This is a genomic window from Pseudomonas sp. D4-21 (assembly GCF_051132125.1).
Lineage (GTDB): Bacteria > Pseudomonadota > Gammaproteobacteria > Pseudomonadales > Pseudomonadaceae > Aquipseudomonas.
The window spans coordinates 2,106,767-2,332,698 of sequence record NZ_CP071664.1; the positions used below are offsets into that span (position 1 = coordinate 2,106,767).

210 protein-coding genes, 2 tRNA genes and 8 pseudogenes (1 of these 220 cut by a window edge) are annotated in these 225,932 nt (G+C 60.2%); 100 read left to right on the forward strand and 120 right to left on the reverse strand.

The genetic code is table 11. The annotated features are described in order from the left end of the window. From thrS to J3Q04_RS09600, 9 genes are all read left to right on the forward strand, one after another. Window positions 1–1,817, forward strand: the 3' portion of a protein-coding gene (gene thrS / locus J3Q04_RS09560) for a threonine--tRNA ligase (protein ID WP_434606619.1). 106 nt of this gene lie to the left of the window's left edge; 1,817 of the gene's 1,923 nt are visible here — the last part of the coding sequence; the start codon falls outside the window, past its left edge; its stop codon occupies window positions 1,815–1,817. Continuing rightward, window positions 1,817–2,368 carry a translation initiation factor IF-3 gene (gene infC / locus J3Q04_RS09565; RefSeq protein WP_169432615.1) on the forward strand — a complete coding sequence of 184 codons (552 nt, stop codon included), beginning with the start codon at window positions 1,817–1,819 and terminating at the stop codon, window positions 2,366–2,368. Before thrS ends, infC begins: the two co-directional genes overlap by 1 nt. Before the next feature lie 60 nt (window positions 2,369–2,428). Then, on the forward strand, window positions 2,429–2,623 hold the full coding sequence (gene rpmI / locus J3Q04_RS09570; protein ID WP_002553160.1) for a 50S ribosomal protein L35: 195 nt from the start codon (window positions 2,429–2,431) through the stop codon (window positions 2,621–2,623). Between the two features lie 30 nt (window positions 2,624–2,653). Next, the gene (gene rplT / locus J3Q04_RS09575; RefSeq protein WP_039592831.1) at window positions 2,654–3,010 is read left to right on the forward strand and encodes a 50S ribosomal protein L20; all 357 of its coding nucleotides are present in this window, start codon (window positions 2,654–2,656) and stop codon (window positions 3,008–3,010) included. Between the two features lie 109 nt (window positions 3,011–3,119). Then, window positions 3,120–4,136 carry a phenylalanine--tRNA ligase subunit alpha gene (gene pheS / locus J3Q04_RS09580; protein WP_207964006.1) on the forward strand — a complete coding sequence of 339 codons (1,017 nt, stop codon included), beginning with the start codon at window positions 3,120–3,122 and terminating at the stop codon, window positions 4,134–4,136. A gap of 26 nt (window positions 4,137–4,162) precedes the next feature. Next, the gene (pheT, locus tag J3Q04_RS09585; protein WP_434606614.1) at window positions 4,163–6,541 is read left to right on the forward strand and encodes a phenylalanine--tRNA ligase subunit beta; all 2,379 of its coding nucleotides are present in this window, start codon (window positions 4,163–4,165) and stop codon (window positions 6,539–6,541) included. 3 nt (window positions 6,542–6,544) lie between these two features. Beyond that, window positions 6,545–6,847 (forward strand): integration host factor subunit alpha, encoded by a 303-nt coding sequence (gene ihfA / locus J3Q04_RS09590; protein ID WP_002553164.1) that lies wholly within the window; start codon window positions 6,545–6,547, stop codon window positions 6,845–6,847. Beyond that, complete coding sequence (locus tag J3Q04_RS09595; RefSeq protein ID WP_003179985.1) at window positions 6,828–7,184, forward strand: MerR family transcriptional regulator; 357 nt, start codon at window positions 6,828–6,830, stop codon at window positions 7,182–7,184. Before ihfA ends, J3Q04_RS09595 begins: the two co-directional genes overlap by 20 nt. Window positions 7,185–7,274: 90 nt before the next feature. Beyond that, window positions 7,275–7,351: transfer RNA gene (locus J3Q04_RS09600), tRNA-Pro, on the forward strand. Window positions 7,352–7,460: 109 nt separating this feature from the next. Here the strand turns inward: J3Q04_RS09600 and J3Q04_RS09605 are convergent. Further along, a complete protein-coding gene (locus tag J3Q04_RS09605) occupies window positions 7,461–8,336 on the reverse strand; it encodes a LysR family transcriptional regulator (protein ID WP_420765839.1) in 876 nt (291 codons plus the stop codon). A gap of 99 nt (window positions 8,337–8,435) precedes the next feature. On the opposite strand from J3Q04_RS09605, the gene J3Q04_RS09610 reads away from it, so the two are divergent. Both J3Q04_RS09610 and dctA read left to right on the forward strand, forming a co-directional pair. Next, entirely contained in the window at window positions 8,436–9,605 is a 1,170-nt protein-coding gene (locus tag J3Q04_RS09610; RefSeq protein WP_434606611.1) for a mandelate racemase/muconate lactonizing enzyme family protein, read from the forward strand. Between the two features lie 100 nt (window positions 9,606–9,705). Continuing rightward, window positions 9,706–11,013 carry a C4-dicarboxylate transporter DctA gene (dctA, locus tag J3Q04_RS09615; RefSeq protein ID WP_434559639.1) on the forward strand — a complete coding sequence of 436 codons (1,308 nt, stop codon included), beginning with the start codon at window positions 9,706–9,708 and terminating at the stop codon, window positions 11,011–11,013. A gap of 81 nt (window positions 11,014–11,094) precedes the next feature. Here the strand turns inward: dctA and J3Q04_RS09620 are convergent, their stop codons facing one another. The 5 genes from J3Q04_RS09620 to J3Q04_RS09640 all read right to left on the reverse strand — a co-directional run bounded on the left by J3Q04_RS09620 (window position 11,095) and on the right by J3Q04_RS09640 (window position 15,353). Then, on the reverse strand, window positions 11,095–11,856 hold the full coding sequence (locus J3Q04_RS09620; RefSeq protein WP_434606608.1) for an SDR family oxidoreductase: 762 nt from the start codon (window positions 11,854–11,856) through the stop codon (window positions 11,095–11,097). A 29-nt stretch (window positions 11,857–11,885) separates the two neighbouring features. Then, entirely contained in the window at window positions 11,886–12,713 is an 828-nt protein-coding gene (locus tag J3Q04_RS09625; RefSeq protein WP_434606606.1) for an EamA family transporter, read from the reverse strand. Window positions 12,714–12,789: 76 nt separating this feature from the next. Then, window positions 12,790–13,695: a transcriptional regulator GcvA gene (gcvA, locus tag J3Q04_RS09630; protein WP_420765844.1), complete on the reverse strand. Its 906-nt coding sequence runs from the start codon at window positions 13,693–13,695 to the stop codon at window positions 12,790–12,792. A 130-nt stretch (window positions 13,696–13,825) separates the two neighbouring features. Further along, window positions 13,826–14,434, reverse strand: coding sequence for a LysE family translocator (locus tag J3Q04_RS09635; protein ID WP_420765845.1), 609 nt, complete (start codon window positions 14,432–14,434; stop codon window positions 13,826–13,828). 136 nt (window positions 14,435–14,570) lie between these two features. Further along, a complete protein-coding gene (locus J3Q04_RS09640; RefSeq protein WP_434606603.1) occupies window positions 14,571–15,353 on the reverse strand; it encodes an SDR family NAD(P)-dependent oxidoreductase in 783 nt (260 codons plus the stop codon). A gap of 201 nt (window positions 15,354–15,554) precedes the next feature. On the opposite strand from J3Q04_RS09640, the gene J3Q04_RS09645 reads away from it, so the two are divergent. Further along, window positions 15,555–16,124 carry a TetR family transcriptional regulator gene (locus J3Q04_RS09645; RefSeq protein WP_434606601.1) on the forward strand — a complete coding sequence of 190 codons (570 nt, stop codon included), beginning with the start codon at window positions 15,555–15,557 and terminating at the stop codon, window positions 16,122–16,124. Window positions 16,125–16,349: 225 nt separating this feature from the next. Here the strand turns inward: J3Q04_RS09645 and J3Q04_RS09650 are convergent, their stop codons facing one another. Continuing rightward, window positions 16,350–16,613: a hypothetical protein gene (locus J3Q04_RS09650; protein WP_420765848.1), complete on the reverse strand. Its 264-nt coding sequence runs from the start codon at window positions 16,611–16,613 to the stop codon at window positions 16,350–16,352. Window positions 16,614–17,071: 458 nt separating this feature from the next. On the opposite strand from J3Q04_RS09650, the gene J3Q04_RS09655 reads away from it, so the two are divergent. Next, a complete protein-coding gene (locus J3Q04_RS09655) occupies window positions 17,072–17,773 on the forward strand; it encodes a TetR/AcrR family transcriptional regulator (protein WP_434606598.1) in 702 nt (233 codons plus the stop codon). After that, window positions 17,770–18,555, forward strand: coding sequence for a pyrroline-5-carboxylate reductase family protein (locus J3Q04_RS09660; RefSeq protein WP_434606595.1), 786 nt, complete (start codon window positions 17,770–17,772; stop codon window positions 18,553–18,555). The genes J3Q04_RS09655 and J3Q04_RS09660 overlap by 4 nt, the downstream gene beginning before the upstream one ends. A gap of 93 nt (window positions 18,556–18,648) precedes the next feature. On the opposite strand, the gene J3Q04_RS09665 is transcribed toward J3Q04_RS09660, so the two are convergent. Then, window positions 18,649–20,685 (reverse strand): FAD-dependent oxidoreductase, encoded by a 2,037-nt coding sequence (locus J3Q04_RS09665; RefSeq protein ID WP_434606592.1) that lies wholly within the window; start codon window positions 20,683–20,685, stop codon window positions 18,649–18,651. A gap of 481 nt (window positions 20,686–21,166) precedes the next feature. Here J3Q04_RS09665 and J3Q04_RS09670 point away from each other — a divergent pair, with 481 nt between their 5' ends. Further along, a complete protein-coding gene (locus J3Q04_RS09670) occupies window positions 21,167–22,066 on the forward strand; it encodes a glycine betaine ABC transporter substrate-binding protein (RefSeq protein WP_434606590.1) in 900 nt (299 codons plus the stop codon). Between the two features lie 239 nt (window positions 22,067–22,305). Then, a complete protein-coding gene (locus J3Q04_RS09675) occupies window positions 22,306–23,112 on the forward strand; it encodes a DMT family transporter (protein ID WP_434606587.1) in 807 nt (268 codons plus the stop codon). A gap of 138 nt (window positions 23,113–23,250) precedes the next feature. On the opposite strand, the gene J3Q04_RS09680 is transcribed toward J3Q04_RS09675, so the two are convergent. Together J3Q04_RS09680 and J3Q04_RS09685 are read right to left on the reverse strand one after the other, a co-directional pair. After that, the gene (locus J3Q04_RS09680; protein WP_420765927.1) at window positions 23,251–24,105 is read right to left on the reverse strand and encodes a methyl-accepting chemotaxis protein; all 855 of its coding nucleotides are present in this window, start codon (window positions 24,103–24,105) and stop codon (window positions 23,251–23,253) included. Window positions 24,106–24,159: 54 nt separating this feature from the next. Next, window positions 24,160–25,194, reverse strand: a pseudogene (locus J3Q04_RS09685) (cache domain-containing protein); the annotation flags it as partial. Between the two features lie 267 nt (window positions 25,195–25,461). On the opposite strand from J3Q04_RS09685, the gene J3Q04_RS09690 reads away from it, so the two are divergent. Further along, window positions 25,462–26,505 (forward strand): GlxA family transcriptional regulator, encoded by a 1,044-nt coding sequence (locus J3Q04_RS09690; RefSeq protein ID WP_434606585.1) that lies wholly within the window; start codon window positions 25,462–25,464, stop codon window positions 26,503–26,505. A 6-nt stretch (window positions 26,506–26,511) separates the two neighbouring features. Here the strand turns inward: J3Q04_RS09690 and J3Q04_RS09695 are convergent, their stop codons facing one another. The 3 genes from J3Q04_RS09695 to J3Q04_RS09705 all read right to left on the reverse strand — a co-directional run bounded on the left by J3Q04_RS09695 (window position 26,512) and on the right by J3Q04_RS09705 (window position 28,641). Beyond that, on the reverse strand, window positions 26,512–26,718 hold the full coding sequence (locus tag J3Q04_RS09695; protein WP_434606582.1) for a hypothetical protein: 207 nt from the start codon (window positions 26,716–26,718) through the stop codon (window positions 26,512–26,514). 177 nt (window positions 26,719–26,895) lie between these two features. Beyond that, window positions 26,896–27,297, reverse strand: coding sequence for a hypothetical protein (locus J3Q04_RS09700; protein WP_434606580.1), 402 nt, complete (start codon window positions 27,295–27,297; stop codon window positions 26,896–26,898). 138 nt (window positions 27,298–27,435) lie between these two features. Then, window positions 27,436–28,641, reverse strand: a complete 1,206-nt coding sequence (locus tag J3Q04_RS09705; protein ID WP_434606577.1) for a YbfB/YjiJ family MFS transporter — start codon at window positions 28,639–28,641, stop codon at window positions 27,436–27,438. Window positions 28,642–28,752: 111 nt separating this feature from the next. Between J3Q04_RS09705 and J3Q04_RS09710 the strand changes: the two genes are divergently transcribed. Beyond that, window positions 28,753–29,628, forward strand: a complete 876-nt coding sequence (locus tag J3Q04_RS09710) for a LysR family transcriptional regulator (RefSeq protein WP_434606575.1) — start codon at window positions 28,753–28,755, stop codon at window positions 29,626–29,628. Window positions 29,629–29,693: 65 nt separating this feature from the next. On the opposite strand, the gene J3Q04_RS09715 is transcribed toward J3Q04_RS09710, so the two are convergent. Then, the gene (locus J3Q04_RS09715; RefSeq protein WP_434559615.1) at window positions 29,694–30,416 is read right to left on the reverse strand and encodes a pirin family protein; all 723 of its coding nucleotides are present in this window, start codon (window positions 30,414–30,416) and stop codon (window positions 29,694–29,696) included. Window positions 30,417–30,651: 235 nt separating this feature from the next. Here J3Q04_RS09715 and J3Q04_RS09720 point away from each other — a divergent pair, with 235 nt between their 5' ends. Continuing rightward, the gene (locus tag J3Q04_RS09720) at window positions 30,652–31,602 is read left to right on the forward strand and encodes a GlxA family transcriptional regulator (RefSeq protein ID WP_434606571.1); all 951 of its coding nucleotides are present in this window, start codon (window positions 30,652–30,654) and stop codon (window positions 31,600–31,602) included. Window positions 31,603–31,785: 183 nt separating this feature from the next. After that, the gene (locus J3Q04_RS09725) at window positions 31,786–33,270 is read left to right on the forward strand and encodes an ATP-binding protein (protein ID WP_434606569.1); all 1,485 of its coding nucleotides are present in this window, start codon (window positions 31,786–31,788) and stop codon (window positions 33,268–33,270) included. Here the strand turns inward: J3Q04_RS09725 and J3Q04_RS09730 are convergent. Next, complete coding sequence (locus tag J3Q04_RS09730) at window positions 33,217–36,027, reverse strand: ATP-binding protein (protein WP_434606567.1); 2,811 nt, start codon at window positions 36,025–36,027, stop codon at window positions 33,217–33,219. The two genes, J3Q04_RS09725 and J3Q04_RS09730, sit on opposite strands and share 54 nt — an antisense overlap. Before the next feature lie 245 nt (window positions 36,028–36,272). On the opposite strand from J3Q04_RS09730, the gene J3Q04_RS09735 reads away from it, so the two are divergent. The 7 genes from J3Q04_RS09735 (at window position 36,273) to J3Q04_RS09765 (ending at window position 43,064) form a co-directional block, all read left to right on the forward strand. Further along, entirely contained in the window at window positions 36,273–37,094 is an 822-nt protein-coding gene (locus tag J3Q04_RS09735; RefSeq protein ID WP_434606565.1) for an alpha/beta fold hydrolase, read from the forward strand. A gap of 129 nt (window positions 37,095–37,223) precedes the next feature. After that, complete coding sequence (locus J3Q04_RS09740) at window positions 37,224–38,171, forward strand: LysR family transcriptional regulator (RefSeq protein WP_434559605.1); 948 nt, start codon at window positions 37,224–37,226, stop codon at window positions 38,169–38,171. Next, window positions 38,168–38,581 carry a DoxX family protein gene (locus J3Q04_RS09745; RefSeq protein WP_434559603.1) on the forward strand — a complete coding sequence of 138 codons (414 nt, stop codon included), beginning with the start codon at window positions 38,168–38,170 and terminating at the stop codon, window positions 38,579–38,581. The genes J3Q04_RS09740 and J3Q04_RS09745 overlap by 4 nt, the downstream gene beginning before the upstream one ends. Then, window positions 38,574–39,212, forward strand: a complete 639-nt coding sequence (locus tag J3Q04_RS09750) for an antibiotic biosynthesis monooxygenase (RefSeq protein WP_434606563.1) — start codon at window positions 38,574–38,576, stop codon at window positions 39,210–39,212. Before J3Q04_RS09745 ends, J3Q04_RS09750 begins: the two co-directional genes overlap by 8 nt. A 118-nt stretch (window positions 39,213–39,330) precedes the next feature. After that, window positions 39,331–41,169, forward strand: a complete 1,839-nt coding sequence (locus tag J3Q04_RS09755) for an amidohydrolase (protein WP_434564125.1) — start codon at window positions 39,331–39,333, stop codon at window positions 41,167–41,169. A 148-nt stretch (window positions 41,170–41,317) separates the two neighbouring features. Next, window positions 41,318–41,947 carry an isochorismate family cysteine hydrolase YcaC gene (gene ycaC, locus J3Q04_RS09760; protein ID WP_014337664.1) on the forward strand — a complete coding sequence of 210 codons (630 nt, stop codon included), beginning with the start codon at window positions 41,318–41,320 and terminating at the stop codon, window positions 41,945–41,947. Between the two features lie 238 nt (window positions 41,948–42,185). Beyond that, on the forward strand, window positions 42,186–43,064 hold the full coding sequence (locus tag J3Q04_RS09765; protein WP_420765858.1) for a LysR family transcriptional regulator: 879 nt from the start codon (window positions 42,186–42,188) through the stop codon (window positions 43,062–43,064). Between the two features lie 51 nt (window positions 43,065–43,115). Here the strand turns inward: J3Q04_RS09765 and J3Q04_RS09770 are convergent, their stop codons facing one another. From J3Q04_RS09770 to J3Q04_RS09885, 24 genes are all read right to left on the reverse strand, one after another. Beyond that, the gene (locus tag J3Q04_RS09770) at window positions 43,116–43,592 is read right to left on the reverse strand and encodes a hemerythrin domain-containing protein (protein WP_420765859.1); all 477 of its coding nucleotides are present in this window, start codon (window positions 43,590–43,592) and stop codon (window positions 43,116–43,118) included. 202 nt (window positions 43,593–43,794) lie between these two features. Next, window positions 43,795–44,904: an NAD(P)/FAD-dependent oxidoreductase gene (locus tag J3Q04_RS09775; protein ID WP_434606560.1), complete on the reverse strand. Its 1,110-nt coding sequence runs from the start codon at window positions 44,902–44,904 to the stop codon at window positions 43,795–43,797. Between the two features lie 253 nt (window positions 44,905–45,157). Then, a complete protein-coding gene (gene nuoN, locus J3Q04_RS09780; RefSeq protein ID WP_434606558.1) occupies window positions 45,158–46,621 on the reverse strand; it encodes an NADH-quinone oxidoreductase subunit NuoN in 1,464 nt (487 codons plus the stop codon). A gap of 7 nt (window positions 46,622–46,628) precedes the next feature. Then, on the reverse strand, window positions 46,629–48,161 hold the full coding sequence (gene nuoM / locus J3Q04_RS09785) for an NADH-quinone oxidoreductase subunit M (protein ID WP_434606556.1): 1,533 nt from the start codon (window positions 48,159–48,161) through the stop codon (window positions 46,629–46,631). Window positions 48,162–48,200: 39 nt separating this feature from the next. Then, the gene (gene nuoL / locus J3Q04_RS09790) at window positions 48,201–50,054 is read right to left on the reverse strand and encodes an NADH-quinone oxidoreductase subunit L (protein ID WP_420765863.1); all 1,854 of its coding nucleotides are present in this window, start codon (window positions 50,052–50,054) and stop codon (window positions 48,201–48,203) included. Next, window positions 50,051–50,359, reverse strand: coding sequence for an NADH-quinone oxidoreductase subunit NuoK (nuoK, locus tag J3Q04_RS09795; RefSeq protein WP_003180046.1), 309 nt, complete (start codon window positions 50,357–50,359; stop codon window positions 50,051–50,053). Before nuoK ends, nuoL begins: the two co-directional genes overlap by 4 nt. 4 nt (window positions 50,360–50,363) lie before the next feature. Then, a complete protein-coding gene (gene nuoJ / locus J3Q04_RS09800; protein WP_186609331.1) occupies window positions 50,364–50,864 on the reverse strand; it encodes an NADH-quinone oxidoreductase subunit J in 501 nt (166 codons plus the stop codon). Window positions 50,865–50,873: 9 nt separating this feature from the next. Next, window positions 50,874–51,422, reverse strand: coding sequence for an NADH-quinone oxidoreductase subunit NuoI (gene nuoI / locus J3Q04_RS09805; RefSeq protein WP_215005602.1), 549 nt, complete (start codon window positions 51,420–51,422; stop codon window positions 50,874–50,876). An 11-nt stretch (window positions 51,423–51,433) separates the two neighbouring features. Beyond that, a complete protein-coding gene (nuoH, locus tag J3Q04_RS09810) occupies window positions 51,434–52,441 on the reverse strand; it encodes an NADH-quinone oxidoreductase subunit NuoH (protein WP_039592869.1) in 1,008 nt (335 codons plus the stop codon). After that, entirely contained in the window at window positions 52,438–55,152 is a 2,715-nt protein-coding gene (nuoG, locus tag J3Q04_RS09815; protein WP_420765865.1) for an NADH-quinone oxidoreductase subunit NuoG, read from the reverse strand. Before nuoG ends, nuoH begins: the two co-directional genes overlap by 4 nt. A 142-nt stretch (window positions 55,153–55,294) precedes the next feature. Then, window positions 55,295–56,653 (reverse strand): NADH-quinone oxidoreductase subunit NuoF, encoded by a 1,359-nt coding sequence (nuoF, locus tag J3Q04_RS09820; protein ID WP_420765866.1) that lies wholly within the window; start codon window positions 56,651–56,653, stop codon window positions 55,295–55,297. Further along, window positions 56,650–57,147, reverse strand: coding sequence for an NADH-quinone oxidoreductase subunit NuoE (gene nuoE / locus J3Q04_RS09825; RefSeq protein WP_092196990.1), 498 nt, complete (start codon window positions 57,145–57,147; stop codon window positions 56,650–56,652). The genes nuoF and nuoE overlap by 4 nt, the downstream gene beginning before the upstream one ends. 2 nt (window positions 57,148–57,149) lie before the next feature. Further along, window positions 57,150–58,931: an NADH-quinone oxidoreductase subunit C/D gene (nuoC, locus tag J3Q04_RS09830; RefSeq protein WP_434559593.1), complete on the reverse strand. Its 1,782-nt coding sequence runs from the start codon at window positions 58,929–58,931 to the stop codon at window positions 57,150–57,152. Between the two features lie 72 nt (window positions 58,932–59,003). Then, complete coding sequence (locus J3Q04_RS09835; protein WP_039592874.1) at window positions 59,004–59,678, reverse strand: NuoB/complex I 20 kDa subunit family protein; 675 nt, start codon at window positions 59,676–59,678, stop codon at window positions 59,004–59,006. Window positions 59,679–59,688: 10 nt separating this feature from the next. Beyond that, window positions 59,689–60,102: an NADH-quinone oxidoreductase subunit A gene (locus J3Q04_RS09840; protein WP_030141323.1), complete on the reverse strand. Its 414-nt coding sequence runs from the start codon at window positions 60,100–60,102 to the stop codon at window positions 59,689–59,691. Window positions 60,103–60,764: 662 nt separating this feature from the next. After that, entirely contained in the window at window positions 60,765–62,090 is a 1,326-nt protein-coding gene (gene aceA, locus J3Q04_RS09845) for an isocitrate lyase (RefSeq protein WP_018925513.1), read from the reverse strand. 456 nt (window positions 62,091–62,546) lie between these two features. Then, complete coding sequence (locus tag J3Q04_RS09850) at window positions 62,547–63,308, reverse strand: secretin N-terminal domain-containing protein (RefSeq protein ID WP_434559591.1); 762 nt, start codon at window positions 63,306–63,308, stop codon at window positions 62,547–62,549. Window positions 63,309–63,601: 293 nt separating this feature from the next. Next, on the reverse strand, window positions 63,602–64,027 hold the full coding sequence (locus J3Q04_RS09855) for a GNAT family N-acetyltransferase (protein WP_420765869.1): 426 nt from the start codon (window positions 64,025–64,027) through the stop codon (window positions 63,602–63,604). Continuing rightward, the gene (locus J3Q04_RS09860) at window positions 64,020–65,186 is read right to left on the reverse strand and encodes a JmjC domain-containing protein (RefSeq protein WP_420765870.1); all 1,167 of its coding nucleotides are present in this window, start codon (window positions 65,184–65,186) and stop codon (window positions 64,020–64,022) included. The genes J3Q04_RS09855 and J3Q04_RS09860 overlap by 8 nt, the downstream gene beginning before the upstream one ends. Before the next feature lie 84 nt (window positions 65,187–65,270). Continuing rightward, window positions 65,271–66,641, reverse strand: a complete 1,371-nt coding sequence (purB, locus tag J3Q04_RS09865; protein WP_434606550.1) for an adenylosuccinate lyase — start codon at window positions 66,639–66,641, stop codon at window positions 65,271–65,273. 124 nt (window positions 66,642–66,765) lie between these two features. After that, window positions 66,766–67,389 (reverse strand): high frequency lysogenization protein HflD, encoded by a 624-nt coding sequence (gene hflD / locus J3Q04_RS09870; RefSeq protein WP_039592880.1) that lies wholly within the window; start codon window positions 67,387–67,389, stop codon window positions 66,766–66,768. Then, on the reverse strand, window positions 67,386–68,510 hold the full coding sequence (gene mnmA / locus J3Q04_RS09875) for a tRNA 2-thiouridine(34) synthase MnmA (RefSeq protein ID WP_434606547.1): 1,125 nt from the start codon (window positions 68,508–68,510) through the stop codon (window positions 67,386–67,388). Before mnmA ends, hflD begins: the two co-directional genes overlap by 4 nt. A 59-nt stretch (window positions 68,511–68,569) precedes the next feature. Beyond that, window positions 68,570–69,016 (reverse strand): NUDIX hydrolase, encoded by a 447-nt coding sequence (locus J3Q04_RS09880; RefSeq protein ID WP_434606544.1) that lies wholly within the window; start codon window positions 69,014–69,016, stop codon window positions 68,570–68,572. A 198-nt stretch (window positions 69,017–69,214) separates the two neighbouring features. Then, window positions 69,215–71,440, reverse strand: a complete 2,226-nt coding sequence (locus J3Q04_RS09885; protein WP_434606542.1) for an NADP-dependent isocitrate dehydrogenase — start codon at window positions 71,438–71,440, stop codon at window positions 69,215–69,217. 480 nt (window positions 71,441–71,920) lie between these two features. On the opposite strand from J3Q04_RS09885, the gene icd reads away from it, so the two are divergent. Further along, window positions 71,921–73,177 carry an NADP-dependent isocitrate dehydrogenase gene (gene icd, locus J3Q04_RS09890; RefSeq protein WP_434606539.1) on the forward strand — a complete coding sequence of 419 codons (1,257 nt, stop codon included), beginning with the start codon at window positions 71,921–71,923 and terminating at the stop codon, window positions 73,175–73,177. 73 nt (window positions 73,178–73,250) lie between these two features. Here icd and cspD read toward each other — a convergent pair whose 3' ends face one another. Next, the gene (gene cspD, locus J3Q04_RS09895; RefSeq protein ID WP_434559587.1) at window positions 73,251–73,565 is read right to left on the reverse strand and encodes a cold shock domain-containing protein CspD; all 315 of its coding nucleotides are present in this window, start codon (window positions 73,563–73,565) and stop codon (window positions 73,251–73,253) included. A 227-nt stretch (window positions 73,566–73,792) separates the two neighbouring features. Here cspD and clpS point away from each other — a divergent pair, with 227 nt between their 5' ends. Continuing rightward, window positions 73,793–74,155: an ATP-dependent Clp protease adapter ClpS gene (clpS, locus tag J3Q04_RS09900; RefSeq protein WP_030141336.1), complete on the forward strand. Its 363-nt coding sequence runs from the start codon at window positions 73,793–73,795 to the stop codon at window positions 74,153–74,155. A gap of 29 nt (window positions 74,156–74,184) precedes the next feature. Continuing rightward, a complete protein-coding gene (gene clpA, locus J3Q04_RS09905; protein ID WP_030141337.1) occupies window positions 74,185–76,455 on the forward strand; it encodes an ATP-dependent Clp protease ATP-binding subunit ClpA in 2,271 nt (756 codons plus the stop codon). 237 nt (window positions 76,456–76,692) lie between these two features. On the opposite strand, the gene infA is transcribed toward clpA, so the two are convergent. The 4 genes from infA to trxB all read right to left on the reverse strand — a co-directional run bounded on the left by infA (window position 76,693) and on the right by trxB (window position 79,542). Beyond that, a complete protein-coding gene (gene infA, locus J3Q04_RS09910; RefSeq protein WP_002553999.1) occupies window positions 76,693–76,911 on the reverse strand; it encodes a translation initiation factor IF-1 in 219 nt (72 codons plus the stop codon). A gap of 157 nt (window positions 76,912–77,068) precedes the next feature. Next, window positions 77,069–77,776, reverse strand: a complete 708-nt coding sequence (locus tag J3Q04_RS09915; protein WP_420765876.1) for an arginyltransferase — start codon at window positions 77,774–77,776, stop codon at window positions 77,069–77,071. Window positions 77,777–77,832: 56 nt separating this feature from the next. Next, on the reverse strand, window positions 77,833–78,513 hold the full coding sequence (aat, locus tag J3Q04_RS09920; RefSeq protein ID WP_420765877.1) for a leucyl/phenylalanyl-tRNA--protein transferase: 681 nt from the start codon (window positions 78,511–78,513) through the stop codon (window positions 77,833–77,835). A gap of 69 nt (window positions 78,514–78,582) precedes the next feature. After that, window positions 78,583–79,542 carry a thioredoxin-disulfide reductase gene (gene trxB / locus J3Q04_RS09925; RefSeq protein ID WP_434559583.1) on the reverse strand — a complete coding sequence of 320 codons (960 nt, stop codon included), beginning with the start codon at window positions 79,540–79,542 and terminating at the stop codon, window positions 78,583–78,585. Between the two features lie 319 nt (window positions 79,543–79,861). Between trxB and J3Q04_RS09930 the strand changes: the two genes are divergently transcribed. From J3Q04_RS09930 to cysG, 6 genes are all read left to right on the forward strand, one after another. Then, entirely contained in the window at window positions 79,862–82,270 is a 2,409-nt protein-coding gene (locus J3Q04_RS09930) for a DNA translocase FtsK (protein ID WP_420765879.1), read from the forward strand. A gap of 58 nt (window positions 82,271–82,328) precedes the next feature. Then, on the forward strand, window positions 82,329–82,952 hold the full coding sequence (gene lolA, locus J3Q04_RS09935) for an outer membrane lipoprotein chaperone LolA (protein ID WP_420765880.1): 624 nt from the start codon (window positions 82,329–82,331) through the stop codon (window positions 82,950–82,952). A 167-nt stretch (window positions 82,953–83,119) separates the two neighbouring features. Further along, a complete protein-coding gene (locus J3Q04_RS09940; RefSeq protein ID WP_434606534.1) occupies window positions 83,120–84,445 on the forward strand; it encodes a replication-associated recombination protein A in 1,326 nt (441 codons plus the stop codon). Further along, the gene (gene crcB, locus J3Q04_RS09945; RefSeq protein WP_207961507.1) at window positions 84,442–84,816 is read left to right on the forward strand and encodes a fluoride efflux transporter CrcB; all 375 of its coding nucleotides are present in this window, start codon (window positions 84,442–84,444) and stop codon (window positions 84,814–84,816) included. Before J3Q04_RS09940 ends, crcB begins: the two co-directional genes overlap by 4 nt. A 15-nt stretch (window positions 84,817–84,831) precedes the next feature. Beyond that, complete coding sequence (gene serS / locus J3Q04_RS09950; protein WP_434606532.1) at window positions 84,832–86,112, forward strand: serine--tRNA ligase; 1,281 nt, start codon at window positions 84,832–84,834, stop codon at window positions 86,110–86,112. Next, on the forward strand, window positions 86,113–87,507 hold the full coding sequence (gene cysG / locus J3Q04_RS09955) for a siroheme synthase CysG (RefSeq protein ID WP_434559577.1): 1,395 nt from the start codon (window positions 86,113–86,115) through the stop codon (window positions 87,505–87,507). 138 nt (window positions 87,508–87,645) lie between these two features. Here the strand turns inward: cysG and J3Q04_RS09960 are convergent, their stop codons facing one another. The 7 genes from J3Q04_RS09960 to J3Q04_RS09990 all read right to left on the reverse strand — a co-directional run bounded on the left by J3Q04_RS09960 (window position 87,646) and on the right by J3Q04_RS09990 (window position 91,526). Further along, on the reverse strand, window positions 87,646–88,632 hold the full coding sequence (locus tag J3Q04_RS09960; protein WP_434606530.1) for a glutathione S-transferase family protein: 987 nt from the start codon (window positions 88,630–88,632) through the stop codon (window positions 87,646–87,648). Window positions 88,633–88,720: 88 nt separating this feature from the next. Further along, window positions 88,721–89,722, reverse strand: coding sequence for a glycosyl transferase family protein (locus J3Q04_RS09965; protein ID WP_434606528.1), 1,002 nt, complete (start codon window positions 89,720–89,722; stop codon window positions 88,721–88,723). After that, the gene (locus tag J3Q04_RS09970) at window positions 89,719–90,054 is read right to left on the reverse strand and encodes a TusE/DsrC/DsvC family sulfur relay protein (RefSeq protein WP_434559571.1); all 336 of its coding nucleotides are present in this window, start codon (window positions 90,052–90,054) and stop codon (window positions 89,719–89,721) included. The genes J3Q04_RS09965 and J3Q04_RS09970 overlap by 4 nt, the downstream gene beginning before the upstream one ends. Beyond that, window positions 90,051–90,344, reverse strand: coding sequence for a sulfurtransferase complex subunit TusB (gene tusB / locus J3Q04_RS09975; protein ID WP_434559569.1), 294 nt, complete (start codon window positions 90,342–90,344; stop codon window positions 90,051–90,053). Before tusB ends, J3Q04_RS09970 begins: the two co-directional genes overlap by 4 nt. Then, a complete protein-coding gene (gene tusC, locus J3Q04_RS09980) occupies window positions 90,344–90,706 on the reverse strand; it encodes a sulfurtransferase complex subunit TusC (RefSeq protein ID WP_434611624.1) in 363 nt (120 codons plus the stop codon). Before tusC ends, tusB begins: the two co-directional genes overlap by 1 nt. After that, window positions 90,706–91,098, reverse strand: a complete 393-nt coding sequence (tusD, locus tag J3Q04_RS09985) for a sulfurtransferase complex subunit TusD (protein WP_420765889.1) — start codon at window positions 91,096–91,098, stop codon at window positions 90,706–90,708. The genes tusC and tusD overlap by 1 nt, the downstream gene beginning before the upstream one ends. A 98-nt stretch (window positions 91,099–91,196) precedes the next feature. Next, window positions 91,197–91,526, reverse strand: coding sequence for a DUF6388 family protein (locus J3Q04_RS09990; RefSeq protein ID WP_434606523.1), 330 nt, complete (start codon window positions 91,524–91,526; stop codon window positions 91,197–91,199). 132 nt (window positions 91,527–91,658) lie between these two features. Between J3Q04_RS09990 and J3Q04_RS09995 the strand changes: the two genes are divergently transcribed. Then, the gene (locus tag J3Q04_RS09995) at window positions 91,659–92,009 is read left to right on the forward strand and encodes a hypothetical protein (protein WP_420765891.1); all 351 of its coding nucleotides are present in this window, start codon (window positions 91,659–91,661) and stop codon (window positions 92,007–92,009) included. A gap of 55 nt (window positions 92,010–92,064) precedes the next feature. On the opposite strand, the gene J3Q04_RS10000 is transcribed toward J3Q04_RS09995, so the two are convergent. Next, window positions 92,065–92,496 (reverse strand): GNAT family N-acetyltransferase, encoded by a 432-nt coding sequence (locus tag J3Q04_RS10000; protein ID WP_434559565.1) that lies wholly within the window; start codon window positions 92,494–92,496, stop codon window positions 92,065–92,067. Window positions 92,497–92,625: 129 nt separating this feature from the next. Here J3Q04_RS10000 and ggt point away from each other — a divergent pair, with 129 nt between their 5' ends. The 3 genes from ggt (at window position 92,626) to J3Q04_RS10015 (ending at window position 96,316) form a co-directional block, all read left to right on the forward strand. Next, entirely contained in the window at window positions 92,626–94,353 is a 1,728-nt protein-coding gene (gene ggt / locus J3Q04_RS10005; RefSeq protein ID WP_434559563.1) for a gamma-glutamyltransferase, read from the forward strand. Window positions 94,354–94,422: 69 nt separating this feature from the next. After that, window positions 94,423–95,643 carry a helix-turn-helix domain-containing protein gene (locus J3Q04_RS10010; protein WP_434606519.1) on the forward strand — a complete coding sequence of 407 codons (1,221 nt, stop codon included), beginning with the start codon at window positions 94,423–94,425 and terminating at the stop codon, window positions 95,641–95,643. A gap of 34 nt (window positions 95,644–95,677) precedes the next feature. Next, complete coding sequence (locus J3Q04_RS10015; RefSeq protein WP_434606517.1) at window positions 95,678–96,316, forward strand: Vgb family protein; 639 nt, start codon at window positions 95,678–95,680, stop codon at window positions 96,314–96,316. A 104-nt stretch (window positions 96,317–96,420) separates the two neighbouring features. Here J3Q04_RS10015 and J3Q04_RS10020 read toward each other — a convergent pair whose 3' ends face one another. Beyond that, the gene (locus J3Q04_RS10020) at window positions 96,421–97,308 is read right to left on the reverse strand and encodes an EamA family transporter (protein ID WP_434564123.1); all 888 of its coding nucleotides are present in this window, start codon (window positions 97,306–97,308) and stop codon (window positions 96,421–96,423) included. Window positions 97,309–97,669: 361 nt separating this feature from the next. Here J3Q04_RS10020 and J3Q04_RS10025 point away from each other — a divergent pair, with 361 nt between their 5' ends. Continuing rightward, window positions 97,670–98,758, forward strand: coding sequence for an SMP-30/gluconolactonase/LRE family protein (locus J3Q04_RS10025; RefSeq protein WP_420765897.1), 1,089 nt, complete (start codon window positions 97,670–97,672; stop codon window positions 98,756–98,758). 134 nt (window positions 98,759–98,892) lie between these two features. Here the strand turns inward: J3Q04_RS10025 and J3Q04_RS10030 are convergent, their stop codons facing one another. Then, window positions 98,893–99,333 (reverse strand): hotdog fold domain-containing protein, encoded by a 441-nt coding sequence (locus tag J3Q04_RS10030; protein ID WP_420765898.1) that lies wholly within the window; start codon window positions 99,331–99,333, stop codon window positions 98,893–98,895. 162 nt (window positions 99,334–99,495) lie between these two features. Here J3Q04_RS10030 and J3Q04_RS10035 point away from each other — a divergent pair, with 162 nt between their 5' ends. After that, entirely contained in the window at window positions 99,496–100,113 is a 618-nt protein-coding gene (locus J3Q04_RS10035) for a TetR/AcrR family transcriptional regulator (protein WP_434606514.1), read from the forward strand. A 4-nt stretch (window positions 100,114–100,117) separates the two neighbouring features. Here the strand turns inward: J3Q04_RS10035 and J3Q04_RS10040 are convergent, their stop codons facing one another. From J3Q04_RS10040 to J3Q04_RS10055, 4 genes are all read right to left on the reverse strand, one after another. Beyond that, window positions 100,118–100,501 carry a DUF1850 domain-containing protein gene (locus J3Q04_RS10040; RefSeq protein ID WP_434606512.1) on the reverse strand — a complete coding sequence of 128 codons (384 nt, stop codon included), beginning with the start codon at window positions 100,499–100,501 and terminating at the stop codon, window positions 100,118–100,120. Continuing rightward, window positions 100,498–102,525, reverse strand: coding sequence for a TRAP transporter permease (locus J3Q04_RS10045; protein ID WP_434606510.1), 2,028 nt, complete (start codon window positions 102,523–102,525; stop codon window positions 100,498–100,500). Before J3Q04_RS10045 ends, J3Q04_RS10040 begins: the two co-directional genes overlap by 4 nt. 78 nt (window positions 102,526–102,603) lie before the next feature. After that, the gene (locus J3Q04_RS10050) at window positions 102,604–103,557 is read right to left on the reverse strand and encodes a TAXI family TRAP transporter solute-binding subunit (protein ID WP_434606508.1); all 954 of its coding nucleotides are present in this window, start codon (window positions 103,555–103,557) and stop codon (window positions 102,604–102,606) included. Between the two features lie 95 nt (window positions 103,558–103,652). Beyond that, on the reverse strand, window positions 103,653–104,663 hold the full coding sequence (locus J3Q04_RS10055) for a LacI family DNA-binding transcriptional regulator (protein ID WP_434606506.1): 1,011 nt from the start codon (window positions 104,661–104,663) through the stop codon (window positions 103,653–103,655). A gap of 174 nt (window positions 104,664–104,837) precedes the next feature. Here J3Q04_RS10055 and J3Q04_RS10060 point away from each other — a divergent pair, with 174 nt between their 5' ends. From J3Q04_RS10060 to J3Q04_RS10070, 3 genes are all read left to right on the forward strand, one after another. Next, window positions 104,838–106,013 carry a Gfo/Idh/MocA family protein gene (locus tag J3Q04_RS10060; RefSeq protein ID WP_434606504.1) on the forward strand — a complete coding sequence of 392 codons (1,176 nt, stop codon included), beginning with the start codon at window positions 104,838–104,840 and terminating at the stop codon, window positions 106,011–106,013. Next, on the forward strand, window positions 106,010–107,089 hold the full coding sequence (locus J3Q04_RS10065) for a sugar phosphate isomerase/epimerase family protein (protein WP_434606501.1): 1,080 nt from the start codon (window positions 106,010–106,012) through the stop codon (window positions 107,087–107,089). The genes J3Q04_RS10060 and J3Q04_RS10065 overlap by 4 nt, the downstream gene beginning before the upstream one ends. A gap of 250 nt (window positions 107,090–107,339) precedes the next feature. After that, the gene (locus J3Q04_RS10070; RefSeq protein ID WP_434606498.1) at window positions 107,340–108,572 is read left to right on the forward strand and encodes a nucleoside permease; all 1,233 of its coding nucleotides are present in this window, start codon (window positions 107,340–107,342) and stop codon (window positions 108,570–108,572) included. 18 nt (window positions 108,573–108,590) lie between these two features. Here the strand turns inward: J3Q04_RS10070 and J3Q04_RS10075 are convergent, their stop codons facing one another. Beyond that, complete coding sequence (locus J3Q04_RS10075; RefSeq protein ID WP_420765906.1) at window positions 108,591–109,247, reverse strand: polysaccharide lyase family 7 protein; 657 nt, start codon at window positions 109,245–109,247, stop codon at window positions 108,591–108,593. Window positions 109,248–109,495: 248 nt separating this feature from the next. Between J3Q04_RS10075 and J3Q04_RS10080 the strand changes: the two genes are divergently transcribed. After that, entirely contained in the window at window positions 109,496–109,831 is a 336-nt protein-coding gene (locus J3Q04_RS10080) for a hypothetical protein (RefSeq protein WP_420765907.1), read from the forward strand. A gap of 85 nt (window positions 109,832–109,916) precedes the next feature. On the opposite strand, the gene J3Q04_RS10085 is transcribed toward J3Q04_RS10080, so the two are convergent. From J3Q04_RS10085 to J3Q04_RS10110, 6 genes are all read right to left on the reverse strand, one after another. Continuing rightward, the gene (locus tag J3Q04_RS10085; RefSeq protein WP_434559547.1) at window positions 109,917–111,680 is read right to left on the reverse strand and encodes an L-lactate permease; all 1,764 of its coding nucleotides are present in this window, start codon (window positions 111,678–111,680) and stop codon (window positions 109,917–109,919) included. Between the two features lie 161 nt (window positions 111,681–111,841). Then, window positions 111,842–112,678, reverse strand: a complete 837-nt coding sequence (locus J3Q04_RS10090) for an IS3 family transposase (protein ID WP_434611567.1) — start codon at window positions 112,676–112,678, stop codon at window positions 111,842–111,844. Further along, window positions 112,675–112,977: a transposase gene (locus tag J3Q04_RS10095; RefSeq protein WP_014717988.1), complete on the reverse strand. Its 303-nt coding sequence runs from the start codon at window positions 112,975–112,977 to the stop codon at window positions 112,675–112,677. Before J3Q04_RS10095 ends, J3Q04_RS10090 begins: the two co-directional genes overlap by 4 nt. Window positions 112,978–113,145: 168 nt before the next feature. Next, a complete protein-coding gene (locus tag J3Q04_RS10100; protein WP_434559545.1) occupies window positions 113,146–113,481 on the reverse strand; it encodes a DUF6124 family protein in 336 nt (111 codons plus the stop codon). 418 nt (window positions 113,482–113,899) lie between these two features. Further along, a complete protein-coding gene (locus J3Q04_RS10105; protein ID WP_420765910.1) occupies window positions 113,900–114,280 on the reverse strand; it encodes a RidA family protein in 381 nt (126 codons plus the stop codon). A gap of 114 nt (window positions 114,281–114,394) precedes the next feature. Then, a complete protein-coding gene (locus J3Q04_RS10110) occupies window positions 114,395–115,078 on the reverse strand; it encodes an SOS response-associated peptidase family protein (RefSeq protein WP_434606493.1) in 684 nt (227 codons plus the stop codon). A 295-nt stretch (window positions 115,079–115,373) separates the two neighbouring features. Here J3Q04_RS10110 and J3Q04_RS10115 point away from each other — a divergent pair, with 295 nt between their 5' ends. The 3 genes from J3Q04_RS10115 to J3Q04_RS10125 all read left to right on the forward strand — a co-directional run bounded on the left by J3Q04_RS10115 (window position 115,374) and on the right by J3Q04_RS10125 (window position 117,613). Continuing rightward, window positions 115,374–116,549, forward strand: a complete 1,176-nt coding sequence (locus J3Q04_RS10115) for a hypothetical protein (RefSeq protein WP_420765912.1) — start codon at window positions 115,374–115,376, stop codon at window positions 116,547–116,549. After that, window positions 116,546–117,271 carry a ferritin-like domain-containing protein gene (locus tag J3Q04_RS10120; protein ID WP_420765913.1) on the forward strand — a complete coding sequence of 242 codons (726 nt, stop codon included), beginning with the start codon at window positions 116,546–116,548 and terminating at the stop codon, window positions 117,269–117,271. Before J3Q04_RS10115 ends, J3Q04_RS10120 begins: the two co-directional genes overlap by 4 nt. A 75-nt stretch (window positions 117,272–117,346) precedes the next feature. Then, window positions 117,347–117,613, forward strand: a complete 267-nt coding sequence (locus J3Q04_RS10125; protein ID WP_420765914.1) for a hypothetical protein — start codon at window positions 117,347–117,349, stop codon at window positions 117,611–117,613. Window positions 117,614–117,817: 204 nt separating this feature from the next. Here the strand turns inward: J3Q04_RS10125 and galE are convergent, their stop codons facing one another. Further along, window positions 117,818–118,864 carry a UDP-glucose 4-epimerase GalE gene (galE, locus tag J3Q04_RS10130; RefSeq protein ID WP_420765915.1) on the reverse strand — a complete coding sequence of 349 codons (1,047 nt, stop codon included), beginning with the start codon at window positions 118,862–118,864 and terminating at the stop codon, window positions 117,818–117,820. Between the two features lie 330 nt (window positions 118,865–119,194). On the opposite strand from galE, the gene J3Q04_RS10135 reads away from it, so the two are divergent. The 4 genes from J3Q04_RS10135 to J3Q04_RS10150 all read left to right on the forward strand — a co-directional run bounded on the left by J3Q04_RS10135 (window position 119,195) and on the right by J3Q04_RS10150 (window position 124,454). Next, entirely contained in the window at window positions 119,195–120,349 is a 1,155-nt protein-coding gene (locus J3Q04_RS10135; RefSeq protein ID WP_434606490.1) for a glycosyltransferase family 1 protein, read from the forward strand. Next, window positions 120,337–121,518, forward strand: a complete 1,182-nt coding sequence (glf, locus tag J3Q04_RS10140; RefSeq protein ID WP_434559535.1) for a UDP-galactopyranose mutase — start codon at window positions 120,337–120,339, stop codon at window positions 121,516–121,518. Before J3Q04_RS10135 ends, glf begins: the two co-directional genes overlap by 13 nt. A gap of 63 nt (window positions 121,519–121,581) precedes the next feature. Next, window positions 121,582–122,691: a beta-glucosidase gene (locus J3Q04_RS10145; RefSeq protein WP_420765929.1), complete on the forward strand. Its 1,110-nt coding sequence runs from the start codon at window positions 121,582–121,584 to the stop codon at window positions 122,689–122,691. After that, window positions 122,688–124,454 (forward strand): ABC transporter ATP-binding protein, encoded by a 1,767-nt coding sequence (locus J3Q04_RS10150; protein ID WP_434606487.1) that lies wholly within the window; start codon window positions 122,688–122,690, stop codon window positions 124,452–124,454. Before J3Q04_RS10145 ends, J3Q04_RS10150 begins: the two co-directional genes overlap by 4 nt. A 589-nt stretch (window positions 124,455–125,043) precedes the next feature. On the opposite strand, the gene J3Q04_RS10155 is transcribed toward J3Q04_RS10150, so the two are convergent. After that, a protein-coding gene (locus J3Q04_RS10155; protein WP_434627779.1) for an IS3 family transposase occupies window positions 125,044–126,179 on the reverse strand; the annotation gives its coding sequence in 2 pieces (ribosomal slippage) (window positions 125,044–125,930 and window positions 125,930–126,179; 1,137 coding nt in all). A gap of 500 nt (window positions 126,180–126,679) precedes the next feature. Then, entirely contained in the window at window positions 126,680–127,582 is a 903-nt protein-coding gene (locus J3Q04_RS10160; protein WP_434606485.1) for a LysR family transcriptional regulator, read from the reverse strand. 100 nt (window positions 127,583–127,682) lie between these two features. Between J3Q04_RS10160 and J3Q04_RS10165 the strand changes: the two genes are divergently transcribed. Together J3Q04_RS10165 and J3Q04_RS10170 are read left to right on the forward strand one after the other, a co-directional pair. Next, window positions 127,683–128,546: an aldo/keto reductase family oxidoreductase gene (locus J3Q04_RS10165; protein ID WP_434606483.1), complete on the forward strand. Its 864-nt coding sequence runs from the start codon at window positions 127,683–127,685 to the stop codon at window positions 128,544–128,546. Between the two features lie 100 nt (window positions 128,547–128,646). Next, window positions 128,647–129,912, forward strand: a complete 1,266-nt coding sequence (locus tag J3Q04_RS10170) for a cytochrome P450 (RefSeq protein WP_434606481.1) — start codon at window positions 128,647–128,649, stop codon at window positions 129,910–129,912. Here J3Q04_RS10170 and J3Q04_RS10175 read toward each other — a convergent pair. After that, on the reverse strand, window positions 129,882–130,667 hold the full coding sequence (locus J3Q04_RS10175) for an MBL fold metallo-hydrolase (protein ID WP_434606480.1): 786 nt from the start codon (window positions 130,665–130,667) through the stop codon (window positions 129,882–129,884). The genes J3Q04_RS10170 and J3Q04_RS10175 overlap by 31 nt on opposite strands. Before the next feature lie 92 nt (window positions 130,668–130,759). Here J3Q04_RS10175 and J3Q04_RS10180 point away from each other — a divergent pair, with 92 nt between their 5' ends. After that, window positions 130,760–131,728, forward strand: a complete 969-nt coding sequence (locus J3Q04_RS10180; RefSeq protein ID WP_434606477.1) for a GlxA family transcriptional regulator — start codon at window positions 130,760–130,762, stop codon at window positions 131,726–131,728. A gap of 12 nt (window positions 131,729–131,740) precedes the next feature. On the opposite strand, the gene kefC is transcribed toward J3Q04_RS10180, so the two are convergent. The 4 genes from kefC to J3Q04_RS10200 form a co-directional block, all read right to left on the reverse strand. Beyond that, window positions 131,741–133,567 (reverse strand): glutathione-regulated potassium-efflux system protein KefC, encoded by a 1,827-nt coding sequence (gene kefC, locus J3Q04_RS10185; RefSeq protein WP_434559519.1) that lies wholly within the window; start codon window positions 133,565–133,567, stop codon window positions 131,741–131,743. Window position 133,568: 1 nt separating this feature from the next. Continuing rightward, window positions 133,569–134,090 carry a glutathione-regulated potassium-efflux system oxidoreductase KefF gene (kefF, locus tag J3Q04_RS10190; RefSeq protein ID WP_434559517.1) on the reverse strand — a complete coding sequence of 174 codons (522 nt, stop codon included), beginning with the start codon at window positions 134,088–134,090 and terminating at the stop codon, window positions 133,569–133,571. A 102-nt stretch (window positions 134,091–134,192) separates the two neighbouring features. Next, window positions 134,193–135,539, reverse strand: coding sequence for a HAMP domain-containing sensor histidine kinase (locus J3Q04_RS10195; protein WP_434606474.1), 1,347 nt, complete (start codon window positions 135,537–135,539; stop codon window positions 134,193–134,195). Beyond that, window positions 135,536–136,246 carry a response regulator gene (locus J3Q04_RS10200; protein ID WP_420763531.1) on the reverse strand — a complete coding sequence of 237 codons (711 nt, stop codon included), beginning with the start codon at window positions 136,244–136,246 and terminating at the stop codon, window positions 135,536–135,538. Before J3Q04_RS10200 ends, J3Q04_RS10195 begins: the two co-directional genes overlap by 4 nt. A 333-nt stretch (window positions 136,247–136,579) precedes the next feature. Here J3Q04_RS10200 and J3Q04_RS10205 point away from each other — a divergent pair, with 333 nt between their 5' ends. The 4 genes from J3Q04_RS10205 to J3Q04_RS10220 all read left to right on the forward strand — a co-directional run bounded on the left by J3Q04_RS10205 (window position 136,580) and on the right by J3Q04_RS10220 (window position 139,592). Then, window positions 136,580–137,365: an MlaA family lipoprotein gene (locus J3Q04_RS10205; RefSeq protein WP_434606471.1), complete on the forward strand. Its 786-nt coding sequence runs from the start codon at window positions 136,580–136,582 to the stop codon at window positions 137,363–137,365. Next, window positions 137,358–137,597, forward strand: a complete 240-nt coding sequence (locus tag J3Q04_RS10210; RefSeq protein ID WP_434606468.1) for a hypothetical protein — start codon at window positions 137,358–137,360, stop codon at window positions 137,595–137,597. The genes J3Q04_RS10205 and J3Q04_RS10210 overlap by 8 nt, the downstream gene beginning before the upstream one ends. A gap of 146 nt (window positions 137,598–137,743) precedes the next feature. Then, a complete protein-coding gene (locus tag J3Q04_RS10215; RefSeq protein WP_420763534.1) occupies window positions 137,744–139,045 on the forward strand; it encodes an Nramp family divalent metal transporter in 1,302 nt (433 codons plus the stop codon). A 67-nt stretch (window positions 139,046–139,112) separates the two neighbouring features. Continuing rightward, window positions 139,113–139,592, forward strand: coding sequence for a VOC family protein (locus tag J3Q04_RS10220; RefSeq protein WP_420763535.1), 480 nt, complete (start codon window positions 139,113–139,115; stop codon window positions 139,590–139,592). Here the strand turns inward: J3Q04_RS10220 and J3Q04_RS10225 are convergent, their stop codons facing one another. Further along, a complete protein-coding gene (locus J3Q04_RS10225) occupies window positions 139,593–139,994 on the reverse strand; it encodes a RidA family protein (RefSeq protein WP_434606465.1) in 402 nt (133 codons plus the stop codon). A 132-nt stretch (window positions 139,995–140,126) separates the two neighbouring features. Here J3Q04_RS10225 and J3Q04_RS10230 point away from each other — a divergent pair, with 132 nt between their 5' ends. Then, on the forward strand, window positions 140,127–141,053 hold the full coding sequence (locus tag J3Q04_RS10230) for a LysR substrate-binding domain-containing protein (protein ID WP_434606463.1): 927 nt from the start codon (window positions 140,127–140,129) through the stop codon (window positions 141,051–141,053). 30 nt (window positions 141,054–141,083) lie between these two features. Beyond that, window positions 141,084–141,476: a GFA family protein gene (locus tag J3Q04_RS10235; protein WP_434606460.1), complete on the forward strand. Its 393-nt coding sequence runs from the start codon at window positions 141,084–141,086 to the stop codon at window positions 141,474–141,476. Between the two features lie 4 nt (window positions 141,477–141,480). Here J3Q04_RS10235 and J3Q04_RS10240 read toward each other — a convergent pair whose 3' ends face one another. Both J3Q04_RS10240 and J3Q04_RS10245 read right to left on the reverse strand, forming a co-directional pair. Further along, the gene (locus J3Q04_RS10240; RefSeq protein WP_434606458.1) at window positions 141,481–142,926 is read right to left on the reverse strand and encodes an aldehyde dehydrogenase family protein; all 1,446 of its coding nucleotides are present in this window, start codon (window positions 142,924–142,926) and stop codon (window positions 141,481–141,483) included. Between the two features lie 180 nt (window positions 142,927–143,106). Then, entirely contained in the window at window positions 143,107–143,553 is a 447-nt protein-coding gene (locus J3Q04_RS10245) for a thioredoxin family protein (protein WP_420763541.1), read from the reverse strand. 349 nt (window positions 143,554–143,902) lie between these two features. Between J3Q04_RS10245 and J3Q04_RS10250 the strand changes: the two genes are divergently transcribed. The 8 genes from J3Q04_RS10250 to J3Q04_RS10285 all read left to right on the forward strand — a co-directional run bounded on the left by J3Q04_RS10250 (window position 143,903) and on the right by J3Q04_RS10285 (window position 150,585). Continuing rightward, window positions 143,903–144,751 (forward strand): transporter substrate-binding domain-containing protein, encoded by an 849-nt coding sequence (locus J3Q04_RS10250; protein ID WP_420763542.1) that lies wholly within the window; start codon window positions 143,903–143,905, stop codon window positions 144,749–144,751. A 54-nt stretch (window positions 144,752–144,805) separates the two neighbouring features. Beyond that, entirely contained in the window at window positions 144,806–145,468 is a 663-nt protein-coding gene (locus J3Q04_RS10255) for an amino acid ABC transporter permease (RefSeq protein WP_030141394.1), read from the forward strand. A 9-nt stretch (window positions 145,469–145,477) separates the two neighbouring features. After that, window positions 145,478–146,140: an amino acid ABC transporter permease gene (locus tag J3Q04_RS10260; protein WP_434559501.1), complete on the forward strand. Its 663-nt coding sequence runs from the start codon at window positions 145,478–145,480 to the stop codon at window positions 146,138–146,140. Next, window positions 146,137–146,925, forward strand: a complete 789-nt coding sequence (locus tag J3Q04_RS10265; protein WP_434559499.1) for an amino acid ABC transporter ATP-binding protein — start codon at window positions 146,137–146,139, stop codon at window positions 146,923–146,925. Before J3Q04_RS10260 ends, J3Q04_RS10265 begins: the two co-directional genes overlap by 4 nt. 26 nt (window positions 146,926–146,951) lie before the next feature. Beyond that, window positions 146,952–147,341, forward strand: coding sequence for a RidA family protein (locus tag J3Q04_RS10270; protein WP_264427496.1), 390 nt, complete (start codon window positions 146,952–146,954; stop codon window positions 147,339–147,341). A gap of 164 nt (window positions 147,342–147,505) precedes the next feature. Continuing rightward, window positions 147,506–148,270 (forward strand): IclR family transcriptional regulator, encoded by a 765-nt coding sequence (locus J3Q04_RS10275; protein ID WP_434606453.1) that lies wholly within the window; start codon window positions 147,506–147,508, stop codon window positions 148,268–148,270. 29 nt (window positions 148,271–148,299) lie between these two features. Continuing rightward, the gene (locus J3Q04_RS10280; RefSeq protein ID WP_434606450.1) at window positions 148,300–149,517 is read left to right on the forward strand and encodes an amino acid deaminase; all 1,218 of its coding nucleotides are present in this window, start codon (window positions 148,300–148,302) and stop codon (window positions 149,515–149,517) included. Between the two features lie 153 nt (window positions 149,518–149,670). Next, window positions 149,671–150,585 (forward strand): sugar kinase, encoded by a 915-nt coding sequence (locus tag J3Q04_RS10285; protein WP_434606447.1) that lies wholly within the window; start codon window positions 149,671–149,673, stop codon window positions 150,583–150,585. A gap of 122 nt (window positions 150,586–150,707) precedes the next feature. On the opposite strand, the gene J3Q04_RS10290 is transcribed toward J3Q04_RS10285, so the two are convergent. Both J3Q04_RS10290 and J3Q04_RS10295 read right to left on the reverse strand, forming a co-directional pair. Further along, on the reverse strand, window positions 150,708–150,983 hold the full coding sequence (locus tag J3Q04_RS10290; RefSeq protein WP_019690952.1) for a peptidylprolyl isomerase: 276 nt from the start codon (window positions 150,981–150,983) through the stop codon (window positions 150,708–150,710). Window positions 150,984–151,031: 48 nt separating this feature from the next. Further along, complete coding sequence (locus J3Q04_RS10295) at window positions 151,032–153,569, reverse strand: PAS domain S-box protein (protein ID WP_434559493.1); 2,538 nt, start codon at window positions 153,567–153,569, stop codon at window positions 151,032–151,034. Between the two features lie 133 nt (window positions 153,570–153,702). On the opposite strand from J3Q04_RS10295, the gene J3Q04_RS10300 reads away from it, so the two are divergent. After that, entirely contained in the window at window positions 153,703–154,821 is a 1,119-nt protein-coding gene (locus J3Q04_RS10300) for a PilT/PilU family type 4a pilus ATPase (RefSeq protein WP_420763549.1), read from the forward strand. Window positions 154,822–154,954: 133 nt separating this feature from the next. Here the strand turns inward: J3Q04_RS10300 and J3Q04_RS10305 are convergent, their stop codons facing one another. From J3Q04_RS10305 to J3Q04_RS10350, 10 genes and pseudogenes are all read right to left on the reverse strand, one after another. Beyond that, on the reverse strand, window positions 154,955–156,910 hold the full coding sequence (locus tag J3Q04_RS10305; protein ID WP_434606444.1) for an acetoacetate--CoA ligase: 1,956 nt from the start codon (window positions 156,908–156,910) through the stop codon (window positions 154,955–154,957). 161 nt (window positions 156,911–157,071) lie between these two features. Continuing rightward, complete coding sequence (gene hbdH / locus J3Q04_RS10310; protein ID WP_420763551.1) at window positions 157,072–157,848, reverse strand: 3-hydroxybutyrate dehydrogenase; 777 nt, start codon at window positions 157,846–157,848, stop codon at window positions 157,072–157,074. Between the two features lie 7 nt (window positions 157,849–157,855). Continuing rightward, window positions 157,856–159,247 carry a GntP family permease gene (locus tag J3Q04_RS10315; protein WP_420763552.1) on the reverse strand — a complete coding sequence of 464 codons (1,392 nt, stop codon included), beginning with the start codon at window positions 159,245–159,247 and terminating at the stop codon, window positions 157,856–157,858. A 300-nt stretch (window positions 159,248–159,547) separates the two neighbouring features. Beyond that, window positions 159,548–160,963, reverse strand: a complete 1,416-nt coding sequence (locus J3Q04_RS10320; RefSeq protein WP_420763553.1) for a sigma-54 interaction domain-containing protein — start codon at window positions 160,961–160,963, stop codon at window positions 159,548–159,550. Between the two features lie 144 nt (window positions 160,964–161,107). Continuing rightward, window positions 161,108–162,688, reverse strand: a complete 1,581-nt coding sequence (locus J3Q04_RS10325) for an ABC transporter ATP-binding protein (RefSeq protein WP_434606439.1) — start codon at window positions 162,686–162,688, stop codon at window positions 161,108–161,110. A gap of 13 nt (window positions 162,689–162,701) precedes the next feature. Next, a complete protein-coding gene (locus J3Q04_RS10330; RefSeq protein WP_434559487.1) occupies window positions 162,702–163,724 on the reverse strand; it encodes an ABC transporter permease in 1,023 nt (340 codons plus the stop codon). Continuing rightward, window positions 163,724–164,782 carry a microcin C ABC transporter permease YejB gene (locus J3Q04_RS10335; protein ID WP_434559485.1) on the reverse strand — a complete coding sequence of 353 codons (1,059 nt, stop codon included), beginning with the start codon at window positions 164,780–164,782 and terminating at the stop codon, window positions 163,724–163,726. The genes J3Q04_RS10330 and J3Q04_RS10335 overlap by 1 nt, the downstream gene beginning before the upstream one ends. Further along, complete coding sequence (locus J3Q04_RS10340; RefSeq protein ID WP_434606435.1) at window positions 164,782–166,650, reverse strand: extracellular solute-binding protein; 1,869 nt, start codon at window positions 166,648–166,650, stop codon at window positions 164,782–164,784. Before J3Q04_RS10340 ends, J3Q04_RS10335 begins: the two co-directional genes overlap by 1 nt. 129 nt (window positions 166,651–166,779) lie before the next feature. Further along, window positions 166,780–167,062 (reverse strand): annotated as a pseudogene (locus tag J3Q04_RS10345) (peptidylprolyl isomerase). A gap of 73 nt (window positions 167,063–167,135) precedes the next feature. Beyond that, window positions 167,136–168,020: an esterase/lipase family protein gene (locus J3Q04_RS10350; protein WP_434606432.1), complete on the reverse strand. Its 885-nt coding sequence runs from the start codon at window positions 168,018–168,020 to the stop codon at window positions 167,136–167,138. 324 nt (window positions 168,021–168,344) lie between these two features. On the opposite strand from J3Q04_RS10350, the gene J3Q04_RS10355 reads away from it, so the two are divergent. Continuing rightward, window positions 168,345–169,397, forward strand: a complete 1,053-nt coding sequence (locus J3Q04_RS10355; protein ID WP_434606429.1) for a hypothetical protein — start codon at window positions 168,345–168,347, stop codon at window positions 169,395–169,397. A 73-nt stretch (window positions 169,398–169,470) separates the two neighbouring features. Here the strand turns inward: J3Q04_RS10355 and J3Q04_RS10360 are convergent, their stop codons facing one another. Beyond that, window positions 169,471–170,541 (reverse strand): 3-deoxy-7-phosphoheptulonate synthase, encoded by a 1,071-nt coding sequence (locus tag J3Q04_RS10360; protein ID WP_434606426.1) that lies wholly within the window; start codon window positions 170,539–170,541, stop codon window positions 169,471–169,473. Window positions 170,542–171,111: 570 nt separating this feature from the next. Between J3Q04_RS10360 and J3Q04_RS10365 the strand changes: the two genes are divergently transcribed. The 7 genes from J3Q04_RS10365 (at window position 171,112) to J3Q04_RS10395 (ending at window position 177,089) form a co-directional block, all read left to right on the forward strand. Beyond that, window positions 171,112–171,264 (forward strand): hypothetical protein, encoded by a 153-nt coding sequence (locus tag J3Q04_RS10365; RefSeq protein WP_434606423.1) that lies wholly within the window; start codon window positions 171,112–171,114, stop codon window positions 171,262–171,264. Window positions 171,265–171,274: 10 nt separating this feature from the next. After that, a complete protein-coding gene (locus tag J3Q04_RS10370) occupies window positions 171,275–171,703 on the forward strand; it encodes a GNAT family N-acetyltransferase (protein WP_434559475.1) in 429 nt (142 codons plus the stop codon). 129 nt (window positions 171,704–171,832) lie between these two features. After that, window positions 171,833–172,474, forward strand: coding sequence for a response regulator transcription factor GacA (gacA, locus tag J3Q04_RS10375; protein WP_003200277.1), 642 nt, complete (start codon window positions 171,833–171,835; stop codon window positions 172,472–172,474). Window positions 172,475–172,476: 2 nt separating this feature from the next. Beyond that, window positions 172,477–174,300 (forward strand): excinuclease ABC subunit UvrC, encoded by a 1,824-nt coding sequence (gene uvrC / locus J3Q04_RS10380; protein WP_420763562.1) that lies wholly within the window; start codon window positions 172,477–172,479, stop codon window positions 174,298–174,300. 32 nt (window positions 174,301–174,332) lie between these two features. After that, window positions 174,333–174,893 (forward strand): CDP-diacylglycerol--glycerol-3-phosphate 3-phosphatidyltransferase, encoded by a 561-nt coding sequence (gene pgsA, locus J3Q04_RS10385; protein ID WP_030141409.1) that lies wholly within the window; start codon window positions 174,333–174,335, stop codon window positions 174,891–174,893. A 62-nt stretch (window positions 174,894–174,955) separates the two neighbouring features. Further along, window positions 174,956–175,031: transfer RNA gene (locus tag J3Q04_RS10390), tRNA-Gly, on the forward strand. Window positions 175,032–175,253: 222 nt separating this feature from the next. Next, entirely contained in the window at window positions 175,254–177,089 is a 1,836-nt protein-coding gene (locus tag J3Q04_RS10395; protein WP_434606420.1) for a tyrosine-type recombinase/integrase, read from the forward strand. Between the two features lie 56 nt (window positions 177,090–177,145). Here the strand turns inward: J3Q04_RS10395 and J3Q04_RS10400 are convergent. From J3Q04_RS10400 to J3Q04_RS10430, 7 genes and pseudogenes are all read right to left on the reverse strand, one after another. Then, window positions 177,146–177,609 (reverse strand): annotated as a pseudogene (locus J3Q04_RS10400) (hypothetical protein). Between the two features lie 257 nt (window positions 177,610–177,866). Then, the gene (locus J3Q04_RS10405; protein WP_434606418.1) at window positions 177,867–179,096 is read right to left on the reverse strand and encodes a three-Cys-motif partner protein TcmP; all 1,230 of its coding nucleotides are present in this window, start codon (window positions 179,094–179,096) and stop codon (window positions 177,867–177,869) included. A 31-nt stretch (window positions 179,097–179,127) separates the two neighbouring features. After that, on the reverse strand, window positions 179,128–179,910 hold the full coding sequence (locus J3Q04_RS10410; protein WP_434606417.1) for a phage Gp37/Gp68 family protein: 783 nt from the start codon (window positions 179,908–179,910) through the stop codon (window positions 179,128–179,130). Window positions 179,911–180,372: 462 nt separating this feature from the next. Further along, window positions 180,373–182,151: a hypothetical protein gene (locus J3Q04_RS10415; RefSeq protein ID WP_434606415.1), complete on the reverse strand. Its 1,779-nt coding sequence runs from the start codon at window positions 182,149–182,151 to the stop codon at window positions 180,373–180,375. 124 nt (window positions 182,152–182,275) lie between these two features. Then, a complete protein-coding gene (locus J3Q04_RS10420) occupies window positions 182,276–182,782 on the reverse strand; it encodes an ABC-three component system middle component 5 (RefSeq protein ID WP_434606413.1) in 507 nt (168 codons plus the stop codon). Then, on the reverse strand, window positions 182,776–183,348 hold the full coding sequence (locus J3Q04_RS10425; protein WP_434606411.1) for an ABC-three component system protein: 573 nt from the start codon (window positions 183,346–183,348) through the stop codon (window positions 182,776–182,778). Before J3Q04_RS10425 ends, J3Q04_RS10420 begins: the two co-directional genes overlap by 7 nt. Continuing rightward, entirely contained in the window at window positions 183,345–183,638 is a 294-nt protein-coding gene (locus tag J3Q04_RS10430) for a hypothetical protein (protein ID WP_434606409.1), read from the reverse strand. The genes J3Q04_RS10425 and J3Q04_RS10430 overlap by 4 nt, the downstream gene beginning before the upstream one ends. Window positions 183,639–184,095: 457 nt before the next feature. Between J3Q04_RS10430 and J3Q04_RS10435 the strand changes: the two genes are divergently transcribed. Both J3Q04_RS10435 and J3Q04_RS10440 read left to right on the forward strand, forming a co-directional pair. Then, on the forward strand, window positions 184,096–185,532 hold the full coding sequence (locus J3Q04_RS10435; RefSeq protein WP_434606407.1) for an AAA family ATPase: 1,437 nt from the start codon (window positions 184,096–184,098) through the stop codon (window positions 185,530–185,532). Next, the gene (locus J3Q04_RS10440; protein WP_434606405.1) at window positions 185,529–186,380 is read left to right on the forward strand and encodes an HNH endonuclease; all 852 of its coding nucleotides are present in this window, start codon (window positions 185,529–185,531) and stop codon (window positions 186,378–186,380) included. Before J3Q04_RS10435 ends, J3Q04_RS10440 begins: the two co-directional genes overlap by 4 nt. 74 nt (window positions 186,381–186,454) lie before the next feature. Here J3Q04_RS10440 and J3Q04_RS10445 read toward each other — a convergent pair whose 3' ends face one another. The 9 genes from J3Q04_RS10445 to J3Q04_RS10485 all read right to left on the reverse strand — a co-directional run bounded on the left by J3Q04_RS10445 (window position 186,455) and on the right by J3Q04_RS10485 (window position 198,279). Further along, a complete protein-coding gene (locus J3Q04_RS10445; protein ID WP_434606403.1) occupies window positions 186,455–187,420 on the reverse strand; it encodes a hypothetical protein in 966 nt (321 codons plus the stop codon). A 205-nt stretch (window positions 187,421–187,625) separates the two neighbouring features. Further along, window positions 187,626–187,853, reverse strand: a complete 228-nt coding sequence (locus tag J3Q04_RS10450; protein ID WP_434606401.1) for a hypothetical protein — start codon at window positions 187,851–187,853, stop codon at window positions 187,626–187,628. Window positions 187,854–188,176: 323 nt separating this feature from the next. Then, a complete protein-coding gene (locus tag J3Q04_RS10455; RefSeq protein WP_434606399.1) occupies window positions 188,177–189,097 on the reverse strand; it encodes a LysR family transcriptional regulator in 921 nt (306 codons plus the stop codon). A 90-nt stretch (window positions 189,098–189,187) separates the two neighbouring features. After that, window positions 189,188–190,378 (reverse strand): MFS transporter, encoded by a 1,191-nt coding sequence (locus J3Q04_RS10460; RefSeq protein WP_434606397.1) that lies wholly within the window; start codon window positions 190,376–190,378, stop codon window positions 189,188–189,190. Beyond that, complete coding sequence (locus J3Q04_RS10465; RefSeq protein ID WP_434606395.1) at window positions 190,375–191,376, reverse strand: zinc-dependent alcohol dehydrogenase family protein; 1,002 nt, start codon at window positions 191,374–191,376, stop codon at window positions 190,375–190,377. Before J3Q04_RS10465 ends, J3Q04_RS10460 begins: the two co-directional genes overlap by 4 nt. 78 nt (window positions 191,377–191,454) lie before the next feature. Next, a complete protein-coding gene (locus tag J3Q04_RS10470; RefSeq protein ID WP_434611620.1) occupies window positions 191,455–194,628 on the reverse strand; it encodes an efflux RND transporter permease subunit in 3,174 nt (1,057 codons plus the stop codon). After that, window positions 194,628–195,794: an efflux RND transporter periplasmic adaptor subunit gene (locus tag J3Q04_RS10475; protein ID WP_434606393.1), complete on the reverse strand. Its 1,167-nt coding sequence runs from the start codon at window positions 195,792–195,794 to the stop codon at window positions 194,628–194,630. Before J3Q04_RS10475 ends, J3Q04_RS10470 begins: the two co-directional genes overlap by 1 nt. A 26-nt stretch (window positions 195,795–195,820) precedes the next feature. Continuing rightward, window positions 195,821–196,969 (reverse strand): acyltransferase family protein, encoded by a 1,149-nt coding sequence (locus J3Q04_RS10480; protein WP_434606391.1) that lies wholly within the window; start codon window positions 196,967–196,969, stop codon window positions 195,821–195,823. A 179-nt stretch (window positions 196,970–197,148) separates the two neighbouring features. After that, window positions 197,149–198,279, reverse strand: a complete 1,131-nt coding sequence (locus J3Q04_RS10485; RefSeq protein WP_434611618.1) for a serine hydrolase domain-containing protein — start codon at window positions 198,277–198,279, stop codon at window positions 197,149–197,151. 184 nt (window positions 198,280–198,463) lie between these two features. Here J3Q04_RS10485 and J3Q04_RS10490 point away from each other — a divergent pair, with 184 nt between their 5' ends. The 5 genes and pseudogenes from J3Q04_RS10490 to J3Q04_RS10510 all read left to right on the forward strand — a co-directional run bounded on the left by J3Q04_RS10490 (window position 198,464) and on the right by J3Q04_RS10510 (window position 202,507). Further along, complete coding sequence (locus J3Q04_RS10490; protein WP_420763604.1) at window positions 198,464–199,342, forward strand: LysR family transcriptional regulator; 879 nt, start codon at window positions 198,464–198,466, stop codon at window positions 199,340–199,342. A 769-nt stretch (window positions 199,343–200,111) separates the two neighbouring features. Further along, window positions 200,112–200,378: pseudogene (locus J3Q04_RS10495) on the forward strand (Arm DNA-binding domain-containing protein); the annotation flags it as partial. A gap of 273 nt (window positions 200,379–200,651) precedes the next feature. Beyond that, entirely contained in the window at window positions 200,652–201,323 is a 672-nt protein-coding gene (locus J3Q04_RS10500; protein ID WP_434606387.1) for a hypothetical protein, read from the forward strand. Further along, window positions 201,316–202,023, forward strand: coding sequence for an RES family NAD+ phosphorylase (locus J3Q04_RS10505; RefSeq protein WP_434606385.1), 708 nt, complete (start codon window positions 201,316–201,318; stop codon window positions 202,021–202,023). Before J3Q04_RS10500 ends, J3Q04_RS10505 begins: the two co-directional genes overlap by 8 nt. Window positions 202,024–202,258: 235 nt before the next feature. Beyond that, window positions 202,259–202,507 carry a hypothetical protein gene (locus J3Q04_RS10510; RefSeq protein ID WP_434606383.1) on the forward strand — a complete coding sequence of 83 codons (249 nt, stop codon included), beginning with the start codon at window positions 202,259–202,261 and terminating at the stop codon, window positions 202,505–202,507. Window positions 202,508–202,635: 128 nt separating this feature from the next. Here J3Q04_RS10510 and J3Q04_RS10515 read toward each other — a convergent pair whose 3' ends face one another. Continuing rightward, a complete protein-coding gene (locus tag J3Q04_RS10515) occupies window positions 202,636–202,848 on the reverse strand; it encodes a hypothetical protein (RefSeq protein WP_434606381.1) in 213 nt (70 codons plus the stop codon). 622 nt (window positions 202,849–203,470) lie between these two features. Here J3Q04_RS10515 and J3Q04_RS10520 point away from each other — a divergent pair. Further along, window positions 203,471–204,037 carry a DUF6630 family protein gene (locus J3Q04_RS10520; RefSeq protein ID WP_434606378.1) on the forward strand — a complete coding sequence of 189 codons (567 nt, stop codon included), beginning with the start codon at window positions 203,471–203,473 and terminating at the stop codon, window positions 204,035–204,037. A 141-nt stretch (window positions 204,038–204,178) separates the two neighbouring features. Here J3Q04_RS10520 and J3Q04_RS10525 read toward each other — a convergent pair whose 3' ends face one another. Continuing rightward, a complete protein-coding gene (locus tag J3Q04_RS10525) occupies window positions 204,179–204,943 on the reverse strand; it encodes an ATP-dependent nuclease (RefSeq protein ID WP_434635560.1) in 765 nt (254 codons plus the stop codon). Window positions 204,944–205,540: 597 nt separating this feature from the next. On the opposite strand from J3Q04_RS10525, the gene J3Q04_RS10530 reads away from it, so the two are divergent. Beyond that, the gene (locus J3Q04_RS10530) at window positions 205,541–205,987 is read left to right on the forward strand and encodes a Na/Pi symporter (RefSeq protein WP_434606373.1); all 447 of its coding nucleotides are present in this window, start codon (window positions 205,541–205,543) and stop codon (window positions 205,985–205,987) included. Between the two features lie 254 nt (window positions 205,988–206,241). Here the strand turns inward: J3Q04_RS10530 and J3Q04_RS10535 are convergent, their stop codons facing one another. Then, window positions 206,242–206,511 carry a DUF6555 family protein gene (locus tag J3Q04_RS10535; protein WP_434606370.1) on the reverse strand — a complete coding sequence of 90 codons (270 nt, stop codon included), beginning with the start codon at window positions 206,509–206,511 and terminating at the stop codon, window positions 206,242–206,244. Window positions 206,512–206,894: 383 nt separating this feature from the next. Beyond that, the gene (locus J3Q04_RS10540) at window positions 206,895–207,578 is read right to left on the reverse strand and encodes an SOS response-associated peptidase family protein (RefSeq protein ID WP_434606367.1); all 684 of its coding nucleotides are present in this window, start codon (window positions 207,576–207,578) and stop codon (window positions 206,895–206,897) included. A 293-nt stretch (window positions 207,579–207,871) separates the two neighbouring features. On the opposite strand from J3Q04_RS10540, the pseudogene J3Q04_RS10545 reads away from it, so the two are divergent. After that, window positions 207,872–208,571, forward strand: a pseudogene (locus tag J3Q04_RS10545) (hypothetical protein); the annotation flags it as partial. A gap of 351 nt (window positions 208,572–208,922) precedes the next feature. Here J3Q04_RS10545 and J3Q04_RS10550 read toward each other — a convergent pair. The 3 genes from J3Q04_RS10550 to J3Q04_RS10560 all read right to left on the reverse strand — a co-directional run bounded on the left by J3Q04_RS10550 (window position 208,923) and on the right by J3Q04_RS10560 (window position 211,328). Beyond that, window positions 208,923–209,150, reverse strand: a complete 228-nt coding sequence (locus tag J3Q04_RS10550) for a ferredoxin (protein WP_434635563.1) — start codon at window positions 209,148–209,150, stop codon at window positions 208,923–208,925. 94 nt (window positions 209,151–209,244) lie between these two features. Further along, window positions 209,245–210,651, reverse strand: coding sequence for a heavy metal sensor histidine kinase (locus J3Q04_RS10555; RefSeq protein WP_434611613.1), 1,407 nt, complete (start codon window positions 210,649–210,651; stop codon window positions 209,245–209,247). Further along, complete coding sequence (locus J3Q04_RS10560; protein ID WP_434606364.1) at window positions 210,651–211,328, reverse strand: heavy metal response regulator transcription factor; 678 nt, start codon at window positions 211,326–211,328, stop codon at window positions 210,651–210,653. Before J3Q04_RS10560 ends, J3Q04_RS10555 begins: the two co-directional genes overlap by 1 nt. Window positions 211,329–211,493: 165 nt before the next feature. Here J3Q04_RS10560 and J3Q04_RS10565 point away from each other — a divergent pair, with 165 nt between their 5' ends. The 6 genes and pseudogenes from J3Q04_RS10565 to J3Q04_RS10590 all read left to right on the forward strand — a co-directional run bounded on the left by J3Q04_RS10565 (window position 211,494) and on the right by J3Q04_RS10590 (window position 216,340). After that, window positions 211,494–211,700, forward strand: coding sequence for a co-regulatory protein PtrA N-terminal domain-containing protein (locus tag J3Q04_RS10565; protein WP_434559401.1), 207 nt, complete (start codon window positions 211,494–211,496; stop codon window positions 211,698–211,700). A 181-nt stretch (window positions 211,701–211,881) separates the two neighbouring features. Further along, window positions 211,882–213,675 (forward strand): copper resistance system multicopper oxidase, encoded by a 1,794-nt coding sequence (locus tag J3Q04_RS10570; protein ID WP_434606360.1) that lies wholly within the window; start codon window positions 211,882–211,884, stop codon window positions 213,673–213,675. 14 nt (window positions 213,676–213,689) lie between these two features. Further along, a complete protein-coding gene (locus J3Q04_RS10575) occupies window positions 213,690–214,013 on the forward strand; it encodes a hypothetical protein (protein ID WP_434606357.1) in 324 nt (107 codons plus the stop codon). Then, entirely contained in the window at window positions 214,003–215,103 is a 1,101-nt protein-coding gene (locus J3Q04_RS10580) for a copper resistance protein B (protein ID WP_434606356.1), read from the forward strand. The genes J3Q04_RS10575 and J3Q04_RS10580 overlap by 11 nt, the downstream gene beginning before the upstream one ends. Before the next feature lie 10 nt (window positions 215,104–215,113). After that, the gene (locus J3Q04_RS10585) at window positions 215,114–215,896 is read left to right on the forward strand and encodes a c-type cytochrome (RefSeq protein WP_434606354.1); all 783 of its coding nucleotides are present in this window, start codon (window positions 215,114–215,116) and stop codon (window positions 215,894–215,896) included. Further along, window positions 215,856–216,340: pseudogene (locus J3Q04_RS10590) on the forward strand (DUF411 domain-containing protein). The gene J3Q04_RS10585 and the pseudogene J3Q04_RS10590 overlap by 41 nt, the downstream one beginning before the upstream one ends. 105 nt (window positions 216,341–216,445) lie before the next feature. Here the strand turns inward: J3Q04_RS10590 and J3Q04_RS10595 are convergent. Both J3Q04_RS10595 and J3Q04_RS10600 read right to left on the reverse strand, forming a co-directional pair. Then, window positions 216,446–216,634, reverse strand: a complete 189-nt coding sequence (locus J3Q04_RS10595; RefSeq protein WP_434606351.1) for an AbrB/MazE/SpoVT family DNA-binding domain-containing protein — start codon at window positions 216,632–216,634, stop codon at window positions 216,446–216,448. Between the two features lie 137 nt (window positions 216,635–216,771). Further along, window positions 216,772–217,038 (reverse strand): DUF2790 domain-containing protein, encoded by a 267-nt coding sequence (locus J3Q04_RS10600; protein WP_434611610.1) that lies wholly within the window; start codon window positions 217,036–217,038, stop codon window positions 216,772–216,774. 239 nt (window positions 217,039–217,277) lie between these two features. On the opposite strand from J3Q04_RS10600, the gene J3Q04_RS10605 reads away from it, so the two are divergent. Then, on the forward strand, window positions 217,278–217,697 hold the full coding sequence (locus tag J3Q04_RS10605; RefSeq protein ID WP_434606348.1) for a UDP binding domain-containing protein: 420 nt from the start codon (window positions 217,278–217,280) through the stop codon (window positions 217,695–217,697). On the opposite strand, the gene J3Q04_RS10610 is transcribed toward J3Q04_RS10605, so the two are convergent. The 3 genes and pseudogenes from J3Q04_RS10610 to J3Q04_RS10620 form a co-directional block, all read right to left on the reverse strand. Beyond that, window positions 217,679–217,888: a helix-turn-helix domain-containing protein gene (locus J3Q04_RS10610; RefSeq protein ID WP_434627591.1), complete on the reverse strand. Its 210-nt coding sequence runs from the start codon at window positions 217,886–217,888 to the stop codon at window positions 217,679–217,681. The two genes, J3Q04_RS10605 and J3Q04_RS10610, sit on opposite strands and share 19 nt — an antisense overlap. 39 nt (window positions 217,889–217,927) lie before the next feature. Beyond that, a complete protein-coding gene (locus J3Q04_RS10615; RefSeq protein ID WP_434606346.1) occupies window positions 217,928–218,479 on the reverse strand; it encodes an autoinducer binding domain-containing protein in 552 nt (183 codons plus the stop codon). Window positions 218,480–218,557: 78 nt separating this feature from the next. Further along, a pseudogene (locus J3Q04_RS10620) lies at window positions 218,558–218,668 on the reverse strand (glutamine amidotransferase-related protein); the annotation flags it as partial. On the opposite strand from J3Q04_RS10620, the pseudogene J3Q04_RS10625 reads away from it, so the two are divergent. After that, a pseudogene (locus tag J3Q04_RS10625) lies at window positions 218,663–219,340 on the forward strand (ParA family protein); the annotation flags it as partial. The pseudogenes J3Q04_RS10620 and J3Q04_RS10625 sit on opposite strands and share 6 nt — an antisense overlap. A 468-nt stretch (window positions 219,341–219,808) precedes the next feature. Here J3Q04_RS10625 and J3Q04_RS10630 read toward each other — a convergent pair. Beyond that, window positions 219,809–220,705: a LysR family transcriptional regulator gene (locus J3Q04_RS10630; protein ID WP_434606344.1), complete on the reverse strand. Its 897-nt coding sequence runs from the start codon at window positions 220,703–220,705 to the stop codon at window positions 219,809–219,811. 230 nt (window positions 220,706–220,935) lie between these two features. Between J3Q04_RS10630 and J3Q04_RS10635 the strand changes: the two genes are divergently transcribed. Continuing rightward, the gene (locus tag J3Q04_RS10635) at window positions 220,936–221,562 is read left to right on the forward strand and encodes a hydrolase (protein ID WP_434606342.1); all 627 of its coding nucleotides are present in this window, start codon (window positions 220,936–220,938) and stop codon (window positions 221,560–221,562) included. A 232-nt stretch (window positions 221,563–221,794) separates the two neighbouring features. Here the strand turns inward: J3Q04_RS10635 and J3Q04_RS10640 are convergent, their stop codons facing one another. Beyond that, the gene (locus J3Q04_RS10640) at window positions 221,795–222,907 is read right to left on the reverse strand and encodes an endonuclease/exonuclease/phosphatase family protein (protein WP_434606340.1); all 1,113 of its coding nucleotides are present in this window, start codon (window positions 222,905–222,907) and stop codon (window positions 221,795–221,797) included. A gap of 246 nt (window positions 222,908–223,153) precedes the next feature. Between J3Q04_RS10640 and J3Q04_RS10645 the strand changes: the two genes are divergently transcribed. Continuing rightward, the gene (locus tag J3Q04_RS10645) at window positions 223,154–223,930 is read left to right on the forward strand and encodes a CHAD domain-containing protein (protein ID WP_434606338.1); all 777 of its coding nucleotides are present in this window, start codon (window positions 223,154–223,156) and stop codon (window positions 223,928–223,930) included. Between the two features lie 821 nt (window positions 223,931–224,751). Beyond that, on the forward strand, window positions 224,752–225,183 hold the full coding sequence (locus J3Q04_RS10650; RefSeq protein WP_434606336.1) for an NUDIX hydrolase: 432 nt from the start codon (window positions 224,752–224,754) through the stop codon (window positions 225,181–225,183). Between the two features lie 112 nt (window positions 225,184–225,295). Here the strand turns inward: J3Q04_RS10650 and J3Q04_RS10655 are convergent, their stop codons facing one another. Continuing rightward, window positions 225,296–225,565, reverse strand: a complete 270-nt coding sequence (locus J3Q04_RS10655; RefSeq protein ID WP_434606333.1) for a hypothetical protein — start codon at window positions 225,563–225,565, stop codon at window positions 225,296–225,298. Between the last annotated feature and the right edge of the window lie 367 nt (window positions 225,566–225,932).

Below are 225,932 nucleotides of genomic sequence, written 5' to 3' on the forward strand. Positions count from 1 at the left end.
TGGCCGGCAAGGTAAACGGCAAACTGGTCGACGCCAGCGATGTCATCGACAGCGATGCCACGCTGCAAATCATCACGCCCAAGGATGAAGAGGGGCTGGAGATCATTCGTCACTCCTGCGCGCACCTGGTCGGTCATGCGGTCAAGCAGCTGTACCCGAGCGCGAAGATGGTCATCGGGCCGGTCATCGACGAAGGCTTCTATTACGACATCGCCTTCGAGCGTCCTTTTACCCCGGACGACATGGCCGCGATCGAGCAGCGCATGCAGCAGCTGATCGAGAAAGATTACGACGTCATCAAGAAAGTCACCCCGCGCGCCGAAGTCATCGAAGTCTTCAAGGCCCGTGGCGAGGACTACAAGCTGCGTCTGGTGGAAGACATGCCGGACGAGCAGGCCATGGGCCTGTACTACCACGAAGAATACGTCGACATGTGCCGCGGCCCGCACGTGCCGAACACGCGTTTCCTGAAATCCTTCAGGCTGACCAAGCTGTCCGGCGCCTACTGGCGTGGCGACGCGAAGAACGAACAGTTGCAGCGCGTCTACGGCACGGCCTGGGCGGACAAGAAGCAGCTGGCGGCCTACATCCAGCGTATCGAAGAGGCTGAGAAGCGCGATCACCGCAAGATCGGCAAGCGCCTGGGCCTATTCCATACCCAGGAAGAATCCCCGGGCATGGTGTTCTGGCACCCGAACGGCTGGACTCTGTACCAGGTGCTAGAACAGTACATGCGCCAGGTCCAGCGTGAGAACGGCTACCTCGAAATCAAGACGCCGCAAGTGGTCGACCGCAGCCTCTGGGAGAAATCCGGGCATTGGGCCAACTACGCCGACAACATGTTCACCACCCAGTCGGAAAACCGCGACTACGCCATCAAGCCAATGAACTGCCCGTGCCACGTGCAGGTATTCAACCAGGGCCTGAAGAGCTATCGCGAGCTGCCGATGCGCCTGGCCGAGTTCGGTGCTTGCCACCGTAACGAGCCATCGGGTGCGCTGCACGGCATCATGCGCGTGCGGGCATTCACTCAGGACGACGCGCACATTTTCTGCACTGAAGAGCAGATGCAGGCTGAATCCGCCGCGTTCATCAAGCTGACCATGGACGTCTACCGGGACTTCGGCTTCACCGAAGTTGAAATGAAGCTGTCCACTCGTCCGGAAAAACGCGTCGGTTCCGACGAACTGTGGGATCGCGCCGAGGCCGCCCTGGCCGCCGCCCTCGACAGCGCGGGGCTTGCGTACGAGCTGCAGCCGGGCGAGGGCGCATTCTACGGTCCGAAGATTGAATTCTCGTTGAAAGATTGCCTTGGCCGCGTCTGGCAATGTGGTACCTTGCAGCTCGATTTCAACCTGCCGATCCGTCTGGGCGCTGAATATGTGTCCGAAGACAACAGCCGCAAGCACCCGGTCATGCTTCACCGCGCGATCCTCGGTTCCTTCGAGCGTTTCGTCGGGATCCTGATCGAGCATTACGAGGGTGCGTTCCCCGCGTGGCTGGCGCCGACCCAGGCAGTGATCATGAATATCACTGATAAACAGGCAGATTTTGCCGCCGAAGTCGAAAAAACTCTCCATCAAAGCGGATTTCGTGCCAAGTCCGACTTGAGAAATGAAAAGATCGGCTTTAAAATCCGCGAGCATACTTTGCTCAAGGTTCCCTTTCTCTTGGTTATTGGAGATCGGGAGGTCGAGATGCAGACTGTCGCTGTGCGTACTCGTGAAGGTGCTGACCTGGGCTCGATGCCCGTCGCCGAATTCGCCGAGTTTCTCGCGCAAGCGGTTTCCCGGCGTGGTCGCCCAGATTCGGAGTAATTATTATTAAGCGTGAAATGAGACAAGATAAACGAGCTGCACCGAAAGCCCCGATCAACGAGAATATCTCGGCACGCGAGGTTCGGTTAATTGGCGCTGATGGCGAGCAGATTGGCATCGTCTCGATTGATGAAGCGCTTCGTATTGCTGAAGAAGCCAAGCTTGATCTGGTGGAAATTTCCGCGGACGCAGTCCCACCCGTTTGCCGGGTGATGGACTACGGCAAGTCGATCTTCGAAAAGAAGAAGCAGATTGCCGCGGCGAAGAAAAACCAGAAGCAGATTCAGGTAAAAGAAATCAAGTTTCGTCCAGGGACGGAGGAAGGGGATTACCAGGTAAAACTGCGCAACCTGGTACGTTTCCTGAGTGACGGGGACAGGGCCAAGGTATCCTTGCGATTCCGCGGCCGTGAGATGGCCCACCAGGAGCTGGGGATGGAACTCCTCAAGCGGGTTGAACAAGACCTGCTCGAGTACGGTTCGGTCGAACAGCATCCTAAGATGGAAGGACGCCAGCTGATCATGGTCATCGCCCCGAAAAAGAAGAAGTAATCACCAGGGCACGGCAGGCCTTGCGATTATGTTTATCAACTGAATGCGGAGTATCCGAACATGCCAAAGATGAAAACTAAAAGTGGTGCTGCTAAGCGGTTTCTGAAAACTGCTAACGGCATCAAGCACAAGCACGCTTTCAAGAGCCACATCCTGACCAAAATGTCGACCAAGCGTAAGCGTCAACTGCGCGGTAGCAGCTTGCTGCATCCGTCTGACGTGGCAAAAGTCGAGCGCATGCTGCGCCTTCGTTAATTTTTGGATCAAGAATAGAGGAAGTAACTCATGGCTCGTGTAAAGCGTGGCGTCATTGCCCGTAAGCGTCACAAGAAAATTATGAAACTTGCTAAAGGCTACTACGGTGCGCGTTCCCGCGTATTCCGTGTTGCCAAGCAAGCCGTAATCAAGGCAGGCCAATACGCCTACCGTGACCGTCGTCAGAAAAAACGTCAGTTCCGCGCTCTGTGGATCGCTCGTATCAACGCTGGTGCTCGTACCTACGGTCTGTCCTACAGCCGTTTCATCGCCGGCCTGAAAAAAGCGTCCATCGAGATCGACCGTAAGGTTCTGGCTGATCTGGCAGTGAACGAAAAAGCGGCGTTTGCTGCGATTGTCGAGAAAGCTAAAGCCACCTTGGCTTAAGTACCCCCGGCAGTCACCGGGGCTCACCTCTGTGGGCCCGGGTGCCAAACGTCATAAATAGGGGAAGAGCCTTAAAGCTCTTCCCCTATTTTGTATCTGGAGTCTGTACATGGAAAACCTGGACGCGCTGGTCGCTCAAGCACTAGAGGCTGTGCAAAGCGCTGAAGATATCAATGCCCTGGAGCAAATCCGGGTTCACTACCTTGGCAAGAAAGGCGAGTTGACTCAGGTGATGAAGACCCTGGGGAACCTGCCGGCCGAAGAGCGTCCGCAGGTTGGTGCGCTGATCAACGTCGCCAAGGAACGTGTCACAGAAGTCCTCAATGCGCGCAAGGCGCTGTTCGAGGAGGCGGACCTGGCGGCCAAGCTCGCGGCCGAATCCATCGACGTGACCCTGCCTGGCCGTGGCCAGACTTCCGGTGGCCTGCATCCGGTGACCCGGACCCTGGAACGCATCGAGCAGTTCTTCACCCGCATCGGCTATGGCATTGCCGAGGGTCCTGAGGTCGAAGACGACTACCACAACTTCGAGGCGCTCAACATCCCAGGCCACCACCCGGCCCGGTCGATGCATGACACCTTCTATTTCAATGCGAACATGTTGTTGCGCACCCATACCTCTCCGGTACAGGTCCGCACCATGGAATCGCAGCAGCCGCCGATCCGCATCGTCTGCCCAGGCCGTGTGTACCGTAGCGACTCCGATATCACCCATTCGCCGATGTTCCATCAGGTCGAAGGCCTGCTGGTGGATCGCGACATCAATTTCGCTGACCTGAAAGGGACTATCGAAGAGTTCCTGCGGGTGTTCTTCGAAAAAGAACTGGCCGTGCGCTTCCGCCCTTCGTATTTCCCGTTCACTGAGCCATCGGCCGAAGTCGACATGGAATGCGTGATGTGCAGCGGCAAGGGCTGCCGCGTCTGCAAGCAGACGGGCTGGCTGGAAGTCATGGGTTGCGGCATGGTTCACCCGAACGTGCTGCGCATGTCCGGGATCGATCCGGAAGAATTCTCGGGCTTTGCCTTCGGCATGGGCGTGGAACGCTTGGCCATGCTGCGTTACGGCGTGAACGACTTGCGTCTGTTCTTCGACAACGACTTGCGGTTCCTCGCGCAATTTCGCTAGTCGTAACGAACCTTTAGGAGAGCAGGATGAAATTCAGTGAACAATGGCTGCGCGGCTGGGTTAGCCCGCAGGTAAGCCAGGACGAGCTGGTTGCTCGCCTGTCGATGGCCGGTCTTGAGGTCGATAGCGTGACGCCGGCCGCCGGCGCATTCAGTGGCGTGGTGGTGGGGGAGGTGCTGAGCACCGAACAACACCCTGACGCGGACAAGCTGCGGGTTTGCCAGGTCAGCAGTGGCGGGGAAACGTTCCAGGTCGTATGCGGTGCACCAAACGTGCGTCCCGGCCTGAAGATCCCGTTTGCCATGATCGGCGCAGAACTGCCGGGTGACTTCAAGATCAAGAAAGCCAAGCTGCGCGGTGTCGAGTCCAACGGCATGTTGTGCTCCCAAGCCGAATTGCAGGTTGGCGAAGGCAACGACGGCCTGATGGAGTTGCCGGCGGATGCGCCGGTCGGCAAGGATTTTCGTGAATACCTGGGCCTGGACGATGCGAGCATCGAAGTCGACCTGACGCCGAACCGTGGCGACTGCCTGTCAGTGGCTGGCCTGGCCCGTGAAGTCGGCGCGTTGTACGCCACCCCGGTCACTCGCCCGGTGGTTGCGAGTGTCCCGGCCGTGCATGACGAAGTCCGTCCGATCGAAGTCTTGGCGCCGAGCGCATGCCCGCGTTACCTGGGCCGCGTGATCCGCAATGTCGACCTGTCCAAGCCGACCCCGCTGTGGATGGTCGAGCGCCTGCGACGCTCCGACGTGCGCAGCATCGACGCGGCTGTCGACATTACCAACTATGTAATGCTTGAGCTGGGTCAGCCGCTGCACGCATTCGATCTCGCCGAAATCAACGGCGGCATCCGCGTGCGCATGGCTGAAGAAGGTGAAAAGCTGGTGCTGCTCGATGGCCAGGAAGTGGCCTTGCGCAGCGATACGCTGGTGATTGCCGACCATACCCGCGCCCTGGCGATTGCAGGCGTGATGGGCGGCGAGCACAGTGGCGTCTCCGCCACCACCCGTGATGTATTCCTTGAAAGCGCCTTCTTCGACCAGATCGCCGTCGCCGGCAAGGCTCGTTCCTACGGCCTGCATACTGACGCCTCGCACCGCTATGAGCGTGGCGTGGATTGGCAACTGGCCCGTGAAGCCATGGAGCGCGCCACTGGCCTGCTGCTGGAAATCACCGGTGGCGAAGCCGGCCCGATCATCGAAACCGTCAGCGAACAGCACCTGCCGAATATCGCGCCGGTGACGCTGCGTGCCCAACGCATCACCCAGATGCTAGGCATGGAAATGGCCCCGGCCGAAGTCGAGCGTCTGCTCAACGCCTTGGGCCTGACCGTCCGGGCCGAGGGGGAAGGGCAGTGGCAGGTCGAAGTGCCAAGCCATCGCTTCGATATTAGCCTGGAAGTCGATCTGATCGAAGAGCTGGCCCGCTTGTACGGCTACAATCGCCTGCCGGTCCGCTATCCCCAGGCTCGCCTGGCCCCGCAAGCCAAGGCAGAGGCCCGCAGTGACCTGCCGGAGCTGCGTCGCCTGCTGGTGGCTCGTGGGTATCAGGAAGCGATCACCTACAGTTTCATCGATCCGCGTCAGTTCGAATTGTTCAGCCCAGGTGTTGAGCCACTGCTGTTGGCCAACCCGATCTCCAATGACATGGCCGCGATGCGCTCGTCCCTGTGGCCGGGCCTGATCAAGTCGCTCCAGCACAACCTGAATCGCCAGCAGGACCGCGTACGCCTGTTCGAAAGCGGCCTGCGTTTTGTCGGTCAGTTGGACGGCCTGAAGCAAGAGCCAATGCTGGCCGGTGTCGTTTGCGGCAGCCGCCTGCCGGAAGGCTGGGCCCAAGGTCGTGATGGCGTGGATTTCTTCGACGTCAAGGCCGACGTGGAAGCGGTGCTGGGCTTTGCTGGTGCGCTCGGCGCGTTCACCTTCGTGCCTGGCAAGCATCCGGCGTTGCACCCGGGTCAGACCGCGCGCATCGAGCGAGACGGTCGTGAAGTCGGTTATGTCGGCGCGATCCACCCTGAGTTGTCGAAGACGCTGGGTCTTGATCGTCCAGTCTTCGTTTTCGAGCTGGTCCTGGCTGAAGTCGCCCAAGGAAAAATGCCGAAATTCCAGGAGTTATCGCGCTTTCCTGAAGTGCGTCGCGACCTTGCCTTGATAGCCGATGTCGGCGTTGCATCCAGTGCCGTACTGGCAGTAATCCGTGAAAATGCAGGCGAATGGCTGACGGACCTCAGGCTATTTGACGTGTATCAAGGTAAAGGCATTGATCCGCATAGAAAAAGCCTTGCAGTCGGCTTGACCTGGCAGCATCCATCGCGCACTCTTAATGACGATGAGGTGAATACCGCAACGCAGAATATCCTCACCTCGCTCGAACACAGGTTGAACGCCACGTTAAGGAAGTGACGTATGGGGGCTCTGACGAAAGCTGAGATGGCGGAACGTCTGTATGAGGAGTTGGGCCTGAATAAACGGGAGGCCAAAGAATTGGTCGAACTGTTTTTCGAAGAAATCAGGCACGCTCTCGAAGACAACGAGCAGGTCAAATTGTCCGGATTCGGCAATTTCGACCTTCGGGACAAACGCCAGCGGCCTGGCCGCAATCCGAAAACGGGAGAAGAAATCCCGATCACGGCTCGCCGTGTGGTCACCTTTCGTCCAGGGCAGAAGTTGAAGGCCCGAGTTGAGGCTTATGCTGGAACCAAGTCATAACGACGAACTACCCGTCATCCCGGGCAAACGCTACTTCACCATTGGTGAAGTCAGCGAGCTGTGTGCGGTTAAACCGCACGTGCTGCGCTATTGGGAGCAGGAGTTTCCTCAACTCAACCCGGTCAAGCGCCGCGGAAACCGACGGTATTATCAGCGCCAGGACGTGCTGATGATCCGGCAGATCCGCGCGCTGCTGTACGACCAGGGGTTCACCATCGGCGGAGCGCGCCTGCGCCTCTCCGGTGACGAGGCCAAGGACGATACAACCCAGTACAAACAGATGATCCGCCAGATGATCGCCGAGCTCGAAGATGTACTGGTGGTGCTCAAGAAATAAATTTCTGCTTTTAAATACTTCCAGTTTTCAAAAGCTTGCGATATATTCCTGAGCGTTCCGTTGAGAAGCGGAACAAGATTCACGCCTAGTCGGGGCGTAGCGCAGTCCGGTAGCGCACTAGCATGGGGTGCTAGGGGTCGAGTGTTCGAATCACTCCGTCCCGACCATACAATCCAAAAGGGTTGCGAGATTTAATCTCGCGACCCTTTTTTTATGGTTGTTCCCAACCCCTCAATACAACGGCTTCAGATTAATCTCAAGCCATGCGTGATAAGCCTAGACGCCCACCCTGGACCAGAACTCTTCTGCGGATTGGCTGAGTGGCGCCGTCGGGCGGGTCAGGTGAATTTCCAGTGGGATATCCCAACTCTCGTCCAATGCCCTGACTAAGCGCCCGTCCAGGATCTCCTGCTCGGTGAGGCTTTTGGGTAGCCATGCGACTCCTTTGCTTTCCAGCGCCATCGACATCAGCACCGCCGCGAGGTGGCTGCTGAAGAGGGGCTTGAGGTGGAGGTAGTCTTCCTTGCCCTGCAATCGATGAGCAACGATGCGCCCCAATCCTGATTCATGGGTGTAGGCGAGGTAGGGCAGTGCCGCTGGGGAGGTACCAAAGTTGGCAGAAGCACTCGCCAGGGGAACCAGGACGTCTTCGCCAACTTTCTTACCCGTGAACTGGTCAGGCGCCAGCAACGGAGGAACGTCGGGATGGCGGTGACAGAGCAGAAACTGAACCTGTCCGTGTATCAGCATTTGCTCACAGACGGCCATGCTACCTGAATGCAACTGCACGGCCTCGATGGGGGCGCCGTGTTCTGCGCCGCGGAGCCATCTTGGGAAAAAGGTAAACGACAGGGAATGGGTTGCAGCGAACTGCAATGATCTGGCGGCCATTCCCGCCACTTCCTGAGCCTCGTTGCGCATTCGGTACAAGCGCCGCGCGGCTTCCTGGGCGCTCGGCAATATCTGCCTCCCCGCTTCGGTCAGCGTCGCGCCATGAGGCGTGCGGATGAACAGCTGTACGCCCATCCAATTTTCCAACGAGCGCACTCTGCGACTGAACGCTGGCTGAGTGACGTGCCGCGCTTCAGCCGCCCGAACGAAGCTCCCATATTCCGCGAGTGCTGAAAGGTCTTCGAGCCAAACGAGTTCCAAGGGCCATGCCTCCTGTGCATAGGGTGCGGCATTAATAGCATTGGGCGGGAAAGATCGCAAAGCCTAACGTGGGGCTACAAACAACAAGAGGAACCCCTCATGCGCATCGTCGATATTCGTGAAAAAACCGTTTCCATTGCGTCCCCAATCGCCAACGCCTACATCGACTTCTCCAAAATGACCTGCTCGGTCGTCGCTGTGGTCACGGATGTGATTCGCGATGGCAAACCCGTGATCGGATACGGTTTCAACTCCAATGGCCGCTACGGCCAGGGTGCCCTGATGCGTGATCGTTTCCTGGCGCGTGTCACCGAAGCTGAGCCCGACACCCTTGTCGATCATGAAAACAACAACCTGGATCCGTTCGCGATCTGGAAGACCCTGATGACTAACGAGAAGCCAGGCGGACACGGAGAGCGCTCCGTCGCAGTTGGCACCATCGACATGGCCGTATGGGATGCCGTCGCCAAGATTGAAGGCAAACCGCTCTATCGTCTGCTGGCTGACCGCTACCGCAATGGCGTGGCGGATGACAAGGTCTGGGTCTATGCAGCGGGTGGCTACTACTACCCTGGCAAGGACCAGACAAAGCTCAAGGCGGAAATGCAGAGCTATCTGGATCGTGGCTACGATGTGGTCAAGATGAAGATCGGTGCGGTGCCACTGGACGAAGACATCCGTCGCATCGAAGCGGTACTTGAAGTGGTGGGGGACGGTCGTCGATTGGCGGTCGACGCCAATGGTCGCTTCGATCTTCAGACGGGAATCGCTTACGCGGAAGCCATCAAAAAGTACAACCTCTTCTGGTACGAAGAGGTCGGTGATCCGCTTGACTACGCATTGCAGGCTGAGCTGGCCAATCACTATGAATTGCCCATGGCCACCGGTGAAAACCTGTTCTCCCACCAGGATGCTCGCAACTTGTTGCGCCACGGTGGCATGCGGCCCGATCGCGACTTCCTCCAATTCGACTGCGCACTGTCTTATGGCCTCGTGGAATACCTGCGCACCCTTGAAGTCATGGAAGAGCTGGGCTGGTCTTCCCGTCGCGTAGTGCCCCATGGCGGTCACCAGATGTCCCTGAACATCGCAGCCGGCCTGCACCTGGGCGGTAACGAATCATACCCAGACGTGTTCCAGCCATTCGGTGGGTTCGCCGATGGGATCAAGGTGGAAAACGGCTACGTCGGTCTGCCGGATATTCCGGGTGTGGGATTCGAAGCCAAATCTGCCTTGTATGCAGTCATGCGTGAGCTGGGCGAAGGCTGATCACCCTCAAGCTGCGGCCTGCAGGAGCAGGTCGCAGAACCAGGCGCCACCCACCGGCGCCAGCCCACAGCCCATCACAAAAATAAAATGAGGTGCTTCCGTGGAAAATTCCAAGTCCCGCTGGTATAGCCAGCTGTACGTGCAAGTGCTGATCGGTATCGTGATTGGCGCAGCAATCGGTTACTTCGTTCCTGATATCGGAGCCAAGCTCCAACCCTTTGCCGATGGCTTCATCAAACTGATAAAGATGCTATTGGCACCCATTATTTTCGGCACTGTCGTGGTCGGCATAGCGAAGATGGGCAACATCAAGGAAGTCGGTCGGATCGGTGTGAAGGCATTGATCTACTTCGAAATCCTGTCCACCATTGCTCTGGTTGTCGGTCTTATCGTCGTCAACATCGTGAAGCCTGGCGTGGGTATGAACATCAATGCCAGCGCGCTTGATGCAAGTGCTATTGGCAAATACAGCCAAGTTGCGAATGAACAGGGCGGCACCGTTGAGTTCTTCCTCAATATCATCCCGCAGACTTTCATTGGTGCGTTCTCCAATGGCGTCATGCTTCAGGTCATCCTGCTTTCGGTATTGATGGGAGTTGCCCTGGTTCAAATGGGCGAAACCAGCAAGCCGTTGATCAATACCATTGACCTGTTCTTGCAAGGCCTCTTCAAAATAGTTGCGATGGTCATGCGCTTGGCGCCGATTGGTGCTGGGGCCGGTATGGCATTCACTATCGGCAAATACGGAATTGGGACCTTGTTCTCACTCGGACAACTGCTTGTCGCGCTCTATGTCACGACGTTGATATTCATCGTGGTCGTGCTGGGTACGGTGGCGAGATGGTCGGGCATGCCGCTGCTGCAATTTCTGCGTTATTTCAAGGATGAAATCCTCATCACGCTGGGCACCTGTTCAACCGAGGCTGTGTTGCCGCGAATGATGGTGAAGCTTGAAAAGCTTGGCTGCAAAAAATCAGTAGTGGGGATGGTGCTGCCTACGGGGTATACCTTCAACGCTGACGGCACTTGTATCTATCTCACCATGGCCGCCATTTTTATTGCCCAAGCCACCAATACGCCGCTGACTTTCGTGGACCAAATGATCCTGCTTGGTGTGTTCCTGCTGACGTCCAAAGGCTCGGCTGGCGTGGCGGGCGCTGGGTTTGTGACATTGGCGGCAACGCTCACGACCATCCACTCCATCCCGTTGGTAGGCCTCGTTTTGCTCTTGGGGATTGACCGGTTCCTGAACGAAGCGCGGGCTGTGACCAACCTCATTGGCAACGGCATCGGCACCATCGCCATTGCCAAGTGGGACAACTCTTTCGACGTCGAGGCCTGCGAGCGTGAAATCGCCGCAATGAAGCAAGACAAGGCTGCGAGAAAGGCATTGTTGGCGCAAAAATAATCGATAAGGCCTCCGGTCATTCCGCTTCAGCGGCATGACCGGCTCTGGCCTCCAGGCTTCGTTCCAATGAGGCCATCCACGTCATTTGCCCCCCGTCACATCAAGAAATGTCCCGGTCACAAACGACGCCTCCGCGCTGGCCAGCCATAGAATGGCCCGCGCCACTTCCTCCGGCTGACCGCCACGCCCCATGGGGATGGAATCCTTGACCCGATCGACCCGTCCCGGCTCGCCGCCGCTGGCATGCATTTCGGTGTAGATATGCCCGGGGCGGATGCAGTTGACGCGTATGCCTTCTCGGGCCACCTCTTTGGCGAACCCGATGGTGAACGTCTCCAATGCTCCCTTTGATGCCGCATAGTCGACGTATTCATTGGGGCTGCCGAGGCGCGCCGATGCCGAGGAGATATTGATCACGACTCCGCCGGGGCCGTTGTGCCGGTGGGACATGCGTTTCACTGCCTGCTGGGCGCAGAGAATCGGGCCGATGGAATTGACTGCAAAGATGCGCTGCATGCGCTCGAAGCCGAGGTCCTCCAGGCGTGACTGAGCCGACAGTACCCCAGCGTTATTGACCAGGACGTCGATGCGTCCGAACGAGCGGTCGATGGCTGCGAATAGATCGGCTACCTGCTTGGGGTCCGAGCTGTCGGCGCGCATGGCCAGCGCGCGCCGTCCCAATGCCTCCACATCCGCCACCACGGTCAGTGCCGCGGTCTCGTTGGCGATATAGCTGATGGCGACGTCGTAGCCTTGTGCGGCGGCCAGCCGAGCGGTGGCGGCACCCACGCCGCGGCTTCCACCGGTTATCAGGATCAAGGGCGCCTGCGGGATGTCAGCCATTGGGAATATTCTCCTGGGCAGTTGATGGGTCAGCCGATGATGAAGGTGCCGCTGGCGATCACGGTGCACGCCAAGACCCGGCGGGCGGTGAGCGTCTCGCCAAGAAACAGGTAGCCGATCAATACCGCGAACAACACGCTGGTCTCGCGCAATGCCGATACCGCGCCCAGAGGCGCTTCGTTCATGGCGTAGATGACAATTGCATAGGCGATCAGCGAGACCAGCCCGCCGACCGACGCGGCGAGTATCCCGGGCCGGACGGAGAATAAGCTGCGGGCGTCGCGCAGGCCGATGTACACGAGAGGCGTCAGCACACCCCACGCGGCGCACATCCACACCGTGTAGGCGAGCGGCGCGCCGGAAAGCCTGGCGCCCATGCCGTCGATGACGCTATAGGCTGCGATGAAGCAACCCGTTCCCAGCGCATAAGGCAGGCTGGGAACCGACAGGCTGCGTCCACGGAAGGCCAGGGAAATGATGCCGCCGGACACCAGGCCGATACCGAGCAGCTCACCGGGGGTAATGTTTTCTCCGGCAAAGATCGCCGCCCCCAGGGTGATCAACGCCGGTGACGATCCGCGGGAAATCGGATAGATCTGCCCCAAGTCGCCGACCCGGTAGCTGCGCACCAGAAACAGGTTGTAGCCCACGTGCAGCAACGCCGAAAGCAACCCATAGCCCCAGCTGGCCGGCGCCGGTGGCACCATGAATATCGCGGCGATGGCACAGACGATGGCGATGACGATACACATGACCGTCATTGACCAGAGTCGATCGGCGCCGCCACGCAGCAAGGCATTCCAGCTGGCATGCAGGAGCGCGGCGAACAGGACCAGCAGGACGATATGGGTAGGCATGGTCGCCATTCTAGGCAGCGCGACGGCCGGGCGACAGAGAAGTCTCCTCATTGGTTCATGAGCAAAATCTCATGTATCAGTCGTAGACGTGTTGAACCTTCAACGCCTCGCTGGCCAGCCATTGGCGGAAGCTGACGATGTGCGGTTGCGATTCGATGCCCTTGGGACAGACAAAATAATAGGCAAGCGGTGACGCAAACGGCACATCGAACAGCCGCACCAGGCGGCCGTCGCTGATTTCGGTTTCAACGTGGCCGCTACGCACCAAGGCAACACCTTGGCCGAGCAACGCGGCCTCCACTGTCATGTTGGTGTCGCCGAACCTGACGCTCTCCTTGAGCGGCGACAATTCCAACCCAACCTTCTGAAACCAGTCCTCCCATTTTGGTACCAGCTCGGCGCCGTCACGGGTCAGCAGCGGGTAATGCAGCAGTTCGGCGGGGCTATGTGGCATGCCCAAGCGCTGCAGCAGATCGGGGCTCGCCACCGGAAACACCTGCTCGCCGAACAGGAACTCCGAATACAGGCCGGGATAGTTGCCTTTGCCAAGCCGGATCGCAACATCGGCTTGGGCGTTGGAGAAATGGATGATCTTATCGGTGGTGTCCAGCGCGACCAACAGTTCCGGATAATGGCGGGAAAGCCCCGGCAAGCGCGGCAGCAGCCATTTCAGCGCGAAGGAATACGTGGTGCTGACTTCGAGCCTGACCCTGCCTTTCTGCTCGCGCAGATCGCCCAGGGTCGCTTCCAGGCTCATGAAAAATTCCCGCACGATGGGCGCCAGCGTAGCCCCCGCTGCCGTGAGGGTCAGTGACTTGCCACGCTCGAACAACTGCAACCCCCAAAGCGCCTCCAGGTGCTTGAGCTGGTGACTGACTGCGCTCTGCGTCACGTGCAGCTCCTGCGCGGCCGCGGTGAACGTGGGGTGTCGGGTTGCGACTTCAAAGGCACGCAATGTGGCGGTCGGCGGCAGGTCTCTCATGTATAGGTATCCCGGCGATTCGGCGCAAAAGCAAATCATGAACATTAGCTCATGATATAGCCAGGCCTGGAGTCGGGGGCGCTTTCTACGCGATGGTCCGATGGGTAGGCAATGATTGCGGTTTAGGTATTCAGCTATGAATGGGCAAGCTCACCCCAAAAGCCACAAAAAAGCCACCGCAGACTTTGTTGAACCGGCGCCCGGTTCGAGCCAGCCAAGGCCTGACCCGGTGAGCTGCGCTGGCGACAAAGTATTCAACGATGAATTCGACCACGGCGTAAGTCAGCGCAATGGTGAGTGTCTGCGCAATGATATTGCGGTGCGGATCAAGGAAGGGCGGGATGAACGCGGTGAACAGCAGCAGCGCCTTGGGATTGGAGATGGCCGATACCAAGCCTTGGCGGAACAGCGACCACCGTCGAAAGCCTTCGTTACTCGTCGCGTCGAGACTGACGGGCGGGGATCGCCACAGACCGAAGCCCAACCAGATCAGGTAGAGCCCGCCAACGATCTTCAGTGCCGTGAACCAAGTGGCGGATGCCTGGATCAGCGCACCCAGCCCCAATGCGCAAAGCGAAAGCACGACTGAAAAGCCGAGTACGCCGCCTGCGATAGTGAACAACGTCTTGCGGGTTCCATGGATTGCCCCATGGGTAAGCGCCAACAACGCATTGGGGCCTGGCGCTACCGCAATGCCGCAGCAGGTGAGCAGATAGAGCAACCAAGTCTCAAATGGCATGATCCAGTCCAGGTGTGGTGATCCCGAGCACATCCTGCGGGTGAACAGCGATCATGGAAAGCGCTTAATCCACTTCACCGCCATTTGGCTAACCAATAGAGGGAACCGCGGCGGCGCAGCGGTGACCTTGGAACCGTCAGGCCTTGTACCGCTCAGCCACCGCCGATTGCTTGATCTGCCCCAGCAACCCTTGGCGCGCGGCCTGCAACGCATCCCAGCGAGCGCCGTCCTGCAGTGGCGGAATGGTCACCGGTTCGCGACGATCGAAGCCGATCAGCGCCGCGTCGACCAGATCGTCCACTTCCATGATTTCACTCAGCGTATTGACGTCGATGCCCGCGCGTTCCCAGATTTCGGTCCGGGTAGCCGCCGGCAGGACGGCTTGGACGTAGACGCCCTTGGGGTTGAGTTCGAGGCTGAGCCCCTGGGAGAGGAACAACACGAATGCCTTGGTCGCGCCATATACCGACATGCCGAATTCCGGCGCCAAGCCGACCACCGAGCCAATATTGATGATCGCGCCGTCGCCGGCCTTTGCCAGGCGTGGAGCGACGGCGCTGGCGAGCCGTACCAACGCGGTGGTGTTGAGCGAAACCAGGTGCGCGACGCTGTCGGTGGTCTGTTCGATAAAACTGCCGGATTGGGCCGCGCCCGCGTTGTTGATCAGGATGCCGATACGGTCGTCATCTCGCAGGCGCGCTTCGACCCGGTTCAAGTCAGCGGATTGGGTGAGGTCGGCCTGGAGCACATCGACGGTAATATGGTGTTCGTTGCGCAGCTCGGTTGCCAATGCTTCCAGCCGGGCGTTGTCACGGGCCACCAGCACGAGATCGTGGCCGCGTTGGGCAAAGCGCTTGGCATAGACAGCGCCGATACCGGTGGAAGCGCCAGTGATGAGGACGGTTTTGCGAGTGGTCATGGTGTCGGTCTCTTCAGGGATTAAGACGTGCGATCAACGGCGGGGTTTTTCGCCGCCGTTGGCGGTCCACATCGAGCTTAGGGGGGCGTGTGGGTTGGTTGTTAGGATGATGACCGAAATCTAAGATGTCAATGAATTTGATTATGGTCGGCATCTATGTATGATGCGAGGCATGATTCGAGCGGTACGAGGTGATGAAAAATGAGAGTGACTAAGGCTCAGGCACAGGCAAACCGGCAACATATCGTCGAGACGGCGTCTGTTCTGTTTCGTGAACGTGGCTTTGACGGCATCGGTGTGGCGGACCTGATGGCCGCCGCCGGCTTCACTCACGGTGGTTTCTACAAGCATTTCGGTTCGAAAGCCGACCTGATGGCGGAAGCCGCCGCAGACAGTCTTTCGCGCTCATTGACCAGCGCAAGCAAACTGGATGTCGCGGGTTTTTTCGCCATGTATGTCTCGCGCGAGCACCGCGATGCGCGGGGCAACGGCTGCACGATGGCGGCATTGTGCGGCGACGCGGCGCGTCAGGACGATGAGGTGAAAACCACGTTTGCCACTGGATTGGAGGGCACCCTGGCTGCACTGGAGGAAAAGCTCGGGGCGACAGAAGAAGGGGGCCGGGCAGCGATGATCAACCTGTTCGCCCAGGCCGTCGGCGCAGTCATGCTGTCGCGGGCCTGTCCGGATGATGCTCCGTTGGCGGATGAGATACTGCAAGTCTGCCGTGATCGGATCCTGGCGTTATTGCCCGCGTCCGAACCCGTGTAAAGCCAGCGGTAGCGCAATGCGCTACCGCTGGCCGGATCAGAAAATGAACTTGAACAAGGCTATGACCACGATCAGGCCGATCAGGAAAATGATCCCAACGGTACCACCAAGAAATTTCAACATAGGAACGCTCTCATCGGATGGGCTTAGTTTTCTAGACCCTTGGCGAGCGCGCGCGGTTCGTTAAATTTTCGCAATGAATCGATGCTATGAGGGGCAGGGCTGTCAGTGCACCGCGAGGGACCTCGGGATGGAAACGTGTTCGAATTTCGAAACGGTCTTGATCCAGTAGCGCCGGTATTCGGTCTTGTCCGGTGCCAGTGGTTTATGGCTTGACCAAGGGTGTTCCGCCTTCAGACTGGCTCGATAAGCTTCCCATTCCTTCTGCTCGGCCACTTCCCGGGCCTTGGTTCGGTCATCGAACCAACCCAGGACGTACGCATCGCTCTGGTCCGTACCGCTCGCTATCAGCAGATATATGTCTGTCATTACCGGTTCCCGCCGCCATCCAGCTACCCAGTCGCTGGGCTCTTGTCATGGGTATCGGCCGCAGGCCCGGTTTTTTAAGCAGATTGATAAAAAACGGGTCGAGGCGCCACCGATCAAACATCCTTCGTTTGGGCCAGATGTGTCATCAGCCGTTCGCGAAAACGCCTGACACTTTGCCGCTCAGACGTCCGGCCCAACGGGCCCAGGAGGCAGAGCTTGGCATCAGTGCGTAAGAGGGTTGGGGTGGGACGGACCAGGTTGCTCGTCTGCAAGTGATCGCCGAGCAACCGCGACCGGGCCAGGGCGACACTTTGGGCGACCCATGACTTGCTCTCATTGGTCCTTTCGCGACCTCGGGGAGAGGAGGGAACGGCTCGTCAATCAAATGTACTTAGGTGTACATTTAGCGGTCATCCGAGTACATTCGCGTTACGTATGTTCAATAAGGTGGATGCAAGATGCCCCAGGTGGGAAAGGCGCGTGGCAAGGCCCAGGACGCAGGTTGGCGAGGGTCGCCCGAAGGGTGGCTGGAAGCGGCCTATGAGGCTTTGAAGGAGTCCGGCATCGATGCGGTCCGGGTCATGCCGTTGGCCAAACGCCTAGGTTTGTCACGCACCAGCTTCTATTGGTTTTTCGAGGATCGCGAACAGTTGCTGGCGGCCTTGCTGTCGCGCTGGCGCGAAACCAACACCGGGGGTTTGATCCGGCAAAGCGAAAGCTACGCCGAGAGCATCTCCGAGGCGATCCTGAATGTTTTTGAATGTTGGCTCAATCCGCGATTGTTCGATTCTCAGTTTGAATTTGCGGTGCGCAGTTGGGCGCTCCAGTCCGCAGACGTCGCGCAACAGGTCGCCATTGTCGACGAGCAACGTATGGGCGCCCTGGCAAGCATGTTCAAGCGCTTCGGCTACGACAGCCAGGGGGCCGACGCACGGGCTCGGACGATTTATCTGACGCAGATCGGCTACATCACCATGAACACCAGCGAGCTGATCACCGTGCGCTTCCAGCGCATCCCGCATTACGTGAGCATTTTCACCGGCAAGGTGCCCAAGCAGCGTGAGCTGGATCGGTTTTATGGCAAATTCGGCTATGCCGAAAAAGAGTCAGGGGTGTTCGTGCCGCTGATGGAAACCTTTGAAGAAACGGCTGAAAAATGAATGAAGTGACGCTGGGAATCGTCGGCGGAACGGGGTGGTTGGGCGCGGCGATTGCCAAGGCCGTGTTGGCGAAGGCCTGGTTGCCGGCGGGTAATCTGATTATTTCCAATCGCTCAGGTGCCCATCCATTGGCGAAGCAAGGCGTTTGCCTGGTCACCGATAACCAGGCACTGGCGGATCGCAGCGACGTCATCATCATCGCAGTAAGACCCGAGCAATTCGCCAGCCTGACCCTCGACGCATCGGGCAAGACGGTGATCTCATTGATGGCCGGGATCACGGCGCAGGCAATCGCCGCACGGACCTTGGCCTCAAGAGTCGTGCGGGCGATGCCCAACGCGGCGGTGGAAATCGGGCAGTCCTTTACGCCTTGGTATTGCGCTGGCGCGGTGGAACCGATGACGAAGACCCTCATTCAGCAGTTGTTCGAATGCGTGGGCACTGCCGCAGAGGTCCAGCAGGAAGACTTTATCGATTATCTCTCCGCGCTTTCGGGCACCGGCCCGGCCTTTCCTGCCTTGTTGATGACAGCGTTGGCGAGTCAGGCGATGGCAGCCGGTATCCCCGGCGAGATTGCGCAGCTTGCCGCAAGCAATGTCGTGATCAACAGCAGCCAGTTGCTGGCCACCCGCGACGCCCAGCAAATGATCGATACTCTGGTTGCCTACCGCGGCGTGACAGCCGCCGCGTTGCAATCAATGACCCAGGGGCATTTCGAGGCGCAGGTGGGAAGGGCATTGCAAGCGGGCGCCGCCGTGGCGCGCAAAGGGCTTCAAACCTGACCCCAAGAGTCCCGCGTCCGCAAAACCCTTGTGGGAGCAAGCTCGCTCCCACTTCAGTTTTCAGCAATTGAAAAGATCATGTTGGGCACGACTTCAGATGTCCTTGACCAGCCGCAGCGCATCATAGATGGCCGCGTGGGTATTACGCGCCGACACGGCGTCGCCGATCCGGAACAACTGGAAGCGGCCCTCGGGGTTGGTCACGATGTTCTGGGGGTTCCCTGCGATCAGGTTGTGCTGTTCGACCGCGCCGTTGTTGCTCGAATATGGGCGCAGTTCGAAGTACAGATCGTCCAGCGGCAGGGTGCCATGGTTGACCACCACCTGATCGACCACGCGCTGCTTGTGCACCTGGCCGTAATCGCTACCGAAGTGGGCAACCAGCTGCCCGTCGCGTTGCTCCACCGAGTCGACCCGATACGTGACCGTGAACGTGACGTTCAGGTCTTGCAGGCTGCGCATGTACGGCACCAGGTTCATCGCCATCACCTCCGGCGAAAACGACCGGTCCGGCGTGACGATCTCCAGTTTCGCGCCGCTGTTGGCGATGACCTCGGCGGCCTGGAGCGCCGCGTGGTCGCCGGCGTCATCGAAGATCAGCACGTTCTGGCCAGGCTTGACATCGCCGCAGATGATGTCCCAGGTCGACACCACCAGCTCATTGCCTAGCTTGAGCACCTCGGTATGGGGCAAGCCGCCTGTGGCAACGATCACCACATCCGGTTCTTCGGCCAGGACCGTCTCGGCTTCGGCCCAGGTGTTGAAGTGGAACCTTACGCCCAGCCGTTCGCACTGCGTCATGCGCCAATCGATGATGCTGATCATCTCGCGCCGCCGTTCGCTTTGCGCGGTCAAGCGGATCTGCCCCCCGGGCTGATCCGCCACTTCGAACACCGTGACGTCATGGCCGCGTTCGCCGGCCACCCGTGCTGCTTCCAAGCCCGCCGGGCCGGTGCCGATCACCACCACCTTGCGCTTGACCGATGCCTTGGGAATCTCATGGGGCATGGTGGTTTCGCGGCCGGTGGCGGCGTTGTGGATGCAGTACGCCGCGCCGCCCTGATAGATACGGTCCAGGCAGTAGTTGGCGCCAACGCAAGGACGGATCTCTTCTTCACGTTTTTCGATGATCTTGCGCACGATGTGCGGGTCGGTCATGTGGGCGCGGGTCATGCCGATCATGTCCACCTTGCCAGAGGCGATGGCGTGTCGCGCCGTGGCGACGTCCGGAATCTTGGCCGCATGGAACGTCGGGAAACCGGTTGCCGAGCGGATCTCCCCGGCAAAATCCAGGTGCGGCGAGTTGCGCATGCCCTGGATCGGTATCACGTCGGTGAGGCCCGCATCGGTATCGATATGACCGCGCACGACGTTTAGGAAATCCACCAGGCCGCTGTCCTTGAGCATGTGGGAAATCTGGATGCCGTCGCTGAAACCAAAACCGCCGGGAAGATCCTCGTCGCCGGTGTAGCGCACACCAAGGAGGAAGTCCTCGCCGCAACGCTGGCGGATACCGCGCAACACATCGAAGGTAAAGCGCATTCGGTTTTCCAGGGAACCGCCGTAGGGCCCATCAAGCTCATTGGTCAGTGGCGACCAGAATTGATCCATGAGGTGCCCGTAGGCCTGCAACTCCAGGCCATCAAGTCCCGCGGCTTTCATGCGCTCGGCGGCATCGACGTAATCCTTGATGATGCGGTCGATGTCCCAGTCTTCCAGCTTTTTCGGAAACGCCCGGTGGGACGCTTCGCGGCGATGGGACGGCGAGACAACCGGCAGCCAGTCGGCCTTGTCCCAGCGCGTGCGGCGTCCCAGGTGGGTGAGCTGGATCATCACCGCCGCGCCGTGTTCGTGGCACTCATCGGTCAGGTCTTTCATCCATTTGACCACTTCGTCCTTGTACGCCAGCACGTTGTTGAATACCGGCGGGCTATCCCGAGAAACGGCAGCGGAGCCGGCAGTCATGGTCAGCGCCACGCCGGCCTTCGCCCGCTCGACATGATAGGCACGGTACAGATCCTTCGGCATGCCATCGACGGGATACGCGGGCTCATGCGAGGTGGTCATGATCCGATTCTTGAGCGTCAGATGCTTGATTTTGTAGGGCTGCAGCAGAGGATCGCTGGACATGGTGTTGCTCCGGGAACAGAACATCAGGCTGGGTTTTGACATAACGGTATGTTGAATGTTCAGTTGTGTCAACGAGTGGGACACATGTGTACATTTTTCTTGCGTGGCAGGAAAACCAGGATTACCATCCAGTCGAAACAGGGGGATTCGGCACGTGCGGCCGCTCGCCTGCATCAGCGTGGTGGCGCGATGGGTGCCTCCCACGCAGCGGTGGATTCAGGGTTTGCCCCCAACGGTCTGGAGGCTGGGCGGATTACCTGCTGAGGGGGAATTTGTTCGAGGCTTTGCCGGCACGCGAGAAAGCGCTGTGAATGAGCCGGTCATTGCGGTTGGAAACGCCAAAGGGCGGAGGAGGGCCGAAAACACAAGTCCCTGTATTTTGATAACTAGAACTTACCGGATGGCCGCTTGCGGTCGTGATGGAAAATGAATGCTTCTGCTGCCCTGCCAATAACTATTAATACAGTCTGCGGAGATGCACATGATGACGTTATCCAGTAAAAATTTTATCGGCTGGTTTGCAGGCCTTGCATTTGCCTGCGGCAGTCTGATCGCTCAGGCCGATGAACCCGCGCCCATCCGCATCGGCTGGGTGAACTGGTCGGATACGGAGATCGCGGTGAAACTGGCGAACACCGCGTTGCAGGATCACCTCAAGCAACCGGTCAAGTTGGTGCTGGCCGATATCGGCATCCAGTTCCAGGCCCTGGCCAACGGCAATATCGACCTGATCCCGATGGTCTGGCTGCCCAGTACCCACAAGTCGTTCTATGACAAGTACAAGGACAGGCTCGAAGACCTCGGCGTGCTGTACGAAGGCCGGATCGGCATGGCGGTGCCCACCTCCATTCCAACCAGCGAGATCGCCAGCGTCGAAGACCTCAACAAGCCTGAAGTGCGGGAGAAACTCGGCGGCAAGATCCTCACTTCGGAAGTGGGCAATGGTCAGTACAAGCTGACGGAAAAAGCCATCGAGCAATACAAGCTCGACGGCTACAAGATGGTCGCTTCTTCAGAGTCCGGGATGCTGAGTGAATTGGATCGCAACCTCAAGCGTGACAAATGGTCACTGGTCAACGCCTGGAGCCCACACTGGATGTTCGCCAAATGGCCGCTGCGCTACCTGGATGATCCGAAGCAGATTTTCGGTGGCGCTGAGCAGATCCACGCCTTCGCACGCAAAGGTTTCAGCGCGGAGCATCCTGATGTGGCCCGATTCTTCGCCAACTTCAAGATCCCGAAAGCGGACCTTGAGAAGTTGATGGCGGACGCCCGTGACAGCTCGGCGGACAAAGTGGTGGCAGAATATTACGCAGCCAACAAACCGCGTTTCGAAGCGATGTTTGGCAGCCAGACGGCGTCCGCGACACCCGCCCAGTGATGGCCGTTGCTGTCCGATAGCTGTTGCAGTCCGGTGCCCTTGGTCGAGAGCCAAGGGCGCTGCTGGATGAGTCCTTGTTCTATTCAGAGGCTGAGCGATGACGGTCACGACATGGGATATCAAACTTGATGAAGAACCGCCCGTCAGGTTGAAGTCGGCCTCGACCGAGGCTGGTGCGCGCGGTGCATGATCATGACGCCCCGCGACCGCGCTTAGGTATCGTCCTTTGCCTTCTGTCCATGCTGATCTTTGCAGCTCAGGATGGGGTCACCAAAGTGCTGGTCAAGGAGCTCCCGATCGCACAATTGGTGATGGTGCGTTATTGGGTGTTCCTGGCTTTTGCTGTCGGTTATAGCGCCTATCAGGGCAGCCTATGGACCGCGTGCCGAAGCCGCCATCCCTACCAGCAGATCATTCGTGCGCTCATTGGCGTGGGTGAGAGCGCCTTGTTCGGATTGGGGCTGCGCTATCTGGGACTCGCTGAAATGCATGCCCTGTACGCGGTATTCCCCTTGATGACACTGGCGTTGGCGGGGGCGTTTCTAGGGGAGTTCATTGGCGTGCGTCGATGGGTTGCCGCCGCCATTGGCTTCACGGGGACGCTGGTTATCCTTCGTCCCGGCTCCAGTGTTTTCGAACTGGCGGCGCTGATTCCGCTGTTGTCTGCCTTGGGTTTTGCGATTTTCAGCGTGCTGACCCGACGAATCAGCCGGGGGGACTCGTTCGCGACGAACATGCTTCACATGGGTTTTTTCGGCGCGATAGCAATCACCTTGTTGGGTCTACCAGGTTGGGTAGCACCGAACCCGGCGCAATGGGGCCTGATAGGTGTGCTCTCCATGACCGGTGTGGTGGCCCAGCTGTTATTGCTTCAGGCGCTGAAGGTTGCAACGGCAGCCACACTTCAACCGTTCAATTATTCTCTTCTGGTGTTCGCTACGCTGATTGGCCTATTGGTATTCGGCGAGCTGCCCGACACATGGACAGTCGTAGGGGCCTGTCTGGTAATTGCCGGCGGGATGTATGCGATCAAGGCAAAAGGGTAGTGATTCCATCAAACCCATAATCCTGTGGGAGCGAGCCTGCTCGCGAAGAGGTCGGCACGTTCAGCTCCTTCGCTGATTGTGACGACGCTTTCGCGAGCAGGCTTCCCACATTTGATCTTCAGTGGACTTAAGCCCAGTTTAGAACTTGAAGCGTCCCACCAAGCCCTTGAGCTGTCCGGAGATATCCGTCAAACGCCCTGAACCGGTTTGTGCGGTGTGAGCAAACTCTTCAACCAGCTGCGCATCGGAGTGGATCTGCGCGATGTGCCGGTTGATGTCTTCGGCCACTTGGTGCTGTTGTTCCGCGGCGGTGGCGATCTGCGTGTTCTGGTCGCGGATCGAGTCCACCGAGGTGCGGATCTTGTCGAAGCTGTCGCGGGCCTGCTGGATGCGCTCGACGCTGGTTTGCGACACGTGCAGGCTGTTCTGCATCTGTTGCGTCACTTCCTGGGTGCGTCGGGCGAGGTTGCCGAGCAAGCTGTCGATCTCGCCGGTGGAGTCAGCGGTGCGCCGCGCCAGGGCGCGTACTTCGTCGGCCACCACGGCAAAGCCGCGGCCTTGGTCGCCGGCACGTGCGGCTTCAATCGCCGCGTTGAGGGCCAGCAGGTTGGTCTGTTCGGCGATCGAGCGAATGGTGTCCAGGATCGTGTTGATGTTCTTGCTGTCCTGTTCCAGCGCCTGCATGGTCTGGGTCGACTGCTGCAATTCTTCACTGAGCCTCAACACGCTGCCCGTGGCTTCGCCGATGTGGTGCTGGCCGTCGTGTACATCCCGATAACCGGTGTCCGCGCTGACGGCGGCCTGGCTGCACGAGCGGGCCACTTCGTTGGCGGTGGCGACCATTTCGTTGAACGCGGTGCTCACCAGCTCCACGGCCTGGCGCTGGCGCCCGGCGGCTTCGTTCATGTTCTGTGCGACGTCGCGGGTGTCCGCCGCTGCGGTTTGCAGGTCGGAGGAGGCGCTGCCGATGCGTTGAACCAGTTGCGCTATCATGCCCAGGAACTGGTTGAACCAGCTTGCCAGGGTGGCGGTTTCATCCTTGCCCTGTACAGCGAGTTGGCGGGTGAGGTCGCCTTCACCTTCAGCGATTTCCTGCAGGCCGTTGGCAACGCCGCGGATCGGCCGGACGATAACGCTGGCGAAGCTGGCGCCGACGATCGCGAAGACCACGGCCAGCGCGGCGGCGATGATAGCGATCAACCAGGTCAGGCTCGCGGCTTCGGCCATCACCTCGTCACGCTTGATCAGGCCGATGAACCGCCAGCCCAGGCTTTTAGAGGTGACGATGTTGGCCATGTACGGCACGCCGTCGATCTCGATCTGGGTAGCGCCATCGCTGCTCTTGGCCAATGCTGCGTAGTTGGGACCGAGGTCGGCCAAGGGTTTGAAGTTGTGCTTGGCGTCGGCGGGGTCCACCAAGACGTTGCCGCTGCCTTCCACCAGCATCAGGTAGCCACTGTCGCCCAGCTTGATGTTCTTCACCAGTTCGGTCAGTTGCTTGAGCGACACGTCCAGGCCCACCACGCCAACCAGCTTGCCGCTGGCATCGGCGACGGTGTGCACGATGCCGATCAGCGACACGTCGTCGGGGGCCCAGTAATAGGCATCGGTCTTCACGGTGGTGCCCGGCGCGGCAACGGCAGCCTTGTACCAGGGGCGCTGGCGCGGGTCGTAGTTGGAGATTTTCGGATCATCCGGCCAACTGGCGTAGCCACCGTCCGCCAGGCCCAGGGATAGGTAGGCGGTGGTCGGGTGGCTCTTGGCGAACCGATCGAAGATATCCAGCAGTTGTTTGTTGTTCTCGGTAAGAGGAATTTGCGCAGCATCAGCGCCGGAGTAGTTCTTCAGGTCCTTGGCCGCGACGATCCGCGGGTCCTTGGCGAAGAATTCAACGTTCTGCATGATGCCGTCGAAGAACTGCTTCATGCCGTTGTCGATCTGGCGGATTTCGCGGCTGCTGCTGTCCAGGAAGTTGGCTTGTGCCGCATCGCGCAGGTTCATCACCACGAGCACCGCCACCAGGATAACCGGGAGGCAGGCAATGGTTGCGAACGCCCAGGTCAGCTTCTGTTTGATATTCATGACTTCTCCCGCGGGTATTTATCGGTATTGGAACGGCGGAAACATTAGCGGTGAGCATTGCGAACTCTGGAACGGAAAGCGCCCATGCCTACATCCACGCTATCGACCAAGGTCGTATTCCCTTGAGAGCACCATTTGTCGGACGTCGTTAATGCCGATGGTTATGTCGCGGGAACGCAAGCCGTTGCTGCGGTTAACCCGCAAGATGGCATGCTCCGGGCTTTGCGCCGGCTCCCCACCAGATCGCCTTCCTGCATCCGAGGCCCCATGCCAAGCGCATTCGAAAGCGTACTCAAGAACAAGAACATGGCTTATCGGCCCCAAGGGACTGCGTCGGTCAGCCAGGCGCCGGTGCGCGTCGCGTTTGTGCTGATGGACAACTTCTCGATGATGTCCTTCACCGGAGCGGTGGACGCACTGGTCACCGCCAACCTGATGAACGACACGCCACTGTATGAAGTGCTGACGGTAGGCGCTTCGGGCGGGCAGGTGACGAGCGACCTGGGAATCGTCATCTCAACCGATCTTGAGCTGGCGCAGTTGCCGGACAACCTGGACGTGCTGATTGTCGCCGGCGGCTTTCGCGTGAAGCTTGCGGGTACGCCATTACTGCGGCGCAAGCTGCGCGCCAATGCGGCTTGCGGAGCGTGGTTGGGCGGGTTGTGGAATGGCGTGTTTTTCGTAGCCGAGGCGAACCTGCTCGACGGTTTCGAATGCGCGGTCCACCCGGAAAGTCGCGCAACGATGGCTGAGATGTTCCCTGGCGTGAAAGTGTCCAGTCGCGCTTATGTCGTGGACCGTGAGCGGGTCAGTTGCGCGGGCGCCAACAGTTCGCTGCGCATGATGCTCCAACTGATCCGCCGCACGGGCGGGGAGACGCTGGTGGGAGCCATCGAAGAGATCCTTCGCTGCGATGAGTCAGGGGATGACGCCTCGGATCTGCCGCCAATCTTCGTCGAGACGGACCCGACGCTGCCGGAAAGCCTCAAGCTGGCGCTGGAACTGATGTGGCAGAACGTCGAGGAGCCGTTGACGATCGATGAGCTGGCGGCGTGCGTCAAGGTTTCCAAACGCCAGCTGGAACGGCGGTTCTGCCGGTTTCTCGGCGCGACCCCGACGCGTTATTACCTGGAGCTGCGCCTGACCCGTGCACGCCAGCTGATCCAACAGACCAACCGCTCCGTCACCGAGATCGCCGTCGCGACGGGTTTCGTCAGCTCACCGCATTTCCAACGACGCTTCCGGGATTTTTTCGGCGTACCGCCTGGCAGCTATCGCTCGACGTTTGGACGCAAGCAGATATCGCCGTGAGCCTTGTCAGGCGGTACGCATTTTCTGAACGAAGTACAAGGCGATACAACCCGTGGCGCACAGCCAGATAATCGAGCCGCAGGCGGCCGTTATCAGGGAGAAGTCAGAGTCGAGCTCGACCATCCCCGGCACGGCGTAGGCGAACCAAAGCGAGGAGATGAGGACATAGGCCAGGGACGACATCAGGAGTTCGAAGATCTTTCTTGCGTGCATTGCAATTCCCCGCCCGTCGTGAAAGACGGGTGTTCAAGCTATCGGTCAGGTTGGCTTTTTTTCTGTCTGGGCAGAAATAAAAGAGTCTTAAGGCGGCGGATGGCGAGCGGTTGCGAGCCTCGTCGATCAACTGCGCAGACATTCCATGTCAGAAAGCTTCCAGGAAACGGCTTTGGTTCAGCCCTGGTCGTCCAGCAGATTTTCGGTTGGCACTTCTTCCATTTGCGAGGCGGTCAGGGTAGTGCCTTTGCAGAGCACCTTGCCCACTTCGTCAGCGATCGAGCCCTCGACGATGCGGCCCTGCATCTGGTCGAAATCAGCCTTTTCCAATCCCTCGACGCTGTTATACATGCCCATGTGACGGACATTGCGACTGGCGCAATCAAGTTCAAGCTTTGTGTAATTGGTGAAATAGGCACCGGTTCTTTTTACCGTGGCCTGTACAGCCGAACCACTTTCAACGAACGAGACGATGGCGTATTCGGCATTCGAATCATCGTAGCTGTACTGAATTTTATGTACGTCCGCTGCGGCTGGGTAAGCGGTCAGGACGGCGACCAGTGAAACAATCCTTTTCATTTCTTTCTTCCGTGATTGGCCTGCAACAAAGAATGATGGCCAAGTGAGATCATTCTGCTTGGCTTGTCGGCCCGAGTCAACATTGCAAGATGATGACAAAGTTGACCGTTGGTCGGGCGGCGACGATCGTGCGGAACTTTAATCTTTTGATACATAACTCGCAATGGAAGGAACATAGTCCACCAGCAACGCGACGACAATTGCGCCTGCGGAAATCAAAAACAGCAGCCCATGATGCCCGCCGCTGGCGTTGAACAGCGCCGAATACGCAAAACCCGCCACCGCCTGAAATGTGGCGAATGAAACGGTCGCCCGGCTCCAGGCGACTTGCTGGCCATGATGGTTCGGTACCAGTTCATGCACCCGGGCCAGGGCCAGCGGCACGATACCCGGTGGGAACGAACCGATGACCACAGCCAGCAGCGCCAACGCCAGGAATGAATGGGCGGTCGCCAGCAAGACAAGGGCAGTCGCCTGCACGGCCAGCACCCATCGGATGCTTTTGCGCGCGCCCAGGTGGTCCGCCAGGAAGCCATAGGTCACCGGGCCGATAATCGCCCCCAAGCCGTACATCACCCATACCAGCGCACCGACACGGGCGCCGGCCTCAAGGCCGCGGGCGACATAGTCCACCAAAAACACCATCGCCGGGACCAACCCCGCCGCCATGAATGCGTACTGTGCAAACAATTGATGGACGGCGCGGGGCATGGGTGCTTTTTGCGTGTCATGTTTCACGCTCACGGCTGCCTGGGGCAGATCCTGCGGCCAGCCGAACCAGCTCAGCCCGGTCAGGACCAGTGACAGCACGCCGAGCCCGAGCCAGGTGGCTTCGAGGCCCAGGCTCAACAGCGGCGGCACAAGGGTTCCGGAGCCGGCGATGCCCAGCCCGATGCCCAGGAAAATCGCGCCACTGGCCAGCCCCCTGCGGGCGGCAGGTACATGGGGCAGCACGGTGGCCGCCACCAGCACCATGATCGCGCCGCCGGCGATGCCCGACAGCAATCGCCAAGCGAAATACCAAGCCACGGACACAGGAAAGGCACAGGCAAAAAACGCCGCCGTCACGGCCAGCATCATCAGTCGCAAGGCGTTTTTATGGGACAGTCGACGGGCCATCGGCCGGCCGAGCAGGGCGCCGATCAGGTATCCGACAAGGTTGGCGGCCCCGAGGTAGACCACGTCGCCGGGGCTGAACCAATGCGCTTGGATCAGCGGCGGAATCAAGGGGGTATAGGCGAAGCGCGCCAGGCCAATGCTGACGAGGCTGGCACAGAGGCCAGCGAAAATCGGTAGCCAGATGCCCGTGGAAGATGAAGCGAGCGCCGCGGATGATGTACGCATGGTAGCGATCCCATAGAAGGTTTATGGCGCCCAGCATATCGGCTATCGTTGTTGCGTTTATGCAGCGATTACGCGGCGCAGCGATGCAATTATGCATCGATAGGAGGACGGATGAATTGGGACGATGCGCGGGTATTCCTGGCGGTGTGTCGGGAGTCGACCCTGCGAGGCGCGGCGCGTGTGCTGGGGGTGGACCAGGCGACCGTGGGCCGGCGTATCGCCGCGTTGGAGAAATCCCTGAGCGCCGCGCTGTTTCTGCGCACACCCGACGGTTATGCCCTGACGTCAATGGGCGAGGCCGCGCTCAGGTCCGTGGAAAAAATGGAGCAGTCGGCCCTGGAACTGGAGCGTCGGATACAAGGACTGGACGATCGACTGGTGGGCAACGTGCGCGTCGCCACGACTGATTCATTGGCGATCGACTTCCTGATCCCGGCCATTGCCCGCCTGCACCAACGTCACCCGGACGTGCGCGTGCAGTTGGACGCCTCCACGCAGATCATCAGCCTGGTCAAGCGCGAAGCGGACGTTGCCGTGCGCAACACCCGGCCAGAAAACCCTGACCTGATCGCACGGCGGATCGCGCGCTGGCCGGTGGGGTTGTTCGCGGCGCGCGAGTATGTCGATGTCCATGGGGAGCCGACGCCGGGCAGCGCGTTCGAGGGCCATGACCTAGTTGTCTACCAGCCGTATTTGCAGGCGCAAAAAGATTTTACCCTGGTCGCCGAGCCGGTCAGTCGCGGGCGGATCGTTGCCAGCCTGAGTTCGAGCCTGTTGGTGCGTCGCTCGATTGCGGCGGGTATCGGAGTGGGGGAAATCCCGGTGTACATGGGCGAACGCGACGGGTTGGTGCGCCTATGGCCTGAGCGCACGCGACCGCTGCCGTACGAGGTCTGGCTGGTGACCCATGCGGACTTGCGCCACACGGCGCGGGTGCGGGCGGTGATCGATGAGATTGTCGCGGCGTTTTCCCAGGAAAACGAATAACGCTGGATAAGAGAACCTGTGGGAGCGAGCAAGCTCGCTCCCACAGGATGTCCCGCACACTGGCCTCACGGCATTTGCGGCAGTTCCTGCGGCCGCAGGTCAAATACCAGCACTTCGGCATCCTGGCCATTGCCCAGCGTCAGTACCTGTTCCTGGCGCACCCGCACGCCATCGCCTTCGTGCAACGGCACGCCATTGAGCTCTACGCTGCCCCGGGCCACGTGGACATAGGCATAACGATCGGCAGCCAACGTCAGCGTGGCGCTTTCCTGGCCGTCGAACAGCCCGGCATAAACCCGCGCGTCCTGGCGAACGTGGAGCGATCCCTGGGCCCCGTCCGGCGAAATGATCAATTGCAGGCGACCACGTTTTTGCTCGGTACTGAAATGTTCCTGCTGATAACGCGGCGTGGCGCCCACCACGTTGGGCACGATCCAGATCTGCAGGAAATGCACCGGCTCGTCGGCGCTGTGATTGAATTCACTGTGCGCTACGCCACTGCCAGCACTCATCAATTGCACATCACCGGGGCGAATGACCGAACCTGTGCCCAAGGTGTCCTTGTGCTCCAGCGCCCCTTCGAGCACGTAGGAGAAAATCTCCATGTCGCGGTGTGGGTGCTGGCCGAAACCTTTGGCGGCGGCGACCCGGTCGTCGTTGATCACCAGCAGGTCGGAAAAACCCTGTTGATTGAGGTCGCGGTAGCTGGCGAACGAAAAGGTGTGGAACGACGTCAGCCAGCCGTGACGGGCGATACCGCGATCAGAAGCTTTGCGTAGGGTCAGCATGGAAATTCTCCTGGTTCAGTGGGCGGTGGCCGTGGCCGTTCGCCGGGTTCAGAAGAAGGTTAATGGTTATCGTATTGTTCAATAAGCAGGTGAATAGGGAAATACTGTCCGTTATGAGTGGACAATCTCGCAGCGGGCGCTTCGCTTGGTCATAATGCCAACCGATGATCCTTGTGCAGGCGAACAAGCTCGCTCCCACAGGGTCCGGCATGTTCTTCTCGATTGGCGTCTTCCCATGAAAACCGTAGCAATGGTGCTGTTCCCCGATTTCCTGCTGCTCGACATGGCCGGGCCGCTTGAAGTGTTTTCCATCGCCAACCGTTTTCTTGCACCCGACCAGCACTATCAGTTGCTGACCCTGGGCACCGAGCGAGGCCCGTTGCGGGCGTCCAACGGTGTGACTGTCCATGCCGATATCCATATCGACCAGGCCTGGGCCGCCTACGACGTACTGCTCGTGCCGGGTGGTCCCGGTGCCTATAACGACCGGCACCCGGGCTTGCACACATGGTTGCGGGCGGCGGCGCCAAGGGCCACCTGCTATGGCTCGATTTGTACCGGCGCGTTTGTGCTCGGCGAAGCGGGGTTGCTCGATGGACACCGGGTTACCACCCACTGGCACTACACCGAGCGCTTGATCCAGCGTTTTCCCAAGGCATTGATCGAGACCGACAAAATCTTCTTGCGCGACCGACGGCTGATCACCTCCGGCGGTGTCACGGCCGGCATCGACATGGCCTTGGCCATCGTCGCCCAGGACCACGGCCGCAAAGTCGCGCTGGACGTCGCCAAAGTGCTGCTGGTGCTGATGAAGCGCCAGGGCGGGCAAGCGCAGTTCAGCCCGCTGGTGGCGACCGTGGCGGCCCAGGAGTCGGCGGTCACGCGGGTGCAGAACCACGTGATGGAGCATCTGGAGGAGCCCTTCACCGTGGAACGCATGGCGGCGGTCGCGGCCATGAGCACCCGGCATTTTGCCCGGCTGTTTGTCCGCGAAGTGAAGATGACGCCCATGGAATTCCTTCAAGGGGCGCGCATCGATCGGGCGCGTCAGTTGCTCGAATCCACCGACTTGCCGCTCAAGACCGTGGCGTTTCGCAGTGGCTTTGGCAGCGTGCGGCACATGCGTCAGCTGTTCAGCGAAAAGCTTGGCCTGACGCCGATCCAGTACCGCCAGCAGTTCAGTTGAGCCTCGGGTGTCCGTCCAGGGCACCGTGATGTCCGTGATGGGGCCTGTGCCAGCATTGTTATCGGGCGCAGGACTGCCAAGATTACCGCGAACCCTCTGGAAAGGATGCGCGAGAGCCAGGGCAGACGCGTGCGGCGCTTCGCAACGACATGCCTGGACCGGTCATCTGGCGCTGGATCGCTCATGAACAGTTTCGTCAAACCCTGCACCGGGCCAACGGTGTGCTTTGGCCCGTTCGTCTTTCACCGACAGCAGCGGCTGGTCTCTCGCGAAGGTCAACCTCTGGCATTGGGCGGTCGCGCCCTCGACATCCTGCAGATACTGGTCGCGCACGCCGGCGCTTTCGTCAGCAAGCAAGCGCTGATCGACCAGGTCTGGCCCGACAGCGTGGTCGAAGACATCAATCTGCGGGTGCACATCGCCGCGCTGCGACGGGCCTTCGGCGAGACGCGCGAAGGCAATCGCTACATCCTCAATCATCCTCGCCAGGGCTACTGCTTTGCGGTGCCCCTGACCCTGGAATCCGTGGGCGAGTCATCGAGCGCGGAGCCCTCCGAACGGCACAATCTGCCCGCCCGGCTGAGCCCGGTGATCGGTCGCGACAAAATCCTGGGCCGGCTGTTGGTGGAAGTTCCTCGCCAATCCCTCACCACCGTCACCGGCCCGGGTGGCATCGGCAAGACCACCGTGGCGTTGCGGGTGGCGGAACTGTTGCTGGAGCACTTTGCCGATGGCGCCTGGTTTATCGACCTGGCCGGCATCGGCGACCCGGCGCAGGTTGCGCTGCGGATTAAGCATGCCCTGGGCCTGGCGGACGGTTGCTTGGCCCAGCAGCTGCAAGCCCGTCGGATACTGCTGGTGCTCGACGGTTGTGAACAACTGATCGATACCTGCCGGGAATTGGCCTTGACGTTGCGCGCAGGGGCGCCTGGCGTATCACTGTTGTTGAGCAGTCGGGAAATCCTCAACCTGGCCGACGAAAACGTCGTGCAACTGTCCGGTCTGGGGATGGCGTCGGCCGATGAGTCCGATTATGTACTGGGGTGCCCGGCGGTGCAGTTGCTGGTCGAGCGAGTCGGCGCCCGCCAGCAGGGTTTCCAGCCGGCAGAACGCGACCTGGCGGCCCTTGCGCAGATCTGCCGGCGCCTCGACGGGTTGCCGCTTGCCCTGGAACTGGCAGCGGCCCAAGTCGATGTGCTGGGCGTGGCCGGGGTCCTGGAGCAGTTGGACCATGGTCTGTCGCTGCTGAGCCACGGACGTCGAACCGCCGTGCCTCGCCACCGTAGCCTGGAAGCTGCCCTGGATTGGAGCTTCGAGCGCTTGAGCCACGATGAGCGAACGGTGTTCCAACGCCTGGCGGTGTTCGAAGAACGGTTCAGCCTCAAGACCGCCCTGGCGGTGATCAGCTGCCCTGAAGTGGAAGCGGGACGATTGCCCTGGTTGTTGTCGCGGTTGGTCATCCAATCATTGGTGATGGTTGAGCAACGCGCCGAAGGGACGCGTTTCCATCTGCTGCGCACCACCCGCGCCTATGCTTTGGAGAAACTGCGTCACAGTGGGCAGTTGCCGCTTTGGCATCGGCGTTACGCACTGCAACAGGCGTGGCAAACCCGGTCAAGACCCGAGGCGCCCATCCAGCGTACGCAGCAGCGCGTCGGCTTGCTTTAGGTCGGGCGTGTCGAAGCCCTCATTGAAACGCCGATAGACGGGGCGCAGCAGATCCGCGGCGGCCTCATCCTGGCCACGCCGTTGCCACAGCCGCGCCAGGGAAAAGGCGCTGCGCAATTCCCACGCCAGCGCGCCTTGCTGCCGGGCGACGGCCAGGGCGGCGAGCAGTTGCTCTTCGGCTTGTTTTTCGGCCGATGGGTCATCCTGCGCCGACAGGGCTTCGGCGCTGGCTCGCAGGATCTCGGCGCAGCACCAGCCTGCGGCGCCGCTATGGGCGCGTTCGATCTGCCCCGGTCCCACGGCATCCGCCCGCAGCGTCACGACGATGTCCTGCATCAAGCCGCTCTTGGTCGGGCAGGCCTCCAGGGACGCTCCATCGAACGCGTTCTCGTACTGGCAGGCCCACTCATGGAACAACATCACCGAATGCTTCCGGGCCTGGTGTTTCAACATGCCGAGCCGTTCCCGTGCGATTGAATGTTCACCGGTGTAATGGGCGATCAAGCAACCGCTGATCACCAGCGTGTAACAAATCGAAAGACCGTGATTGATCTGCAGGGCAATCTGCAGCGCGAGATTGGCGGTGCGCCGGGCTTTATCGGCGAACCCTTGCAGCCAGAGGATGCGCGCCAGGATTGTCAGCGCCGCCACGCTCTGTTCGTACTGCACGCCAAAACCGTGGGTGAAGCGGCCCAGATGGCCGTTCTGGGCCAGGCGCTGGATGACCTGTTCAGCATCGCGCCGCGCCGCGCCCTGGTCGCCAATGAAATGCAACGCCAGCACCCGCAGGCGCTGGGTGCTCAGGGACAGCACCGGGTCGCCCGGGGGGCCCAGCCGGTCGAAGTCCTGGCATTGTTCCAGCGCCTGTTGGTAGCGGCCGCAACTGAGGTTGACGGCCATGTGGCCGGACACGGCCCGCAGCTCACCGGCCAGGTCGTGGCACTGCCGGGCCAGGCGCCGGGCCGTGACGAACGCCTCGACCGTGGCCGGCGTGCCGCCCTCGGTGTGGTAGTTGAGACTGGCGTGGGCCAGTTCCAGCGCAAGGGTCAACCTGGGGCATGGCGAGGCGGTGCCGTGCAGCAGGGCCCGGGCTTTGCTCACGTAAAGGCCATGTTCCTTGAGCAGCGAGAGCTCCTGCCAGAGGGGCAGGCTACGGGCCGTCAAGCGGATCGCCACGGCGTGGGAGCCGTGGGCAGCCAGCCCCCGGTCCAACGCCGCACGGATGTCGTCTCGGTAGGACGCGTAGCGCGCGATCCAAAGCTGCGTCGGGGTGGCTTCCCAATCTTTTTCAGCCTGTTCCATCAACGTCAGGCAGCGTTCGGCGTGTCGCGCCTGGCTCGCGGCCAGTTCGCCTGTCTCCAGCAGTTTTTCCAACGCGTAGCTGCGCGTGGTGTCCAGCAGGCGGTAGCGCACCTCGTCGTCACCGATCTCCACGTTGAGCAGCGACTTGGCGACCAACTGGCTGACCGATACCAGCACCTGGTCGGGCGCGACATGCTGGCCGACGATGACGGCCGCCGCCGAGGCGAGGTTGAAACTGCCCATGAACACCGCCAGGCGCCGCAGGCAGGTCTGCTCGCAGGCAGTGAGCAGCGCGAAGCTCCAGTCCAGCGTGGCGCGCAGGGTCTGTTGTCGCGGTGCGCTGGCACGCTTGTCATGGTCGAGCAGTGCGACGCTGTCTCGCAGTTGCCGGCACAACTGCTCCAGCCCAAAGTGCCCGACCTGGGCAGCGGCCAGTTCGATGGCCAGGGGAATGCCGTCCAGGCGCTGGCAGATGTCGACGATCAGCGGCACCTCATGGTCGGTCAGCTCGAAGTCGTCCTGGCTGGCCATCGCACGTTCAGCAAACAGTTGCAGCGCTGGATATTCCAGGGCCGGATAACCTTCGATGACCATCCCCCGGGGTGGGATCGCCAGTGAATCGAGGCGCTGCACATGTTCGCCTTCGGCGCGCAGGCCTTCGCGGCTGGTGGCCAGGATATGCAAGTGCGGTGCGGCGCGCAGCAGCGTCTCGCAGAGCAGGGCCACGGCGTCGACCAGATGTTCGCAAGTATCGATCACCAGCAGCAGATGCCGTTCCTTCAAAGGCCGGACGACGGCTTCCAAGGGCTCGCCGTCTTGTGGCGACAGCTCCAACAGGGCGCAGAGGTTGGGCGCGATCATGGAAGGGTCATTGAGCGAGCCGAGGTCCAGCAGATACGTGCCGTCGCGGTAATGGCCGATCAGCCGCTCGGCGACCCGCAACGCGACGGTGGTCTTGCCGATGCCGCCGCTGCCGACCAGGGTGATGAAGCGTTTTCGCGGCAGCTGGGCGACCAGGCTTTCCACCAGCCCCTGGCGCCCGATCACCCGGGTTCGGCGCGGCGGCAGGTTGCGCGCCAGGGCAGGGTGGGGGATACGTGCCAGTGGCTCGGGCGACTCGAAAGTCACCGGCGCGACGAAGCTGTAGCCGCGCTGCGCCACGGTGACGATGTAGCGCTGGCCTGCCTGTCCATCGCCCAACGCCTTGCGCAGCGCCGCCACGTGAACCCGAAGGTTGGTGTCTTCCACCACGCTCTTGGGCCAGACACGGGCGATCAGTTGCTGCTTGCTCACCACTTGGCCTGCGTGTTCGAGCAACACCAACAGAATCTCCACCGCGCGCCGACCCAGGCGCAACGGCTGCCCGCCCTCCAGCACCAGGCGCTGGCGGGGATGAACCCGGTAAGGGCCGAAATGCAGCGTCTTTTCGACGGGCAGGCTGAGGTACTGGCTCATGGCGCGCTCATTGTTCTGTTCCCTGGAGATGGCTGTACCTGAGCATATTCGTCAGGTTTTGTGACAAGCGCAACGGTGAACAGCCTTATCCAGAGCCATCGACAGATACAAATCCCCCCTACAAAAGCAATCTTCATTGGGGCTTTTAACACCACCGTCCCGAAAAAATTAACAACGTTTAACTCACGCACATACACCCCCTGACCGGACCATGGAGCAATCCACCCACCTCAAGGAGTCATGTCATGAGCACATTCATCACCCGCGACGGCACGGAGATCTACTACAAGGATTGGGGTACTGGTCAACCGGTGGTCTTCAGTCACGGCTGGCCGTTGAACTCCGACAGTTGGGAGGCGCAGATGATGTTCCTGGCGTCCAATGGCTACCGGGTGATTGCCCACGACCGTCGCGGTCATGGGCGTTCCAGCCAGCCGTGGGACGGCAATGACATGGACACTTACGCCGACGACCTGGCGGAGCTGATCGAACGCCTGGACCTGAAGAATGCCGTGTTGCTCGGCTTCTCCACCGGCGGTGGCGAAGTGGCCCGCTACATCGGCCGTCACGGCGCCGCCCGCGTCGCCAAGCTCGGCCTGATCTCGGCTGTCACGCCGCTGATGCTCAGGACCGCGGCCAACCCCGGTGGCTTGCCTGTCGAAGTCTTCGACGGTTTCCGCCAGGCCTCCCTGGCCGACCGTTCTCAGCTATACAAGGATGTAGCCAGCGCGTTTTTCGGCGCCAACCGTCCGGGCGCCAAGGTCTCCCAAGGCATGATCGACTGGTTCTGGATGCAAGGCATGCTCGCCGGCCACAAGAACACCTACGACTGCATCAAGGCGTTCTCGGAGACCGATCTTTCCGACGACCTGCGCAACATCGACGTGCCGACCCTGGTGGTCCATGGCGATGACGACCAAGTCGTGCCGATCGAAACCGCCGGCATCGCGGCCGCCAAATTGCTCAAGAACTCGCAGCTGCTGGTTTACCCGGGCGCGCCCCACGGCCTGACCGATACCCATAAGGACCGCTTGAACGCGGACCTGTTGGCGTTCATCCAGGACTGACGCAAGCAAGCTAAGACCTGTGGGAGCGAGCCTGCTCGCGAAGGCGGTGGCTCAGCTTGCATCGATATTTGCCGTGCCGGCCTCTTCGCGAGCAGGCTCGCTCCCACAGTTAAAACAGGAACAACACCCATGAACCGCAATGATCTACGCCGTCTCGACATGAACCTGCTGGTGATCTTCGAGGCGCTGATGTTCGAGAAGAACCTGACCCGCGTTGCCGAAAAACTGTTCATGGGCCAGCCGGCGGTGAGCGCGGCGCTTGGGCGGCTGCGGGATCTGTTCGATGACCCGCTGCTGATCCGTCATGGCCGGGGCATGGAACCGACGCCTCGGGCCCTGGCGATCCTGCAGGAATTGCAGCCGGCCATGGACACGATTTCCGGTGCGGTCAGCCGGGCCAAGGCGTTCGACCCGTCCACCAGTTGCGATGTGTTTCGCATCGGTCTATCCGACGATGCCGAATTCGGCCTGTTTCCGCCCTTGCTGAGCCAACTGCGCGAGGAAGCACCGGGCATCATCGTGGTGGTGCGCCGGGCCAATTTCCTGCTGATGTCGTCGCTGCTGGCCAGCGGTGAGATCAGCGTCGGCGTCAGCTACACCACCGATCTCCCTGCTAACGCCAAGCGCAAGAAACTGCGGGACATTCCTTGCAAGGTCTTGCGTGGCGACAAGCGCCCGGGTCCGTTGACCCTGGACGAATATTGCTCGCGGCCCCATGCGATGGTTTCGTTCTCCGGCGACCTGAGCGGCAACATCGACCTGGACCTGGCCCGCATCGGCCGGGCGCGCAAGGTCGTGCTGGCGGTGCCGCAATTCAGCGGGCTGCGCGCCTTGCTGGCCGGCACCGAGCTGATCGCCACCGTGCCGGACTATGCCGCCTGCGCACTGGTGGAAGGGTGCGCGTTACGCGCCGAAGATCCGCCGTTCGAAATCAATGCCGCCGAGTTGTCGATGGTCTGGAGCGGCGTGCATGACAACGACCCCGCCGAGCGCTGGCTGCGCTCGCGCATTGCGGCCCACATGTCCCAACCGCTGCCGGCCGCCGCTTCGACGGACCCGGCCGGAGCCCACCGATGAATACCACTGACGAAAGCCGCTTGCAGGACGTTGGCCTGCTGTTGCTGCGCCTGAGCGGCGCGCTGTTCCTGTTATGGGTGCATGGCTTGCCGAAATTGCTGAATTACAGCGCCGAGCTGACCCGCATCGAAGACCCGTTCCACCTCGGCGCGGCGACCACGCTGGTCTTGGCGATTTTTGCCGAGGTGCTGTGTCCCTTGCTGATCATGGCCGGCGTGCTGGTGCGGTTGGCGTGCCTGCCCATCCTGTTCCTGCTGGCCGTGGCGCTGCTGGTCGTGCATCCGCAGTGGAGCCTGGAAGAAGGCCAGTTCGGCTGGTTGCTGTTGATCATATTTACCAGCGTGTTCATTGCCGGCCCTGGACGTTTGGCGATGAACGCGCGCTTTGCTGGAGTGCTGCGTCATGCCTGAGTCCCAAACCCTCGGATCCACCGCGAGCCCGGCGGTACCCGGTTTCGATGAAATCGTCACCCTGGTGGTCAAGCACCGGATCAAAGCCGGACAGAACGATGCCTATGAGGCCTGGTTGCGGCGCATCGTCACCGTGGCCGGCCAGTGGCCGGGCCATTTGGGCGTCGACGTTGTGCGGGGCAAGCAGGACGGACTGTCGTTGTTTACCTGCGTGCTGCGTTTTCGCTCCACCGAGGCCATGCAACGCTGGCTGGATTCCTCCGAGCGTCGTGAATTGGTGGCCGAGGCAGCGCCACTCTTGGCCGACGGCGACAAGATCGAGGTCGGTTCCCATAAGGAATTCTGGTTCGCCCCGCTGGCCGATGCCGCCACGCCGCCACCGCGCTGGAAGCAATCGGTGGTGACGCTGCTGGTCATCCTGCCGCACACCTTGCTGGTGCCGTTGCTCTGGGGCCCGCTGCTGCAGCTCAACGCATTTCTGTCCAACTACGTGGTCGCCACGTTCCTTATCACCGTGACCATCGTGCTCTCGGTGGTGTACGTGTGCATGCCGTTGGCGACCCGGTTGTTCGCGCCCTGGTTGGAATCCTCCAAAACCCACGAACACCTGGAGCCCGGCCATGGCCAATAACGACGACCCAACCGATCCACTGCGCCGCCAGTTGCTTGCCGCCGGATCCTTGCTCAGCGCCGCCGCCGCTTTCTGGCCGCGCCTGTCCCTTGCTTCTTCCCATTCACAAGGAAACCCGATGAACGCCGATCTGATTCTGTTCAATGGCCAATTCCACACCGTCGACCGTGAGAAGCCTCGCGCCAGCGCGGTTGCCATCAGCCAGGGCCGCTTCGTCGCCGTGGGCACCGACGCCGAGGCCATGGCCCTGCGTGGCAGCGGCACCCAGGTCATCGACCTCAAGGGCCGCACCGTCATCCCCGGCCTCAACGATTCGCACCTGCACCTGATCCGTGGTGGCTTGAACTACAACCTGGAGCTGCGCTGGGAAGGTGTGCCCTCGTTGGCCGATGCCTTGCGCATGCTCAAGGACCAGGCTGATCGCACGCCGACCCCGCAATGGGTCCGAGTGGTGGGCGGCTGGAACGAATTCCAGTTCGCCGAAAAACGCATGCCGACCCTGGAAGAACTCAACCAGGCCGCTCCCGATACGCCCGTGTTCGTGTTGCACCTCTACGATCGTGCCTTGCTCAACCGCGCCGCGCTGCGCGTGGCCGGCTACACCCGTGACACGCCGAACCCACCGGGTGGCGAAATCGTGCGTGACAGCAGGGGGGAACCCACCGGCATGCTGGTGGCGCGCCCCAACGCGATGATCCTTTACTCGACGCTGGCGAAAGGGCCGAAACTGCCGCTGGAGTACCAAGTCAACTCCACGCGCCAGTTCATGCGCGAGCTCAATCGCCTGGGCCTGACCAGCGCCATCGACGCCGGCGGCGGCTACCAGAACTACCCGGACGACTACGAAGTCATCGAGCAGTTGGCCCGCGAGCAACAGTTGACGGTGCGCATCGCCTACAACCTGTTCACCCAGAAGCCCAAGGAAGAACTCACCGACTTCAAGAACTGGACCGGCAGCGTCAAGCTGCACCAGGGCGATGACTTTTTGCGGCACAACGGTGCCGGCGAAATGCTGGTGTTCTCTGCGGCAGACTTCGAAGACTTCCTCGAACCGCGCCCAGACCTGCCGCCGGGCATGGAACAGGACCTGGAGCCAGTGGTGCGTCACCTGGTGGAACAGCGCTGGCCATTCCGCCTGCACGCGACCTACGACGAATCCATCAGCCGCATGCTCGACGTGTTCGAGAAGGTCAACCGCGACATTCCGTTCAATGGCCTGCCGTGGTTCTTCGACCACGCCGAGACCATCACGCCGAAGAACATCGAACGCGTGCGGGCGCTGGGCGGCGGTATTGCAATCCAGGACCGCATGGCTTTCCAGGGTGAATATTTTGTCGATCGCTACGGCGCCAAAGCCGCCGAAGCCACACCGCCGATCAAGCGGATGCTCGCCGAAGGCGTGCCGGTGGGCGCTGGCACCGACGCCACTCGCGTCTCCAGCTACAACCCGTGGACCTCGTTGTACTGGATGGTCAGCGGCCGCACCGTCGGCGGCCTGTCATTGCATGAAGAAGGGTTGCCGCGCCTGACCGCGCTGGAGCTGTTTACCCACGGCAGTGCCTGGTTCTCGTCGGAGCAGGGCAAGAAAGGCCAGATCAAGGTCGGCCAACTGGCGGACCTGGCGGCCCTGAGCGCGGATTTCTTCAGCGTCGAGGAAGAAGCCATCAAGTGGATCGAATCGGTGCTGACGGTGGTGGACGGCAAGGTGGTCTACGGGGCTGGCGATTTCGAGAAACTTGGCCCAGCGAGCGTCCCGGTGTTGCCGGACTGGTCGCCGGTGGTCAAGGTCCCGGGCCACTGGCGCCCGACATCGCCCTTGCAGGCGCAAGTCCACCAGTGCAGCGGTCCTTGCACGGTGCATTCCCATAGCCACGAGCGGGCGCGCCTGTCGAACGTCCCGGTCAGCGACTTCCAGGGTTTCTGGGGCGCGTTTGGCTGTTCGTGCTTTGCCTTTTGACTGACACCCCGATTTTCCCCTTGTGGGAGCGAGCCTGCTCGCGAAGGCGTCGGCACATCCGACATCGCCGCCAGCTGACACACCGTCATCGCGAGCAGGCTCGCTCCCACATTGGTTTTCAATACATCCATCCCAAAGGAGTCACCCCATGAGCAACGTTCCCGCCTACAACCGTCTGAACAAAGACGACGCGGTCGTCCTGCTGGTCGATCACCAGACCGGTCTGATTTCCCTGGTCCAGGACTTCTCGCCCAACGAGTTCAAGAACAACGTGTTGGCCTTGGCCGACCTGGCGAAGTTCTTTGAACTGCCGACCATCCTGACCACCAGCTTCGAACAAGGCCCCAACGGCCCGATCGTGCCGGAACTCAAGGAAATGTTCCCGGACGCGCCGTACATCCCCCGTCCAGGTCAGATCAATGCCTGGGACAACGAAGACTTCGTCAAGGCGATCAAGGCCACCGGCCGCAAGCAACTGATCATCGCCGGCGTGGTCACGGATGTCTGCGTGGCGTTCCCCACCCTGTCGGCGCTGGCCGAAGGCTTCGACGTGTTTGTCGTCACCGACGCTTCGGGTACCTTCAACGAAACCGTGCAACAAGCCGCCTGGGTACGCATGACTGCTGCTGGCGCGCAGATGATGAACTGGTTCTCGGTGGCCTGTGAGCTGCACCGCGACTGGCGCAACGACATCGAAGGCCTGGGCAACCTGCTGTCCCAGCGCATTCCGAACTACCGCAACCTGATGAACAGCTACTCGGCACTGACGGCCAAGTAAGCTGTCCATGCTTGACGACGCCCGCTTTTGCGGGCGTTTTTGTGCCCGGCATCAGAGCCTTGCAGCTGACCCACCGCCATCGCGAGCAAGCTCGCTCCCACAGGTTTTGTGACGACTCGAACATTGTGGGAGCGAGCTTGCTCGCGATGGCGGCGGCACATTCAACAGCTAGGCAATCAGACTCACCAAGACCACAATGCCCAACTCATCCCCCTGACTGTCCACCCACGGAATGACAATGAACCCCTTCGAAGAGATGCGCATCTTTGCCCAGGTCATGGAGTCGGGCAGTTTCACCGCCGCAGCGGACAAGCTCGGGCTGTCCAAGCAATTCGTCAGCCGCAAGCTCATGGAGCTGGAGCAACGCCTGGGGGTGCGCCTGCTCAATCGCTCGACCCGTCGGCTGGATGTCACGCCGCTCGGCCAGCGCTACTACGAAGCGGCGTTGCGCCTGCTCAGCGAAGTCGAGCAAGTGGAGCAGGGTATCAGCGGCCAGACCAGCGAGCCGCGTGGGACCATTCGGCTCAGCGCGCCGTTGTCATTCGCCGTGGCGCACCTGGGCAGCCTGCTGCCGCTGTTCTTGCAACGCTACCGGGATGTCAGCGTCGAGGTGGACCTGAGCGACCGCTCGGTTGACCTTTTGGGGGAAGGCTATGACCTGGCACTGAGGATCGGCGTGCTGGAGGATTCAACGCTGATCGCCCGGCGCATCGCGAGCATCGAACGGGTGTACTGCGCCAGCCCGGCTTATCTGTCAGACAAAGGCACACCCATACGACCTGAAGACCTGCGCAATCACGACTGTTTGCCTTATGGACACAGCCGTCAGGTGCAGTGGCGTTTCGAGGGGCATGGCAAGCCGCTGGTCCTGGAAGTGGTGGGTCGGATGCGGGCCAATAACGGCGACCTGCTCAGGGACGCGGCGATTGCCGGGATGGGGATCACGTATCTGCCAACCTTCATCGTCGGCGATGCGCTAAAGGATGGTCGCCTGGTCAAGGTGCTGGAGGGGTTTGAAACCGAGCCGTTGACGCTGTCGGCGGTCTATCCGCAACACCGCCAGGCTTCGCGACCGGTGCAGGCGCTGGTGGAATTCTTGCGCGAGCAGATGATATGAAGGCCGCGACGCTTCAACCCGATCGGTGGTTGAAGCGTTCGCGGCCATGGATCAAGCGGCGAGGTTGGCGCTGCTCAGTTCTTTCTTGTACTGCGCTTTCATGGTTTCCATCTGCTCGCCCAAGGCGTCCAGCTTGGCCTTGCCCAGCACCTTCTTGGCTTGAGGGAACATTTCTTTCTCTTCTTCCTCGATGTGGTGCTCCAGCAGCTCTTTCACCACTTTGACGCGGCCCGCGAATTCAGGCTGGGAAGGGTCGGTGGCTTTCAGGTCGGGCAGCACCAGCGAATCGACGGTGCGGTGCTCTTCCTTGGCTTCGTAATACATCTCGGCTTCTTCCTTGCCGCCTTCCTGCTTGAAGGCCGGATACAGGATTTCTTCTTCCAGGCGGGTGTGGATGGTGACTTCCATTTCCAGCTTCGCCAGTAGCTCGGTGCGTTTCTTGACCGCGCGATCAGTGGACTCACTCAATTGAGTGAGAATGGCTTTGACGCGTTCATGGTCGGCTTTCAACAGGTCGATGGCGTTCATGTGCTGCTCCTCGGTCATTCACGGATGCGGGCCGGCTTCGAGCGCCGACGCCACGTAACATGACAGGTGCATCCGTCGTGCCAGCCGAGCCGCTTTATTAATTACTTAAAAATCAGTGGCTTATCTTTTCTGCCAGTTTCGCTATCGTGCAGGCTGCAAGAGTCACCATCAAAACGCGTTGCACTTTGCGCTGCCAAGGCCGTCAGCGGTTGTCGATCGATTGCCTGACCCGTTCCGCCAGTGCCAGGCAGGACGTCAGCCCCGGGGATTCGATACCGAACAGGTTGATCAGCCCCGGCACCTTGTGCTCGGTTTCAGCGCTGATAAGAAAGTCCCGGGCCGGTTCCCCCGGGGCGGAGATTTTCGGGCGAATGCCGCTGTAGGCGGGTTGCAGGCTCCGGTCGGGCAAGCCCGGCCAGTAGTTTCGAATGGCCTGGTAGAACGCTTCGGCCCGGGCCGGATCCACTCGGTAGTCTTCTGCTTCGACCCATTCGGTGTCAGGACCGAAACGCGCCTGGCCCGCCAGATCGAGCGTCATATGAATGCCCAGGCCAGCGGCTTCTGGCGCCGGATAGACCAAATGGCGGAATGGTGCCCGCCCGGCCAGTTGGAAGTAGTTGCCCTTGCACAGGTAACCATCGGGAATAAACTGCCGGGCCAGACCCTCGATCCGGCGGGCGAGGGCAGGGGCCTGGAGGCCGGCGGCGTTGATCAGGCGGCGGCACGACAACGTCATCTGCGCCGTGCCGCCCAATGTCAGGCTGAAGCCCTCGTCGACAACACGAGCCTCTAGCAAGGGCGTGCGAAACACCACGTTGGCGCCCGCCGCCTCGGCATCCCCCTGCAATGCCAACATCAAGGCGTGGGCGTCGACGATACCGGTAGAGGGCGAGTACAGCGCGCCAACGCAGGACAGCTCCGGCTCCAGCGCCTGTGCCTGCTTTTTATCGAGCAGGCGCAGGTCGTCCACGCCGTTGAGCAGGCCGCGCGCCAGAAGCTTTTCAAGCTCGGCCAGTTGTGCTTGGTCCTTCGCCACGATCAGTTTGCCGAGCCGGCGAGTCTGGACGCCGTGGCTGGCGCAGTAGTCATACAGTCGTCGCCGCCCTTCGACACACAGCTGCGCCTTGAGGCTGCCGGGCGGGTAATACAGCCCAGCATGGATCACTTCCGAATTGCGCGAGCTGATGCCCGCGCCGATGGCATCGCCTGCTTCGATCACCAGCACTTCATGCCCGGCCTGCGCCATCTCCCGCGCCACGGCCAGGCCGACGACGCCTGCGCCGACGACCACGCAATCAATATCCACATTCAACGCTGGATCTCCTTCAAAGGCACAATAGCGCTTGAGCATAGTCCCTTCTGCAGGAGTGCATCTGTGACAGAGAACTTGCTCCCGCTGGGCTGCGCCGGTAGAAGCTGTGTAGGAGCGGTGTAGGAGCCAGCTCCTACAGAATCGAGCGGGAGCAAGCTCCCCCGCCACGGTTCTCCCAAATTCAAACTTGCATCCCAAAAAAATGCCCGCATCTCACGATACGGGCATTTTGTCATCGATGACGCTTCAGCTATCAGCCGGTCAGACCAGCCTGCTGAACCAGGGTCAGCAACGGCTGCGGGTATACACCCAGGAAGAACGCCAATACGGCGATGGCCAGCAGCATGACGCCGCCTGCCTTTTGTTCCCAGTGCAACTCGGCATCGTGGCGACGCAGGTTCGGTTCCATCAGGTACAGCGTGACCATGACGCGCAGGTAGTAGAACACGCCGATGGCACTGCCCAGCACCAGGGAGCCGACCAGCCACCATTGGTGAGCCTCGACGCCGGTGGCAATGATGTAGAACTTGCCGATGAAGCCGGCGGTCAGCGGGATGCCGGCCAGGGACAGCATCATCACGGTCAGCACGGCGGTCAGGTACGGACGGCGCCAGAACAGGCCACGGTATTCGTACAGGGCATCGGCGTCGCGGCCGTTGTACGGCGAGGACATCAGGGTGATCACGCCGAAAGCGCCGAGGCTGGTGATCACGTAGGTGACCAGGTACACGCCAATGGCTTCCACGGCCAGGCCCTTGCTGGCGATCAGAGCGATCAGCAGGTAGCCGAAGTGGGCGATGGACGAGTAACCCAGCAGACGCTTGAGGTTGCTCTGGGTCAGCGCCAGCAGGTTACCGAACAGGATCGACGCGATGGCGATGATGGTCAGCACGTTACTCAACACGCCGCTGCTGGCCACTGGCGAGATCTGGAACAGACGCACCATGACCGCGAACACCGCCACCTTCGATGCGGTGGCGAGGAACGCCGCCACGGGCGCCGGGGCGCCTTCGTAGACGTCCGGGGTCCAGAGGTGGAACGGAACCAGCGACAGCTTGAACGCCAGGCCGATCAGCATCATGCCCAGGCCCAGTTGAGCGATCGGGCTAGGCAGGCCGGTGGCCGCCAGGGCCTGGCCGATACCGACGAAGCTCAGGGTGCCGGCTTCAGCGTAGAGCAGGGCCATGCCGAACAACAGGAACGCGGAACCGGCGGCCGACAACACCATGTACTTGATGCCGGCTTCCAGGGAGCGCTTGTTGAAGAAGGCGTAGGCCACCAGGCCATAGACCGGCACCGACAGCAGTTCCAAGCCGATGAACAGGCTCGCCAGGTGCTGTGCGCTGACCAGGACCAGGCCACCGGCGGCGGCCATCAGGATCAGCAGGTACAGTTCTTCGCGGTTGCCCGGGTAACCCGAGCCCCCATCACCCAGATAGGCGTGGGCGAGGGTGACGCAGGCGAGGGTGGCGACCAGGATCAGCGCCATATACAGGCAGGCGAAGCTGTCGATCTGTATCAGTGGCGTGACCGCCAGGGGCGCGACTTTCAGGGCCGGCAGGATCGACAGCAGGGCCAGGTTCAGCCCCGCCACCGACAGCAGGAAGGTTTGTGCGTGATTGCGGCGCCAGGCGATCGCCAGCATCACCACGATCATCGTGGCGCTGGTGATCAACAGCGGCGCAAGCGCGATAAAGTGTTGAATCGTGAATTCCATAGCGCTCTTACCGGGCCGAAGCGAGTTGAGAGAAGGCGGTGCCGAGCCACTGCTGCACGCCATGCATCGTGGCGGCGGAAGTGTCGAGGAATGGCTGCGGATAGACGCCGAGGTAAACCAGCAGCACCGCAAGGCCAAGCACCATGATCAGTTCGCGACCGTCCATGCCGCGCAGCACTTCATCGGTCTTGGCCGGACCGAAGTAGGCGCGGTGGATCATGATCAGCGAGTAGACCGAACCGAACACCAGGCCGGACGTGGCAATCGCGGTGATCCATGGCGCGCTGACGAACGAGCCGATCAGGATCAGGAACTCGCCGACGAAGTTGCCGGTGCCTGGCAGGCCCAGGGAAGCGGCTGCGAAGAACAGGCTGATGGCCGGCAGGTAGGCGATGCGCGACCAGATGCCGCCCATTTCACGCATGTCCCGGGTATGCAGGCGCTCGTACAACTGGCCGCTGAGGATAAACAGCGCCGCAGCCGACAGGCCGTGGGCCAGCATCTGGATCACCGCGCCTTGCAGGGCCAACTGGCTACCGGAGTAGATCCCGATCAGCACGAAGCCCATGTGCGAAACGCTGGAGAACGCGATCAGGCGCTTGATGTCGGTCTGGGCGAAGGCCAGGAACGCACCGTAGAAAATACCGATCAGGCCAAGGGTCATTGCGATCGGCGCAAACTCGGCCGAGGCGTTCGGGAAAAGCGGCAAGGCAAAGCGCAGCAGGCCATAGGCCGCTGTCTTCAACAAGATACCGGCCAGGTCCACGGAACCGGCGGTCGGCGCCTGGGCGTGGGCGTCGGGCAGCCAGGAGTGGAACGGCACCACCGGCAGCTTCACCGCGAAGGCGATGAAGAAGCCCAGCATCAGCACGTACTCGGTGGTGCGCGACAGCTCTACTTTCAACAGGTCGGCGTAGTTGAAGGTAATCACGCCGGTGTTGTTGAAGTTCACCAGGACCAGGCCAAGGATCGCCACCAACATGATCAGGCCGGAAGCCTGGGTGAAGATGAAGAACTTGGTCGCTGCGTAGATCCGGGTCTTCTTGCCGTCCGAAGAACTGTGACCCCAGAGCGCGATGAGGAAATACATCGGCACCAGCATCATTTCCCAGAAGAAGAAGAACATGAACAGGTCCAGCGCCAGGAACACGCCGACGACACCGCCCAGGATCCACATCAGGTTCAGGTGGAAGAAACCGACGTGACGCTGGATCTCTTTCCAGGAGCAGAGCACCGAGAGAATACCCAGCAAGCCGGTCAGCAGGATCATCAGCAGCGACAGACCGTCGAGGGCCAGGTGCACGCTGATGCCGAAGCGCTCGATCCAGGCGTGCTTGAATTCAAGTGCCCAGGTCGGATCGGCGCCAGGGGCCGGTGCGAATGAATAGTCGCCGGTCGCCCACAGCCAGAGGCCGAGCGCGAGTTCCAGGGACATGGTCAGCAGCGCAATCCAGCGCGGGAGGGTAGAGCTGGAACGCTCCGCCATCCAGCACAGCAGGCCGCCGATGAAGGGGATCAGGATTAGCCAGGGCAGAATCATGACGGGCTCGTTTCCTTTCGCAAGTTCGCAAGGTTCATATCAGACCGCTACCAGCACGATGGCGCCGATAACCAGCACGGCGCCAGCCGCCATGGAAGCCGCATACCAACGCAGTTGACCGGTCTCGGTACGGCTCAGGGCAGTGTGGCCACCCTTTGCCATGCGCGGGATCAGGCCAATGGTCTGGTCGAGCGGGTCTTTGCGCAGAATGTGGCTGATCGCAAGGTATGGCTTGACGAACAGTTTGTCGTAGATCCAATCGAAGCCCCAGGCGGCGAACCACCAGGCCGAGAGGAAACGCCCGATGCCGCTGTTGGCGATGGCCGTGACGAAGCGACGCTTGCCGAGGAACAGCAGGGCAGCCAGCAGGATACCCGCCAGGGCGATGGCGCCCGAGGCAATCTCAAGGCTGTGCTTGGCTTCGCCGCCGGCATGGCCGACGCTTTGCGGCAGCACATCGGCCAGCGGTGGGGTGATCATGGCGCCGACGAAGGTCGACAGCACGATCAGCACCGACAGCGGCAGCCAGTGGGCAATGCCGTGGCCGGCGTGGGCTTCGGTCTTGGCTTCACCGTGGAATGCGATGAAGATCAGGCGGAAGGTGTACAGCGAGGTCATGAACGCACCCACCAGGCCGGCATAAAGCAGACCCTGGTTACCGCTGGCGAACGCTTCCCAGAGGATCTCGTCCTTGGAGTAGAAGCCGGCGGTGACCAATGGCAGGGCCGCCAGGGCCGCGCCACCGACGATGAAGCTGGCATAGGCCAACGGCAGTTTCTTCCACAGGCCGCCCATCTTGAAGATGTTCTGCTCGTGGTGGCAGGCAACGATCACCGCACCGGAGGCAAGGAACAGCAGGGCCTTGAAGAAGGCGTGGGTCATCAGGTGGAAGATCGCGCCTTCCCAGGCACCGACGCCCAGGGCCAGGAACATGTAGCCGATCTGGCTCATGGTCGAGTAGGCGAGGATGCGCTTGATGTCGGTCTGTACCAGCGCGGCAAAACCGGCCAGCACCAGGGTCACGCCGCCAACCAGGCCGACCAGGTGCAGGATGTCCGGCGCCAGGGCGAACAGGCCGTGGGTACGGGCGATCAGGTAGACACCGGCGGTGACCATGGTCGCCGCGTGGATCAGTGCCGAAACCGGCGTCGGGCCCGCCATCGCGTCCGCCAACCAGGTCTGCAGCGGCAGTTGCGCGGATTTGCCGACAGCGCCGCCCAGCAGCATCAGGGTCGCCAGGACGATCCAGAAGTCGCCGGCCTTGAAGTGCTCGGGCGCCTTGACCAGCAATTCCTGGATATTCAGCGTGCCCAGCTGCTGGAACAGGATGAACAGGCCGATGGCCATGAACACGTCGCCGATGCGGGTCACGATGAAGGCCTTGAGCGCGGCGTTACCGTTGTTGCGGTTGCTGTAGTAGAAACCGATCAACAGGTACGAGCACAGGCCCACGCCTTCCCAGCCGAAGTACAGGAACAACAGGTTATCGCCGAGCACCAGGAACAGCATGCTGGCGATGAACAGGTTGGTGTAGGCGAAGAAGCGCGAGTAACCGGCTTCACCGCGCATGTACCACGAGGCGAACAGGTGGATCAGGAAACCCACGCCGACCACCACGCCGAGCATGGTCACCGACAGGCCGTCCAGGTAAAGGGCGAAGTTCGGCGTGAAGCCTTCCACCGCCATCCACTGCCACAGCACCTGCACGTACGCGCCACCTTCCGGCGGGGCGACGTTGAATTGCCAGATCACATACGCGGTAACGATGGCAGACAGGCCGATGGAGCCCACGCCAACCAGCGCCGAAAGGTTTTCCGACCAGCGTCCACGGGAGAACGACAGCAGCAGGAAACCGATGAGGGGAAATATGAAAGTCAGGAAAAGAAGGTTCATCCGCGCATCTCGCTGGCAGCGTCAATATCGAGAGTGTGGAAGCGGCGATACAGCTGCAACAGGATCGCCAGGCCAATACTGGCCTCGGCGGCTGCCAGGCTGATCACCAGGATGAACATGATCTGTCCATCCGGTTGCGCCCAGCGAGCGCCCGCAACGATGAAGGCCAGGGCGGAGGCATTCATCATCACCTCCAGGCTCATCAGCACGAACAGAATGTTGCGGCGGACCATCAGGCCGACCAGACCGAGACAGAACAGGATGCCGGCAACCGCCAGACCATGCTCGAGAGGGATAGCAGGCATGTGATTACTCCTTCGCCTCATTACGGCCCAAATGGAACGCCGTGACGACTGCGGCAAGCAGCAGCATCGAGGCGAGTTCGACCACCAGCAGATACGGGCCGAACAGGCTGATGCCCACGGCCTTGGCGTCTACGGTGGTGTGGCCGATGGCCTGGCCGCTCTGGTGGGCGAACAGCACATACAGCAGTTCTCCCAGCAGCAGGGCGGCGAGAATCACCGGCCCCGCCCAGATGCCAGGCTTGAGCCAGGCGCGTTCCTGTTGGATCGCCGCCGGGCCGAGGTTGAGCATCATCACCACGAACACGAACAGCACCATGATGGCGCCGGCGTAAGCGATCACTTCCAAGGCACCGGCGAACGGCGCGCCGAGGGCGAAGAAGGTCATGGCCACGGCGATCAGCGAAATGATCAGGTAGAGCAGGGCGTGCACGGGGTTGGTGTTGGTGACCACACGAAGCGTGGACACCACCGCGATACCCGATGCGAAATAGAAAGCGAATTCCATCTTTCTTCCTTAAGGCAGCAAGCTCTTCACGTTGATCGGTTCGGCTTCGTTCTGCGCGGCGCCTTTCGGCTTACCGGCAATGGCCATACCTGCAACACGATAGAAGTTGTAATCAGGGTTTTTACCGGGACCGGAAATCAGCAGGTCTTCTTTCTCGTACACCAGGTCCTGACGCTTGAAGTCAGCCATTTCGAAATCCGGCGTGAGCTGGATCGCGGTGGTCGGGCACGCTTCCTCGCACAAGCCGCAGAAGATGCAGCGTGAGAAGTTGATGCGGAAAAAGTCCGGGTACCAGCGACCGTCTTCGGTCTCGGCTTTCTGCAGCGAGATGCAGCCTACCGGGCACGCCACGGCGCACAGGTTGCAGGCCACGCAGCGCTCTTCGCCGTCAGGGTCGCGGGTCAGGACGATGCGCCCGCGATAACGCGGCGCCAGGTAGACCTGTTCTTCCGGGTATTGCAGGGTGTCGCGCTTGCGAAAGCCATGGCCGAAGATCATGACCAGGCTTCGCAGTTGGGTACCGGTACCCTTAACGATGTCGCCAATATATTTGAACATGGGTCAAATCCTCACTGAACCGCGGCCGCGGGCGCGTTCATCAAAACGATCGCAGCGGTCACCAGCATGTTGATCAGGGTCAGCGGCAGGCAGAATTTCCAGCTGAAATCCATCACCTGGTCGTAGCGTGGGCGCGGGATCGAGGCGCGCAACAGAACGAACAGCATGATGAAAAACGCGGTCTTCAGGGCGAACCAGACGAAGGACAGTTGCGGCAGGATGCCGAACGGACCGTGCCAGCCACCGAAGAACAGCGTCACCAGCAGTGCCGAGATCAGGATGATGCCGATGTACTCGCCTACGAAGAACATGCCCCATTTCATGCCGGCATATTCAATGTGGTAACCGTCGGCCAGTTCCTGTTCCGCTTCCGGCTGGTCGAAGGGGTGACGGTGAGTCACGGCCACGCCAGCGATGAAGAAGGTACAGAAGCCGAAGAACTGCGGAATGATGAACCACAGGTTCTGGGCCTGGTACTCGACGATGTCGCGCATGTTGAACGAGCCGGCCTGAATCACGATGCCCATCAGCGACAGGCCCATGAACACTTCATAGGACACGGTCTGGGCCGAGGCCCGAAGGCTGCCGAGCAGGGCGAACTTGTTGTTACTCGACCAACCGGCGAACAACACCGCGTACACCGACAGGCCGGCCATGGCGAAGAAGAACAGCAGGCCGATGTTCAGGTCCGCCACGCCCCAGGTCGGGGTGATCGGGATGACCGCGAAGGCGATCAGCAAGGCGCTCATGGCCACGACCGGTGCCAGGGTGAAGATCACCTTGTCGGCGAACGGTGGCGTCCAGTCTTCCTTGAAGAACATCTTCACCATGTCGGCGGCGATCTGGAACATGCCGAACGGGCCGACGCGGTTCGGACCGTAGCGGTCCTGCCACCAGCCCAGCAGGCGACGTTCGACGAAGCTCAGCAACGCGCCGCAGACCACCACGGCCAGCAAGACCACGATGGCCTTGAGGACCGTCAGGATCACGGCGATCACTTCAGGGGTGAACCAGCTCATTGCGCTGCCTCCTGCAGACCGTCGACGGTTTTGCCGAAAATCGCCGGTGGAATACCCGCCAGGCCAGCCGGCAGGGCCACCAGGCCGGCGCCCAGTTCTTCATTGATGCGCAGCGGCAGACGCAAGGTCTGGCCAGCCACGTTCAGGCTCAGCAGGGCACCGTCGTTGACGCCCAGGCGATCGGCTTCGGACTTGGCCAGCGACACGTAGGCGGCCGGGATGCGCTCCTGCACCGGCTCGGCCTTGGAAGAGTTCTCTTCGCTGCCGAACAGGTGATGGAACGGCACGACCTGCCAGGTGCCCGGTGCCGGGTTGAAGGCACGTGGGACGCTGGCGAACCAGCCCAGGCCATCGCCCTGGCTTTCGATCAGGCGAGTGCCCGGATCACCGGCACGCAGGTGGCCGCCGACTTCGTCCTGGAACTTGTTCCAGGCCTGCGGCGAGTTCCAGCCCGGCGACCAGGCGAACGGCACTTGCGAGCGCGGTTCGGCGGAGCCCGAGTAACCTTCCATGGAGAAGGCGAACGCGGTGTCCTTGTCCTGCGGAGTACGCGGTTCGTGGACGCTGATATTGGCGCGCATCGCGGTGCGACCGGAGTAGCGCAGCGGTTCGCGAGCCAGTTTCAGGCCCTTGATGCGGAACGCGGCGGACGGCGCGGCGTCGACCACACCGGCCAGTTGCGCAGTGCTCGAGGCAACGGCGGCCGTGACGTGGTCCAGTTGCGTCCAGTCGATCGGCTGGTTCAGCAGGGTGGCGCGCAGGGCGTGCAGCCAGCGCCAGCCTTCGTGGACCAGAATGCTGGCGTCCAGGTATTGCGGGTCGAAAACCTGGAAAAAGCGCTGGGCGCGGCCTTCCTGGCTGACCAGCGTACCGTCGCCTTCGGCGAAGCTTGCCGCCGGCAGCACCAGGTCGGCGCGGTCGGTGGTGGCGGTTTTCTGATGGTCGGCGACGATCAAGACCTTGGCGGCGCTCAGGGCGGCATCGACCTTGGCATTGTCGGTGCGGGTGAACAGGTCGTTCTCCAGCACGACGATGGCGTCGGCGTTGCCGTCGATCACCGCTTGCAGCGCCGCGTCGACCGATTCGCCACCAAGCATGGCCAGGCCGAGGCTGTTGGCCTCAGGTACAACCAGGCTGATGGAGCCATTTTTTTCGCGTAGCTTCAGTGCCTTGGCGATGTTGGCCGCGGCTTGGATCAGCGCCTTGGAACCCAGGGAGGTGCCGGCGATGATCAGCGGACGCTTGGCGGCCAGCAGGGCGTCGGCGATGCGTTGGGCGAGGGCGGCTGCTTCACTGTCCAGGCCGTCGACGGCCGGGGCGCTGGCATCCAGGGCGTGGGCCACGGCAAAACCGATGCGCGCCAGATCGTCCGGAGCGGCGTGGACGCATTCTTCGGCCACGTCGTCGAGCTTGGTTTCAGCGAGGCTGGCGATGAACAGCGGGTTCAGCGCGTGCTGGCCGATGTTCTTCACGGCGGCGTCGAGCCATGGCTGGACGCGCATGGCGTCGGCCATGTCCTCGGCCTTGCCCTTGACCGACTGGCGCAGGGCGAGGGCCATGCGGGCGGCGGTCTGGGTCAGGTCTTCGCCGAGGACGAACACTGCGTCGTGGTCTTCGATGTCGCGCATCGTCGGCACGGGCAGTGGGCTGTCCTTGAGCACTTGCAGCACCAGGCGGATGCGTTCCAGCTCGCCGGCCTCGATGCCGCTGTAGAAGTGCTCGGCGCCGACCAGCTCACGCAGGGCGTAGTTGCTTTCCAGGCTGGCGCGAGGCGAACCGATGCCGACGATGTTGCGTCCGCGCAGCAGCTCGGCGGCCTTGTCCAGGGCTTCGTCCAGGCTCAGCTTGGCGCCGTTTGCGAGCAGCGGCTGGCGCGGGCGATCCTTGCGGTTGACGTAGCCATAGCCGAAACGGCCACGGTCGCACAGGAAGTACTGGTTCACCGAACCGTTGTAGCGGTTTTCGATGCGGCGCAGTTCGCCGTAACGCTCGCCCGGGCTGATGTTGCAACCGCTGGAGCAGCCGTGGCAGATGCTTGGCGCGAACTGCATGTCCCACTTGCGGTTGTAGCGCTCGGAGTGGGTCTTGTCGGTGAACACACCGGTCGGGCAGACCTCGGTGAGGTTGCCGGAGAATTCGCTTTCCAGGGTGCCGTCTTCAACGCGACCGAAGTAGACGTTGTCGTGGGCGCCGAACACGCCCAGGTCGGTGCCGCCGGCGTAGTCCTTGTAGAAACGCACGCAACGGTAGCAGGCGATGCAGCGGTTCATCTCGTGGGAAATGAACGGGCCGAGATCCTGGTTCTGGTGGGTACGCTTGGTGAAGCGATAACGGCGCTCGTTGTGGCCGGTCATCACGGTCATGTCTTGCAGGTGGCAATGGCCGCCTTCCTCACAGACCGGGCAGTCGTGAGGGTGGTTGGTCATCAACCATTCGACGACGCTGGCGCGAAACACTTTCGCTTCTTCGTCGTCGATGGAGATCCAGCTGCCGTCGGTGGCGGGGGTCATGCAGGACATGACGATCCGACCACGCTTGTCGTTCTCGTCGGTGTACTGCTTGACCGCGCACTGGCGACAGGCGCCAACGCTGCCAAGGGCGGGGTGCCAGCAGAAATAAGGAATGTCGAGGCCCAGCGACAGACATGCCTGTAACAGGTTGTCTGCGCCATCGACTTCGAGCTCTTTGCCGTCTACGTGGATAGTGGCCATGGTTCAAAGTTCTTCGTTGGCCCGGTGTCAGCGGGCGTGGCTAATGGAATCTTGTCGTTCGTCCGAATCCAAACAGCCTCGGTAAAGAGGCGTCATCGAACGAAAGGCGAAGGGCACGGACCCTTCGCCTTTTTAAGCGTCGTTACGCGCCGACCATGGTCGGCGAGACCACCTGATTGAGATCGTCCGCGCGGGTTGGCGCGATGCCGGCCTCGAATTCAGGGCGGAAGTATTTGATGGCGCTGCCCAACGGCTCCACGGCACCTGGTGCGTGAGCACAGAAGGTCTTGCCTGGGCCGAGGAAACCCACCAGACCCAGCAGGGTCTCGATGTCGCCGGGTTGGCCTTGGCCTTTCTCGATGGCCATCAAGAGCTTGACGCTCCAGGGCAGGCCGTCGCGGCAAGGGGTGCAGAAACCGCAGGATTCGCGCGAGAAAAACTGCTCCATGTTGCGCAGAAGCGAAACCATGTTGACGCTGTCGTCCACCGCCATCGCCAGGCCGGTACCCATCCGGGTGCCCACCTTGGCGATGCCACCGGCATACATTTGTGCGTCCAGGTGTTCCGGCAACAGGAAACCGGTGCCGGCGCCGCCGGGCTGCCAGCACTTGAGCTTGTAGCCGTCGCGCATGCCACCGGCGTAGTCTTCGAACAGCTCGCGCGCGGTGACGCCGAACGGCAGTTCCCACAGGCCAGGGTTCTTGACCTTGCCGGAGAAGCCCATGAGCTTGGTGCCCATGTCTTCACTGCCGTCACGGGCCAGGGATTTGTACCAGTCGACGCCGTCGGCGATGATCGCCGGCACGTTGCACAGGGTCTCGACGTTGTTCACGCAGGTCGGCTTGCCCCACACGCCGACGGCGGCGGGGAAGGGCGGCTTGGAGCGTGGGTTGGCGCGGCGGCCTTCCAGGGAGTTGATCAGCGCGGTTTCTTCACCGCAGATGTAACGCCCGGCGCCGGTGTGGACGAACAGCTCGAAATCGAAGCCTGAGCCCAGGATGTTCTTGCCCAGCAGGCCAGCGGCCTTGGCTTCTTCCACGGCACGGTTCAGGTGCTTGGCGGCGGTGGTGTATTCGCCACGCAGGAAGATGTAGCCACGGTAGGTCTTCAGCGCGCGGGCACTGATCAGCATGCCTTCGATCAGCAGATGGGGCAGTTGCTCCATCAGCATGCGGTCTTTCCAGGTGTTGGGTTCCATCTCGTCCGCGTTGCACAGCAGGTAGCGGATGTTGATGGACTCGTCCTTTGGCATCAGGCCCCACTTCACGCCAGTGGGAAAGCCTGCGCCGCCACGGCCCTTGAGGCCGGCGTCCTTCACGGTCTGGACGATGTCATCGGCGGCCATGTCGGCGAATGCCTTGCGCGCGGCGGCATAGCCGTTCTTCGCCTGGTATTCGTCCAGCCATACCGCTTCGCCGTCGTCACGCAGACGCCACGTCAGGGGATGGGTTTCGGCCGAACGCTGGATGCGGTTGGCGGGCCCGAAGGAAGTCAGGGTCATACGTAGCCCTCCAGCAGTTTGGCGACGCCGTCCGGCTTGACGTCACCAAAGGTGTCGTCATCGATCATCAGCGCCGGTGCCTTGTCACAGTTGCCCAGGCAGCACACGGGCAGCAGGGTGAAGCGGCCGTCGGCGGTGGTCTGGCCCAGGCCGATGCCCAGCTTGCTCTGGAGCTCGCCGACCACCGATTCGTGGCCGCCGATGTAGCAGACCATGCTGTCGCAGACGCGAATGATGTGGCGGCCTACGGGCTGGCGGAAAATCTGGCTGTAGAAGGTAGCGACGCCTTCGACGTCGCTGGCCGGGATGCCGAGGATCTCGCCGATGGCGTAGAGTGCGCCGTCAGGCACCCAGCCACGTTCCTTCTGGACGATCTTCAAGGCTTCGATCGACGCCGCGCGCGGGTCTTCGTAGTGATGCAGCTCGTGCTCGATGGCCGAGCGCTCGGTTTCGCTCAGGGCGAAACGGTCAGTCTGGATAAGCGTGCTGTTCATGCTTAGCGGTCCACGTCGGCCATAACGAAATCGATACTACCCAGGTACGCGATCAAGTCCGCGACCATGCTGCCTTTGATCACCGAAGGGATCTGCTGCAGGTGCGGGTAGCTTGGGGTGCGAATCCGGGTGCGGTAGCTCATGGTGCCGCCGTCGCTCGTCAGGTAATAACTGTTGATGCCCTTGGTCGCTTCGATCATCTGGAAGGATTCGTTGGCCGGCATGACCGGGCCCCACGAAACTTGCAGGAAGTGGGTGATCAGGGTCTCGATGTGTTGCAGCGTGCGTTCTTTCGGTGGCGGCGTGGTCAGCGGGTGGTCCGCCTTGTACGGGCCTTCCGGCATGTTGCGCATGCACTGCTCGATGATCTTGACGCTCTGGCGCATTTCCTCGACGCGAACCATGCAGCGGTCATAGGCGTCACCGTGAGTCGCCAGCGGGACTTCGAACTCGAAGTTCTCGTAGCCGGAATACGGGCGCGCCTTGCGCAGGTCGAAGTCCAGGCCGGTGGCGCGCAGGTTCGGGCCGGTAACGCCCCATTCCAGCGCTTCCTTGGTGTTGTAGGCGGCCACGCCTTCGGTTCGGCCGCGCAGGATGCTGTTCTTCAGGGCGGCCTTGGTGTATTCGTCCAGGCGCTTGGGCATCCACTCGACGAAATCCTTGACCAGCTTTTCCCAGCCGCGCGGCAGGTCGTGGGCCACGCCGCCGATGCGGTACCAGGCCGGGTGCAGGCGGAAACCGGTGACGGCTTCGATCACGGTGTAGGCTTTCTGGCGGTCGGTGAACGTGAAGAACACCGGCGTCATCGCGCCCACGTCCTGGATGTAGGTGCCCAGGAACAGCAGGTGGCTGGTGATACGGAAGAACTCGGCCATCATGATGCGAATCACGTTGACACGGTCCGGCACCGTGATGCCCGCCAGTTTTTCCACCGACAGGACGTACGGCAGGTTGTTCATTACCCCGCCAAGGTAGTCGATGCGATCGGTGTAGGGGATGTAGCTGTGCCAGGACTGGCGCTCACCCATTTTCTCGGCGCCACGGTGGTGGTAGCCGATGTCCGGAACGCAATCGACGATCTCTTCGCCGTCCAGCTGCAGGATGATGCGGAACGCACCGTGGGCCGAGGGGTGGTTCGGGCCCAGGTTGAGGAACATGTAGTCCTCGTTGGCACCGGAACGCTTCATCCCCCAGTCTTCAGGCTTGAAGCGCGCGGACTCTTCTTCGAGTTGCTGCTTGGCCAGGGTCAGGCTGTACGGGTCGAACTCCGTGGCACGGGCCGGGAAGTCCTTGCGCAGCGGGTGACCTTCCCAGGTCGGCGGCATCATGATGCGCGTCAGGTGCGGGTGGCCGGGGAAATCGATGCCGAACATGTCCCAGACTTCACGCTCGTACCAGTTGGCGTTCGGCCAGATGCCGGTCACGGTCGGCACGCTGAGGTCGCTTTCGGACAAGGCGACCTTGATCATTACGTCACTATTACGCTCCACCGACAACAGGTGGTAGAACACGGTGAAATCGGCACCAGGCAAGCCCTGGCGCTTGGTGCGCAGACGCTCGTCCACGCCATGCAGGTCATAGAGCATGACGTACGGCTTGGGCAGGTTGCGCAGGAAGGTCAGGACTTCGATCAGCTTGGCGCGGGCAACCCAAAGCACCGGCATGCCGGTGCGGGTCGACTGGAGCGTGAACGCCTCTGCGCCAAAACGGTTGTTCAGTTCGACGACCACATCCTGGTCGTCTGCCTTGTAAGGCGGGATGTACAGAGCACTGCCTGTAGTCATGGTTATTTATCGCTTTCGGTCAACGTAAAGAATGAAGCCAGGTTCTCGTTTCTTCTACAGAGCAGAGCTGGATCAGACTTCGTCGGGGCTGCGCAGATTCGTGACTGCGATTCGCTGTTCGCGGCGCTGTTCCTTTTGCGACGGCATGTCGGCGCGATAGACGCCTTGATCACCGACGACCCAGGACAGTGGGCGACGCTCCTGGCCGATGGATTCCTGCAGCAGCATCAAGCCTTGCAGGAACGCTTCGGGGCGGGGCGGGCAGCCGGGCACGTAGACATCCACGGGGAGGAATTTGTCGACCCCCTGGACCACGGAGTAAATGTCATACATGCCGCCGGAGTTGGCACAGGCGCCCATGGAAATGACCCACTTGGGTTCCAGCATCTGTTCGTACAGGCGCTGAATGATGGGGGCCATTTTCAGGAACGGCGTACCGGCGATAACCATGAAATCCGCCTGGCGCGGCGATGCCCGGATCACCTCGGCGCCAAAGCGCGCGATGTCGTGGGGCGCCGTGAAGGCGGTGGTCATTTCCACGTAGCAGCACGAAAGGCCGAAGTTGTACGGCCAAAGGGAGTTCTTGCGACCCCAGTTGACCGTGCTGTTCAGCACGTCTTCGAGCTTGCCCATGAAGATGTTCTTGTGGACTTGATCTTCTAACGGATCGGCGACGGTTTCCCGCTTGCCGATCGGATACTGCTCGTTAGGAGCATCGGGGTCGATCCTGGTGAGATTGTATTGCATTGCCAAAGCCTCATTGTTTCAGCTTCGCTTGCCGCTTACGCCGAGCTTCCGGAGCCCAATCAAGAGCTCCCACCCGGTAAAGGTAGACAAGACCTGCCAACAGAATTGCTATGAAAACGAGAGCTTCGACGAATCCGGTCCAGCCGCTTTCGCGGACGGACACAGACCAGGCAAAGAGAAAAAGGGCTTCGATATCGAAGATCACGAAGAGCATCGCGACCAGATAGAATTTGGCTGAGAGCCGCAAGCGGGCGCCACCGGTAGGCAGCATGCCGGACTCGAACGGTTCATTCTTGCTGCGGCCCCAGGCTTTTGACCCGAGCAGGCTCGACACGCCGAGCATGAAGGCACACAGGCCGACGACGCCCAGAAGGAAAATGGCAAAGCCCCAATTGTGGGCCATGAGTCCTGTCGCTTCGGGCATGCTGGAAATCCTTAACAGAGAGCAAAGGTCTCTGAGCTTCAAAAAGAAATAACGCAGTGACGATATGTCGCAGCAATCAATCGCGGTGATTTTATGGCTAAACACCGGGCAAGTAAAATTCCAATGGCGAAATTATTTATTGGAATAAGGACATAGTACGTCTCCACGGCCCCGCAGCCCCGGCCCCATGGGGATTGGCTGTTGATACCTCAAAAGAATTTCATTTCATATGTAACAATGAAAGCGCCTTCAAATGATAATTATTACTGTTTGGCTGCGCGGCACCGCAGGTAGTCGATGCAACAACTGAGAACTTGTCTTATATAGCCGTGATGGCAGTTGTCAGCGCTGGCCGTTTTACTCTTTTTCTGACTGCCCGATACTGCGTTCGATCAATTTTTTTGCTTTTCCTGTGGGGCGCTTCCTTAAGGCTTGTCTGGATTCCTGTGGCGAGGGAGCTTGCTCCCGCTTGAGTGCGAAGCGCTCACAAAAAGGCTGCTGCGCAGCCAGCGGGAGCAAGCTCCCTCGCCACAAAATCCTTTCATGTGAAGACATTGCTGCCAAAGCATAGGCAAAAAAAAGCCCCGAACCAGTCGGGGCTTCAGATCGTCGGCTTTGCGGTTAGCTTTTATTCGGTCCGCAAGGGCCGTTTACGCGATAGATCAGTGGAACTGCTCTTCTTCGGTCGACCCGGTCAGCGCGGTCACGGACGAGGTGCCGCCCTGGATCACGGTGGTCATGTCGTCGAAGTAGCCGGTGCCGACTTCCTGCTGGTGGGCCACAAAGGTGTAGCCTTTGGCGGCGTCAGCGAATTCCTGCTCTTGCAGCTTCACGTAGGCGGTCATGTCGTTGCGGGCGTAGTCGTGCGCCAGGTTGAACATGCTGTGCCACATGTTGTGAATGCCGGCCAGGGTGATGAACTGGTGCTTGTAGCCCATGGCGGACAGTTCGCGCTGGAACTTGGCGATGGTCGCGTCGTCCAGGTTCTTCTTCCAGTTGAAGGAAGGCGAGCAGTTGTACGACAGCAGTTGGTCCGGGTATTCCTTCTTGATCGCTTCGGCGAAGCGACGGGCTTCGTCCAGGTCCGGCTTGGCGGTTTCGCACCAGATCAGGTCGGCGTACGGGGCGTAGGCCAGGCCGCGGGCGATGGCCTGGTCGAGGCCAGCGCGTACTTTGTAAAAGCCTTCCTGGGTACGGGTGCCGGTGACGAACGGCTGGTCGTACGGGTCGCAATCCGAGGTCAGCAGGTCAGCGGCGTTGGCGTCGGTACGGGCCAGGATGATGGTCGGTACGCCAGCAACGTCGGCCGCCAGGCGAGCGGCGGTCAGCTTCTGTACGGCTTCCTGGGTAGGAACCAGTACCTTGCCGCCCATGTGGCCGCATTTCTTCACCGAGGCCAATTGGTCTTCGAAGTGAACGCCGGCGGCACCTGCCTCGATCATGCTCTTCATCAGTTCGTAGGCGTTCAGTACGCCGCCGAAACCGGCTTCGGCATCAGCCACGATAGGTGCGAAGTAGTCGATGTAGCCTTCGTCGCCCGGGTTCTTGCCGGCTTTCCACTGGATCTGGTCGGCGCGACGGAACGAGTTGTTGATGCGCTTGACCACGGTTGGAACCGAGTCCACTGGGTACAGCGACTGGTCAGGGTACATGGATTCGGCGGAGTTGTTGTCCGCGGCCACTTGCCAGCCCGACAGGTAGATCGCCTGGATACCGGCCTTGACTTGCTGCACAGCCTGGCCGCCAGTCAGGGCGCCCATGCAGTTGACGAAGTCTTTCTCGGGGCGGAAGGAAGGCTTGGCGCCCTGAGTGACCAGGTTCCACAGCTTCTCGGCGCCCATTTTCGCAAAGGTGTGTTCAGGTTGAACCGAACCACGCAGACGGACGACGTCAGCAGCGGAATAATTGCGCTTCACGCCTTTCCAGCGCGGGTTTTCAGCCCAGTCTTTTTCAAGGGCTGCAATTTGCTGTTCGCGTGTCAGTGCCATGGAGATAAACCTCGTCGCATAGGTCTGGGGTGGAAAATTCCTGCTCCTGCCGACCAGGGGTTGGCGTACAAGTCGGTTCAGGCGGGGAGGCGACGGGATGAACGATGGGCTCGAGGGGAAAGTGAGCAGGTAGAGGCGAACTGCGGGCGCATTCGGGCGTCGTGGGCCTTTATACGAACTCAGAGTGATGCCGGGTTACCTAGTTACGCTTCCGTCCCTCGGGACAACTTCGTTCCAGTCGCAACCTCGTCAAACACACCTTGTGGGCGGTACAGACACGAATCGGCTCGCAGGGTGGTTGCAAGCATCGACCCGAAGGCCCTTGCCAGGGCCCCTGATTAGCGGGAGCGAGGCCATCATGCCTTCGGTTTTTTGGCTCGTCAAACGTTTTGTAGTGCTTTTTTTCAAGCACTACATCTTTGGTCTAATACGACTCATCAGTCAGTTTTTGGTGCTTCAGTTCAGGGTGTCGACCTTCACCCGCAGAATCATGTCATCCCGGCCTTGGGTCGAGTAGCTGCGGGTCAGGCCTTGTTTGTCGGCTTGAGTCTGGCGGTTCACCCCAGCGAGGGTGATCCATTCGCCGAGGCGCCCGCTGACGGTTGTGTCGGTGCTTTGCACGTTCACTACATCTGGACGTTCCTGGCTCATGCGGTCACGGTTGGTGCTGATACTCAGGTGAACGGTCTCGCCAGTGACACTGGCGGTGACATAAAAACCTTGGGTGACGTTGCGGTATTCGGTCTGGCTTTGCATGCGACCGTAGCCGTCGGTCTGGTTGCTGGTGAATGGCACGCTCTGACCGACCTGGATGAGCGCCGGCTGGCCTTCGCTGGCCTGGATCTGCTGCACGCCGCCCTCACGGCTGGCGGTGCTGCGGTTGATGATGCGCGTCTGGCTGGGCGCGGCGCCGTTGATCGAGTAGCCCTGGTCGCCTTGCAGGTTGTTCTCGTTGGTGTCGACGGTGATCAGCAAGCGCTTGGGAGCGGTGTCCAGTTGCGCCAGGAATTGCCGGAGTTCTTCGATCTTGCCCGGTTCGGCATTCACGATCAGTTGGTTGCCGTAGGCGCTGACCTGGCCATCCTTGCCGAGGAAATTCTGTGCCACCGGCAGTAGATCCGCGCTGGTGCGGTAGTTCAGCGGTACGATTTCGGTTGCGGCCATGACTGACAGGCTGCAGCCGAGCAGCAGGGTGGTCAGCAAGGTGCGTAGGGACATGTCCATTTCTCCGCGAGACAAAGGCTAGATATTGCCAGTTTGTCGGCCCCGGGTGGGGCAAGTTGAATGGTAGACGGCAAAACGCCCCGGCATCGGTGGATGGCGGGGCGTTTTGTGATGCTGATAATGTACTTGTGGCGAGGGGATTTATCCCCGCTGGGCTGCGAAGCAACCCCAATCAAGCTAATTTCGTCAACCTGACACACCGCAGTGACTGATTTGAAGGTTGCTGCGCAACCCAGCGGGGATAAATCCCCTCGCCACAGGGTATTGTGTTGCTGCTTCCAGCGGTTTCAGGCCGAGCGCCGCACCATGTCCACATGGGGAATGCCGGCCTCGAGGAATTCCTCGCTGACCACCGCAAACCCCAGTCGCTCATAGAACGGCGTGGCATGGACCTGGGCGCTGAGCATCTGCTGTTGCAATCCGCGTCTCTCGGCCTCGGCGATCACTGCATGCATCAACGCATCGCCGACCTTCAGACCGCGCCAGTCCTTGAGGACCGATACGCGACCGATATGGCCGTCAGTCAGCAGGCGCGCGGTACCGATGGGGAAGTCGCCTTCGAAGGCCAGGAAATGCACGGCGTCCTGGTCATCCGAATCCCACTCCAACTCTGGGGGTACGGATTGCTCGGCAATGAACACCGTTTCACGAATGCGCCGGATCTCGGCGTTATCCTTTTGCCAGTCTGCGACACGAACGTGAATTTTATTCATCGGCGAACCCCAGGCTGCCTTGTTTGACCAATTCGTGGATAAGGCCGCGGCCTTCTTCATCGTCCAGCCATGGGCCGAGGTTTTCGATGTGCAGCGCGTCGGCGGCGCAGATCATCTTCAGCAGGTCCCGCAGCTTGCCCGGCAGATAACGGCTCTGGCCGCTGGCGAACAGCAGCAGGTCGTCATCGACTTCCGACCAGGCCAGGCGCGCGCTCGGGTTGCGGATGATCACGGCACCCTGTTCCAGGCCGGCCAGCAAGTCGTCTTCTTCCAATTCCGGGCCCACCACCAGTTCCGGGTAGCGGGGTTCGGTCATGAACTGGCCGAACCAGGTCAGCAGCAAACGCTCATCGCTCATGTGCTCGGCCAGAAGGCCTTTGAGGCGGTCCAGGGCGTCGTGCTGGATCTGGTGCGGGTCCGCGACGGGGCGTGCGTCGGCGTCGGTGTAACGCTCTTCGTCCGGCAAGAACTGGCTGAGGAAGTCGGTGAAATGGGTGAGCACTTCGGCCGCGCTCGGCGCTCGGAAGCCGACCGAGTAGGTCATGCAGTCATCCACGGCGACACCGCAGTGGGCCAGGCGCGGTGGCAAGTAGAGCATGTCGCCGGGTTCCAGGGTCCACTCGTCGGTGGCCTCGAAATCGGCGAGGATGCGCAGGTCCGCATGGGGCAGCAGCGGGCTTTCGGAGTCGCACATCTGGCCGATCTTCCAGTTGCGCTTGCCATGGCCTTGCAACAGGAAAACGTCGTAGTTGTCGAAGTGCGGACCGACACCGCCACCCGGGGCGGCGAAGCTGATCATCACGTCGTCGATGCGCCAGCTCGGCAGGAAGCGGAAATGCTCCAGCAGCTCGCTGACTTCGGGGACGAACTGGTCGACCGCCTGCACCAGCAGCGTCCACTCGCGCTCCGGCAGCTTGCTGAATTCATCTTCGGCGAACGGGCCGCGACGCAACTCCCAGGGACGCTCGCCGTGCTCGATCACCAGGCGCGATTCAACCTCTTCTTCCAGCGCAAGGCCGGCCAGTTCGTCGGCATCGATCGGGCTTTCGAAGTCAGGAATCGCCTGGCGGATCAGCAGGGGTTTCTTCTGCCAGTAATCGCGCAGGAACTCCCGTGCCGTGATGCCGCCCAGAAGTTGCAGTGGAATGTCAGGATTCATGTGTAACCTATTGAAAAAATATACTTTTCAGACGCGAATAAAAACGCCCGGCGCGGCCGGGCGTCTCAAAGGTAAAGCGATGTGTCAGATGCGCTTGGCTTGTGCCGCCGCGTTGCCGATGTAGCTGGCCGGGGTCAGCTTTTTCAGCTCGGCCTTGGCTTCGGCAGGCATGTCCAGGCCATCGATGAAAGTCTGCAGCGCTTCAGGGCTGATGCCCTTGCCACGGGTCAGCTCTTTGAGCTTCTCGTACGGGTTTTCGATGTTGTAGCGACGCATCACGGTCTGGATCGGCTCGGCCAGGACTTCCCAGCAGGCGTCCAGGTCGGCGGCGATCTTATGCTCGTTCAGTTCCAGCTTGCCGATGCCCTTGAGGCTGGCCTCGTAGGCGATGACGCTATGGGCAAAACCCACGCCTAGGTTGCGCAGCACGGTGGAGTCGGTCAGGTCGCGCTGCCAGCGGGAAATCGGCAGCTTGCTCGCCAGGTGCTGGAACAGCGCGTTGGCGATGCCCAGGTTGCCTTCGGAGTTTTCGAAATCGATCGGGTTGACCTTGTGCGGCATGGTCGAGGAACCGATCTCGCCGGCGATGGTGCGCTGCTTGAAGTAACCCAGGGAGATGTAGCCCCAGATATCGCGGTCGAAGTCGATCAGGATGGTGTTGAAGCGTGCGATCGCATCGAACAGCTCGGCGATGTAGTCGTGCGGTTCGATCTGGGTGGTGTACGGGTTGAAGCTCAGACCCAGTTCGTCTTCGATGAAGGCGCGGGCGTTGGCTTCCCAGTCGATGTCCGGGTAGGCCGAAAGGTGGGCGTTGTAGTTGCCCACGGCGCCGTTGATCTTGCCCAGCAGGGGCACGGCGGCTACCTGGGTGATCTGGCGCTCCAGGCGGTAGACGACGTTTGCCAACTCCTTGCCCAGGGTGGTCGGCGAAGCCGGTTGACCGTGGGTGCGCGACAGCATCGGCACGTCGGCGAAGCGGATCGCCAGCTCGCGAATGGCCTGGGCGATCTGGCGCATCAGAGGCAGCAGCACATCGTCACGGCCTTCGCGCAGCATCAGGGCGTGGGACAGGTTGTTGATGTCCTCGCTGGTGCAGGCGAAGTGGATGAACTCACTGACGTTGGCCAGTTCCGGCAGCTTGGCCGCCTGCTCCTTGAGCAGGTACTCGATGGCCTTGACGTCGTGGTTGGTGGTGCGCTCGATCTCTTTGACGCGCTCAGCGTGCTCCAGGGCGAAATTGTCGGCCAGAGCGTTCAGCACTGCGTTGGCTTCGGCGGAAAAGGCCGGAACTTCACCAATGCCAGGGTGGGCGGCCAGGCGCTGGAGCCAGCGCACTTCAACCAGGACACGGGCACGGATCAGGCCGTACTCGCTGAAAATAGGGCGCAGGGCCTGGGTTTTGCCGGCGTAGCGGCCGTCTACAGGGGAAACCGCAGTGAGCGAAGAGAGCTGCATGGGGTGTTCTCGGACAGTCGGGCAACGAAATGGGGCGCGTATCATACATGAAAATCAGCGCCGGTCCGTCGCCAACTGACCGGCGTGTTACGCGTAAAGAGGTACAAAAGCAGGTCGAGGCGACTTATTCGTTGCGCATCAACGGGTAAAGCTCTTTCAATAATTTGCGTCGGCTGATCACCAGTTGCCAACGATGGCCGCCCAGCTGCCGCCACAGCCGTGCCGAGCGGATCCCGGCGAGCAGCAGGGCGCGGATCTTCGAGGCGTTGCTCGGTTGCTGCAGGTTGCGCATGTCGCCATGCACCTGGATGCGCTGGCGCAGCGTGCTCAAGGTGTCCTGGTACAGCGCGCCGCATGCGGCGATCACGTTTTCGTGGGACGGGCCGAAATGCTCGACCTGGGATTGGATCTGCGGCAAACGATTGCCGATGGTTTCCAGCAGGTCGTCACGCTTGGCCAACTGGCGCTCCAGGCCCAGCATCGACAGGGCGTAGCGCAGCGGTTCGCGTTGCAGGGCGCTGGGGTCGCGCTCCAGGGCGCCGATCAAGGCGCGGTAGCCTTCGCGCAGGTTCAAGTCGTCGCCACCGTAGACCTCCAGGGTGTCCTTGGGGTCGCGTACCAGCAGGCTGCCGAGCATGCAGCCCAGGCCGGCCTCGGTGGCCTGGCCGGTCTTGGCGATCCGGTCCACCAGCACGGCGGCCAGGAAGACGCCGCCCAGCGCCGTCAGTTGTTCCTGGATTGGCGTCATGCCTTGCTGCTCCATGGCTCGGCGACTTCGATCACGCCGCCGCCCAGGCAGATTTCGCCGTCGTAGAACACCACCGACTGGCCGGGCGTGACCGCGCGCTGCGGGTCATCGAAGGTGGCGCGGTAGCCTGTCTCGGTTTTTTCCAAGGTGCAGGCCTGGTCGCTCTGGCGATAGCGAACCTTGGCCGTCAGGCGGCGCGGTTCGCTGAGGTCGATCGGGTTGACCCAATAGATGTCCGAGGCGAGCAGGGCGCCGGAGAACAGCCACGGGTGGTCGTTACCCTGGCCAACGATCAGCTCGTTGTGCTCCAGGTCCTTGACCAGCACGTACCACGGCTCTTCGCCGGCGTCCTTCAACCCGCCGATGCCCAGGCCTTGGCGCTGGCCGATGGTGTGGTACATCAGGCCATGGTGGCGGCCGATGACCTCGCCTTCGGTCGTCTTGATCTCGCCCGGCTGCGCCGGCAGGTATTGCTTGAGGAAGTCGCTGAAACGGCGCTCGCCAATGAAGCAGATCCCGGTGGAGTCCTTTTTCTTGGCGGTGGCGAGTTGGTGCTTCTCGGCGATCGCGCGTACTTCGGGCTTTTCCAGCTCGCCAACCGGGAACAAGGTCTTGGCGATCTGCTCGCCGCCAACGGCATGCAGGAAGTAGCTCTGGTCCTTGTTCGGATCCAGGCCCTTGAGCAGTTCGGTACGGCCGTCGATGTCGCGGCGGCGCACGTAGTGGCCAGTAGCGATCAGGTCGGCGCCGAGCATCATGGCGTAGTCGAGGAACGCCTTGAACTTGATTTCGCGGTTGCAGAGGATGTCCGGGTTCGGTGTGCGACCGGCCTTGTATTCGGCCAGGAAATGCTCGAACACGTTGTCCCAGTACTCGGCGGCGAAATTCGCGGTGTGCAGCTTGATGCCGATCTTGTCGCACACGGCCTGGGCGTCCGCCAGATCGTCCATGGCGGTGCAGTATTCGGTTCCGTCGTCTTCTTCCCAGTTCTTCATGAACAGGCCTTCCACCTCATAACCCTGCTCGATCAGCAGAAGGGCGGAAACGGAAGAGTCCACGCCACCGGACATGCCGACGATGACGCGTTGCTTTGGGGTGTTCGAAGAGGCTGGATCACGCATAGGAATTCAATGAGTGTCTTGAAAAAGGACGCGATTCTATCAGGCCCGGGCGCGCAAGGCTAAAGAGAAGGGCGGATAAGCTCCAGGCTATGGCGATGGCCGGCCAGGTAATCGTCGATGCAACGGATGATGAGCTCGCTGCGCCAGCGGTCGCGCTGCTCGAGCAGTTCGTCGCGGGTCAGCCATTTGGCGCCTAGGATGCCATCGTCCAGTTGATACTCGGGGTGGAGTTTCAGGGCCTTGGCGGCGAAGCAGACCCGCTGGTAGGTCACGCCGTTGCTGGGGGCGGTGTACAGATAGATGCCTGTTACGCTGGTGGGCTCTACGTCCCAGCCGGTTTCTTCCAGGGTTTCGCGCACGGCGGCCTCGATCAGTGTTTCGTTCGGATCCAGGTGGCCGGCGGGCTGGTTGAGCACGGCGCGCCCGCCCTTGGATTCCTCGACCATCAAGAAGCGGCCGTTGTCTTCAACAATGGTGGCGACGGTGATGTGGGGGTTCCAGTCCATGGGGGCCTCGTTTGTTAGATGAAGTACAGATCACTGTGGGAGCGAGCCTGCTCGCGAAAGCGGTGTATGGCTCAGTATCAATGTTGAATGGTATATCGCTTTCGCGAGCAGGCTCGCTCCCACAGGGGATTGTTTTCAGGGAAGGTAGAAACACAAACCCCGGCACAAGGCCGGGGTTTGTGGTGCTTGCTTACAACCTTACACCAGCGCAGCAATCGCCGCGTTGAAGGTGGCGCTTGGGCGCATGGCCTTGCTGGTCAGCTCGGGGTTGGCGAAGTAGTAGCCGCCGATGTCCACGGGCTTGCCTTGCACGGCATTGAGTTCGGCAACGATTTTTTCTTCGTTGTCGGTCAAGGTCTTCGCCAGGGTGGTGAATTGCGCCTTGAGGGCTGCGTCGTCATCCTGAGCGGCCAGTGCCTGGGCCCAGAACAGGGTCAGGTAGAAGTGGCTGCCGCGGTTGTCGATGCCGCCGACCTTGCGCGAAGGCGACTTGTTGCGGTCCAGGAACTCACCAGTCGCCTGGTCGAGGGTCTTGGCCAGCACCAGCGCCTTGGGGTTGTTGTAGGTCGCGCCCAGGTGTTCCAGGGATGCGGCCAGGGCGAGGAACTCGCCCAGGGAATCCCAGCGCAGGAAGTTTTCTTCCAGCAGTTGCTGCACGTGCTTGGGTGCCGAGCCGCCGGCGCCGGTTTCGAACAGGCCACCGCCGTTCATCAGCGGCACGATCGACAGCATCTTGGCGCTGGTGCCCAGTTCCATGATCGGGAACAGGTCAGTCAGGTAGTCGCGCAGTACGTTGCCGGTCACCGAAATGGTGTCCTTGCCTTCGCGGGTGCGAGCCAGGGTGAACTTCATCGCGTCGACAGGCGACATGATGCGGATGTCCAGACCGCTGGTGTCGTGGTCCTTCAGGTACGCCTGGACCTTCTCGATCATCACGCCGTCGTGGGCGCGCATCGGGTCGAGCCAGAAGATCGCCGGGGTGGCGCTGGCGCGGGCACGGTTGACGGCCAGCTTGACCCAATCCTGGATCGGCGCGTCCTTGGTCTGGCACATGCGGAAGATATCGCCAGCCTCGACGGTCTGCTCCAGCAGGGTTTGACCGTTGTTGTCCGAAACACGAACCACACCGTCAGCCTTGATCTGGAAGGTCTTGTCGTGGGAGCCATACTCTTCGGCTTTCTTGGCCATCAGGCCAACGTTCGGCACGCTGCCCATGGTGGTTGGGTCGAAGGCGCCGTGTTGCTTGCAATCTTCGATCACCGCTTGGTAGATGGTGGCGTAGCAGCGATCCGGGATAACAGCCTTGGTGTCGTGCAGTTGGCCGTCGGTGCCCCACATCTTGCCGGAGTCACGGATCATGGCCGGCATCGAGGCGTCGACGATGACGTCGCTCGGTACGTGCAGGTTGGTGATGCCCTTGTCGGAGTTGACCATCGCCAGCGCCGGACGAACGGCGTAGACCGCCTGGATGTCGGCTTCGATCTGGGCTTGCTGCTCGGCCGGCAGGGCCTTGATGCGCGCGTACAGGTCGCCGATGCCGTTGTTCAGGTTGAAGCCGATCTGCTCCAGCACCTCGGCGTGCTTGGCCAGCGCGTCCTTATAGTACTCGGCGACGATCTGACCGAACATGATCGGGTCGGAGACCTTCATCATGGTCGCCTTCAGATGGACCGACAGCAGGACGCCTTTTTGCTTGGCGTCTTCGATTTCAGCGGCGATGAAGTTGCGCAGGGCGTTTTTGCTCATCACGGCGCAATCGAGGATCTCACCGGCTTGTACGGTGGTTTTTTCCTTGAGGACGGTGACAGTGCCGTCCTTGGCGATCAGCTCGATCTTCACGGTGCCCGCGGCGTCGATCAGGGCGGCTTTTTCGCTGCCATAGAAATCGCCGGCGCTCATGTGAGCGACGTGGGACTTGGAGTCGGCAGCCCAGGCGCCCATTTTATGCGGGTGCTTGCGAGCATAATTCTTGACCGACAGCGGCGCGCGGCGGTCGGAGTTGCCTTCGCGCAGGACCGGGTTCACGGCGCTGCCCTTGACCTTGTCGTAACGGGCGCGAGCGTCTTTCTCGGCGTCGGTGGTCACGGTTTCCGGGTAGTCCGGCAGTGCGTAGCCCTGGGCCTGCAATTCCTTGATCGCGGCCTGCAGTTGCGGCACCGAGGCGCTGATGTTCGGCAGCTTGATGATGTTGGCTTCAGGCGTGACGGCCAGGTCGCCCAATTCGGCGAGGTGGTCGGCTACGGCTTTGTCACCCAGTTGCTCGGGGAAGCTGGCCAGGATGCGTCCTGCGAGGGAGATATCGCGGGTCTCCACGGCGATATCGGCCGAAGCGGTGAAGGCTTCGACGATCGGCAGCAGCGAATAGGTGGCGAGGGCAGGCGCTTCGTCGGTGAAGGTATAGATGATCTTCGAGCGGGTGGGCATATTCGGATTAACTCTCTTCTTTGCTAAAGCATGCGCAGAAACTCGAGGGGCGCCGGGTAAGCGCGTTCGTTCAAAGTCATCCGTGAGCCGAATGTCGAGGTTTCTTCGCGGTGATGTTGGGTGCATCAGTCGAGCGTCAAGCGGTCGGGCCGCGGTAACGGTCCGGCTTTAAAGTGGCGGAAAGTCTCGTGATAGAGCCGTCAGCCGTCGTGACCCTGTGGTCAGCGGCGGCATTATACATAGGTAGCTGGCGATCTGCCGACGGTTCATAGACTTCCGTACACGTCCATTGGTCTAAACGTCGCAGGCCGGGGAGTTGGACTATGCTCGAATTTGGCGCTTTTCCCTTGGTTTTCAGGCTTGTACGCGGCGAACTTGATTAAATTGCCGGGGATGGGCCGAACGTAGGGTTTGCGTGCCGATACAACTGGGGTACGCTCGAACGCAGCCAGATGTTCAATCCAAGCAATGGAGTTCAGCATGGGGTATCAAAAGATTCAGGTTCCGGCCGTCGGTGACAAAATCACCGTCAATGCAGACCATTCTCTTAATGTTCCCGACAATCCGATCATCCCTTTCATTGAAGGCGACGGCATTGGCGTTGATATCAGTCCGGTCATGATCAAGGTGGTGGACGCTGCGGTCGAAAAGGCCTACGGCGGCAAGCGCAAGATTTCCTGGATGGAAGTTTATGCGGGCGAAAAAGCGACCCAGGTCTACGACCAGGACACCTGGCTACCCCAGGAAACCCTGGACGCGGTCAAGGATTACGTGGTTTCCATCAAGGGCCCGCTGACCACGCCGGTCGGTGGCGGTATCCGCTCGCTGAACGTTGCATTGCGCCAGCAGCTCGACCTGTATGTCTGCCTTCGCCCGGTGCGCTGGTTTGAAGGCGTCCCGAGTCCGGTCAAGAAACCGGGCGATGTGGACATGACCATCTTCCGCGAGAACTCCGAGGACATCTACGCCGGTATCGAGTGGAAGGCCGGTTCGGCCGAAGCCACCAAGGTGATCAAGTTCCTCAAAGAGGAAATGGGCGTCACCAAGATCCGTTTCGACGAAGATTGCGGCATCGGCGTCAAGCCGGTCTCCAAGCAGGGCACCAAGCGCCTGGCACGCAAGGCCTTGCAATATGTCGTCGACAATGATCGCGATTCGCTGACTATCGTGCACAAAGGCAACATCATGAAGTTCACCGAAGGTGCCTTCAAGGAATGGGCCTACGAGGTGGCGGCCGAAGAGTTCGGCGCGACCCTGCTCGACGGCGGCCCGTGGATGCACTTCAAGAATCCGAAGACCGGGAAGAATGTCGTGGTCAAGGACGCCATCGCCGACGCCATGCTCCAGCAGATCCTGCTGCGCCCGGCCGAATACGACGTGATCGCGACCCTGAACCTCAACGGCGACTACCTCTCCGATGCCCTGGCGGCTGAAGTGGGCGGTATCGGTATCGCGCCGGGCGCCAACCTGTCCGACACCGTGGCAATGTTCGAGGCCACCCACGGCACCGCGCCTAAATATGCGGGCAAGGACCAGGTGAACCCGGGGTCGTTGATCCTCTCGGCGGAAATGATGCTGCGCCACATGGGGTGGACCGAGGCGGCCGACCTGATCATCAAGGGCACCAACGGCGCGATTTCGGCCAAGACCGTGACCTATGACTTCGAACGCCTGATGGACGGTGCCAAGCTGGTGTCGTCTTCCGGTTTCGGCGATGCGCTGATTTCCCATATGTAAGCGAAGCCTGAACACAAAAATGCCCGGTTCGAGTGATCGAAACCGGGCATTTTTTATGGGTTGGGGCCGGGCTCTAGTGGTCTTCGGTTACCCGCGGCTTGAGGCGGACCTTGATCGGTGCTGGCTTTACGCTGGCCTCGGTGCTGTTGGGGTCGACGTCCACGGCAACCGGGCAAATCTCAACGGCATGTGTACCCTTTGGCCCTTGTATCATGCAGAACGTCACCGGCTGACCTGCCTTCAGGGTTTTATAACCTTCCATCTGGATCACAGAGTAGTGAGCGAAGAGGTCTTCGTCCTTCCCGTCTTGGATAATAAAACCATAGCCCTTGGCGTTGTTGAACCACTTGACCTTTCCCTTGACTCGCATACTGGTGGTACCTGACATACCATTTTCCCTCTGCAACACACCCCTGCAACGGAGTATCATCCTGATCATCCGCTGTCGATCAAATAAGAAATCGGATTGACTTTGCGGACCTTTTTAACCCACGGTGGGCTCTATTGGTTGTAACACCGATTCACCGTTAGTCAAGGTGATCGGGCGGTAGCGGTTGAAATCGCTCGCAAGCGGCCCCATCACTGTATTTGCCAACTAAACGAACCTTTCTTTCCATGCATGCAATCAGCCAGATTCGACTAACATTCAATCAGGATCGCCCGGATCAACATGATGACGATTCAGCGGGCATTGCTGTTCAGGAATCAAAGCCCGCTTTACAGGCTCCACCGATGTACAAGGTGGTTTTGTTCAACGATGACTACACACCGATGGATTTCGTCGTCGAAGTGCTCGAGGTGTTTTTTAACCTGAATCGCGAGCTGGCGACCAAGGTCATGCTGGCCGTTCATACAGAGGGACGGGCAGTATGTGGTGTGTTTACCCGCGACATTGCGGAGACCAAGGCCATGCAGGTCAACCAGTACGCCCGGGAAAGCCAGCATCCGCTACTCTGTGAAATCGAGAAGGACGGTTAACGCCGACCACTTGGGTATGAGGTGAAGCCATGTTAAACCGCGAGCTCGAAGTCACCCTCAATCTTGCCTTCAAGGAGGCTCGTTCGAAGCGTCATGAATTCATGACCGTCGAGCACCTGCTGTTGGCCCTATTGGATAACGAGGCTGCCGCCACCGTTTTGCGTGCCTGCGGCGCGAACCTCGACAAACTCAAGCATGACCTGCAGGAGTTCATCGACTCCACCACGCCACTGATCCCCGTCCACGACGAGGATCGCGAAACCCAGCCAACCCTGGGATTCCAGCGTGTGCTGCAGCGTGCTGTCTTTCATGTGCAGAGCTCGGGCAAGCGCGAAGTCACCGGCGCCAACGTGCTGGTTGCCATTTTCAGCGAGCAGGAAAGCCAAGCGGTGTTCCTGCTCAAGCAACAGAGCGTTGCGCGTATCGATGTCGTCAACTACATCGCCCATGGCATCTCGAAAGTGCCGGGGCATGGCGATCATTCCGAAGGTGAGCAGGACATGCAGGATGACGAGGGCGGCGAGTCTTCTTCATCAGGCAATCCGCTGGACGCGTATGCCAGCAATCTGAACGAACTGGCTCGCCAGGGCCGTATCGACCCGCTGGTCGGGCGCGAGGCGGAAGTCGAGCGCGTTGCGCAGATCCTGGCCCGGCGCCGCAAGAACAACCCATTGCTTGTAGGCGAAGCGGGCGTGGGCAAGACCGCGATCGCCGAAGGCCTGGCCAAGCGCATCGTCGATAACCAGGTGCCAGACCTGCTGGCCAACAGCGTGGTGTATTCCCTCGACCTGGGTGCCTTGCTGGCCGGTACCAAATACCGGGGCGATTTCGAGAAGCGCTTCAAGGCGCTGCTCGGCGAGCTGAAGAAGCGGCCGCAGGCGATCCTGTTCATCGACGAGATCCACACCATTATCGGTGCCGGGGCGGCGTCGGGCGGGGTCATGGATGCGTCCAACCTGCTCAAGCCGCTGCTGTCCTCGGGCGATATCCGTTGCATCGGCTCGACCACGTTCCAGGAATTCCGTGGGATTTTCGAGAAGGACCGTGCATTGGCCCGGCGTTTCCAGAAGGTCGACGTGTCGGAGCCTTCGGTGGAAGACACCATCGGTATCCTGCGTGGCCTGAAAGGGCGTTTCGAGCTGCACCACAACATCGAATACAGCGACGAGGCATTGCGCGCCGCTGCCGAGCTGGCGTCACGCTACATCAATGATCGGCACATGCCGGACAAGGCCATCGACGTCATCGACGAGGCGGGCGCCTACCAGCGTCTGCAGCCGGTGGAGAATCGCGTCAAGCGTATCGAGGTGCCGCAAGTCGAGGACATCGTCGCCAAAATCGCGCGGATTCCGCCAAAACACGTCACCAGTTCCGACAAGGAACTGCTGCGTAACCTGGAGCGCGACTTGAAGCTGACGGTGTTCGGCCAGGACGCGGCGATCGACTCGCTGTCCACTGCGATCAAGCTGTCTCGTGCAGGCCTCAAGTCGCCGGACAAGCCGGTCGGTTCCTTCCTGTTCGCCGGGCCTACCGGTGTCGGCAAGACCGAGGCGGCTCGGCAACTCGCCAAGGCGATGGGTATCGAGCTGGTGCGCTTCGACATGTCCGAGTACATGGAGCGTCATACCGTATCGCGTCTGATCGGTGCGCCTCCAGGCTATGTCGGTTTCGACCAGGGTGGTCTCTTGACCGAGGCAATCACCAAGCAGCCTCACTGCGTGCTGTTGCTCGATGAGATCGAGAAGGCGCATCCGGAAGTCTTCAACCTGCTGCTGCAGGTCATGGACCACGGTACGCTGACCGATAACAACGGGCGCAAGGCGGATTTCCGCAACGTGATCATCATCATGACCACGAACGCCGGTGCCGAAACCGCCGCGCGCGCTTCGATCGGTTTCACCCATCAGGACCACTCGTCCGATGCGATGGAAGTGATCAAGAAGAGCTTCACGCCTGAATTCCGCAACCGCCTGGACACCATTATCCAGTTTGGTCGCCTCAGTCATGAGGTCATCAAAAGCGTGGTGGACAAGTTCCTTACCGAACTCCAGGCGCAGCTCGAAGACAAGCGTGTGCTGTTGGAGGTCACCGATGCGGCGCGCAGCTGGCTCGCGGAAGGTGGTTACGATGTGACGATGGGCGCAAGGCCAATGGCTCGCTTGATTCAGGACAAGATCAAGCGTCCGCTGGCCGAGGAGATCCTGTTTGGCGAACTGGCCGAGCATGGCGGTGTGGTTCACATCGACATCAAGGACGGCGAGCTGACCTTCGACTTCGAAACCACGGCCGAGATGGCTTGATCGTTAGCTGCAGCAAAATAAAAAGGCGCCGAAAGGCGCCTTTTTGCTGTCCAGCCCAAATCCTTGTGGGAGCGAGCTTGCTCGCGATGGCGGAGGATCGGTCAACATCAATACCGACTGTGACGACGCTATCGCGAGCAGGCTCGCTTCCACAGGATCTGTGTGATGTGGATGGTTGGAGCAAAACCCAGGCAAACAAAAACGCCCGACATGAGCCGGGCGTTTTGTATTGACTTGTTAGCGAGCGCGGTAAGTGATGCGCCCTTTGCTCAAGTCATAGGGCGTCAGCTCGACGCGCACTTTGTCACCGGTAAGAATACGAATGTAGTTCTTGCGCATCTTGCCGGAGATATGCGCGGTTACGACGTGCCCATTTTCCAACTCCACACGAAACATGGTGTTGGGCAGGGTGTCGACGACAGTGCCTTCCATTTCGAAGCTGTCTTCTTTCGACATGCAGTAAAGCCCTCGGTATCCAGTGAATGGCCCGGTGCAACTGCGCCAGGCAAAAGCGGCGTGCATTGTGCCCGAAAAAGGGGGGGCAAGCCAAGGGGTTCTTAGGAGTAACTCAATGAATGCGGCGCATGGATAAGGCGCAAACTACGAGCGGCCCCTAGTTCAGGACAACCCACCGCTGGTTGATCAACAATTCAATGGGCCGATATTGGGTCTTGTAGTTCATTTTTTTGCAGTTCTTGATCCAGTAGCCCAGGTACACCGCTTCCAGGCCCAGGCGCCGACATTCGTTGATCTGCCAAAGGATCGCGAACCGTCCCAGGCTGCGCTTTTCCTCGTTGGGCTCATAAAAGGTGTAGACCGCCGACAGGCCGTTGGGCAGCAGGTCGGTGACGGCGATGGCCACCAGCCGCCCGTCGAGGCGGAACTCATAGAAACGCGAGAACGGCAGGTCGCGCACCAGGAAGGTCGAGAATTGGTCCCGGCTGGGCGGGTACATGTCGCCATCGGCGTGGCGCTGTTCGATGTAGCGCTGGTACAGGTCGAAATATTCTTCGCTGAACTGCGGTTTGGCCGGGCGCACCTGCAAATCGGCGTTGCGCTTGAAAATACGCTTCTGCTGCCGGTTCGGGGTAAAGCGGGCCACGGGAATGCGCGCCGGCACGCACGCATTGCAATGCTGGCAATGGGGCCGGTAGAGGTGATCGCCGCTGCGACGAAACCCCATCTCCGACAGGTCTGCATAGACATGCACATCCATGGGCTGGCTGGGATCGAGGAACAGGGTCGTGGCCTGCTCCTCTGGCAGGTAGCTGCAAGAGTGAGGTTGAGTGGCATAAAACTTCAAGCGCGCCAACTCGGTCATGATCAACCCTCGGGATAAACTTCAATTCAAGTGTAAGCCAGGAGCGCGAATATCGCTCAGCAAACCCAGGTGGCATGGTTGGGTTGGTCCAGATGGGCCTTCAAGTAAGCCGCGAACTCGGTTCGCGGAATCGGCCGCGCGCCCAGGCTATGCAAATGCTCGGTGGGCATCTGGCAGTCGATCAGGACGAAACCCGCCTCCTTGAGGTGTTGGACCAGGGTTGCGAAGCCGAATTTCGACGCATTGTCGGCGCGACTGAACATGGACTCGCCAAAAAACAACTGACCCATTGCCAAGCCATACAGGCCGCCGACCAGCGTGCCTTGATCCCAGACTTCCACGGAATGGGCGAAGCCGCGTCGGTGCAGTTCCAGATAGGCGGTCTGCATGGCGTCGGTGATCCAGGTGCCATCAGCATAATCCCGGGGCGCGGCGCAGGCCTGGATGACTCCGGCGAAATCCCGGTCGAACGTCACTTCATAGCGCTGCTTGCGCAACAGCTTGCCCAGGCTGCGCGATACATGCAGCTCGTCGGGAAACAGCACCGTGCGCGGGTCCGGCGACCACCACAGGATCGGCTGGCCTTCGGAGAACCATGGAAAGCAGCCGTGGCGATAGGCCTGGATCAAGCGGTCGGCGGACAGGTCCCCGCCGGCGGCGAGCAGGCCGTTGGGGTCGCGCATGGCTTTTTCCAGTGGCGGAAAATCGAAAGTGTTGCGTTGTAACCAAGTCAGCATCGTTGTCCGGGCTTGCAGAAGGGGAGGGCGGGACTCCGGATCAGCCAGAGCCCGCCTAGAGGTTAACCGTCAAACGGCCGGGATGTCATCGAGATACTTCTCTGCGTCCAGGGCGGCCATGCAGCCGGCGCCGGCCGAAGTAATGGCCTGGCGATAGACATGATCGGCCACATCGCCAGCGGCAAACACGCCTTCGATGTCGGTGGCCGTGGCATTGCCGTCGCTGCCGCCGCGCACGATCAGGTAACCATCGCGCATCGTCAGTTGGCCCTGGAACAGGTCGGTATTGGGTTTGTGCCCGATGGCGATGAAGACGCCGGCCAGGGACAACGTGCTGGTTTCACCGGTCTCGCTGTGCCGCAGGCGCGCGCCGGTCACGCCGCTGGCATCGCCCAGGACCTCGTCCAGGTTCTGGTTCCAGTGCAAACGGATATTGCCATTGGCGGCTTTCTCGAAGAGTTTGTCTTGCAAGATCTTTTCCGAGCGCAACTTGTCCCGCCGGTGAATCAAATGCACCTCCTTGGCGATATTCGACAGGTACAGGGCTTCTTCCACGGCGGTGTTGCCGCCACCGACCACCGCCACCACCTGGTTTCGGTAGAAAAAACCATCGCAGGTCGCGCAGGCTGAAACACCTTTGCCAGCGAAGGTTTCCTCCGACGGCAGGCCGAGGTACTGGGCTGAGGCGCCGGTGGCGATGATCAGTGCGTCGCAGGTGTAGGTGCCGCTGTCACCGATCAATTCGAACGGACGTTGTTGCAACTTGGCGGTGTGAATATGGTCGTAGACGATCTGCGTGTCGAAGCGCTCGGCGTGCCGTTGCATGCGCTCCATCAGCACGGGGCCGGTCAGGCCTTCGACGTCGCCGGGCCAGTTATCGACTTCGACCGTGGTGGTGAGCTGGCCACCGGCCTGTATGCCGGTGATGACAACGGGTTTGAGGTTGGCACGGGCCGCATAGACAGCAGCGCTGTACCCTGCAGGGCCGGAACCGAGAATAATCAGGCGTGAATGCTTCGCTTCGCTCATAAAAACACCTCATAAGCCTTTGTCACAAAAGAGAATGCATGCTCAAATTGGCGCCCAAGACCCCCTGATCATGGCTATGCTGTCGCCAAGCGCGCGGGCAATGCCTTGGGCATGACAAACCCGTACAATGCTTGGGTTTTGAACGCAGGATGAGCAAAAGATCAAATCTTCAGCGACTCCTGTGGTTTTCCGGACGCATGCCACAGTGGTAAAAGTAGTACCGGTTGAGCACATTCACTTTTTTTACCTGCTCGTCATGGGCAGTTTTTCATAGTCATTCAACAGATGGACGCGCCTTGGGCGCAGGAAAAGAAGCGTTTTGAAGAAATCCACCGCAGCACCCAAGACAGTCGTTCCGCTCTGGCGCCAACAATTGCACTACCGGCTCAAGGAAGGTGCGTTGATCGCCATCGGTGCCTTGTGCCTGTTCCTGATGATGGCCTTGCTGACCTACGGCAAGGACGATCCGGGCTGGAGCCACAACAGCAAGATCGAAGACGTGCAGAATTTCGGCGGTCCGGCCGGTTCCTACAGCGCCGACATCCTGTTCATGGTGCTGGGCTATTTCGCCTATATCTTCCCGCTGCTGCTGGCGATCAAGACGTACCAGATATTCCGCCAGCGCCATGAGCCCTGGCAGTGGAGCGGCTGGCTGTTCTCCTGGCGCCTGATCGGCCTGGTCTTCCTGGTGCTGTCGGGAGCCGCGCTGGCCCATATTCATTTCCACGCCCCCACTGGCCTGCCCGCAGGGGCGGGTGGCGCACTGGGTGAAAGCCTCGGCGACCTGGCCCGCAATGCCCTGAACATCCAGGGCAGCACGCTGCTGTTCATCGCCTTGTTCCTGTTTGGCCTGACGGTATTCACCGACCTGTCGTGGTTCAAGGTGATGGACGTCACCGGCAAGATCACCCTTGACCTCATTGAATTGATCCAGGGCGCGCTGAACCGTTGGTGGGCGGCGCGCAACGAACGCAAGCAACTGGTGGCGCAACTGCGTGAAGTCGACGACCGCGTCCATGACGTTGTGGCGCCGACGGTGACTGACAAACGCGAGCAGGCCAAGGTCAAGGAGCGCCTGATCGAACGCGAGCAGGCCCTGAGCAAGCACATGTCCGAGCGCGAAAAGCAGGTGCCGCCGGTCATCACCATGGCCCCGGCCAAGCCGCCGGAGCAAAGCAAGCGCGTGCAGAAAGAGAAACAGGCACCGCTGTTCGTCGACAGCGCGGTGGAAGGCACCTTGCCGCCGATCTCGATCCTCGACCCGGCCGAGAAGAAACAGCTCAACTATTCCCCCGAGTCCTTGGCGGCCGTCGGGCATTTGCTCGAAATCAAGCTCAAGGAGTTCGGTGTGGAGGTCTCGGTGGATTCGATCCACCCGGGCCCGGTCATCACCCGTTACGAAATCCAGCCGGCCGCCGGCGTGAAGGTCAGCCGTATCGCCAACCTGGCGAAGGACCTGGCGCGCTCGCTCGCCGTGACCAGCGTGCGGGTGGTGGAGGTGATTCCCGGCAAGACCACCGTGGGCATCGAGATTCCCAACGAAGACCGGCAGATTGTGCGCTTCTCCGAAGTACTGTCGACGCCGGAATATGACAACCACAAGTCGCCGGTCACCTTGGCCTTGGGTCACGACATCGGCGGCAAGCCGGTCATCACCGACCTGGCGAAAATGCCCCACCTGCTGGTGGCCGGTACCACCGGCTCCGGTAAGTCGGTGGGCGTGAACGCGATGATCCTTTCGATCCTGTTCAAGTCCGGCCCGGAAGACGCCAAGCTGATCATGATCGACCCGAAGATGCTCGAATTGTCGATCTACGAAGGCATCCCGCACCTGCTGTGCCCGGTGGTCACCGACATGAAGGACGCGGCCAACGCCTTGCGCTGGAGCGTTGCCGAGATGGAGCGCCGCTACAAGCTGATGGCGAAGATGGGCGTGCGCAACCTGTCGGGCTTCAACGCCAAGGTCAAGGAAGCCGAGGAAGCCGGTACACCGCTGAGCGACCCGCTGTATCACCGCGAAAGCATCCACGACGAAGCGCCGCTGCTGCATAAGCTGCCGACCATCGTCGTGGTGGTGGACGAATTCGCCGACATGATGATGATCGTCGGCAAGAAGGTCGAAGAACTGATCGCCCGTATCGCCCAGAAGGCCCGTGCGGCCGGTATCCACCTGATCCTCGCTACGCAGCGACCGTCGGTGGACGTGATCACGGGCCTGATCAAGGCCAACATCCCGACCCGCATGGCGTTCCAGGTGTCGAGCAAGATCGACTCGCGGACCATCATCGACCAGGGCGGCGCCGAGCAACTGCTGGGTCACGGTGACATGCTCTACATGCCGCCCGGCACGAGCCTGCCGATCCGTGTCCACGGCGCGTTCGTCTCCGACGATGAAGTACACCGCGTGGTGGAAGCCTGGAAATTGCGCGGCGCGCCTGAATACAACGACGACATCCTCAACGGTGTCGAAGAAGCAGGCAGCGGTTTTGAAGGCAGCAGCGGTGGAGGCGGTGATGATGACGCAGAGACCGACGCGCTTTATGACGAAGCGGTGCAGTTCGTGCTCGAAAGCCGCCGTGCCTCGATTTCCGCCGTGCAGCGCAAGCTGAAGATCGGCTACAACCGCGCCGCTCGCATGATCGAGGCCATGGAAATGGCTGGGGTCGTGACGGCCATGAACACCAACGGTTCGCGCGAAGTGCTCGCGCCTGGCCCGATGCGCGACTGATTACCCGGGCGACGTGACGATGCGTCGCTCGAACCCCCACGAATTCATGAGGACTCCCATGCGCCTGATTCGCATGTTGCTGTTGCCCGTACTGGCCTTGTCTACTTTTTCGGCCCACGCCGGCGAAAAGGACGTGGCCCGCCTGACCCAGTTGCTGGGCGGCTCCCAGACCCTGACTGCGCGTTTTTCCCAGTTGACCCTCGACGGCAGTGGCACCCAGCTGCAGGAAACCGCCGGTGAAATGGCCCTTCAGCGTCCTGGCCTGTTCTATTGGCACACCGATGCTCCCGCCGAACAACTGATGGTTTCAGACGGCAAGAAAGTCTCGCTGTGGGACCCGGACCTGGAGCAGGTGACCATCAAGACTCTTGACCAGCGCCTGACCCAGACGCCAGCGTTGCTGCTGTCCGGTGACATCTCGGAGATCAGCCAGAGCTTCGACATTACCTCCAAGGAAGCCGGCGGGGTGATCGACTTCACCCTCAAGCCCAAGACCAAGGACAGCCTGTTCGACAGCCTGCGCCTGTCGTTCCGCAACGGCCTTGTTAACGACATGCAGCTGATCGACAGCGTTGGCCAGCGCACCAACATCCTGTTCACCGGGGTCAAGGCCAATACGCCGATCGCCGCGTCCAAGTTCAAGTTCGACATCCCCAAGGGTGCGGATGTGATCCAGGAATAACCCAATGGCCCCTGTGGGAGCGAGCCTGCTCGCGATGGCGGCGGATCAGTTGGAATTGATGTGACTGACCCACCGCTATCGCGAGCAGGCTCGCTCCCACAATGGATTGTGGTGTTCAATCAACTAACTGATCGGCAACAGGACCCTGCGGAGGTTTTGTAGTAATCATGGACCTGTTTCGAAGCGCCCCGATTGCCCAGCCATTGGCCGCCCGCTTGCGCGCGACCAACCTGGATGAGTATGTCGGTCAGGAACACGTGCTCGCTCGCGGTAAGCCTCTGCGCGAAGCCTTGGAGCAGGGTGCCTTGCACTCGATGATTTTCTGGGGGCCGCCGGGCGTGGGCAAGACCACCCTGGCGCGGCTGCTGGCGGAGGTTTCTGACGCGCATTTCGAAACGGTCTCGGCGGTGCTGGCCGGGGTCAAGGAGATCCGCCAGGCTGTGGAAATCGCCAAGCAACAGGCCGGCCAGTACGGCAAGCGCACCATCCTGTTCGTCGACGAAGTACACCGGTTCAACAAATCCCAGCAGGACGCTTTCCTGCCCTATGTGGAAGACGGCACGCTGATATTCATCGGCGCCACCACCGAAAATCCTTCGTTCGAACTCAACAACGCCTTGCTGTCGCGGGCGCGGGTCTATGTGCTCAAGAGCCTCGATGAAACCGCGATGCGCAAGCTGGTGCATCGCGCGCTGACCGAAGAGCGGGGCTTGGGCAAGCGCCAGCTCAGCCTCAGCGATGAAGGTTTCCAGATACTCTTCAGCGCCGCCGACGGCGATGGTCGACGGCTGCTCAACCTGCTGGAAAACGCCTCGGACCTGGCCGAAGACAACAGCGAGATCGGAGTCGAGCTGCTGCAAAGCCTGCTGGGCGATACCCGCCGACGTTTCGACAAGGGCGGCGAGGCGTTCTACGACCAGATCTCGGCGCTGCACAAGTCCATCCGCGGTTCCAACCCCGATGCCGCGTTGTATTGGTTTGCGCGGATGATCGACGGTGGTTGCGATCCGCTGTACCTGGCTCGGCGGGTGGTGCGCATGGCCAGCGAGGACATCGGCAACGCCGACCCTCGGGCCCTGAGCCTGTGCCTGGCGGCCTGGGACGTGCAGGAGCGCCTCGGCAGCCCGGAGGGCGAGCTCGCCGTGGCCCAGGCCATCACTTACCTGGCCTGCGCACCGAAGAGCAACGCCGTGTACATAGGCTTCAAGGCCGCGATGCGCAGCGCCACCGAACACGGCTCCCTCGAAGTACCGCTGCACCTGCGCAACGCACCGACCAAGCTCATGAAACAGTTAGGTTATGGCGATGAATACCGCTATGCCCACGATGAGCCCGACGCTTATGCCGCCGGCGAAGACTATTTTCCCGAAGAACTCGAACCCCAGCGCTTCTACCAGCCCGCACCTCGAGGCCTTGAGTTGAAGATTGGCGAAAAGCTCAACCATTTGGCCCAGCTGGACCGATTGAGTCCACGACAGCGGAGAAAACCGTGATCCCCTTGATTCTCGCAGTCTCCGCTGGGGGCGTTGCCGGTACGTTGTTGCGTTTCGCCACGGGTAACTGGATCAGTGCAAATTGGCCGCGGCACTTCTATACCGCGACGCTGGCCGTTAATATCGTGGGCTGTCTGCTGATCGGCGTTCTTTACGGCCTGTTTTTGATTCGTCCCGAGGTGCCCATCGAGGTGCGCGCGGGGTTGATGGTCGGCTTTCTTGGCGGCCTGACGACTTTTTCATCTTTTTCACTGGATACGGTGCGCCTGCTGGAAAGCGGGCAGGTGCCGCTGGCCCTGGGCTATGCGGCCATCAGCGTGTTCGGCGGGCTGCTCGCCACCTGGGCCGGCCTGTCCTTGACCAAACTTTGATAACGAGAGACCGACATGCTCGATTCCAAACTGTTACGTAGCAACCTTCAGGACGTAGCGGACCGCCTGGCTTCCCGTGGCTTTGCCCTGGACGTCGCGCGCATCGAAGCGCTGGAAGAACAGCGCAAGACCGTCCAGACCCGCACCGAGGCCCTGCAGGCAGAACGTAACGCGCGCTCCAAGTCCATCGGCCAGGCCAAGCAGCGTGGCGAAGACATCGCGCCGCTGATGGCCGATGTCGAGCGCATGGCGGGCGAGTTGAGCGTCGGCAAGGTCGAGCTGGACGCGATCCAGACCGAGTTGGATTCGATCCTGTTGGGCATTCCGAACCTGCCTCACGAGTCGGTGCCGGTCGGTGAAGACGAAGACGGCAACGTCGAAGTACGCCGCTGGGGCACGCCGAAAACCTTCGATTTCCCCGTGCAGGACCACGTGGCCCTGGGCGAGAAATTCGGCTGGCTCGACTTCGAAACCGCCGCCAAATTGTCGGGCGCGCGTTTTGCCCTGTTGCGCGGGCCGATTGCCCGTCTGCATCGGGCGCTGGCGCAGTTCATGATCAATCTGCACGTCACCGAGCACGGCTACGAAGAGGCCTACACGCCGTACCTGGTCCAGGCCCCGGCCCTGCAAGGCACCGGCCAGTTGCCAAAGTTCGAGGAAGACCTGTTCAAGATCGGTCGCGACGGCGAAGCCGACCTGTACCTGATCCCCACTGCCGAAGTGTCGCTGACCAACATCGTCGCGGGCGAAATCGTCGATGCCAAGCAACTGCCGATCAAGTTCGTTGCCCATACGCCGTGCTTCCGCAGCGAAGCCGGCGCGTCGGGCCGTGATACCCGCGGCATGATTCGCCAGCACCAATTCGACAAGGTCGAAATGGTGCAGATCGTCGAGCCGTCCAAATCCATGGAAGCCCTGGAAAGCCTGACCGCCAACGCCGAAAAGGTTCTGCAACTGCTGGAGTTGCCGTATCGCACCCTGGCGCTGTGCACCGGCGACATGGGTTTCAGCGCGGTCAAGACCTATGACTTGGAAGTCTGGATCCCGAGCCAGGACAAGTACCGCGAGATTTCGTCGTGCTCCAACTGTGGCGACTTCCAGGCCCGCCGCATGCAGGCGCGTTTCCGCAACCCGGAAACCGGCAAGCCGGAACTGGTCCACACCCTCAACGGCTCCGGCCTGGCGGTGGGTCGTACGCTGGTGGCGGTGCTTGAGAACTACCAGCAGGCCGACGGCTCGATCCGTGTGCCCGAGGTGCTGAAACCGTACATGGGCGGCATCGAGGTCATCGGCTAAATGGACTATTTGCCACTGTTCCACAACCTGCGCGGCAGCCGCGTGCTGGTGGTTGGCGGCGGGGAGATTGCCTTGCGCAAGTCTCGCCTGCTGGCCGATGCCGGCGCATTGTTGCGGGTGGTCGCACCCGATATCGAACCGCAGTTGCGGGAACTGGTCGGTGGCAGCGGCGGCGAATGTGTCCTGCGGGGCTACGTGGAAGCGGACCTGGACGGCTGTGGCCTGGTCATCGCCGCCACGGATGACGAACCGCTCAATGCCCAGGTCTCGGCGGACGCCCACAAGCGCTGCGTGCCGGTCAACGTGGTGGACGCGCCGGCGCTGTGCAGCGTGATTTTCCCGGCGATCGTCGATCGCTCGCCCCTGGTGATCGCGGTGTCCAGCGGCGGCGACGCGCCGGTGCTGGCGCGGCTGATCCGCGCCAAGCTGGAAACCTGGATTCCGTCGACCTACGGGCAGTTGGCCGGTTTGGCGGCGCGCTTTCGCAATCAGGTCAAAGGCTTGTTTCCCGATGTCCAGCAACGGCGGGCCTTCTGGGAAGAAGTGTTCCAAGGCCCCATCGCCGACCGCCAATTGGCCGGGCAGGGCGCCGAAGCCGAGCGGCTGTTGCGGGAAAAGATCGACGGCCAGGCGCCGAATGCGCCGGGTGAGGTCTATCTGGTGGGCGCCGGGCCGGGTGATCCCGACCTGCTGACGTTCCGCGCCCTGCGCCTGATGCAACAGGCGGACGTGGTGCTGTACGACCGTCTGGTGGCGCCGGCCATCCTCGAACTGTGCCGCCGCGACGCCGAACGGGTCTACGTCGGCAAGCGCCGCTCCGAGCACGCCGTGCCCCAGGACCAGATCAACCAGCAACTGGTGGACCTGGCCCGGCAAGGTAAACGTGTGGTGCGGTTGAAGGGCGGCGATCCTTTTATCTTCGGTCGTGGTGGCGAAGAGATCGAAGAGCTGGCGGCCCATGGCATCCCGTTCCAGGTGGTCCCGGGCATCACTGCCGCCAGTGGCTGCGCGGCCTACGCCGGGATTCCGCTGACCCATCGCGATTATGCCCAGTCGGTGCGCTTCATTACCGGTCATCTAAAGGACGGCACCAGCGACTTGCCATGGGCCGATCTTGTCTCGCCAGCACAGACGTTGGTGTTCTATATGGGCTTGGTGGGGCTGCCGGTGATTTGCAACGAGCTGATCAAGCACGGTCGCGCGGCGGACACGCCGGCGGCGTTGATCCAGCAAGGCACGACTTCAAACCAGCGCGTTTTCACCGGCACGTTGGCGGACCTGCCACGGCTGGTGGCGGAGCATGAAGTCCATGCGCCGACGTTGGTGATTGTTGGCGAAGTGGTGCAGTTACGCGAGAAGCTGGCTTGGTTTGAAGGGGCTCAGGGGCAGGTTTGAAGACCGCGTCGCCTCCTTCGCGAGCAGGCTCGCTCCCACAGGGGCTGTGTGCAACCACAGATTTTGTGGTTCAACACGAATCAAATGTGGGAACGAGCCTGCTCGCGATTGGCCTTCAGAGGCAATAAAGATTGCGGCTCAGCTCTCAGCCCGAAGCCAAATCCCTTTCCCGCTCAACCTCTCTCGATCGTGGGCCACCGTGAAATCCTGCTCCGGCCCCTTGGGCACGATCCCATTCGGGTTGATGGTCTTGTGGCTGCCGTAGTAGTGCCGCTGGATATGGGTGAAGTTCACGGTCTCGGCAACGCCCGGCCACTGATACAGCTCGCGCAGCCAGTTCGACAGGTTCGGGTAATCGGCGATGCGGCGTAGGTTGCATTTGAAGTGGCCGAAATACACCGCGTCGAAACGAATCATCGTAGTGAACAAGCGGATATCCGCTTCGGTCAGGTATTCACCCGCCAGGTAGCGACGGGTTTGCAGCAAGGCTTCCACTCGGTCCAGTTCGGCAAACAATTGATCGAAGGCTTCTTCATAAGCGGCCTGGGTCGTCGCGAACCCCGCACGGTATACGCCGTTGTTCACCGCTGGGTAGATGCGCTCGTTCAACCCATCGATCTCGTGGCGCAGGTGCTCGGGATACAGGTCCAGGTCGTTGCCGGTCAGGCCATCGAACGCGCTGTTGAACATGCGGATGATTTCCGCCGATTCGTTGTTGACGATGCGCCGTTGCTTTTTGTCCCACAAGGCCGGAACGGTCACGCGACCGGTGTAGTCCGGCGTGTCGGCGGTGTAGCGCTGGTGCAGGAAGCTCAGGTTGTCCAGGTTGTCGCCGGTCGAGCCGTGGGCCTTGTCGAACGTCCAGCCGTTTTCCAGCATCAGATAGCTGACCACCGAAACGTCGATCAGCGCTTCCAGGCCCTTGAGCTTGCGAAAGATCAGCGTGCGGTGCGCCCAGGGGCAGGCCAGGGAGACATACAAATGGTAGCGCCCGGCCTCGGCGGGGAAACTGCTTTTGCCGTCGGCGGTGATCCAGTCGCGGCGTTGCGCCTGCTCACGCTGGAAACTGCCGTCCTTGCTTTCATACCACTGGTCCTGCCAGCGACCCTCGACCAACAAACCCATCTGAACGTCCTCTCTCAATAATCATTGGAGACGAGTCTATTCCGATAGGTTCGAACTAATAGCGCAAAGGTTGGGCGTCGATGATCGACTAAATCGATCTATCGCGCGCATCCCAATACTGCCGGGCCTTGTCGAACGCTGCTTCTCGGGTCAGGCCCAAGCCGCGCAAGGCCAGGGCCATGGTGGCGATCAGCGCCAGCTGCGGATAACTGTCCTCGAGGTCACCGCGCCATACCGCTTTCAAATGCTCGGGGTCGAGGCGCTCCGGCTTGACGTGGCGCTGTTCGGACAGTCGCGGCCATTCTTCATCCCAACTGGCGCCGCCGGTGGTGCCGTACAAATGGCTGTCGGCGTCGGGGTTGATCTCGATCTCGCCGCCGTCGCCCTTGATCACGATGCTGGTGTCGCCCAGCAGTCCGCTGGCCTCGCGATGCACGGCCTGGTAGCCGGGATGGAAGATGCTTTGCAGGCCGCAACGCGCACCCAACGGGTTGAGAATGCGCGCCAGGGAATGAATCGGCGAGCGCAAGCCCAGCGTGTTGCGCAGGTCGATCATGCGCTGCATTTGCGGCGCCCAGTCCACCAGCGGCATGAAGGCCAGGCCGCCGTTGTCCAGCGCCGCGCCGACCTGCTGCCAGTCGCGGCACAAGGGGATGGCCAGCAAATCCAGCAGCTGTTCCGTGTAGAGCCGGCCCGCCGTGTGGGCGCCGCCGCCGTGCATGAAGATTCGCACACCGTTTTGCCCGAGGCATTTGGCGGCCAACAGATACCAGGGCAGATGACGCTTCTTTCCGGCGTAGGTTGGCCAGTCGAGGTCTACCGCCATGGCCGGGATAACCAGGCGCTGACGCACGGCGTCGGTAAACCCGGCCATTTCCTCAGCGCTTTCTTCCTTGTGCCGCAACAGCATGAGGAACGCGCCCAGTTGGGTTTCTTCGACCCGCTCATCCAGCACCATGCCCATGGCCTCCCGCGCTTCGTCACGGGTGAGGTTACGGGCGCCGCGCTTGCCCTTGCCAAGGATGCGCACGAACTGGGCGAACGGGTGTTCGGCAGGGGTTTGGAGGGTCAATGCTGGAAAGTCGGTCATAGGCAATTCGTCGGTTTGGGCAGGCCCGCCAGCTTGGCGGCGAGTTTGGCGGGAGTGCCTTTGAACAATCGGTTCAGGTGCAGGCTGTTGCCTTTATCCGCTCCCAGTTTCAGCGCGGTGTACTTGATCAGCGGGCGGGTGGCCGGAGACAACTGGAACTCAGCGTAGAACGCGCGCAGCAGTTCGAGGATTTCCCAGTGTTCGGGGCTCAGCTCGATGTCTTCGGCGGTGGCCAGGGCCGTGGCCACGTCGGCGGACCACTCATTGAGATCAGCCAGGTAGCCATCCTTGTCCAGCGCAATGCTGCGCTCGCCCACGTTCAGGGTCTTCATAGCCAGCTGTTGACCTTGTCGTGCTGGATCGAGAGCTCGACGAAGGCCGCATAATCGATGGCCTCGGCCCAGTCCGGAATGGGCAGGGCGCGGGCCTGTGCATCTTCGGCCAGGATGAACACCTTGGCGCCGCCGGCCCGCAGCGTGTCGAACGGCACGGTACCGGTTCGCAGCGCATACGTTGCGTCGCCGCACAGCAGCAGCGCGTCTTGGCTTCCCAGGATCCGCAGGCAACTGGCGAGGCGGCTGTCGCCGAAAGGGGAATGAGACAACACATGCAAAGTCGACATCAGAGGGTAATCACCTGGTCGTAACGGTCAATGAGCGCGGCGATGTCCGCGGCGCCCAGCGCTTTGAGGTCGTCCAGCGCCAGGGCATCGACGGCGAGACCGCGCTGTGCGGCGCTGTCGGCGCAGACGAACAGGTCTTCGACGCCAAACATCGGCAACGCCTGCAAGTTGGCGCTCAAGTCTTTTTGCCGGACAGCCTTGGCATCCTGACCGGCGGCGAGCTGGAACACGCCGTCATCGAGAAACAGCAGACCGATGGGCAGGTCGAAGGCGCCGCCGGCCAACACGATGTCCAGCGCTTCCCGGGCACCGGGGCCGGACCAGGGGGCCTGGCGGCTAATGAGCAACAAAGACCTGGCCATCATGTGCCTCCAAAACAGATCAAGCGGTCGGCGTCCTGGATCGCATCGTGCAACTGGCCCAGCCCGGACAACGCCCACGGCGCTTGGACACTGGCCGCCGAACGCTGGTAACGCTGGGCTTCTTCCTCGTTAAGCACGCCACGGCGCAACGCCGCCGCAATGCACACCACGCCGTCGAGCTGGTGCTCGCTGACGAAGGCGCGCCATTGCTGGGGCAGGTCTTGCTCGTCCTGGGGCGTGACGACGCTGTTGGCGGCGTTGTAGACGCCGTCCTGGTAGAAAAACAGCCGCACGATCTCATGCCCACCGGCCAAAGCTGCCTGGGCAAACAGCAAGGCGCGGCGCGAGGAGGGCGCGTGGGCGGCGGAAAACAGCGCGATGGCGAACTTCATGACAGACCCGATCAGCGAAACTGCGGCCATGATAATGCTTTATGGGCGGTGGGGCGATTCTCAGAGCATGCGTGAGCACCTGGCCCAAAGCCTCAACCTCAGGGCTCGAGGCCATACAGCTCGCAATACTCCGGCCATTCCATTCCTGCCATCTCCGCCACTTCCTTGTGAACTTCCATGCGTTGGGCCTGGTAGTCCTCGGCTGAATCGGTCGTCAGCAGCAGCGTCAGTTCCCAGGCGAACAATCCGGCGCTCTCGGCCTCGGCTTCGAAGGCTTCATGCAACCGCTCGGCGCGGTACTGCGCGGCGGTTTCGCCCTTGGCCTGGGCCAGCAGCGGGTTGAGGTTGTCCAGTTCGTCGCGCAGCTCGGGGCGTTGCTCGAGAAAAATCTGCAGGGCTCGTTCGTGTTGCTGTTCGGTTGTCGCCATGGTCGCTCCTGGGTCAATGATCTGACAGGTTGCGTGAATAGATAGCCGTTGTCGCGCGCAAATTTCAATCATGGCGCACGGCAACGAGCGGCGCAGTGCTACAGTCGGTTTTTTTCCAGAAGAGTGAATGCAATGCGAATGCTGATGGTGGCCGTGGCCGCAACCCTGCTGGCCGGCTGCGCGGGTTCGGCGATGGAGCAGGCCCGGACCCAAGCCCCCTACAAGACCCTGTCCTCGGACAAGCCGGAACAGAACGTCGCCCAATGCGTGAAGTTTGCCTGGGAAGACGAAGCGGCGTTCGGGGTCGATGCCGGCGCCTATCTGCAGCCCGGCAAGCAAGGCGGCTCGACGGTGTACACCCGATCGGCCGAGTCGTTTGTGGATCTGCAAGCCAGCGCCACGGGCACGGCGCTGAATTATTACGCCAAGCATGATGATTTTGTCGCCAAGCGCCGGTTGGCGGCGTTGGCGACGTGTCTCTAAGCCGATAAACCGAGGTGTTTGCCTTCGCGAGCAGGCTCGCTCCCATAGGTTGAGCTTAATTCTCGAGATCCAGGCGCTTCTGGAAAAAGTAGCGCCGGTGACCCGGCGGATAGTCATCGATCTGGCCGCACTGGGTGAAACCCTGTCTGCGATAGAAATCCGGAGCCTGGAAGTCGAAGGTGTCGAGCCAGATGCCCACGCAATCCTTTTCCCTGGCCAGTTGTTCGGCCATGCGCATCAATTCCGAGCCCGTGCCCTGGCCGCGCGCCTGTTCGGGCACCACCAGTAATTCGATATAGAGCCAACGAAAAAATACCCGGCCATACAGGCCGCCGACGATTTCATCGTGCTCGTCGCGCACCAGCCAGGCGACCGCTTCCGGTGCGCTTCCACCGGTCTGGGCGGTGTTATAGGCGCGTAGCGGCGCGAGGATGGCCTGGCGTTCTTCATCGGTTGGAGCGTCCGTGCGTTCGATTCGCAGCGTCATCGGCGATGTCCTTGTGCGGGGATGATCAAGCACGCGAGCCTACAGGAAACGAGCATATTGTTTAAACCGAGCCATACTCCTGTGTGCTTTTGAAGCGATCCCGACCCTAAAACAAGAAGAGACCGACTCATGAAGTTCCAATCCCTGGCCCGGACCCTCGTCGCCACCTCGCTTTCCCTTTACTGTCTGACTGCCCACGCCGCGTCCCAGGCCCCGGTTGCCGCCGAGAACGGCATGGTGGTGACGGCCCAACACCTGGCGACCCATGTCGGCGTCGATGTGCTCAAGAACGGTGGCAATGCCGTTGATGCGGCAGTGGCGGTGGGCTACGCCCTGGCGGTGGTTTATCCTGCGGCGGGTAACCTGGGGGGTGGCGGTTTCATGACCTTGCAGATGGCCGACGGCCGCAAGACCTTCCTGGATTTCCGTGAAAAAGCCCCCCTGGCCGCCACGGCCGACATGTACCTGGACAAGGCAGGCAATGTCATTCCCGAGCTCAGCACGCGCGGCCATTTGGCGGTAGGCGTACCCGGCACCGTGTCAGGCATGGAACTGGCGCTGAAGAAATACGGCAGCAAACCCCGGGCGGAATTGATCGCGCCGGCGATCAAGTTCGCCGAGGACGGTTTTGTCCTGGAACAGGGCGACGTGGATCTGCTGGAAACCGCCACGGATGTCTTCAAGAAAGATGCGCGCGATTCCGGCGCAATCTTCCTGCACAACGGCGAGCCGATGCAGGTCGGCCAGAAGCTGGTGCAGAAAGACCTCGCCAGGACCCTGCGGGAGATTTCCGACAAGGGTGCCGACGGCTTCTATAAAGGCTGGGTCGCCGATGCGCTGGTGACGTCCAGCCAGGCCAACAAAGGCATCATCACCCAGGCCGACCTGGACAAGTACAAGACCCGTGAACTGGCGCCGGTCGAGTGCGACTATCGCGGCTATCACATCATTTCCGCGCCGCCACCCAGTTCAGGTGGCGTGGTGCTTTGCCAGATCATGAACATCCTCGATGGCTATCCGATGAAAGACCTGGGTTTCCATTCGGCCCAAGGCATGCACTACCAGATCGAAGCCATGCGTCACGCCTATGTCGACCGCAACAGCTACCTGGGCGACCCGGACTTCGTGCAGAACCCCATCGATCATCTGCTGGACAAGAATTACGCCGCGAAACTGCGCGCCGCCATCGAGCCGCAGAAAGCCGGCGACTCCCAGAAGATCAAGCCCGGCGTGGCGCCCCACGAGGGCAGCAACACCACCCATTATTCGATCGTCGATCAATGGGGCAACGCCGTCTCCGTCACTTACACCCTCAACGACTGGTTCGGTGCCGGCGTGATGGCGAGCAAGACCGGGGTGATCCTCAACGATGAAATGGATGACTTCACCTCCAAGGTCGGCGTGCCCAACATGTACGGCCTGGTGCAGGGCGAGGCCAATGCCATCGCGCCGGGCAAGGCGCCGCTGTCGTCAATGAGCCCGACCATCGTCACCAAGGACGGCAAGACCGTGATGGTTGTCGGCACGCCGGGCGGCAGCCGCATCATCACGGCGACTTTGCTGACCATCCTCAACGTGATCGACTACGGCATGAACTTGCAGGAAGCCGTCGACGCGCCGCGCTTCCATCAACAGTGGATGCCGGAGGAGACCAACCTGGAAACCTTCGCGGCGAGCCCCGATACCCTCAAGTTGCTGGAAAGCTGGGGCCATAAGTTTGCTGGGCCGCAGGACCCCAACCACATCGCCGCGATCCTCGTGGGCGCGCCGTCGTTGGGTGGCAAGCCGGTGGGCAAGAACCGTTTCTACGGTGCCAACGACCCGCGTCGCAACACGGGGTTGTCGTTGGGCTATTGACCGTTCAACGAGGGATCGGGCTGCGCGGGTCAGTGGAAGAGAGCGCCCTTGCCATGAAGGTCATTGACCGTGGATGAGGCGATTGGCGCGGCGGCGCGCGCATTGGCGGCTGGTGATCCGGTGGCGGCGCTCAATCGTGTCGCCCTGCGCAATGATGCCCCGGCCCTCGCGCTCCGCGGCATCGCCATGGCGCAGTTGGGGGACCTGGAAAAAGCCAGAAGCCTGTTGCGCCGGGCAGGTACGGCCTTCGGATCCACGGACGCCGTGGCACGGGCGCGCTGTGTCGTGGCCGAAGGTGAAATCGCCTTGGCCTCTCGTGACCTGTCCTGGCCGCCGAAACGCCTCGACGCCGCCCGTACGGTGCTCGAAGCTCACGGCGATCGGGCCAACGCCGGTCATGCACGGATCATCGAGATTCGCCGCCTGTTGCTGATCGGTCGACTCGACGAGGCGCAACTCAAGCTCATCGACCTGGAGCCCGCCGGCCTGCCGTTGGCGTCCTGGGCGGTGTGCCAGTTGGTGGCTGCGGGAATTGCCATGCGGCGGCTGCAAGCGCAAACCGCCCGTGAGGCTTTGGAACGGGCCGGTCAAGCCGCGCAACAAACAGGGATCAGCGCCTTGAATGGCGAAATCGACAACGCCTGGCGGATGCTGAGTACGCCCGCAGCCCGGCTGATCGCTCGAGGCGAAGAGCGTTTGCTGGTGCTGGAGGAGGTGCAATCGCTGCTGGCCGGCCCGGCGCTGGTTGTAGATGCCTGCCGGTTCGGTATCCGCTGCGCGGGCGTCCAGGTCGTGCTTGTACGGCGGCCGGTGCTGTTTGCCCTGGCCCGTGGGTTGGCCCAGGCCTGGCCCGGCGATGCGTCGAGGGAAGCGCTCATGACCCAAGCCTTTGGTTTGAAATTGACGGACGAGACCCATCGCGCCCGGTTGCGGGTTGAAATGGGACGGTTGCGAGAGGCGCTGCGCCCAATGGCTGGCGTAGTCGCAACCCGGCGCGGTTTCAGGTTGTCGCCACACCATGCTCACGAAGTCGTGATCCTGGCGCGGGTCGTTGAGGAACCCCACGGGGCGGTGCTGGCATTGTTGGCGGACGGTGAAGCCTGGTCCAGTTCGGCCCTGGCGCTGGCCTTGGGCACCAGCCAGCGCAGCGTGCAAAGAGCCTTGGAAAACCTGGCTGCTTGCGGCAAGGCGCAGTCGTTCGGTCGCGCACGGGCCCGGCGCTGGACAGTACCGTCAATGCCCGGATTCGCGACCATATTGTTACTCACTGCACTGCCGTTCGATGGTTAGGATGCAAGCACACCCACCGATGAGGCGATGTGAGATGAAACGTTCAGAGGCACAAATCCTGCGTGAATACGGCCCGTTCCCTGGCGTTGATTGCGTCCACGGCGTGAGCCATGACGGCGAGCGCGTCTGGCTCGCCTCGGGCGAAAAGCTTCACGCCTTCGATCCCGCCAGTGGCCAAACCGTGCAAACCCTCGACGTCCCGGCGAACGCCGGCACCGCGTTCGATGGCCAGCATCTGTTCCAGATCGCCGGCGACAGCATCCGCAAGATCGATCCGCGCACTGGCCAGGTGCTGGCGACGATTCCGGCGCCCAACAGTGGCGACGACTCCGGGCTGGCCTGGGCCGAAGGTTCGCTCTGGGTCGGTCAGTACAAGGCGCGCAAGATCCTGCAGATCGATCCGGCCGACGGCAGGATTGTGCGTACGATCGAATCCAACCGTTTCGTCACGGGCGTGACTTGGGTCGATGGCGAGCTGTGGCATGGCACCTGGGAAAACGACGATAGCGAATTGCGGCGTATCGATCCGCAAACGGCGCAAGTACTGGAAAGCGTGACGATGCCGCCGGGGACCGGCGTGTCGGGGCTGGAGTCCGACGGCGCGGACCGATTTTTCTGCGGCGGGGGTGGCAGCGGCAAGGTAAGGGCGGTGCGTCGGCCGGCTCGAGATTGAACGACCTGCACAGCCCCCCGTGGCGAGAGAGCTTGCTCCCGCTGGACCGCGCAGCGGGCCCAACTTCTTGGGCCTGCTACGCACCAGAGCGCCAGTCAATCAGTTCAGTCGTGTGCAGCCACCGGCGCCTTGACCCGCTCGGCCTTGCGCCAGGTCAGCAATACGATGCCGGTCACCACGATCGCGCCGCCCAGGATCTGCCCCGGGTTGAGCATCTGGTCCAGCACCAGCCAGCCGATCAACAGTGTCGCCAGCGGCTCGATGTTCATCACCGGGGCGTTGCGCGGCATGTCCAGGCGTGGCACGCACATGAACAAAACGATGAACCCCGTCCCATAAAGCACCACCAGGGTGGCGAGCGCGAACCAACCGGTGCTGCTGGCGGGCAGGTCGAGGCCGCCGGGCAGGGCGCCGGTCAGGCCGGCGAGGTTGACGCTGCTGAACACAATGAAAATCGTCAGCAGGCTGCGCACCGATCCGCGCACCTGGGACAACTTGTGATCGGTGATCCACAACGCACAAGCGAAGACGCACGCGGCGCAGAAGGCCAGGCCAACCCCCAACAGCCACTGCGGGCCGACGTCTGCCTGGGAGGCCAACCGCGTCGGCACTTCCAGCACGAACACCAGACCCACCAGGATCATGCCCATCAGTGCCGCCGTCCGGGCGGTGGGGCGCGGGCCGCCTAGGGCCCAGGTCAACAGGGCCAGGAGGATCGGGAACACGTTGCCCACCAATAGCGCCAGCGCCACCGGAACCCGGGCCACGGCGGAATACAGGCATAGGCTCTGGGCGCCGATCAGCACGCCCAGCAGCAACTGCCAGCGCCAGGCGCCGGCGGGCAAGCGAAGGCTTTGCCGTTGCCACAACACCATCGCCGCCAATACCAGCAACGTTCCGCCCGAGCGCAGCAGGATCGCCAGCAGCACGCCGGCGCCATCATCGAACGCCGCCCGCGCGGCGACATGGTTGCCGGCAAAGGCGCACCCCATGCAAAGCAGGACAAGCACGGCGATATGGCGGGGAAAGGGAACAGGGGTACTGGATGCGGCGGTGGAGCGGGTCATGGCAGGACATCTCAAAGGGGAGTGAATTAAGCCCTTCAAAGGGCTTTTTGATTTTGTTGTCGTACAACCTGGGTCGGATTTTTACCCCATATGGCAGGAGCGAACAAGCCTGGCGCAAACCCTGATTCGGTGCAGATCAGTAATACCGGCGTGTTCAAGGCGGTTTCGCATCGTCGAGGATCAGGCCGCAAGTCCCATGATGTCACCATGTTTTACACCTTGTACGATGTCCTATCAGAGAGTAAAACAATCTTCCCCGTCCAATAATAATTAACGGAGACGTACGATGGATGCTTCGCAACCTGCAACCGCCGATCAGGGGCGCCGGATTTTCCTGAAAAAATCCCTTGTGGTCTCGGCCGCCGCCGCGACGCTGGGAAATCTTCCCGGGCTCGCCCAGGCCGCGCCTTTGAGCCAGCGCTATCCAGACCCTCTGATCAATATCCTCGACCCCAGCTTCATGGACTTGCGCATCTTCAATGCCAGCGTCGAGAAGCTCGCCGATGGCTTGCGCTGGGCGGAAGGGCCGGTGTGGATCGGTGACGGTCGTTACCTGCTGGTCAGTGACATCCCCAACAACCGCATCGTGCGTTGGGACGAAGTCACCGGAGGTTTGTCGGTGTACCGCGAGAACTCGAACTTCTCCAATGGCATGTGCCGCGATCGCCAAGGACGGTTGCTGGTCTGTGAGGGCTCGACCACGTCCACCGAAGGGCGGCGTATCACCCGTACCGAACACAACGGCACCATCACCGTGCTGGCCGACAGTTTCGACGGCAAGCCATTGAATTCGCCGAATGACATCGTCTGCAAGCGGGATGGCTCGATCTGGTTCACCGATCCGCCGTTCCAGACCGGCAATAACTATGAGGGGCATAAAGTCACCCCGGCGCAGCCCCACGCGGTGTACCGGATCGACGGCGCGACCGGCAAGCTCAGCCGGGTGATCGACGATTTGGCGGGGCCGAATGGCTTGTGCTTTTCCCCGGATGAAAAAATCCTTTATGTGGTCGAAGGGCGGGCCAAGCCGAACCGTCTGGTCTGGGCGATCACGGTCAAGGACGACGGCACCCTGGGCGAGCGACGCAAGCATATCGAAGGGCTCGACTATGCGGCCATCGACGGCATCAAGTGCGACGAGAGCGGTAACCTCTGGTGCGGTTGGGGCGGGAATGGCGACCCCAAGGCCGACCTGGAGAAACTCGACGGCGTGCGGGTATTCAATCCCGAGGGCAAGGCCATCGGGCACATTTCGTTGCCGGAACGCTGCCCCAACGTCTGCTTTGGCGGGCGAGAGGGCAACCGGCTGTTCATGGCCGGCAGCCACTCGCTGTACTCGCTGTTCGTGAACACCCGAGGAGCCACCTTCGCCTGACCCTCAGGCACCACCAATGACTGGCTGGGGGCTTGAGTTGCCATTGCGATTGCTGCGCAATCGAGCGGGAGCAAGCTCCCTCGCCACGAACATCTAGCTTTCATCGATAAAGGGCGTCCCCGACGCCCCCGATTTCAACCCAACTTCACGTTCATGGTGATCTGCGCCGTGAATACTTTCTTGCCCTGCGCATCATGAATGTCCACCGGCACGACCTTGTCGCCTTCGGTCTGCCAGTCCACCTCGTCGCCGTTCGCGACCGCCGTCACGTCGCTCTTGGCCTTGGCCAGGTATTGCACGGTCATGCCTTTGGGAATCCACCGGGCGCCGTCGGGGATGGAAACGTTGGTCATCATGCCAGCGGCGAGCTCGGCGGCGTTGCACATGGCGATGGCGTGGACGGTGCCCAGGTGATTGGTGATTTCCTTGCGAAACGGCACCTGCACGGTCGCCGCGCCCTGGCGCAACTCTGTGACCAGCGGGTTGATGGTGGAAAAGTACGGTGCCATCTGACAGGCCATTTTGCTGAAAGCATCCGGACCTGCGCTGTTGAACATACCGAGAACCTGATTCATGTGAAGCCTCGCTGACAAGTGGGGTTACGGAATAGTGTTCTAATACAGAATAATATTCTGTAACGGAACGGTATTCTGTCGGCAGCGAATCTGTCAAGCTGTGCCCACTTCTTCACGGGTAGCCAGTGCCCGGTCCCATCCAATAAACCGGTTATGCCAAGCATGGAAACAGCAGATCTACTCGAACGCGCCTTCCCCGGCAGAAGGGCTGAACTCAAGCGCGATATCTTTCGCAAGGCCCTGGCGCTGTTCAACGAGCAGGGCATCGAGGCGACCACCATTGAAATGATCCGCACCGAATGCCAGACCAGCGTCGGTGCCATCTACCATCATTTCGGCAACAAGGAAGGCTTGGTGGCGGCGCTGTTCTTCACCGCCCTGGACGATCAGGCGCGTTTGCGCGAGCAATATCTGTCCGAAGCAACCACCGCCGAGCAGGGCGTGCAGGCGTTGATCCATAGCTACGTCGATTGGGTGGACAGCCAACCCGAATGGGCGCGTTTCCAGTATCACGCGCGCTTTGCGGTGACCAAGGGACCGTTCAAGGACGAACTCGCCAGCCGCAACACCTCACGTAACGGTCAGCTTTGGCAGTGGTTGAGCGCGGCAGAGCAGGGCGAGGCGCTCAAGCGCTATCCCGCCGAGTTGATGTTTTCGTTGATCATCGGCGCGTCTGAAAGTTATTGCCGGGCATGGCTGGCGGGGCGGGTGCCCTCCAGCCCGAAGGCTCACCGGGCGCTACTGGCGCAAGCGGCGTGGCGCTCAATCAGCGGCGACTGATTGATCACAGCGGGCAGCTCCATAATTCCACGGCTGGTCTTTGCGCGTCGGGCGGCCCCAGCCAATGGGCCATCGGCTGGCAATGGCCGTCATCGCACAGCTGATAATCCCCGGCCTGGGGGGTACGGCCGAGCCTCAACGGTTGCAGGGGCGGCAGCGAGCGATGGTATCGCCAGCTGCCGTTCTCCAAGCGTGCGCCTTCGGGAATTTCCATGCCGGCGCCATTGCCCTTGACCCTGGCTTCACCCAGGATCAGGCCCTGTTCGCTGACCCGGTAATCCTCCTCCCAACGGATCTTCTCGATGGTGTGGTTCCAGGCCAACGTAAACTCGCTGAGTTCAAGTTGTGCCCAGACCACGCCGGACAAGCCCAGGCACAAGCCAATCACGCCAAGGCTCGCCCGACACGCCGGGCGCGCCAGAGGTGTTGCCCGATCAACAGCGCACCCAGGGCGAAGCCGATTTCATCGGTCAGCGGCAGGGCAACCACCAGCAATGCACCGGCGGCGAAGCACATCAGACGCTCCCAAATGGGCATTTTCTGTTGCATGTAACCGGTAGACGCCATGCCCCATAGGCCGATTGCCAGCAACGTCTTGACCAGCATGTAGGCAGTCATCCACAGGTTGTCGCCCTGGAGCATCAGCGCCGGGTTGTACACCGTCATGAACGGAATGACGAAGCCTGCCAGGGCGATGCGCACCGCCCAGAAGCTGATTTTCAGCCCGCTTTCCCGGGCAATGGGCGCGGCGGCGAAGCAGGCCAGGGCCACGGGCGGGGTCAGGTCGGCGAGGATGCCGAAATAGAACACGAACATGTGAGACACGATCAGCGGCACGCCCAATTCCAGGAGCGCGGGCGCTGCAATCGAACTGGTGATGATGTAGTTCGGAATGGTCGGGATGCCCATGCCCAGCACCAGGCAAGTGAGCATGGTCAGCAGCAGCGACAGGAACAGGTTGTCCTTGCCGATCGCCAGGATGTAACCGGCGAAGGTGGACGCCACGCCTGTCAGCGACACCACCGCGATGATGGTGCCGACCAAGGCGCAGGCGATCCCCACCGGAACGGCGTGCCGAGCGCCGTCCACCAATGCGTGCAGGCAGATGATCAGGGTTTCCCGAGTGCCTTTCATGAACCAGCAAGCCACCACCAGCACGCCGATCACGGCGAACACGATGCCGATGCCCATCCGGAAGAATCCGACGCACAGAATGCCCAGCGCGACCCAGAAGGCGCAGCGCAAGGCGTAGCTCGAGACTTTGAGGATGATCGCCGAGCCGAGAATCACGATGGCCGTCAGTGCCAGCCCGACCATGCCGGAAAACAACGGCGTGCGTCCGGAAAACAGCAGGTACACCAGCACCCCCAGCGGGATCAGCAGGAACCAGCTTTCCTTGACCGCGCCCCAGGCGCTCGGGCATTGATCCTTGGGCAGGCCCTTGAGGTCGGAGCGCTTGGCTTCCAGGTGAACCATCCAGAACACCGAGCCGAAATACAGGCACGCCGGGATCAACGCGGCCTTGGCGATTTCCACGAACGGCACGTTGATGGTCTCGGCCATGATGAACGCCACCGCGCCCATCACCGGCGGCATGATCTGGCTGCCCATGCTCGACGTCGCTTCCACGCCGCCGGCGAACGCCGCCTTGTAGCCAAAGCGTTTCATCAGCGGAATGGTGAACTGCCCGGTCGTCACCACGTTGGCGATTCCCGAGCCGGTGATGGTGCCCATGAGCGCCGATGACACCACCGACACCTTCGCCGGACCGCCAAGCTTGTGACCGAACAGGCCCATGGCGAAATCGGTGAACAGCTTGATCATGCCGGCCTTTTCCAGGAAGGCGCCAAACAGGATGAACAGGAAAATGTAGGTGGCCGATACGTAGGTCGGCGTGCCGTAGAGCCCTTCGGTGCCGAAGGACAGTTGGTTGACGAGCTGATCGACGCCGTAGCCGCGATGGGCCAGGTCGCCTGGCAGGTGTTCGCCGAACAGGCCATAGGCCAGGAACAGGCCGCAGATGATCGGCAGCGCGATGCCCATCACTCGCCGCGCCGCCTCGAACACCAGCACGATCAGGACGACGCCGACGACCATGTCGGCAGTCGTCAGGTCGCCGGAGCGCTGGATCAGGTCGGCCTCGAACACCCATTGATAGAGCGCCGTGGCCATCCCCGCCAGCCCCAACGCCCAGGCCAGGGGTTGCCATGGCCTTTGCTTGCCGTGGGCCGGGTAGCTCAGAAACACCACCCACAGCAGAAAGCCCACATGCACCGCCCGCAACACAATGCTGGAAACCGGTGAAAAAGCTGCCGTGATGATTTGAAAGATGGAAAACAGCAACGCCACGTAGAACAGCGTCTTGGGCCAGTCCCGCGGGTCCGTGGCGATGCCGTGCTGGTCTTCACTCATGAGATGCCTGCCTGTTGTCGACTTGCGGATGCGAAACGCAATGCTGCAACGGCGCCGAGCGCCGTTGCAGTCCAGGGGCTATAGCGCGCCCACTTCCTTGTAGTAGCGCTCGGCACCAGGGTGCAGGGCGATGGGCAGGTTTTTCGCGGCGTTCTTCAGCGAGATGTCCTTGGCCGCTGAATGGGAGGTGCTCAGGCGGGTGAGGTTGTCGAACATCAGCTTGGTCATTTGGTAGGCCACCTCATCCGGGACATCCTTGTGTGTCACCAGGATATTGGTGATGGCCACGGTGGGCACGGCCTCAGCCTGGCCGTCGTAGGTGTTGGCGGGGATCATCGCGCTCTGGTAGGCCGGGTTGCCGATTTTTTCCACCACGTCGGTGGGAATCGACACGTAGTTCAGCTTCATCGTTGACGCCAGGTCACGAATCGCCGCCATGCCCAGGCCAGAGGATTGCAGGGTGGCGTCCAGTTGGCGGTTCTTGATCAGGTCGACCGACTCGGCGAAGGGCAGGTATTGGACCTTCATGTCGTCGTAGGTCAGGCCGGCCGCCTTGAAGATCGCCCGGGCGTTGAGTTCGGTGCCGGATTTAGCCGCGCCCACGGAGACGGTTTTGCCCTTGAGGTCTGCCAGGGTCTTGATCCCCGATTCCTCGCTGGCAACGATCTGGATGTAATTGGGGTAGGCGCCCGCAATCGCTCGCAGTTTGGTGAGCGGTGCCTTGAAGCCGGCATCCTCCACGCCGTTTTTCGCATCGGCGACCGAGTCGCCCAAGGCCAGCGCCAGCTCCCCGCGCCCGGCTTGCAGCAGGTTGAGGTTCTCCACCGACGCCTTGGTGGCCTGGACCGACGTTTTGGAGCCCTCGATGCCGCTGCTGTAGATCTGTGAAAGCCCGACCCCGATCGGGTAATACACTCCGCTGGTGCCCCCGGTCAGGATGTTGATGAACACCGGTGGAGCCGCATGAGCGGCGGTGGTGACCGCCAAGGCTGCGGCGGCGGCCAGGAAGGTGAAGCGCTTGTTGACTCGCATTGGGAACTCTCCGTCTTGTTATGGCTTTATGCAGAGTCCCCCCACTGTAGTCGAAACGTGCTTGATGGCGAATAGGCAGTTAACGGTATGTCGGATTAAACAGGGTGGCTGCCTGGGGCCGCGCTGCTGCCGCGCACGGTCAGCTCGAACGGTAGGCGCACGTGTCGCTGGGTGATGGGCTTGTTCTCGATCAAGGCGATCAACATGTCCACCGCTTTCTGGCCGAAGGTTTCGGCCGGTTGGGAGATGGTCGTCAACGGCGGGTCGCAATACGCGGCAAACGGAATGTCGTCAAAACCCACCAGGGAAATATCCTCGGGCACCCGCAACCCCGTCTGCTTGATGCGCTTGAGCGCGCCGATGGCCATTTCGTCGTTCTCGCAGAACAGCGCGCTGGGGCGTTCGGCCAAGGCGAGCATTGTCCCGGCTCCTTCGTAGCCGGCCTTGAGAGTGAAATCCCCGTGGCAGATCAGTTCAGGTGCAAGGGCGATACCGGCGTTGCGCAGGGCGTCCTGGTAACCGGCCACACGGTCCAGGGTCAGAGGGCTGCTGCGCGGGCCTTTGATGATGCCGATGCGCCGGTGGCCAAGCCCGATCAGGTGCTCGGTCATGGCGCGCGCCGCGCTGCGGTTATCCAGGCTGATGGTCGGGTAGGGCGCGTCCTTCACCACTTCGCAGGCGTTGACCAGCGGTAGCGCGTCGGTGCCGGGAGGCAGGGAGACGAAAGGGTCGCCGGCGCGCAATTGGATCACGCCGTCGGCCTGATGGGCGTAGACCAGGGCAGCGAATTCCTGCTCGATGGCTTCGCGGCCCTGGGTGTCGCACAGCAGCAGCCGATAACCGGCCGCTTGCGCCGCTTGTTGGGCGCCGCTGATGACGCGGGCGAAAAAAGTGTTGGCGATTTTCGGCACCAGGATCACCAGGTTGCCGGTACGTCGGGAGCGAAACTGCACCGCCATCAGGTTCGGTCGATAACCGGCTTGCAGCACGGCTGCGTTGACCTTGTCCCGCGTCTGGGGCAGCACCCGCTCCGGGGACTTGAGTGCTCTGGACACGGTTGCCACCGACACGCCGGCCAGCCGGGCCACTTCACGAATATTGGACAAATTCACCTCGATTCGGCGCCTTGAAAACAGGCATGACCGCGAGCTTACCGCAGGTTCGATAGCTGACAAACGCTCATCGGCGATGCAAGGGGTTTGACACGGGGCAAAACCGAGCCTAGATTCCCGTCATGATGTAACCGGTTACATCAACGATCCGGACAGAAGAGAGTCGCGATGAATCCTGTAGCACCCAAAATAAGAATGGGCTTCGTTGGCGGTGGGGAGGGTGCGTTCATCGGCCAGGCCCATCGCCAGGCGGCGGGCCTGGACGGCGGTTTCGAGCTGGTGTGCGGCGCGTTCAGCCGCGACCCTCACAACAATCGACAGACCGGTGCGGCCCTGGGGCTCGCCGCGTCCCGTTGTTACCACGACTGGCAGCAGATGCTCGACGCTGAAGCGTTGCTGCCGCTGGACCAACGCATGGAATTGCTGGTGATCGTCACGCCCAATCACCTCCATGCACCGATTGCCAGCCAGGCGTTGAAAGCCGGTTTCCACGTGTTCAGCGAGAAACCCGCCGCGCTGAACCTCAAGCAGTTATTGGCCCTCAAGGACGTGTTGCAAGGCAGTCGTTGCCTCTACGGCCTGGCCCACACCTACCTGGGTTATCCGATGGTCTGGCAGGCCCGTGAAATGGTTCGCTCAGGCCTGATCGGCAAGGTGCGCAAAGTATTCGTCGAGTACCCCCAAGGCTGGCTCAGCCAGGACGTCGCCGCCCAAGGCAACAAGCAGGCCGAGTGGCGCGATGATCCGGCCCAGTCCGGGTTGGGCGGTTGCATCGGCGACATTGGCACCCATGCTTTTTCCCTGGCGGAGTTCGTCGCGGACCAACCCATCCAGCAACTCTGCGCCACCCTGGGCACCCATGTTCCGGGGCGGCAGTTGGACGATGACGCAGCAATGCTCTTCAAGATGAAGGACGGCGCCACCGGCGTGTTGCTGGCCAGCCAGGTCTGCACCGGCGAAGAAAACCCGCTGAAGATCCGCGTCTATGGCGACAAGGGCGCGCTGCAATGGCGCCAGGAAGAGCCGTCGAGCCTGATCCACCGCGCCTTCGACCAACCGCTGCGCATTCTGCGCGGGGGTGTCGGCCAGCCTTGGCTGTGCGAGGCGGCGACTCAGCGCATGCGTCTGCCGGCGGGGCATCCGGAGGGTTATCTGGAGGCGATGGCCAATCTGTACGGCGATTTTGCCCGGGCCATTCGGGCGCGGGTGGAAGGCCCGGACGTTCCTGGCGTACCCGGCATCGAGACCGGTTTGCGCGGCATGGCGTTTATCGAGGCGGCCCTCATCAATCACCGGGGCGACACAAAGTGGACCGCGCTGGAAACCGGAGAGTCGCAGCTGTGAATACACACGACCAAACACCAGGCGGCCTGCGCGGGCCGGCGATCTTCCTGGCGCAGTTCATGTCCGATGAAGCGCCGTTCGATACCCTGGCGGACATCGCCCGGTGGGCCGCCTCGCAAGGCTACAAGGCCATCCAATTGCCGACCCTGGGCACGCGTTACATCGACCTGGCCCGGGCCGCCGAGAGCCAGGATTATTGCGATGAACTCACGACCACCTGCGCGGCGGCCGGCGTCGAGATCAGCGAGTTGTCGACGCACCTGCAAGGGCAACTGGTGGCGGTGCATCCGGCATTCGACGCGCTGTTCGATGACTTCGCCCCGGCCCACCTGCGCGGCCAGCCCCAGGCGCGCACCGAGTGGGCCATCGAGCAATTGAAACTGGCGGCTCGCGCCAGCCAGCGCCTGGGCCTCAAGGCCCACGCGACGTTTTCCGGAGCTTTGTTGTGGCCCTACATATACCCGTGGCCGCAGCGGCCCACAGGACTGGTCGAGCAAGGTTTCGCCGAACTGGCCCGGCGCTGGCTGCCGATCCTCGACTGCTTCGACGCGGCCGGCGTGGACCTGTGCTACGAGATCCACCCTGGCGAAGACCTGCATGACGGCGCCTCGTTCGAGCGCTTCCTGCAAGCCGTCGATCATCACCCACGGGCCGCCATTCTCTACGACCCCAGCCACCTGCTGCTGCAACAGATGGACTACCTGGGCTTTATCGACCGCTACCACGGGCGCATCCGGATGTTCCACGTCAAGGACGCCGAATTCCGCCCTGACGCCCGCTCCGGTGTCTATGGCGGCTACCAGGGCTGGGTGGACCGCCCCGGCCGGTTCCGTTCCCTGGGCGATGGGCAGATCGACTTCAAGGCGATTTTCAGCAAGCTGACCCAATACGGCTTCGACGGCTGGGCGGTTCTGGAATGGGAATGCTGCCTGAAGGATTCGCAACAGGGGGCGGCCGAAGGCGCGGCGTTTATCCAGCGGCACATGATCACCAGGACGGCCAAGGCGTTCGATGATTTTGCCGGGGTCACGGCGGATGAGGCATCCAATCGGCGGTTGTTGGGGTTGTCTGGGTAACGGCTGATCGCAGAAGCCTTGTGGCGAGGGAGCTTGCTCCCGCTGGGTGGCGAAGCCGCCCCAAATACAATGTTCCAGGCAGACCGCGTTGCCTGGTTTTACGACTGCTGCGCCCGAAGCATTGGACCGGCCGAGCGGGAGCAAGCTCCCTCGCCACAAAAGCAGGCACAAAAGCAGGCCACAAAAAGCAGGCGGCAACAGCAGCGCACGACTTTGTTTCAACAAAAACAACAACAAGACGGTGACGGTCATGACGACGATGTACGCACGCCTCAGTACGATGATGTTCCTGCAATTCTTTATCTGGGGTGGCTGGTTCGTCACCCTCGGCACGTTCCTGTCCAACACCCTGGGCGCCAGCGGCGAGCAGGTCGGCAGGGCCTTCGCCACCCAGTCCTGGGGCGCGATCATCGCGCCGTTCGTGATCGGCCTGATCGCCGATCGCTACTTCAACGCCGAGCGCATCCTGGCGGTGTTGCACCTGGTGGGCGCGGTCTTGTTGTACCGGTTGTATTCGGCGGAGGATTTCAGCGCGTTCTACCCGTTCGTGCTGGCTTATATGGTGATCTACATGCCGACGTTGGCCCTGGTCAATTCCGTGGCCTTCCGGCAGATGCGCGACCCCGCGCTGGAATTCTCGCGGATTCGAGTCTGGGGCACCCTCGGTTGGATCCTCGCCTGCGTGGTGATCAGCTATGCGTTCGCCTGGGATTCACGCGAGTCGATCTCAGCGGGCGGCCTGCGCAATACTTTCCTGATGGCCGCGGTCGCTTCGCTGGTCCTCGGGCTCTACAGCTTCACGCTGCCCGCCACGGCACCGCTCAAGGAGCAGGCGAGCACCAGCGGCATCAAGCAGTCCCTGGGGCTCGATGCGTTGGGCCTGCTCAAGGATCGCAGCTACCTGGTGTTCTTCATCGCCTCGATCCTGATCTGCATTCCCTTGGCGTTTTATTACCAGAACGCCAACCCGTTCCTGGCCGAAACCGGGATGACCAACCCGACGGCGAAAATGGCCATCGGGCAAGTCTCCGAGGTGCTGTTCATGTTGCTGTTGCCGCTGTTCATCCAGCGCTTCGGCATCAAGTTGGCGTTGCTGGTGGGCATGCTGGCGTGGGCGTTGCGCTACGTGTTGTTTGCCTATGGCGATAACGGTGAGCTGGCATTCATGCTATTCATCGGCATCGCCCTGCACGGCATCTGCTACGACTTCTTCTTTGTCTCGGGGCAGATCTACACCGACGCCAAGGCGCCCAAACACCTGCGCAGCTCGGCCCAGGGCTTGATAACCCTGGCGACCTATGGCGTGGGGATGTTGATCGGTTTCTGGGTGGCGGGGCAGGTGACCGATCACTTTGTCGTGGCAGGCGGGCACGATTGGAAAAGCATCTGGCTGTTCCCGGCCGGTTTTGCGCTGGTGGTATTCGTGTGTTTCCTGCTGACCTTCAGTGGTCGGCAAGGGGTCGTGGCACCGTCCGAGGCATGAGCAAGGGCAGAACGTCAGTCACTTGTGACTGACGCTCAGCTTGGTGTACGTCACTTTCCCGCCTTCGTTGGAGTAACCCTTGTTGTCCAGCGTGTAGACGCCGGCCTTGAAATAGAAGTCGTAGCCGTACCAGGACTTGTCGAGCTTCACCTTTTTGCCACTGTTGCCGATCAGCACCGAGAGCTGGCCTTGCTTGTCCATCTGCAGCGTATAGGAGAAGGACTTGTTCAACGGAACCTTGGGCACGGTGTAGATCACCGGGCTTTTCTTGTCCTTGGGCTTGACCCGGTATTCCACGTCAATGTTGCCGGTGCCCTTTGCATAGCGGTAAACCAGTTTCAACAACGGCGTCGGCGCATTCTTGGCGTGAATCTGCGCCACCACTACACGGCCTTCCGAAGGCACCTGGTTGACCGTCAATTCACCCTTGAGGGTGTTGACGCCACTGTTGTAGCGCCAGTTGCGGTGTTTCCCGTCCCGGCTGGTTTCCCGCAGTTCTGAGCGCGGGTAATCGCTGTTACCGGTATGAGAGCCGGTGACGGGGGCCCAGAAGACAATCCTCTGGCCGTTATTGTCGAAATACTTGTTTTTCAAACTCGGCATGGCTTTGGTCGCCACGACCTGCGCGGGCGTTTGCACCGGCAGGGTGACGCTCCAGACCGTCACGTCAATCATGATGAAACCCTCCAACGGGACCGGCCGCTATCTGGCGGCCGTCAAGACAAAAAACAGCCTTCCGTGGCGTAGTCTTGATGTTATCGACGAGGGCGTGTTTCGCTGGAGGCGTACCTGACGGATGGCTCTGTGATAAGCCCCTCAGGCCGAAAAACCGGGCAGGTTATCCTGTGTCATTTTGTTGCTGATCGGGTAGAGTACGCGCCGCCCGAGAGATGGATCCCGGGCGTTTTCCCATGGAGCGTCAAATGAACCACCTCAGCAAAGTTGTCGCCTGCGCACTGTTCGGCCTGGTCCTGGCGGGTTGCACCGGCACCCCGATGAAGACCCAGCAATACGACAGCAGCCAATACACCGTCGTCGGTCACAGTGAAGCCAAGGCCACCGGCCTGCTGCTGTTCGGCGTAATCCCGATTCGCCAGAACAACCGTTTCGTGCGCGCCCAGAACGCAGCGATCCAGGCCAAGGGCGGCGACGCCATGATCAACACCCAAGTCCAGGAAAACTGGTTCTGGGCCTGGGTCCTGACCGGTTACACCACTTCGGTTTCCGGTGATGTGGTCAAGCTGAAGAACGTTCAGTAAACCCAAGCGTTAAAGGTAGGCGAGCTTACCTGTGGCGAGGGGATGAATCCCCTCGCCACAATAGCCCCCGATCATGCCTCCTCTTTCAGCGTCCTCCCACCACCATGTGACTGAACGGCGCCACATACGCCTGCAATGTCACCAACCCGCCCACCAGAATCGCCAGTACCACCGAGTGGAAAAACACGTAGCGCAGGATTTCTCCTTCGTGGCCGTACCACCGTGTCGCGGTGGAAGCGACCACGATCGACTGGGCGTCGACCATCTTGCCCATCACCCCGCCTGAACTGTTCGCGGCAGCCATCAGCACCGGGCTGATCCCCAGCTGTTCCGCCGTGACCCGCTGCAGACCGCCGAACAGCACGTTGGAAGCGGTGTCCGAACCGGTCAGCGCCACGCCAAGCCAGCCCAGTAGGGTGCCGAACATCGGATAGAAGATGCCCGTCGCGGCGAACGCCAGGCCCATGGTGGCGTCCAGGCCCGAATAACGCGTGAGGAAACCCAACGCCAGCATCGCCACGATGGTGATCAGCGAATAGCGCACCACCCAGAGCGTTCGCAGGTATTGGCGCACCAGTTGCGGGATGGAATAACCCATCAGCAAGCCTCCCACGATTGCCGCCAGGAAGATGCCACTGCCGGTGGCGGTGAACCAGTTGAACTTGTAGACCGCTTCCTCGGTTTTAGGCTGGGGCACTACGGGCGGGACTTTTTCGATCTGTTGGTGGATGGTGCCGAAGGTCAACAGCGGCGAGAAGATCGGATTCGCCTCGCGCATCGGCTTGCCTTGGGGGTCGAGCCTGGCCGATTGCGTCTGCGGGTCGATGGCCGGGCGGGTGTCGAAAATGTTCTTGAAGCCCTGGGTGCCCCAGGCGAATACGAACACCGTGAGGATGATCCACGGCATCCAGGCGCGCAGCACGGCGGGTCGAGCGTCATTGGAAAACGCGGCGCTGGCCACTGGTGTTTGTTGTTCGCTGGCGTCAATCTTCGAGTCGTCGTGCCGGCCGGTCAGCGCCGCCGAGGTGTGAATCGTGGCCGGTTTCCAGATTTTGAGAAAACCGGCCAGGCAGGCCATGGATATCAGCGCGGCAATCACGTCCACCAGCATCGGCCCGTGGTAGTTCGACACCAGAAACTGCGGGATAGCGAAGCTGACACCGGCCACCAGGATTGCGGGCCATACTTCAAGCATCTTGCGCCAGCCGGCGAACGCCCAGATCAGCCAGAACGGTACGATCACCGAGAAGAACGGCAGCTGCCGGCCGACCATCATCGACAGCTCCATCTCATCCAGGCCGGTGACCTTGGCCAGTGTAATGATTGGGGTGCCCAGCGCGCCGAAGGCCACGGGAGCGGTGTTGGCGATCAATGCCAGGCCCGAAGCGGCCAGCGGCGAAAAGCCCAGCCCGATCAGGATCGCCCCGGTTACCGCCACCGGCGTGCCAAAACCCGCCGCGCCTTCGAAAAACGCGCCGAAACAAAAGGCGATCAACAGCAACTGCAAGCGGCGGTCATCGGTGATGCGCGCCAGGGAATCCTGCAGGACCTTGAACGAACCGTTCTCGGTGGTCAGTCGGTGCAGGAAGATAATGTTGAGCACGATCCAGCCGATGGGCAGCAGCCCGTTGGCCGCGCCATAAAGCGCCGCTGAACCGGCCATGTCGGCGGGCATGCCGAAGGCGAAAATCGCGATGAGCAACGCCGAGGCCAGGGCATACAGCGCCGCCAGGTGTGCCTTGACGTGAAAGAACGCCAGGGACGCCAGCATCACCACCACCGGGACCGCCGCCAGGAACGTCGACAGCACCGCATTACCGAAGGGATCGTAGACTTGTTGCCAGACCATGTTCCACCTCTGCTTTTTATTGTTGGAAGCGCAGGCCCCGGGGGGATTGGCAGAGAAGTATAGGCGGGGATCGGGGGACGGGATTGGAACCTGTTGGCCCCGCCTACCCATTGTGGGAGCGAGCTTGAACTGGTCAAGTAATCTTGGACACCGATTAAGGTTCACGCCGCCAACCTTTCCTTCGCGACCGGCGACCGGTAGTCGTTGTAGCTGTGAGGCCTGCTGATGTTGTAGCGCGAGACATAGCGCTGCACGTCTGCCCGGGCCTCATGTTCCAGTTTGTAGCCCGTTTCAGGAACCCACTCTGATTTCAAACTACCAAAGAAACGCTCCATGGGGGCGTTGTCCCAGCACTCGCCTTTACGGCTCATACTTTGCCTAAACCCGTGTTTCACAAGCTCGTTTCGGAATTTATGACTGGTGTACTGACAACCTTGGTCTGAATGAAACAACACATCCTGGGGGTGGCCGCGTAGCTCAACCGCCATGCGTAGCGCTTCGCAGGTCAGGTTGGCATCAGAAATCATCGAGAACGACCAACCCACGATCCTCCGAGCGTACAGATCCAGAACGGCGGCGAAGTACATCCACCGCTTGCCGACCTTGATGTAAGTCACGTCGCCACACCACACCTGGTTAACCGCCGTTACATCAAATTTTCGCTTGAGCACGTGCGGCGCCACCAATGCCTCAACGCCCGGCGACTTGTACTTATGGCGCCTGCGCTGACGACTAGCGATGCCAGCTTCGCGCATCAAACTGCGAGCCATATAACGTCCGATACGATGCCCTTTGGCTTTTAGCTCCTTGGACAAAGTACGTGCGCCGGCCGACTCTCTGGACGCCCTGTGGTGCCTGACCAGCGCGGCTTTGAGCTTGTCCCGTTCAGGATTTGCTCTGCCTTGGCGCTGGCGCCAGGCGTAGAAACTACTGCGGTTGATCCCAAACGCCCGGCAACACCTTTTAACGCCGTATTGCTCGTCCAGCTCATCGATCAGCGTGAATGATCTTTGGCGTCCAAAAGCAGGAGAGCACTGGCCTTTTTTAGGATTTCAATGTCCAGGTCTTTCTCCCTGAGTAGGGCTTTGAGCCTCTGGATTTCTCGCTGATCAGCAGTAATCGCCTTGGCCCCTACCGGGGTCGAACCCAGGCGTTCTTTTTGCACTTGATCGACCCAGCGGCGCAGAGCAGTGGGGCCGATATCTAGGCTGGCACAGACCTCGGTAACCGGCTGGCCTTCATCCAGCACCATGCTGGCAGCCTTGAGCTTGAACTCACTCGAATAAGATTTACGCATATCCAAACACCTCAGATTTGGGCGCTATCATAGCGCCCGATTGAAGTGTCCAAAATCATTAGGCCAGTTCAGCTTGCTCGCGATGGCGGTGGGTCAGTTGGAAGTAATGCTGACTGTGCCACCGCCATCGCGAGCGGGCTCGCTCCCACAGGGTTTCGGGGGAGGGGGCTATCGCGCTTCGACGTTTTCCAGCGCGCGGTTGGCGAGCATCGCGCCCAGTTCGATCAACTGCAGGATGCCCAGGGCAACGTGTCGTCGCGAGCCGTCCAGGTCGAACGCCAGGTCGTTGATCATGGCATCGGCCGAGGCGAGGGTTTCGCTGAGGTTGGCGAGCAGGGCTTCGGTGTCGATGCCTTCATTCACGGTGAACAGCCGGCCTGGGTCAGTTTTCGATTGGCTGGACTTGGGCTTGAGGTAGAAGTCGAGGGCGCGGTCGGCGGCTTCGTCTAAGTCTTTCGAGTCGGCTGGATCGGTGTCGGGAGGGTTGGGGGTTACTTTGAACATAGTGAAGTTCTCATGTGGAATTTAGAGAAGCTTTCGCCCTCGCTACCAAACGAAGGGTGGCGGCCATACGAAGGTTGGTAGACCGGTCCACATGAACACCGGCGCGCCCGAAGACGCCCTACGCATGGCCACCATTGATACAGATGCGCAAGGGCACCTCAAAAGTGAAGCTGTGCGTCATGTAGAAGCCGGGCTACCAAACCCGATCGCTGATGTTCAGCGACCGAGCAACAGTAAAGCCCGGCCCCAAGGCGCACAAGCCGGCGGATTCTGGCGTAGTTGTAGGTAAGGGCGCAAGGCGACGTAGCCCGAACCCGAAGGATCCTACAACCGAATAAACACAGCCCTCTGTAGGCTGAAAAGATGGGTTAACACAGAACCCGCCACAAAAGCACCTCGCTTGTTTGAGGTCTGCCGCTCAGCCCTTCGCCGCCATCGCCGTCACTTCCACCCGCATCCCTTCAACCGCCAACGCCGCCACGCCGACAGCCGCGCGCACGGGCCAGGGCTTAGCAAAAAAGCGTTTGTAGACTTCGTTGAAGGCCGCGCGGTCGGCCATGTCGGTGAGGTAGATGGTCAGGTGCAACACGCGGTCCATGGAACTGCCGGCGCGTTCCAACGCGGTCTTGAGTGCCTGCAACGTGCATTCGCTCTGCGCCGTGATATCGCCCAGTTCCAGGCTGCCGTCGGCGCGGGTGGGGATTTGCGTGGAAACCAGCAGGCCGCCGAAGCCGGCGACGTCCGAAGAGATGGAGTCCGTGTCCGGGTCGGGAGTGAACGTGATGTCTGGGTTCGCCATGGAAGTCTCTTGCTCGTAAAAGAAAAAAGGCCAGTCACTTCAAAGCGACTGGCCCGCCAGTTTAGCGCCGATTATCGAGCTGTCAGCGATTTCCGCAACTGGGTCGGATAACGGTCACCGGCGACCCTGGACCATCCGCTTGGCGGTCAGCACGTGCTCCAGTTGCGGTTCGTCGACGGCCACGTGTGCGGCCATGTGTCGTGCCTGTTCCCAATCCAGGTCAGGGCGCAACCACTGGAGGGCGTTTTCGCCAGTGAAGGCCAGCAGTCGCTGCTGTTGATTGGCTATGTCGCCATAAGTCACCAAGGCCAGCCCGTCGCAACCGTTGGGCGTTTCACTGGCCTGGGCCAGGGCGGCGAGAAAGATGGGCGACGACTGCCGCGAAGTCGTATAGCTCAGGCGGTTGGCCTGGGCGGGCGCGATGGTGTCCGAGGCGGCTTCATACCAGCCGTCCACCGCTACCAGGACGCGGCCGTCGCGCTTGATCCGGTCAAACACTTTGGAGCGCATCACCAGGTGCAAGGGCAGGTGGGTCAAGGGCGGCATCGTGCCCATCGACCAGACGGGCGACCACCCCCAGCGCACCTTGATGCTTTCCAGGCGCCCGCCACGGTTGCGGATGGCGCTGACCTGCATGTTCGGCTTGATCACGCTTTGTCGGTCATGAAGCGCGGGAGCCACCGCGGCGTGAAGGCTGTCGGCGGACAAGCTTGATTGGTTGGCGCCGAAGGGCTCGCGCTGGGCAAAGAACGCCAGGGAATCCTTGGAAGAAACAGGCTGAACGAAACATTCACACATCGCGAAAACTCCAGGCAGATTTGTACGACACCCCCCGCCGTGAAAGCCCTCGGACCGCTTCGTTTGCGGTGGGCTGCGGCGGTGTTATGTACCTCCGAGCCGGCGCGCCAGCCCTTGGTTCGAAAATCCTTGTCGCGACCTGATGAGCGGAAAATCAAGCGGCATTTCATCCACTTATGCGACCGCTCATCGTCTGCGTGGAGAGCTGCGCATTTCTCCAGGGTCGTTCGTTTTGTGCCCCAGCGCCGTTGCTTCGACGGTGCTTCGCGTGGCCTCTGATGAAGGAGATCGACCCATGACCAAAATCGATAATCTGCTGGATAACAAAGGGACGCCCCTCGACAAGCAGACCTTTACCTGGCGTGAGCTGGCCGGCAAACCGATCAGCAAACTGGACGACGATGCGTTCACCCGTGTGCGGGTGATATTGATGAACGGCGTCGAGTCCGACGCCCTGCGCCTCAAGCATTTCGGTGCGCGTTTCCACAAGGAGCTGCAACTGCCCCTGGCTCAGGTCAGGCGTGCCGAACACCATCAGATGACGGCCATCAACTGGTTGCTGTCGGCGGATCATTCCCCCCTGGAAACTACCGTGGCCTACGAACAGGTCGCCATCGAAGTCACCGCCGCGGTGGCCCAGAACGAGCCGGATCCTTACCAGGCGCAGACATACCGCTTCGGTTTGCTGGAAGATTTCGACCACCTCTACCGTTACGCCGCGATGCTTGATCGCCTGGAAGGCAAGGACGCCAATAACATCCTGCAAGGCTACACGGACATCGTGCCCGGCCGGCCCACCAGCGAGCACCACCGCGCCCCCGGCGATGACCTTCGAGACAACTATCAGAAGGACAGCGCCGCACTGATCACCAAAATCCATGCCGCGCTGATTACCGGCGCGGAATACCAGACCCACGATTACTACATGAACATCGGCCCGCTGTTCGCTGACCCGGTGGCACGGGCGTTGTACGCCGAGATTGCCTCGGTGGAGGAACAGCACGTCACCCAGTACGGCTCGCTGCAGGACCCCAGCGAATCCTTCATGGAGAAGTGGCTGGTGCATGAGGCGATGGAGGTCTACACCTACGCCAGTTGCGCCGAGCAGGAAGAAAACCCGCGCATCAAAGCGATGTGGGAACGCTTCCTCGACTACGAACTGGGCCACTTGAACCTGGCCTGCGAGTTGTTCAAGAAGCACGAACGGCGCGATCCCGCCGAAATCCTGGCCGGTCCGCTGCCACGCATGATTGCCTTCAAGAGCCAGCGCGATTTTGTCCGCGAGACGTTGTCCCGGGAAGTCGACCTGCGCGCCCATGGCATCGACTACGTGCCCAAGGAGCGCGAAGGGCATGCGTCCCTCGACTACCGCGCCCAGCTCAACAGCGAAGGCGTGCCCGCCAACATCGCCTCGGCCGGCTACACCTTCAAGCCCGGCTCCGAACTCAACCCAGTGGGAGAACAGCAATGAGCGAACGCCAAGTCACCATCGGCATGAATCGTACCGGCACCCAGATGTCTCCCGAGGACACGGCTCGCCAACTGGAAGCCACCCGACTGTTCCCGGCGGACGTGCCCGGCGACATCAGCGACTACACCGCCGAACGCGAGCGCGCCATTCGCGAGGCCGACCTGATAGGCTCGGTGCCGGCGCCAGGCTCGGTCAAAGGCATGGTCAAGACCGCGTTGGACAAGACCATCGGCAAGGCGCCGGAAGTGTTGCTGGACAAGCTCGGCGAACGCCTGGCCTTCGAGCGCACCGGCGTGAGGCTGTATGAGGCGATGGTCGCCAAGGCCACGTCCGCGCCCGGTGCCGACCCAGCATTGGTGGAAACCTTGCGTCAGATCCAGGCCGAGGAACTGGAGCACATGAACATTGTGCGCGAAGCCATCGAAACCCTCGGCGGCGACCCGACGGCCATGACGCCTTGCGCGGACGTGGCGGGCGTCAAGGCCATGGGCGTGCTGCAAGTATTGACTGACCCACGCACAACCGTCTCGCAATCGATGAGCGCGATCCTGACCATCGAACTGGAAGACAACGCGGCTTGGGAACTGCTGATCGAGCTGGCGCACAAGGGTGGTCATCCGCTGATCGCCAAGCGCTTCGGCCATGCGCTGGAACAGGAGGAAACGCACTTGGCCACGGTGCGCAACTTCATCAAGCAAGACCTGCTTGCGCAAGTGAGCTGAGCTTGCTTGTAACTGGCTCCACCCTGGTTGACCCGGGGTGGGCCGCTGGTTCGAACTTCAAAAGGACAACCGCCCGTGAGTGAAACCGACCTTGAGATGGAATTGAAAGCCTGGCGGCTTTTGCTCGAAGACGACGCGTATCGCCTGGACTTTCCCGAGGATTATCGCGACACGCTGATTCGGCGCGCCGATGAATTGGTGTTGCATCAATTTATCAGCCTGGAGGACTGGCAACTGCTCAAAGATGCGGCCGATCAGGCGTATCAGCAGACCGTGGAGATGCTTTCGAGGAACCAGCGCGATTGTTTGAATGTGAAGGGGATGCGGTTGCCTGGTGGCTGAATGCGAGGGCCTCGTCGCGAGCAGGCTCGCTCCCACACTCGTCCTTCAGCAGCAGCGCAACCGACGTCAACACTGCCCCCTGTGGGAGCGAGCCTGCTCGCGATGAGGCCGGTACATCCAGCATATACCTTCACTGAAACCCCGCCATCGTCGGATCGCCGCACGGAGCAGGCTCGCTCCCACATTGGATCTCCCCATTTGGATTCATCCCTGTTCAACACTCGGCCAGACCACCTCCTTGCGCTCGGCCCGAGGGAAGTTCAGGCACTGCCAGCGCCAGGCATCCTCCAGCATCCGCTCAAGCCCATGACGGGCGCTCCAGCCCAGTTGTTCGGCGGCCTTGCCAGGGTCGGCCCAGCACCGGGCGATATCGCCCGGGCGACGCGCCTCAAAGGCCAGCGGCACCGTCTCACCGGTCACGCGCTCGAACGCGCTGACCACCTCCAGCACCGAATAACCACGCCCAGTGCCCAGGTTCCAGATGTGTACACCGGTCTGCCCACGCAGAAACTCCAGCGCCCGCAGATGTCCCTCGGCCAGGTCTACCACATGGACATAATCCCTGATCCCCGTGCCGTCCGGCGTCGGGTAGTCGGAACCGAATATCCGCAGCACCTCCCGCTCACCGTTGGCTACCTGCAACAGGTACGGCAAAAGGTTGTTGGGCGTCTGCGTCGGCGTCTCTCCCAGTAGGCCGGAGCAATGGGCGCCGATGGGATTGAAATAGCGCAGCAGGCCGATGGACCAACGAGAGTCCGAATTCGCGGTGCAACGCATGACATGCTCGGCCATCAGCTTCGACTGGCCATAAGGGTTGGTCGGCTGTCCCGTTGGGCAGGTCTCGGCGATGGGCATCTGTGGGCAATCGCCATAGACCGTCGCCGATGAACTGAACACCAGGTTGAACACCCCGGCTTCGGCCATGGCCTGGCACAGCGTCACGCTGCCACTGACGTTGGTATCGAAATATCGCAGCGGCTCGCGCACGCTTTCGCCCACGGCCTTGAGCCCGGCGCAGTGAACGACGGCTTCGATGGGGTATTCCTTGAACACGTTATCCAGCGCCCGTCGGTTGCGCACGTCGGCATAGACAAAACCGGGCTCGCGTCCCGTCACGTCCGCAATGCGCTGCAGTGTCCCCCGGGAGCTGTTGCAGAGATTGTCCAGGATCAGCACCCCGTTGCCCTGGTTCATCAACTCGACCGCCACATGGGCACCTATGTAGCCCGCACCACCTGTTACCAGAATCATCACTCAATCCCTCTCGGTTGTCCCTGTCCTGATGTCTCATGGGCGAGACACTCGGCGTTGATCGGCGGTCTCGCTTCGGCAGTGGTGCGCGTGGGAGACATCAGCCTGTTCTGTTGAGTGTGGTGGTGTGCGTCAGGAGTTCAGAGCAGTTGACTGATCGGTGCGTGCAGTTTGTCGGCTGGCTTCAACAAGTTTTGGAACGGCTTTGGAACCGGTTTTCTCCAACGTCCACAAGGCCAAGCGCGAGGGGAGTCTTCAGGTCTTGTTTGCCAGGCGGCCAGCGCCAGATTCCGGTGGGCCCAGCATCGATCTCTAGAAAAGGAACGTCACATGAATCAACAAGAACAACTTCACCCCAAGCAGAGCGCCGCTTCCACCACGAGCCTGCGACCCACGCTGTTGTGCCTGTCACATTTGCGCTGGGGTTTCGTCTACCAACGGCCCCAGCACGTGATGTCGCGATTGGCCAGGGACTACGACGTTCTGTTCTTCGAGGAGCCGATTTTCGAAGGGCGGCAGACCGCGCACCTGGAACACTATGGGGTGGCCGAGGGCGTGACGGTGCTGGTGCCCAGGCTTCCGGAAGGGCTGGATGAAGCTCAGGTGATCGATGCCCAGCGCGAGCTGCTGGACGCCTGGCTGGCGCAACACTGGCCGAGTGAGCTGATGCTCTGGTACCTCACGCCCATGAGCCAGGTCTTCACCGATCACCTGGAGGCTAACGTGGTGATTTTCGATTGCATGGACGAGCTCTCGGCCTTCAAGTTCGCCCCGCCCGCGCTGGTGGAAATGGAGCGGCGGTTGATGGCAAAGGCCAACGTGGTGTTCACCGGCGGCTACAGCCTGTGGGAGGCCAAACGCCAGCACCATGACAACGTCCACGCCATGCCCAGCAGCGTTGATGTAGCGCACTTTGCCGCGGCCCGACAGCCGATTCCGGACCCGGCGGACCAGGCCGCGATTGCTCATCCGCGGCTGGGGTTCTTCGGGGTCATCGACGAGCGTTTCGATATCGACCTGGTGAGGGAACTGGCTACCCAACGCCCCGAGTGGCAGATCGTGCTGATCGGGCCAGTGGTCAAGATCGATCCGGCTACATTGCCGCGCTCGCCTAATATTCATTATCTGGGCGCCAAGCAATATGAGGAGTTGCCCGCTTACCTGGCGGGTTGGGACGTAGCGTTGATGCCGTTCGCCCTGAACGAATCCACGCGCTTCATCAGCCCCACCAAGACGCCCGAATACCTGGCGGGCGGTTGCCCGGTGGTATCCACGCCGATCCGTGATGTCGTCAAAGGCTACGGCGGCAGTGGCGTCGTTGCCATTGCTGATTCACCCCAGGCATTCATCGAGGCGATCCAGGCCGCGCTGGACCTGCGCACCCAGCCAGGCGTGATTGCGCAGTACGCCGATAAAGCCCTGGACGGCATGTCCTGGGACAAGACGTGCGCAATGATGAAGGAGCAGATCGAATGCCAACGATAACCCTCGAGACCCTGGACAACTCACTCGATGCCACGCCGTACGACTACCTGATCGTCGGCGCCGGTTTTGCCGGCAGCGTACTGGCCGAGCGACTGGCCGATGGGTTGGGCAAGCGCGTCCTGCTGATCGATCGTCGCGATCACATTGGCGGCAACGCCTACGACCATCTGGATGAGGCGGGGGTGCTGGTCCATCGCTACGGCCCGCATATCTTCCACACCAACGCCCAGCGCATTATCGATTACCTGTCGCGGTTCACCGAATGGCGGCCCTATGAACATCGGGTCCTGGCCCAGGTCGACGGCCACCAGGTGCCGATTCCGATTAACCTGACCACCCTCAACACGCTGTTCGGCTTGTCCATGGATGAAGCCCAGGCCGAGGCGTTCCTGGCGCAGCGGGCGGAGCCGGTCGAGACGATCCGTACCTCCGAGGACGTGGTCATCAACCAGATCGGTCAGGAGTTGTACGAGAAATTCTTTCGCGGCTACACCCGCAAACAATGGGGCCTGGACCCTTCGCAGCTGGACAAATCGGTGACCTCGCGAGTGCCGACACGCACCAACACGGACGATCGGTATTTCACCGACCAGTTCCAGATGATGCCCTTGCACGGCTACACGCGAATGTTCGAGCGCATGCTCGACCATCCGAACATCGATGTGCTGCTGTCCACCGATTTCAAGGCTGTGCGCCAGCGCATTCCACATCGCGAACTGGTCTATTGCGGGCCCATCGATGAGTACTTCGACCACTGCTTCGGTCGGCTGCCGTACCGCTCGTTGCGTTTCCAGCACGAAACCATGGATCAGGAGCAGTTTCAGCCGGTGGCGGTGGTCAATTACCCGGACGAGGCCGTGCCCTACACGCGTATCACCGAGTACAAGCACCTCACCGGCCAGCAACACCCGCGCACCAGCGTGACCTACGAATTTCCCTGCTCCGACGGTGACCCGTACTACCCGGTTCCGCGTCCGGAGAATGCCGAGTTGTACAAGCGGTACAAGGCGTTGGCCGATGAAACGCCGGGGGTGACTTTTCTCGGGCGGCTGGGCACCTACAAGTACTACAACATGGATCAGGTGGTAGGGCAGGCGCTCGCGTTGTACCAGCGTATCGCCGAGCAAGAGGGTGTTCAGGCGAAGGCCCACGAGGTCGAGCCAGGTTGATGCCTGGCTCCGCCTTTGCGTACAGGAGACCGCAACGTGCAGGACAGGATCTTCAGCAGTTTCATGATGGCCGGCTACGAGTGCTCCACCCAGCGCCGCGCCGATGGGCGCCGATTGGACATGCTCGCGGCGACTCGCCACGACCGCTGGGCAGGCGAGGATTATCGCCAGCTCGCCAGGTTGGGCATCCGTTGCGCCAGGGATGGCCTGCGCTGGCATCTGATCGAGCAGCAACCGGGCCGTTACGACTGGAGCAGCTTCCTGCCGATGCTGCGCGCCGCCCGGCGTTGCGATGTGCAAGTGGTATGGGACTTGTGTCATTACGGCTATCCCGACGACCTGGACATCTGGCGCCCCGCTTTCGTGGAGCGGTTTGCCCGCTTCTGCGCCGCCGTGGCGCGGTTGATGCGCGAGGAGGGGATCGAGGTCCCGTTCTACTCGCCGATCAACGAGATTTCTTTCTGGAGCTGGGCCGGCGGCGACGTCGGTTATTTCAACCCAGGCGCGCAGCGTCGGGGTACTGAACTCAAGCATCAGTTGGTGCGCGCAAGCATCGCGGCCATCGAAGCGATTCGAGAGGTCACGCCCGGTGCGCGGTTCGTCCAGTGCGATCCACTGATCAACGTACTGTCCTCGACTCGGCGAGCCGAGGACATCGAGGCCGCCGAGGCGTATCGACAATCCCAGTTCGAGGCCTGGGACCTGCTGACCGGCAGAAGCTGGCCGGGGCTGGGCGGACGAGAGGAGTACCTGGATATCGTCGGGGTGAACTTCTATCCCCATAACCAGTGGTTCCTCCATGGCAATCGGATCGAGCCGGGCAGCCCCGAATATCGCCCATTGGTGGGCATGCTCAGCGAGGTCCACCAGCGCTACCGCAGGCCGATGCTACTGTCGGAAACCGGTGCCGAAGACACCGCCCGTGTTCCATGGTTGAACTACATCGGCGAGCAACTGGCGCTGGCCATCGAGCGGAAAATTCCGATGGAGGGAATGTGTTGGTATCCGTTTCTCGATTACCCGGGCTGGGACGATGACCGCTACTGTCCCACCGGTGTGTTCGGTTATGCCGACAATGAGGGAAGCCGTGCGTCCTTCCATCCACTGCTGGTGGCGATCACCGCGTTGCAGGCGCGCTTCGCCTCACCCGTGGCGACGGCACAAGTGCCATGAACAGCCAGCAACCCCATGGGCTGCCGTTGCCCAATACGGCGATCGCTTTTCTCTGGCGCTACGTCACCCTCAGGCCGTGGCATTTCGCGACCTTGTTTTTGCTGATTATCGGCGCCGCGAGCTGCGCCGTGGCGGTGCAGTTCGGTATGAAGCTGTTGGTGGACGCGATGGCCCAGGGCAGGGAGGCCGCCGGGCATGTGTGGCTGCCGTTCACGGTGTTCATTGCCTTGATCGTGATTGAAAACGTGTTCTGGCGCTCCGGTGGCTACCTGGGTTGTCGGACGGTGGTCGCCAGTTGCGCGGACCTGCGCATCGACCTGTTCAATCACCTGACGGGCCATCCGATGCGCTATTTCTCCCAGCATTTTGCCGGGGCCCTGGCCAATCGGATTTCCTCGGCGGGCGCCGCGGCTGGGTCCATCTACGGTGGGCTGGCCTGGAAAATCATCCCGCCTTGCGTCGATTTCATCGGGGCCGTGGTGGTGTTGTTCACCGTGCGACTTTCCATGGGCATCGCGTTGATTGGCGCCGTGGTCGTGGTGGCAACCTTGATCACAGTGATGGGCCTGCGAGGCCGCAGTCGCCACATCGACTTCGCGTCCCAGGCCGCGCGCGTCGGCGGCGAGCTGGTGGACCAGGTTTCCAACGTCTGGACGATCAAGGCTTTCTCCGCCCGGCATCGGGAACGGCGTCGACTGGAGCAAGCGATAGGTGTCGAGGCCAAGGCTCAACGCCGCAGTTGGATCTACCTTGAAAAAGCCCGAGTCCTGCATGACATCTGCCTGTCGATCATGGCCGGCGGCATGCTCGGCTGGTCGATCCTGTTGTGGCAGGACGGGCAGATCACCCCGGGCGATGTGGTGATGGTCAGTGCATTGTCGTTTCGCATCCTGCACGGCTCGCGGGACCTGGCCCTGGCTTTGGTGGATACTTCGCAGCAAATGGGCGTGATCGCCGAGACCCTGCGCATCATCGTCCAGCCGCACGCCCTCAGCGACACCCCGGCAGAACTGGCGCCGGGGCGCGGCAACATTCGCTTTATCGACGTCAGCTACAGCTACGCCGACGGTCGGGGTGCGATCAAGCACCTGTTCCTCGATATTCCCGCCGGACAGAAAGTCGGCATTGTCGGCCCTTCGGGGGCGGGCAAGTCGACGCTGGTCAGTCTGGTCCAGCGCCTTGACGATGTGCGCAGCGGGGTGATCCTGATCGATGACCGGGACGTGCGCTCGGTCAGCCAGGACAGCCTGCGCAGACAGATCGCCGTGGTGCCCCAGGAACCGGCGCTGTTCAATCGCACCATCTACGAGAACATCGCCTATGGTCAGCCCGATGCCACCGAGAAACAGGTGATCGACGCGGCCCGCCATGCCTATTGCGAAGAGTTCATCCGTGGCCTGCCGGACGGGTTCAATACCCTGGTGGGTGAGCGCGGCGTGATGCTGTCGGGCGGTCAGCGCCAGCGCCTGGGGTTGGCGCGGGCGTTCCTGAAAAACGCGCCGATCCTGATCCTCGATGAAGCCACCTCGGCCCTGGACACGGAATCGGAAGCCAAGGTGCAAATGGCCCTGGACGACCTGATGCGCGGCCGCACCGTACTGGCAGTGGCCCATCGGTTGTCGACGGTAGCAAGGTTCGATCGGATCCTGGTGCTGCAGGCCGGAAGAATCGTCCAGGACGGCGCGCCCGATGAACTGCGCCAACGCGCAGGGCCGTTCCAAACGCTGTGGCAGGCCCAGGGGATGGAGTTGGGCAAGCGCTAGCGCCTCAAATGTGCCACCGCAGGGCAGTGTTGCTTGTTGAATTTAGCCACACCGCAGGACCTATTGTGGGAGCGAGCTTGCTCGCGATAGCGGTGGTTCAGCTTGCAGAGATGTTGGATGTGCCACCGCCATCGCGAGCAGGCTCGCTCCCACAGGGGGGTAGTGTTGTTTGTTGAATTTGGCCACACCGCAGGGCTTTTTGTGGGAGCGAGCCCTGCTCGCGATAGCGGTGGTTCAGCTTGCAGAGATGTTGGATGTGCGGCCGCCATCGCGAGCAAGCTCGCTCCCACAGGGGGGCAGTGTTGTTTGTTGAATTTGGCCACACCGCAGAACCTATTGTGGGAGCGAGCCCTGCTCGCGATAGCGGTGGTTCAGCTTGCAGAGATGTTGGATGTGCCGCCGCCATCGCGAGCAAGCTCGCTCCCACAGGGGGCAGTGTTGTTTGTTGAATTTGGCCACACCGCAGGACCTATTGTGGGAGCGAGCCCTGCTCGCGATAGCGGTGGTTCAGCTTGCAGAGATGTTGGATGTGCCACCGCCATCGCGAGCAAGCTGAACTGGTCAAGTAATCTTGGACACCGATTAAGGTTCACGCCGCCAACCTTTCCTTCGCGACCGGCGACCGGTAGTCGTTGTAGCTGTGAGGCCTGCTGATGTTGTAGCGCGAGACATAGCGCTGCACGTCTGCCCGGGCCTCATGTTCCAGTTTGTAGCCCGTTTCAGGAACCCACTCTGATTTCAAACTACCAAAGAAACGCTCCATGGGGGCGTTGTCCCAGCACTCGCCTTTACGGCTCATACTTTGCCTAAACCCGTGTTTCACAAGCTCGTTTCGGAATTTATGACTGGTGTACTGACAACCTTGGTCTGAATGAAACAACACATCCTGGGGGTGGCCGCGTAGCTCAACCGCCATGCGTAGCGCTTCGCAGGTCAGGTTGGCATCAGAAATCATCGAGAACGACCAACCCACGATCCTCCGAGCGTACAGATCCAGAACGGCGGCGAAGTACATCCACCGCTTGCCGACCTTGATGTAAGTCACGTCGCCACACCACACCTGGTTAACCGCCGTTACATCAAATTTTCGCTTGAGCACGTGCGGCGCCACCAATGCCTCAACGCCCGGCGACTTGTACTTATGGCGCCTGCGCTGACGACTAGCGATGCCAGCTTCGCGCATCAAACTGCGAGCCATATAACGTCCGATACGATGCCCTTTGGCTTTTAGCTCCTTGGACAAAGTACGTGCGCCGGCCGACTCTCTGGACGCCCTGTGGTGCCTGACCAGCGCGGCTTTGAGCTTGTCCCGTTCAGGATTTGCTCTGCCTTGGCGCTGGCGCCAGGCGTAGAAACTACTGCGGTTGATCCCAAACGCCCGGCAACACCTTTTAACGCCGTATTGCTCGTCCAGCTCATCGATCAGCGTGAATGATCTTTGGCGTCCAAAAGCAGGAGAGCACTGGCCTTTTTTAGGATTTCAATGTCCAGGTCTTTCTCCCTGAGTAGGGCTTTGAGCCTCTGGATTTCTCGCTGATCAGCAGTAATCGCCTTGGCCCCTACCGGGGTCGAACCCAGGCGTTCTTTTTGCACTTGATCGACCCAGCGGCGCAGAGCAGTGGGGCCGATATCTAGGCTGGCACAGACCTCGGTAACCGGCTGGCCTTCATCCAGCACCATGCTGGCAGCCTTGAGCTTGAACTCACTCGAATAAGATTTACGCATATCCAAACACCTCAGATTTGGGCGCTATCATAGCGCCCGATTGAAGTGTCCAAAATCATTAGGCCAGTTCAAGCTCGCTCCCACAGGGGGCAGTGTTGTTTGTTGAATTTGGCCACACCGCAGGACCTATTGTGGGAGCGAGCCCTGCTCGCGATAGCGGTGGTTCAGCTTGCAGAGATGTTGGATGTGCCACCGCCATCGCGAGCAGGCTCGCTCCCACAGGGGGGCAGTGTTGTTTATTGGATGCGGGCACGGCGCAGGGCTTTTTGTGGTAGCGAGCCCTGCTCGCGATAGCGGTGGTTCAGCTTGCAGAGATGTTGGATGTGCCGCCGCCATCGCGAGCAGGCTCGCTCCCACAGGGGGGCAGTGTTGTTTGTTGAATTTGGCCACACCGCAGGACCTATTGTGGGAGCGAGCCCTGCTCGCGATAGCGGTGGTTCAGCTTGTGGAGATGTTGGATGTACTGCGGCCATCGCGAGCAGGCTCGTTCCCAAAGCGGATTAGTCGCGGTTCTGATTGACAAAGTCCACGAACGCCCGCAGCGGCGAGGGTAGGTAGCGGCGGCCGGGGTAGTAGAGGAACGGCCCGGTGAAATGCTGCCACCAGGGTTCGAGTACCGGTTCGAGCAGGCCGCTGTCCAGGTGTGGCCGCAGCCAGTCCTCGAACAAATGAACGATGCCCATCCCATCCACCGCCGCCTGCACCGCCAGGTCCATGGCGCCGCCGATGCGCACGATCAACGGGCCGTTCGGCTCGACGCTGATGGTTTCCCCGTCCCGTTCGTACTCCCAGAGCGGTAGGGCCCCGCTGGGAAACTTGCCGGCCAGGCAGGCGTGCCGCAGCAGGTCCCGCGGGTGCTCGGGTCGGCCACGGGCGTCGAGGTATGCCGGTGAGGCGGCGGTGGCGAAGCGCTGCAAGCGTGGGCCGATGGGAATGGCGATCATGTCCTGCTCAAGGCGTTCGTCGTAGCGAATGCCGGCGTCACACCCGGCCGCGAGCATGTCGACGAAACTTTCCTCGGTGACCACTTCGAGGCGGATGTCAGGGTAGCTTTTGAGGAACGGCGCGATGATCGCAGGCAGCACCAGCCGGGCGGCGCTGACCGGTACGTTCAGCCTGAGGGTGCCCGAGGGACGATCACGAAAATCGTTGACCACGTCCAGCGCGGATTCCACCTCGCCCAAGGCCGGCACGATGCGTTCCATCAGGCGCGCGCCGGCCTCGGTCGGCACCACGCTACGGGTGGTGCGGTTGAGCAGGCGCACGCCGAGCCGGCTTTCGATGCGTCGCACGGCATCGCTGAGGCTGGAGGCGGATTTGCCGCTGATCCGCGCGCCTTCACGAAACCCGCCCGCGTTCACCACCGCCACGAAGGACAGCAAGTCCTGGATATTTGTCGCCATTGTTCTCTCCACCGTACAGCCCGTTCGGATTGCACCTGATTATCAGCGGAGTGGTCAACGCCTATAGTCGGCCCAGGCACATTTAATCAAGGGGTACGAGATGAGCAGGGCAGACACCGCAGGGACTTTTCAACTGGGTGATCGTACGGTCAAGCGCATGGGCTACGGCGCGATGCAACTGGCAGGCCCCCAGGTTTTCGGGCCATCCAAGGATCCGGCGGCGGCCATCGCCGTGCTGCGCGAAGCGGTGGCGGCGGGCGTCAACCATATCGACACCGCTGACTTCTACGGGCCCCATGTCACCAACCGGCTGATCCGTGAAGCGCTCCATCCTTACGCCGACGAGCTGGTCATCGTGACCAAGGTTGGCGCCGTCCGGGGTACGGATGCGTCATGGAACCCGGCCCACAGCCCGGCCGAGCTGACTCGCGCTGTCCATGACAACCTGCGCAACCTTGGCGTGGATGTGTTGGAGGTGGTCAACCTGCGCGCCTGGGGCAATTTGCATTCGCCAGCCGATGACGACATCGAGGAACAGTTCTCGACGCTGGCCGAGTTGCAGCATCAGGGCCTGATCCGCCATCTGGGCTTGAGCAACGTCACCGCGTCCCAGGTCAAGCAGGCCCAGGGCATTGCGAAGGTGGTCTGCGTGCAGAATCACTACAACCTGACCCATCGCGTCGACGAACAACTGATTGTAGAGCTGGGCAAGCAAGGCATCGCCTACGTGCCGTTCTTCCCACTGGGTGGGTTTACGCCGCTGCAATCGCAAACCCTGTCGGATGTCGCCGCGCGCCTGGACGCTTCACCGCTGGGCGTCGCGTTGGCCTGGCTGCTGCAACGTGCGCCGAATATGTTGCTGATTCCCGGTACGTCATCCGTGGCGCACCTGCAGGAAAACCTCTCGGCAAGTGAGCTGCGAATTCCCGCGCAGATGCTGGCCGAGCTTGACGCCATGCTGTAGCGACAGGCGCCGCGCGGCGGTGTGCCTGGTGCCTGAAAAATCGAACAGGCTCCGGCCGGACGATGTCCCAGATTTATCGTCATCAGGCAAGGATTTCGTCATGGCAGACCCTGGTATTCCCGGCCATCGCTGGGCTGATTCGACATGGGCTTTTTTACGCGAGGGCTACCCGTTCATTCGCAAGCGGTGCGCCGCCTATGGCAGCCCGGTTTTCCAGACCCGGCTGCTGGGTCGGCGCACGCTTTGCCTCAGCGGGCTGGAGGCGGCGGAGCTGTTCTACGACGCGCGGCGCTTTGTCCGAACGCCCACGTCCACGCCTGCGCCGCTGCGCAATATTCTGCTGGGGGCCGGTGGGGTCCAGGGGCTCGACGGAGCCCCTCATGCGCGACGCAAGCAATTGTTCCTCGAACTGCTAGACAAGGAAAACGTCCAGCGTTTGACTCAGGTTTATGAAGCTCGCTTGAGCGAGGCCACGGCAAGACTTCCAGTGGGCGAGGCGTTCGAATGCCTGCCTTGGATCGAGGCCCTGTTGTGTCGGTCGGTCTGCGAATGGGCCGGCGTTGCGACGATGAGCGACCAACAAATGCACCGGCTGACCCGGCGGTTGGCCTCGTTGATCGACGGCAGCGGTCGCCTGGATTGGCGCATGCCGGCCGCGTGGTGGCGGCGCAAGGCCTGCGAAGCCGAGGCCGCGCGCTGGATCGAAAGCTGCCGGCGAGGCGCCCACCCTGCGTTGCCGGAGTCCCCTCTGCACAAGCTTGCCCAGCATCGTGATGAGCAAGGGCAATTGTTGGCGCCACGGGTAGCGGCCGTCGAATTGCTCAACATTCTGCGCCCGGTGGTCGCGGTGGGGCGCTTCCTGTTGTTCGGGCTGATCGAGCTGGAGCGACAGCCGCGATGGCGCACCTCCATCGCCCGCAACGAAGGCGCGGCGTGGGCCTTCGCCGAGGAAACGCGGCGCTTCTACGCATTCTTTCCGATGGTGGCCGCGTTCGTGCGCGAGAGCTTCGAATGGCGCGGCTATCGTTTCGACAAAGGCACCCGGGTGCTGCTGGACCTCTTCGGCAGCAACCGCGATGCGGCGCATTGGAAGGCGCCGGACAGTTTTTCGCCCGAACGTTTCGGCCAATGCCCGATGAAAACGTCGGTCATCAGCCAGGGCGGCGGCGAGTACACCTACCACCGTTGTCCTGGCGAGCCGTTGACCTTGTCGTTGATGCAGGCAACGTTTGAATATTTGTGCCGGCACCTACAATGGCGTTTGGACGTGAAGGCCGTCGATTTCCAACGCCTGCCCATGTTGCCCCGAGAGGCCGTGCCGATGACCGTGACGGGTCATTGGGGGGACGAAAAGACCAGTGCCTGACCGTCGTCCGGGATGAGCAGCCGTTCCGCAACCCCCGCCCGCTCGGCGGCAGCGCGCAGTGCCGCTCGTGTCGTCGGGCAATGGCTGATGGCTTCCAGGTGATTGGCCACCACGGTCCCACGAGACAGACGGGTGAATTCCAGGGTTTCTTCCATGCCCATGATGATGTCGTCGCCGATATCGAAACGTGCCCCGCCTGCCGGTACGACGCTGACCTGCGGCTGATGGCGCAATACGAAATCGCACACAGTGGGGGTGAGCACGGTGTCGCCGGTGAGGTAGACGCTGGGCTCGCCGGGCAACTCGATCAGGTAGCCAACGCCGTGCTCCATCAGCTTGCCCACCAGGCCCCGTCCGTGGGTGCATTTGACGGACCGAATGCTGCCACCCAGGAACGCGCCGGGTTGCTCGTGATCGTTGGCGAGCGGTTGGACGTTCAAGCCTCGCCTGGCGAGGTACCCGGCGTCGCGGGGCGTGCAGATGACCGGGATCTGGCGTTCTCGCAGCCAGTGTTTCGCCGCCCGATCGAGATGATCGAAGTGGCCTTTCTGGCAGTGCGTGATCAGACAATGAGTCACGGTTTCAAGAGCGCTTGCCGTGGACGCCGGCAGCTCCACCAGCGGATTGCGCTGGGTCGCGCCGAACAGGCGAAGCGGCGGCAGGGCGCCTTTGCCGGCCAGCATGGGGTCGACGAGCACGCGGTACGGGCCGAACTCAAGGATGATCGTGGCGTTGCGGATCTGTTGGATTTTCATGGAGCGTTCCTTGTTGGGCGAGCGTTCCATGGTGCCGATCCCGGGCGATGGGCATAATGGCTGGATCTGACATCCTTGATTCAATTTGAGCCATGCCGAAAAAACTCCGCGTCGGTTTGTTGCTGTTTCCCGGTTGCATGCCTGCCGGCCTGTTTGCCTTTGCTGATTTGCTGCACGCGGCCAACCGCCGCAGTGGTCGGGTGCTGTTCGAGGCGACCTATGTCGCGCTGCAAGCCGGCCCGGTGACCTGCGCCCATGGCATCGGTCTTCAGGCTGAGAAGTCGTTGGGCGAGGCCGACCTGGATGCGCTCATGGTGCCTGGTTTCTGGGCCGAATCGGCCGAACAGGTCAAGGGTGTGCTTGCCGGCCAGGCTCCGCTGTTGAAAGCGCTGTCAAACCGCCCCCGGCGCTTGCAACTCTGGGCCTACTGCACCGGGGTCTGTCTGCTGGCCGCCTGTGGCCGATTGGACGGGCAGGGCGCGACAGTCACCTGGTGGTTGGCGCAGTCGATGCAGGAGCAGTACGGCAACGTGCGCTGGCAGAGCGAACAGAACTGCGTGTTCAACGAGCGAACCGCCACCGCGTCGGGGGTGAACGGTTACCTGCCCATCGCCGAGCACCTGATCGAACGTAACGTCAGTCACGATGCACTGCGCGATATTACCCGGCTGATGGTGTTGCCGCGCCCGGCCGTCCCTCACGTGGCGTTTCAGGGGATTGCGCTGATACAGCAGCCCGACGGATTGCTGCGCCGGTTGCATGGCTTGATCGAGCAGATGCCGGCGGAGCAGATCACGGTCAAGGCGCTGGCGAGTCGGCTTGCCATGTCCGAGCGCACGCTGGCGCGCAAGGTTGGCGACGCAACCGGCCAGACCGTCGCCGCGTATGCCCGGTGCATCAAGTTGAATCAGGTGGGCGAACGCCTGACATTGACGTCGCTGCCCCTGGCCAGCATCGGCGCCGAGCTGGGTTTCAGCAGCAGCTCCAACCTGCAGCGGATGTTCAAGGCGCTGACAGGGCTGACGCCGGTGCAGTACCGGCGCCAGTTCGGGCGGGTGTGAAGCTGGGGCGCGTCAGCTGCGCGCCTGCTCCTTCTCGTTTCGGTGATGGTCCGGCCAGCTGTCGACCGGGTGCGCGCGGTCCTCGTTGAACATTTCCGTGAGCAGCGCATTGGCGCGGCGGTAGGCGTCGTGCCGGAACTTGAGGTCGTCTTCCGGCTGGGCGACGATTTCTTCTAGCATCTGCAGGTTGAGACGACGGAACTGGTCGGCGCGTTCGCGCGCCTCGTATGCGCCGACACCCATCTGCACCAGCGCGCGTCGACCCAATGACAGCGCGCTTTCAAAGGTCTCCCGCTCGGCGCTTTCCACGCCCAACTGCCGCAGGGTGATCAGGTGCGCCATGTCCCGCGCCCGCACGATCAGTTTCAATCCGGGGAAGTGTTCCTGGGCCATTCGGGTCAGCGTCAGGTTGTCCTGCTGATCGTCTATCGCATTGATCAGCACCATCGCCTGGGCCGCGCCGGCGGCGTGGAGCAGATCGAGGCGCGTGGCGTCGCCGTAGAACACTTTTACGCCAAACTTGCGCAGCGTCTCGATGTTGTCGGGGTCATGGTCGAGAACCACCACCTCAACGCCGCAGGACATCAGCAAGCGACCGGCGATCTGCCCGAAACGACCGAAGCCGGCAATGATCACCCTTGGATTCTGCTGGTCGACGAGATCGGATTGCTGGTTGTCCTTTTTGGTGGCCGATTCCACGCGGTCCAGCAGCAGGATCAGCAAGGGCGTCAGGCACATGGACAGGGCGACCGCCAGCGTCAGGCTTTTGCCCCACTGGTCGGTGAGGATGCCGGCCAACGTTGCAGCGCCGAACACCACGAACGCGAATTCACTGCCCTGGCCGAGCAGCACCGCTTGCCAGGAGCGCTGGCCGGCGGGCACGTTCAGGAAGCGGCTGACGGTCTTGATCACCAGCAGTTTGATCAGGATGAAACCCAGGGTCAGGGTGATGACCTTCAGCGGTGCGTTGATCAGCGTGCCGAAATCGATCGACATGCCCACGCCGATAAAGAACAGCCCCAGCAGCAGGCCCTTGAACGGCTCGATGTCGCTTTCCAGGGCGTGGCGGTATTCGGAACTCGCCAACAGCACGCCGGCGAGGAACGCGCCCATGGCCATCGACAGGCCGGCCTCTTCGAGAAGAAAGCCGAAACCGAACACCAGGAACAGCGCCACCGCACTGAAAATCTCCCGCAGGCCCGAGCGCGCGGCGAAGCGCAGCAGCGGTCGCGTCACGTAGCGCCCCAGCAGCACGACGACGCTGATGGCGGCGACAATTTTGACGATCGACAGCGCCAAGGCCATGCCTGACGGGGTTTGGCCGTGGGCCGACAACAACGGGATCATGGCGACCAGGGGAATGGCCGCGATGTCCTGGAACAACAGCACCGCAAAGCTGCTGCGCCCGACGGCGGTGGCGGTCAGGTTGCGTTCGCTCATCGCCTGCATGGCGATGGCGGTTGAGGACAGGCTCAACGTCAGGCCGACCAGCAGCGCCGCCGTCCAATTCAGCCCCAGGGCCGCGCAGAACGCGGCGATTGCACCGCCGCAGGCCAGCATCTGCAGGGCGCCGCCGCCGAACACCATCCTGCGCAGCGCCCACAACCGCTTGGGGTCGAGCTCTAGACCAATGATGAACAGCATCAGGACGACGCCGATTTCGGCGAACTCCAAAATAGCTTTTACATCGGTGATGAGCTTGAGGCCCCACGGGCCGATCACGCAACCGGCCAGCAGGTAACCCAGCACCGGGCCCAGGCCGAAGCGCACGGCAATCGGCACGATCAGCGTCGCCGAGGCCAGGTAGATGAGCATCTCGATCAGGCTGTGCGTCTGCATTTCAATCTTCCTTCCAAGCGGCCAGGCGTGCGCCGTAGTGTTCGATTTGTGCCCGTTGAGTGTCGGACTCGGCGGCGTAGGCGCCGTGCACGGCGACCGGCTCGAGCCAGCGCATGTGGCAATAGAGCGCCGTGGCATGGAGCGGCTGGGCCAGCGCGGAAAAGTCCGGGTACGCGCCGATCTGGAAATGCTCCCGTTCGCCACCCGTGCTCACGGCCCACAACAGGCGCTTACCGTTGAGGGCCGTGGCGCCTTTGCCATAGGCCCAGCCATGGGTGAACACTTTATCGATCCACAATTTCAAGAGAGGCGGCATGCCGTACCAGTACATCGGGTGCTGGAGGACAATCAGGTCAGCCTGCTCGGCAGCGCGCTGTTCGGCCTCGACGTCGATGTTGAAGTCTGGGTAAAGCTCGTAGAGAGACCGTATGACCACGTCTGGGTTGTCGGACGCGCGCTTGAGCATCTGTTGGTTGACCCGCGATTGGTCGGGGTAGGGATGGGCGTAAACGATCAGGATCATCGGGGCGGTTCCGCGCGACAGGGCCAGGTCAAAAGGCCGGACATCCTACCGAGTAAGGCACGTGTTGTTTAGGACATTGTTCGCCGCAATGCCGTGCCGAGGTCAATTGAGCGGCAGCGAGACCCTGACCTCGAGGCCACCGTCCCTGCGGTTCCTGAGCATCAGCGTTCCGCCATGCTCCAGTACCGTCGCCCGTGCCGCCGACAGGCCCAGCCCGACGCCACCAGTGTTCTTGTTACGCGAGCCTTCGATGCGAAAGAACGGCGCGAACACTTGCTCCTGATATTGGAGCGCGATGCCCGGCCCGCGATCGACGATGCGGATCTCGACGCAGTCGGCGAAGGACTTCAACCGCACGCCCGGTTCGCTGCCGTATTTCGCCGCGTTGTCGATCAGGTTGCTCAGCGCCCGCTTGATCCCGATGGGCCGGCCGACATACACGAACCGCTGGGCGCCTTCGAAGGACACTTCGGTGCCAGCGTCCCGGAAATCGTCGACGACGGTGTGCAGCAGTTCCGCCAGGTCGAACGCCGTGGCGTGTTCCAGGCGCGCTTCGTCGCGGAAGAATTCCAAGGCGGCGTTGACCATCGCCTGCATCTCGTCGACGTCCCGGAACAACCTCGATTGCTGTTCGGGGTCCTCTATGAATTCGCCGCGCAGGCGCATGCGGGTCAGGGGGGCTCGCAAGTCGTGGGAGATGGCGGCGAGCATCTGCGTGCGGTCCTGGACGAAGTGCTTGAGCTGGGCCTGCATGGCGTTGAACGCCAGGATCGCCTGGCGGATTTCGAAGGGACCTACGACCGGGATCGGCGGTGCCCGGAAGTCCACGCCAAAGCGTCGGGCGCCCTCGGCAAAGCGCTCCAGCGGTGTGGCGAGATGTCGCGTGGCGATCAGGGCAACGATCAGTGTCGACAGCATGATCAGCGCGATGATGATCAGGTTGCGGGCCCATTCTCCCAGGCCCCAGCTGCGCGAGGTCACAGAGACGGTTACCCAGGAGCGATCGGACAGTTCGATGATTACGGCGTAGCGCCTGGCGGGGTCATCGGCTGGCCAGTCTCCTGGTTCGTAGGCGTCGATCCGTGCGTCGGGCCTGCCCAACTGCCGATGCAGGAATGCCGAGCCTTCGCTGAACTCCGGGTCGTCGATCACCGGTAGCCGCGCATCTTCATAGCGCCGCAGCCACTGGACGCTGAACGCCTCGTCACTGGCCGCCACGGCAATGTCGGGTCGTTGTGCGGGCTTGACCGAATCAATGATGCGGGTAATCGCTGCGGCCTTTTCCATCAGGCCGGTTTCCATCAGGGGAGGGCGCGCCCAGGCGCCGGCCAACAGGCTGAACAGTTCGTTGAGCGCCAGCAACGTCAGCATCGCCACCATTGTGGTCAGCGCGATCCAGCGTGCCACGGTGTCCCGTGGTCGATGGACCTTCGTGGGCCCGGTGGTCATCGCTTCACCACGTGGGGACTGAACAGGTAGCCACTGTTGCGAACGGTGCGGATCATCGACGGACCGGTGACGTCGCTTTCCAATTTGCGCCGCAAACGGCTGACCTGGACATCGATGCTTCGGTCAAACGCATCGAAGGTCTCACCACGGGCCAGGTCGAGCAGTTGCTGGCGGGTGAGCACCCGGCGTGGATGTTCGGCGAAGACCAGCAGTAATTCGAATTCCCCGGTAGACAGCGGAATCATGACCTTGTCGGGCGAGCGCAATTCGCGACGGGTGACGTCCAGTTGCCAACCTTCGAACTCCAGGGTCGGCCGGGCGAGGTCGCCCGGGCTGCCCCTGGCTTCGCCGGTGCGCCGCAGGACGGCGCGCACCCGGGCCAGCAATTCTCGGGCATCGAAGGGCTTGGTGAGGTAGTCATCGGCGCCCATTTCCAGGCCGACGACACGGTCGCTCAATTCACCCATGGCGGTGAGCATGATAATCCCGACCCGGTGCTCGTTGCGCAGGCGCTGGCACAGCACCAGCCCATTGTCGCCCGGCAACATGACGTCGAGGATGATCAGGTCTGGCTGCCGGCGCTCCACCGCTTGCCACAGGGCGTTGCCGTCGGCGGCGACTTCGACGCTATAGCCATGTTGCTCAAGGAATTTGCGCAGCAGGGCGAGGACTTCGAGGTCATCGTCCACCAGTAATAAGTGGCTCACGGTGGTCACGTCGGGCAATGAATACGGGGTGCAATACTAGGGTCAATCCGGGCCTGCGTCATTTATTTCAATCCGGAAACAAAGCTGCCGGCGGGCAATATTCCGGAAATCTGCGGGCAAGAAAACGGCGGCAGGATGGGGTCGATGTCGGTCTCTCCAGAGTCGATTCTGAACCTGTGGCGAGCGAGCTTGCTCGCGCTTGAGTGCGAAGCGCTCACCGCTTTTTTAGGGCCGCTTCGCGCCCCAGCGCGAGCAAGCGCCCTCGCCACGGGTTTGGTGTTTGGCTTTTAACCGGCATAGGCACCCCTCCATTCCTCCCCGAGATAGCCCCGCATGTCGATCCTCAAACCCGCGCCGCTGTTTGTCCGATCCACCGTCATCGTCGCGCTGGCGGTACTCGCCAGCGGCTGCACCAGTACGCCAACCGCCAAGCCGGGCAGTTGCGAAAGTGTTCCCTATGCGGTGCACGATCCGGCCGAACCGGTGAACCGCGGCATCTTCGCCTTCAACCGTACCGTGGACGATTACGCCCTGGCCCCCGTCGCCCGTGGGTATCGCAAACTGCCGGACATGTTCCAGGCTGGCATACACAACTTCGTCGTCAACTTCGGTGAGCCCAAGGTGTTCATCAACGATTTGCTGCAAGGCAATGGGCAGCGTTCGGTCACGACTCTTGGGCGCTTCGTCATCAACACCACCGTGGGCATCGTCGGGCTGATCGACGTGTCGGGCAAGATGGGCATCGCGCGTCATGAATCGGATTTCGGCCAGACGTTTGGCGTCTGGAATATCGCCCCCGGACCGATCGTGGAATTGCCGCTGCTGGGCACTGCCAACCTGAGGGACGCGACCGGCAAGGTGGTGAGCTTCGTCGTGGACCCTTTCGGCGACAACAGCGATACCGTCCAGACCCTGGGTACGATCAAGACCGTGGGCGGCGTCGTCGATGGACGCGCGCAGGCGCTGCCGCTCACCGACCAGTTGCAGGCGCGACCGGACTATTACGTGGCGCTGCGCGACGCCATCGCGCAACGACGTGCTGATTTCGTCGCGGATGGCAAACTGGGCGCCGTCCAGGACGAGCCGCAATGCCCGGAACGCGGTGGCGCCGATGAATAGCCAGGCGCTGGTCCTGCATCGGCGGGTGAAGACCATTGACCAAGGCTCGCTGCATTGCCGCGAGCTCGAACTGCGGCTTGCCGAGGACGGCCAGCACGTACTGCTCAGCCGCTACGTCGAATGGTACGACCCGCAGCAACCGGGCCTGTGTGCAGCCCAGCACTATCGCGTGCCGTTGGCGAGCATGATTCGCTGGATGATCAACAATGGCGAGCGGGGCAACGGGCCGTGACGATGCGCGATCTCCCCGGCGTGTAACCATGTCGGGGAGTTGAAACATTTTTACATACTTCCAGCTTAATTATGGTTGTACGATGTCGTACGAAATATGGTCGACTGTTTCCGTTCCTCACAAAAAAAATAACGGAGATTCCATCCATGTCGAGCATTCCCTCCGCAGAAGGCCAGGCCGTGGCCCCCGCGCAGAGCCGCTTCGTACGCCTCTTGAAGCTACTTGGCCCCGGTATCATCGCGGTACTGTCATGGCTGGGCGCTGGCGATCTCATCACATCTTCCGTGGCCGGCGCGAACTACGGCTACGCAATGATGTGGGTGCTGGCGGTGTCCTTGCTGCTCCGATACCTGATCGTCAACATCATTGCCCGCTTCCAGCTGTGCAATAACCAGGGCATGACCATCCTGCAGGGTTACGCCCAGCTCAATCCGTTTTTCGCCTGGTTCATGCTGGTGTATGCGCTGCTCATGGGGCACCTGATGAACGCCTACATGATCAAGGGCGCCGGCGAGGCCTTGGCGATGCTGCTCAAGACCGACTACCCGCTGCTGTGTTCGGTGGCGGTGGTGTTGGCGGTGTGGATGCTCGTCGGGCGCAATATCTACTCGATGATCGAGGGCGTGATGAAAGTGTTGCTGGCGATCATGACCCTGGCGTTCCTCGCCTTGGCGGTCATGTCCGGCCCGGATGTCGCCGGGATCGTCAAAGGCACCATCGGCTTCAGCATTCCACCCGATGAAGGCGTGCACGGTGCGCTGCTGGTGGCGGTGTCGGTGATTGGCGCGGTGGCGGGTTCCATCGCCAACTTCGTCCACCCTTATGTCATGCGCCAGAAAGGCTGGGTTGGCCCTGAGCACAAGCGCATCCAGCGCAACGACCTGTTGTTTGCGGTGTTTGTCGGGATCGTCATCAACCTGGCGATCTGGATCGTCGGCGCCGAGATCCTGCGGCCTAATGGCATCGAGGTGAAAACCCTGGGCGACCTGGGCAAGGCCCTGGAAATGTTCTTCGGCTCGATCGGTTGGTATGTGTTCTTCGTCGGTGTGTTCGCCACGCTGTTCGCGAGCATTTCCGGCAAGACCACGGCATTCCCGATGCTGATCACCGATGCCTTCCAGCACGTGCGTCCTGAGCGTCGCGAGCGCTATGGCAAGGAGTTCCACCGCGACCCGATGCACAAGTGGTTCATGCTGTTCATCCTCGTCACGCCGCTGATCTGGTCGCTGCCGGGCATGCCAGACTTCGTGACCCTGACCATCGGTGTCAACGCGCTGAACATCGTCGGCCTGCCAGTGATCTCCCTGGGCCTGCTGATCATGTCCAACCAGAAGTCGCTGCTGGGCAAGGAATACCGCAACAACCTGTTCGAGAACATCGCGCTGGTGTTCGCGACCGGCCTGGCGTTGTGGGTGGCGTTCCAACTGGGCGTCGATCTGTTTGCCTGAGCCCTGGGCATTCATCTCTGGAAGGGGCTGCTAGACTTCATGGTCCAGTCCCTTTCGGAGAATCCCAATGAACAACAAGAACAGGATTTGCCTCTGGTACGACGGCACCGCGCAGGACGCAGCTGAGTTCTACGCAAGCACGTTTCCCGACAGCGCGGTGAACGCGATCCACCATGCGCCGGGCGATTATCCGGCGGGCGAGCAGGGCGATGTCATCACGGTGGATTTCACGGTGATCGGCATTCCCTGCATCGGCTTGAATGGCGGCGCGATGTTCAAGCACAACGAAGCCTTCTCCTTCCAGGTCGCAACCGATGACCAGGCCGAGACGGATCGCCTCTGGAACGCGATCATCGACAACGGCGGCCAGGCGAGCGCTTGCGGCTGGTGCAAGGACAAGTGGGGTGTGTCGTGGCAGATCAGCCCCCGGGTTCTGGTCGAGGCGATCACCAGCGCCGACAAAGCCGCCGCCAAGCGCGCCTTCGAAGCCATGATGAACATGACCAAGATCGACATCGCGGCGATCGAGGCGGCGGTGAAGGGGTAGTCAGCTTGCGGTTCCGGGCAACCTGGCAATCACCTTGATCTCGAACTGGAAACCATACAGCCATGTCACACCCACCGCTGTCAGCGTTGGGTGCGGCGCGTGGCCCCAGAATTCGGGCACCACGCTCCAGACCCGTTCGAATATCGATTCGGGATCAACCATGAAGACCGTGACGTCGATCACGTCGTCAAAGCTGCAATCGGCGGCGGCGAGTATGGCCGCAAGATTGGTGAAGGCGCGGCGCACCTGGTCTTCCAGCACGGGCTCGGGCGAGCCGTCCTCGCGGCTGCCGACCTGTCCGGATACGAACAGCAAACCATTGGAGCGAATCGCCGGCGAATAGCGGTTGCGCTCGTAAAGCGCCTGGCGTCCGGGCGGGAAAACAACGTCTCGGGTGGTCATGGGAATCTCTCCATCAATGGCCGAAAGCGGCCGGAACTCAACGATGAAGTCACTCTAGGGCTTGTGCCCGGGCGATAAACGAGCAACCTTGGCGATCACTGTTTGTAGAAACCAAACAATCCGAGGCAGGAAATGAACCGTTTCGATGCGATGCAGGCGTTCGTGCGTGTGGTGGAGTCGGGCAGTTTCACCAAGGCCGCCGAGACGCTGCACATGAGCAAGACCACCGTGACCCAGCTGGTGCAACAGCTCGAAGCGCGGCTGCGAGTCAAGTTGCTCAACCGCACGACACGCAAGGTCAACGTCACGGCGGACGGCGCGGCCTTCTATGAGCGTGCGATTCGCCTGTTGGCGGACCTGGACGACGCCGAGACCAGCTTGTCCGGCGCCCAGGCCCTGCCGCGCGGGCGGCTGCGGGTGGATGTGCCGAGCCCGCTGGCGGCGCTGATCCTGATACCGGCGCTGCCGGAGTTCTACGAGCGTTACCCCGACATCCAGATCGACATGGGCGTCAGCGACCGCATCGTTGACATAATCGACGAAAACGTCGATTGCGTGGTTCGCGGCGGCGAACTGAAGGACCAATCGCTGATCGCCCGACGCGTCGGCGACCTGGCCCTTGGGGTCTTCGCCGCGCCAAGCTACCTGGCGCGTCTGGGTACCCCGGTCCATCCGCGTGAGCTGGAGGATTCCCAACATCGCGTCGTCGGTTTCCTGTGGGCACGCACCGGCAAGGCCTTGCCCTATGCCATGCACCGACAGGACGAGCACCTGCGCATCAAGGGGCGTTACGCCCTGGCGATCGACGATGGCAACGCCTACCTGGCCGCCGGCCTGGCGGGGCTGGGGGTGCTCTGGTTGCCCATCTATATGTCGCGGACTCACCAGGCGCAGGGGACGTTGGTCCCGTTGTTCGAAGATTGGCGCCTGGAGTCGATGCCGATGTACGTGGCCTACCCGCCGAACCGGCACATCAGTGCCAAGCTGCGGGTGTTCATTGACTGGGTGATGGAGCTGATGGCGCAGCATGCGCCTATCCTTGATCGGCAGGCGTCATGACATTTTTCTCGATCGCAGAGGATAACAGCGATGGAACGATTCACCGGCGGTTGCCTGTGCGGCAACGTTCGTCTTGAAGCGTCTGGCCGTCCATACCGGGTCGGCCTTTGCCACTGCCTGGATTGCCGCAAGCATCACGGTGCACTGTTTTTTGCGGCGGCGGTGTTCCCCGAGGACGCCGTCACCGTCACGGGCGAGCCCCGGGATTATGCCGGGCGCTTCTTCTGCCCCAATTGCGGCTCGTCGCTGTTCGCCCGCAGCGGCGACGAGATCGAAGTGCACCTCGGCACGCTCGATAATCCCGACCAACTGACGCCCACCTACGAATGCTGGACCGTGCGCCGCGAGTCCTGGCTGCCGGCATTTGCGTTGGCGCGGCGGTATCAGCATGATCGCGGGGGCAGCGGGCGGACAGAGGAGTAGGCGGTTACTCGAACCCGACAATCGCCTTGATCTCCAGATACTCCTCGAACCCATGGACCCCGTATTCGCGCCCGTTGCCCGAGCGCTTGTAACCGCCGAACGGGGCCATGGGGTTCCAGGTCGGATAGTTCAGCAGCACTTGCCCGGCACGGATGCGCTTGGCCACGGCGCGTACCTGGTCAAGGTCGCGGCCCTGAACGTGCGCGCCCAGCCCGTAGACGGTGTCGTTGGCGATGGCGACGGCTTCGTCCAGCGTGTCGTACGGGATGATGCACAGCACCGGACCGAAGATTTCTTCCTGGGCGATGCGCATGCCGTTGTCGACTTGCGAGAACACGGTTGGCCGGGTGTAGAAGCCTTTGGTGAAACCGTCGACGCGTCCCGGCCCACCGCAAATCAGCTTGGCCCCTTCCTCCAGGCCCGCTTCGATCATCGCCTGCACGCGCTTGAACTGGGCCTGGTTGGCAATCGGGCCGAGCACGGTGTCTTCCGACCGTGGGTCACCGACGATGATGGCATTGGCCGTGGCGGCCGCCAGTGCCTCGACTTCCGCCAGGCGGTTCCTGGGTACGATCATCCGCGTCGGCGCGCTGCAGGACTGGCCGACATTGCGCAACGCCGACATCACGCCGGGCGGCACGGCCTTGGCGAAGTCGGCGTCGGGCAGAAACACGTTTGGCGACTTGCCGCCCAGCTCTTGGGTGACCCGCTTGACCGTGGGGGCGGCGGCTTGGGCCACCAGGGCGCCGGCGCGATTGGAGCCGGTGATGGAAATCATGTCGATGTCGGGGTGCGCCGCCATGGCCGCGCCGACCTCGGCACCGCCGCCGTTGACCAGGTTGAACACGCCTGCCGGCAGGCCGGCGTCATGCACCAGTTCGGCGAACAGCAGGGCGCTCAAAGGCGACAGTTCGCTGGGCTTGAGCACCACGGTGCAACCGGCGGCGATCGCCGGGGCGACCTTGGCGGTGATCTGATAGAGCGGCCAGTTCCACGGCGTGATCAAACCGCAGACGCCGATGGGTTCGCGCACGATGGCGGTGCCGTTCTCGATTTTCTGAAATGCATAAGTGGACAGCACATCGCGCGCCACACGAACGTGTTCGGCCGCCAGCGGCACTTGCATGGATCGGGCGAAACCGATTGCCGCGCCCATTTCCAGGCACAGCACCTGGGCCAGCGCTTCCTTGCGTTCGAGCATCAGTTCATGGATCTTCCCGAGGATTCGGGCGCGATCCGCCACTGCGGTCGCGGCCCAGCCGGGCATCGCCGCCTTTGCCGCCGCGACGGCGCGGTCAACGTCGTCGGATGATCCTTGGGCAACCTCGGCGAGTACCTCTTCGGTGGCCGGATTGACGACTGCCAGCGTCGTCCCCCGAGTCGGCGATTGCCAATGACCATCGATGTAGAACTGCCCGGTATTTTGCGGAATATATGAGGGTTTGGTCATCCATCAGGCTCCCATAGAGCGGTGATGACACTGCCGGCAGCAGGTCGTGGTTGCATGCCGATAAACTACCAAAGCGGCCCTGGCGGGTTGTGCCGTTGTTTGGCTCGGCAAAGAACAATCTGCTGAATATGCCGGGCTGACTTTGCAAAAACGTAGCGAAGGCGCTTCGCAGGCCCGACGCTACCGAGGCGTCGCCCGCAGCCGCAAAAGTGCCGGGGCCCGGCGGGCGGTGCACAGTGTTTTGAGTTGCTGGCGCAACCAGCGCAAATCGTGCCGCCGTGGCGTCGGCAAGCGCCTGGGTCTGGTCCGGCCGACGAGCTCGGTAAAGGTCTGGACGAATGAGGCCGGGTCACCGATGCCCTTGAGCTTGCGCCGTAGTTTTCCGTCTTTATAGAACAGCACGGTGGGCGTGCCGGTGACTTCCGGGTGCCGAGGCGATTGATCGGTGCTCAGTTTGTAGATCACGGCCCGATTCTCGAAGGTCTCGGCAACCTTGCAGAACAGCGGGTCGGCCATGCCGCAGGCGTAGCAGTGCGGATGGCCGAAATAAAAGACCACCGGGCGCCAGGTCTTGAGCGCCGTGCGGTAGTCCTTTTGAGTGCTGACGTGAGTGATGAGCGAGCTCATGGCGGCTTCCCTGTGTCGAGACGTGCCCAGGACCATAAGCAACACGTTCCGGCGACGCTACTGTCAGAGTTGACAGGTGGCGGCCCCGTTTCGGTGCGATGGGTGTATTGCGCCCCCGATAGGCTTCGTAATGGGGCCTTGTTACCCAGCGGCCGTAGCCATCGGTAGCAGCCGCGAGCGGGTCATGGTTGCGCCGCCCGATCCGCTGGATTTCTATCTTCCTGATTTCATTGACGTTCAATTTTCACTCCACCGCATCGAAAGGCTGTGGCACACTTTCTGCTGTCTATTCCGTTGTTACATACCACATTCCGGTATAGCGGAATAAACTCACCCTGGAGTGCTTGCCATGCAACGCCGACCTTCCTTGTTCAAAGCGTGTGTTTTTCTCTTCGCGGCCACGACGGCCGCCATGGGTGTCGCCCAGGCGGCCGACAGCAAGCTGGACAGCGTGCTGCAACGCGGGAAATTGATTGTGGGCACGGGCAGCACCAATGCGCCGTGGCACTTCCAAGGAGCGGATGGCAAGTTGCAGGGGTTTGATATCGACATCGCGCGGATGGTCGCCAAGGGGCTGTTCAATGACCCGGAAAAAGTCGAGTTCGTGGTGCAATCATCCGATGCGCGGATTCCCAACCTGCTGACCGACAAGGTCGACATGAGTTGCCAGTTCATCACCGTCACCGCCAGCCGCGCCCAGCAAGTGGCGTTTACGCTGCCGTACTACCGCGAAGGGGTGGGCCTGCTGTTGCCGGCCAACAGCAAGTACAAGGAAATCGAGGACCTCAAGGCCGCCGATGACGACGTCACCGTGGCGGTGCTGCAAAACGTCTACGCCGAAGAACTGGTCCACCAGGCGCTGCCCAAGGCCAAGGTCGACCAATACGACAGCGTCGACCTGATGTACCAGGCGGTGAACTCCGGCCGCGCCGATGCCGCCGCCACCGACCAATCCTCGGTCAAGTACCTGATGGTGCAGAACCCCGGTCGCTACCGCAGCCCGGCCTACGCCTGGAGCCCGCAAACCTACGCCTGCGCGGTCAAGCGCGGCGACCAGGACTGGCTGAACTTCGTCAACACCACCCTGCACGAGGCCATGACCGGTGTGGAATTCCCCACCTATGCGGCGTCGTTCAAGCAGTGGTTCGGCGTTGAGTTGCCGTCTCCGGCGATCGGTTTCCCTGTTGAATTCAAATGACCCTGTGAGCCCGGGGCGCCCCTCGCGGGCGCACCGTCGAAGGTACTGCCGACCATGAATTATCAGTTGAATTTTGCCGCCGTCTGGCGCGATTTCGACACCTTGCTGGCGGGGCTTGGCCTGGGGCTTTCCCTCGCGCTGGTGTCGATCGCCATCGGTTGCGTGATCGGCCTGGCGATGGCGTTCGCGCTGCTCAGCAAGCATCGCTTGTTGCGGGTGTTGGCCTCGGTGTACGTCACCGTGATCCGCAACACGCCGATCCTGGTGCTGATCCTGTTGATCTACTTCGCCTTGCCGAGCCTGGGCATTCGCCTGGACAAGCTGCCGTCGTTCGTTATCACGCTCTCGCTGTACGCCGGGGCCTACCTGACCGAAGTGTTTCGCGGCGGGCTGTTGAGTATTCATAAGGGCCAGCGCGAAGCAGGGTTGGCGATCGGCCTGGGCGAGTGGCAGGTCAAGGCCTACGTCACCGTGCCGGTGATGCTGCGCAACGTGTTGCCGGCCCTGTCGAACAACTTCATTTCGCTGTTCAAGGACACCTCCCTGGCGGCGGCGATTGCCGTGCCGGAGCTGACCTATTACGCCCGCAAGATCAACGTGGAGAGCTACCGGGTGATCGAAACCTGGCTGGTGACCACGGCCCTGTATGTCGCGGCCTGTTACCTCATTGCCATGCTGCTGCGTTATTTCGAGCAGCGTCTGGCGATCCGCCGTTAGGAGTTTCCCATGTACGAATCCCCCAGTTGGTTGCACGAGTTGTGGGTCGCCCGGGACACTTTGTGGAGTGGCTTCCTGACCAGCGTGCAATGCTCGGCGCTGGCGATTGTGTTGGGCACATTGATCGGTCTCTTCGCCGGGTTGGCGCTGACATACGGGCGGGTCTGGATGCGCGCGCCGTTTCGTTTCTATGTCGACTTGATCCGCGGTACACCGGTGTTCGTGCTGGTGCTGGCTTGCTTCTACATGGCGCCGGCCCTGGGCTGGCAGATCGGTGCGTTCCAGGCCGGTGTGCTGGGCCTGACGCTGTTCTGCGGCTCTCACGTGGCCGAGATCGTGCGCGGCGCCCTGCAGGCGTTGCCCCGTGGGCAGATGGAAGCGAGCCAGGCCATTGGCCTGACATTCCAGCAGGCGCTGGGCTACGTGCTGTTGCCCCAGGCGTTGCGGCAGATCCTGCCGACCTGGGTCAATTCCTCCACCGAGATCGTCAAGGCCTCGACCCTGCTGTCGGTGATCGGTGTGGCCGAATTGCTGCTCAGCACCCAGCAGATCATCGCCCGGACGTTCATGACCCTGGAGTTCTACCTGTTCGCCGGTTTTCTCTTTTTCATCATCAATTACGCCATCGAGTTGCTCGGGCGGCACATTGAAAAGCGGGTGGCCTTGCCATGACTGATATTTCCCTCTCCAACGCCCAACCGCTGCTGGACATTCGTGGCCTGCGCAAACAATACGGCCCGCTGGAAGTGCTCAAGGGCGTTGACCTGAGCATGCAGCGCGGCAACGTGGTCACGCTGATCGGCTCCAGTGGTTCGGGCAAGACCACGCTGCTGCGTTGCGTCAACATGCTGGAAGAATTCCAGGGCGGCCGGATCATGCTCGACGGCGAGTCAATCGGCTATGACGAGGTGGACGGCAAGCGTGTGCGCCACCCCGAGAAAGTCATCGCCCGGCACCGGGCCATGACCGGCATGGCCTTCCAGCAATTCAACCTGTTCCCGCATCTGACCGCGTTGCAGAACGTCACCCTGGGCCTGCTCAAGGTGAAAAAACTGCCCAAGGACGAAGCCGTGGCCCTGGCCGAAAAATGGCTGGAGCGGGTCGGCCTGCTGGAACGGCGCGATCACTTCCCCGGTCAGTTGTCCGGCGGTCAGCAGCAGCGCGTGGCGATTGCCCGGGCGATTGCGATGAACCCGAGCCTGATGCTGTTCGACGAAGTGACCTCGGCCCTGGATCCGGAACTGGTCGGCGAAGTATTGAACGTGATCAAGGGCCTTGCCGAAGACGGCATGACCATGCTGCTGGTGACCCACGAGATGCGCTTTGCCTTCGAAGTTTCGGACAAGATCGTCTTCATGAACCAGGGCCGCATCGAAGAGCAGGGGCCGCCGAAGCAATTGTTCGAGCGACCGCAATCGCCGCGCCTGGCGGAATTCCTCAAGAACACCCGTTTTTAACTTCCATTCAACAAGGAGATAAATCCATGAGCATTACCCGTTACGGCACCGGCAGCACCGCAGGCGGCGGCCAGCCACGGCCCTTCGCCCGCGCCGTGGAGGCCGATGGCTGGCTGCACGTGTCCGGCCAGGTGCCGGCAGTGAACGGCGAAATCATCGTTGGCGGTATCGTCGAGCAGACCCACCAGACCATGAAGAACCTGATCGCCATTCTCCAAGAGGCCGGTTATGGCCTGGAAGATGTGGTTCGCTGCGGTGTCTGGCTGGAAGACCCGCGGGATTTCTGGAGCTTCAACAAGGTGTTCGGTGAGTATTTCAGCCCGGAACACGCCCCGGCGCGGGCGTGTGTGCAGGCGAGCATGATGGTCGATTGCAAGGTCGAGATCGACTGTGTGGCCTACAAGAAAAAGGCCTGACCACGATCTTCTGGCGAATTCGCTCCTGTGGCGAGGGAGCTTGCTCCCGCTGGCCTGCGCAGCAGGCCCATTCTTTACGACCGCTGCGCAGCCGAGCGGGAGCAAGCTCCCTCGCCACAATAAAGATACATGCGATTATGGGTGAAATTTCAGGAACCAAAGACATGACCGAAGACACCATCAAACGCCGGGCCCGGGGATTGGATCGGGCGTTCGATATCCTCGATTTCCTCAAGGAGATCGGCCAGCCGTTGCGCCCGAACGACATCGCCAGGGGCATCGGCAGCCCCAAGTCCACGGTCTATGAGCTGGTGGCGTCGCTGCTGGAGCGTCGCATCCTCGAGCCGGTGGGCAAGGATGGCCATGTCTACCTGGGGCGCCAGTTGTACTTTCTCGGCCAGGCGCATTTGCGGCATTTCGACCTGAGCCGCGAAGCCGACCAGGCCTTGCAGGACATCGTCCGGCAGACCCGGGAAACCGCGCAGATGTGTCTGCTCAACGGGCGCAAATACACGGTCGCGCTGATGAAGGAGGGCGAGCGGCACTTTCGCATCTCTTCGGACATCGGTGAAAACGCTCCGATCCCCTGGACGGCCTCCGGTCGCCTGTTGCTGGCGCATCTGAGCGACCAGCAGATCATCGACCTGATCGACCCCGATGACTTCATCCTGCCGGACGGCGAACGCCTGCCGCTGGAGCGGTTTCTAGGAGAGATCCGCCAGGCCGGCATCGATGGATTTTTCTCCTTCGATAGCGTTGCCGACACCTTCACCCACTGCTTCGCCGCACCGGTCAAAGACCCCAACGGCGTGGCCATCGCGACCCTGTGCATCGTCGCCCCGAGGGCTGACGCCAAGAACAATTACGCCGATTACCGCCGGGTGCTGATCGAAAGCGCCAACCACCTGGCCCGTCGCATCAACGAATAGACAGCCTTGGCTGTGTGAGGAGTTCGAACATGTCTTCTGCCATTACTAACGCGGGCGTCGAGAAGGGCGCCGCGCCCATCGGCGCTCATTTGCTGCGGGACGTGAGCCTGCCGGCGCTGGTGCTGCATCGCGAGGCCCTGGAGCACAACATCCGATGGATGCAGAAATTTGTCAGTGACAGCGGTGCGCAGCTGGCGCCCCACGGCAAGACCAGCATGACCCCGGCGTTGTTTCGTCGCCAGATCGAAGCCGGCGCCTGGGGCCTGACTTTGGCCACGGCGGTGCAGACCCGTGCCGCCTACGCCCATGGCGTACGGCGCGTGCTGATGGCCAATCAATTGGTCGGCAAGCCCAACATGGCATTGATCGCCGATCTGCTGGCCGACCCGGCGTTCGAATTCCATTGCATGGTCGATCATCCGGACAACGTCGCCCAGCTCGGCGCTTATTTCGCTTCTCGCGGCGTGCGGCTGAACGTGATGATCGAATACGGCGTCGTCGGCGGTCGTTGCGGTTGCCGTACCGAAGCCGAGGTGCTGGCCCTGGCCGAGGCCATCGGAGCGCAACCGGCACTGGCATTGACCGGCATCGAAGGCTATGAAGGGGTCATCCACGGTGATCATGCCGTCAGCGGCATCCGCGCATTCGCCGCTTCCCTGGTGGGGCTGGCCATGCAGTTGCAGGACAGCGGCGCGTTTGCCATCGACAAACCCATCATCACCGCCTCGGGGTCGGCCTGGTACGACTTGATCGCTGAATCTTTCGAAGCCCGCAACGCCCAGGGCCGTTTCCTCAGCGTGCTGCGCCCCGGCAGTTACGTGGCCCACGACCATGGCATCTATAAGGAGGCCCAGTGCTGCGTACTGGAGCGGCGCAGCGATTTGCACGAAGGCTTGCGTCCGGCCCTGGAAGTCTGGGCCCACGTGCAGTCGATGCCGGAGCCGGGCTTCGCGGTGATCGCCCTGGGCAAGCGCGACGTGGCCTACGACGCCGGGCTGCCGGTGCCGCTCAAGCGCTACAAGGCGGATTCTGATTCGGTGGCAGGCGACGATGTCAGCGCCTGCAAGGTGACGGCGGTGATGGACCAGCATGCGTTCATGACCGTGGCGCCGGGGGTCGAGCTGCGGGTCGGGGACATCATTGCGTTCGGGACCTCCCACCCGTGCCTGACATTCGACAAGTGGCGGGTGGGGTGCCTGGTGGATGAGGGGTTGCGGGTGGTTGAGCTTATGGAGACTTGTTTCTAAGGCTTGAGAGCGAGTCGCGGCTATCGCGAGCAGGCTCGCTCCCACATTGGATTTGTTGTGGATACAAAACCAGTATTCACCCACGATCCCTGTGGGAGCGAGCTTGCTCGCGATAGCGGTCCGCAATACACCACCGAACCATCAGGACCATCCATGAGCAACTCTAGACCCCGCATCGCCCTGATCGGCGAATGCATGATCGAACTGCAGCACCGCGCCGATGGCAGCCTGCAGCAAAGCTTCGGCGGCGACACGCTGAACACTGCGGTGTATCTGTCCCGTGCGTTGGGCGACAAAGGCTCGGTGGATTACGTCACCGCCCTGGGCGACGACTCTTTCAGCGATGCCATGTGCCAGAGCTGGGCTTCGGAAAACATCGGGTTGGAAAGGGTCCAGCGTTTGCCCGGTCGTCTGCCGGGCCTGTATTGCATCCAGACCGATGCGGCGGGCGAGCGGCGTTTCCTGTACTGGCGCAACGAGGCTGCCGTGCGGGATTGCTTCACCACGCCGGCCGCCGTGCCGATCCTGGAAGCGCTGCCCGGATACGACGTGCTGTATTTCAGCGGCATCACCCTGGCGGTGATTGGCGAGCAGGGCCGGCGCAAACTCATCGAGGCCCTGATCGAGGCACGGCGCCGGGGCGCGCAGGTGGTGTTCGACAACAATTACCGGCCACGGCTCTGGGCCTCGGTCGAGGCGGCCCGGGCGGCCTATCGCAGCGTATTGCCCTATGTGGAGCTGGCGTTGCTGACCGTGGATGACGAACAAGCACTGTTCGGCCATGCCGACAGTGACGCAGTGTTCATCGCCTATGAGCAACTGGGGACACCGGAAGTGGTACTCAAGCGCGGCGCCGAGGCGTGCCTGATTCGTTGTGATGGCCGGTCTTATGACGTGCCGGCCCAACGGGTAGAGCGCGTGGTGGATACGACAGCGGCGGGGGACTCGTTCAGCGCCGCCTACCTGGCGAGTCGCTTGCTGGGGGGCAGCCCGGCGGAGGCGGCCGAGGCCGGGCATTTGTTGGCGAGCCGGGTGATCCAGGTGCCGGGGGCATTGATACCAAAGTAGCGGGATGACACAGAACCTGTGGGAGCGAGCCTGCTCGCGAAAGCGTTGGGTCAGCTTGCACAAATGTTGACTGGACCGCCGCCTTCGCGAGCAGGCTCGCTCCCACAGGGGCCAGCAACGCTTCAATCCCTATAAAACACCTGCACCAGGTGATAGCCAAACTTGCTCTTGATCGGCCCATGCACCACCCGCAGTGGTTTCTTGAAGATCACCGCGTCGATGGCGCCGACCATTTGCCCGGGCCGCACTTCACCCAGGTCGCCGCCGCGCTTGCCGGAGGGGCAGGTGGAGTATTTCTTTGCCAACACGTCGAACGCTTCGCCCTTGGCGATGCGTTGTTTGAGCTGTTCGGCTTCTTCGGCGGTTTTCACCAGGATATGGCGGGCTTGGGCTTTCATTGCGGCACAGACCTGAAGGGGGCGAAAGGGCGGCGATTATGCCTCAAGTCAGTGGTCATGGTTGATCATCGTCCGAATCTTGTTGGCCAACAGGTCCAGGGTAAACGGCTTGGCGACCATGTCCATGCCCTGATCCAGGAAACCTTGGCGTTCGGCGGCTTTCTGCGCATAGCCGGTCATGAACAGCACCTTCAAGCCGGGCCGGTGCTGACGGGCGATTTCCGCCAGCTGGCGGCCGTTCATGCCCGGCAGACCGACGTCGGTCACCAGCAGATCGATGCGTTGCTCGGATTCGAGCAATACCAGCGCCCGCTTGGCGTCCTCGGCTTCGAGGGCGGTGTAGCCCAGGGTGGCGAGCAGGTCGAGCACCAGCATGCGCACCGCCGGTTCGTCCTCCACCAGCAACACCGTTTCGCCGGCGATGGCGGGCGGAGCGTCGGTGGTAGTCGGTGCCGTTGCCTGTTCCGCCGGCGCGACGTGCAGGCGCGGCAGGTACAACTGCACGCGCGTACCTTGGCCCGGGACACTGTCCAGGCTCAGGTGACCGCCAGATTGCTGGGCGAAACCATAAATCATCGACAGCCCCAGGCCGGTGCCCTGGCCGATGGGCTTGGTAGTGAAAAACGGATCGAAGGCCTTTGCCAACACGGCGGGGGTCATGCCGCTGCCGTTGTCGCGCACGGCGATCATCACGTAATCGCCGGCCTTCACCGGCTCCAGCGTGCTGATGTCGCTGCCGTCGAGGTAGACGTTGGCGGTCTCGATGTTCAACTCGCCGCCATCGGGCATCGCGTCCCGGGCGTTGATGACCAGGTTGAGCAAGGCGTTTTCCAATTGGCTGGCATCGGTGCTGACCGGCCACAACTCGCCGGCCAGTTGCAGTCGCAGCACAATGTGATCGCCGGTGGTGCGGCTCAGCAGGTCTTCAAGCGAGCGAACCAGCGTATTGGCATCCAGAGGCTTGCGGTCCAGTGACTGGCGTCGGGAAAAAGCCAGCAGGCGGTGGGTCAGGGCGGCGGCGCGGTTGGCCGATGAAATCGCAGCTTCGGTAAAACGGCCGATCTCGGCGGCACGACCGGAGGCGATGTAGCGCTGCATCAAGTCGAGGCTGCCGAGGATGCCAGTGAGCATGTTGTTGAAGTCATGGGCGATGCCGCCGGTGAGTTGGCCCACGGCTTCCATCTTCTGCGCATGGCGCAGGGCTTCTTCGGCGCGTTCGCGTTCGAACATCTCGCTTTGCAGGCGGTGGTTGGCCTCGGCTAGCTGCTGGGTGCGGGCGATCACCCTTTCTTCCAGCGTTTCGTTGAGGTGGCGCAGGGCTTCCTCGGTTTTCTTGCGCTCGGTTTCGTCGATGACAAAAATGTAAAAACCGTTCACCGATCCGTCGGCGCCACGGCGTGGCAGGTAGTTGATCAACGCATGGCGCGGCCGGCCGTCGCGGTGGGGCGACTCTACGGTGAAACTGCACGGCTTGCCCACCAGGGCGCCGGCGATCTGTTCGGCTCGGGCGGCGTAGGCCTCGTCGCCGATGACCTCACGGATGGTCTTGCCGTAGAGCTCTTGCGGCGTCAGCCCGTACCAATTCAGGTAGGCACTGTTGTTCAGCCGGAAACGCTCCTCGCGGTCGACGTAGCCGATCAGCACCGGCATGGCGTTGATGATCAGTTGCAGCTCGGTCTGGCTCTGGCGCAAGGCATGTTCGGTGCGCTTGCGTTCGGTCAGGTCCAGCGCCGCGCCGAGAAAGCGCTTGGGCCGGCCATGGCGATCCTTGTAGCAACGTCCACGCACGAACACCCAGCGCAGCTCGCCGTGGGGCTGCTGCAGCCGATACTCCTCGGCGTACTCGGTGCCATGGGTGATGCAGTGCTTGATGCTGCGCGCAACCATCGCCCGATCTTCCGGGTGGACGCCCTCGAGATAGGCGCTGATGGGCAATTGCCGTGACAGGGCCGGGTCGACGCCATGGAGGAGGGCAAAATGCGCGTCGGCGATGAAGCGATCCTCGCCGATGTCCCAGTCCCAGGTGCCCAACGCATCGGTGGCCGCCAAGGCCAGTTGCAAGCGTTCTTCGCTTTCCTGCTGGGCCTTGAGGCTGGCCTCGGAGCGCCGTTCGAATTCCTGAGCCAGGCGTCGCCGCTCGCCCGTCTCGATGGCAGTGATCAGAATTCCGGCGACGCTGGCGTTTTCGTCATGGATCGGGCTGTAGGTCAGGTCCAGCCAGACATCGCAGAGGCGGCCGCCAAATGGCATGCGCCAACGTTGATCGCGGCAGGTGCGCACCCGGCCCTGCAACACGCTGCGATAAACCCCTTCGGTTTCGCTGCGAAGTTCGGGCCAGGCCGTGTGGGTTGGCTGGCCAAACGCCCTGGGGTGCTTGTCGCCGACCAATCGCGCATAGGCGTCGTTGTACAGATGGATCAACTGCGGTCCCCACAGCACGGCCATCGGCATGGGCGAATGGACCACGATGTCCACGGCGGTGCGCAGGCTCGGGGGCCAGGTTTCTTGGGCGCCCAGCGGGCTGGAAGTCCAGTCCAGACGGGCGATCAACTGCTGTGTGTCGCTGCTGGCAGGTACTGCATTCATCACGGGAATCCCTGGATGTCATGTCGATGCTGCGGCTTCTACTATCCTCTGAAGAAGGTAAGCGCGGGTTGATCTGAAGTTTTTCTGGCTCGGGTCAGCGTGTCCATTGAAGTTCGCGGAAGTTTTTATAGTCATGGAAATTGATCCTTTACTGCGAGTCCTGGCAAGCCAGGACGGCTCCGACCTCTACATGTCCACCGGCGCGCCGCCCTGCGCGCGTTTCGAAGGTGTGCTCAAGCCGCTGAGCAACCAGGCGTTCAAGGTTGGCGACATCGCTGGGCTTGCCGAGTCATTGATGGACGCCGAACAGCGCCTTGAGTTCGATCGGGAATTGGAAATGAACCTGGCGATCTCCCTGGCCGGTGTCGGACGGTTTCGCGTCAACATCTTCAAACAGCGCAATGACGTGTCCATGGTCATACGCAACGTCAAGCTGGATATCCCGCGTTTCGAAGACCTGAAGCTGCCCAAGGTGCTGCTCGAAACCATCATGCACAAACAAGGGCTCATGCTGTTCGTCGGCGCCACGGGCTCGGGCAAATCCACATCACTGGCGGCGCTGATCGACTACCGCAACCGCAACAGCAGCGGCCATATCATCACCATCGAGGACCCGGTGGAATATATTCACCGGCACAAGAAATCCATCGTCAACCAGCGAGAAGTCGGTGTGGATACCCGCAGCTTCCACGCCGCTCTCAAGAACACCCTGCGCCAGGCGCCGGACGTAGTACTGATCGGCGAAATACGCGACCGCGAGACCATGGAACACGCCTTGGCCTTCGCCGACACCGGCCATCTGGTGATTTCCACCCTGCATGCCCACAACGCCAACCAGGCCCTGGACCGGGTGGTCAATTTCTTCCCGGAAGAACGCCGGCCGCAACTGCTGCAGGATCTGGGCAACAACCTCAAGGCGTTTGTCTCCCAGCGGCTGGTGCGCACCCGCACCGGCCAGCGGCGGGCGGCCGTGGAAGTGATGCTCGGCTCGCCCACGGTGGCCGACCTGATCCGTCGCAACGAGCTGGGCGAGCTCAAAGGCATCATGGAAAAATCCGAGGAACTGGGGATGCAAACGTTCGACCAGGCGCTGTTCAACCTGGTGGTGGAAGGGGCGATCGATGAAGAAGAGGCGTTGAAAAACGCCGACTCTGCGAACAATCTGCGCTTGCGGCTCAAGCTCCATGCCGAATCGGGAGCGGCGCCACCGGCTGAGCCGTCGGCGGGCGGGGAATGGGGGCTCATGGACTGATCGGTTTGTAGTGCGACCGCGTTATCTTTCATCGCGAGCAGGCTTGCTCCCACAAGGGATTTGGGTGCAAACGGTCCCCTGTGGGAGCGAGCTTGCCCGCGATGAGGCCCTCAAGCCCAGCAAAACATTCAGATCAGGTCGCAAGCTCCACCCGCCCACGAAACTGCTCCAGCGCCTCGGGATTGGCCAGTGCATCGGTGTTCTTTACCGCCTCGCCATGCACCACGTTGCGCACCGCCAGTTCCACCACCTTGCCGCTGATGGTGCGTGGGATATCGTTGACCGCGAGGATTTTCGCCGGCACGTGGCGCGGTGTAGTGTTGGCGCGGATGACCTGGCGGATCTTCTGCTCCAAGGCGTCGTCCAGCACCAAGCCCTCTCGCAGGCGCACAAACAGCACCACCCGCACATCACCCTGCCATTGCTGGCCGACGGCAACGCTGTCCAGGACTTCCTCGACTTTTTCCACCTGCCGATAGATTTCCGCCGTGCCGATGCGCACACCACCGGGGTTGAGCACCGCGTCGGAGCGGCCGTGGATCAGCAGGCCGCCGTGGGGCAGCTCTTCGGCGTAGTCCCCCTGGGCCCACACGCCCGGGAACTGGCTGAAATAGGAGGCGCGAAGTTTCTCCCGCTGGGGATCATTCCACAGCCCGATGGGCATCGCCGGGAAATGCCGGGTGCAGACCAGTTCGCCTTTTTCGCCAACCACCGCTTCGCCGGCTTCGTTCCAGACCTGCACCGCCATACCCAAGCTCTTGCCTTGCATCTCGCCACGGCGCACAGGGGCCAGCGGATTGCTGTTGACGAAGCACGACACGATGTCAGTGCCGCCGGACATCGAGGCCAGGCAAACATCGGCCTTGAAGTCGCGGTAGACATAATCGTAACTGTGGGGCGCCAAGGCTGATCCCGTGGACAGGATCGTCCTCAGGCTGCCCAGGTCGTGGGTCTGGCGTGGCTTGATGCCTTGGCTTTCCAGGGCGGCCAGGTATTTGGGGCTGGTGCCGAATACGCTGATGCCTTGTCGGTCGATCAGGTCGAGCAGGCGTTCCGGGCTGGGGTGGAACGGCGACCCGTCATAGAGCACAACCGCGCTGCCCACGGCCAGCGCCGACACCAGCCAATTCCACATCATCCAGCCGCAGGTGGTGTAGTAGAACAGCCGGTCTTCGGGGCCCAGGTCGACGTGCAGGCCATGTTCCTTGAGATGTTGCAGCAGCACGCCACCGGTGCCGTGGACGATGCACTTCGGCACCCCGGTGGTGCCGCTGGAATAGAGAATGTACAGCGGGTGATCGAACGGCACGGGGTTGAACACCGGCTCGCCGCCGCATTGGTAGAAACCGTCCCACAGGGCCACGCGGGCCGGGGTCTTGAAATCTTCGACGCGGGCGTCGGGCTGGGCGTAGGGCAGTACGATCAATTGTTGCAGCGACGGTAGCCGTTCGAGGATTTCGTTGACCTTGGGCCGCTGGTCGATGGTTTTCCCGGCGTAGCGATAACCGGCGCAGGTGATCAGGACCTTGGGTTCTATCTGACCGAACCGGTCGATGACGCCCTGGGTGCCGAAATCCGGCGATGAACATGACCAGATGGCGCCCAGGCTGGTGGTGGCGAGCATGCACACCAGCGTCTGCCAGGTGTTGGGCATGCAAGCGGCGACCCGATCGCCCTGGGTCACGCCAGCGCCTTGCAGGCTTTTTTGCAGGCCGGCGACATGGGCGGCGAGATCGGCCCAGGTCAGCGTTTCTTCGCCGCCGTTTTCATCGAGTGCGACCACTGCCACGGCGCTGTCGCGGCGACGCAGCAAGTGTTCGGCGAAATTCAGCGTCGCCCCTGGGAACCAGCGGGCACTGGGCATCTGCGGGCCTTCGTCGAGCACCGCGCCAGGCGCTTGATGGAAGCGGATCTCGAAAAAGTCGACGATGGCCTGCCAGAAGGCTTCGCGGTGGTCGGTGCTCCAGGCATGCAGGGTTGGGTAGTCGTTGAGTTGCAGCAAGTGCCGTTCGTTGACGAACCGGCGAAAGGCGTCCATTCGCGACTGGGCGATGCGTTCGGGGCTGGGGTGCCAAAGGATGTCGGACATGGTTTGCCTCTTGTTTTGGGGCTTACAAATAGTTCAGCACAAGGCGCCGGATGTGGCGAGGGAGCTTGCTCCCGCTGGCCTGCGAAGCGGGCCCAAGAGGCGCCTGCTGCGCAGCCGAGCGGGAGCAAGCCCCCTCGCCACAAAAGCTCGACGGCGCGGCGTTATTGAGCCAACCACCCACCATCAATATTCCACGCCGCGCCCCGCACCTGGCTGCCCGCTTCACTGCACAGGAACAGCACCAGCTCACCCAACTGCGGCGGGGTCACGAACTCCAGGGACGGTTGCTTCTCGGCCAGCAGATCATGCTGGGCCTGTTGCGGGTCCACACCCGTGGCGATGCGGTCGTCGATCTGCTTCTGCACCAGCGGCGTCAGGACCCAGCCCGGGCAGATGGCGTTGCACGTGACGTTGCTGGCGGCAGTCTCCAGGCCCACTACCTTGGTCAACCCGATCACCCCGTGCTTGGCCGCGACGTACGCCGCCTTGCCCACCGAACCGACCTGGCCATGCACCGAGGCAATGTTGACGATCCGTCCCCAGCCCTTGGCGCGCATGCCCGGAAGGCTCAGGCGGGTGGCGTGGAACACCGAGGACAGGTTGATCGCAATGATCGAATCCCAGCGCTCCACCGGGAAATCCTCCACGGCCGCCACGTGCTGGATGCCGGCATTGTTCACCAGGATGTCGACACCGCCGAATTCGCGCTCGGCGTAAGCGAGCATGTCGGCGATCTGCGCGGGGTCGCTGACGTCGGCCGGATGATGGCCGACCTTGACGCCGTGTCGAGCGACTTCGGCGACCACCGCCGAAGCATCGCCAAAGCCGTTGAGGATCAGGTTGGCGCCGGCCTTGGCCAGGCTCAGGGCGATGCCCAGGCCGATGCCGCTGGTGGAGCCGGTGACCAGGGCCGTCTTGCCGGAAAGGGTGGTTGTCATGGGAACCTCACACAATGCCAGTGGCGTAGAACACACCGATCACGAAGAACACCGCGAGGGTCTTGATCAGCGTAATACAGAAAATGTCTTTGTAGGCTTCGCGGTGGGTCAGGCCCGTGACCGCCAGCAAGGTGATGACCGCGCCGTTGTGGGGCAGGGTGTCCATGCCGCCGCTGGCCATGGCCGCTACCCGGTGCAGCACTTCCAGTGGGATGTTGGCGGCGTTGGCGGCGCTGATGAAGGTTTGCGACATCGCCGCCAGGGCGATGCTCATGCCACCCGACGCGGACCCGGTGATGCCCGCCAGCAGCGTTACGGTCACGGCTTCGTTGACCAGCGGATTGGGGATGTTCTTGAGCCAGTCGGCGAGCACCAGGAAGCCCGGCAGGGAGGCGATCACCGCACCGAAACCGTATTCCGACGCGGTGTTCATGGCCGCGAGCAACGCACCGCCCACCGCGCTCTTGCTGCCTTCGGCCAGCTTGCTGCGAATGGCTCGGAAGCCGAACAACAGCACCATGACGATGCCCACCAGCAAGGCCGCTTGCACGGCCCAGATCGCCGTGAGCTTGGCGATGTCGCTGGTCACCGGCGCTGCCATGCCCGGCAGGGCCAGGCTATGGGTCTTGCCGTACCACTGTGGGATCCACTGGGTGAACAGCAGGTTCATGACCCCTACCGCCAGCAATGGCGAAACGGCGATCCAGGGGTTGGGCAGCTTGATGTCTTCGGCGGTTTCCGGCTCGTTGCGCAGCTCGGTACCGTAGCCTTCGCCCGTGCGCTGGGCCTTGTTGCGTTGGCGCTGCAAGAACAGCATGCCGAAGCTGAACACGAATATCGTACCAATCACGCCCAGCCACGGCGCTGCCCAGGCAGTGGTATTGAAGAAGGTGCTGGGGATGATGTTCTGGATCTGTGGCGTGCCGGGCAGGGCGTCCATCGTGAACGAAAAAGCGCCGAGGGCGATGGTGGCCGGGATCAGCCGCTTGGGAATGTTGCTCTGGCGGAACATCTCGGCCGCGAACGGATAAACCGCAAAGACCACGACGAACAGCGACACGCCGCCATAGGTGAGCAGCGCGCACACCAGCACGATCACCAGCATGGCCTGGCGCGTGCCCAGCAGGCGAATCGCCGCCGCGACGATGGAGCGGGAAAACCCCGACAGCTCGATCAGCTTGCCGAACACGGCGCCGAGCAGGAACACCGGGAAGTAGAGTTTGATGAAGCCGACCATCTTGTCCATGAACACCCCGGTGAAGGCTGGGGCAACGGCGGACGGATCGGTGAGCAACACCGCGCCGAGGGCGGCGATGGGGGCAAAAAGAATGACGCTGTAGCCACGGTAGGCGGCAACCATCAGCAGCGTGAGGGCTGCCAAGGCAATGATCACACTCATGGTGTGTCTCCTGGATTGTTATTTTTGTGGGTGATGCGGTGGGGAGGGCTATAGCGAGTTTTGTGCCAGTTGTTTAACTTATTGAAATGTAAGGAATTTATTGAGGTGGGCGACGTGAGCTTGGAAAGTGCGTCTCTGTTTTGAGATTTTTGTTGGGATTACTGGCCTCATCGCAGCAGGCTCGCTCCACAGGTGAACTAGGATGGCAGGGAGAACGCCCGTTCCTGTGGGAGCGAGCCTGCTCGCGATGAGCGCGAAGCGCTCCAATCCATATGTCTAAATAAGGAGAATTGAGTCTCTTTATTGAGACTCAGCAATCCCCAGCGCCACCATTTTCTTGTAAAGCGTCGACCGCCCCAGTCCCAACCGCTCGGCTGCCTCAATCACCCGCCCACCGCATTGCGCGAGGGTGGTCTCGATCAAATGTCGATCGAATCGGGCCCGGGCCTGGCTGAAGGTTTCCTGGGGCAACGGCTCGAGGCTCGGACTCGCCGCGCGTACCACCGGCGTGAAAGTACCGATGGCGGCACGAATGTCGGCGGCGGTGAGCATCAGGTCGTCGCTGAGCAGCGCGGCCCGTTCCAGCACGTTGCGCAACTCCCGGATGTTGCCCGGCCAGGCGTGCTGGCCCAGCAGGTCGAGGGCGTCGGGATTCAGTTCGTGCTGGCTGCGCAATTCTTCGAGGATCGCCTCGCTCAGGGCCGGCAGGTCATCCAGGCGTTCGCGCAGCGGCGGGACCTGGATGGGCAGCACATTGAGGCGGTAATACAGATCCGCCCGGAATTCGCCACGCTGGATCGCCGCCTCCAGGTTGGTGGAGGTCGCGGCAATCACCCGAACATCGCTTTGCAGTACTTCGTTGGAGCCGACCGGTTCGTATTCCTTTTCCTGCAACACGCGCAGCAGTTTGCTTTGCAAGGGCAGCGGCATATCGCCGATTTCGTCGAGGAACAATGTGCCGCCCTGGGCGATTTGCAGCTTGCCGGCGCGGCCCTTGCGGTCGGCACCGGTGAAGGCGCCTGGCGCGGTGCCGAAGAATTCGGCTTCCAGCAAGGATTCGGGGATGGCGGCGCTGTTGATGCTGACAAACGCCTTGTGCGCACGCGGCGAAGCACCGTGAATCGCCTGGGCCAGAAGCTCCTTGCCGGTGCCGGTTTCGCCGAGGAGCAATACCGGGGAGTCAGTGCTGGCGCTGCGTCGGGCACGGCGTTTGACCTCGAGTCCCGCAGCGCTGGTGCCGATGAAATGGGCAAAGTTGTACTTGGTCTGCCGTGCCCGCAACAGCGAGCGGGTAGAGGCCAGTTCTTCCTGCATGCTCAGGTAGCGTTTGAGCATCGGCGACAGGCTGCGCAACTCGTCGAACAGGGCAAAACCGATGGCGCCGATCACCGCGCCGGCGCTGTCATGGATCGGCAGGCGCATCACCACCAGCGGTTCCTTGGGCGTGTCCTGCATGTCCAGCAGGATCGGCCGCCCGGTACGCACCACCTCTCGCAACAAGCTGCCCGGAATGACGCTTTCGCAAGCCCGGCCGATGGCCTCTTGCGCCGAATTCAGGCCGAAGCGACGAGCGTAGCGCTCGTTCATCCAGACGATGTTTGCATCGCGGTCGACGATCACCGTGCCTTCGCTGGACTGCTCGATGATTTCGAACAACGAGCGGATCGCCAGCGTACGCACGCGCTTGTAATCCTTGAGGCTTTCGGTGGAGTTCATGATCGGATCCGGGTTGTGTGTTGCTTGTCAGGCCCCCATCGCGAGCAAGCTCGCCCCCACATTTGGCCTTCAGTGCAACACCGGCCAATGTGGGAGCGAGCTTGCTCGCGATGGGCGCGACACGAAGCTACGCCATGCGCCGCATTATGCCCACTCTGGATGCGCCGCCGCCAACAACTCCTTGGTATACGGGTGCTGGGGTGAATCGAACACATCATGGCTGGGGCCTTGCTCGACCACCTTGCCGTCCTTGATCACGATCATGTCGTGGGCCAGGGCGCGGACCACCGCCAGGTCGTGACTGATGAACAGGTAGGTCAGGCCGTATTTTTCCTGGAGCTGGCGGAGCAGGGCGACCACCTGCTTTTGCACGGTGCGGTCGAGGGCGGACGTAGGTTCGTCAAGCAGGATCAGGGCGGGCTTGAGCACCAATGCCCGGGCAATGGCGATGCGTTGGCGCTGCCCACCGGAAAACTCGTGGGGGTAGCGATGCCGGCTCTGCGGGTCGAGGCCGACCTCCTTGAGCGCCTGGATCACCTGGGCTTCGCATTGCTCGGCACTGGACCGGCTGTGGACTTCCAGGCCTTCACTGATGATCTGTTGCACTGACATTCGCGGGCTGAGGCTGCCGAACGGGTCCTGGAAGACGATCTGCATCTGCTTGCGCCATGGCCGAAGCTCCTTATGCGACAGATGATCAAGCGCCTGGCCCTGGAAGCGAATGCTGCCTTCGGACTCTATCAGCCGCAGGATGGCCTGGCCGAGAGTGGATTTGCCGGAACCGGATTCGCCGACGATGCCCAGGGTCTTGCCACGCTGGATATTCAGGCTGATGCCGTCCACGGCTTGCAGGTACTGCTTGCGCCGGAACAATCCGCCACCGAGGGGAAAGCTGACGCGCAGTTCCTGCACTTGCAGGACGTCTTCGCGTTCGTCCCGGGGCAGCGCTTCGCCTTCCGGTTCGGCGTTCAGCAATTCGCAGCTATAAGGGTGGCGGGGGGTGCTGAACAAGGTTTCACAGGGTGCCTGCTCGACAATCTCCCCGGCCTTCATCACGCACACCCGCTGCGCGATGCTGCGCACCAGGTTGAGGTCGTGGCTGATCAGCAGCAGGGACATGCCCAGGCGCTGCTGCAACGATTTGAGCAGCAGCAGGATCTTGCGCTGCACCGTTACGTCCAGGGCGGTGGTCGGTTCGTCGGCGATCAGAAGCTCCGGCTCGCAGGCCAGGGCCATGGCGATCATGACGCGCTGGCGCTGGCCGCCCGATAGCTGGTGCGGATAGGCCTTGAGTCGTTCGGCGGGTTTCTGGATGCCGACCAGGGCCAGCAATTCCAGGATGCGCTGGCGCGCGGCCTTGCCGCCCAGGCCGCGATGCAGCATCAGTGTTTCGCCGATCTGCTTTTCGACGCTGTGCAGCGGATTCAGCGAAGTCATCGGCTCCTGGAAGATCATTGCGATCCGATTGCCGCGCAGTTCCCGTAGCTTCTTGGCCTCGGCACCCACCAGTTCTTCGCCGCGATAGCAAATGCTGCCGGTGGTGCGCGTGCCGGTTTCTGGCAGCAGTTGCAGGATGGAATGGGCCGTCACCGACTTGCCGGAGCCCGACTCGCCCACCAGCGCCAGGCATTCGCCTTGGCGGATATCCAGGCACAGGTTGCGCACCACCGTCTGGCCGTTGAAGGCCACGCTCAGGTCACGGATTTCGATCCGGTTTTCGCTCATCTAAAGGTTCCGCTCATGACCGAGGGTCGAACGCGTCTCGCAACGCTTCGCCGATAAACACCAACAGAGAAAGAATCAGCGCCAAAGTAAAAAACGCCGTCAGCCCCAGCCAAGGCGCTTGCAGGTTCTGCTTGCCCTGCGCGATCAGCTCACCCAGGGATGCGCTGCCGGCCGGCATGCCGAATCCCAGGAAATCCAGCGCTGTCAGGGTGGAGATCGCCCCGGTGAGAATGAACGGCAGGTAGCTCAGGGTGGCATTCATGGCATTGGGCAGGATGTGCCGCACGATGACCTTGCGGTCGGTCAGGCCCAGCGCCCGCGCGGCTTTCACGTATTCGAGGTTGCGCCCGCGCAGGAATTCGGCACGCACCACGTCCACCAGCGCGAGCCAGGAGAACAGCGCCATGATACCCAGCAGCCACCAGAAGTTAGGCTCGACGAAACCCGACAGGATGATCAGCAGGTACAGCACCGGCAAACCGGACCAGACTTCCAGCAGGCGTTGCCCCAGCAGGTCCACCCAGCCGCCGTAGTAACCTTGCAGGGCACCGGCGGCGATGCCGATCAGCGCGCTGATGGCGGTCAGCGCCAGGGCGAACAGGATCGACACCCGCGCGCCGAATATGACCCGCGCCATCACGTCCCGTGCCTGGTCGTCGGTGCCCAGCCAGTTCACCCTCGACGGCGGGCTTGGGGCCGGCCGCTCAAGGTCATAGTTGGGCGTGTCGTCGCTGAAAGGAATAGGCGGAAACAGCAGCCAGCCGTTGCCCTGGTGAATCAGGTCCTGCACATAGCTGCTGCGATAGTCAGCCTGGAACGGCAATTGACCGCCGAACTGCTGTTCGGTGTAGCGCTTGAACACCGGGAAATACAACGAGCCTTGGTAGCTCACCACCAAGGGCTTGTCATTGGCGATCAATTCCCCACCCAGGGTCAAGACGAAAAGCCCGATGAACAGCCACAGCGACCACCAGCCGCGACGGTTTTTCCTGAAACGTTCGAAACGCCGCCGCCCCAGGGGCGATAACTTGAACATCAGGCGTTCCTCGCGGCGAAGTCGATGCGCGGGTCCACCAGGGTGTAGCAAAGATCGCCGATGAGTTTGATCAGCAGGCCGAACAACGTGAAGATAAACAGCGAGCCGAACACCACTGGATAGTCCCGGGACACGGCGGCCTCATAGCTCATGCGTCCCAGGCCGTCGAGGGAGAAGATCACCTCGATCAGCAAAGAACCGGCGAAGAACACGCTGATGAACGCCTGGGGAATGCCCGACACCACCAGCAGCATCGCATTGCGAAACACGTGTCCATACAGCACGCGTCGTTCACTCATCCCCTTGGCTCGCGCCGTGACCACGTATTGGCGGGTGATTTCGTTGAGGAACGAGTTCTTGGTTAGGATCGTCAGGGTAGCGAAGCCGCCGATGACCAACGACGTGACGGGTAGCACCAGGTGCCAGAAATAGTCGGCGACCTTGCCCAGCGTCGAAAGGGACTCGAAGTTGTCCGAGACGAGCCCGCGCACCGGGAACCAATTGAGCGAGGTGCCGCCAGCGAAGATCACGATCAGGAACATCGCGAACAGGAACGCCGGCATGGCGTAGCCGATAATAATTGCGGTGCTGCTCCAGACATCGAATGCCGAACCGTGGTGTACCGCCTTGCGAATACCCAGGGGAATCGACACGAGGTAGGTGATCAGCGTCGCCCAGAGCCCGAGGGAGATGGTCACCGGCATTTTTTCCAGAATCAGGTCGGTGACCGTGGCACCGCGGAAGAAGCTTTTGCCGAAGTCCAGGCGGGCGTAGCTGGTGAGCATCAGCCACAAGCGTTCATGGGCGGGCTTGTCGAAGCCGTACTGTTTTTCGATGTCCTTGATCAATTGCGGATCCAGGCCTCGGCTGGCGCGGGAGCTACCGGTCATGGCATTGCCCGAGCTGCCGACGCTGGCGCCGCCGATGCCCTGCAGGTGAGCGATCGCCTGCTCCACCGGCCCGCCTGGCGCGGCCTGGACGATCACGAAGTTCACCAGCAGGATGATCACCAGCGTGGGAATGATCAGCAGCAAGCGCCGCGCAATGTAAGCCCACATCAGTGATGCCCTCCAGGCGAGCCACGCTTGATGCGTTCGGCGGTCATCTGTTCGTTGGTCAGTGGCGTGGTGCTGACTTCCCACCAGCTCTCGATGGCTTCGTCATTGCTCGCCTGGACTTTCGGCATGCCGAAGCGATTCCACCAGACCGTCGAGCTGCCTGGCGGGTAATAGTTGGGAATCCAGTAGTAGTTCCATTGCAGCACCCGGTCCAGCGCATGGGCATGGCGGAGCATGTCGTCCTGGGTGCTGGCTTTGACCAGGCCATCGATGAGGGCGTCCACGGCAGGATTCTGCAAGGCCATGTAGTTGTTGGCTCCCGGGTCGTTCGCCGCCGCCGAGCCGAAATAATTGTAAAGCTCCGTGCCCGGCGAAGTGCTGACCGGGTAGCCGGTAATGATCATGTCGTAGTCGCGGCTCATCAGGCGATTGACGTACTGGGACGAGTCGATGCGCCGGATGTGCATGTCGACGCCGATCTGTGCGAGGGTGCGCTTGTAAGGCAACAACAGGCGGTCTATTCCGTTTTGCGTGACCAGGAACGTGAAGCTCAGTGGCTCGCCTTCGGCATTGACCAGGCGGTCGCCTTCAGGTTTCCAGCCGGCCTGTTCCAATAGCGCCAGGGCCTGCAATTGCTTGTCGCGGATGACCCCGCTGCCGTCGGTCTTCGGCGCTTGGAACACCTGGGTGAACACCTCTAGCGGTACTTTGCCGCGCAGCGGTTCGAGAATCGCCAGTTCCCCCGCGTCGGGGAGCTCCCGGGCGGCGAGGTCGGTGTTGGAAAAAAAGCTCTGCTGGCGCACGTAGAGGTTGCGCATCATCTGGCGATTGCTCCACTCGAAGTCCCAGAGCATGGCCAGCGCCTGGCGTACGCGGCGGTCCCGGAATTGTGGCCGTTGCAGATTGAACACAAAACCCTGGGCCGGCTGGGGCGCCTCGGTGGCAAGGTGGGCTTTTTGCAGCCGACCGTCGCGCAGGGCCGGGCTGTCGTAGCCGATGGAAAAGCCCGTGGCGGAGAACTCGCGGTTGTAATCGTAGGCGCCGCCACGCAAGACCTGCCGGGCCACGTCGGTGTCGCCGAAGTATTCGATACTGAAGTGGTCGAAGTTGTAGAGCCCGCGGCTGACCGGCAGGTCTTTGCCCCACCAGTCGGCGTTGCGCTCGAAGGTGATGCTGCGGCCCGAGTCGACCTTGCTCACCCTGTACGGTCCGCTGCCCAGAGGCGCCTCGTAACCGCCGCCGTTGGCGAAGTCGCGACTCTTCCACCAGTGCTCGGGAAAAACCGGCAGGGTGGCGATGTCCAGGGGCAGGGTGCGGCTTTCGTTATTCTTGAAGTCGAAGCGAACGGTTCGTTCCGATTCCACCTCGACACCTTTGACGGCGGCGAACTGCGTGCGATAGCGCAGGCTGCCCTGGGTCATCAGCAGGTCGAAGCTGTAGCGCACGTCTTGCGCGGTGATGGGCTTGCCATCGGCGAAACGCGCCTTGGGATTGAGGTAGAAGCGCAGGGACAGGCCATCTTCGGCGCGTTCCATTTTTTCGGCGACAAGGCCGTAGACGGTATAGGGTTCGTCCAGGGAGCGTTGGGCCAGCGGCGAATAGAGCATGCCGTCGACCTGGCTGACGCCGATGCCTTTGTCGATATAAGGCAGCACATGGTCGAAATGGCCGATCTCCACGGCCGAGCGGCGCATCGTCCCGCCCTTGGGGGCCTGGGGATTGGCGTAGGCAAAATGGGCGAAGCCTTCGGCGTACTTGGCCGGTTCGCCATAAACGGTCAGGGCATGTTGGGGGGCGGCATTCACGCCTGCGGCGCCCGTCAGCAGGACCACGGCAGTGAACAGCCAGGAGGGAAAAGCCAGTCGCATTGTCAGCCTTAAAGCCGGGTGATCGATGAGTGCGATTTGTACGCGAGGGACGCGCTGATCGCCAGCCCTTCGCATGGCTCAAGCATGACAGCCCGCCCTAAGGCGGACCGTCGTGTCGATAAACCGAAATCAGTCCTGGCGGCTGGTTACTTCCAGCAGGTGATAGCCGAACTGGGTCTTGACCGGGCCTTGAACCACATTGATCGGAGCGCTGAACACCACGGTGTCGAACTCCTTGACCATCTGGCCCGGGCCGAACGAGCCCAGGTCGCCGCCCTGACGGCTGGATGGGCATGTGGAGTTGGTTTTTGGCGACTTCAGCGAAATCAGCGCCAGCTTCAATCTGGGCCTTGAGTTCGTTGCACTTGTCTTCGCTGGAAACCAGGATGTGGCGGGCAGTGGCTTTGGCCATGGAGGTATTTCCTTTCAGTGTCGTAAAGCGCCCAGCCTACCGGAATCAGTCCGCGGTTGTTGCCAAAATTGCGTCAGAGTCCGACGATCCGCAAGCGTTCTGCATGTTTCACGTAGAGCTCCATCGGGTCGTTTCCCTTGCGCCAGCCTCCGTCAGCGCCCTGGTTGAGGGTGTCCAAGTGATCCATTGGGTAGTCGGAGCGGATCACCTTGCCCAGGTGGGAGCTGAAGCGTCCGACGATGCCATCGTTCTGTCCCGCCTCGGTGGTGAAATATTCGGAAAAAGCGCGGCAGAAGTCATGCAACGGATCGGGCGCGCTATTGCCGGCTTGTTTCACGGTTTCCTGCACCGTGCCACTCCAAGAGTAATACCGCACGCCGTTAACCAATTGCGGCCCGTTGCCGCCCCAATGTCGGGGCAAGCCTTGCGGATACCTGTCATTGAATGCGCCTACGCCTTCGGTAGTCAGCGCCCCCAGCGCTGCAATAGCGTTTTGCGGAAGCTGTGCCTGGCCACTGAGCAGTGAAATGATATCGGCGAAAAGCGTGGCGACCCGGTTCGCCACGTGTTCCGGCAAACGACCAGGCGTGAGGGCCTTGCGCAGGAAATCAGCGAGTTCCGACCCTTGGTTGGGGCCGCTGACGGAGGTGACCGAGGCGACACTGCCGGGCGCCAGGGCGGCGGCATAACGAGCGGCCAACGCGCCCTGCCCGTGGCCGATAAGGTTGACCTTCGTGGCCCCGGTTCCTTCGAGAGCCCGGTCCATCTGAGCCAGCAACTGTTCGCCGCGCGCTTCGTTGGAGTGGGTGGCCGACACGTACGGGACGAATACTCGGGCGCCGGCATTGCACAACGCCTGTCTGACGTCGTGAAAAAGTTCGAGCGGGCCGACCCTGTCGAACCCGAACAAACCATGTACCAAAAGGATGGGAAAGCGGGTGGTTGCATTCCGTTGCATGTTCGTACCTTTTTCGAAGAGGTTCATGTTGAGTTTGCGGCACCACTCTAATCCAGGCCGTTAGTGAGCGGTGTAGGACCAAACCGTTACTAGCTGTGGAAACAGGAATAGAAAGCGCGAGAAATTTTCCTCAAAAGCCAGGCGGCTCCTGCGGTTTCGGACGCTTCCGATAACCGATTGCCCTTCAAGCCACATCTCAAGGAGCGAGAGACCACGCAACTTGTCGCCTCGTCTGGCTGCGCGTCCCGGGCCGGAGAGTTCTAATGGTTTCATCCGGTGTCGCTATGGAAGCGGTGCCCCTTTCCAAGGGACTGGAGCCTGGAAATGACCATTGAATCAACTGTACGAAAAAGCCGGCCTCCATCGCGAAAGCTGCCCGCGCCTTCTCTGGCGAGGGCCCGCGAAGGCATCGTCGACCCTGCCTGGAGCAAGGCCGTCATCACCGTCAAGCCGTACCCGCTCATGTCCTGTGGCGACGAGCTGATGTTGTATTGGCGCGGGCTCAATAACGAAGGCGAGCAGTACCACCATCAAATTCGCCGGTTCGTCACGGAGCGGCAGGTCGGGCGCGAGCTTGTCTTTGTTGTACGCGAACCGCATATCGCCGAACTCGACGGCGGCTCGCTGGACATTTCGTACCGGGTCATTGGCAAGCAGTTGCCGACCGCATTGGCCTCACAGGCCCTTCAGTTGCAAATTGGCGACGTGGCGCCGCTGCTGCTGCCACCCATCGCCAATGATGCGGTGGGTGGGCACCTTGATCCGGGGCGGGTGCCTGAAGGCACGACGATGACCGTGCGGCCTTATTCGCGAATGGCGGCCGGTGATCGACTGATCCTTCTGGCCAGCCGCGATTCCAAGCCATTGTGGCGGGATGTGCTGGACATAGAGGCTCATGCAGTGGGCGAAAAAGTATCGTTCTGGATCGATCATGGAGACATCGCTTCCCATATCGGGCACTCGTTGACCGTGGCTTATGTCGTCAGGCGCGGACATTCGATACGTCGAGCCGAGCCGCTGTCCGTCTGGATCGGTCCTCTGGTACGCCCAGCGCTGGTGGCGCCGAGGGTATTGGAGTTGATGGAGGGTGAACTGGATGTCGACGGGCTCCATGGCGCAGCGACGGTGGTGATCGACGGCGTAGGGCTGGAGGCGGGCGAACGGGTCTGGTTGCAATGCGACGGCAGCTACTCGGATGCCCAGGAGCGGGAAATCACCGAGGCCACGGCCGGCAAGCCAGTTGTCTTCACGGTGCCGATTGCCTATTGGCAGGAGCAGGGCGGCCAATCGGTCCGCCTGTTCTATCAGGTTGAGCGTCTGGATGATGTAAGCCAGCGCTCGCCGGAGATCACCATTGAAGTTCGCGCCAGGCCGTAACGAAGGATCCGCAATGAAAAAAACCGTGGCGAGGGAGCTAGCTCCCGCGCCACGGCATGAACGGGTCCGAAACTCAGACGCCCAATCGCAACCTGCGATGAGCCTGGCGCAGCAACTGCTCGGTGGACTCCCAGCCAAGGCATCCATCGGTCACCGACACGCCGTAGCGCATCGCCGGCCCCAACGGTTGGCAGCCTTCGAAGAGGTGGCTTTCGAGCATCATGCCGATCAGGGCCTTGTTGCCTTGCAAGCGCTGTTGCAGCACGTCCTCGAACACTTGGGGCTGGCGCAGCGGATCCTTGCCACTGTTGGCGTGGCTGCAATCGACCAGAATGTGGGCCGGGATGTTGAGGCGGGCGAGGTCGGCGTGAATCTGCGCCACGCTTTGGCGATCGTAGTTCGGGCCGCGGTGGCCGCCGCGCAGGACCAGGTGCGTATCAGGGTTGCCTTGGGTCTGGATGATCGCCGGATGCCCTTGGCTGTCGACGCCGAAATGTCGATGGGGGTGCGCCGCGGAGCGCATGGCGTCACAGGCGATGCCAACCCCGCCGTCGGTGCCGTTCTTGAAACCGACCGGCATGCCCAGACCGCTGGCCATTTCCCGGTGAATCTGCGATTCAGTGGTGCGCGCACCAATGGCGACCCAGCTAAGCAGGTCGTCGAAGTAACCGGCGGCCATCGGCTGCAACAGCTCGGTGGCCACGGGCAGGCCGAGTCGGAGCATCTCACGCATCAACTCCCGTGACAGCTCGAGGCCGGTGGCCATGTCGTCGCTGCCATCGAGATGGGGGTCGTAGGCCAGGCCTTTCCAGCCCACGGTGGTGCGGGGCTTTTCCACGTAGGCGCGCATCACCAACAGCATGCTGTCGCTGACTTCCCGGGCAAGGCGAGCCAGGTTGGCGGCGTATTCGAGCGCGGATTTCGGGTCGTGGATGGAGCATGGGCCAACGATGACCAGCAGGCGGGAATCTTCGCCGTCGAGGATGGCGCGGATGGCCTGGCGATGGGCGCCAACTTGTTGGCTCAATATGCTGTCTAGCGGCAGTTGTTGCTTGAGTTGCAACGCGCTTGGCAGGCGCAGGGTCAGGGTTTCATTGGCAGGGCTGAGCGTGGACAGCGGCAAAGCGGAGACGGACGAATTCATGATCTGGCTTCCTGGGCGAGCAGCGGGTTCGTTCCCGCGCCGGCCCTAGTTGGGTGTTCGACAATTGGCCGTAATGGCCCGCAACGTTGGCATGCCACCGATAGGTGACCGATCGGAGGCGGCAGGCTGTCCCGAGCGGTGGCTGGTAAATCGCCAGGCGGAAAAACTGTCGTAACGGTAATAAGTGGCGTAGTTCATGGTTCGATCCTCAACTGGTGTGATGCTGCGTATGTCTGGGGCCTGAAAAACAAAACCCCCGGTCGGGAGGCCGACCGGGGGTTTGGAAAACTCTGGAAGGCGACCCGTTTAAAATGGGCGCCGGTTGGGTATCAGGCGCGCCAGTGGCTAAACCAATACCCAAAATAAAAGCTTACCGAAGTTGGCACGTCGTTCGCCCAGGCAGCCACAACCGAGCGCGAGGCACTGGTAGGTTGAAGCGGTGAAAGGGCGCTGGACATGGTGTGTCTCCGATGAATGATCTGGAGCTTACAAGAGCGCGGGGCGGCCGTTCAATAAGAAAATGCTATGGCCTTTTAATAACAACCCCATCGCTTGAATCCGACGGGCTTTATGACAAACTCCAGCGTTGTGCCAATTTCAATCACCGAAGTCGACAATGACCCGGATGGCACGCTAATGGCAGCGGCCCCAGGCGTGGAAGAGCTGTTGGTCATCGCTCGCCGCGACGACGGTCGTTGGGCGGGTGAGCCCGTGGCATTGTGACGAGGTTTCAATGAGTTTTGTATGGCGCCCGGCTGAAGTCGGTGACGTTGAATTCGCACGTCAATTGACTTGCAGCAATATGCTTCCCTATTACCTTCGCCATGATTTGCTGTGGCAGGACGAAGCGTTCGATCTGGCCTGGGTCATCCGCCAGAACTGGATTCTTCAGCGCAATGAACAGGCGCTGGGTTTCGTCAGTCTCAGTCGTGATGCTCGCGCCTTGTACATTCGGGAGTTGCAGATCGATGAGGCGTTTCGTCGGCAGGGTGCCGGAACCTGGGCGATCGGACAGGTCTGGACGATGGTGGCAAATGAGCATCGACCGGCGTTGCGGCTCACCGTTTTCAAGGACAACCCGGCCCGCGCGCTCTATGAACGCATGGGGCTGCGGGTGGTCGGTGAGGATGAGTGTTTCCTGAGGATGCAGCGAGACGCCTAGGCTTGAGGCGTCGAATATTGGATCTGAAGACTTGTTGTAACTTTTATCTGCCCGTTTGCGCTAGGTCTGCCGAGTGCTTTTTGCTAAGGTGTGGGCAACCCATACAAGACCAAATCGTGAGGTGTCTGCTTGATTAGGGTGTTAGTGGTCGACGACCATGATCTCGTCCGTACGGGCATAACACGAATGCTGGCTGACATCGATGGCCTGCAGGTGGTTGGCCAGGCCGAATCCGGGGAAGAATCCCTGATCAAGGCGCGTGAATTGAAACCCGACGTGGTGCTGATGGACGTCAAGATGCCGGGCATCGGTGGTCTTGAAGCCACGCGAAAACTGTTGCGTAGCCATCCGGACATCAAGGTCGTCGCGGTGACCGTCTGTGAAGAAGACCCGTTTCCCACCCGGCTGCTTCAAGCTGGGGCGGCGGGCTATCTCACCAAGGGCGCTGGCTTGAACGAGATGGTCCAGGCCATCCGCCTGGTATTTGCCGGACAACGCTACATCAGCCCGCAAATCGCCCAGCAATTGGCGATCAAGTCTTTCCAGCCGACCAACGATTCGCCCTTCGATGCGCTGTCCGAGCGAGAGATCCAGATTGCGCTGATGATCGTCGGCTGCCAGAAGGTCCAGATTATTTCCGACAAATTGTGCCTGTCGCCCAAAACCGTCAATACCTACCGTTACCGTATCTTCGAAAAGCTTTCGATCAGCAGTGACGTCGAGTTGACGCTGCTGGCGGTGCGTCATGGCATGGTCGACGCCAGCGCCTGATAATGACCGAACAGTTTGATCCAAGTGCTTTCCTGTCCACGTGCAGCGGCCGCCCCGGCGTGTACCGCATGTTCGACAGCGACGCGCGCCTGCTTTATGTCGGTAAGGCCAAAAACCTCAAGAAGCGCCTGGCCAGCTACTTCCGCAAGACTGGCCTGGCACCGAAGACGGCCGCGCTGGTGGGTCGCATCGCGCAGATCGAAACCACCATCACCGCCAATGAAACCGAGGCGTTGCTGCTTGAGCAGACGCTGATCAAAGAATGGCGGCCGCCGTACAACATTCTGCTGCGCGACGACAAATCCTATCCGTACGTGTTTCTGTCCGACGGGGCGTTTCCGCGCCTGAGCATTCATCGCGGAGCCAAGAAGGCCAAGGGCCGATATTTCGGTCCTTACCCCAGTGCCGGGGCGATCCGTGAAAGCCTGAGCCTGTTGCAGAAAACCTTTTTCGTACGCCAATGCGAAGACAGCTACTACAAGAACCGCACCCGGCCCTGCCTGCAACACCAGATCAAACGCTGCAAGGCGCCCTGTGTCGGCCTGGTGGAGCCCGAGGTCTACGCCGAAGACGTGCGTCACTCGGTCATGTTCCTGGAGGGGCGTAGCAATGCGCTGACCGATGAGCTGTCGGCCGCCATGGAAGAGGCCTCGATCAATCTCGAATTCGAACGCGCCGCTGAGCTTCGCGACCAGATCGGGCTGCTGCGCCGGGTTCAGGACCAGCAAAGCATGGAAGGCGGCAGCGGCGACGTCGATATCGTGGCCGCGTTCATCAACCCGGGCGGCGCCTGTGTGCACTTGATCAACGTGCGGGGCGGCCGGGTTTTGGGCAGCAAGAACTTCTTCCCCCAGGTAGGGATCGAGGAAGACGTCTCCGAAGTCATGGCCGCTTTCCTGGGTCAGTACTACATCAGCAGTCCGGAACGCGACTTGCCCAGCGAGTTGATCGTCAACGTGGTTCATGAGGACTTTCCGGCCTTGATCGAAGCCATCGAAAAGCTTCGCGGTCGCGAACTAACCATCAGCCACCGTGTGCGTGGCACCCGTGCGCGCTGGCAGCAACTGGCCGTGACCAACGCCGAACAGGCCCTTGGCGCACGCTTGGCCAACCGCCAGCACGTCGCGGCGCGGTTCGATGCCCTGGCCGATGTCCTCCACCTGGACGAGCCGCCGCAACGGCTGGAGTGTTATGACATCAGCCACTCCAGCGGCGAGGCAACGGTAGCCTCCTGCGTGGTTTTCGGCCCGGAAGGTCCGATCAAGTCCGATTACCGTCGCTACAACATCGAAGGCGTTACCCCTGGCGATGACTATGCCGCCATGCATCAGGCATTGATGCGGCGTTTCAGCAAGATAAAGGACGGGGAGGGCAAGTTGCCGGACATCCTTCTGGTAGACGGCGGCAAGGGCCAGTTGTCCATGGCCCGGGACGTCCTCAACGAGCTGGCCGTCCCTGACCTGATCCTGCTCGGCGTGGCCAAAGGCGCGACGCGAAAGGCCGGTTTCGAGACGTTGTACCTGAACGACGCGGCCCACGAGTTCACGTTGAAAGGGGATTCGCCGGCGCTGCACCTGATCCAGCAGATCCGCGACGAAGCCCACCGTTTCGCTATCACCGGCCACCGTGCCCGCCGAGGCAAGACCCGCCGCACCTCCACGCTGGAAGGCGTGGCAGGGGTCGGGCCGACGCGCCGGCGCGATCTATTGAAACATTTTGGTGGATTGCAAGAACTGTCTCGTGCCAGCATCGAGGAGATAGCCAAAGCACCCGGTATCAGTAAAAAGCTCGCAGAGTCGATTTATGCAAACCTGCATAGCGAGTAGAATGCCCGTCAACCTCGTAGCCAGTTGTGCCGATGAATATCCCAAACCTGATTACCGTTCTACGCGTCCTGCTCATCCCGATCTTCATATTGCTGTTCTATTTGCCGTACCACTGGAGCTACGTGGCCTCCGCCTCGGTCTTTGCCTTCGCAGCCGCGACGGACTGGCTCGACGGCTACCTGGCTCGCCGCCTGGAGCAGAGCACGCCGTTCGGCGCGTTCCTCGACCCAGTGGCCGACAAACTGATGGTCGCGGTGGCCCTGGTGCTGCTGGTGCAGGAACACGGCAACCTCTGGCTGACCCTGCCGGCGGCGGTGATCATCGGGCGAGAAATTGTCGTATCGGCGCTGCGTGAGTGGATGGCCGAGCTGGGCGCCCGCGCCCAGGTAGCCGTGTCGAACCTCGGAAAATGGAAAACCGCCGCGCAGATGCTGGCCCTGGTGATTCTGCTGGCCAACCCCTCGGATTTCAGTTTTTGGGTGCTGTTGGGTTATGCCTTGCTGCTGGTGTCCGCTGGGCTGACGCTATGGTCGATGGTCCAATACCTGCGCGCCGCCTGGCCGCACCTGCGGACTGACGTTGATCCGAAATAAACTTTTTTGAATCAAAGGGTTGACGGCGTGTTTGGATTCTATAGAATGCGCCACACCAAGACGCGGGAATAGCTCAGTTGGTAGAGCACGACCTTGCCAAGGTCGGGGTCGCGAGTTCGAGTCTCGTTTCCCGCTCCAAATATTGCGCTACAGAGTTCCACTGAATTCTGTAAGTGATTGAAATCAGGGCCTTTAGGCCCTTTTTTCGTTCCAGCGGGAACCACTGAAATCCAGCACTGTCCGGTGCGTTTAAGTCCAGAATTGAGTCCAGGATTCTGACGAGCACTGAATCGGTTTAATGCTGGAGCAGATTGTGTAGCGAGATGAGCATCTGGCCCTGACTCTGTTCAGGAGCTCGCGATGGCACTCTCAGAAATGACAGTTCGGCATGCCCGAATCACTGGTAACGACTACACCCTCGGCGACAGTGATGGTCTCACACTCAACGTGACGGCCAGAGGTGGAAAAGTCTGGCTCTTCCGCTACTACTGGGCGGGCAAGCAGAAGCGCATGTCCTTGGGTTGTTACCCGCAAATCTCCCTCAAAGATGCACGTACTCGACGTGACGAGGCGCGCGCCTTGGTTGCCCAGGGCATCAATCCCTATGAGCATCGTAAACAACAGCGACTTGCTGTTCATGCTGCGAAGGACCACACCTTCGAGGCCGTGTTCAATCAGTGGGTAGCGTTCCGCAGGCTAAGCCTGAAGGAAGGGCGCCAGAGCACGCTCTCGCAGATCTTGAGAATCTTCAATAAGGACGTCCTGCCCACGCTAGGCGGACGCTCCATCTATGATATCAATCGTCACGATCTATTGGATTTGCTGAGCAGGATCGAACAGCGCAAGGCCTTAACGACTGCCGAAAAATGCCGGACCTGGTTCAACCAATTGTTCCGCTATGCGCTGGTGAAGATCGAGGGGCTGGAACACAACCCAGCTTCAGACCTTGATGTAGTTGCACTCCCCAAACCTCCGGTTACGCACAATCCATTTCTTCGTATGGACGAGCTTCCGGGATTGATGGCTGCTCTTCGAAGCTACGGCGGTGCCAACCAAACTCGGCTTGGCCTTCGGTTGTTGTTGCTGACCGGTGTCCGCACGGGCGAATTGCGGTTGGCAACACCCGACCAGTTCGATCTGGAGAAGCGTTTGTGGGTCATACCGGCGGAGGTGGTGAAGCAGCTCCAGTTAGCGATGCGAAAGCCAGGTAAGCAGACCCAAAATGTACCACCTTACATTGTCCCGCTATCGGTCCAGGCGCTGGAGATCGTGCGTCACTTGCTGGACCAGGTGGTCCCTGCGCAACGCTACTTGTTTGCGCATCGAAGCGACCTGAGCAAACGTATCAGTGAGAACACGCTGAATGGCGCGTTGCGTCGGATGGGGTATGCCGATCAACTCACCGGTCACGGCATGAGGGCAACGATCTCGACGGCGCTGAATGAGATCGGATATCCAAAGGTTTGGGTGGATGCTCAGCTTTCTCATGCTGATCCGGACAAGGTAAGTGCGGCCTACAATCACGCGGAATACGTCGAGCAGCGCCGGACGATGATGCAGGATTGGGCGAACCGTCTGGATCTATGGGGGCAGGGCCAGCTGAAAGCGGCTAGCTCTCCGCTTACTATTCGTTTAGAAGGTGCAGCTTCGTTACCTTCGTTGGAAAACGCGAACGCAGTTCTGTCCAGCAGTGGCTTCCCAGCGACGACGGTCCCAGCCTCCAAAACGTCCGTCAGCAACGAGCCGGTCCTTAACGCGGCTCAGTATTCACCTGTCCTACTTGCTCCAACGCAGATTGAACAGCTGCGCGAACCCCAAGTATCAGACATACAACGTCAGCGCGCCGAGATGCTCGCCATCTATGAAGCTTCGAGTAATCTGCCGCTGCTTGTCTTCGCCAAATTGGCAGGCAAATCCAGAGATCAGATCAACCGCGATATCAAGGCTCGGCGCCTGCTGTCTCTGAGCCTCGGGAATCGGGGGCAGCGTATTCCCGATTGGCAGCTTGATCCACTGCGGCACAAGTTGGTTCTCGCTGTGTTTACGCGGTTTCCGGACGTTGATGGGTGGAGGCTCTATCGGACGGTCTGTGAGCCTCATGAGCGACTGAAGGGGCGTTCGCCAATTGATGTACTCACTCTGGAGAATTTCGACGTGACTGTGCGAATCGTTTGTAGCGCGCTGGGCTCAAGCTGAGGTGCTGTCTCGTGCGGTGATAACGATTGTCGCTGCTTTCTTGGGCCCATCTAGAGCTACTTCTGAATGTGTGGACTAATCGAGTGACTTGTCTTCGTTGATGAACCAGGCTTCGACGCCTCCTTTGAATTCAAGGAAGATTCCTCTGGAGAGGGAAACCATTTATCGACCTCGACATTACACTGCCCAGACTCACTCAGTGACCACTTCACGATCATGTCTGCAGCAGCTCTGAAGTGATCAGCCATGAAGAGACATCGTCCTTTAACTGCCCAGCCACGTTCAGCTAGCTGATCAGTGACGTCGGTGATGCTCATGTCGCCAAAGTAGTCGGTGGTGTCAGGATAATGGATGCCCGCCAATGACACCTTGGTCACGCCGGATTCCCGATCAAAATACGAAAGGAAATGCCATCCACCGTGGTGCTTCCTGGATGTGGAAAATTGATAGCGGCTTTACCTGTTATGTAGTTTTCACGGGAGACGCGTTTGAGGTCAAAATCAATGAGCGGCTGGGTCATGGATGCTTTCTTAGCTCGCTTTTGCCGGGCTGATGTTCGAGCTGCAAGAACGGTCAGCCGAATTCATCGGGATCTTTTTAAAGACTCTTCGGCGATGTGAAGTACAGATATGTGCTGACAATGTACGATCTCGCTGTCACAGGGGCCGGCTGGGCCATCTGATGTGGATAGACCTTTGCATTGGATTCGACTAGGAGAGGTGACGGAAAACTGGGTGGTGGTCGGCCCCATTAGGGCGTTCCATGGTCGACACCACTTCATTTGGGGAAGAAGAAGCTTCGTTGCTTTTTGAAGGCGATGATGTCCGTTGTATGGATTTGGCTGGCCTTGCGTCTTGTTCCACCGGTAGCGGTTTGAATTTCGATCTCGTTGCTGCCTAGTAGCGCAGCATTGATGTCATCGCTATGGGCTGGAGTGTTGTTATAGATCCTTTCGAAAAAATCCCTAACAGATAAGGCGGGTGCCGAGTCGTGGAGGAATTTCGGAATGTCCTCCCTGAGCTGGTCTTTTGCCTGATCTCTAGCCGACTCATTGAAGAGGTAAAGTGTTTTACCTTCGCTAGGGTCGTGCGCAAGCATGCCAAGGCCAGATCTGCCGAAATGAGCTTGAGTCTCGCTATTTTGGTGGAGCCGGTCATTGTAAACTTGGCGAGCACGATACGAATTGGCGAGGTGTATCAGCCAATATCGCCAACCATTAGGGTTGTTGATTGAAAAAGGGCTGACAAATTTTGCACATTTCTTGAAATTTTCGAAGACGATGTTTTCCGCCACGCCGAGCCACGCTGTCTTCGATTGCTTCTCTTCAAGGATCTCGAAGTCCCGGCTGCTCAGCTGCAAGTATGCCAATTGGCTCGACAGCGTTTTTGGATCGTGCTGCTTCAGGAAGGCCAATAGGGAAGAGATGACGAAGGTATAGAAAATCTCGACTGACTCATTCAGATTCATCATGTCGATCAAGGTCGCAGTGTCAACATGGCTGTGCCCACACTGATCGAGATTAAAGATTATATTCGGGTTTTTCTCTGATTTGATCTGGGCTCTGATTCTTGGATAAGCGTGTTCGAATAACTCGGTCGAGTAGCGGGCTTGGACTTTAAGCCGGCTGTTCGAAATGCTATGGTGAAGAATAATCGGGTTCAGGACTCTTTCCAGAATGTCAATTGCCATCCGTTCAGCGTCATTCAGGAAAAGGCTGCACTCGATATCCACGAGAGGTAAATTGTTAACTGCCCTGTAGGTGTTGATGTCAGTTAACGCTCGATTCAGCTCTTCCACAAAGATGATGGGTGAACCGGCAGTGCCGCATTTGTATTGGCCAGCACCACTGAAGCCGTCTACCACAGCCAGGCGAAATTTTCTGACCTGCGGGTGCTTGCATCGTGTGATTACGTACTGATAAAAATAATCGCGAAGTATTTGATGTTTCTTCCTTGAGTGCTCTTCAAGAATTGCACCTTCTTCCCAATCATACTTCTTCTTAGCCATGGATATTCCTTGTCAGGCTACGGTATTTCTATTAGGCCATGCCCAACAGCTTTATAGGCATCTCATCCCAGGTTTTGCCACGGTATTCGCGACCGTTAGCTTTTTTCGAACGGCGGACATTGTCTTCACCCCACGTCCCCCACTGTTTAAAGAAAAACGCTGTGCCGCTTTCTAGGCACTGCGTGTAGATCTCATCAATCCAGCCTTCCTTCACGGGCCGCGCTTTATTCCCGCTCTCACCGCCGACAATCGCCCAGTCAATCTGCGAGAGATCAATGCTGCCTACGGGGCCAATCAATGGCTCAAAGGAGATGAATCTGATCTGGGCAGGTGTGTCTTTCAGAAACTGAACGCGCCCGGCAGCATCACGATCTTCCACAGAGGTGCCCAGCCACACATTGGGTAGCACCTCACTGATGACTTCATTGAGGATCTGCTTCATCCGCTCTGGCCGCTTGGTCAAAATCTGGTAGTTGTGATGCGGTGTTTCTCGCATGACCTTCCAGACAGCAATAATGAACTCGTCACTGACCTTCTCATGGAACAGGTCGCTCATGGAGTTCACGAACACCTTCCTGGGCTTCTTCCACCGATAGGGGATGGCCAGGGAGTCATGATCCTCAACAATTGAACCGTTCCAGACGATGCGCTTATTCTTTTTGCGGGTCAGTCCAACGTACTTGGGAGTGCCCATGGCCTCGAGGCGGCGTGCCATCTCCATGGCATAGCAGTTTTTGCACCCGGCGCTAATGATGGAGCAACCAGCTACTGGGTTCCAAGTAGAGTCCGTCCACTCGATCTGTGTCTCTGCCATATCCCTTCCTAGCTCCTCGTCTGCGTTCCTAGCTGGCGCATTTATGTCCGAGCGAGCCGAATCCGGGGTTCATCATAATGAATTCCTTACCGTAAGGGCAGCTACATGGAGCAGCGCCGGCTCGTATGTTGTGTGCTGGATGTCTATCCAGTTTAGCGTCTTCTGGGAGTTAGGCTGACTCTGACGGAGCTATCGACTTAATAAGGGCAGCCGAAATGAGATGACCGGCGCTAATTGATCGGGCGAAGCCTTGTTCACCAGTGGTGATCGAGTGTCCTGTCGCACATATGCCTTGCAGACAGATCTGGGCGAGATGTTTTCTGCTGTCCCTCCACCAGGGAAGGACGCCAAACGTCCTACAATGTTGTTCTGCCGTGTTGGGAGATTTCTACAGTTTCACACTGATTCTCAGCGTATAGGCACGGTTTCGTCAGTCACATTGTGAAGGCTTAACCAATTGCTCTACAGATTCAGCGTGTGCATCCCCTTCGCATAATGCGGCCCTACGCAAAGTGCAGTTTTGTCTAGCTCCGGATCAACCATGGAGGTCGTCATGATGACCTGATAAGGCGTTGAATCGTGATGCGATAGCGACTCTACCAAGACGCGCTGAAAATTTTGACTGCGCTCGGAGTTCATTCCCTTGTCTTCTGTGTTGTCCAGCAACAAAAGTCTAGGATAACGCATAGTCTGATCTTCCAAAGACTCCAACAGGATCGCAAGATGAAAGCTGTTCTTAAGGATCGTTTCCGAACTTGCGGAGAATTTTGAACGACCGTCAACCAGCATAAAGTCTTTACCGAAATCAAACATTACAGCTCCGGAGTCGTTAAAGGCCGGCTCGAAACCACCATCCTGCTTCAGCAACTCTACTGTCTTTTCGGAAATGCGGCCTTCTACGGTTTCCCGACGCGTGCTAGTTTGACTTCTCTTAATTTTGATATCTTCTCCCAAGTTTAGAATGGACTCGTTAAGAATCCGTTTCTTCTCGATGAGGCCCTCTATCGCTGCAACCAGTTTGGCTTTGGTATCGTAATTTTTAATACGCTCCTCAACGCTCCCAATTTTTGCAGAGACCTCATTAAGTTGCAGAGTTCGGTCGGAGCTTATACGTAGAGTTGTGACGTGCTTGGCCCTTAAAGCTTGAAGTGCTAGCTGGTTGGATTCCAGGTAGTGGGAGTGCTCACTAAACTTTGTCCTCATTTCAAGTAATACTTGAGTGCTTTCCTTTTTTTGAAAAATCAACTCATTCAAGGCTGCTAAATAAGAAGCCTCTCTAGAGTTTGTATCAATCTCGGTTTTGCACAGATGGCATTGATCTCTCTCATGATTGGTAATGGCGGAAAGACAGCTTGGACAAAACTTAAATCTTACTTCACCAAAAAAGTCATAGGCAGTCTTCGACTCTTTAAGGGATTTGATTCTTGAGTCTATTGCCGAAATAAAAAGTTCGGATTCTACTATTTCATTCACCATCTCCGCCTGCTTAGCAGTTCGAATGTCGATCTCCTTGGAGAGCTCGCCAATGGCTTTGGCTGCCTTCTCGGCCTCTACATTAAGCTCCGCGTCAGAGGTCTCTTCAGGCTGGACAATCAGGCGCTCGCGTTCCGCAAGAAGCTCCTGTAGTTCGATATTGGCATTTTTGATGGCAGTATTGAGTGAGGTCTCACGCAACGTGCCTTCGGATGGCGATACGTATCTGTAGATTGAGTCTAATTGCCCATCAATTTTGGCGAATTCTGATTCGGCTTTTGCGAGCTTTTGCTTCAGCGAGTAAATTCCGAGATCATCAAGGCCGAGTAAGAAGTCACCTATCGCCTGGCGCATGCTAGGCTTGTCGAAGGTTGTGTGCTCAGCTCTCAAGATCTTGTTTACTGCAGTGCCCTGGTCGACATAAATCAGTCGCAAGACCTGATGAATAGTCAAGTTGGAAAAGTCATCAGTTTGGTCGTGAGGCCAATCTAGTAATTCAAATATTTGTTGAGAAAAGCTTAATTTTTCATCGGTTCGAATCAAACCATATTTTTGCCACACGGCTGATGTGCCTGCTTCGCAGAGTTCAGTGTATGACCCTCCGAAAAAGCTCATGGGTGGCTTCTTTCCAGGCTCTACCGTCCTGTGTATGGTCATCACATGACCATTAATTTCAATTTCAGCAAAAACCCCATCACAGGTTTGCGCTTCTTCATTCCACCGATCTTCAGCAATATCCCCACCCAGGCAGCTAAATAGAAAGTCCATGATTGTTGACTTTCCGACACTGTTGGCGCCTCGGATTATATTGACGCCTCTGTGGAACACTGCGTCATACACCGCCTTCCCCGATCTGGTAATTATGAATCGGTTCACAAATAATGTTGAAGGCTTAGATGTCATAAATAAATTCCATTAGGCCGGAACGAGACTTGAGTCCGTTCGATCCGTAAAAAGGTGTTTCTGGTAAACCTTTTGTAATGACTGTGAATGCGTCGCTCTTCAAGAACTCATCGGTTTCAATGAGTGCAATATAACCGGGCGGAAGAGCATCTGGCTCTAACTGCATGAAGCCTTTATCGAATTCGGATTTCGATAAACAACCTTTCGCGATGAGCTCGAGTGTCGCTGCCTTTTGGAAACTCTGGAGGTCAAAAAATGTGCGAGCGGGATTTGTCAGATCTTCAAACTGATCTTGAATTTTAGCTGTTTTTGATTTGTACTTGCCGATTTCCCTTGGCCACGGTTTTATCGTCTTTAGCTGGCTAGGGAATAAGTAATAAAAATCAAGCATGCGAAACAGGGGCCAACTAATCGGCGTACTACCAGTCGCATTGAGAATTGATACTATTCTGTAAAGGCAGTGGTTTGCATCGAAGGCTGGGTGATACATCAGCATTTCGGCTTCTCCCAGATCAAGTGGCACTTCCCAGTGAGAAAATATAACATCCCTGAAATCATATACTGATCTATTGTGAAGTCTTCTGCCAAAACCTCCCGATAAATGGTATCGACGATTCCGTTGAGGATTACCCCGTCAATAACATCGTTCGGGACACCTTGTTTTATTAGCGGTCGAATGGATTCTTCGAAGCCGAAACTAATTTTTTGAAGAATGTAGAGAAATATAGCCTGCCGTCTTCGATTGAGCTGGGACTTCATTAATCTCTTCGCAAAGGCATCTTTGCGCTCGATTGCTACCTCTAGCAAATCCTCACGCCCCCCATTTTTGAGTTTTTGCTCCAGGCCGATCATCGGGGACTGAGTTTTTTGGTTTGTAAAAAAATCCAGGCGTTCGATGAAGTACATAAAATCTTCATCGTGCTCACTCAACTCTTGGATTCTTGCGAGCGCGCGAGTAATTGCAGTCGGATCTGCAGGGGGTAGGTTAATGACGTAGTTGGTGTCATCACCCACACGCACGCCGCCCTGGATGTTGGAGCCCCAAATGCTTGCTTTATTCATTTGGGCGAGTTGTTTGTGTCGTTGCCCGCCCGTACTGAACCATGAACTGTGGAACCTTTGATGTTCACGGTATTGCTTCCAGAGCGTCCTTTTGTACCGGCATTAATCAATGCCACGCATAATGCGAAGGTCACAACCACCAGAAGGCACATCAGAGCGAACTGTTCGGTATGCGTCAGATTCTTGAGGTAAGGCGAGGAGATGATTTGCGGATAAACCGTGTACCCCAACAGGCCGGCTAACGCCGCACTGCCGCAATACTTGACAGCGCTTTTCCAAAATTCGTCCATGATGAACCCAAGCTGGTAGTCAAAACGCTATCATCGTGCATCCGAGGGCTCTCGTAAAGGCACGGAACCGCGAACTCACGCAATCGGATGCAAACCGACGGCGTTAGCTTTTCTTTTTGACGTGGAGCCGCCTGCATACGTAGGCTGGTGTCGGTTTAGGTCGACGCATATGAGGGTTTTTCACGCAGTCCCGGTATCAGAATAAAGGGCCGTGAGGGATCCAGCGAGACGCCAGTTTTTGAGGGCAACTTCTGCGGTAGGGGGTACCACGAACGTGCTGCGAGGCAAGCATGAATCATATGAACCCACTACCTCAGGGGCGGGGGGCACCTAGCCTAAAGGAGACCAGGCGAAATGGATTTTTATGTGATCGGTAGGGATACGAAATTCCCTGATCGAGCAACGAATGCAACCTACCTGAAAATGGATCGATTGGAACGACTTCAGCTTCGTCACCATGTTTTACGCTGTGGCCTTCGACGAGGAAGGCGTACGCTATGAGCTTGAAAATCTAAAAATCGGATTCAAAGGGCAGGATACCTCTACCTCCACGTACTCAAAGCTTCCCGCGCACTTCACAGAGTTACCAGAGAATTTTTTCTCTCTGGGTAACAATGTCGAGTATTACACCAAAATCGCTCACATTCCGTCACAGCCTTTTAAATATGCTTATTTGGCAGGCTTGAGGGACATCGTTGCCAACCCTGAGCTTGTTGAGCAAATCACAGGTGAGCCTGTTTTTTCGACGTCTTTACTGCGGGATGTAAGTCTTAGCAGCGTTAAAGAGCAGTTTGTCCGTGTGCTTCAGGGAGGGGCTGTTCGTACGGACTACTCCTTCACGTTTGTTAAACAAAGTGATAGTGCTACTGCGGGCATCGAACTCGATTTTCAGGTTACAGCTGGCTCTACACCACTGACCAACGTACATGCCTTGATTGGACGGAACGGTATCGGCAAAACCACCATTTTGAATGGCATGATAAACGCTATCAGTAGTGGGCACGCTGGACTGGATGCTATTTTCCGGGTTAACCCTTGGGGCGGAGGAAAAACACCGATTGGTCAGGATTTTTTCAGCAGCGTTGTACTTGTTTTTTTCAGCGCATTCGATCCATTTGACCCACCACCTGAACAGCCTGATCCGGCACTGGGCACTTGTTTCTACTACATCGGGCTAAAGGCGAAAGCCACGGACGGGCATGACCTGAAGCGACGTGAGGCTCTGAAAGCTGAGTTTCTCGCCGGCTTAAGGGCTTGCCTCAAAGATAGCTACAAGCGAAATCGCTGGAAGCGGGCCATTGAAACTTTGCAGTCTGATGAAAACTTTGCAGGCATGGGTTTTCTGGGGCTTTTGTCGTTAAGCGGCGAAGAGTTTATTGCTACTTCCGAGTATCTTTTTTCAAATTTAAGCTCCGGGCACACTATCGTCTTGCTGACAATTACAAAGCTGGTTGAGCGGGTGGAAGAGAAGACGCTTGTGCTTCTGGACGAGCCGGAGAGTCACCTCCATCCGCCACTTTTGTCCGCTTTCATTAGAGCTTTGAGTGAATTGCTCTTGGAACGCAACGGTGTGGCGATCATCGCAACTCACTCACCTGTTGTTCTCCAAGAGATCCCCTCGTCGTGCGTGTGGAAGATTAACCGCTCACATCTCGTAGCAGCAGCCCATCGCCCATCTGTCGAAACCTTTGGTGAGAACGTAGGGATATTGACCCGAGAGGTCTTCGGACTGGAAGTGACATCGTCTGGCTTTCACACCCTGTTAGCTGCAGCGGTGGATCAAGATAAGGACTTTGACCAAATCTTCCTAGAGTTTAACCGACAGTTGGGCTTTGAGGCCCAGGCGATACTTCGGGCGCTTCTTGCCGACCGAGACAACGGAGCCAAGTCATGAAGCGGTTACCTTGTCCGGAATATGCTCCAGAATACTCTTACGCCACCTGTGTATCGGCAATCCTCGACGAGCCAGAACGAACCCGGATGATGGCGGGGGTGAACGATATACGAGATACGGCCATCGACTTCGTCGAGCGGGCCGCCGCCGGGGCAACCTGGGAACTACCTCCTCTCGTTGTGGCGAAAGGCGAGGATCCGGTTGTGGTCGGCGATATTCGCAAAAGTGAACTGGTTGCACTATATGAGTATTACATGGTGAGACGCCCCCTAGGGCGCGTCATTTACGATTCGATTTTAGTTGGAGCGGGGGATGAATGCCCAACCTGTGGGGGCATAGGTCATCCACGTACGCTAGATCACTACCTTCCGAAAGCTAACTACCCAAAATTGGCGGTGCTTCCTCATAATCTCATTCCTGCGTGCCGGGATTGCAACACCGACAAGGGCAACCCGCTGATCGACCACCCTCATAAACAGCTAATTCACCCGTATTTTGATCAGCCTTGCTTCTTTGATCAAACGTGGATTAGCGCATCAGTCACGCATAGCCAGCCCCACGTAATCAGCTATGCAGCAACTCCTCCAGACACCTGGTCTGAAGTGGATCGTGAACGAGCCATAAATCATTTTGAATTTTTCGGGATCGCGAAGCGCTACAGCATCGCTGCGAGTAGCGAGCTTATTTTTTTGCTGGATATGCACAGGAACTATTTCCGCAACAGACCGGCTGAGGAGTTCTCGCAATATCTACGTTCAGCGGCTGGAAGCTCGAGTGTGTTCCCTAATCACTGGCGTAAGGTAATGTATTCCGCTTTGGCAGAGGATCCTTTGTTCTGTGCTCCCTAGATGTCAAGTTGTGCGATAGGGAGCGCATAGATTCATTTTCAGACTGCTCTGTTGAATAGAATAGTTAGGGCTCCCTAATCCATTTCAAGTACGTACTGACAATGGGCACACAGCTTTTTCGATTGCATTTCATCAGCATCGTCATCAAGCTGGGTACCGCATTGCAGGCACTCGGGGGCTTTCGGGCCGTCCCCACAGATAGCGCAACGTTGTTCCTCTACAACGTATGAACTATGTTCACAGCGATCACAGAGATTCAAAGGGCCTTCACCGCCTTGAGTGGCCGCTATGTATAGATCCGCGAAATATTGCCCCGTAAGCATCGAGTCAACAACATCCCCAAACTGAGAGGTAGCTCCGCACCGGGTGCAGTGAAACGTAGTTAGTGAAAGTGTTTCGACGTTGCCTGAAGCTTTCATAAGCTTCGCTCTGCACTCAGGGCAGCTCAAATGCTCTGTTGCGCTTGCAAGAATGTCCGATGGCCAAATGACCTGGCTGAGTGACTCCAGGCATGCCTTTCGCTCCCGCTCGTAGAAGGCTTCCTGTTCGGTCAGAAATGTCCAGGTGTCTGTGCCAAGCAGAGTCACCGGACTGATGCCTAAATGAGCGGGGACGAATTGCTGTATTAGGTGAAAGCAGTTGGCAACGGTTTCTAGCAGTACCGATGTCGGTCGGCTGCTGTAGTAATGCTCTATATCATTCCTAATGGTGGTGAGTGCTTCCAGCAAGTTCCACTCGACTCCATCAACCCCTAGGCCCTTGAGCCGCGAAATTATCGTGTGAACATCGACGGTCTTTTTACCGCTGCCGACCCAAACAACTTGGCCAGCAGTATCCAAGGTAGGTGTCACTTTCTCTTTAAGAAGTGCCTCACCTGAACCTGGGGAGCTCATAGTCTGCAATTTGACCTTGAAGAGCAACAGGAGACCTGACGTCAGATTTCGAATGGATGAAAAGGCTCGGGCTTCATCGTGCTCCGCCGCTTTGAAGTCTTCTACCCCGAGTCGGATCGAAGCGACCGCGTTATCTTGCATTGACATCCCTTTCTCCCAGTTAATTAATGCCTACATGCTGACGGCAGATCGAAGCTGATTTTCCCTAGTCTCCGCTACTCATATGTCGAGAAGCCATGAGTTTTTACGGTCGTGAGGAGAAGCGCTGATGTGGCCGATAGCGCTTAACCATCTTCCGGAGGCATCCCCTCCAACGACGCTTTGAGGCCGTCGATGATCTGCCGATGCCCGGTCAGATCTGGCATTGCGTTGAAGAGCACGAAAGGCTATCGACAGCGCTGGTCAGCCCATGCTCGTGTTTGCGTACGAACGAACCGTTGCGGTACCCGATTTCGCAATAAGGAATGCCGGCTTCGATCATTTGAGAAATTGCAGACTGGGCGTAATCAACGGTGAAGTTGAAATCATTACGGTACCCACCGTCTCGCAGCGTGACATCGATAATCTTTATCTGGCTCATGAATACAGTCCCTTTATCATGTTTCGAAGGCACGCAAGTGTGCCGTTTTTTACTTCGAATAAACAGAGGCAACCAGGAGTAGCAATGTCTTGCGCAGCCGAGTACGCATAACGATATGCCAGCAAAGGCAGCGTTATTTGTCGTACGGGCAGGGGGATTTATTATTATAGGAGTCAAGCAGGTTTGGCGTTATATGAGGTCATGGTTCAAGCGAAAGTTCGTTTGCCTGACCTGATTCGATACTGGACAATCTCCTACAGGTTGTAAATAGGTTGTTTTTAACAGTGACTGTCAAAAAATTCCCAGTCGGGCCGAATCCTTGATTAACGATGTTGCCGGGCAAAACAATGAATGACGAAATCCATCATTGCCCGTATTCCAGGAGCAGTTCGCATGTCGCGATGGACCACCAGCCAGAGTTCGGCATGTAACGGCTGCTCTTCGATGGGGACCCTTTGCAAGCCGCCCGGAGCATCGGCCATGAAGACCGGTAGCAACGCGATACCAGCTCCCGCCCTGGCCGCTTCGGCCTGCACGTCGAAGGACTTGACCCTTAACACCACGGGCCTTTGGCCTGCGGCATTCTCCAGCCAGATGCGCTGAGGAGAGGGCTCCTGCTCATCGTCATGGGCAATGAATTCATAGGCTGAGGGCGCGCGTTCCTGGAGATAGGCTTGTGCAGCGAAGAAACCGAAGTCCAGGGTGCCGATCTTGCGCACGACCAGATCCGTCTCGGTCGGTCGTCCGACGCTGATTGCGATATCCGCTTCGCGCCTGGCCATGGAAGCCATGCGCGGATTGGACAGGATCCGCACGTTGATGTCAGGGCATTGTTCCCTTAACCGCCCAAGATGGGGGGCAATGAAATGCGTCGTCAAGTGCGGAGGCGAGCTAAGGGTGACATCTGCGACCTTGTCGGTTCGGATCGCGCAGACTGCTCGACTCAGGGCACAAGCGGTTTCTTGCATGCGGTTGCCCAGCTGGGCGATTCGCTCGCCGTTTTCGGTCAACTCGTACCGGTGACTTCGTCGGTCCACCAGACGCACTTTCAGTGCGGTTTCGAGGGCTGCTATCCGCCGTGAGACGGTAGCGTGCTCGACGTTCAGCGATCGCGCTGCGGCGGCCAGGGAGCGTATTCGCGCGAAGGCGATGAAGTACCGAAGGTTCTCCCAATCGAACTGGGTGCTGTCCACAGGGAAATCGACGGCCTGGGTGGCTGTGAGTGAGGTGCTGCTAACATCCATATCGTGACTCCGTCCGAGTGGTTCTGACCGATAGAAACTCCGCTGAGTTCGAGAAAGACCGTGGCTTGCCACGGTCTCCGATGAATGACTTTAGTGCAAAACCGCTTGGGTTTCCGGCGCAAGGCTTGGCTGTCGTGCCCCATACACCAATACCTTGGTCGCGATGGTCGCGGCGGCCAGCGCGCAGAAAACCAGGCCGCTGACAATGGTGCCTTCCATGCCCATGCGTGCGAGGAACCAGCCACCAGCAGTCGCACCGAGCGTCACGCCCAGATTGATGAACGAGATGTAGAGACCCGTAACGAACTCAGGCGCCTCCGGGGCTTCGGAGGTCAGCCAGACCTGGGTCACGATCAGGCCACTGGTGTGGGTGGCTCCCCACAGCACGACGATCAAAATCATCGGCATGATGTCCGGACTGGCAAAGAAATGCAGGATCAGATACGACGCCCCCAGCATGATCGGATGCATTAGCGTGGTACCCACTTTATTTTTGGATAACAAACGGCCTGCCAGCAGATTACCGGCCACACCGCCCACGCCGAACAGAATCAACATGGCGCTGATCACCTCACCGCTCATTCCGGCTTCCCGAGACAGATACTCGGCGCTGTAGGAATACACCGAAAACATTGCTCCGAAGATCAGTGTCGAGGCCAGGATATTGAGCCACAACGTCGGTTTGCGCAGGATAGCCAACTGTTCCCCATAAGGCGTCCGCTGCCCGGCAAAGGTATCGGGTAACCGGGCGATGATGCCCAGCCCGGCGATCACGTTGACTGCGGTGCAGAACAGGAAGGCCGCTTCGTAGGAAAAGCGTGCAGCGATCCAGGTGGTGATAGGCACGCCGAGCACCATGCCCATGCTGGTGCCGACAAACGCCTTGGCCGTCGCCTGAGTTGCCTGCTCCTTGGGATATAGAGAGACCACCGCGACAAATGCCAGCGAGAAATACACCGGATGAAAGAACGCCGGAATGATCCTCAGGATTGCGAGGGTTCCATAATTGGGCGCATAGGCCGACAAGGCGCTTGCACCGGCGAAAATAAACAGCGACAGGGTCAGGACCCGCTTGCGGTTGTAACGCGAAAACCACAACACCATGAAGGGACCGAACACCGCGATGATCAGGGCGAACAGTCCCACCAGATAGCCCGCCTCGGATGCGCTGACGCTGTAGCGTTCGATGATCACCGGCAAGATACCGACCACGCCGAATTCGATGGTGTAGACACCGAACAAACCCAGGGCAATGAAGAACAACGGGTTGAACATTTTCATGGCCGGTCCTCCAGCGTCACGATGACTTTGCCGAACTGCTCGCCGGCTTCCAGGTAGCGATGGGCCTCGACGATTTCATCGAAGGCAAAGGTCTTGGCGATCACAGGGGACAGGCTGCCATCGACCAGGCCGCTGGAGACGAACGCCTTGCCTTGGGCGAACAGGGCGGGGTCGTTGATGATTTCGTGTAGCAGATAGCCCCGCAGCGTGAGGATTTTACCCAACACGGTGAACAGCGGAAAAGGCGAGGGTTCGCTGCTCAGCGCACCGTATTCGATGATGATGCCGCCGCGACGGGTGGCGTCCGCCAACTGCTCGATAGCCGGCCCGCCGACAGGATCGAAGACAACCCGCACGCCATTGCCAGCGGTGATGTGCTCGATGCGCGCTACTAGGTCTTCTTGGTCGCTGACGATCACATGGACCGCACCGGCCGCCAGCAGTTTGCGCACCTTTTCTTCACCACGGGTCACTGCGATAGGAATCGCCCCTACGCGGTTGGCGATCTGGATGGCGGCCAGGCCTACGCTGCTCGAAGCCGCGGTGATGAGTACGTAGTCACCCGCGACCAGCCCGGCCACGGGCAGCAACGCGCCCCAGGCTGTGAGGTATTGCATCCAGATACCAGCAGCTTGTTCCATGCTGAGGTTGTCCGGATGACGAACCAGCATCGCCGCCGGCACTACCGCCTGCTCGGCGTAGGTGCCCCATTGGGCGATGCTCGAAGGTGGGACCAGGCTGACTGGATCACCTATTTCGAAGCCGTCTACGGCGTCGCCCACGGCTTCGACAAAACCGGCTGCTTCATAACCCAGTCGGCTGGGAAACGTCGCCTGTTCAAGATACTGGCCGCGCCTGAACATCGATTCGGCGCGGTTGAGACCGATGGCTTTCACGCGGATGCGGACCTCATCGGGGCCCGCCTGGGCGACCGGCAAGTCCTCTATCCGCAGCACTTCTGGATCACCATACTCATAAAATCGAACGACACGTGTCATGGCATTTCTCGCAAGGATTGGGAACGTTTGCAGTCTAGAGGCGCGTCCAATGCAGAAAAACGCGCTGGCGTTCCGGTGTTAACGGATATATGTGTCCGCAATGGCAATGGACTGGCCCTGGGGTAGCCGGCGGCCGACGCTGCGAACCAGCACGTAGAAGAGCGGCGTGAAAATCAGTCCGAATGCGGTCACACCCAACATGCCGAAGAACACCGCGACACCCATTGCTTGGCGCATTTCCGCCCCGGCACCGGTGGAGATCACCAGAGGAACGACGCCCATGACGAAGGCAATCGAGGTCATCAGGATCGGTCGAAGCCTCAGCTTGCTGGCCTCCCAGGCGGCGCTCAGCGGGGTTCGCCCCTGGCGCTCCAGGTCCCTGGCAAATTCGACGATCAAGATGGCGTTCTTCGACGCCAGACCCACCAGTACCATCAGGCCGATCTGAGTAAAGATGTTGTTATCACCTCCGGTCAGCCAGACGCCCGCCAAGGCCGAGAACACACCCATAGGCACGATCAGAATCACCGCCAGCGGCAGCAGAAGGCTTTCGTACAGCGCCGCCAGCACCAGGAAAACCAGCAGCGTGCTTACCGCCAATACCCAGCCGGTCGCGTTACCGGCCAGCCGCTGCTGGTAGGTCAGGTCGGTCCATTCCATGCGTATGCCCTGGGGCAGGGTTTGCCGGGCGATGCGCTCGATGGCCGCTTCGGCCTGGCCCGAGGAGTAACCGGGGGCGGACGCGCCGTTGACATCCGCCGCGGTAAAGGCGTTGTAGTGCACGACCATTTCTGGTCCGTAGCTGGGGTCCACCGACAGCAGCGTCGACAGGGGCACCATGTCGCCATAGGCATTGCGCACCTTCAAGCGGGTAATGTCTTCCGGGTTGGCCCTGAACGGCGCATCGGCCTGTGCCCGCACTTGGTAGACCCGCCCGAACAGATTGAAATCGTTGACGTATAAAGACCCCAGGTAAATCTGCAGGGTCTCGAATACGTCGGTCACCGAGACGCCGAGCTGCTTGGCTTTGACCCGGTCGAGATCGACGTCCAGTTGGGGCACGTTTATCTGGTAGCTGGAAAACAGCGGTCCCAATTCCGGCGCTTTGGCAGCCTCGGCCATGAAGGCTTTGACCGCGCTGTCCAAGGCGACATAGCCCAGGCTCGCCCGGTCCTCGATCTGCAGTTTGAAACCACCAAGCGTTCCCAGGCCCAGTACGGGCGGCGGCGGGAAGACAGCCGTGAACGACTGCGCGATCCTGCTGAACTCGCCATTGAGATCCGCCGCTATCTGGTTCGCCCCCAGCGCCTCGCTGGAGCGTTCGGCGAAGGGTTTGAGGATCACGAAAATGATCCCTGAGCTGGAGGAGTTCATCAGGCCGTTGACGGACATGCCGGGGAATTCGAGGGTATGGGCAACGCCGGGATGCTTGAGCGCGATGTCGTTCATTTGCTGGATGACCTGCTCGGTGCGATCTAGCGAGGCACCAGCGGGCAATTGGGCGAAACCCACCAGGAACTCCTTGTCCTGGGCCGGGACGAAGCCCGTCGGCAGAGTGTGGCTGAGCCATGCGCAGGCGCACAGCAGAACGCCGAATAACGCGAACGTCCTGCCTTTGTGCGCCAGGACACCGCGCACGCCGGCGCCATAACGGTCCTCGGCCTGCTTGAACCGACGATTGAAACCCTTGAAAAAGCGCCCCATGACTTTGTCGATGCAGCGCTCCAGTGGATCCTTCGGCGCGCCGTGTGGTTTGAGCAGCAGTGCGCAGAGGGCCGGGGAAAGGGTCAGCGAATTGAACGCCGAAATCACCGTGGAAATAGCAATGGTCAAGGCGAACTGGCGGTAGAACCCGCCGGAGAGACCGGGCATGAACGCCAACGGAATGAACACGCAAACCAGCGTCAGGGTGATGGCAATGATGGGTTTGCTGACTTCCGCCATCGCTCGGTGAGTCGCCTGGTGAGGTGACAATCCCTGGCTGATATTGCGTTCGACGTTTTCCACCACCACGATCGCGTCGTCCACGACGATGCCGATCGCCAATACCAGGCCGAACAGTGACAAGGCGTTGATGGAAAAACCGAACGCCAGCAAGAACGCCAGCGTGCCGACAATGGAGATTGGCACAGCGAGCAGTGGAATGACTGAGGCGCGCCAGGTTTGCAGGAACACGATGACCACCAGCACGACCAGCACGATGGCTTCGAACAGGGTGCTGATGACCGCATCGATGCTGGAACGAACGAACTGGGTCGGGTCGAAGACGATTTTGTAATCGACGCCTGCCGGCATATCGGCCTTGGCTTCAGCCATGATCTGTCTGGCACGGGCAGAGATGTCCAGCGCATTGCCGCCTGCCATCTGGAAGACGCCGAAGCCCACCGCCGGCTGCCCGTCCACCAGCGAGCGAAGCGCGTAGGTAGAAGCTGCCAATTCGATCCGGGCCACATCGCGCAAATACGTCACGCCCCCGTCCGGCACCGTCTTGACGACGATGTTGCCGAATTCCTCTTCGGTTTTCAGCCGCCCCTGGGCATTGACCGAGAGCTGCAGCGGGACGCCGGCGCGCATAGGTGAAGCGCCTATGACGCCGGCCGCGACCTGGATGTTTTGCTCCCGGATGGCCTGAACCACCTCGCCGGCGGTGAGACCTCGCTGCACCACGCTGTCGGGGTCGATCCAGATACGCATGGCGTAATCGCCGCCGCCCCAGATTCGCACTTCGCCGACGCCCGGGATGCGTTCGAGCTGGCTCTTGATGTTCAGGATGCCGTAGTTGCGCAGGTAGTTGGCGTCGTATTCGTTGTTGGGTGACACTAGGTGAATCGCCAGGGTCTGGGTCGATGACGACTTGCTGGTGGTCACCCCCAGATTCAACACGTCGGCCGGCAGGCGCGGGAGCGCTTCGGAGACGCGGTTCTGCACCAGTTGCTGAGCCTTGTCGGGGTCGGTGCCCAAGGCGAACGTCACGTTGATCGCCAAGGTGCCATCGCTGTTGGCCTGGGATTGCATGTACAGCATGCCTTCCACGCCGTTGATGCGCTCTTCAAGCGGCGCGGCGACGCTTTCCGCCACCACCTTGGGGTTGGCGCCCGGGTATTGGGCGTTCACCAAGATCAACGGCGGCACGACATCGGGGTACTCCGACACCGGCAGTCGCGCCAGCGAGAGCATGCCGGCCAACAGTACAAGGGCGCTGAGGACACCGGAAAAAATCGGACGGTCGATGAAGAATCCGGAAATGTTCATCATTGTTGCGCCTGTGGTTGTGACGGCGCGAGTACCGGAGCAACCTGGCTGCCCGGCGTCGCCAGGTGCAAGGAACTCACGACAACCTGCTCCTCGGGCGCGATGCCCTGGTCAATGACACGTAGCGCACCCTGGCGTATCCCGGGCTTGACCTGGCGATACTGGACGCGACCCTCGGCATCGACCACCAGCACGTACTTTTTGTCCTGGTCGGTGCCGATGGCGCTGTCTTCCACCAAGGTCGCGGAGCGGCTGGCACTGCCTGGCAGCAGGACCCTGGCAAACAGGCCCGGGCGCAGCTCCCCGTTGCTGTTGTCGAAAGTGGCCCTTACCCGAATAGTGGCCGACCGGGTATCCAGCCGGTTGTCCAGGGAACTCAGGTTGCCTTTGCGTGGGTATCCCTCTTCGTGGGCCAATCCGAGCATGACCGGGACCGGGTCGCCCGCCGGACGGTTGCCCAGGTAGCGCAGGAAGGTTTGCTCATCCACGTCGAAGTCGGCATAGATCGGCGAGATCGACACTAGGTTTGTCAGCGCCGTAGAGCGTTCCCCCACGTCGACGATGTTGCCCGGTGTCACCTCTACCCGTGAAGCCCGGCCGTCAAATGGCGCGAGGATGCGGGTATGCTCGAGATCGAGCCGGGCCAGCTCGACCCTGGCCAGGGCTTCGTTCACCCTGGCCTGGGCTTCGTTGGCGCTTTGTATGCGCTTGTCCAGGTCGGTTTTCGCGATGGCATTGCTGGTGATCAAATGCTCGTAGCGCTGCAGCTCTTTTTGCGCAAACAGGCTCATCGACCGGGCAGCCACCAACGCGGCTTGGGCTTGTTGCAGCGTGGCGGCATAAGGGCGGGGGTCGATCTCGAACATCAGGTCGCCTTTGCGCAGCAGCGCGCCGTCCTTGAAATGCACGCTGACGAGGGTGCCCGCCACCAGGGGCTTGATCACCACGGTGTCGGTGGCGACCAGGCGGCCGGTGTAGCTCTGCCAGTCGATAACATCACGCGTGACGGCAGTCATCACTTGCACCTGGGGCAGCGGCGCGGGGGCGGTTTTTGCCTGGGCAACCGGGGCCCGCATGCTGATAGCAAAGCCGGCAAGTCCCGCTAGCACCAATACACCCAGCGCCCAAACGGGCACGCTGGTCAACCTGCGAATTAACGATGACATGGCAAGCATCCTTTCTATGTAAAAAATCAGACTTGAGGGACACTCAATGGCCGTTCCATCGGCTTGGCCTTGCCCCAACGTTGCATGGCGGGCCGCTCAACAAAGGCGAAGAGCAGCCAGCCGCCTAGTAGCGACAGGCAGAACGTGGCGGCAAGAATGAAAGAGGCCGGCACAACGGAAAAACGTTGGCCGTCCAACAGCGAGGTCAGGCCCATCATGATCAGCAAATGGATCATGTAAAACCCGAACGAAATCTCCCCCAGCCACACCATCAGCGGATGACGAAACCAGGACTTTCGTTGCGCCATATCCGCGGCGGCCAGGCTGGTAATCAGGAGGGCGATCGGGATGACGGTAGTGAGTGACAGGCTATAGATGAAGGGCATTTCTCCTGCGAGGAAGTAAGCCGCTGCCGCCAACGTCAGGGCCGGAGCGACCGGGATAGCAACCCAGCGCCCCGTCATCAGGATCCGCGCCATCAGCATGCCGAGAACGAATTCGAACAGCCGCAGCGGCGGAAAGTAATAAGCCAGCCACCACTGGTTCAGGGATATTGGGTACTCGGCGATCTGCGGCGTACCGTTGACAAACTTGGCGATGAACCAGTGGGTCGCAGCCATCGCGCAGACTGTCAGGCCGGCAGTCAGCCAGAGTCGGTCCTCTGCAACCTTCCACAACGCGCGCAAGAGAAACGGGAACGCCAAGTAGAAAACCAATTCACAACACAGCGACCAGGATGGCCCGTTGACGCTTAGGAACACTGATATGTCCGGCACCCACGCATGGACCAGCAGCAAGTTGGGCAACCAGGCGCTGACCACCGTCAGTGGTACGGCGAACAAGATCATCGCCAGGACAAAGGTGACCAGATGGTTGGGGTAGATCTTCACCAGGCGTCGGCGCCAGAACGCCCCTAGCGTATCGTTCCTGCGAGCGGACCAGGTGATGACGAAACCACTGAGCACGAAAAAAAACGAGACCCCAAGCCAGCCACCCACACTGAATAAGCGCTGGAAACCGGCGACAATCTGTGGGTCTGCATACGGATTGAATCCGATGATTTTCGTCAGTGAGGCGTGAAAGAAAAACACCAAGGTCGCGGCGACAAATCGAAACCCCGTCAGGGAGTCCAGGCGTACGTTGGCGTAGTTGTGGTAGAGGCGTGAATGCGTCATGAGTCGATACCTTTCAATAAAGATCCGCAGCACTGTCGGGAGCCGAAGTGCCTGGTCAATTCCGTGGGGCAGGTAGCCAAGACAAAGCTGAACAACTCAAACTGCATTCGCATGAAGGCCGGCTCTCAAGCCGGTCTTCTCATGATGGACTCCTTATCGCGGCAACAGATTTGCCTCATTCAAGCGCCGTATACGGCGTTGCACAGATCGACCGTAAACTGTCCGAACATCCCCTCGAAGGCGGTGTTGGTAAACGCCACCACGGAGATCTGCTGCGCCGGATCGACAAACCAGGAATGACCAAAAGCCCCACCCAGGCGCCAGGTCCCGACGGACTCCGGCGCTTGTGCCGCTTGCGGGTCAGTCATCACCGTGAATCCGAGGCCGAAGCCACGGCCAGGCCAGTTGGCGAGTTCCAGGTTGCCGGTCTGGACGGTTCCCATTTCTTTTGCCAGGCTCGCCGGCATGAGCGGGCCACCACCCTGGCGCAAGGTTTCGAGCAAGGTCAGGAATTCTTCGGCGGAGCCGATCATCCCTGAGCCTCCCGAATGGTAGGCATTGCTGTCGAGGGCCCGATCCGCGTCCATCCGGATGCCGGCGGTGTTCTCGAAAACCTCGATCACTTCGACACCATTCATACGACGTGGCTCGGGATCGGCATTGAGATAGGCGGCCGTCAGGCGGGAAGTGTCGACGACATTGAAACGGGTATCGGACAGACCGAGTGGCTCGCACACAAGTTGATTGACTGCATCGGCCAGACTGGTCCCGCATACCTTGGCGATAAGCGCGCCCAACACATCAGTGGCAATTGAATACCCCCAATCGGTGCCAGGACGATAGAGCAGCGGCGCCGTCGCCAGTCGCCGAATGTTTTCCTCCAGGGTCACCGGCGCATTTTCCAGCCCGTCACACACTCCGGCCTGTGCATAGGCGCCGCCGCCCGTGCCTTCGAGAAAACCGTAACCAAGGCCCGCTGTATGGCTAAGCAACTGGCGCACGCTGATGGATACGCCAGTGCCGTCCGCCAAGGTTGGTTGAAACCCCGGTAGCCAGCGAGCGATAGGATCATCCAGGCCAATGCGGCCTTGGGCGACCAAGGCCAGGGCGGCGGCCGAGGTGATAGGTTTGGTCACCGAGGAGAGCCGGAACAAGGCGTCGGTGCGCATCGGCAGGCCAGCCTCTCGGTCGGCCAGGCCCACGGCCTTGCGATAAGTGATTTCGCCGCGACGAGCAACCAGCGCCACGGCCCCCACCAGGCGTTTTTCTTCGATGGCGCTGTTCAGGGCAGCGTCGATTCGCACCTGCATGGGGTCGGTGGCGATAGCGCTGGAGAGTAGGATGGTTTCTTTGGCGGTCATGTTCGCGATTCCCCTGCTGTAATGGACGTCGCCATGCTAGGTCGCAGACGGCAGGGGAAACAGAGGCTAGAATTCCGGACACACCGGACGTTTCGTTCCGCAATTCAAGGCGCAAGAAACTCAAGGAGAGAGCGTGGACAACCTCAGCGGAATCTCGGTTTTCGTCCAGGTCGCCGAAACGCGCAGTTTTGTCGCGGCCGGACGGCTATTAGGCGTGTCTTCATCGGCGATCGGCAAAAGCGTCGCGCGCCTGGAACAGCGCCTGGGCGTCAGGCTGTTTCATCGCAGCACCCGCAGCATCAACCTGACGGCGGAGGGCATGCTTTTCCTGAACCGCTGCCAGCGCGTGCTCAATGAACTGGAAGCAGCAGAGCTGGAATTGTCGAGCACCAGCAGCGAACCGCGCGGCAAGCTGCGGGTGAGCCTGCCCTTGGCCGGGCAGTTCCTGTTCACATTGTTGTCCAGCTTTGCCAAGCGATACCCAGACATTCATCTGGAATTGGATTTCAGCGATCGCCTGGTGGATGTCGTGGAGGAGGGCTTCGATGCGGTGGTCAGGACCGGTGAGTTGAATGACTCTCGCCTGGTGGCGCGGCGATTGGGCGCTTTCCGTTTCCTGCTGGTGGGCGCCCCGGCCTATTTCCAGGCCCAGGGGACGCCGGTGGACGCCAGCGACTTGAGCAACCATGACTGCCTGTTATACCGGGTGCCTTCCACCGGAAAGCTTGAGCGCTGGCCGCTACCGGATAAGTCCCACAACGGCACGCAGGACCTGCGGGCCGTGCTGGTCTGCAACAACATCGACATGCTTTTCAACGCCGCCATGGAAGGGCGGGGCATTGCCTGCCTGCCGGAATTTGCCGTCAAGGAGGCCCTCGAGTCCGGGGCGCTGCAGGCCGTGCTGACCCAAGAGGTGACCCGCACCATTCACTTCAGTGTGCTGTGGCCGCCGAATCGCTTTATCACGCCCAAGCTGCGCTGTTTCGTGGATTTCATTTCTTTGCATATGTGAGGGGAGGGCGGCGCGGGGCAATGGATGTACAGAATCTGCGCCAGGCGCCGGGAGCCTTTCCGGTGGATATCAGCACGTGTACTGCGATAGCGCTGTTTCGAGTTGCTCGCGGACATGACAGCGAAGGTGCGCGGGCGACACCACTTGCAGATAACCTGCTTTCTGCCGTACGCGCCATTGCTAATACAAGTGACGGCAACATCAAAGACTTAGCGGGTCTGGTTGTGGAGAAATGGCGGGCGCGGCTTGCGCTACACCTCCGCGTTCAATTCGCGCTGACTCAGTATCCCTAGTGGGAACTGAGCTGCTGCTATAGGCAAACATCATCTACTGATAATCTTGCCCATTGATGCCATCAGTTTGATGAACGCTTGTCCGGCTGGCTACGAAAGAAGCTCAATCGCTTGGTTTGGAACCGCTCCAATTGCCTCTTGATACGCTGTGAAACAAGTCCAGAATCAAGTCTTTTCCTGCTCCGGCAAGAAAAGAAACCCCTTAGATTTCAAAGGGTCGGAAGCCAGGTGCGAGTCTCGTTTCCCGATCCAATTATTTTTCTATAGACTTCCATTGAAGTATGTAGAAACCAAAAAAAGAGGCTTCGGCCTCTTTTTTAGTTCCAGTAAAGTCCACTCTGATACATCAATGTCCACGATTTTTTAGTGCATTTTTTAGTACATCAATTCGACGCTTGGTAAATCAGTTTTTATAGCTACTGGGCACTCCGAAAACGGTACAACCCTCCTTCATCCATATGAGTGGAGTTAGTACAATGGTCCTTACCAATACGGCGGTCCGACACGCCAGGCCTCGCGCCAAAAACTACACCCTCCCTGACTTTGATGGCCTTGCGCTTTTCGTCAATACGAAAGGCACCAAAAGCTGGCACTTCCGTTTTTCTTGGGCGGGCAAACAGCCTCGTATTTCGCTCGGTACTTATCCTGAAATAGGCCTACGCGATGCTCGCGCTCTACGTGATATCGCCAGGGCGCTGGTCGCGAAGGGTCTCGATCCCCGCGATCAGCGACGCCTTGAGCGCAATGCCAAACGATGTGATGCAGATCTTCAGCCTTAGGGAGGGGCGGGACCGCCCGTTCTGACGTCGTGGACTGCTGGAAATTCAAGCAGTGCTGAACTGGGTTGTGCCGACTCTCGGTCCACCATTGCTGGTCTTTAGCGCGCTCGCCCGATGGCATGGCGTGCACCCCTCAAACCTACCTATGCATCCAGATGAATGGAGCTTAGGCTGGAGCTAGGGTTATCGAGACTATGTTACGATTAAATAATGTAGATAACTAGTGAGGAGATTTCCATGAGCGTTACAGAGCAGTCGGGTGTCTCCACCTTGGTCGGTACGCCTAAGGAGGCTCGGGCGAGCTTAAGCCGCTCGCATGCGGACCGAGTACTGGTCGTGTCTTTTGATCAGGTCAACCTCAGCGTATTTGAGGCGTTGGCGGAAAACTTCGCCAATGTGGCTTCTTCGATGTACGAGGTGCTGCAGGAGCGTCAGGACCCGAAGTCGCTGGAGCGACTGGCCGAGGTGTTTGTAACGCGTAAGCCGCCTTCGCCTCGCTTGCTCAAGGAAGCGGCAATGCTGGTACAGGCCCGCAAAGCGGTGTTGGAAAGCGGTGACTGGTTGACCTCCGCAGACATCGCCCAGGTGGCCCAGTTGAGTACTAGAAACGCGAGTGCCCAGCCCAACAAATGGAAAAAGCAGGGGCAGATCTTTGCCATCAGTCACAGTGGGGTCGACTATTTCCCTGGTTATGGCTTGGATCCGGATGCGGGCTATCGGCCGTTCAAGGCATTAGCCAAAGTTATTGAGGCTTTCGCTGACCACAAGGACGGCTGGGGTATGGCTTACTGGTTCCGCTCAGATAACAGTTTTCTGGGGGGGAAAAAGCCCCAGGACCTGTTGGCATCGGCGCCTGATCGGGTGATTGCTGCCGCACTGGATGAGATCCAGGGCATTGCCCATGGCTAAGCAGCGTACCGAGTCCAGTGAGGGTAGGGCGACGCCTCCCACGGATTTGGCGGCGTCCGTTACCCCAGTGCCTGCGGCTACGTTGCACGTCACTTTCACCGTGATCGCCAAAGGCGACGTGCTCCATCGTGTGCACCAGGATAAATATCAGCCGGATCAATTCAATCCCGGTGTGCACGGCAACGCCCGCTTTAGTCCGATCCAGGATGATCAGGGGCGGGCGATTCCCACCTTGTATGGCGGCACAACAGTTGAGTGCGCCTTGATGGAGACCGTCTTCCACGACGTTCCCCATACGGCTGGGTTTAAGAGCTTCGACAAAGGCAAGCTGACTGAACAGGTGCATTCTGCCGTCCAGGTTAGCCAACCGCTGCACCTGGTTGACCTGTCCAGCGTGCCACTGCGGAAACTGGGCATCACGCGCAAACAATTGATCGACACTGAGAAAGATCAATATCCTGCGACGCGCAAATGGGCCGAGGCAATCCACCGTCAGTGTCCAGATGCCCAAGGGCTGTCTTGGGTGTCACGGCAAGATGATTCGGCACGTGCGGTGGTGCTCTTCGGTGATCGTATTCCTGACGGTGCGCTCCACTCGCAGGGGACGTCACGTAGCTTGACCGGCGACTCGACTGTGTTCGACACGGTGCTCAATCTGGCAGAGCGGATTGGGGTCGTTATCATTGCGGGAAAAAGCTGAGTCATAGTGGCCGAACAGTACCCCTAAAATTCGTTCTCTAAAGCCGGAATTGCCATTCATTAGAACTCGCTGAGAAGGGCGGGCTTCGGTGGGGTGTCGGGGGTTCCGTAGAAGGTTTATGCAGCGTCGACGGCCAAATACGTCTTGCGTGCATCCCAAGGAGGGGCGGTGCTTGTCCCTGAACTGAGAAATGACACGATGGCTGGCTCCGTGCTGGCCTTAAGCGGAGCTCGTTATGATCGCCAACCAACCGATGAATGATGAACTGGTGAGCCGGCTGGAAGAAAAAATTCCAGCCATGGTGAAAGTCGCGATCAAAGCTGCTTATATCAATACGCTGGCGGCCGGACTCAGCGTGATGGAAATCAGAGGTGGCATGCTCGTTGAAACAACGGCCAATGGTCCGCACACGGTTATTCGGATGGCCAAGCCCAAGCATAAGGTAGCTTCGGGTAGGATTATCAAGGTGCGCTACCTTCCATAGCGAGAAGTTGAGCGCCTGTATCTTAACGACGTCGCTGCGCAGCGCGCGGGAGTTCTGACACTTCGGCGAGTCCAGTCTTCCTGCTATGCAGGATAACCGCCAAGCTCGCCATCGCATGGGCCGTTAAATCAGTGACCCTGGGTTCTCAGCTTAGCCAAGCCCTGTTTGATGTGTCCGGCGTTCTCTCCGATGGTCTGAAGTGCACCTAAAACGTTGGCGCCAATTTTTGTTGCGCCTTGGTCTTCTACCTTCAAGGTCAGCTCCATCACCGCGGCCTCCAAGGCGAGCTGATTTTGGTACAGCCGCTCGAGAACATCAGAAAGTGCATATTCGCTGGGCATTGTTTCGACTCCAATCGAGGACTCAAGAGCGTAGCAGCGGAAGGGCGAAAACCAAAGGGCGGTTGAGTAAGCGAGTACTTGCTGAGATCCAGTAGCAGCAATCGGCCGATTGTGTTGGAAAAGTCGACCCGGCCTGACTACCCATGCATTGAGCGGTGAAAGCGCCTTTTTTGCACGCCGCTACGTCAAATCTGACCCCTGAACCTTCTGCGCAAGACACGGATTTCAATCTCAAACGCGCACTTTTTCTGCCGTGGAAACCGAAGCCGACTTTTTCAACACAATCGGCCAATACCAGACGGTCACGAGACCACCCCGCAGGGTATAAGCGATACTTCGCGAACATGGCCTGTTCAGTCATGACCTGCTTAAGCCAGTTTCTGAACGGATCGGTGGATTGCTAGGCGTCCATACTCGTGGTTACTGAACCAGATACGATGCGGGTGTTGGAAGGGTGAGTCCCAGTGTACGGTCCACATACTCGCGTAATCACCTGAGGGTGAAAGATAATCCTCGTGCTCTTGATTCTGCTCCCGCAAGAGCGCGCCGTAGTGATCGCTGTCAGCACAATGCCGCTGCGCCCTGAGAATACCATTCGAGTTCATTCAGGAGGAGATAGACGTTGGGGATTCTGAATCGTCTTTTTGGTGGCCGCTTTCATCAACCGCCGCCCTCTGAACCGCCGTTGAGCGATGCCGCGATCATGCGCGAGTTGCATCCCTTTCGCGCCGAACTCAAGGCATTCACCCAGCGCCTTCTGGTACGTATGCCTGAAAAGGAACGGGCACGTCTTGTCAGGCGTGTGATGCGCTGTTATGGACAGGGCGAAGAGCCATCCGTTGCGTTGACCGACGGCGTGCTCGATAGGGAAAAGGGGCAGTCCCTTGAGCATCTAGCCCTGCTGGCCGTCGACTGGAAGGGACGCGATGGGTTTGAATACCTCGCACCGCATTTGGTCACGGCCAGCGGGATTCGAGAGCCTTTTGCCTACCGGACAGACCATACACTGACCCTCGAACAGGTACTTGAAAATTTCGATCTCTGGCTTACGGGCCATGGCAAACGCTATTTGCACATAAACACAGGAGGCGACGAACACGTGGGCTGTATCGTTGACGGCGATGAGGTCGACGACATGATCGGAATGGCACGAAAGGCCGGGATCGAAGCAGCGCTTAAGGCTTTTTGATGTCCACACAGAGAGCAGCAGGTGCTTATGTTGGATAGCTTGATCCGCGCTGCTTCGCTTCTTGGCAAGCAAATGCGAGCGTCGGCTTTCGGCCCGAAAGCGAACATCAGACGCGCATTAACCATCGCGAAATTCACGCGACTAGTTCAGTAGATTCTCCAGCAGTTCCTTCAGTTCGAAACGGTCGTCACTGTTTTCTCGATACGTGGAGCTATGAAGTATCTGCTCTGCCGTCATCATCGGCCAGAGTTTGTCGATCACATCGTCCGGTTTGATGCCCAACGCTTTGCCAATGATTTTTTTGGCATCGCAGGTATCGGTGAACTCCACCCTTATGCCGGTTAGAGCATTTATCATGTCAGGACAGAGGTAGTTCTCGACCTCCCGTTTACGCGTCGAGTAGAAAGCCCGACCCCGTCCTTCGACCTCCTGTTTGCGCTTTAAGATCGCGGCGACTTGCTCCGGAGTTCCGCCAATGTCGGAGTCCAGAAACACGCACCAAGGTAGCCCGAGATCGTCGGCGAGGTTGAGGGTGACCCAGTGCTTTACGCTGCCACAGCCACCAGTCAGGATAGGGACAATACCAGCTCTCTCCAGACTGGATGACAGGTGGCCACCAGCCCTTAGGGTATTCGAAGTATGGCGGAGGAAGGTGACATCGGATTTGCCTTCTACTAGTACGACACCTTTTGCCCGCTCCATCCCAGTCTCGGGTAGTACGCCCAGACTCTCAGCAGCTTCCTTGAGTACTTCTTGGTTGGGCATTTTGACGATGGGCACGCCGTTCTCATCCTTGGAAACATAACGAATACCTTCAATGGGCATTAGACCCGCTAGCGCAGGAACGTGGGTGGTGACGATAATCTGCCGATTGGTCTGGTTGGAGAGGTCCAGCAGGGCTTTCATCAACATCATCTGATAGTTTGGGTGCTGTGAGGTCCCCACTCAAACATCAACCGTATGCGAAACCGTTCAGCCATGTGCACTCCTGACATCCAGCGAAAAGAATCAGACCCTGGGTCATTATGGCTTTTTCGGCTCTTCGTTTGGGCTGAAGGCAGCTTCGGGTCGAAATCTACCGGTCGCGAGTGACTGCTTTCGACCCGAAGCTGCCATTGCGTCTGCTACTCGCCGAGACCAGAACGGCTTGGGCTTGAATTCGTTCGAACCTTTCGTGGATGGTTCAGTGGCAGGATTTGCGCGATGGCAAACCCCACTTCGAAACAGGTGAAGCCAAGGATCAGAAAACTGGCTCCGTGGGCTACCGCGAATAGTTGCCAGACAGCGAACAGCATCCTCGCCACAGCGTCATATAATCCAACGCTACGGCTTGGCTGTAGTAACCGCCGGAGCGCCACGGCTGTTGGGATGCTAAAACGGGTTGACGACACGACGTCAAGTTAGACTTAGGGCGGGCAAATCCTCCCGCTTTTCTCCTCATGAAAAGATCTGACAAGTACGTCACCCTTTCCGGTTTAGAGACCGACTATCGCCCAAGTTTGAATGCTTATCGGTATTGTCATGGGGCCGGGGGCAGCAGGTGTTCTGGACTGGCAGACCGCCGTGGCTTTTTCCCTCGGTGCCGATCTGGGCACCACGGTGACTTCCTGGCTTGCGTCGCTGAATCTGTCCAAGAATGCCAAGCGTGCGGCCTACGCTCACATCGTCTTTAACTTCATCGGCGTTGCGGTGATGTTCCCGCTGTTCTTCCTGTCAATGGACTTGCTGCAACGGGCCATGGACCTGTTTGGCATGCAAGTGGCCAAATCGGTGATGGTTGACGGCAAAGAGAGCTTCCCGATGGTTCCGGTGGCCGTAGGTCTGTACTCGATTGGTTTCAATATATTCAACACGGCGCTGATGCTTCCGTTTATTGGTGTCTTTGACCGGGTACTGTCCCGAATACGATCGGTAGGGGAAGTGCTTCTGCCCGCATCGAGACGATGCTGACAATTAAACAGTGTTTTGTATGCACCGCTAAGTCAGAGACCCTTAGCTCTGAATGATGTAATACGAGACTCGGATCATCATGGCAGATCATCGTCATGAGGCCGCTCAGCATCGACCATTTATGCGGCCGCAAACCTTCGGTATCCCCCTTCCGTTGCGTCGACAAAGGAGTCAGAAGGTCCTTCAGATACCAGACGCTTTATGGTGGAGGGCGGTCGCGAATCAGCTTAAGGACCACCCTCTTCATGAAGGAGCTAATACCTTGGTGGGACGTAGGCGGCGGGCTTGAAAGGTTCTGCGCCCGACAAGCGCCAGCGAACATTGGGAATGCCTAAACGCTCCGCGAGGGGCTTACTGACACGCCTGACCTTTTCTCGACCGAACTTTGGAATCCGGCCCACGCCCGCATCGCAACTCGCCCAATGCCATGCCTCAGCGTTATTCATGATGTCTAAGCGAATGATGAAAGACTTCGGCACTCCATGTATTTCGTAATCGATGATGTACAGCATGGCTGAGGGCATCGTTATTTCTCCCGGTGAGGAGTTACTGAGTACTTGGAGGGCTTTTAATTCAATCCGTCTGACGAGGCTGGACGTAGGCGCCGAGGTGCATACCTAATCCAGCCTTGGCGATGAACAACAGGCCTACAAACCCGGCAAAGCTATCGATGGTCGGCGCGGTAGCCAACGGAAAATTGAGTCATCGTTGATTCCGTGGCCGGAGCGGCAATGGATTGCTAGGGCTGCCGACGGCGGTGACTTTTTCCTGCGTTCCAGAGTTGTTGCGGTGGCGGTTGCGGTATGTGACGACGGCTCGAACGCGATGCAGTGGACCGTCAAAAATATGTAAACAATTTCGGATAAAAGTCCTTCCTTATAGAGATGTTTACAACACCATATAGCGGTCATCCTCGCCTTCCTAGGGCCCGTCGCTCAGTTGTCAATAAGTGTTCAAGCTGCGGTTCGGCAATCGCAATATGCATGGCGATCTGCTGCGCTTGCCCCCATTGTAAGTCGGGCTGGAGCCATACCAACGCATCTTCGCGGGTAAAGGCCAGCACTCTTTGCTGCTCGCTGACGATCTCGCCGTAGGTCACTAGGGCAAGGCCATCGCAACCATTTGGCGTTTCACTGGCCTGGGCTAGGGCCGCAAGGAATATCGGTGACGATTGGCGGGAGGTCGTATAGCTGAGGTGGCGGGACGGTACAGTCACGTCAGGTTCTGACGCTTCATACCAACCATCGACCGCTATCAAGACTCTGCCATCGCGCTTGACCCGGTCAAAGACCTTGGAGCGCATCACCAGGTGCAAGGGCAGGTGGGTCAGCGGCGGCGTCGTGCCCATCGACCAGACAGGCGACCACCCCCAGCGCACCTTGATGCACTCCAGCCGCCCGCCACGGTTGCGTATGGCGCTGACCTGCATGTTCGGCTTGATCACGCTTTGTCGCTCATGCAGCGCGGGCGCCGCCGCGGCGTGAAGACTGTCGGCGGACAAGCTTGATGAGTTGGCACTGAAGGGCTCGCGCTGGGCAAAGAACGCCAGGGAATCCTTGGAAGAGACAGGCTGAACGAAACATTCACACATCGCGAAAACTCCAGGCAGATATTGACTACAACCCGCCGTTGAAGCCGCAAAAAACCAGTCGTCTTCAGTCGGTTGCGGCGGTGTTATGTAGCTCCGAGCCGGCGCGCCAAAGCTTGGTTCGAAAATCCTTATCGTCACCGGATGAGCGGAAAATCAAGCGGCATTTCATCCACTTATACGACCGCTCATCGTCTGCACGGAGAGCCGCGCAATTTCCCAAGGTCGTTCGTTTTGTCCCCGCTGCTGTTGCATCGACGGCTATCGCGAGGCCTCTGATGAAGGAGAAATGACCCATGACCAAAATCGACAACCTGCTGGATAACAAAGGGACGCCGCTGGACAAGCAGACGTTTACCTGGCGTGACCTGGCCGGCAAACCCATCAGCAAACTGGATGACGATGCGTTCACGCGAGTGCGGGTGATCCTGATGAACGGCGTCGAGTCCGACGCCCTGCGCCTCAAGCATTTCGGTGCGCGTTTCCACAAGGAGCTGCAACTGCCCCTGGCTCAGGTCAGGCGTGCCGAACACCATCAGATGACGGCCATCAACTGGTTGCTGTCGGCGGATCATTCCCCCCTGGAAACCACCGTGGCCTACGAACAGGTCGCCATCGAAGTCACCGCCGCGGTGGCCCAGAACGAGCCGGATCCTTACCAGGCGCAGACATACCGCTTCGGTTTGCTGGAAGATTTCGACCACCTCTACCGTTACGCCGCGATGCTTGATCGCCTGGAAGGCAAGGACGCCAATAACATCCTGCAAGGCTACACGGACATCGTGCCCGGCCGGCCCACCAGCGAGCAGCGCCCCCGGCGATGACCTCCGAGACAACTATCAGAAGGACAGCGCCGCACTGATCACCAAAATCCATGCCGCGCTGATTACCGGCGCGGAATATTAGACCCACGATTACTATATGAACATCGGCACACTGTTCGCCGACCCGGTGGCGCGGGCGTTGTACGCCGAGATTGCCTCGGTGGAGGAACAGCTGCCTGAGGGCATACCGCCTGGGAATAATCAGCCAGCCTTGTCTTGGCGGATTACCCTGCCAATTGACGGGGCCTACATAAGCCGCTTCCAGTGCCGTCAGAACGCAGGACGCTTCCGCCGAAGCTGGCTGGTAGGTGTGAGCCAAGAGGCGTATCCTACGAGTGCTTGCTCCGAGACTTGTTGGCCTACAGCCTTCCCTTGGAGACATCTGATAGCCCGCCGCCGAGGCGGGCTTCTTTGTAACAATATCCATAAGGCAGCGCCGTTGGTTAGCTAGCTGCCCAAGCTAGGCTCCGCCAGAGCGCATGCTCGTCATGAGCGGTCTACCCGTCTCCTGGGCGAAATACGCCTACGCAGCCATTGCTTCGCAGGATGCTGCATAGGCCATCCAGGCCTCTGCGCAATGCTGACAGTGGTCTGCCTTATGCTCACCGCACTCCTCCCCGCAAGCGCGGAAAATCCTGGCGCACAGCGCACAATGGGCTTTGGCGAGTATGCTTTCTCGTGCCATCAAGGTAGCCGCAAGCTTGCACATCTCTGCGCAATCCCTGTCCGCCTTGATGCAGTCGGCCATCATTGATACGTCCTGTTTCTTCCAGGCAGGCTCACGCGCAGTATTCTCAGGCCAGCGCACAAGGCAGGCATTACAAGATGTATTCTTGAATTCAGCATTAAGGGGTTGGGGCTGCACCGACCAACCGCTTGGAGGCTTGGAGGCTGATGAGAAAAGTTGTGACACCCTCCGACGAAGTACACCAGATTCGTCCGCTGTGAGCCTCAATGATGGAGCGTGTTATCGACAGACCCAGGCCAGCATTGCTCGGCCCGCCTTCTCGCCTGGCTGGATCTGCTCGATAGAACCGGTCGAAGATCTTGGCAATGTGCTGGGGATCGATGGTTACCCCGCTGTTACGCACGGAAAGCGTCACGGTTTCAGGTGTTTGCTCGATCTGCACTGATATCTCATTGCCTTCCGGGGTGTAGCGCAACGCGTTCGATAAAAGGTTGGAAAGCGCTCGGTCAATCATCAGGCGATCGCCAGGAACCTTGCCACGACCTTTGAGGGTCAGCTGAATGCCACGGTCCTCAGCCAGGAACTGGTAGTACTCGAACAGCTTGGATACGAGCTCGGAGAGCTCCACATCAATCTGCTCAGGCACGATCAGACCGTTATCCGCCTTGGCGAGGAAAAGCATGTCGTCGATCATGCGCGACATGCGCTTGAGGTCTTCAAGGTTCGAATAGAGGTTTTCCTCATAGGCATCCAGGCCACGCTTTTTGGCGAGCACCACTTCGGTATGGGTCAGTAGGTTGCTGACCGGCGTTCTCAACTCGTGAGCGATATCGGCAGAGAAGTTGGACAACCGAACGAATGCATCCTCCAATCGTCCCAGCATCCCGTTGAAAGACAGGATGAGCTCCTGAAGCTCTAGCGGTACGGGCTCCAGGGGAATGCGCTCGCGGAGTGATCTTGCCGACATCCCGGTCGCCACTTTGGTGATTTGCCCAACAGGCCGAAGCCCACTCTTGGCCACGACCCAGCCCAAGCCTGCGCTCACAATCGCGCTGATCACCAAGCCGATGCCGAACCACCATTGCAGGGTGACAAAGAAATGGGCGTGAGTGGTGACATTGAGCATCAGCACGGCAGTCACTGGTTCAGGCTCGCCTGTCATGGTCAGCTGGGCGGTAATGCCGCGGAAGTTCTGCGATTCATCCTGCCATTCCCAGACCGCACCCCGATGCGCCTGCTCGAACCCCTGAGGAATTTGGGAGGCTTTGGGGTCTGAAAAAAGGACCGTTCCGTCAGCCTTGGTGATTTTCACCGACAGATCTTGATGTGCGCCGAGCAATGCCCGCAGCTGCTGCTCCTGATCGTCTAGCCCGCCTCGCGCTGCTGAGATGGACAGGATATGACGCGTTGACTCCAGCTTTTCGGAAAGCGCCTGCTCATCTAGCATCCGGAAATGGTGCTGGCTGAGTCCATAGAAAGCCACGCCAGCAACCATCAGGACAGCAGTCACCGCGAACATGAACATCAGGGTCAGTCGCTTGACGAGCGATGATTGCGGTCGCATCACTCGGACACATCCATCATGTAGCCCATGCCTCGGGCGGTATGGATGAGCTTTGGCGCGAAGTCGTCATCAATCTTGGCCCGCAGTCGACGAATCGCGACCTCGATCACGTTGGTGTCACTGTCGAAATTCATGTCCCAGACCTGAGAAGCGATCAGCGACTTGGGGAGCACCTCGCCGCGTCGGCGCATGAGCAGCTCCAACAGGGAAAACTCCTTCGCAGTAAGGTCGATCCGCTTGCCGTTTCGCGTAGCTCGACGCTTGAGCAGGTCTACCTCAAGGTCTGCCATCTTCATGGTGGTTTGAGCAGAACCACAGTTGCCTCTGCGCAGCAACGTGCGAACCCGAGCCAGCAGCTCCGAGAACGCAAAGGGCTTCACCAGGTAATCATCAGCGCCCAGCTCCAAACCTTTCACGCGGTCGTCTACGCCGTCTCGGGCCGTCAAGAAAAGGACCGGCACATCCTGACCCGCTGCACGGATCTTGCGCAGGACCTCCCAGCCGTCGAGCCCCGGCATCATCACGTCGAGGATCAGCAAGTCATACGCTTCGCTCTGTGCCTGTTGCAGGGCGTCAGTGCCTGTCATCACCCGGTCAACGGTGAAGCCAGCTTCTGTCAGGCCTTGCTGGAGGTAGACACCGGTTTTCGGCTCATCTTCGGCTACGAGTAATTTCATCTGCTCTCATCCATGCGGGGTGCATCTCCAGTTTGCAGGAAAAAAGACGCCCCACCAGAAGCTGACGGAAAAGTAATGTCGAGATCAGTTTTCTGACAGCACCGCGAGGCTAACTTGACCCTGTACCTGACGCCATGAGGCGCAGAACCCACTGAGGATCTCCAGATGAACATGGTCAAAGCAATTTTGATGGTCGTTACCTTCGGCATGGCAGGCATCGCCCTGGCAGAGGGCGGCGCGGACCGGGCTTTTGCGCGGATGGAAGCGGCTCGCCAAAGCTCCATGCAGGCCTACCAGGTTGCGCAGGAGAAGAAAGAGCAGGCGCCAGTCGCCGCCCAGCCCAGTAAGCACGCGGGCCACGAAAACTGCTGATCCGAGCTTACAGAAAATGTAATTACCCCGGAATCTGAATCATGGCAGTTTCAGACTACGGCCTCTCATCAGCCTCGCGCAGTGGCGAAAGTCTACGAGACTGGTGAGAGCTCCAATGAACCCAAGGGCTGCGCCATCGGCAGCCTGGATATCAGCGATCTACCTGACTGGACGCAACGGCATGCAAAGCAAAACCACGAGACGATCTTTCGTCAAAGGCCTGGCCGCTACCGGACTTCTGGGTGGGCTCGGCATGTGGCGCGCGCCGGTCTGGGCCGTGACCAGCCCTGGCCAACCGAACGTGCTGAGCGGCACGGACTTCGATCTGTACATCGGTGAGCTGCCCGTCAACATCACGGGTGCAGCTCGTACGGCCATGGCCATCAACGGCTCAGTGCCAGGGCCGATCCTGCGATGGCGCGAAGGCGACACCGTGACGCTGCGCGTACGCAACCGGTTGAAACAGGACACCTCCATTCACTGGCACGGCATCATCTTGCCCGCCAACATGGACGGTGTGCCGGGCTTGAGCTTCCACGGCATCGCTCCCGATGGCATGTACGAATACAAGTTCAAGGTCCACCAGAACGGTACTTACTGGTATCACAGTCACTCAGGCTTCCAAGAACAGTCCGGGGTCTATGGGGCTTTGGTGATCGATGCCATGGATCCGGAGCCGTTTGTATATGACCGTGATTACGTCGTCATGCTCAGCGACTGGACGGATGAAAACCCGGCGCAGGTGCTCTCCAAACTCAAGAAGCAATCCGACTACTACAACTTCCACAAGCGCACAGTTGGCGACTTCGTTGACGATGTGAGCGAGAAAGGCTGGTCGGCCGCTGTAGCGGATCGGAAGATGTGGGCTGAAATGAAGATGAGCCCCACCGACCTCGCTGATGTGAGCGGGTATACCTACACCTACCTCATGAACGGCCAGGCTCCGAACGGCAACTGGACGGGAATCTTCAAGCCCGGCGAGAAAATCCGCCTGCGCTTTATCAACGGCTCGGCCATGACCTATTTCAATGTCCGGATTCCTGGGCTCAAGATGACGGTTGTGGCTGCCGACGGCCAGTACGTCAAACCCGTATCGGTCGATGAGTTTCGGATCGCCGTTGCGGAAACCTACGATGTCATCGTCGAACCTGAAAACGAGCAGGCCTATACGATCTTCGCGCAGTCCATGGACCGTACCGGGTACTCCCGAGGCACCCTGGCAGTTCGTGAAGGCTTGCAAGCGCCCGTGCCGGAGGTAGATCCGCGCCCGATCATCGCTATGAGCGACATGGGCATGGACCACGGCAGCATGGGCGGAATGGATCACGGCAGCATGGCTGGCATGGACCATAGCAAGATGGCTGGGCTAGACCATGGCAGCATGGCCGGCATGGATCACAGCAAGATGGCTGGGATGGGTCATGAGGGCATGGCCGGCATGAGCGGTGCAATGCAGAGCCATCCAGCTTCCGAGACCAACAACCCGTTGGTCGATATGCAGACCATGTCGCCGACCCCGAAGCTGAACGATCCGGGAATCGGCCTGCGCAACAACGGGCGCCGAGTACTGACCTACGCCGATTTGCGGAGCACCTTCATCGATCCCGATGGTCGAGAGCCTGGACGCACAATCGAACTGCACCTTACCGGCCACATGGAGAAGTTCGCGTGGTCGTTCGACGGTATCAAATTCTCCGACGCTGAACCGCTGCGATTGAAATATGGCGAGCGTCTTCGCATCACCTTGGTCAACGACACCATGATGACTCACCCCATCCATCTCCACGGTATGTGGAGTGATCTGGAGGACGAGAACGGCAACTTCATGGTTCGCAAGCACACTATCGACATGCCACCTGGCTCAAAACGAAGCTATCGCGTCACCGCAGGTGCCTTGGGACGTTGGGCCTATCACTGTCACCTACTGTTCCACATGGAAATGGGCATGTTCCGAGAAGTCCGTGTGGACGAATGAACTGGAGATCTGAGATGAGCAAACCAATGAAACGAAGCGCCTTTTTCTTTTCTGCTGCGATGGTAGGCATGCTGGCTGTTTATGCCCCGGCGTCGTGGTCCAGGGACAACCATGATCAGCACTCCCAGAAATCCACCGAGGCAGGCAAAGCCAAAGGCTCGCAGGAAAAGCAGGGCCAGGGGATGAACCATGAAGGCATGGACCATGGTTCCATGGAAGGTATGGATCACGGCTCGATGAAAGGGATGGACCATGGCTCGATGGAAGGCATGGACCACGACAAAATGATGGAATCGCATGGCAGCGACAAAGCTAAGGCAGGGAAAGATGGCCAATAGCTTTGGGCGGCCTTCGCTGCTGGCCCTGACTGTTTTAATCGGCATGCTGGGCGTAACGCCCAGCTTCGCCGCTGAAGAAATGGATCACTCGGGCATGGATCATTCGAAAATGGGGCACGGTTCCATGCAAATGGATGCTGCTCCGTCCGAAGCGATGCCGGCGATGGATCACAGCAAGATGGTGGTTAGCAAACAGCAGAAACAGACTGCCCCTGTTGATCACAGCCAGATGGGGCATGCTCAAAGCCAGAGCAAATCCAGCCCGGTGGACCATAGCAAGATGGACCATGGAAACATGAAGGGCATGGATCACGGTTCGATGAAGGGCATGGACCATTCCCAGATGAACCATGGTTCAGCGACTTCTCCAACCACAACGAGCCGCACGCCGATTCCAGTGCTCACTGATGCCGACCGCGAGGCAGCCTTTCCGCCTTTGGGTGGCCACCAGGTGCACGACAGCGGAATCAATAGCTTCTTCCTGTTGGACCAGCTCGAATACCAGGACTCCGATGAGGGCAGCACCCTGGCCTGGGACGCATCAGGCTGGATAGGCGGCGACATCAATCGACTCTGGGTTCGTTCGGAAGGCGAGCGCACAAATGGGTTAACCGAAGACGCTGAGCTGCAATTGCTGTACGGGCGCGCGGTCAGTCCCTGGTGGGATGTGGTCGCCGGAGTCCGTCAGGATTTCAAACCGGAATCACCCCAGACCTGGGCAGCCTTTGGTATTCAGGGCATGGCCTTGTATGACTTCGAGGCCGAAGCCACGGCGTTCATCGGCGAGAACGGCCAGACTGCTGCGCGTCTTGAGGGAGAATACGACATCCTGCTGACCAATCGCTTAATTTTGCAGCCCACGGCCGAGGCGAACTTCTATGGCAAGAACGATCCTGAGCGCGGTGTTGGCTCGGGTCTGGCCAATACCGAAGTCGGGCTGCGTCTACGGTATGAAATTATCCGCCAGTTTGCCCCGTATATAGGCGTGACCTGGAGCCGCTCCTACGGCAACACCGCTGACTTCATCCGAGACGAGGGTGGAGATGTTAATGAGGCACGCTTCGTTGCCGGTATCCGGATGTGGTTCTGAGAATTCCAACATGAAAAGAACAATTACAACGCTGCTCGTGGCCGGTGCTGTCGGAAGTGCTGCGGTTTTGGGCACGGCGTATTTCGGCTTGGTGAATGTCGGAGCCGATGATCCTCACTTTCCGGCTGTTCATTCGTTTCTCGCCATGGCTCGCGACCGGTCGATAGAGGTTCGAGCGCGAGACATTGAAGTGCCTGACCTCAAGGACGCGGCGTTGATCAAGGCAGGAGCAGGCAACTACAACGCCATGTGCATTGGGTGCCACCTCGCCCCAGGCGTTGAGAAGACTGAACTAAGCCAAGCGCTATACCCGTCGCCACCTGACCTCACCAAGGTGGGTGTCGGAGGCGATCCGGCCGCCGCATTCTGGACGATCAAACACGGCATCAAAGCCACCGGCATGCCCGCTTGGGGCAAGAGCATGGGTGACGAGTACATCTGGGGAATCGTCGCGTTCCTGGATCAACTGCCCCAAATGAATCCGGAGCAGTACGAGGCTTTGGTGGCCACGAGCGGTGGCCACCAGCACGGCGGCGGTGAAAGCGATATGCATAACCATGAGGGTCAGCACGGCGTAAGCGGTAATGCCGAGCATGGCGATCACGACGAAGCGGCAGACGACGATCATGCCCAGGCATCTCACGACCATGGAGCTGCACCCGCAGGCCCCGCTCAAGCGGCAGATCATCACGGTGACCACAATGCGGCCGAAGCCCATCCGGATGCCCACCCGCAATCGTCGCCAAAGACGCATGTTCACAAAGACGGTAAGGAACACACTCCTGCCAACTAACCGGATACTCGTTCGTCTAGCCGCTATCGCTGGGCTGCTGGTGACCTCGGCGGCCTACGCTGCCGAGCCATTGTCCATCGACGTTCACCGAGACGCGAACTGCGGTTGCTGCAAGAAATGGATCGCGCACCTGGAAGCCAATGTTTCAAAGTGACCGACCATGTTGAGACGGACATGAGCGCAGTGAAACAGAAGCTGGGCGTAGCGCCACGGTTAGCGTCCTGCCACACAGCCGTGATTGACGGAAAGTTTGTTGAAGGTCACGTGCCAGCTGAGCAGATTCGAGATCTCAGGGGGCGGAACGATCTGGTCGGGATCGCCGTACCGAGAATGCCAGCTGGATCCCCAGGCATGGAGGTTGATGGCGTAAGCCACGCCTACCAAGTCATTGGTTTAACCAAAAGCGGCGAGGACCAAGTAGTAGCCAACTATCCAGCCAAATAACGCGCCGACCATGAGGACGGCGGTAGGCTGACGCCGTCCTTTGTACCCCCGCTGGAAAGGCTTCATCAGCTCAACATGACGAGACAGAGCGCTTGCAAAGGGCAGCTAATCAGATTCACGGCACTCGCGGACTGGCTTGAGTACGATATCGCCATTGATGAGCTCGATGAAGAGTCTGTCGCCCGTCGTGAGCCCGAGCTCGCGCAGAATATCGTCGGGTAATTCCACAATCACATCGCCGGAGCCATCGCCGGGATCAAGGCACTTTACCGTGGTGCGCGCTGATTCAGTCATTGGGCTCTCCTGCCTAAGCTATCAATCCTCATCGTACTCCACGAGTCATGAAAGCCGGTAACCAGGCGATCAATCGCCGGAATTGACGCTTCAACCCGGCTTTTTACCAGCGTAAGTCCTGCCCGCTCGGTCCGTGCTCAGTTCTGGCCCCGGCAACCGATACCAGCGGTCCGGTACTCAAGGATTTTCAGGTCCCCGCTGGAATCCTCATAGTTCATCTGTGCTGCCATCACGTCACAGCTCGCCTTGGTCGATGTCATGCTGATCACCTTCGCCACGTCGAGCCGCATCCCGTAGACCTCAACGTGCGGTGCGAACTCAAGTAGGCTGCGTGGTTGTGCACGTCGCGGATGAAGCTGATGTCGACGTGAGCCAGCGGGCGCTCGATCCAGTCTCGGTTGTATCCGCGTCCGGTCATTTCTGTCGAGAACAGGGGTCGCAAGCCGTGTGGCGACTGCCAACCGATCAATCCATACGACTCCGAGACGTTGTTTGCTAGCATGTGCCGAATGGTATTGTGGGGTCGCTGCGGTTCCTGAAGAAGTAGCCCAGGTGTCTGGCGAGTGGCGGCCATCCGCAGGTTTAAGATGCTTTTGATTACCATCCCCAGGTGATCCTTGCCGGGCGGCGAATCAATGATGGCATGGGCAAGTGGATCGTCGAGAAAACCATCAAGCTGCTGATCTCCTCCAACCGTGTGGTGAAGGGCTCGACGATCAATGTGATGGGAATCACGTTCAAGGAAAATTGCGCAGATGTGCGCAATTCGAAGGTTCACGACATCATCGTCGAATTGCGAGCCTATGGCGTCAACGTCCATGTGAATGACCCACTGGCCGACCCGGCGACGGTCATGCGTCAGTACGACTGCGCATTGAGCAGTTGGGAACAGCTGCCCGCAGGCGATGCGCTGATCGTGGCTGTGCCGCATGAGGCCTATCGGCGCACCTCATTGCAGCAAATGCGCACCAAGTTATTGCCCGGGGCGTGTGTGATTGATGTCAAGGCTGTCCTGGATCGGGAGTCCTACGAGGCCGAGGGTTATCATTTCTGGCGTCTGTAAACCGGTGGGGCAACTGTCGGCATGACCAGCCCGCAGGCCACTGCAGCACTGACGGCCTGTTGGCGACTCACCGAACCCAGCTTGCGTCGGGCATTGAGCAGGTGGAAGTCGATGGTGCGCTCGGAACAGGTCAGGATGTGGCTAATCTCCCAAGTGGTCTTGCCGACGCTGGCCCAATACAGGCAGTCCAACTCCTTGGGCGTGAGGTCCTGGCAGGGTTGGGCAGGAACCTACAACTGATGGCGCATTCCGGCGAGCAGGTAGGGGATGAGCATGAACAGTTGATAAACGGCAGGGTTGGAAAAGCCCTCCTGTTCGGTGATCTGGGTGTCATCGAAAGCCACACTCAGTGTTCCCCTGAGCAGCTCGTAGCGCAGCGGGATGCTCAGGCCGCTGCGCAGGCCCTGTTGCTCGCGTTGTTGCCAGAAGTGCCGGGAACGTCCACGGGCGCGCCTGCGCTCGCTGTCCCAGAAAAAAGGTAGCAGTTCGCGTCGACAGTGCCTGAGTATCGGGTCGATCTCGATCAACCCGTCACCGCGATAGTGTTCCAGCCAGCGTTTGGGAAAGGTGGTGATGAGGCCGGCGAGAGGGTCGGTATCCCTCGGTGCTGCCGGTCCCAGGCTGATGAGGTAGCTGCCGAAGCCGAGCTGACGCAGCACTTTGTTCAGCAGGCGCTCCCAATCGCAACGGTTAGCATCTTTGGCGAGACTCATGAAGGCGGTCAGCGGTGCGGTACGCCCGGCCTGGTTCCGGCTGCAGACGGGGGAGTTGTGTTCGTCCATAAACGAGTCGCTCTTGTTATAGCGGGAATGAAACAGCTGGAGTACGGAAAAGAAGGGGAGTGCGCCCCTTCTGGCGGATCACTGGTGCACGTAACACTTGATGAAACTGCGAAACAGGTCCAGGCCGTTTTCGGTCAGGATGCTCTCAGGGTGAAACTGCACACCTTCCACTGGCAGGTGGCGATGACGCTCGATCTTGATGCACAGGCCAATACCACTCATTACTTAACTGGCTTGACTGGCGACGATGCGCCGGTCGGCATTGCTGATTTCTTCAAACAAACACTGTCTTCAGGGCTGGCAGCCAAGAATAATCGCGTTCGTATTTTTGAGACTGTCCTGACAATTTGCACATTATCGCTGCCAGCAGCGAGCTAGCGGACCTACAGCAAAAGCTTGAAGCAAAATTCAAAATCAACAAATGTCGTCGACTGCTGGAAGAGCTTGCACAGGATTACGACCGTATCTACATAGATACGCCGCCCGCGATGAATTTCTATACCTTCAGCGCTCTGATTGCGTCCGATGCTGTTCTGATCCCATTGACTGCGACACTTTCGCCCGCCATGCCCTCTATCAGATAATGGCCCAGGTTGAACAGCTCAAAGCTGACCATAATGAGTTACTGGTCTTGAAGGCATTGTCATCAATCAATATTCGAACACAGCTGGGTTTCATCGTACGACGGTCGAGGAGTTGATCGATGTAGGGCTGCCGGTGCTTCCGGTTTACCTGAGTAGCTCGGTCAAGATGAGAGAGTCACATGAGCGGTGCCTGCCCCTGATTAACCTGGCGCCTAACCACAAGCTAACTGCCCAGTTTGTCGAACTGCTCCACAGGTCGGAGGCCGGGCACCACTAGAGTGGCGGGCTTTTTGTTGCGGTGGGATGGTCATGCTGGATTGATTGCTGAGATTGCCAAGCGGCTGCGCTCTGTGAGTTTTCAAGCCTGTCGGGCTAGCGGGATGTCTCCAAAGATGTGTTTGGCGAGGCTTTTTAATCCAGGTTCCCCTCGATAGTCGCTTCTCACCAGTCCCACCACTGCGAATCACTCCCCGGTCTCACCGGCCACCGAGAGTGAGGCAGTACCGTCGGCGCAAAGGACACATTTTGACCGTGCAACCTGGTAGTAAGCATGCCAAGGCGTCCTCTCTTTCGACCAGAATGTCGTTACCGACTCCGCCGCTCATTAAGGTTGTCCATGGCGCGTTGATCGGACTCGTTACGACCCTTTTGCTAATCGACCGATACCGATAGACAGTCGGCTTATGACCAACGTAGCTCAATAGCTTGAAATGACCTGGACGGCCAGTGGTGAGTTTGCTGCGCATCAAATACGAGCAGGCCCCGCAAAGTGCGGAGACTGTCCAAACGATTCGATCAGCAGCTCTGCAAGCATCCGTATCTTCCGTGCCGGATGCTGACCTGGCGGACGGACCACATAGGCGCCCGCCGGTGGCGGTGGGAACCGGGTCATGATCGGCACCAGCGCCCCTGAGGTCACATGCTCGTAGGTCAGGCAGTCCGGAAGGTACGCGACGCCGAGCCCTGCGGACGCGGCAGCCACGATCGCTATGCCGTTGTCCGCCTTGAAGCGCCCCTGGGGACGAACCGTGATGATCTTATCGCCATCCATGAATTGCCACGCTTCGGTGCCCTGCATGAGCGCCTCGTGCGTGGCGAGTTCCTCCGGTGACTCGGGTGCCCCATGCGCTTTTATATAGCTTGGACTGGCGACGAGTTTCGTGTAGATCGGGCCGATACGCCTTGCGATCAGATTGGAGTCCGGAAGGTAACCGACGCGTATCCCACAATCGAAACCCTCGGCAATGAGGTCAACGAAGCGATCGCTGTAGCAGGTCTGGATATGGAGTTCGGGGTGGCGGCGCGCCATTTCCGCGAGCATAGGCGCGAAATGAGTGGGACCAAAGGACAACGGCGCCGCAACGCGCAAGCGGCCGCGAAGGGGGCCCTGCGGCAGGATCGTTTCCTTGGCCACCTCAATCTCGGCGCAGACCCTGGCTGCATAGTCTCGAAGCGTCGCCCCGGCTTCAGTAACGGCAGCCCCGCGAGTGGTCCGTGCAAGCAGTTGGATGCCTAGTTCCGCCTCAAGCCGAGCGAGCCGGCGACTGACGATCGACTTGGACACGCCAAGCCGCAGCGCTGCTGGCGAAACCCCTCCCGCATCGGCCACTTCGACGAATGTTTGCAGCTCTTCGATATCCAAATCGGCGTTCCCCTTTGTGCGACACAGCTAGCCTCGGGATGCTACTACTGCGGCAAAATTCGCAACAGCATAATCCTTGCTCCGGGCAACGTCGCCGCTGGCGTACGTCTCCCGAAAAAACCAATCCACCAACAACATCAGTAGATGCGTCGTCACCGTCGCGCCCGGCCGCCCGGGCATGCACTGCCCCTCCGACACGCGTGCATCACAACTGAGAACAGGGACTACACATGACAAGCGAGACGATCCGCAATCCCCATACCGACCACCTCCTGACACCCGAAAATTCGGCGCTGATCATCATCGATTATCAGCCGATCCAGGTTTCCTCGATCCGCTCGATGCCTCGCGACGAGCTGGTTTTCAACATCACCAGCGTTGCCAAGGCCGCCGTCAACTACAACCTCCCGATCATTCACTCAACGGTCAACGTCGGTACCGGCCGTAACAAGCCGCCAATTCAACAACTGCAGGACGTACTCGGCCATCTGCCGACTTATGACCGTACGTCCATCAATAGCTGGGAGGACACCGAGTTCAAGCAGGCAGTGAAAGCGCTCGGCCGCCGCAAACTCATCATGACCGCGCTCTGGACCGAAGCCTGCCTGACCTTCCCGGTACTGGATGCGATTCAGGAAGGCTACGAAGTCTACGTGCCGGTCGACGCGGTCGGCGGCACCTCGCCCGCCGCGCACGAAATGGCCCTTCGCAGAATCGAGCAGGCAGGCGCGAAACTCATCAGCCGCGTGCAGATGTACTGCGAGCTCCAGCGTGACTGGGCACGCGAGTCGACTGTTCCTGGCTTCATGGGCGTCTTCGAGAACTTCGACGGTTTTAACGCCGAGAAAGCTCTATAGAAGACACAACTCAAGAAGGTGCAAATAGGATGGAGGTGGCGCTTGCAAAAGCGCCACCTCCACTCTGAGCGCGGGCCATGAGCCAATCTAACTGTCAAATCTGGTGTAGGGGACGAATAAAATCAACCGCGATGATCTCGTCTAAATGAGTGTCTGGAGCCGGACAGATCTCCGGTGCAAAGAATAGAAGCTGCGAAGGCGAACAGCTAGTTAGCGGTTAGCTCCAAATCGCTTAAATATCTAGATTCACCCACACAGCAGCATGGTCGGACCCCGCATTTTCTTTCTTGATGATTTCCGGGTAGGTCTCCCAGCGTACCGGTCTTGAACCTGGCCACATTCCCTTGCGGTAAACCCCACCAGCTTTTACCTTCAGAAAAAGCTCCGGCGACAGCAGCAGATAATCAATTTTATTGGCGGCTGTGCACGAGCCGTATGTTCCAGGATAACCGCCGTCATCAAAACGCTTGTGAGTGAATGCGTCCTTCAGCGTCGTATCCGCAAGGAGCGGCTTCAATGCGTCGCTGCCCGGCGTGTCGTTCAAGTCACCCACAACGGCGATATGCTGTTCGCCTTGTTCAATCAGCGAGTTATAGATCTCCTTCACTCGACTGGCTTGGGCAAATCTTCTTTTGGCCGAGTCAGAGAGACTGCCGTAGCCTTTGCTTTTGAAGTGATTGACTAACAATACCAACCGAAGGCCGGATGGCATCGAAAGATGAAATTCTGGGCAATCCCTCGAAAAAATCAGGGGGCCTGCGTCCAGACGATCATCCACATGGCTGCGCATGGTTCCGATTGGAAAGCCTGCGCGCGTGGCCACGCCGACATCAATACCGCGCTCGTCATTGCCATCAATCAGCATCACGTGGCTGAACGCATCACCGCCTAACCCACCAATGATCTCAGTGTTGAAGTCGCGTAGCGCAGGCCTGCTTTCCGCTTCCACCACCGCCAGTACATCGGCTTTCAGATCAATCATGACCCTGGCAGTGTTGCGCATGGCTTCTTCGTCAACAGGCGCCTGAATCAGCTCCAGCGAGCCGACCCAATCGGATCGCCCATTGGCGACAATTGTTATTTCCCTGCTGCGGGATCGTTTGACCAGGCTGCCGCGATTTTGCCGAAGCTGGGTGAAGGGCCCCCGGTCTGAGCGGCTAAGCCCCAGCTCATCCAGCAAACGCACCATGAGTCGCTTATTCGCTGCTGAATAGGCTTGTTGGCCCAGCAAGGCATTGAGTTTTGCGAAGCGCTCCAACGTCGGCTTGCCCTCTGCCCACCCCTCAAGGTTCATTACGGCGGCGCGGTTAAAGAGGTTTTCGACGTTGTACGTGGCAAGTCTCATTGGTAGTCCTCGGGCGTTTGCAGCGCCCTGGCATGTTGGTTGAGACCAGCTTTACATCCAGTGGTGACGTTGAGATGAATGAACCTGACGCTTATCTCCTGGGCCATAGGCATTGATCGCTGACAGCTGAGGATTTGGTAGCGTTTTTCAGCAGTTAAATCCATGTATCAAGCCGAAATATACGAAAATGTTGTCAGCGCCGTTTGTTGCTAGTCTTTAGCGAACATTGATGACAGGAAGATGCTTATGTCCTTTGTTAGCAGGTACGTCGGTGAAATTCTTAAGCTCCAAGTCTCCCTCTACCATGCCCTGGCTCGTTTGGAGGCGTGCACTGATCCAGATGCGCTGCATGCCCTGAGGATTTCGGTACGACGCATCCGTAGCCTTCTGGCACCGGTTCGAAATATTGCGAGCATGGCGCCATTACGAGCTGCTGCGGCTGATGTCGGTCGCCTAACGACCCCCGTGCGCGACCTTGAAGTCATGATTCACGAGCTCACCGAAAGAGGTATGGGCGTTGAGGCAGAGCGGCGGCGAAGGAGGCTCCGTCCGAGCTATGTCGACATCCTGACCTCTAATGAAATGAATGAGCTATTTGCCAAACTGGACGAGTGGCCTTCCGCATTACGTGCATCTTTATTGGCAAACACGCCAGGTGGATTGGAGAAGCGGATCGAGAAAGCCCTCACCAAGCAGGTTGATCGTCTACATCTCGCGCTGAATGATCCGGATTTTGATCGTCATGAGTTACGCATATTGGTCAAGCGCACGCGCTATTTGACCGAGGCGTTTCCTACGATATCGCCACTTGGCAAGAAAGCTTCCAGTTCACTCAAGGCGGTACAGTCGGCATTGGGATCGTGGCATGACCACCATCAGTGGTGCCTGAAGGCGGAAGTTGAGCCTGATCTGAAGCCACTTGCGCCTGAGTGGGAAAGGGCGGCGCTAAAGGCCCTTGATGCAGCCGAGACCCGACTCCTGGAGCTGTCGAGGCTTTTGCCTAAGGTATCCGCCAAGCAATGAAATTCAGCGGGTAAAGTACAATCCGCTTAGTGGCTTCGGTCGGAAGTGGGGATAGCTCAGGTAGCTATTGGATTAGGCGCCAGTTCAGACGCAACAAGGCAGCCCTGAGTTTGTCGACAAAGACAGCTGCTGGCACTCTGTACGAGTGGTCGTGGACTCCCTGCATCACTGGCAATGCCTGCTTATGGAACCGTTTCAGGCACAGAGTCCATCACAATTCTCTACTTGCCGGTCTAGCTAGCGCTTGGCTGAGGTTTGATAATAGATAGAGACTCCCATTTAAGCGCCTTGGTTGAACGTCCCTGAAGGGCTGTGTGAGCGGAAACGATATAACAATGGAGGTTGCCTATGAGCTGCCTTATATGTGCAGGCCGTGCAGAGACTATCGAGGCCCAAGATTGGGAAGAGCGTCAATGTGATAGGTGTGGGCACTACAGAATGTCGAGGGCACTCATTTTGTGTCTGATGGAGCAGGGCCAGATTTTCGATGTAGAAAAAATGCGTTTATGGCTTGAGCAGCAGCGGGCAGTAGAGGCCATTCCCACCGTTGAGCTCCATGAGGCATTGCTGAAGCTCTGATCTGCATGGAGCTCGAACCCACCACTGGGAAGGCGCTGGATAGGGTGTGCACCGCTGCATTCGCGTGGTAAGCGGCAGCTTTCACAAACCTCAAACAGCTTGCTTAAAGCTTCACCGGCCTTTGCAGATAAACCATCCCAGGGCGCTAGTTGGTCATCATATCGACATGTGCATGACGCACTATCTTCAAGAGTATTCGCCGTGTCGGCATGGGTGGCGAATGAACGGATTGGAGATCGCTCATGGACGCAACGCAAGCAGTGGATTTCACGTGCAATGGTCTGAAACGGCGTGCGACGGTGATCTGTCGCCATGAGGAGGAAATCCTATTTGTGCGTAAGCGCAATGCAAAATGGAATCTGCCAGGAGGTCGCGTAGATAAGGGCGAGACACCTTTGCAAGCAGCGATGCGAGAAATGGCTGAGGAGACGGGACTGATATTTGACCAACTTTCCTACGTCTCGCGGTACGAGGATGACAAAGTCGTTCATTTCCTCTTCGAGGCGACACCGGGCCTTAACCAGAAGCCCCGTGCGGCCAATGAAATCGATGATTGCCGGTGGTTTACAGTAAAAGAGCTAGGCAAACGTAATGTCTGTGGCGCGATCAGGACGCTGCTGAAGTGCTGCGCGTCTGACGTAGGAAGCGGAGCAATGCTCGGTAAAGCCGGTTAGCTCAAATGAAGACATTCGTCTTTCGGCGGGTCTTTGTAGCATAACTCGGCGTATGTCTATGCCCGCTCAGCAGCCTCAGAACTGGGAACAAGCTTGTTGTCGGTGGGGACGTTCAAGCCCGCTTAAGCCCTGAATCAGCAACCTGGGTTAGGATCCCCTCCACGTATTGAGCTTTTAATTCTTCCACCATCGGACTCAGGATAGGGTTGTTTTTAAATCCCTTGAGCTTTGTGTCGATAGTCTGGGTGATCTGTCCAATAGCGGCATCAGCGCTTTCCCGATCGCTGGAATCGAAAGTGATGCATTCCAGTGTCTTATCGAGTGCCTTCAATACAGTCTCAGCTTCGCGCATCTGGATTCGGATAGCTTCTAGCGTCAGCAAGTGTCTGACCTCCTGTCTGTTGATGCTGGGTTCTTTCACTTTCAAATGTGCGGCTTTGAGTTTGGCAGTCGCGTGTGGATCATTTTACCCCATTGCGCTGATCGACGGCATGGCGCGCTTCCCTCAATCCTCCCCATGTCTTCGGGGGTAGGCTAGGGCTGGAGTTATCAGCGATACGCCAGGTTCCTGGCCGTGCCGTGGTTGCGGATCAGTAATGAGCTGGAGTCAACCTCACCTTGTGGTGTTCTTTATCTTCCTGTTGAACCCAGGCTAGAAAGATTAAAACGTCGAGAGATAAAACGCTTCGGTCAAGCAAGGCCGGAGTTTCTGGCTCGGGCAGCCCAGTATGATGAGGAAGGCGTCTCTG

Coding starts and splice junctions, on each gene's coding strand:
- rpmI (WP_002553160.1), top strand. CDS start 2,429: ATGCCAAAGATGAAAACTAAAAGTGGTGCTGCTAAGCGGTTTCTGAAA.
- rplT (WP_039592831.1), top strand. CDS start 2,654: ATGGCTCGTGTAAAGCGTGGCGTCATTGCCCGTAAGCGTCACAAGAAA.
- pheS (WP_207964006.1), top strand. CDS start 3,120: ATGGAAAACCTGGACGCGCTGGTCGCTCAAGCACTAGAGGCTGTGCAA.
- pheT (WP_434606614.1), top strand. CDS start 4,163: ATGAAATTCAGTGAACAATGGCTGCGCGGCTGGGTTAGCCCGCAGGTA.
- ihfA (WP_002553164.1), top strand. CDS start 6,545: ATGGGGGCTCTGACGAAAGCTGAGATGGCGGAACGTCTGTATGAGGAG.
- J3Q04_RS09595 (WP_003179985.1), top strand. CDS start 6,828: ATGCTGGAACCAAGTCATAACGACGAACTACCCGTCATCCCGGGCAAA.
- J3Q04_RS09610 (WP_434606611.1), top strand. CDS start 8,436: ATGCGCATCGTCGATATTCGTGAAAAAACCGTTTCCATTGCGTCCCCA.
- J3Q04_RS09620 (WP_434606608.1), bottom strand. CDS start 11,856: ATGGCTGACATCCCGCAGGCGCCCTTGATCCTGATAACCGGTGGAAGC.
- J3Q04_RS09625 (WP_434606606.1), bottom strand. CDS start 12,713: ATGCCTACCCATATCGTCCTGCTGGTCCTGTTCGCCGCGCTCCTGCAT.
- gcvA (WP_420765844.1), bottom strand. CDS start 13,695: ATGAGAGACCTGCCGCCGACCGCCACATTGCGTGCCTTTGAAGTCGCA.
- J3Q04_RS09635 (WP_420765845.1), bottom strand. CDS start 14,434: ATGCCATTTGAGACTTGGTTGCTCTATCTGCTCACCTGCTGCGGCATT.
- J3Q04_RS09640 (WP_434606603.1), bottom strand. CDS start 15,353: ATGACCACTCGCAAAACCGTCCTCATCACTGGCGCTTCCACCGGTATC.
- J3Q04_RS09645 (WP_434606601.1), top strand. CDS start 15,555: ATGAGAGTGACTAAGGCTCAGGCACAGGCAAACCGGCAACATATCGTC.
- J3Q04_RS09650 (WP_420765848.1), bottom strand. CDS start 16,613: ATGACAGACATATATCTGCTGATAGCGAGCGGTACGGACCAGAGCGAT.
- J3Q04_RS09655 (WP_434606598.1), top strand. CDS start 17,072: ATGCCCCAGGTGGGAAAGGCGCGTGGCAAGGCCCAGGACGCAGGTTGG.
- J3Q04_RS09660 (WP_434606595.1), top strand. CDS start 17,770: ATGAATGAAGTGACGCTGGGAATCGTCGGCGGAACGGGGTGGTTGGGC.
- J3Q04_RS09665 (WP_434606592.1), bottom strand. CDS start 20,685: ATGTCCAGCGATCCTCTGCTGCAGCCCTACAAAATCAAGCATCTGACG.
- J3Q04_RS09670 (WP_434606590.1), top strand. CDS start 21,167: ATGATGACGTTATCCAGTAAAAATTTTATCGGCTGGTTTGCAGGCCTT.
- J3Q04_RS09675 (WP_434606587.1), top strand. CDS start 22,306: ATGCTGATCTTTGCAGCTCAGGATGGGGTCACCAAAGTGCTGGTCAAG.
- J3Q04_RS09680 (WP_420765927.1), bottom strand. CDS start 24,105: ATGATAGCGCAACTGGTTCAACGCATCGGCAGCGCCTCCTCCGACCTG.
- J3Q04_RS09690 (WP_434606585.1), top strand. CDS start 25,462: ATGCCAAGCGCATTCGAAAGCGTACTCAAGAACAAGAACATGGCTTAT.
- J3Q04_RS09695 (WP_434606582.1), bottom strand. CDS start 26,718: ATGCACGCAAGAAAGATCTTCGAACTCCTGATGTCGTCCCTGGCCTAT.
- J3Q04_RS09700 (WP_434606580.1), bottom strand. CDS start 27,297: ATGAAAAGGATTGTTTCACTGGTCGCCGTCCTGACCGCTTACCCAGCC.
- J3Q04_RS09705 (WP_434606577.1), bottom strand. CDS start 28,641: ATGCGTACATCATCCGCGGCGCTCGCTTCATCTTCCACGGGCATCTGG.
- J3Q04_RS09710 (WP_434606575.1), top strand. CDS start 28,753: ATGAATTGGGACGATGCGCGGGTATTCCTGGCGGTGTGTCGGGAGTCG.
- J3Q04_RS09715 (WP_434559615.1), bottom strand. CDS start 30,416: ATGCTGACCCTACGCAAAGCTTCTGATCGCGGTATCGCCCGTCACGGC.
- J3Q04_RS09720 (WP_434606571.1), top strand. CDS start 30,652: ATGAAAACCGTAGCAATGGTGCTGTTCCCCGATTTCCTGCTGCTCGAC.
- J3Q04_RS09725 (WP_434606569.1), top strand. CDS start 31,786: ATGAACAGTTTCGTCAAACCCTGCACCGGGCCAACGGTGTGCTTTGGC.
- J3Q04_RS09730 (WP_434606567.1), bottom strand. CDS start 36,027: ATGAGCCAGTACCTCAGCCTGCCCGTCGAAAAGACGCTGCATTTCGGC.
- J3Q04_RS09735 (WP_434606565.1), top strand. CDS start 36,273: ATGAGCACATTCATCACCCGCGACGGCACGGAGATCTACTACAAGGAT.
- J3Q04_RS09740 (WP_434559605.1), top strand. CDS start 37,224: ATGAACCGCAATGATCTACGCCGTCTCGACATGAACCTGCTGGTGATC.
- J3Q04_RS09745 (WP_434559603.1), top strand. CDS start 38,168: ATGAATACCACTGACGAAAGCCGCTTGCAGGACGTTGGCCTGCTGTTG.
- J3Q04_RS09750 (WP_434606563.1), top strand. CDS start 38,574: ATGCCTGAGTCCCAAACCCTCGGATCCACCGCGAGCCCGGCGGTACCC.
- J3Q04_RS09755 (WP_434564125.1), top strand. CDS start 39,331: ATGAACGCCGATCTGATTCTGTTCAATGGCCAATTCCACACCGTCGAC.
- ycaC (WP_014337664.1), top strand. CDS start 41,318: ATGAGCAACGTTCCCGCCTACAACCGTCTGAACAAAGACGACGCGGTC.
- J3Q04_RS09765 (WP_420765858.1), top strand. CDS start 42,186: ATGAACCCCTTCGAAGAGATGCGCATCTTTGCCCAGGTCATGGAGTCG.
- J3Q04_RS09770 (WP_420765859.1), bottom strand. CDS start 43,592: ATGAACGCCATCGACCTGTTGAAAGCCGACCATGAACGCGTCAAAGCC.
- nuoN (WP_434606558.1), bottom strand. CDS start 46,621: ATGGAATTCACGATTCAACACTTTATCGCGCTTGCGCCGCTGTTGATC.
- nuoM (WP_434606556.1), bottom strand. CDS start 48,161: ATGATTCTGCCCTGGCTAATCCTGATCCCCTTCATCGGCGGCCTGCTG.
- nuoL (WP_420765863.1), bottom strand. CDS start 50,054: ATGAACCTTCTTTTCCTGACTTTCATATTTCCCCTCATCGGTTTCCTG.
- nuoK (WP_003180046.1), bottom strand. CDS start 50,359: ATGCCTGCTATCCCTCTCGAGCATGGTCTGGCGGTTGCCGGCATCCTG.
- nuoJ (WP_186609331.1), bottom strand. CDS start 50,864: ATGGAATTCGCTTTCTATTTCGCATCGGGTATCGCGGTGGTGTCCACG.
- nuoI (WP_215005602.1), bottom strand. CDS start 51,422: ATGTTCAAATATATTGGCGACATCGTTAAGGGTACCGGTACCCAACTG.
- nuoH (WP_039592869.1), bottom strand. CDS start 52,441: ATGAGCTGGTTCACCCCTGAAGTGATCGCCGTGATCCTGACGGTCCTC.
- nuoG (WP_420765865.1), bottom strand. CDS start 55,152: ATGGCCACTATCCACGTAGACGGCAAAGAGCTCGAAGTCGATGGCGCA.
- nuoF (WP_420765866.1), bottom strand. CDS start 56,653: ATGACCCTGACTTCCTTCGGGCCCGCCAACCGCATCCAGCGTTCGGCC.
- nuoE (WP_092196990.1), bottom strand. CDS start 57,147: ATGAACAGCACGCTTATCCAGACTGACCGTTTCGCCCTGAGCGAAACC.
- nuoC (WP_434559593.1), bottom strand. CDS start 58,931: ATGACTACAGGCAGTGCTCTGTACATCCCGCCTTACAAGGCAGACGAC.
- J3Q04_RS09835 (WP_039592874.1), bottom strand. CDS start 59,678: ATGCAATACAATCTCACCAGGATCGACCCCGATGCTCCTAACGAGCAG.
- J3Q04_RS09840 (WP_030141323.1), bottom strand. CDS start 60,102: ATGCCCGAAGCGACAGGACTCATGGCCCACAATTGGGGCTTTGCCATT.
- aceA (WP_018925513.1), bottom strand. CDS start 62,090: ATGGCACTGACACGCGAACAGCAAATTGCAGCCCTTGAAAAAGACTGG.
- J3Q04_RS09850 (WP_434559591.1), bottom strand. CDS start 63,308: ATGTCCCTACGCACCTTGCTGACCACCCTGCTGCTCGGCTGCAGCCTG.
- J3Q04_RS09855 (WP_420765869.1), bottom strand. CDS start 64,027: ATGAATAAAATTCACGTTCGTGTCGCAGACTGGCAAAAGGATAACGCC.
- J3Q04_RS09860 (WP_420765870.1), bottom strand. CDS start 65,186: ATGAATCCTGACATTCCACTGCAACTTCTGGGCGGCATCACGGCACGG.
- purB (WP_434606550.1), bottom strand. CDS start 66,641: ATGCAGCTCTCTTCGCTCACTGCGGTTTCCCCTGTAGACGGCCGCTAC.
- hflD (WP_039592880.1), bottom strand. CDS start 67,389: ATGACGCCAATCCAGGAACAACTGACGGCGCTGGGCGGCGTCTTCCTG.
- mnmA (WP_434606547.1), bottom strand. CDS start 68,510: ATGCGTGATCCAGCCTCTTCGAACACCCCAAAGCAACGCGTCATCGTC.
- J3Q04_RS09880 (WP_434606544.1), bottom strand. CDS start 69,016: ATGGACTGGAACCCCCACATCACCGTCGCCACCATTGTTGAAGACAAC.
- J3Q04_RS09885 (WP_434606542.1), bottom strand. CDS start 71,440: ATGCCCACCCGCTCGAAGATCATCTATACCTTCACCGACGAAGCGCCT.
- icd (WP_434606539.1), top strand. CDS start 71,921: ATGGGGTATCAAAAGATTCAGGTTCCGGCCGTCGGTGACAAAATCACC.
- cspD (WP_434559587.1), bottom strand. CDS start 73,565: ATGTCAGGTACCACCAGTATGCGAGTCAAGGGAAAGGTCAAGTGGTTC.
- clpS (WP_030141336.1), top strand. CDS start 73,793: ATGCATGCAATCAGCCAGATTCGACTAACATTCAATCAGGATCGCCCG.
- clpA (WP_030141337.1), top strand. CDS start 74,185: ATGTTAAACCGCGAGCTCGAAGTCACCCTCAATCTTGCCTTCAAGGAG.
- infA (WP_002553999.1), bottom strand. CDS start 76,911: ATGTCGAAAGAAGACAGCTTCGAAATGGAAGGCACTGTCGTCGACACC.
- J3Q04_RS09915 (WP_420765876.1), bottom strand. CDS start 77,776: ATGACCGAGTTGGCGCGCTTGAAGTTTTATGCCACTCAACCTCACTCT.
- aat (WP_420765877.1), bottom strand. CDS start 78,513: ATGCTGACTTGGTTACAACGCAACACTTTCGATTTTCCGCCACTGGAA.
- trxB (WP_434559583.1), bottom strand. CDS start 79,542: ATGAGCGAAGCGAAGCATTCACGCCTGATTATTCTCGGTTCCGGCCCT.
- lolA (WP_420765880.1), top strand. CDS start 82,329: ATGCGCCTGATTCGCATGTTGCTGTTGCCCGTACTGGCCTTGTCTACT.
- J3Q04_RS09940 (WP_434606534.1), top strand. CDS start 83,120: ATGGACCTGTTTCGAAGCGCCCCGATTGCCCAGCCATTGGCCGCCCGC.
- serS (WP_434606532.1), top strand. CDS start 84,832: ATGCTCGATTCCAAACTGTTACGTAGCAACCTTCAGGACGTAGCGGAC.
- cysG (WP_434559577.1), top strand. CDS start 86,113: ATGGACTATTTGCCACTGTTCCACAACCTGCGCGGCAGCCGCGTGCTG.
- J3Q04_RS09960 (WP_434606530.1), bottom strand. CDS start 88,632: ATGGGTTTGTTGGTCGAGGGTCGCTGGCAGGACCAGTGGTATGAAAGC.
- J3Q04_RS09965 (WP_434606528.1), bottom strand. CDS start 89,722: ATGACCGACTTTCCAGCATTGACCCTCCAAACCCCTGCCGAACACCCG.
- J3Q04_RS09970 (WP_434559571.1), bottom strand. CDS start 90,054: ATGAAGACCCTGAACGTGGGCGAGCGCAGCATTGCGCTGGACAAGGAT.
- tusB (WP_434559569.1), bottom strand. CDS start 90,344: ATGTCGACTTTGCATGTGTTGTCTCATTCCCCTTTCGGCGACAGCCGC.
- tusC (WP_434611624.1), bottom strand. CDS start 90,706: ATGGCCAGGTCTTTGTTGCTCATTAGCCGCCAGGCCCCCTGGTCCGGC.
- tusD (WP_420765889.1), bottom strand. CDS start 91,098: ATGAAGTTCGCCATCGCGCTGTTTTCCGCCGCCCACGCGCCCTCCTCG.
- J3Q04_RS09990 (WP_434606523.1), bottom strand. CDS start 91,526: ATGGCGACAACCGAACAGCAACACGAACGAGCCCTGCAGATTTTTCTC.
- J3Q04_RS09995 (WP_420765891.1), top strand. CDS start 91,659: ATGCGAATGCTGATGGTGGCCGTGGCCGCAACCCTGCTGGCCGGCTGC.
- J3Q04_RS10000 (WP_434559565.1), bottom strand. CDS start 92,496: ATGACGCTGCGAATCGAACGCACGGACGCTCCAACCGATGAAGAACGC.
- ggt (WP_434559563.1), top strand. CDS start 92,626: ATGAAGTTCCAATCCCTGGCCCGGACCCTCGTCGCCACCTCGCTTTCC.
- J3Q04_RS10015 (WP_434606517.1), top strand. CDS start 95,678: ATGAAACGTTCAGAGGCACAAATCCTGCGTGAATACGGCCCGTTCCCT.
- J3Q04_RS10020 (WP_434564123.1), bottom strand. CDS start 97,308: ATGGGGTGCGCCTTTGCCGGCAACCATGTCGCCGCGCGGGCGGCGTTC.
- J3Q04_RS10025 (WP_420765897.1), top strand. CDS start 97,670: ATGGATGCTTCGCAACCTGCAACCGCCGATCAGGGGCGCCGGATTTTC.
- J3Q04_RS10030 (WP_420765898.1), bottom strand. CDS start 99,333: ATGAATCAGGTTCTCGGTATGTTCAACAGCGCAGGTCCGGATGCTTTC.
- J3Q04_RS10035 (WP_434606514.1), top strand. CDS start 99,496: ATGGAAACAGCAGATCTACTCGAACGCGCCTTCCCCGGCAGAAGGGCT.
- J3Q04_RS10045 (WP_434606510.1), bottom strand. CDS start 102,525: ATGAGTGAAGACCAGCACGGCATCGCCACGGACCCGCGGGACTGGCCC.
- J3Q04_RS10050 (WP_434606508.1), bottom strand. CDS start 103,557: ATGCGAGTCAACAAGCGCTTCACCTTCCTGGCCGCCGCCGCAGCCTTG.
- J3Q04_RS10060 (WP_434606504.1), top strand. CDS start 104,838: ATGAATCCTGTAGCACCCAAAATAAGAATGGGCTTCGTTGGCGGTGGG.
- J3Q04_RS10070 (WP_434606498.1), top strand. CDS start 107,340: ATGACGACGATGTACGCACGCCTCAGTACGATGATGTTCCTGCAATTC.
- J3Q04_RS10075 (WP_420765906.1), bottom strand. CDS start 109,247: ATGATTGACGTGACGGTCTGGAGCGTCACCCTGCCGGTGCAAACGCCC.
- J3Q04_RS10080 (WP_420765907.1), top strand. CDS start 109,496: ATGAACCACCTCAGCAAAGTTGTCGCCTGCGCACTGTTCGGCCTGGTC.
- J3Q04_RS10085 (WP_434559547.1), bottom strand. CDS start 111,680: ATGGTCTGGCAACAAGTCTACGATCCCTTCGGTAATGCGGTGCTGTCG.
- J3Q04_RS10095 (WP_014717988.1), bottom strand. CDS start 112,977: ATGCGTAAATCTTATTCGAGTGAGTTCAAGCTCAAGGCTGCCAGCATG.
- J3Q04_RS10100 (WP_434559545.1), bottom strand. CDS start 113,481: ATGTTCAAAGTAACCCCCAACCCTCCCGACACCGATCCAGCCGACTCG.
- J3Q04_RS10105 (WP_420765910.1), bottom strand. CDS start 114,280: ATGGCGAACCCAGACATCACGTTCACTCCCGACCCGGACACGGACTCC.
- J3Q04_RS10110 (WP_434606493.1), bottom strand. CDS start 115,078: ATGTGTGAATGTTTCGTTCAGCCTGTTTCTTCCAAGGATTCCCTGGCG.
- J3Q04_RS10115 (WP_420765912.1), top strand. CDS start 115,374: ATGACCAAAATCGATAATCTGCTGGATAACAAAGGGACGCCCCTCGAC.
- J3Q04_RS10120 (WP_420765913.1), top strand. CDS start 116,546: ATGAGCGAACGCCAAGTCACCATCGGCATGAATCGTACCGGCACCCAG.
- galE (WP_420765915.1), bottom strand. CDS start 118,864: ATGATTCTGGTAACAGGTGGTGCGGGCTACATAGGTGCCCATGTGGCG.
- J3Q04_RS10135 (WP_434606490.1), top strand. CDS start 119,195: ATGAATCAACAAGAACAACTTCACCCCAAGCAGAGCGCCGCTTCCACC.
- glf (WP_434559535.1), top strand. CDS start 120,337: ATGCCAACGATAACCCTCGAGACCCTGGACAACTCACTCGATGCCACG.
- J3Q04_RS10145 (WP_420765929.1), top strand. CDS start 121,582: ATGATGGCCGGCTACGAGTGCTCCACCCAGCGCCGCGCCGATGGGCGC.
- J3Q04_RS10150 (WP_434606487.1), top strand. CDS start 122,688: ATGAACAGCCAGCAACCCCATGGGCTGCCGTTGCCCAATACGGCGATC.
- J3Q04_RS10160 (WP_434606485.1), bottom strand. CDS start 127,582: ATGGCGACAAATATCCAGGACTTGCTGTCCTTCGTGGCGGTGGTGAAC.
- J3Q04_RS10165 (WP_434606483.1), top strand. CDS start 127,683: ATGAGCAGGGCAGACACCGCAGGGACTTTTCAACTGGGTGATCGTACG.
- J3Q04_RS10170 (WP_434606481.1), top strand. CDS start 128,647: ATGGCAGACCCTGGTATTCCCGGCCATCGCTGGGCTGATTCGACATGG.
- J3Q04_RS10175 (WP_434606480.1), bottom strand. CDS start 130,667: ATGAAAATCCAACAGATCCGCAACGCCACGATCATCCTTGAGTTCGGC.
- J3Q04_RS10180 (WP_434606477.1), top strand. CDS start 130,760: ATGCCGAAAAAACTCCGCGTCGGTTTGTTGCTGTTTCCCGGTTGCATG.
- kefC (WP_434559519.1), bottom strand. CDS start 133,567: ATGCAGACGCACAGCCTGATCGAGATGCTCATCTACCTGGCCTCGGCG.
- kefF (WP_434559517.1), bottom strand. CDS start 134,090: ATGATCCTGATCGTTTACGCCCATCCCTACCCCGACCAATCGCGGGTC.
- J3Q04_RS10195 (WP_434606474.1), bottom strand. CDS start 135,539: ATGACCACCGGGCCCACGAAGGTCCATCGACCACGGGACACCGTGGCA.
- J3Q04_RS10205 (WP_434606471.1), top strand. CDS start 136,580: ATGTCGATCCTCAAACCCGCGCCGCTGTTTGTCCGATCCACCGTCATC.
- J3Q04_RS10210 (WP_434606468.1), top strand. CDS start 137,358: ATGAATAGCCAGGCGCTGGTCCTGCATCGGCGGGTGAAGACCATTGAC.
- J3Q04_RS10215 (WP_420763534.1), top strand. CDS start 137,744: ATGTCGAGCATTCCCTCCGCAGAAGGCCAGGCCGTGGCCCCCGCGCAG.
- J3Q04_RS10220 (WP_420763535.1), top strand. CDS start 139,113: ATGAACAACAAGAACAGGATTTGCCTCTGGTACGACGGCACCGCGCAG.
- J3Q04_RS10225 (WP_434606465.1), bottom strand. CDS start 139,994: ATGACCACCCGAGACGTTGTTTTCCCGCCCGGACGCCAGGCGCTTTAC.
- J3Q04_RS10230 (WP_434606463.1), top strand. CDS start 140,127: ATGAACCGTTTCGATGCGATGCAGGCGTTCGTGCGTGTGGTGGAGTCG.
- J3Q04_RS10235 (WP_434606460.1), top strand. CDS start 141,084: ATGGAACGATTCACCGGCGGTTGCCTGTGCGGCAACGTTCGTCTTGAA.
- J3Q04_RS10240 (WP_434606458.1), bottom strand. CDS start 142,926: ATGACCAAACCCTCATATATTCCGCAAAATACCGGGCAGTTCTACATC.
- J3Q04_RS10245 (WP_420763541.1), bottom strand. CDS start 143,553: ATGAGCTCGCTCATCACTCACGTCAGCACTCAAAAGGACTACCGCACG.
- J3Q04_RS10250 (WP_420763542.1), top strand. CDS start 143,903: ATGCAACGCCGACCTTCCTTGTTCAAAGCGTGTGTTTTTCTCTTCGCG.
- J3Q04_RS10255 (WP_030141394.1), top strand. CDS start 144,806: ATGAATTATCAGTTGAATTTTGCCGCCGTCTGGCGCGATTTCGACACC.
- J3Q04_RS10260 (WP_434559501.1), top strand. CDS start 145,478: ATGTACGAATCCCCCAGTTGGTTGCACGAGTTGTGGGTCGCCCGGGAC.
- J3Q04_RS10265 (WP_434559499.1), top strand. CDS start 146,137: ATGACTGATATTTCCCTCTCCAACGCCCAACCGCTGCTGGACATTCGT.
- J3Q04_RS10270 (WP_264427496.1), top strand. CDS start 146,952: ATGAGCATTACCCGTTACGGCACCGGCAGCACCGCAGGCGGCGGCCAG.
- J3Q04_RS10275 (WP_434606453.1), top strand. CDS start 147,506: ATGACCGAAGACACCATCAAACGCCGGGCCCGGGGATTGGATCGGGCG.
- J3Q04_RS10280 (WP_434606450.1), top strand. CDS start 148,300: ATGTCTTCTGCCATTACTAACGCGGGCGTCGAGAAGGGCGCCGCGCCC.
- J3Q04_RS10285 (WP_434606447.1), top strand. CDS start 149,671: ATGAGCAACTCTAGACCCCGCATCGCCCTGATCGGCGAATGCATGATC.
- J3Q04_RS10290 (WP_019690952.1), bottom strand. CDS start 150,983: ATGAAAGCCCAAGCCCGCCATATCCTGGTGAAAACCGCCGAAGAAGCC.
- J3Q04_RS10295 (WP_434559493.1), bottom strand. CDS start 153,569: ATGAATGCAGTACCTGCCAGCAGCGACACACAGCAGTTGATCGCCCGT.
- J3Q04_RS10300 (WP_420763549.1), top strand. CDS start 153,703: ATGGAAATTGATCCTTTACTGCGAGTCCTGGCAAGCCAGGACGGCTCC.
- J3Q04_RS10305 (WP_434606444.1), bottom strand. CDS start 156,910: ATGTCCGACATCCTTTGGCACCCCAGCCCCGAACGCATCGCCCAGTCG.
- hbdH (WP_420763551.1), bottom strand. CDS start 157,848: ATGACAACCACCCTTTCCGGCAAGACGGCCCTGGTCACCGGCTCCACC.
- J3Q04_RS10315 (WP_420763552.1), bottom strand. CDS start 159,247: ATGAGTGTGATCATTGCCTTGGCAGCCCTCACGCTGCTGATGGTTGCC.
- J3Q04_RS10320 (WP_420763553.1), bottom strand. CDS start 160,963: ATGAACTCCACCGAAAGCCTCAAGGATTACAAGCGCGTGCGTACGCTG.
- J3Q04_RS10325 (WP_434606439.1), bottom strand. CDS start 162,688: ATGAGCGAAAACCGGATCGAAATCCGTGACCTGAGCGTGGCCTTCAAC.
- J3Q04_RS10330 (WP_434559487.1), bottom strand. CDS start 163,724: ATGTTCAAGTTATCGCCCCTGGGGCGGCGGCGTTTCGAACGTTTCAGG.
- J3Q04_RS10335 (WP_434559485.1), bottom strand. CDS start 164,782: ATGTGGGCTTACATTGCGCGGCGCTTGCTGCTGATCATTCCCACGCTG.
- J3Q04_RS10340 (WP_434606435.1), bottom strand. CDS start 166,650: ATGCGACTGGCTTTTCCCTCCTGGCTGTTCACTGCCGTGGTCCTGCTG.
- J3Q04_RS10350 (WP_434606432.1), bottom strand. CDS start 168,020: ATGCAACGGAATGCAACCACCCGCTTTCCCATCCTTTTGGTACATGGT.
- J3Q04_RS10355 (WP_434606429.1), top strand. CDS start 168,345: ATGACCATTGAATCAACTGTACGAAAAAGCCGGCCTCCATCGCGAAAG.
- J3Q04_RS10360 (WP_434606426.1), bottom strand. CDS start 170,541: ATGAATTCGTCCGTCTCCGCTTTGCCGCTGTCCACGCTCAGCCCTGCC.
- J3Q04_RS10365 (WP_434606423.1), top strand. CDS start 171,112: ATGACAAACTCCAGCGTTGTGCCAATTTCAATCACCGAAGTCGACAAT.
- J3Q04_RS10370 (WP_434559475.1), top strand. CDS start 171,275: ATGAGTTTTGTATGGCGCCCGGCTGAAGTCGGTGACGTTGAATTCGCA.
- uvrC (WP_420763562.1), top strand. CDS start 172,477: ATGACCGAACAGTTTGATCCAAGTGCTTTCCTGTCCACGTGCAGCGGC.
- pgsA (WP_030141409.1), top strand. CDS start 174,333: ATGAATATCCCAAACCTGATTACCGTTCTACGCGTCCTGCTCATCCCG.
- J3Q04_RS10395 (WP_434606420.1), top strand. CDS start 175,254: ATGGCACTCTCAGAAATGACAGTTCGGCATGCCCGAATCACTGGTAAC.
- J3Q04_RS10405 (WP_434606418.1), bottom strand. CDS start 179,096: ATGGCTAAGAAGAAGTATGATTGGGAAGAAGGTGCAATTCTTGAAGAG.
- J3Q04_RS10410 (WP_434606417.1), bottom strand. CDS start 179,910: ATGGCAGAGACACAGATCGAGTGGACGGACTCTACTTGGAACCCAGTA.
- J3Q04_RS10415 (WP_434606415.1), bottom strand. CDS start 182,151: ATGGACTTTCTATTTAGCTGCCTGGGTGGGGATATTGCTGAAGATCGG.
- J3Q04_RS10420 (WP_434606413.1), bottom strand. CDS start 182,782: ATGCTGATGTATCACCCAGCCTTCGATGCAAACCACTGCCTTTACAGA.
- J3Q04_RS10425 (WP_434606411.1), bottom strand. CDS start 183,348: ATGAATAAAGCAAGCATTTGGGGCTCCAACATCCAGGGCGGCGTGCGT.
- J3Q04_RS10430 (WP_434606409.1), bottom strand. CDS start 183,638: ATGGACGAATTTTGGAAAAGCGCTGTCAAGTATTGCGGCAGTGCGGCG.
- J3Q04_RS10435 (WP_434606407.1), top strand. CDS start 184,096: ATGTTTTACGCTGTGGCCTTCGACGAGGAAGGCGTACGCTATGAGCTT.
- J3Q04_RS10440 (WP_434606405.1), top strand. CDS start 185,529: ATGAAGCGGTTACCTTGTCCGGAATATGCTCCAGAATACTCTTACGCC.
- J3Q04_RS10445 (WP_434606403.1), bottom strand. CDS start 187,420: ATGTCAATGCAAGATAACGCGGTCGCTTCGATCCGACTCGGGGTAGAA.
- J3Q04_RS10450 (WP_434606401.1), bottom strand. CDS start 187,853: ATGAGCCAGATAAAGATTATCGATGTCACGCTGCGAGACGGTGGGTAC.
- J3Q04_RS10455 (WP_434606399.1), bottom strand. CDS start 189,097: ATGGATGTTAGCAGCACCTCACTCACAGCCACCCAGGCCGTCGATTTC.
- J3Q04_RS10460 (WP_434606397.1), bottom strand. CDS start 190,378: ATGAAAATGTTCAACCCGTTGTTCTTCATTGCCCTGGGTTTGTTCGGT.
- J3Q04_RS10465 (WP_434606395.1), bottom strand. CDS start 191,376: ATGACACGTGTCGTTCGATTTTATGAGTATGGTGATCCAGAAGTGCTG.
- J3Q04_RS10470 (WP_434611620.1), bottom strand. CDS start 194,628: ATGAACATTTCCGGATTCTTCATCGACCGTCCGATTTTTTCCGGTGTC.
- J3Q04_RS10475 (WP_434606393.1), bottom strand. CDS start 195,794: ATGTCATCGTTAATTCGCAGGTTGACCAGCGTGCCCGTTTGGGCGCTG.
- J3Q04_RS10480 (WP_434606391.1), bottom strand. CDS start 196,969: ATGACGCATTCACGCCTCTACCACAACTACGCCAACGTACGCCTGGAC.
- J3Q04_RS10485 (WP_434611618.1), bottom strand. CDS start 198,279: ATGCAGGTGCGAATCGACGCTGCCCTGAACAGCGCCATCGAAGAAAAA.
- J3Q04_RS10500 (WP_434606387.1), top strand. CDS start 200,652: ATGAGCGTTACAGAGCAGTCGGGTGTCTCCACCTTGGTCGGTACGCCT.
- J3Q04_RS10505 (WP_434606385.1), top strand. CDS start 201,316: ATGGCTAAGCAGCGTACCGAGTCCAGTGAGGGTAGGGCGACGCCTCCC.
- J3Q04_RS10510 (WP_434606383.1), top strand. CDS start 202,259: ATGATCGCCAACCAACCGATGAATGATGAACTGGTGAGCCGGCTGGAA.
- J3Q04_RS10515 (WP_434606381.1), bottom strand. CDS start 202,848: ATGCCCAGCGAATATGCACTTTCTGATGTTCTCGAGCGGCTGTACCAA.
- J3Q04_RS10525 (WP_434635560.1), bottom strand. CDS start 204,943: ATGAAAGCCCTGCTGGACCTCTCCAACCAGACCAATCGGCAGATTATC.
- J3Q04_RS10530 (WP_434606373.1), top strand. CDS start 205,541: ATGCTTATCGGTATTGTCATGGGGCCGGGGGCAGCAGGTGTTCTGGAC.
- J3Q04_RS10535 (WP_434606370.1), bottom strand. CDS start 206,511: ATGCCCTCAGCCATGCTGTACATCATCGATTACGAAATACATGGAGTG.
- J3Q04_RS10540 (WP_434606367.1), bottom strand. CDS start 207,578: ATGTGTGAATGTTTCGTTCAGCCTGTCTCTTCCAAGGATTCCCTGGCG.
- J3Q04_RS10550 (WP_434635563.1), bottom strand. CDS start 209,150: ATGATGGCCGACTGCATCAAGGCGGACAGGGATTGCGCAGAGATGTGC.
- J3Q04_RS10555 (WP_434611613.1), bottom strand. CDS start 210,651: ATGCGACCGCAATCATCGCTCGTCAAGCGACTGACCCTGATGTTCATG.
- J3Q04_RS10560 (WP_434606364.1), bottom strand. CDS start 211,328: ATGAAATTACTCGTAGCCGAAGATGAGCCGAAAACCGGTGTCTACCTC.
- J3Q04_RS10565 (WP_434559401.1), top strand. CDS start 211,494: ATGAACATGGTCAAAGCAATTTTGATGGTCGTTACCTTCGGCATGGCA.
- J3Q04_RS10570 (WP_434606360.1), top strand. CDS start 211,882: ATGCAAAGCAAAACCACGAGACGATCTTTCGTCAAAGGCCTGGCCGCT.
- J3Q04_RS10575 (WP_434606357.1), top strand. CDS start 213,690: ATGAGCAAACCAATGAAACGAAGCGCCTTTTTCTTTTCTGCTGCGATG.
- J3Q04_RS10580 (WP_434606356.1), top strand. CDS start 214,003: ATGGCCAATAGCTTTGGGCGGCCTTCGCTGCTGGCCCTGACTGTTTTA.
- J3Q04_RS10585 (WP_434606354.1), top strand. CDS start 215,114: ATGAAAAGAACAATTACAACGCTGCTCGTGGCCGGTGCTGTCGGAAGT.
- J3Q04_RS10595 (WP_434606351.1), bottom strand. CDS start 216,634: ATGACTGAATCAGCGCGCACCACGGTAAAGTGCCTTGATCCCGGCGAT.
- J3Q04_RS10605 (WP_434606348.1), top strand. CDS start 217,278: ATGGGCAAGTGGATCGTCGAGAAAACCATCAAGCTGCTGATCTCCTCC.
- J3Q04_RS10615 (WP_434606346.1), bottom strand. CDS start 218,479: ATGGACGAACACAACTCCCCCGTCTGCAGCCGGAACCAGGCCGGGCGT.
- J3Q04_RS10635 (WP_434606342.1), top strand. CDS start 220,936: ATGACAAGCGAGACGATCCGCAATCCCCATACCGACCACCTCCTGACA.
- J3Q04_RS10640 (WP_434606340.1), bottom strand. CDS start 222,907: ATGAGACTTGCCACGTACAACGTCGAAAACCTCTTTAACCGCGCCGCC.
- J3Q04_RS10645 (WP_434606338.1), top strand. CDS start 223,154: ATGTCCTTTGTTAGCAGGTACGTCGGTGAAATTCTTAAGCTCCAAGTC.
- J3Q04_RS10650 (WP_434606336.1), top strand. CDS start 224,752: ATGGACGCAACGCAAGCAGTGGATTTCACGTGCAATGGTCTGAAACGG.